Genomic DNA, 230,686 nt, shown 5'->3' with positions numbered 1-230,686 from the left:
GCGGCTTTTATGGCGGGCCGCTTTATTCTTGTGGATGATTCCCTTGTCGGCAATACAATCTATCGTGCCGATGGATGCCTGGAACGCCGCTTGTGCCACGGCCTTGTCGGCAGATTCGATACCTTTTCTCACATGCTTGATTGCCGTCCTCAATTCCGAGCGCAGACTCGTATTGCGGTCGCGTTGACTGACGTTTTGCCTCGCACGTTTTCTGGCTTGTGCACTATTGGCCATGAAAATTCCTTAAATTAACTGTTGCGCAAATTTTTTGAATGATACGTATATTTCTGCGATATTGCAAGGATAACGGACCATCGGCATCCTGATTACCTGGAAAACCGCTGCTCGGCCTCAAAGGTCGTCGCTTATCCTCGCGCTCAGGCAGGTCGCCACCACTCTCCTCTCCTTATCATCATTCCCATTTTCAAACATGATCCACGGCAAATTATTCGAGTCCCTGGTGGCCCTGGCCAGATTTTCATCTGCTAATACGGACCCGCAGAACTATTCAGGTTAACATACTCATCCATGAATCTGCTTAAAGCCCTCGCTACTGTCAGCGGAATGACGCTGATATCCCGTATTCTGGGATTCGTGAGGGATGTGCTCATCGCTCGCATTTTTGGCGCCGGTATCGCAACCGACGCTTTTTTTGTGGCCTTCCGCATTCCCAACCTGCTGCGCCGTCTATTTGCCGAAGGGGCGTTTTCGCAGGCATTCGTACCCATCCTCGCGGAATATAAAAACCGCCGCACAGCCGAAGAAACCCGCGAGCTCATCAATCATGTTGCCACGCTGCTTTCCATCGTTTTATTTTCGGTCACGCTGATCGGCGTCATTGCTGCGCCGCTGGTTATCTACGTGAGCGCGCCCGGATTTGCCGCCAGCCCGCAAAAATTCGCGCTGACAATCGAACTGCTGCGCATCACGTTTCCCTACATCCTATTCATTTCGCTTGTATCGCTCGCTGGAGGCATACTCAATACCTACGGGAGATTTTCAGTGCCTGCGCTGACTCCAGCATTGCTGAATCTGTCATTCATCGGCTGTTCGCTATGGCTGGCGCCCTTGATGGACCCGCCGGTACTGGCGCTTGCATGGGCGGTATTTATTGGCGGTTTACTCCAGTTGGCCTTCCAGGCGCCGTTTCTCATGCGTCTGAAATTAATGCCGCGCCCGCGCCTCAGATCCCCCGATACCGGCGCGTGGCGCGTCATCAGGCAAATGGGGCCCGCGGTGTTTGGTGTGTCGATCGGACAGATCAGCTTGTTGATCAACACAATTTTCGCGTCTTTTCTCATCACCGGCAGCGTGTCATGGCTCTACTACGCCGACCGGTTGATGGAATTTCCCGCTGGCCTCTTAGGCGTGGCGCTTGGGACAATATTGCTGCCGTCGCTGTCCCGCCATTATGCTGATAACAGCACCGAAGAATATTCCCGCCTGCTGGACTGGGGCTTGCGCCTGACCATGCTGCTGACGCTGCCGGCGGCGCTGGCATTGGCGCTGCTTGCCACACCGCTCATCACCACCCTCTTTTACCATGGCGAATTTTCGGTGAACGACGTGTGGATGACCCGTAATGCGCTGGTTGCTTATAGCTTGGGATTGCTGGGGCTGATTCTAGTAAAAGTGCTGGCCCCCGGATTTTATGCGCGGCAAAATATTCGCACGCCGGTAAAAATTGCCGTCATCACGCTCGTCGCCACGCAATTAATGAATCTCGCTTTCATTATACCGCTGCGCCATGCCGGACTTGCACTAGCCATAGGCCTCGGCGCCTGCCTCAACGCCGGGCTCCTTTACTACAAATTACGCAGCCATCAAATTTACCAGCCCCAGCCTGGATGGCTGGTTTTCATGGCAAAAATATTGCTGGCACTGGCAGCGATGGGTAGCGCGCTGTGGTTTGGCTCGGGCACCGATGCATCATGGCTCGCAGACTCCGCTTTCCAACGCGGGACACGGCTGGCGGGGATTGTGGCAATCGGGGCAACCACCTACTTTGGCATGCTGTGGGTGCTCGGCTTCCGTCTGAAAAATTTCTCGCGGCGCGGCGAATTATAAGGAGAACGAATGGCCGCGAGCCGGGCATATCCTGAGGACGCAGCAGCAATGGTTATAAGAGTGCAAGAAGTGAAAGGAAGTACAAGAGAACTATTTTTCCTGTCCTAAAAACTTGCGCACCCAATCGGTATTAGCCATATAATGGCGGCAATTTATTCACGTCATTCAACAGCGCACACCCTCGCAAGCGGTGGCGTACACGATCAACTGCAAAACCATTTATCTCTCGACTATGGCTCGCTTCGTCAAACCTTCTACCTTATCGCTGTTACTGCTGGGGTTTCTTCTTGACGGCTGCGCCACAGCCAACAAGAACACCACAACGGACGCTAATACCGCTGCCGCGACCAACGCAAGCGCAAACACGAACGCCTCGGCCGACAAGACCATCATGGAAAGCGCCGCGAACACGGCAGGACCAGTCGCCTCGACTGGTCCGAGCGCTCCAGTTGATTCGGTTTCCTCGGCTGATATTGATCGCGCAAGCGATAATGATCGAAAAGAAGTACAGGAATCATTTAACGGTCCCGTGTTCAAGAACGCAGCTCCGCCGGCTACCTATCCGGCCTATAGTAAAGAAGATCCGTGGGAGCCAATGAACCGCGCGGTATTCTCTTTCAACGAGTCGGTTGACGATTATGTGTTCCGGCCCATAGCGGAGGGTTACAAGTGGATAATGCCCGACCCCCTCCAGGTCGCAGTGGGAAATGTATTTTCCAACTTGAATGACATCCCCATTACGATCAACAACCTCCTCCAGTTCAAGTTCAATAATGCGTTGACGAGCAGCACGCGGTTACTGCTCAACAGCACCTTCGGCCTGGCAGGCATTGTTGATCTGGCCAGCGATGTTGGTTTTGAAAAGCACGATGAGGATTTTGGACAAACTTTAGGGTATCACGGTGTTGCAAGCGGTCCTTACGTTGTATTGCCCTTTCTCGGCCCCAGCTCGACTCGGGACGCGGGCGGACGTGTGCTGGACATGGCGACTGACCCTGTTTTTGTAGGCAGCTTCTTCGTAGCTCCTTTCATAGGCCCCGTAGTTGGCGGAAGCAGAGCTGCCGATGCGCGGGCCGGTTTGCTCAAATCCGAAAAAACGCTGGATGAAGCCGCGCTGGACAAGTATGAGTTTATGCGCGATGCTTACCTTCAACGGCGGCGCAACCTGGTGCATGACGGCAATCCGCCCAAGATTGAAGAGGATGAAGATATCTAGGGATTCGAAGTCATGGGATTGATAGCCCGTCCTTCGATCAACCCGGCCAGGTTCGCAACATTTATAAACGCCGTGAAAAATCAGCAGGATTAAAAAAGGCGGGAGCACGTAGTGCTTCCCGCCTTTTTTAAATGTTTAAGATTCAGTCAGTCAAGCCATTTCACGCAAAGCCGCGATACGAACCTCAAGGGGCGGGTGCGACATGAAGAGACCCCTGAGGCCGCCGTTTCCGCCGGAAATTCCAAACGCTGCCAGCCGCTCCGGCAACTGTGATGGTTCATGCCGTTGTTTAAGGCGCTCAAGCGCGGCTATCATCTTGTTGCGGCCAGCCAGTTGCGCTCCGCCCGCATCGGCGCGGAACTCGCGCTGGCGGCTGAACCACATGACTATCATGCTGGCGAGTATTCCCAATACCATCTGCGCCACGAGGGTCGTAATCAGAAAAGCCGGACCGTGGTCCCGCTCCGTCTTGAATACCACGCGGTCCACAAAATGCCCGATTACTCGCGACAAGAAAATCACGAATGTGTTGACCACGCCCTGAATCAGCGCGAGTGTCACCATATCGCCGTTGGCGACGTGGCTTATTTCATGCGCCAGCACACCCTCGATTTCATCCTTGTGCATGTTCTGCAGCAGGCCTGTGCTCACCGCCACCAGTGCTGCATTACGGTTCATGCCGGTTGCAAAGGCATTGATGTCGGGCGCGTCATAAATCGCCACTTCCGGCATGCCGATACCGACGCGCTCTGCCTGGCGCCGGACGGTATCCACTAACCAGCGTTCGGTTGGATCGGAAGGATGCTCGATCACTACGGCGCCGGTCATGCGTTTCGCGCTCCATTTGGACATGGCAAGCGAAATCAATGAGCCGCCAAAGCCAATCACAGCCGACATGACTAGCAGCGAATTGAAATCTATGCCACCTTCCGCGTCAAGCATGCGGTCCACGCCCAGTATTCGCAGCGTAATGCTCAGCACCAGCAAGATTGCCAGGTTGGTGACTACAAATAGAAAAATCCGTTTCATAGATTGAATTCCGTTTCTCGTGTCAAAGGTAGATCATAAGTAGGGGCAGTAAGTTCAGTTTTCAAGGCCTCGAACCTCATCCGTTCAAAAGTTCAGTTTCGCCATTTGAAGCCACAAATTCTGGAGGAATATTAAAGAGGCCTGCCTGAATTTCGGTAACAACCGCGACTTGATCAGCGCCGATTGCGCACGGCAAGCAACGCATGAATCGCCAGGCCGCCAAAGAGCATGAAAAAAATTGCTGACCAATCCGGCAAGGTAAGCGACGCGAACTGCCATGTCACATCGGCGCAATCTCCGTTTGCCTCGAACATGCCGGGCCACCACTGAGCGAGCGGCAGGGCATTCAAAAATTCTTCTTCCGGACTGACGCCGCATTCAAATGCCTCCGGATAGCGCACCAGCCACGCGTGGCGCAAGGCGACCACGGCCCCGGCGACGGCAAAGCACGCCAACAGGCCGCTGTAGATCCGGCGCCCTATTACCCCGGGTGAATGGATAAACGCCAATAGCGCAGTTAAACCAACCGACCAGTACGCAATGCGTTGCACAACACACAGCGGACAGGGCAAGAGATTTTTTACCAACTGTAGATAAAGGGCGTAGCTGACCAGGCTCGCGCAGCCTATAAATATCAATAAAAAAATCGTTCTTGCTTCTGGCTTCGTATGGCTAACCATGACTGCTTTTGACAACATGATCCGGTGGGACCTCATCGCTGGCTTTCTTGGCCTTGCGCATTCCACCGGCAACCATTTTATATTCCAGTAAGCGGCATTCCAGCGCACCGTTGAACAAGGGGATACGTCGTGAGGGCGTTAAACGCAACAATTTTGGCAGAAGCGGGTCCGCGGTAACGATATAAGCAGTCCATCCGCTGAATTTTTTCTTCAGCACATCTCCAAGTTTAGGATAAAACTCTGCAAGCTCGTGCTGCTCGCCTACTCTTACGCCATAAGGGGGATTGGTTACAAGGAAGCCGGAAGAAGCAGGGGCAGATGTTTCGAGAAAGTTGGCCTGCTTGAGCGCAACCACTTCCGAGAAGCCCGCGGCAACCAGATTTGAGCGAGCAAGCGCTACAATGTCCCCATATAGGTCGCTGCCGAATATCGGCTGCGCTGTCTTCGGCTTTTGGCGGGATAATGCTGCGTCCTTAAGGCGATCCCATTGCGCCTTCTTGAATTGCTTCAGCTTTTCAAAGGCGAAAGCGCGTCCTGATCCTGGCGCAATATCCAACGCAATTTGTGCCGCTTCCAGCAGAAAGGTGCCGCTACCGCACATCGGGTCGAGCAGCGGGATGCCTGGTTGCCACCCTGTCAGCGACAAGATCCCGGCTGCCAGGTTTTCCCTTATTGGAGCCTCGCCGGCGTTCTTCCGGAGGCCGCGCTTGAATAGTGCATCGCCTGACGTATCTACGTACAAAGAAAACTTCCGGGCGTTCAGGAAGCCGTGGATGCGGATATCCGGTTGCGCCGTATCCACGCTGGGGCGACGGCCGGCAGTTACGCGGAACTTGTCGCATACGGCATCCTTGATCTTGAGTGTGGCAAAGTCAAGACTGCGCAATGGACATTTGATGGCGGCCAGCTTGACGCGAATGGTAAGCGCTGGGGAAAACCATTCGCCCCACGGCAACGCGCGCGCCGCCTCGTACACATCGGTTTCGGTGGAATAAGGCTCCTCTGCAACCCGCCAAAGGATGCGACTGGCAATACGGCTTTCGAGATTGGCGCGGTAACAGATGTCCCAGTCACCCTGGAATTGCACTCCCCCGTCGCGCCCGCTCACCAAGGATGCGCCAAGCTGTTCCAGTTCGTTAACGAGTACGGACTCCAGCCCGCGCGGACAGGGAGCAAAAAAATAGCGTAGCGTCACGAGGATATTGCGATATTGGTATTACAAAAAATAGCTGGCTGATTGTCCAGGCTTATTTTCCAGTCCAAACGCCGTAGGCAAGCAAAGCCCAGCCGCTCAGGAATGCGACGCCGCCCAGTGGCGTTATCGCGCCCAGTCCACGTATTCCTGTCAGGCTCAGTGCATAAAGACTGACGGAAAACAAGGCAATGCCTGCGAGCATCAACCAACCCGACAATGCCACCGGTTTGGATGCGGGAAAATGCAACAACACGAGACCAACCGCGATAAGGCCCAGTGCGTGATAAAAATGATATTGCACCCCGGTCTGATACACCGCAAGCATATCGGCGGTGAGCCTCTGTTTTAAACCGTGGGCGCCGAAAGCGCCAAAAGCGACACATAACAACGCGTTGATAGCGCCAAGCGTGATAAAAATTCTAGACATTGGAAATACTTCCTGATGAGAGAGCTAATAAAACTCGGTGACAGCACGGATATCAGGCAGCTGGTATGCGAGAAGCTGATACAAACGATATGGTGGATTCCAAGTCTGCATCACCATGGCGTAAATGTCCACAATGATAACGAGTTTTCGGGAGCCAGAATTTACTCGCCTCTCCCGGTCACGGAAGCTTTGCTCCACCCTTTGGCGAACGTCACCCGAATTGTATCGCCAACATCGATCTGATCGCTATTTCTCAACACCTCGCCGTCAGCGGCGAAAGCAATACTGTAACCGCGTTCCAGCACTGACTTCGGGTTAAGATGGGTAAGGTCTGCTTGCCTGCGCCCCACATTCATTGCAAGCGTTTCCAGGTGAACCGCAACGGCGCGCCGCAAGCGCCAGCCGAGTTCGCGCTGGCGCTCGGCAAGGCGGGAAATATCGGGGCTGGCTATTGTAAGCCGCTGATCAATCTCCCGCAAACGCCAGTTCTTGCTTTCTGAATGTCGTACCCAGGAGTCAGCGAGCCGCTTGCGTAAACGCTCAAGGTATGCAAGCCGGTCATTAATCCGCTTTCCGGGATGTAACAGACGGCATTCAAGCATATCGGCGTGCTGCATGCGGCTTTCAATGCAGCGCTGCATGCCCCGCCGCATCCGGCCCAAAAGAATTTCGCCGAGCCGGATTAATTCTTCACGATCAGGGCAGACGAGTTGGGATGCGCCGGTAGGCGTGGGGGCGCGGACGTCAGCTACAAAATCAGCAATGGTGAAATCGGTTTCGTGACCTATCCCACTGATGATGGGGATGGGACAGGCGGCAATTGCACGCGCCACAATCTCCTCATTGAATGCCCATAAATCTTCAATAGCGCCGCCACCCCGGCATAGGATCAGAACGTCGCACTCGGCGCGATCTCCCGCCTTTTGAACAGCCGCTGCTATCCTGGTGGAAGCGCCGGCGCCCTGTACTGGCGTCGGGTAAACAATCACGGGCATGGAAGGCATACGCCGTTGCAGCGTAGACAACACGTCATGCAGCGCAGCAGCGGCTGGAGAAGTAATGATGCCAATCTGCTTCGGGAAATACGGTAACGGTTTTTTGCGCTCAGGAGCAAACAGGCCTTCTTTTCCCAGCCTGACCTTGAGCTGCTCAAAAGCTTCAAACAACGTACCCGACCCGGCACGGCGGATGGTCTCAACGCTTAATTGAAAGTCACCGCGCGCGTGATATAACGTCACCAGCGCCCGCACTTCCACTCGCATGCCATCCCGGGGCTGCCAGTCCAGGTACTGATTTTTATCGCGGAACATGACGCAACGTACTTGAGCGTCTTCATCCTTGAGTGAGAAGTACCAATGGCCCGAACCGTAGCATTTGATATTCGAAATTTCGCCGGCAACCCATAATAACGGGAAAGCTTGTTCCAGCAAGGCTTTCGCGGTGCGATTCAGTTCGCCCACGCTCAAGACAGCCCTTGCTATCTCCATTTCCATAATCAGATTCATCTTGACATTCTACAATAATCCACACTTGTCACCAAATATGCATATTTGTGAAGCGGAAACCCGCATGAATACTAGGGACAGGACCAAGTACTTGTATTTTAACGAATATTATTAAGTTCAAAAATTAACCTAAACAGAAAAAGTCGTTATGGCAGGGCAACTTAATGGCCCTATTTGCAAATTACCCACAAACTTATCCACAGCAATTGTGGACAAGAAAAACATTCCCCTCCTTGCTGAAATCACAGGGGCAAGCTACATTATGGCTCTGATCAAGGAACCTCTAAATGAGTTTTCCGTGGACGCGACGGCGGCTTTGGGGATGGGGATGCGCGAAAGGGGACGACGCGAATGGCACGACCGCGAAGGGTGGAGCGGTGCCTTCCGAAGGAAGGTGCGACCCCGCAGTGGGATGTAGGCGCCGCAGACGTAAGCGGGGCGCGGGGGCGACATCCCCGACGCTGTCCGATCCCCGCTTCGCGGGGTCCCTCGTCCAACGCCCTGGGCCCCCCCTTCGCCAGGAGCCTGACAAAGCAGACCGCCCCCAAAGCCTCCGTCCCTTCCGGTTGCGGTAAAATCGGGCGCTAACCGCGTTGCACTCCCCTTCGTCGTAGACTAAGCTACCGCCTTCGTCGCGCGCCTTGTGACCATCCCGGTTTTGGTGCAACGCGCTCTACGGAAAACTCATTTAGAGGTTCATATAGGGGATTTTCGGTGTTCGCTCTGATTCAAGCTGCCGGTTGGCCGGTTTGGCCAATCATTCTGGCTTCCATTGTCGCTGTCGGCATTATTGGAGAACGCATGTGGGCTTTGCGCCTGAGCGTCGTAACACCGAGAGATCTTCTGCCCAAAGTGGTCCACGAGTACCGGAAAAGCGGCGTCAGTACGGATATGCTGGCCCGGCTACAGAAGCATTCTCCACTGGGTCAGATTTTTGCCGCGGGTTTGAGAAATGTTAGAAGCACGCGCGACATCATGAAGGAATCAATCGAAGAAGCCGGTCGCGCCGTCGCTCACGATCTTGAACGATATCTCACCACGTTGGGAACCATCGCGTCCTTGAGTCCCCTGATGGGACTCTTTGGAACGCTCGTAGGCATGATCGAGATTTTTGGCTCGAATTCTCCTACTGGGGGCGGCAATCCCGCGCAACTCGCTCACGGCATTTCCGTGGCGCTTTATAATGCCGCATTCGGGATTTTGGTGGCCATTCCCAGCATCATGTTTTACCGTTATTTCCGCGCTAAAGTGGATGCGCTGGTGGTAGAAATGGAGTTGCAGGCGTTGAAGCTGGTGGATATCGTTCATGGCGAGCGGCAGGTGGACTTCCGGCCTGACAAGGAAAATTAGCGGCACCAGGGATTAAGTGGGTTAATCAAGGGAATATTTTTTATATGTACCGTAGCCAACAGGGCCTCGTCAGCTAGGTACAATATCAAGGTAGAGCTCGCAATCCGGCTTTTCGGTATTCAATTTTATCGGTTTCCGGTTTATTGTTCATTTGTTCCCACATAGCCAAACACGATGAATTTCCAGCGCGGCAGGCAGAAAGAAGAGCCAGAAATCAATTTGGTGCCCATGATCGACGTACTGTTGGTAATTCTGATTTTCCTGGTGATTACCACCACTTACTCGAAATTTTCGGAACTGGAAATCAGTTTGCCGCAAGCGACTTCCGACACCCCCCATGACCGCCCCAACGTCATCGATATCTCCGTAAGCGCCGCGGGAGACTATACGGTCAACCGGACCCCTCTTCAAGACTCCAGTACGGAACGCTTGAGGGAGGAATTAAGTGCAGCGGCAGGTGACCGGCCCGATCCGGTCATTGTCATCAATGCGGATGCGCAAGCGACCCATCAGTCCGTTATATCGGTGATGGAGGCCGCACGTCTGGCTGGATACAATCGCATTACTTTCACGACTGAAAACACCAGGTAGGCTTAACTTATGGATTCAAAATTACTCGATATTCTGGTATGCCCTCTCTGCAAGGCCCCACTGCTCTACAGGAAATCCGATAATGAGCTGATCTGCAAGGGAGATCGCCTGGCTTTCCCTATCAGGGACGGCATTCCCGTAATGCTGGAAGATGAGGCGCGAAGATTGCCTGTGGAAGAAGAGCTTTAGCTTCATTCTGAAAAAACCAGCAACGCATCCGGTGGCAGGAAAGGAATTTGTAACGATGAAGAATGAGAATACCGCGGCGGTTCTTGGCGCGCTTGTCGCCGATTCCGCCGCCCTTGGCCTACATTGGCTTTATGATCCCGCACGCATTGCAGAGATTGAAGCTGCCAAAGGCCTCGTTTTTCTTAAACCGGAGGCAGATCATTATGCGGAAGGGAAAGGTTACCTTGCGCATGCCGGAAAGCTGCCCGGGGGGTCCAGCGCCTATGGCGAGGTTTGCCTGTTGATGCTGAAGCATCTCGCGAAGCATCGCGCTTTCAATCGCATCGAGTATCAGGCTGAATACCGCTCGCACTTCGGACCCGGTGGTGAATTCGTCGGTTATATCGACTCCCCCACTCGCCTGACGTTGCGCAACCTGCTGTTCCTTGAACCCTCGGAATTTCCGGCAGCGTCCGGCGCCGATGACGACCAGCATCCGGCCCTCGCCGCGCTTCCCGCACTAATCGCGGCGCACGGGACTTTGGAGAACCTGTTGGAACGCATGGAGGAAGTAGTGCGGGTGACAAATAACAATGGTGTGGCAGTGGCCGCCGCACGGTGCGCCTCGGTTGCATTGTTCAAAGTGTTGCAAGGAGTGCCGATTGCCCAAGCTCTGACTGATGCTTTGCCGTACGCGGGAAACCCGCTTCAACCGCTGCTGGAGCAGGCGCTCGCCATGCCGAAACTGGATAGCGTTGCGGCTGCGGAGCGCTTTGGTCCTGCCTGTCATGTCGCGCAAGGCTTGCCCGTAGTCTTTCATATCGCACTGCATGCAGCGGACTACCGTACCGCGGTCGAGTCCAATATCCGGGCAGGAGGAGACAGCTGCGGCCGCGCGATCATGCTTGGCGCCATGGTTGCGGCCCATTCAGCGAAACGGAATGGCTCCGGATTTCCCGTCCCGCTACCCTGGCTCGCAAGATATCAAAAGCTGGCCACCGCAGCCGAAGCTTGCGCTGCGCTTTGATATATCCCACCCAAGGAAAGCCGTACCGATGGCGGCACGGACGACAAGGGCGTAGTCCTTATGGATAAGTGCGGCACGCACTTCCTCCTGCTACTCAATATCATTCCTGCGGGGTAATTCCCATCCTGATCCGAACTGTTGAGCGTTTGCGTTGCCGTTTCGATAACGCTGGAGATCGCGGCGCGACATTCACGATTCATCATCTCTTCTTCATGTAAAACGTGAATTCTCCAGCCGCCTCTGCCAATGACAGCAATTCGTTGCCAGTCTGATCGGCAAAAACCTGAAAATCGATCACAGAGCCAGGATCGGTGGCCATGATCTTCAACACCTGCCCCGTTGTCATATCCACCAGGGATTTTTTTGTTCGAAGGATAGGCAAGGGACAATTCAGGCCGCGCACATCCAGTTCTTTATCACAGTTCATGGGTTTCCTCTCAACTCCTGATTACCAATTTGTCATCAAGTTCTGTTTTTTACCATGACGATGAGAACATTGGAACATTTAAAATCAGGGAAAATATGCGAAGGATCAAAGATAAGTTAGCATAGCGCGTTATTTCTGTAACGCGTCCTTTCCAATCCAAAGACAAAGGCAAAGCGTTATGGGCGGGAGATTACATGATCATGCTGTTTTGATTGAGAGCCGCAACACTTTATTAAACTTTCGTGATTCCTATTATGCCAGTCAACTTTACACCGCCAGTACCCGAGCAACTGCTGCCAATAGAAGGCGTAACGTTGGGCGTCGCGGAAGCCGGCATCAAGAAGCCGGGCCGGCGTGACCTGCTTGTAATCAGGCTGAATGAAGGCGCAAAGGTAGCCGGCGTTTTTACACAAAACGATTTTTGCGCCGCGCCCGTAATTATCGCTAAAGAACATCTTTTAAATGTAGATGCCTCATATCCTGTTTGCGCGCTGGTAGTCAACACCGGCAATGCCAACGCAGGCACAGGCGAGGGCGGGATCGCGGACGCTCGCGCCACATGCCTTGAGACTGCCCGGTTGCTCGGCTGCGACAGCCGCCAGGTTCTGCCGTTTTCCACCGGTGTGATCATGGAGCCGCTACCACTGGGGCGCGTTCTTGCCGGGTTGCCCGCAGCGGTAGCAGACCTGAAGGCGGAAAACTGGTTTATTGCCTCCCAGGCAATCATGACGACCGATATCGTACCCAAGGCAGTGTCGAAACAGATCACTCTCGACGGCACAACCGTAACCATCACAGGCATTGCCAAAGGTTCAGGGATGATTCGTCCGCACATGGCGACGATGTTGAGTTATATCGCGACCGACGCTGCCTTGAGCCAGCCGCTGCTCCAGGAAATCGTGAGCCATGCAGCCGAAAACTCGTTCAACCGAATCACTGTGGATGGAGATACGTCAACCAATGACGCATTCATTCTGATCGCAACCGGCCAAGCCGGAAATTCCGCCATCACGGCTAAAGAAAGCGCCGAATTTGCACTGCTGCAAGAGGGAATCACCGAAGTTGCGGCACAGCTGGCTCAAGCTATCGTACGCGATGGAGAGGGCGCTACCAAGTTCATCACCATTCAGGTCGAGCGCGGCGAGACGCCGGATGAATGCCGTAAAGCGGCGTATGCCATTGCCCACTCACCGCTGGTCAAGACCGCTTTTTTTGCATCTGATCCAAATCTGGGACGAATACTTGCAGCTATCGGCTATGCGGGCATAGACGGCCTGAACGTCAATAAATTGCAGCTCTATCTCGATAATGTGCTGGTCGCGGAGAATGGGGGCAGAGCTCCCGATTACCTGGAAAAAGATGGCCAGCGAGTGATGAAGCAATCTGAAATCACCGTGCGCGTCGTCTTGAACAGAGGACAGGCATCAGCGACCGTCTGGACGTGTGATCTATCCTATGATTATGTAAAAATCAATGCGGATTATCGAAGCTGACGATCGGCCAGAGTCGACCGCATGAAACGCTGAAGGCATCAATATAGGCGAGCAAGCGGTTGCGTCTTCTGCGCACCAGCCGTAGTCAATTCGACTCCGGCCCGGGCTATCCCATTCATTGCCCTGGCACGAGCTACGCAACCGCCAACGAAAATTCTCTTACTGTCCCATTTGGCGCATATGGGGCAAATCACGGTTTACCTCTTCGCCTGCTCCATATTCACGGTCCCGTTTTATTGATACCCCGTCGTTGTCGTAACCACGGTCACCCGAGCCGTATTTATCACGATGCCCATGGCCATGACCATGACCGTGCTTCCTCTTCATCTTGTTTGCCTCATCCTTATCAATATACCCATCCCTGTTGGCATCCATCTTATCGAACATTGTTTCAGCATGGCGCGCATGTTCATCCCTGCTGACTCGTCCATCATTATCGGTATCCGCCATGGACATTCCACAGCGTCCTTCGCCATACTTCTTGTCGCCCTTCTTGTCACCATAGCTGTCCTTCTTGTCACCATAGCTGTCCTTCTTGTCGCCATACTGGTCCTTGTCGTGATAATGAGACTCGGCCACCATGTAGCCTTTTTCCAGGGATTGTGCAGCGAAAGGATTCTCACCCGCCGAGGCGATCGATGCAGTACCGAAAGTCGCGGCAACGGCGGATCCTATCGCGAGCGAAATAATCGACTTTTTACTGGGCATATTCATGATGTCTTCTCCTAAATGTTTTGCTTCATTTAAAGAAACCTTCGGGAAAGCAGGCGTTAACCGATTGCCGCGCCCCCATCAAAGATTCTATCTTCTGTGTCTCTGTTTAAATTTACAGCCTGTTACGGTGAGCACCGAAGCTGCGGTACCTTGGATACGCCTGACGTAACATGCCGTATCATGACCTTCTTAGCTGAGCGGTTCCGTTCGATAGCACACATAATGATGGGCAGTTCGGCGCCGTGTTTCCATCATCCACGACCATGCTCGCCATCCACCCGCGCTGGAATAAAATCGGGAAGGTAAAAAAATGAAATATGCTTGCGAAGTAAACCGTAGTGCTTGAATGAGCAATTACTCCGGATAATCGTTCTGTTGCATGATTTGTTATAATCGAATGTTAATATGGAAGTGTATGAAGGACTGGGACAAGCTATACAATCAGGCTGAAAAATTACTCTCCCGTCTGGAAGAACTGCTGCCGGGTGAGCAGTCTGAGCCCGACTGGAAGGCCGCGGTGGCGTTCCGCTGGCGAAAAAATGGGTCCAGAGGATTCATTCGACCGGTCACCCACGCTCATCACATCGCGTTCGACGCTTTACGAGGCGTCGAGCGGCAAAAAAATCTCATAGATCAAAATACGCATCAGTTCGTTCAGGGCCGTCCCGCCAACAACGTGCTGCTCACCGGAGCGCGCGGAACAGGAAAGTCGTCCCTGGTGAAAGCAATGCTGAGCAAGTATGCGGCAGCGGGGTTACGTTTGATCGAAGTGGAAAAACATGACCTGACCGATCTGCACGACATCGTCGAACAAATATACCGGCGCCCTGAACGTTTCATCCTGTATTGCGACGATCTCTCGTTTGAATCGGGTGAACCCGGCTATAAGGCATTAAAGGTGGTACTGGACGGGTCCATCGCCACAGCATCCGAAAATGTTCTGGTTTACGCGACTTCCAATCGCCGTCATCTGATGCCCGAATCCATGCAGGATAATTTGAACACCAGGCATATAGGCGAAGAGGTCCACCCGAGCGAAGCAGTCGAAGAGAAAATTTCACTATCGGAACGTTTCGGCCTGTGGGTATCGTTCTACCCCTTTGACCAGGAGCAATACCTGAATATTGCCGAGTATTGGCTAAGCTACTTTGGTATCGAAGAAATGAGCCGTTCAACGCGTGAAGCCGCACTGCAGTGGGCGCTAGGGCGCGGTTCCCGAAGCGGGCGCGTGGCATGGCAGTTTGCACGTGACTGGTCGGGAAAGCAGAAAACAGATTCCGGCAGGAACCGGTAGGAATCCCTTTCGGCAATGTCTCAGCCTTCTGATATCGTTGAAGTTGCCGCTGCGGTAATCACGCGGCCGGATGGCGCCTTCCTCTTGGCCCGCAGGCCAAAAGGCAAACCTTATCCGGGTTACTGGGAATTTCCCGGCGGCAAGGTAAACCCAGGCGAGCCGCTCTTTCACGCGCTCCGGCGCGAATTGCAGGAAGAACTGGGTATACACGTCGAGCAGGCTTACCCCTGGATTACTCGTCTATTTACTTATACCCATGCCACTGTCCGCCTCTGCTTTTACCGCGTTGTAGCATGGCGTGGCGATCCGCATCCATACGAAAATCAGGAATTATCGTGGCAATTCGCCAACAACATTCGTGTTGAACCGATGCTTCCCGCCAATGCACCCGTATTGCGCGCACTTGATTTACCGCCCGTTTATGCAATCACCAATGCGACGGAATGGAGCCCTGAAGTTTCATTAGCCCAAATCGAATGCGCGTTGCAAAAAGGGCTGCGGCTGGTGCAGATACGCGAAAAAGGAATGACGAAGGAGGCGCTGCGTGCTTTTACGGTTGATGTGGTTTCGCTTGCACACCGTAGCGGCGCGAGAGTCCTGGTGAATGGCTATACAGGAAATCTGGATTTCTGCCGCGAGACCGGCGCGGACGGGGTACATTTTCCCGCAACACAGCTGATGGATCTCGCGAAGCGTCCTGCCATTGCATGGTGCGGCGCGTCTTGCCACAATTCCGAGGAGCTTTTTCGAGCCGAGCAGCTGGGGATGGATTTTGCCGTGCTTGCTCCCGTACTGCCTACCTTGAGCCATCCCGGCTCTGCAACACTCGGATGGCAAAAATTTGCGGCTCTCATCCGCAACTGCTCCATACCCGTGTATGCGCTGGGTGGATTGCACCGCGGTGATTTAATCACGGCATGGGAGCACGGCGGGCACGGAATAGCGATGATGCGAGGCATCGACTAGGATCCTGCCGGCGTAGTTTACTTCAACGCCCGGCGATCAGGCGTTCAAACATCAAATAAAATTGCGCAACCGCGCGGGGTTGTGCTATTCCTCATCTTTTAATGAATCGTCCTGTTTTTCCGGATTCGTATCCGGAATACGATAGGATTCTGTAGCCCACTGCCCCAGATCGATAAGCTTGCAGCGCTCGGAACAAAACGGGCGATAAGGATTGCTGGTATCCCAGACAACAATCTTGCCGCAGTAAGGACAGTTAACGACAGGTTTCTTCATGGTCATGAACTAAAAACATGTGATGTCTCAGGCTATCCATCCGCGCGTATTGTCAAGCTGAAGTACTGTTTGCAGACTATACCGGCACTCTTGTCCGCCCCGCATTCAATTGACGTGGCGACGATAACGGTAATCCCGCATATTCGCGTTTGAAAATATTATAGATGCTGATGCGGCAATACGGTTTATTTCAGGTGTGACAAGCGCAAGTGGAATCAGAGTATAGAAAAGCCGGCCGGATCAGGTGGCCCCACCGTTTATCGATAAGGGGTTAATTTATGAGTTTTTTACCATTCAATCAACAAGTTTTACAATCAATATTTATTTTCCAATACGTACTATGGTAAAATGGTTAAGTTTTTTTACGAGTTTTTTTAGAAGGTCCGAACTGAAAACCGGGACTGCAAAATATGGCGGATATTGAGAAAAAAGAAATGAACAGCAGAAGGCGTTTCCTTCTGGTCGCAACATCGGTTGCGGGCGGAATCGCAACTGCTGCGGTGGCGACTCCCTTCGTGATGAGCATGTTGCCCAGTGAACGCGCAAAAGCAGCTGGCGCGCCGGTCGAGGTGGACATCAGCAAGGTTGAGCCAGGCATGCTGCTGCTGGTGGAATGGCGCGGGAAGGTAGTGTGGGTATTGAACCGTACTCCCGAGATGCTGGCGACCCTGAAGAAACTGGATGGCCAGGTGGCCGATCCCAAATCGGAAAAAGACCAGCAACCGCCGTATGCCCAGAATGAAACGCGGTCTATCAAACCGGCAATTCTGGTGGTGGAAGGGGTCTGTACCCATTTGGGATGCTCTCCGGTGTATCGCAAGGATATTGCTCCAGCGGATCTTGGCCCGGATTGGCTTGGAGGTTTTTTCTGCCCCTGCCACGGATCCAAGTTCGACCTGGCTGGCCGGGTTTACAAAAGCGTCCCGGCGCCAACCAATCTGGCCGTTCCCCCTCACGTGTATTTGACTGATACAAGCCTCTTGATCGGTTCCGATCGTAAGGAGTCCGCATAAATGAGCAAGCGATTGGAATCCTTCATCGGTTGGATAGACGAGCGTTTTCCGTTAACCGCCAACTGGAAAGCTCATCTGAGCGAGTACTACGCACCCAAGAACTTCAATTTCTGGTACTACTTCGGCTCGCTGGCCATGCTCGTGCTGGTGAATCAGCTTCTTACCGGCATCTTTCTCACCATGAACTACAAGCCGGACGCCAGCATGGCATTCGCCTCGGTGGAATACATCATGCGGGACGTCAATTTCGGCTGGCTGATCCGCTATATGCACTCCACTGGCGCATCGATGTTCTTTGTGGTTGTCTATCTGCATATGTTCCGGGGCATGATGTACGGTTCCTATCGCAAGCCGCGCGAGCTTCTCTGGCTGATCGGGATGGGCATCTTCTTCATCCTGATGATGCTGGCATTTACAGGCTATATCCTGCCATGGGGGCAGATGTCCTATTGGGGGGCGCAGGTGATCATAAGCATGATCGGTGCAATTCCCGTAGTGGGCGAAACGCTCTCCAACTGGCTGCTGGGCGACTTCATGCTGTCGGACGCTGCGCTCAACCGCTTTTTTGCCTACCACGTTGTGACGCTGCCCGTTTTGCTTGTGGTGCTCGTGGTGGTGCATATACTGGCCTTGCACGAAGTCGGGTCGAACAACCCGGACGGGATCGAGATCAAGGCGAACAAGGATCCGGTAACGCATATTCCGGTAGATGGCATACCGTTTCATCCCTACTACTCGGTGAAGGATATTTTCGGGGTGGTGGTTTTCCTGATCATATTCACCGGGATTATATTTTTCGCGCCCGAAATGGGTGGCTATTTCCTTGAATACAATAATTTTGTTCCCGCCAACACTCTGCAGACACCGGATCATATCGCTCCTGTCTGGTATTTCACCCCGTACTACTCGATGCTGAGGGCGGTCACCATCAACTTTCTCTGGATAGATGCAAAACTCTGGGGCATCATCCTGATGGGTGGCTCGGTTGCAATCTTTGCCCTGTTGCCCTGGCTGGACCGCAGCCCCGTAAAATCGATCCGTTATAAAGGGCCGATTTTCAAATTTGCCCTCACCCTCTTTGTCATCAGCGTTTTTGTGCTTGGCTGGCTCGGCACGAAATCACCCACGCCGCTCTATACCATACTTGCGCAGATATTCACGGTGATCTACTTTGCCTTCTTCATTCTTATGCCGTGGTACAGCAAGATAGATAAAACGAAGCCTGAACCGACCAGGGTGACAGAATGAGAAAAATAACAAGTATACTTTTGATTTTTTGCCTGGTCCCGCTTGTTTCGTTCGCCAGCGGTCCGGAAGTGAAACTGGATCGCCCTCAGCTTAATCCGGGCGACAAGATTTCGCTGCAACGCGGCGCACAAACTTTTGTCAACTATTGCCTGTCATGCCATAGCGCCGAGTACATGCGCTATAACCGGCTCAGGGACTTAGGCCTCACGGAAAACCAGATCAGCGATAACCTCATATTTACCGGGCAAAAAGTGGGTGAGCTCATGACGGTGGCCATGAAGCCGAAAGACGCCAAGCAATGGTTAGGCGTGCCTCCGCCCGATTTGTCGGTTATTGCGCGTTCCCGTGGTCCTGACTGGCTCTACACCTATCTCAGGAAGTTTTATCGTGATGACTCCACGGCTACGGGGTGGAATAATCTGGTATTTGATAAAGCTGCCATGCCTCATGTGCTATACCAGTTACAGGGTGAGCAGTCACTTTCGGTGAAGAATGTCGACGACGGTCATGGCGGCACACATGAAGTAAAGGAGCTGAAGCTGGACAAGCCCGGTACCCTTTCAAAAACGGAATATGACGCCTACGTCACTGACCTGGTTAACTTCCTGGTTTATCTCGGCGAACCAGCCGCCACTAAACGAGTGCAATTGGGAATTATTGTAATGCTCTTCCTGTTTGCCATGCTGGGATTGACTTATGCCCTGAAACAGGAGTATTGGAAGGACGTACATTGACTATTTCTCATCCGCTACAAAGCGTTGCACCCTCATACACTGAAAGTAACAAGTCATGATGACATTGTATTCAGCCACTACCTGTCCGTTCAGCCATCGCTGTCGTATCGTGCTGTACGAGAAGGGTATGGACTTTCAGATTATCGATGTCGACCTGCATAACAGGCCGGAGGATCTTGCGGTAATGAGTCCCTATGGCCGGGTGCCTGTGCTGGTGGAGCGCGATCTCATCCTTTACGAATCCAACATCATCAACGAATATATTGATGATCGTTTTCCTCATCCGCAATTGATGCCTGCCGACCCTGTAATGCGGGCGAGGGCGCGGCTATTTCTACACCGCTTCGAGCAGGAACTGTTTTGTCATATCGATGCTGTCGAGAGCAGCAATCAGAAAACAGCAGAGAAAGCGCGTGCGGCCATTCGCGATAACCTGACTGTGATTGCACCTGTGTTCGTAAAACAGAAATACATGCTGGGGGATGAGTTTTCCATGCTTGACGTGGCGATTGCGCCATTATTATGGCGATTGGACCATTATGGTATTCAGCTACCAAAACAGGCCGCGCCGCTATTGAAGTTCGCCGAGCGTCTTTTCAGCAGGCCGGCGTTCATTGACGCGCTTACGGCGTCCGAGAAAGCAATGCGCAAATGAAAGAGCTTTCCACCAAACCGTATCTGATCCGCGCGATTTATGAATGGTGCTCGGACAGTGGTTTTACTCCCTATATATCGGTTAAGGTAGATGCCCAGACTCGTGTGCCGGATGAATTTGTAAAAGATGGTGAGATCATACTGAACATCAGCCACGATGCGGCGCACCATCTCACCCTTGGTAATGATTTCATCCACTTCTCCGCCAGGTTTGGCGGCGTTTCACGGGAAATTGCCATACCGGTTGGCGCGGTGCAGGGAATATTTGCCAAGGAAACCGCCCAGGGCCTACTCTTCACGCTTGAGAACGAGGCCGATCCAGCGCAAGGCGAAGCAGATACCGGGGAATCTGGTAAGCCACAGGTCCCCGGTTCAGCGTCCCCCACAAATCAAAAGCGTCGCTTTCAGGTCATCAAATAATAATTTCCGATTGCTTTTGTAACACCTCCACAGGTTTGCTCCCCCGCTCCCCAGCCACTATAATTGCATTGCGCCGGCATAGCTCAGTTGGTAGAGCAGCTGATTTGTAATCAGAAGGTCCCGAGTTCGACTCTTGGTGTCGGCACCAATAAAACAAGCAGTTATAATTCTATAGCTGCAATGTATCTGGAAATAGGCAACATCTCAGGCAACAAAAACCAGATCGGCTGAATTAGAAAGATCGGTTTTCCCGGTGTAATCGGTAGGTCGTCCGTTCGAATCGGAGATGCGGCACCATCTATTCTTTTAGGCAAATCTTAGGTAAATTCTCGAAGTGTCTATTTCCCGGCTAGACTTTGAAGCAATAACTGAAACAGACCTTCTAGAACTGGTTGAGGGTCAAGTGCCGGAAGGATTGCACCTAGACTACAAGCGCGACGCTTATGGGACCAGCGACGCCGATAAAAGGGAATTGCTTAAGGATGTATCAGCGTTTGCGAATGTAAACGGGGGCCATATCGTAATCGGTATGGACGAGGCCGAGGGTGTCGCCTCTAATCTGTGTGGTATCAAGCCCGCGGATATTGATGTTGAGGTATCTCGTCTTGATCAAATTATTAGGACGGGCATTGAACCTCGTATTCCGGGTTACCGGCTAAAGTCCGTCCGCTTAGCTAAACAATCCCACGCAATCGTGATTCGAATTCCGCGAAGCTGGCAGATTCCCCATCGGGTCTGCGCGCAAAATTCAAATAGATTTTTCGTCCGAAACTCTGCGGGGGCACACGAGGCAAGCATGGATGAACTCAGACACCTGTATACATTGTCAGCTTCTGCGGCGGATCGCACCCGGGAGTTTCGCGACGAGCGGATAGAACTTTTTAACCGGGCTAACGGCCAGCGGCCATTGATCGGTAACGGCCGTTTTATACTTCATATCATCCCACTTTCAGCGGTATCGTCTACAGTCACTATTAACCCCGAAAAGATGTATGCGCGGCACGCCTCATTTGCACCGCTAGGAAGTATGGGGATGTCTCCCCGTTATAATCTTGATGGTGTTATTAACGAGCGCGGCGGCGAAACCAATCACGGATATACACAGATATTTAGAAATGGAATTGTCGAAGCAACAGAGGCTAATCTTGTCCACGAACATAAAGGGCGAAATGGTATCGCGGGATTGCGTCTTGAGCATCAAATTTTCGACTCTCTCCCGCGCTATATCGACGGCTTAAAAACCCTTGATGTCGATCCGCCTTTGATTCTTATGTTCACCTTAGAAGGGGTGAAGGGCGCGTTCTACCACGTATATAACGATATGTTTTTCGATGAACTCGAGCCATTTGATCGGGATGTCGTCCGACTACCGGCGTGCCTGATCGAGGAGTATAGCGTAAACGTTGCGGATTACCACCGTGCGGTCAGGCCGGCGTTTGATGCACTTTGGAATGCTGTAGGTTTTTCAAAATCTCGGTTTTTTAACGAAACTACCGGCTTGTGGAACGGCCGCTAAGAAGTTGCGGGCGCTGAAAGCTCCCGCCTGGCATTTCATAGATGCGTCCAATTCATCCCGGATCTGCGGGGTTTCCCGATCCCATCCCGCGAAGCATCACTCGTGCCCCCTATCCTCATCCGTAGGTGTTAGCGTAGTATCAGCTTCCAATTGTTCAAACCACTCACATTTACCGCCACCCGGGCCGATAATTATCCGCTTCCAATTTTCGCTGCCGCCAACTCTACCTGCCTCTTCAGTTTCCCTTGGTTCAGAACACCTACGCATCGGTATGCACAATCAATCGAGTCTGACCCGTCTGACCCAATTGGTTTACCTAATTAATAGTCTATGTGGGCTATTGCGCTGTCCTCGCCTGAAGCATATGTTGAAAATGGGTATACGAAAAATAAAGAATTAGGGGCTTAATTATGAATATCAAGCTTTTAAGTAAATTATCCAGTTTTGTAATAATAGCCATATCCCTTGTTTTTACTGTTCCCGCAGCCGCATATACTTTACAGGATGATCCTTCCTCTACTTGGAGCGGCGACTCGTTAACTACCCGCACTATTAATGGTAACGTCGTAACGTACCAAAACCTTTTTGCTCAGAACCTGACTTCGAACTCCTTGCCGGCGTTAAGCTTCGCCATTCCTTTTATATGGCCGAACATAGATACCACCTACGTGCCCATGGAATGGCGCAATGATTTAAACGGGTGGTACACCAGCAATTTCAACAACACTGGCACCAGTCTAACCGTTAGCTTGACAAGCCCAGTCGCAAGCGCAGTGTTCATGGGAAAACTCGCCGATTTGACCGGAAGCCAACAACTTCCGTTGACCGAACCATGCCAAGCCGGATCACCCAGTTGTACCCCTGCCCCTTACCCGCCGGAAACCCGCAATTCAACCGACCTCATCCCTATTATTTCGTTGGGAGCATTTGCACCAGACGAAACGAAGCGATTTGATCTTTCCTTTACTTATTCGTTCGGTGATCAAAGGGTTGGAGCTTTACCCACCGCATTTATCGGCAATACTGTTTCTCCCATACCTGAACCCGAAACCTACGCCATGTTCATAGCTGGCCTTGGTCTCTTGGGATCTATGTTGCGTCGCCGCAGGACGACACACCCACTTTAGCCGATAAATTGCACGGGCAAAATTCAATGACGCTTGGCAAGTAGCTGCTTGATTTGCTCCAAATCCTGCTGAACTTGTTCCACGGATGCAACCAGATAAATAAGGCCGAGATAAAGATTATATTTTTCAGGCTGGGTTTTTTGGTCGCCGAAGGCATTGAGGTTTTCGACGAACATTCTTTTCGCATCCGAGGCTGCTGACATGTTTTTATCTCCTTTATGTCAAAAATGATAGGTATTGTTTTACGCTTATACAGGGATCGAAGATGGGCAACGTCGCAGGCAACAAGCAGCACAAACCCGATCGGGCCGGCGGGTCGCTGCACTGAGAAGGCGGATCTTACCCGCCAAATGTCCGGTCCTGCCGTTTGAACCAGGACAAGGCATGTTCAAAATGCTGGGGCTCGAAATCCGGCCAGTATTCATCCCTGACGTAGAAGTCCGCGTACACCGATTGCACCGGGAGAAAACCGCTCAGGCGGCGTCCTCCTCCCCACCGCACGATCAGGTCAAGACGCGAAACATCACTTGAGCGCAGACCGCCATTTTTAAGGCCATCCAGGTCCCATTCCCATCCATAGTTAACGAGTAGATTTACCTTCATGCCGGTGCCCTGGCGCGTTCTGAATGATTCCAGAACCTTGGGAAACTGCGCGGAAGTCTCGTCGCCCAGCACAAGCAGGGCAGCACCGCGGCGGGCAACTTCAAAAGCAAATGCTACGGATGCATCGGTAAAGGCAAGCTTCTGAGCGTTGGGCCGCTTGGTATTATCTTGCGTAAAACAGTAAATCGATGCCTCGGCTATTCCGCGTTTTTTGCATATTTCGTAGAGTGATAAACCCGGTCCAATACCTGATGCGTATCCCTCCTCCTTAGGCAGGCCGCGGTTCGCGGCCCAACGGCGATTGCCGTCTGGAATGAAGCCGACATGGCGCGGAGTACTGTTTTTTGCCATTTGCATCCTTATCGAAGCATGATTCGGAGTGACAGCGCGGCCTTAGAACTATACCTTTTTTTCTGCTCCCCCTGCGAGATACAACCAGGTATCGACAACTGTGTCAGGATTGAGCGATAGGCTTTCGATCCCTTCTTCCATAAGCCATCGCGCCAGGTCGGGATGATCGGAAGGTCCCTGGCCACAAATCCCGACGTATTTACCGGCTTTACGGCACGCCTGAATAGCAAGCCGCAGCAACGCTTTTACCGCCGGATCGCGTTCGTCAAAGGATTCCGCAACCAGGCTTGAATCCCGGTCCAGCCCGAGCGTGAGCTGTGTAAGATCGTTGGATCCGATGGAAAATCCATCGAAGTATTCCAGAAATTGATCTGCAAGCAGTGCATTGGAGGGAATTTCACACATCATTATCAGCCGAAGACCGTTCTCGCCCCGCTTCAGGCCGTTCTCTTCCAGTAACTCCACCACGCGCCTTGCCTCGGCTGGCGTCCGCACAAAGGGGATCATGATTTCCAGATTGGCAAGACCGATTTCATCGCGCGCTTTCTTGAGCGCGCGGCATTCCAGTTCGAAACAGTCTCGGAACTCTTCTGCCACATAGCGCGATGCGCCGCGGAAACCCAGCATGGGGTTTTCTTCCCTGGGCTCATATTGCTGCCCGCCGATGAGGCTGGAATATTCGTTCGATTTGAAATCGGACATGCGCACTATTACGGGTTTGGGGAAAAAGGCAGCACCCAGGGTGGCGATGCCTTCGGTCAACTTTTCCACATAGAAACTGACAGGGTCGGCGTAACCTGCGCTCTGGTTTTCCACTTGCTGCTTCAACTCGGGCGGAAGATCGGAATAGCGCAGTACGGCTTTGGGATGGATCCCGATCATGCGTGCAATAATGAACTCCAGCCTCGCGAGCCCTACACCATGGTTGGGGATGCGCTGAAACTCGAATGCCAGTTCGGGGTTTCCGACATTCATGCTGATCTTGACCGGCGGTTTCGGCATGCTTTCCAGTGCAAGATCGTTAACTTCAACTTCCAGCGCACCCCGGTAAACGTTGCCGGTATCACCCTCGGTGCAGGACACCGTAACCATCTGGTCCTCAACCAGCAAGCTGGTTGCGTGACCGCAGCCTACCACTGCCGGTATCCCCAGCTCACGCGCAACAATGGCTGCATGACAGGTACGGCCACCACGATTGGTAACAATGGCCGACGCACGTTTCATTACCGGTTCCCAATCGGGATCGGTCATGTCGGTAACCAGCACGTCACCTTCCCGCACTCGGGACATCTGGACCGCATCCAAAACCAGGCGCACGGGCCCGGTACCTATCTTCTGTCCAATGGCACGCCCTGATATCAACACTTCCGATTTGCCTTTCAGGCGGTAGCGCCGCAAGGTACCCATGGCTGCCTGCGCCTGCACTGTCTCGGGCCGCGCCTGAAGGATATAGAGATTGCCATCCACGCCATCCTTGCCCCATTCGATATCCATTGGCCTTTGATAATGCCGCTCAATGACAAGCGCATGGCGGGCGAGTTCCTCCACCTCAGCATCGGTAATGGAAAAGCGCTTGCGCCTGCTCTCCTCCACATCCACGGTTTCGACCGGATGCGCCGCTTCACGGCTCGCGGCAAATTGCATCATGATGAGTTTGGAGCCCAGGCTCCGCCGCAATATCGCGGGCTTTCCCTGTGTCACCGCAGGTTTGTAAACGTAGAATTCGTCGGGATTCACCGCGCCTTTCACTACGGTTTCGCCAAGGCCGTAGGACGAGGTGATGAAGACCACCTTGTCGAAACCGGATTCGGTATCCAGCGTGAATATTACCCCGGCTGCGCCCACGTCGCTGCGTACCATGCGCTGCACGCCTGCGGATAGTGCAACTTCGGAATGAATGAAATTCTTGTGCACGCGGTAGGAAATCGCCCGGTCATTGTAGAGCGAGGCAAACACGTCCTTGACCGCCTTCAGCAGATTGTCCAGCCCATGCACGTTGAGAAAGGTTTCCTGCTGTCCCGCAAAAGACGCGTCTGCTAAGTCCTCGGCGGTTGCCGAGGAACGTACCGCAACAGAAATATCGTTGGCCCCCGCTTCATGCAGCAATTTCTCGTAAGCGCCGGAAATTTCCTTTTCCAGTCTCGGTGGCAACGGTGTTTCCACTATCCAGGCACGAACTTGCGCGCCGGCCGCTGCCAAGGCCTCCACATCTGTGGTATCCAGCGCCTCAAGTCTTTTCTCGATGCGTTGTGCCAGCCCGCCATAAGCCAGAAAATCACGATAGGCATCGGCAGTGGTGGCAAAACCGCCAGGAACCCGGACTCCTGCCTGTGTTAGCTGGCTGATCATCTCGCCCAGCGAAGCATTCTTGCCGCCAACGCTGCTTACGTCCGTCATGCGCAGCTCATCAAACCACACCACGTATCGTGAATCGCTCATTTCCTGCTCCTGTTCGAGTGGAGGGTTGTGTTACATGGTAAAGTCCGCTAATTTAACGTGACTCAACATTACGGGTGAGTCGCAGCAAATGTCAACCACAGCAAAGCCGCCCCGGCGAACCGCATTCTTCCTCTCGGACCGCACAGGTATCACTGTCGAAATGCTGGGGCACAGCCTGCTCAGCCAATTTGAAAATGCCGAGTTTGAAGAAATTACCCTGCCCTACCTCGATACCAGGGAAAAAGCCCTCGCCACAGTGCGGCAAATTGATGAGCGCGCGAAACTGGATGACGGACGTCCACTGGTATTCAGTACATTCGTTAATCCCGAAATTCGATTTGTCCTTGACTCTGCCAACGCCTTGCATCTGGACTGTTTCAGTATTTTTATTGCCCAGATTGAAGCTGAATTGGGCATTCATTCATCGCCTACTGTAGGGCTCTCCCACCGGGCCCAAGACTCCATCGGCCAGCACCGGCGCATAGAGGCAATAAAATACACCTTGGAGCACGATGACGGCATCTCGCAAAGGAACTGGCTCCGGGCTGATATTATTCTGGTAGGAGTCTCCCGTACCGGCAAAACGCCTACCTGCCTTTATCTCGCGCTGCAATACGGCATCTATGCCGCCAACTATCCCTTCATCCCCGAGGACTTCAATCGTATGGCGCTGCCGGCCCAACTCAAGAATGTGAGGAGCAGGCTATTTGGCTTTACCATCGATCCCTTGCGGCTGCATCGTATGCGCAAGGAGCGCAGGCCGAATAGCGAATACGCGTCTGTCAAGAACTGCCAGCATGAAGTACGTGAAGCGGAAATATTGATGCGCCGGGAAGGAATCCCCTATCTCGACGCCACCAGCAAATCCATCGAGGAACTGGCTACAGCGTTGCTGCATGAGGCAAAATTGGAGCGGAAGGTTTACTAGGGCCGGAAAAATAAGCAATAGCGATGAGGGGCGGCAGCAAGACAGAACAGGATGAACCCGGTGAGGCACAGGAATCGTGAAGGAATTAATTGTATGGTGTTCTACGCAACCCACCCCAACCCCTGGTCATGTCGATATTTTGCCAGCAGCAATTTTACCTCCTCATCCTCCGAGACTTCATTTGCCGAATTCTTTATTGCGCTATCGTCCGGGTATAAATCGGAAAATGCGACGATAGCCATGGCTGCGAGCTCCCATTCCTTCCTCGCGAACTCGTTATCACTGCCATCCCGAAAGTCTGAATTGGCATATACGGCTCTAGGCCGGTCTACTCTCCTGCTCATTTTGTAGAGAATGTACCCCACGCCAAACAGGAGAATGGCGCCCGCAAACATCTCCCTGAGAAAATATACGAAACCAAGAAAAAAGGATGTCACGTACAGGATGACGCTGTTAAGCTGCTTTTTCCAGGAAGTGGCAGGAGAGGCAAGCGCCATCCAGTACTTCACAATATATCCGGTCAAGTCATCTGCATTTTCCCACCTACCGGCGAGAATCTTCTTTATTTTTGTGGGAGGCATATCTGTTCTGCCTATCAATGCATGAGGTGCCACGACGATCGCATATAAAGCCGGCAGGATGGCGCCCCAAAAAACACCGTACATGCTATTCGTCGAAAATGAAGCATACAGTGCAATAACGTTGATGATGAATATCACCGATTTTCCTTCATTGAGTTCAGCGAATTTCTATTTACATGTGATGTTGATCCAATTCCGCCCCCGCGAAAATACGGGTCAGGACAGTCTTGTAAAGATGACGTATGCGGCCAAGCTCGTGATTCAATCCAGCTCCGGCTCATTGGTCGGAAGCGGGCCAATGCCAATCGCGAATTTCCGGCATATCCTCACCATGGCTTATAATATAACGTTTATGCTCGATCAACTTATCCCGCATTCGTTGCTTGAGGTAAGCGCCTTTCGAGCCCAGCTTCGGCACGCGGTCGACCACGTCCATCACCAGATGAAAACGGTCCAGGTCGTTGAGAACGGTCATGTCGAATGGAGTCGTGGTCGTGCCTTCCTCTTTATAACCGCGCACGTGCAGATTTTCATGATTGGTGCGCCGGTAGGTCAAGCGATGTATTAGCCAGGGATAGCCGTGGTATGCAAATATAATGGGTTTGCTTGTGGTGAAGAGCGTGTCGAAATCCCGATCCGATAATCCGTGCGGGTGCTCATGCGGGGGCTGTAAAGTCATCAGGTCTACTACATTGATCACCCGCATCCTGAGCTCGGGGATATGACAGCGCAGCAGGTCTACCGCAGCCAGTGTTTCTAGAGTAGGCACATCGCCCGCACAGGCGAGCACCACGTCCGGCTCGCCGTCCTGATCGTTGCTTGCCCAGCCCCAGATGCCGATGCCGGCGGTGCAGTGCTTGACTGCCGTATCCATATCAAGCCATTGCAGCGCCGGTTGTTTGCCCGCCACCATAACGTTGATGAAATTGCGCGAGCGAAGGCACTTATCCGTAATGAACAGGAGCGTGTTCGCATCAGGCGGAAGATAAACGCGAATGATATCGGCCTTCTTGTTTACTACGTGGTCGATGAAACCAGGATCCTGATGCGAGAAACCGTTGTGATCCTGCCGCCAGACGTGCGACGTCAGAAGATAATTAAGCGAGGCGATCGGGCTGCGCCAGGAAATCTCCTTGCTGCTTACCTTAAGCCACTTGGCGTGTTGATTGAACATTGAGTCAACGATGTGGATGAATGCCTCATAGCAGGAAAAAAGGCCGTGGCGCCCGGTGAGGAGATAACCTTCAAGCCAGCCCTGACAGGTGTGCTCTGAAAGAATCTCCATTACCCTTCCATCCGGGGAAAGGTGCTCATCCTCGGGCAGGGTTTGCGCAACCCAGGTTCGGTCAGTCACCTCGAACAGCGCGCTCAGGCGGTTCGAGCTGGTCTCGTCGGGACCCATTATCCGGAAATTACGGCTGTCCAGATTCAGTTTCATGATGTCGCGCAGCAACTTGCCCATTTCCCGCGTGGCTTCACCCACAACCGATCCCGGCGAAGGCACATCGACCGCATAGTCACGGAAATCCGGCATTTCCAGGCCCTTTAGCAGTTTTCCGCCATTGGCATGGGGATTGGCCCCCATGCGCCGGTTCCCCTGTGGGGCCAGCGCTTTCAATTCCGGGACGGGCTCACCCATATCATCAAATAGCTCTTCCGGCTTGTAGCTCTTCATCCAGTCTTCCAGCCGTTTCAGATGCTGCGGTTTTGAACCGATCTCCGCGAGCGGCACCTGGTGCGAGCGCCAATAATCTTCTACTTTCTTGCCGTCAACTTCTTCCGGGCCCGTCCATCCCTTGGGGCTGCGTAAAATGATCAGAGGCCAGCGCGGGTATTTGGCCATCCCGGCCCTTGGCTTGCGCCCTATTCCCCCAGTGCTCATTCCTCCAGCACGCGCCTCGCGCTGCGCTGTCCGAATCCTGTCAACCGCCTTGTCGAGCGCAGCCGCCATAGCCTGATGCATGAATTCCGGATCGGAACCCTCGACAAAACAGGGCTCGTAACCATAGCCCACGAACAAACTTTCCAATTCTTCATGGCTCATGCGGGCAAGCAGCGTGGGGCTCGCTATCTTGTAACCGTTGAGATGCAGAATGGGCAGAACAGCGCCATCGTGAACCGGATTGAGAAATTTGTTGGAGTGCCAGGCGGTGGCAAGTGGCCCCGTTTCAGCTTCACCATCCCCAACTACGCAGGCCACGATCAGATCCGGGTTATCGAACGCCGCCCCGAAAGCGTGCGACAGCGAATAGCCCAGCTCTCCGCCTTCATTAATCGAGCCGGGCGTTTCCGGTGCGGCATGGCTGGGAATGCCGCCGGGGAAGGAGAACTGCTTGAACAACCGCTTCATGCCCGCGGCGTCCCTGGAAATGTGGGGATAGAATTCGCTATAGCTGCCTTCGAGCCAGGTATTGGCGACCATCGCTGGTCCCCCATGGCCGGGGCCCGCGATGTAGAACATATCAAGATCAAATGTTTTGATAATGCGATTCAGGTGCACGTAAATAAAATTGAGCCCGGGTGTGGTACCCCAATGGCCGAGTAATCGGGGCTTGATATGCGCGAGCGTGAGGGGTTCCTTGAGCAAGGGGTTATCCAGGAGATAGATTTGCCCGACCGAGAGGTAGTTTGCAGCACGCCAGTAGGCGTTCATCCCGCGCAATTCGTCCGCGGAAAGGGGCTTATCCACGTTTGCATCTGCCGGTTCAGCTTGGCTCATGTGTGTTCTCCTTCAATTTTGATCACCATCCGCTGCCACCACGCTCGCAGCTTCATGCGCCAGGATTAGCGCCTCATTTACGGGGATGACCCAGACCTCAACCTGGCTCCCGGAATTGCTGATGCGCGACATTCCGTTGGAGCAACGGTTTTTTTCCGGGTCGATCTCAATTCCGCACCATTTCATACCGGTCAGAATTTTTTCCCTGACCGCCGGCGAGTTCTCGCCTACCCCCCCGCCGAATACAATTGCGTCAGCACCGCCAAGCACCGCCAGATAGGCGCCGAGATACTTGCGCACCCGGTAACAGTAGGAGTCCACGGCCAGCCGCGCGCGATCATCATTCGATTCCAGCAATCTGCGTATGTCCGCGCTGATTCCGGAGATTCCCAGCAGGCCCGAGCGCTCGTTAAGCAGTTGATCCAATTGCTCCGTTGCCAGGCTCTCCTGACGCTGCAAAAACGTGATCAAGCCCGGATCTATATCGCCCGAGCGCGTCGCCATCATAAGTCCCTCCAAGGGTGAAAAACCCATTGAAGTGTCGCGTGGCAGTCCGTGGACGCTTGCTGTGATCGAGCAGCCAGCTCCGAGCTGTATTGTAATTACTCTTTCTCCTTTCTCTTCCTGTGTGCTGCTTGCCTGCGATTCATGCCAGGAGCGCCACATTGCCTGATGCGCCAGGCCATGAAAACCGTAGCGCCGAAGTCCATGTTTTTCGGTAAGCTCATACGGAATGGCATAGGCCCGGGCGACTTCCGGCAGAGCCGTGAAAAAGGCCGTATCAAACACTGCGACCTGAGCAACGCCTGGATGCAACACTTCACGCGTCGCCCGGATCCAGTCTAGCGCGACTGGATTATGCAATGGTGCCAACGCTGCAAGGTTCTCAATCTCTCGCTCCACCTCCTTGTCGACCAGACATGATGCAGTGAACTTCATACCGCCGTGCACCACGCGATGTGCAACCACGCTTATATCCATAAACCCATGCGTTTTCACGAATTCCTTGAGTATGATCCGAGGCTCAACATCTAAAAGGTCGTGACGCGCGTTCGCCAGCTCACTCGGCGTTCCGGCTTCGGATGCAAACGCAGCCAGGCGAACCGATGAGCTACCAGTGTTAATCGTGAGGATGGTCATGAAAAAAAAGAACTCCTGGACTAGCGGGACCTCACGCTGTCTTGTACTGGACTACGGCGATGACGGCGAGCCGGCCACGGGATTGACCACGAGTACGTCGCATGGCGTCTCATAAAGAACGTGCTTTGTAACAGACCCGAAAAGCACCTCATCCAGCTCTGTTTCGCCGCGCTTGCCGATGACAATCAGATCAATATCAAGAAATTTTGTTTTCTCCGCGATCACGGCCGGCGCGCGACCATACTCGATGATGCAAGTCACCCGGGTATCGCCGCGCACGTGATCGGCGACGAGTTTCTCCATCGCTTCGCGGGCACGACTCAACATCTTGTCGCGATAGAGATCAATCGATTTTGCATTTAACCCGGCCTGCTTCATTTTTCTTCCAAGCGGCATTTCTATTGCGTGCAACACATGAATCGACGACCCCGTGACAACTTTCAGCGCCACGTCGAGTGCTTCCAGGGAGGAACGCGAAAAATCCACTGGGACCAGCACATGTTTATACTGCCCCTTCGGCTCCTGTTTTACGATCAGCAGCGGAAGATTTCCTCTACTGAGAGTTTTCGAGGCAGTAGTCCCCAGGAAGAGTTCCTGAACAAATGTTTCACCCTGGTCCCCGATGACTACCAGATCGGCGTAATGAGATTTTGCATAACGGTTAATCTCAACGTGCGCTCTGCCAATTGCAACGTGATGCTCTACCGCCACCCCCTCCCCGGCCAATACTTCCGACTTATTTTGCAGTACCGCTTTGGCATGGTTGTAGAGCCTCTGCTCCGTTTCCAGCGGAGTCTCGGAAATAAGGTGCTTGAACGTTTCGAGAGAAAACACGGGAAGAACGTGCAACAGATTTAATTTGGCTTGGTGCTCCGCAGCCAGTTGCAGGGCACGTTGCACGGCTCTGTCAGCACGCGAAGAAAAATCGGTGGCAACGAGAATGCGTTGAATTTTTTCCATGTATATTCCTTGCAATAAGCTTGACCTGACCAAAAGCCCTGGAACTGGAACACGAGGGAGAAATCGGGAAACGCCAAGACACTAGGCCAGCTACGTAATTTCCCCTAATCGTGTGCCAATTACATCTACCGGAATTTCGTCATCCGGCAGAGGAATGGAACATGCAATTAAGCAATGTTTTAAATGGCTGTCTGTGCGGAGGCTATCATATGACGATATCTGCCTCTTCATCTCACAGGCACTGATGGCAGGATTCCTTGAATGTCTACCCCAGGCGGGTCCACGAGACCTTGCTTATGGCTTATGGCGTGCTATTCGTAGAACGTATGTGGTCAGGCAGGGTTATCCGGTCAGTAACACTTTAATCATCCTCTCAGCCTCAAGGTCGTGGAGTCCAAAACGGCTTGGAATGGAATCGTGTATGCATGGCAAGCTGCGAAAATGCCGCGAAAGTAATGGCGATTCTTATGTAATGCGAGCGCGGCCCGGACATCCGGGAAGGGCTTGAAAATAAGAGATCCGGTTCAATTTAATGAGACATCCACGATGAATTGATAGTGCTATACTCTTCTCTTAACCGTATCTCAGGAGACCTCCATGAAGAAAATAATGACCCTGCTGACCTTGGCCGTTTTAAGCTTCGGGTTGGCTGCCTTTGATGCCGAAGCAAGACGCTTCGGCGGCGGTAAAAGCATTGGAAAGCAACGGGAAGCAATAAGTCCCCAGGCAGCGCCCAAGCAGGCGCAAACGCCATCTGCCGCCCCCGGCGCGGCAGCAGCGGGTGGCAGCAAATGGATGGGCCCGCTGGCCGGGCTGGCTGCAGGCGGATTGCTTGCCGCACTTTTCATGGGTGGCGCATTTGAAGGCATCAATATGATGGATGTGCTGATGCTGGCTGCATTGATGGCCGCCATTTTCTTTGTCGTGCGCATGTTGCGCAGGCCCAGGCAGGAGCATTCATCGCGTCCAATGCAATATTCAGGGATGGGTGCAGGGGCAGGCAGCAGCCCCGCGCCGGAAACGGGCGCGAAAACGGGAGCGCCGGCTGGGGGACCAGCGGCATCATCAGCGGCAAACACGGCGGTGCCTGCTACCGGCGGCAATGCCAATATTCCTGCGGACTTCCAGGTCGAGCCATTTCTGCGCAATGCCAAAACCTCATTCATCCGTCTGCAGGCAGCCAACGACGCGCGGGACCTGAGCGATATCCGGGAATACACCACGCCTGAAATGTTTGCCGAGATCAGCATGCAGATCAACGAGCGCGGAAATGAACCCCAGAGAACCGAGGTCATGTCCATTAATGCGGATTTACTGGAAGTGGTTACCGAAAACGACACCGCCATTGCCAGCGTGCGTTTCAACGGCCAGTTACGTGAATCCCCGCAGTCATCTCCGGAAGCATTTGATGAAGTCTGGCATGTGCAGAAAAATATCAAAGACCCGGATTCAGTCTGGCTGCTGGCGGGAATTCAACAAGTTTCCTAGATACTGAACCGTCATGCTGGCATCCGTTACGATAGCCCCGCTGAACCACTTACTGCGTGGAGAAAGCTGGGCGCGCAAACGGCTGCAGCCTTGTGCCGGCAAGACGGCTCGTTTTCGCGTACCCCCTTTCCTTGACCTCGCCCTGACCGTGCAGGCCAGCGGCGAGCTATCGCCGGCGTCCACAGCGGCGCCCAACGATGCTGTCTTCACCCTTGATCCCGGTTTGCTGCCACGTTTGCTCGCCTGTGACGAAGATGCGTATCGTGAAATCCGGGTTTCGGGCGATAGCGCCTTCGCTGAAGAAATTCTTGATATCGGGAAAAACCTGCGCTGGGATGTGGAGCAGGATTTGAGCGCGGCAATAGGCGATATACTCGCCCACCGGGTCGTTCGGACGGGTGAAAGCCTGATGCGTTGGCATACCGGAACCATTCGCAATGTGTCTCAGACACTGCTGGAATACCTGACAGAAGAGCAACCGTTGCTTGCCAGGCCCCCGGATATGCATGAGTTTATCAATGAAGTAAATGCACTACGGGCTAAAGTGGCAAATCTGGAAATTCGCGTGAAAGCACTGACAAACCAACTCCTATAAACAAACTGAGAAGATTGTTCAGGGAACCTCTGAATAAATTGCACGAGGGAACTGCCGTTCATAGAATAAATGCGTTTCTTTCGTCTTCTCAAAATACTCTCGATAGCATTTCGTTTTGGTCTTGATGAATTTTTTCTGGGCCATGAACGATTGCGTCTGGTACGACCCGTCGTCAGGATGGCCACATTCTGGCGAAAGCTGGATAGAGCGCGAGGCGAGCGCCTTCGTCTGGCTCTGGAAGCGCTTGGCCCTATCTTTGTCAAGTTCGGGCAGATGCTTTCCACACGCCGCGACCTTCTGCCGCCGGATATTGCCGATGAGCTGGCCAAGCTGCAGGATCAAGTTCCGCCATTTCCATCCAGCCTTGCCCTGTCTACACTGGAACAGATTTATGGAAAGCCGGTCAACGAAGTCTTCCTGATATTCGATGCCGAACCGGTAGCCAGCGCATCCGTTGCCCAGGTTCATCTGGCCGTGTTGCATGATGGCACCGAGGTTGCTGTGAAAGTGCTGCGGCCCGGCATCGCCCCGGTGATTGCACATGATATCGCATTGATGGAATCCGGCGCGCTCCTGGTTGAGGCACTGTGGCCGGATGGCAAACGGCTGAAGCCCCGCGAAGTCGTGACCGAATTCGCGCGCCATCTGGATGACGAACTGGATCTCATGCGAGAGGCATCCAACTGCAGCCAGTTGCGCCGCAATTTTATGGATTCGCCGCTGCTCCTGGTACCGGAAGTTTACTGGGACTATTGCTATTCCGGTGTGATGGTAATGCAACGTGTAAAAGGCACCCCCATCAGTCATGTGGATGTGCTACGGGAGCAGGGAATAGATATTCCGCGACTGGCTCGCGTCGGAGTAGAAATTTTTTTCACTCAGGTATTCCGCGACGGTTATTTTCACGCCGATATGCATCCCGGCAATATCTTCGTTGGGCACGACGGGCGTTATATTGCGGTCGATTTCGGCATAATGGGAACGCTCACCGACGGGGACAAGAATTATCTGGCACAAAACTTTCTTGCTTTTTTCAGACGCGACTACAAGCGTGTGGCGGAAGCCCACGTCGAGGCGGGATGGGCGCCGAAAGACACGCGTGTCAACGATTTCGAAACCGCCATCCGCGCCGTATGCGAACCCATCTTTGACAAGCCGTTGAAAGAAATTTCCTTTGGCCGTGTACTGCTGCGTCTGTTCCAGACCTCGCGCCAGTTCAACGTGGAAATCCAGCCGCAACTGGTAATGTTACAAAAAACCCTGCTGAATATAGAAGGGATGGGGCGCGATCTCGATCCCGATCTCGATTTGTGGACAACGGCGAAGCCGTACCTGGAAAACTGGATGGCCGAACAGCTTGGCTGGCGCGGATTCAGTCGCCGGCTACAGAAGGAAGCATCGAGCTGGGCGGTAATCATGCCGCAGTTTCCACGTTTGATGCATCATGCCTTGATGGAAGTCCGTACGAGCGGGCTGGAAGAAAAGATGGATCAGTTTATCGTCGAAAAAAGGCGCCAGAACATCTTGTTTTCCATCCTTATAGTGTTGCTGACGGTGGCAATGCTGTGGCAGTTATGGGTCTAAGGTTTGAATAAATTTTTTCGCCCTCTTCCGTCTGTATTACCTGAGTTTGGGAAAATAATGGATAGCTCGCGCGTTTTACGACCAGTTGCCCCTTCGTCAACAATTCAGCGACACCTGCACCCTTCCCTAAGAAACGATAAACTGCCCGCCCCTCTCTTCCCCGAGAGACACCCTCCAGCATAACAACCCAGGCTGTGAGGCCCGGTCAATCCGTGAACGAAATTTGGTAAAATCTCCGCTTTTTACCTTTTATCCGGCAGGACAATGGCGCTTCTGGAAATTCGTAATGTAACGCGGCGTTTCAGCAACTACACCGCTGTGGATAATGTCAGCATCAGTGTAAAGGCCGGTGAGTTCTTCACATTGCTCGGGCCATCCGGTTGTGGCAAAACGACGCTATTACGCATGATAGCCGGATTTGATCTTCCCGATTCAGGTCAGATTCTACTGGATGGAAATGATATGGTCGGCACACCGCCCGAAAAACGCCCGGTCCATACCGTATTCCAGACCTATGCGCTGTTTCCGCACATGACGGTAGCGGACAATATCGCTTTTCCGCTCAAGATGGCAGGCAAGGCAACGCAGGAAATAAAAACCAGAGTCGGCGAGGCGCTGGAAAGCGTACGCTTGCCGAGTTTTGGCAATCGTTTTCCCCATGAGTTGTCGGGTGGGCAGAAGCAGCGGGTGGCATTCGCGAGAGGATTGGTGAACCGCCCACGGCTGCTGTTGCTGGACGAACCGCTGGGCGCGCTCGACGCCAAACTGCGCGAAGAGATGCAGATCGAACTCATTAATCTTCAGAAAGAACTGGGGGTCACGTTTGTTTTTGTGACTCATGCCCAGGATGAAGCACTGGCACTGTCGCATCGCATCGCGGTAATGAATCATGGCATTGTTGAACAGATCGACGAACCCTCCAGAATCTACAGTTTTCCACGAAATCGTTTCGTTGCCGATTTCATCGGCAAGATCAGCATGATGAGTGCACAGGTTGTGGAAGCTGCGCCTTCTCATTTGAAACTCGACGTGAAGGAATTAGGGGAAGTGACCGCCGTCGGCAAAGCGGGCGTAAAAACCGGCGATACCGGCGTAATGGCGATTCGCCCTGAACAGGTCCGGATATCCCATCTTTCGGATGAGCCGCGTTTGAAGAACCATTTCCCTGGCAAGGTACACGACTTTCTGTATGTGGGAGATGTCACTACTTATATCGTTGAGCTTTCGAACGGCGCCTATATCGAAGCCTTGCTGCCTAATTCAGCGCCCGGAAGGGCCAAGTTTTTCGAGGTAGGGGATCAGGTAGGCGTGTCGTGGCGCCATGATGCCGGAATCTTTCTCAATGATTAAAGGAGTTAAAGGAGAAACCAAAGACGCGCGCATTGCCAGGTTTCTCGTAGGCGGGCCGCCACTATTGTTCCTGCTGGTATTCTTCGTTGCTCCCAGCCTGATCATGATCCTCACCTCATTCCGCTTTCCGGGCGAGTTTGGAGGCCTGGCACCTATTACTGCGCCGGAGGACATGACCATTGGCGAATACGGGATCACGTCCGAAGCCTATCAATTCTTTTTCAGCGACGTTCTCTACGCGAAAATTTTCCTTAAATCCTTCCTTATGGCGTCAGCCACCACCTTGATCTGCCTCGTCATGGCTTACCCGCTGGCCATGCTGATCGCACGCAGTGAAAAACGTTTTCGCAATTTGATGGTGCTGCTGGTGGTGCTGCCATTCGCCAGCAATTTTCTTATCCGCATATATGCATGGATGATTATTCTTGGGCCGGAATCCGGGCTTAGCCATTTCATCAATGCTGTTCTAGGCATATTCGGGATTGCGCCCATCACATTGCTGTTCTCGCCATTCGCGGTATTGGTAGGCATGGTATATGTCCACCTGCCCTTTATGGTGCTGCCTCTTTACACCAATCTCGAAAAGCACGACCCTTCGCTTCTCAATGCAGCCCAGGATCTGGGTGCCAATGCCTGGCAGCGCTTCTGGCGGGTTACCTGGCCGCTGTCTCTACCCGGCGTATTTTCAGGTTCGGCACTGGTGTTCATTCCGGTGCTCGGCATGTTCGCGGTGCCCGAAATACTCGGCGGCACGGGCGACATACTCATAGGCAACCTCATCAAGGACCAATTCCTCGGTACCCGCGACTGGCCTTTTGGTTCAGTGCTGTCGATCATGCTGACACTGGCCGTGCTGTCCATAGCCGGGCTTGCAACATGGTTCTCGCGCTTCGCCACCCGCCAGGGAACGGTTTAGCATGGGCCGCAGCAATATCTGGCTCTGGTCCCTGGCCGCCCTGATTTACGCCTTTCTGTACATTCCGCTCGCCATCGTGGTTCTGTATTCGTTCAATGACTCCCGGCTGAATGCAGAATGGGTAGGCTTTACGCTTTTCTGGTATAAGGCGCTGTTCAACAACACCGAAATGCTTACAGCCGCGCGCAACTCGCTGATCATCGCACTCAGCGCCAGCTTTAGCGCGACCCTGCTCGGAACAATGGCGGGCCTGGCAATACACCGGTACAAGCTCAAGGTATTGCCGGTACTGGTATTCACGCCCGTGGCAATGCCAGAAATCCTGCTGGGCGTATCGTTATTGTTATTTTTCCTGCAAGTCCTGAATTTGACGCTTGGTATGGTCTCCATCATCATCGCGCATACCACATTCTGTATCGGCTTCGTGGCGATTATCGTGCGCGCGCGGCTCGAGGGCATGGATGAGAACATCTTCGAAGCGGCTCGGGACCTTGGCGCGTCTCCATGGCAAACTTTTCGTCTTGTCACATTGCCGCTTATCATGCCCGCCGTGGTAGCAGGTGCCCTGATGTCGTTTACCTTGTCCATTGATGATTTTGTCATAACCTTCTTTACCAAGGGCGTAGGCGAACCGATTCTACCCATCCAGATCTATACGATGATAAAGGTTGCGGTAACACCGGAAGTGAACGCGATTTCCACATTATTGATGCTGCTCACGCTGATCATGATCACAATCGCGGCGCGGCTGGAAGCACGCGCTTCAGCCAGAACCATGTCGCCCGACAAAGCGGGAAAATGAAGCCTCAGCGCCGTTCCCCAATGCCGCTGGTGTCGCTCTTATTCCTGCTCGCATGGCTCGTACTGCTCTCCGCGGGTTGTGCCAAACGCGACCAGAACACGGCCCGCGCTACCGGAAACGTTCTGCATCTATTTAACTGGAATAATTACATTGCGCCGGAAACAGTGGATCGTTTCGAGGAGTTCTGCAATTGCGAACTTGCGCAGGATTATTATTCGGATAATGAGGAAATGCTGGCGAAGCTCGCGGCGGGGGCGGCGGGGTATGATCTCATCGTTCCCACCGGAAATGCGATGGACACCCTGATTCGACAGGGTGCGCTGAGGCCACTGGATAAATCACTTTTACCCAACCTCAGGAATATCAATCCGGCGTATCTCGACACTGCCTTCGATCCCGGCAATAAATATTCCGTACCTTATGCCTATACCCTTACCCTGCTCGGCTTCAATCAGGAGAAGATAAAGGAACTCGGCCTTCCCACCGACACCTGGGCAATCATTTTCGAGCCAAAATACCTCGAAAAAATCAAGGGACGAGTGACCGTGCTCGATAGTCAGCGCGAACTGATGGCGGCCGCGCTGAAATACCTCGGCTATTCGGTTAACGATGCCGACGAGAAACACTGGAAGGAGGCTGCGGACCTCATCGTCCGCGCCAAGCCCTACTGGGCAGCTTTCAGCAATACCAGTTATATCAAGGAACTGGCTGTAGGCAATCTGTGGCTGGCGCACGGTTATTCCAACGACATGTTTCAGGCGGCGCTCGATGCAAAACGGACCGGACGGCGGTTCAAGATCGGCTACTCGACACCAAAGGAAGGCGCGGTTCTGGCGCTCGACAGCATGGTGCTCCCCCAAAGCGGGAACCGTCCCGGCCTTGCCCATCAATTCATGAATTTCATGCTCGACGGAAAAAATTCCGCCGAACTCACCAACCTAATCGGTTCCGGCAATCCCAATACGGATGCAATGCAGTATATACGGCCGGAAATAGCAGACAACGAGGCGATATTCCCGGACACCGAAACGCTCTCCCGGCTTGAAATGTTGCATGACCTGGATCGCAGGCAGCGGCGGCGGCTAAGCCGTTTGTGGACAGAAATAAAATTGAGATAGGAGGAGGAACATTAAACCTGAATCCAGCAATTGGCGGCGTATTTTTCAGTTTAGCCTTTTGATACAAACGACTTTTTGCATCACTTGGCCTTCACCTCTTGGTGAGTTCGCTACGGAATGGCAGTTGCGGATGCGGTGATAAGCTTCGAAATTTCTGGCTGGCAGGCGCGGACCAAGGCACTCCACAACCATTCCGGTGTTATTTCCACCGTCCGATATACGTGACTTTGCATACCCCAACCTTTACTCTCTGGTGTGGGACGGTGAATAAGCGAAGGCCGCTTTAGTGTAAACTGATCAGTATGCCGCCCGCCACCGGCGTTGTTCGGTATAATTTTTATTCATCCCTTTCCTCGAAAACTTTCATGAGCTACTACCAAAGGCATGTATTTTTTTGCGTGAATCAGCGTGAAGCGGGAGCATTGTGCTGCAATAATTTTGGAGCCCAGGCCATACGTGATTACGCCAAAGAACGCATTAAATCGCTTAAACTCGATAGCAAGGGCAAGAGAATACGGATTAACAATGCCGGCTGCCTCGACCGTTGCAATGAAGGTCCTGTTATCGTGGTTTACCCGGAAGACGTCTGGTACACGTATGTGGACAAGGAAGATATCGACGAGATCATCGAGGAGCATCTGAAAAACGGACGCGTGGTAGAGCGACTGCGCATTTAAGGCCGCGTGGGCTCTGCGAATATACTATCCAATTACCTGGCTGAGCACATTGCCGAATCCGCATATTCCCCAAAAATTGTTCCTTGACGGCCCGGCTGGAAGGCTGGAAACGGTTCTGGCCGAGCCGGATTCAAGTTCCCCCCGCGGTGTTGCCGTCGTCGCGCACCCCCACCCCTTGTATGACGGAACCATGAATAACAAGGTTGTGTACACCCTATTCAAGGCTTTTCTTGAGCTGGGATTTATAACCGTCAAATTCAACTTTCGGGGCGTGGGGCAAAGCGGTGGCGCCCGTAACTCAGGTAGTGACACGGGTGAGGGGGAAACCGCGGACGTGCTTGCGGTAGTAGAAACCATCAGGAGCCGATTCACAACGCAAGCTGGTACGCCTATGCCATTGTTGCTGGCGGGCTTTTCCTTCGGCGGAGCAATCCAGGCGTACGCGGCGCAACGCCTCAAACCGCAAAAAGTCGTATTGGTCGCGCCGGCGGTTCAGCGATTGAACGCTCCCCATATCGTACAGCCGAGCGCTAAACATGACATTGAACATACGCCTGAGGTCCTGCTCATCCATGGCGACCAGGACGAAGTAGTGCCCTTGAACAGCGTCCTGGACTGGGCGGGACCCCAGGAGTTACCCGTCGTCGTGATCCCCAGGGCGGAACATTTTTTTCACCGCCGGCTGCATATTCTCAAACACGTCGTTCTGAATTCCTGCCGAGCCTGAAAACTGTAGAACAAGGGGAGGAAACGGCTTCCCAGCAGCGACCCTGTCTGGCTCGCGCCCAGCGAATCGCCTCGCGCAATATTTTATATGCAGCTGAGCATCATCGACCGGAAGTCGTCAAAAAATCCCATTTGCTTCGACATATCGGGAATGTTCGAGCCCGGATCGAGAAACTTGTTCTGATCCCGGAAGTCGCGATTGTCATAGATGGTGACATTCGTCTTGGGTCCGGTTTTAATGCTGCGAACCTTGTTTTCCCAATCCGCACCAAATGGACCTACCAGCCGGGGCAAATTGAGGGGGCCCGACAGCATCAGGCTGTCTCCTTCATAATCTTTCTTTTCATAAAACTTCACCCAGCACCCCTTGTTTTCGAGATCAGTTGAAACCTTCATGGGAACCAGCATCAATACCGGGACTTCGATAATTATCTTGCCGTCTTTGGTTCCAGACTGCGACTTCTTTTCTACCGGTTCCGGTTTTTTATTCATTACCGGTCTATCAGGCATCTCTTGCGCGTTTACAGCAGGAGCAGCGCAAATAACGAACACTACTGCGAGGGCGGTCAGGAAGTTTCGGGAGATCTTTGGATTATTCATATCATCCTCCTAAAAAACGGTGAAAGGACTCTCTCTGAGCCGGTTATTTAATGGCCATCCAAGCGAGATCCATTACAGTTTCATAAAGAAAACCGCAATTGGGTTATTACCACCTCAAGGCTATATGGAAGCTCGGTTTCACTCCGTTCGCTAGCATACATAATTTTAGAGGCGATAAAACCTGTTGCTTTGGAGCCGCACGCTGCGAAGACGCATACCGCAAGCCGGTCAGTGAAGATGCACGTTCAACCTTCCAGCCAGCCGCCATGAAATCCCGCACGGCGCAAGCCAGTCACAAGATAAGGGCATTGCCGCATCAGTGACCACGGCAATCCGGAGCGATAATTTTCGATCATCATAACGATGGGTCCCTGGTTCAAACCAAAGTGATAGGGCGATACCCATCCGAATTCGTGGTGCGGTTCCACCGGAAAGGTGGGGTTGAACGTAGCCTTATAGCCGTACTCCTGGGCTTCTCTCAAGTTCATGCGTTCGTAATTCTCGATGGTTGGGAGCACGATATCGGGTGCGAACGGGAGGGAAGCGACCACTGCCCACGGCGCCAATGTGCCATCATCCGGGCCGTAGGGCGCGCCGCGGCCGATGTAATCATAAAAAACTCGAAGGATGCCGTCCACCTGCCGGGTAACAGGCCCCGGCCCGTCGCTGGAAGTTATACCCCAGCAATACTCGTTGTAATGCTTGAACTCGAGCGGATTACGCGCCGCGTACCGTTGCTGGACGAGCGTCGCGCAGCGAGAATTTGCGAAGTAGTCGCTGCCGCGCGCACGCATGAATGAATCCTGAATTCCGCGAAAATCGATCCATGCATGCGACAACTGGTGAATGAATAATGGTCCCGCATAAAGAAACTCTATGTCATAGATCTTTTTCCACTTGTAGGTTGAGGTCCATGCCGCATAGCTTTCGTCCGATAATGGATGCGTGGGTGAGCCCAACCCCAGCAGATAGATGATCAGCGCCTCGTCATAGCCTGTCCACCGATAACGCAGAAAACCTTTTTCGGGCTTCCAGCCATGGCTTACCGCAGCCTCTCCGTTCTGCATCCATTGCCAATCAACGCGCCTGTAAAGTTCATCGGCGAGCCTGCGGATTTCCGCTTCCTCCTCCGTGTCGTGCTTGTAGTAAGCCAGTGCAATGAGCATGCCGGCAATCAGGAAGGCCGTATCGACGCTGGAGAGTTCGCAATTCCAGACGCGTCTTCCCGTGTTCATGTCCAGGAAATGATAATAAAACCCCTTGTACCCGGTAGCATCGCGCTCGGGGCCATGGGGCGCGCTAGCGAAAAACTTCAAAACCGTGAGCGTACGCTTCACGGCCTCTTCCCGCGTCATGAATCCGCGTTCAACTCCAACCGGATAAGCCGCAAGCGCGAGGCCCACTGCGGCAATACTTGCGGGCCAGTCAGGGTGCGACTTGTCAAGGACAAGTCCATTTGCGGGATTGGTTTTGTGGACGAAATATGCAAACGAGTCCTGCTGCAGATTCAAAAGCATCTCGTCTTGTCTGGATTGTCTGGAGGCCATGGGCTCAGATATGTGCATGATCGGTTTTATCCGATGGAACCGAATTCATCCGGCTTCCCGCGCCCCTGGTCCTGAACTCTTCAATTTTTGCTGCCGGGCGCACACTCGATTTTCATGGCCGCAACCGATTGCGGCGGCATGGAGATTTCGAAATCCAGGCGGTTTTCCAGGATGCGCAACGGATACGGCTCAGAATTCAGCACCGAGGCGGAATGCAGTGTTTCTACGTCACGCAGGTTCAGGTATTCAGGCTCGCCCATTTCCTGCCAGGCACGCTTCGGATTTACATTGTCTTCATCGATGCGTATCAGGCGCGAAGATAGCGGCCGCGGCGCACCGGTCAGCTGCACGTGGACCGAAACCGTGCAGATTTCATGACGCGGCATGGCATAATTGGTGATAAACACGGTAATGACGTTATCTCCCCCGCTGACCCATACGCTGACCGTTTCATGGGAGCCTTCCACCTGATGGAGTTTATCTCCCAAATCATGCAACAGCTGAAACGCTCTATAGATTGGCTTGGGAATGCCGTGCAGGTTCAGGAGTCCGAAGCCGCCGTGAAAAGGCACGCTGGGAAAATAATTCTCCTCGAAGATATCAGTAAAAGTCCAGAAGCTGTAGCCGTCGACAAACGGGTCAACCGAGAGTGCGATATTCGCGGCAAACGCCGCGGCGAAGGACTCATCGTGCAACGGATCCCGCGGATTTGAACTTACATTCCATTCGGTGTAATAGAGCGGCAGATCGCCAGCTTGTACGCGCGCGGTCTGTGCCTTTTCTTTCATTACATCCCGTGGCGCATGTTCGAGCTGGGTAAGTGTGTCGGCACCAATTTGGCCAAAGGCGTCCGTGGGATAATAATGCGTGCTGACAAAATCAACCGGGAGCTTGTGTTGCGCGCAATAATCCAGAAACTCCGGTATCCATGCGCTTTGCGCGCTTGATGGGCCGCCCACCTTCAATGCAGAATCTATATTTTTTATGGCTTCGGCCGTAGCACGATAAAGCTCGTGGTAACCTTTTTTACCCCCTGTCCAGAACGCTGTCAGGTTGGGTTCGTTCCATACCTCCAGGCACCACTTGCCAACCTCATCGGACCTATAGCGATCGATCCAGTGACGCACCAGTCTCTCAATAAGCTTTCCCCATTGCCGGTAATCTTTAGGCGGAGTGATGTTGGCCCGATATTGAAACACCGTAGCGGCGCCTGAAGACAACATGGATGGCATAAAGGAAAGCTCGACGAATGGCTTCATGCCGATAGACAACAGATAGTCGTAGATTTGATCAGTATTGAAAAAAGAGTAGAGAGGCTTCCCGGCGTGGTGGATCAACGTACCCATATCGTCATCGAGCAGGCCGTGAAAGCGTACGTGACGAAATCCGAGTTCAGTATGAGCCCGCATCAACTGGGCTTGCCAGTCAGCGCGCAGTGCAAGCGCGGCGCGCCCACTACCTACGGTATGTTCCCACGAATGTTTAAGCGGAACCGGGGTTGAAGCAAGGTTGCTTTTGAACTCAATAGCCATAACAGTTCTTCACAGAATGTTATTTTGTCCTTCCGCTAAAGGCTCACTGGGGCGGGCAGGCCGGATACTGATCAGCCGGACATTTTTCTACCAATAACCCCTCACGGGCTTCATGTTCTCAGATCCCGCGAATCCCAATAACAACGGTACTTAATCGCTTTTCCCGGGGCAGCCCTTGCAGACGCCTATCACTTGCGAGAAATCGACGCCATCGAGGGTTGCACCACTGAAATCGGCGCCCTCTACCGTTGCGTTGTCCAGCATTGCGCCAGTCAGGTCAGCCCCGCGAAAATCCGCCCCCGTCATCACCGTTCCCGATAAATCCGCGCGTTGAAGCTGGGCATCGCGGAATTGTGCCCCCATGAGATGCGCGCCGCTTAATTTGGCACCTTTAAGCTGCGCACCGGTGAGATTGGCTTCCGCCATGTCGGCACTTTTAAGATTCGCGTTATTGAGGCGGGCTTGATTGAGCTTCGCTTTGATCATTTGGGCGCGCTTCAAATCCGCATTATCCAGCATCGCCCCACTAAGATTGGCGGCGGTTAGATCAACCATATCCATATTGGCGTTCAACAAGTCTGCTCCTTGCAAGTCGGCGCCACTTAAATTCGACAAACGAAAGCCGGATCGAGCAAGATCGGCCCCGCGCAAATCGGCTCCGCGAAGATCCAGCTCTACGCAGAGCGTGCCCGGTCTGATAGAGCAACCATTTATCTCTTTGGCCATTGCGGAGTTTGCGGTCAAAAAGGCGACTAATAGAATCAGGAGATGGGTCATTTTTTCCTCAACCATGGCGGATTTCAAAGTCTGATCCTATCCAAGGTTGTATCGTAATTCCGTGTGTTAGCACACTTAAGAACGGCAATTGCCCTGGAAGAGGCACGAAAACCGCCAACAATGACGAGATCGGCTTCATCTCATGAACTATTGAATACGTTGGCTGAACAGCAAAATTGATATTTCCCCGAAAAAACGTTTAAACTAACCTTCAGGTCTTCCTCCAGTTACTCCCAAGCGGGGCGACACTCAGGATCGACGCGACGCTCGCAAAGAAAGCCCCATGCCCTATGCAACGTCTACTCATCATTGCCGGGATCCTGCTTCTGCTTGTGGGCATTGCGTGGCCTTGGCTGTCGAAATTGCCCCTCGGAAGACTGCCGGGAGACATCATCATCGAGCGGGAGAATTTCAAGCTCTACTTTCCCCTGACTACCGGCCTGCTGGTATCCTTGTTGCTGTCGCTGCTGCTTTGGTGGTGGTCGCGGAAATGATTTCCGGCTTTGAAGAGGATACGTAATTGGACCTGTATGAGTCTATGGTGTTTTGGTTCGTCAAGGAGTTTGTCAAGGCGGTCCTGGGCCTTGGCCTGATTCTGGCTATTATTGTTTTCCTGCGATGGATCAACAGCGACGACTGAACAGTTTGCGCCGCTCCCGTTTGCTTTCCCTAACGTGTAACACCAAGGAAGACGATATAAACCGCCCGTGCGGCGGAACAACGGGGTATAACTGCAGTGGCGGCATGATTTGCGTAGACGACGCTTCGGACAACTGCGAGCCCACCAAAGATGGCGCTAAATGCAAGGGGATATGCGTCCGGGGTCCACAATGATGGCTCCCATTGTTCGCACTGCATGATGGTACCGGCAGGGCAGAAGGGATGAATCTGCTGTGATTGGTCCCTTTTGCTTCCTGGCACAGTAACCGGTCTTCAACCCAACAGCAGCCTGTCGGACTTGAAGAATCGAGGCGGAAAAGTGATTGGGTGAGAGATTTTCAGGATTTTGAAGGTCAGTAGTTATTCACATTGGGCGAAAAAACGAGGAAATATGGACCAGCCAAACACTCTTGCAGCGGATTTCCTTTAAGTCCTACAGACTGCTAGAGCTGTGACTGAATTATTTCCAAGGCATACTCCCGGGCTTTTTCCTTCCACGGGCGATTTTCCCACTCCCGCAACGTTATCTGTCGGGCACGTGCCAGATCCGCTTTGAAATCCGTTAATTGGCGCTCGGCAAACTGCTGGTTGCAGACGTTCAGGTTAGACTCATCATTCAGTTTGAAGGATCTGTTGTCGAGGTTGGTTGAACCGACTGATACCCAGAGTTCATCAACGATCAGCACCTTGCAATGAAACATGGTGGGCTGGAATTCAAAAATTTCGGCGCCAGCCTCGAGCAGCGGGCCCCAGGTTCCGCGCGAGGCGCTGCGTACCAGAGTTTTATCGATATAACGACCGGGCAGGATTATCTGTATGGTCACGCCGCGCGCCAATGCAGCAACCATTGCCTCTCGCGCCAGCTCATCCGGAATGAAATACGCCATGGAAAGATGAATGCTTTTTTTCGCCGCCGCGATAGAAAGGAGATACATGAGATGCATGCTGTCCGCGCCGCCTTCTCTCGAGCTTTTAAATACTTGCGCGAAGTGGGGTCCATTCTCCTTCAGTTCCGGAAAGTACTCTCCGCTGTGTAACACGTCGCCCGTCAACTTCGTCCAGTTATCGGTAAATGCAGCTTGTAATTGCGCGACCACAGGTCCTTCAATGCGATAGTGAGTATCACGCCAGTTATCCGGTCCTTGTGCATCACCGTTCCACTCATCCGCAATCCCAACCCCGCCCGTGAACCCTATCTTTCCGTCCACCACGAGGATTTTACGGTGGGTTCGATTGTTCAGTCTTCTCCAGGTGTGCCATTTCAGCGGGTGATATTTTTCGATCTCGACGCCCGCATCCCGCATTTTCTGGATGGACGACTCTTCCATCTTCTGGCTGCCTACCCAATCGAGGAGAACATGAATCCTGACCCCCTGCCGTGCCTTTTCCGACAGCGTATCCACGAACTCCCTGCCAATATTCCCTGACCAGTAGATGTAAGTCTCGAACGTAATCGTTTTTTCCGCCGCGCGAACCGCGTTCAGCATAGCGGGGAAAATCTGATTCCCATTAAGCAAGGTCTCAACCCGATTTCCCGCAACCAATGCCGGGCCCAGGAGAACACCCATGGAGCGTAAAAACTGCGGGTCGGATATAGCGTAAAGATGAGCGACGCGTTGCGTGATTTCTTTCTCGCTTCGACCAAAGATTACAAAAACCAGCCCGAATATCACGACGGCCGCAAAGCACGCGAGAAAAACGCCCCAAAGTGGGATGCTCATTTGGCCTAACCCGGTTTCCGCATAATATTATTATGTTCTATTCCGAGGAATTACAAAACGCGAAAGTGGACCTCCTTGACTCGTCCTGCACCGGCCGGATCATCCTGGATTCATCTCCCGATTTTCGATTTCTTCACGCAGATCGCTTTTAACCGCGCGTATTCCCGGCATTTGCTCCGGCAGAGGCTGGGCCTTGTCGACAAGCGGCTTCAGGACGGGCAAGAGATGCTTCATGACCTGAGTGGAGAGCGCAGAGGTAAACGTATATTTGGCCGCGTCCGCGCCCGGCACGAACGCAGTCATCGTGCCGAAAAAACGGTCGCCTATAAAGAATACAAAAGTGGCGGAACGGTTTACAACTCTTGATTCCTTGATAACGCCCGGCGAGGAAAACGTAACATGACGATGATCTCCCGTTCCCGTCTTGCCGCCGATCAAGATTTCGCCGCTATCTTCTTCCACCATGGCTCGTGCAAGCCGCGAAGCCGTACCGGTCTCCACCACGTCTGTCAGTACGCTGCGCACTGCTGAGGCCAGTTCTGGAGAAAATATTCTCTCGCCCTGAACGGGCGCTCGTTCCACTATTGCCTCAAAAGGAGTATCGGCCGCAAAGTGCAGGCGTTCAATCAGCATGGAAGGCATCCGGACTCCATTATTGAGGATGACGCCCATCAAGTCGGCAAGCGCGGCTGGATGATCAGCCGAGCTGCCAATGGCCGTGGCGAGCGACGGAACCAGCGAATCGAAAGGATAGCCGAGGCGCTTCCAGTTTCGATGGATTTCCAGGAATGCCTCAAGCTCCAGTAGACCCCGGATTCTAACGTCCTGCGAGTTCTTGTTCACCGTCTTGAATAGCCAGTGGTAGACGGAGATGCGCTCGTCCTTGCTGGCCTCGATCACATCCTTGTGCTGCGCAAGCGGGTGCGCGGTCAGGTAGCGCACCAGCCACAATTCCAAAGGGTGGACAGTTACGATATAGCCCTGGTCGGCCAGCGAATACTTGCCGGGGGCATAGCTCTCGTATAAATCCTCAAGCTTTGCCGGGGTGACGCCTTTAAAACCCGGCAGATGCGGCGCCATGAGCTTCCTGAATTCTGCCAGCGTGGCTTCAGGGTAAATATAGCGGTAAGCGGCCGCCAAACGGCGGGGCGTGTGCCGGAAGCTGGAAAAAAACGCGTCGCCAACCTCGCCTGGTCTCGTCGTTTTGCTCTTGTACTTTAGATAAAACCGATTGATGAATTCCCGGCCTTCCTTGTCGGCAAAGCGCCTGAGATATTCGGCCCGGCCAGAATTCCCGACATCCTTGAGTATTCTGGCGGAGGAACCCGTGACCTGGAACATGTAATGGCGCACAATGTCCCGCATCAAGCGGATGTACACAAGATTGACCGAATTCCTTGTCGCTTCACGCACGCTTAGAATCTTGCGATCATCTTGACGTACAAAATTATGAAAAACATGGACGCCCCCCCCTGTAAAAAACTTTTCTTCAGGATTGGCCGAATATTTGCGCTCCAGCGCCGCGTTCAGCATGGATGCCAGGCTCTTGTCCGTGCTTTGCAAAAGATAGGCTATCGCCCAGCGGCCAAGAAAATCGCCAGGGTCCACTTCCTGTCTGCGTAGCGTCTTCAGGTCCAGCTCCGCGTATTTTTCATGCAGTGCCTCGACAATTTCAAGGTAGGTCACCAGGGTGCGTAATTTTGCGGTGGAACCCAGATCCAGCTTGGTACCCTTGTTGATGTCCAGGGGCTGATCGAAGTTGTCGGCCAGTATCCGGAATTTGGACCCTTCCGGCGTCAGTTCGGAAAGCGTGAAGCTGTAGATAATTTTTGCCGGATCTTCCGTACCCAGCAGGCGGTGTCCGTAAAGGCCGACGGCCCGCGCATACTCCGCATCCTTGAGACGCCTCAGTATATCGGTCGTTTTTTTCTGTAGCGCTACGTCGAGCGTGCTTTGCACAGATAAGTCCAGACGATCCAGGTCATACATGCGCCGTAACCCGAGCTGGGAGGCAAGACGCATGCGAACAGCATTTACAGCCTTTTGCTCGGAAAAATTCCTGGTTTCTTCCGGCGCGGGTGTATCGCGGAAACGGAGCGGCAGTTTGAGCGCCTCGTCCTTGAGACGCACGGGAATGACACCAGCCTGAGCCAGAACCCGCAAATGGCTGTCAGTAAGCTCGACAAGGTCCTCACGTCCGGCAAGCAGATAGTACGAAGGCCTGCGTTGGGCAATCATGAGGCTCAGCACGTGCTTGTAAAGAAATGCCGTTTCGATAAGGGCGTCCCCCTGCACGAACCGGGAATTCAGGATGTGATTGATTTCGTCGAAATCCAGACCGTACCATGCCCAGAGCCCGTCTCCTATCCCGTTCGTTTCTCCAAAGCCTGGAGCTGCCGAAAGCGGGACGGTATTAAGGTAATCCACTACAATTTGCTTCCGGGCTGGCAGCGTGTTTTCGCCATGCAGATACACGCGTACGGAGGCCGACGCGATCTGCTGGAGCTTATCTGCCGCGGTCATCGTCATTCCATTGGGAGAATGCCGGTATTTTTCGATCTGGGTTGCGAGTGTGCTGCCTCCCGACACATCATGCTCGGGGCGGAAAAATTGAATTATCTTATCCAGCACCGCCTTGCCCAGCCGGTTCCAATCGATAGCCGGGTTTTTCTTTGGATGAGCTAAATCCAGCAGCTCGCGGTTCTCGATAAATAGCAGGCTGTCCGTCACCACAGACGGAACCGATTCGAAATTTTCGTAGACGCGAGCCGGAAACATGGCCCGATATAATGGCTGGCCGTCAGCCGCAGTTATTTCCAGACCCGCTCGGGATTTCTCCCGGTAGGGAATAAACAGGCCCTGGCCAACGAGCTCCTTCATGCGTGGGGAAACCCGCGCCTGAGCATGTACCTGGAAACCTTGTTTCGCCAGATGCTGCAACATTATCGGCAGCCGGCTATAGCCCAGGCGAACATCATATGGCCCCGCTTGCGAAAGATGGAGATCATCGTTCGGGCCGCTTTTCATCTCCCAACGCAGGTCATCGGCCAATTTCGACAATTGCCGCGCCTGATGCGTGGAATTCTGGACTTCCAGGTAAAAAACGAAGGCTGCGATAGCAAGCGCAGCAAGAAGCAGGACCAGAACAGCGAAGACAATAAACTTGAGCGCGCGCCTCACCATGGAATCATCAGGAATAAAAATGCGACACTACAACTTTAATGATGACAGGCAAGCAGCAAAATGCGGCGTATTTACGGATTTGATCGGGAGTTTGAGCTCTGATATACCACTTATTCTTAATAAACATCGGCCTACCGGTTTATAATGACGTTGGTAAATCCTGTTTATTGTGCCAGATATGCTTGTTGATACAGGAACCCTGCTTTTTCCGCCTTCGGTCGCACATCAGATTCTGCCCGGCATAGGTAAGTTCAATGACACTGAATCCGCAGGATATAATCGCCGGCCTCCCCAGCAGCAGAAGAGCTTGAAAAGAGCTTGAGCGTTACCGACATCGGATATCGGTATGAGCGGATATTAAATTAATAGCAAATGCGCTGTTTGAGCCGCCGATTAAACGGTGCATGCCGAAGCTCAGCAACCTAATTTACCCAACAGCCGGAGCATCTGAATAATCCGATGGAATTCCTTGACCTCCTGCTAAAGACGGTTGTCCTTCGTCCCTACGTATTCGTATTCCTCGCCGTATTCCTGTTCCTGGCAGGCAGGCTGATCGGTTGGCGCAGAACCGGCTATTTCATGGGGATCACGTTCATTGTGGCATTTCTGTGCGAATTCTCATCCACCCATACGGGGATTCCGTTCGGCTGGTATCACTATACCGGTTCAACAGTCGGGGAGGAATTGTATATGTTGAATGTCCCGTTTATGGATTCTCTCTCGTTTCCCTTTCTTCTCTATGCAAGCTATTGCATGGCCCTGGCTTTTCTCCTGCCCGCCGAGAGCATGGAGAACCGAAGCCCCAGGATCAATCTTATCCGAATGGGGTTTCCGCTTACGGCAAGAACCGGCTGGCCCGTAATGCTGCTGACGATACTTTTTTTCACATACCTCGACATTGTTATTGATCCGGTCACGCTACGCGGCGAACGATGGTTCCTCGGGCGGATATATTATTATCCCGATCCCGGCACACACTTTGGCGTGCCGATTGCAAATTACATTGGCTGGGCTGTGGTGGCCTTCCTTTCGCTTGGGGCCTATCTTCCCCTCGATCGCAAGTTTCTTCAGACGGGCCTCTCCCCTGCCCCGCTCGTAACCCGACGCGTACTCCTGGGCTGCGGTCTTTATTATGGAGTATTGATCTTCAATCTCGCCATCACTTTCTGGATTGGTGAATCTCTGATGGGTATTACCGGCCTGTTCATTTATCTCCCCATCACCGTGCTGCTTGGCCTTCGGCTGCTCGGCCGCCTGCCGGCACAGGCTTAAGTGATAACATATACCGCTACCATCAGATAGAAAGATATAATGCCGACCCTTGACACGTTAAAATGATGAAATCCTATCTTGTAAAACTGGAGTAGAAAAATGAAGAAAATGACCGTGGTGTTGACAATTTCCGCATTGGTCAGCCTGGCGGGCTGCTCGAAGACCGATAACTACACGCCAGCCGAGGATGCCACCGGGGAAGATATCTTTTATGCAAGCTGTACAAAATGCCATAAACCCGAATCCGGCAACACCGTGATGACCATAGACGCCAAAATGGCGAACAAGGATGCCATCATCCAGAAAGTGCAGAAGGGAAGCATGGGGATGACTGCATTCCCGAATATTAAAGGTGAGCCAGCGCAACGCCTAGCGGAATTCGTTCTGGCCAACAGCAAAACCAAGTAGTATCAGCATTCTGGCCTTACAGCATTACCGGTAGAGTGTGTTCGCATGCTCCACTGAGGGACGATGCGGAATAAGTGGGCCAGATTGGCGGTGGATCATCATGATGACGCCGCCACTGCCCATGAGTACGCAGGCCCGGCAGCCTCCATCGCACTTCTTGTCGAGGGGAATTGAAATGGCCATCATGAAGTGGGCGCTTATCGTCGTTGCCCTTGTTGTTATCACCGGACTGCTTGCCGGCCAACTCGGACTGCTCAAGGGCACTCCCCCTACCGATCTAGGCATCCACGACGGAAAGCTCAAGCCGCCCTCGAAGACCTCTAACAGCGTGTCCAGCCAGGCCTCGCTATATCCGGACCATCCCCAGCGCGCTTACGCAGATATTGCGCCGCTGCCGCTGAAAGGCGATGCAGCCGCAACGCTGGATCGCATTGCCGGCATTATCGAGGGTATGAGTGGCGCGGAAATAGTCAAAAGGGAACCAGGGTATCTTTATGTGCAGTTCACCACACGGCTCATGAAATACGTGGATGACGCCGAGTTCTGGTTTGATCCGGATAGCAAAGTCATCCAGGTTCGTTCAGCATCACGTCTCGGGAAATCGGATCTGGGCGTGAACCGCGAACGCATCGAGTTCATTCGGCAAAAACTGGACTCTGTTTGAGCTGTTCAGCGGCCTTGATGGGTGTCTGACCATAAATGGCAGCATGATCCATTAGTACACATCTGTCACACGTGTCTTGAGTCCTGATTTTCCACGCATGACTTCCGCGCTCCGCCCCGTCTACCGATTTCTGCTTGCATTTCTTGTGATAGCGTTGCTGCTGACGGGCACGGGGTGGCTTGTGCTGCGCGGCAGTCTGCCGCGATATGAGGGTACAGTGGAGGTAAGCGGCCTGACTGCGCCGGTGATCGTCGAACGGGATGCGCTGGGCAGTGCGACACTTCGAGCGAGGGATCACCACGATCTGGTCTGGGCCCTCGGCTATGTTCACGCGCAGGAACGCTTCTTCGAGATGGACCTGATGCGGCGAAAAGCAGCCGGTGAACTGGCCGAATTGTTTGGATCAGCCGCCTTGCCAGTCGACCGGAAAGCGCGGAAACACCGCATGCGCGCACGTGCATCGGCAATGCTGGAAGAACTGCCGGCCGGACAGAAGCAGTTGCTCGACATATATCGCGACGGGGTAAATCACGGCCTGGACGCGCTTGCGACGAATCCCTTCCCATATCTATTGACGCGCACCAACCCTGTCGCATGGCGCAGCGAGGATAGCATTCTGGTCGTTCAGGCAATGTATTTTACCTTGAATGATACAGACGATCCTCGCGAACCTGCCTTCTCCATGATGCGATCGGCCCTGCCGGAATCCGCCTACCGGTTTCTAACCGCCAGTGGCGGCGCCTGGGATGCACCGCTCACCGGCACAGCTTTGCCCTGGCCGGAGCCTCCATCCGCTGACGAACTTGACCTGCGCAAGCTCGACCCCGGCCTCATGCCGAGTACCGATGAGTATAGTGCGGATGAAGCCACAGACGACTTGCCGGGCAGTAATAGCTTTGCGGTAGCCGGCCCGCTGGCATTGGCCGGAGGTGCTGCACTGGTTGCTAATGACATGCATCTGAAGCTGCGCGTACCAAATATCTGGTTCCGCACGCGCTTGATCTATCCGAATTCACGCCGCCCCGAACTGATGAATGATGTCACCGGCGTCAGCCTTCCTGGTACACCGGCTATCGCCGTCGGCTCCAACCGCAATATTGCCTGGAGCTTTACAAACAGTTATGGCGATTTTATCGACTGGGTGCGCATCGCGCCACATCCCGCCGATGCCTTGCGCTACCGCAGCGCAACCGGGTGGAAACCCATTATCGTCCACCGTGAAGTATTGCGTGCGCGCGACGCACCTGATGAAATACTGGATGTTTACGAGACCGAGTGGGGGCCGATCCTGGCAACAGATCATGATGGCGTGCCGCTCGCGCTTGCATGGACCGCCCACCGCCCCGGAGCGGTAAATATGGAGCTCGCACAGCTTGAGCAAGCTGAAAACGTAGACGAAGCAATTGCAATTGCACAGAATGCAGGGATTCCGGCGCAAAACTTTGTCGTTGGGGACCGGATGGGTAAAATTGCCTGGACGATCGCCGGCCGGATTCCGGCGCGAACGGGCGGTTATGATCCCGCGCTCCCTGCGGACTGGAGTTTGCCGGAGACAGGATGGAATGGCTGGCTACCGCCCGCGCAGTATCCACTGATCGTTGATCCATCACGGCAGCGCCTGTGGACCGCGAATGCGCGCACCGTTGATGGCGCCATGCTCGACCAGCTCGGCGATGGCGGATATGATCTCGGTGCCCGCGCAAAGCAGATCCGCGACAGCTTGCACGAAGGCCAGCACTTCTCCCCCGTCAATATGCTGGAAATTCAGCTCGATGACCGCGCATTGTTCCTCACGCGCTGGAAACAGTTACTCGAACTGACATTGAGCCGTGCGGAAGCAGCGCCCTGGAGAGCCGAGATGCAGCGGATGCTTGAAAATGGCGATGGACATGCGTCCCCGCCATCGGTTGCTTACCGTATGGTGCGCGCCTTCCGCCAGGAGGTCCTCCACAAGGTACTCGACGGTTTTGAAGTAGCGGTCCGGACCGACCATCCAGACTTTGTGCTGCCAACGCTGAGTCAGGCGGAACATGCCGTCTGGGCATTGATCGAACGCCGTCCTCCACATCTGTTGCTGCCGATTTATACCGACTGGGAAGATTTGCTCGATAGGTCCGTGCAACACGTCGCTGAGCGCATGCAAGGTCAGCCCGGCGGTATCGCCGCGCGCACCTGGGGTGAGCGCAATACGGTTCGCATCCGTCACCCGCTCAGCCAGGCTTTGCCGGCGTTTACCTCACGGTGGCTCGACATGCCCAAGGACGAATTGCCGGGCGATAGCAAAATGCCCCGCGTGCAGTCGCCGGATTTTGGGGCCTCGAATCGTTTCGCTGTTGCACCCGGCAGCGAAGAGCATGGCTATTTCGCAATGCCCGGCGGGCAGAGCGGACATCCGCTCTCGCCCTATTACGGCAGCGGGCACGCCGATTGGGTTAATGGCAAGCAGACGCCGTTCCTTCCCGGCCCACCCGAACAGACCTTGCATCTGCGTCCGCTCACTAAAACCCCGTAATTATTTCCCTCCGGAAAGATCCGGTTTCTTTTTTATCCTACCGGGAAGGCTCAACCCCGGCTCGGTGGCCTGACGTCCTTTTTCTTAATGCGTATAAACGTAAATGGGCAAGCTCAGCTCACCCGCCTGCTTCCTGCTTGCTGCAAATGCTACTCGGCTACTTTCCGGATGCGTGGCGTAGCTCCATTTCCGGTTTGACAATCCCCTTTGCCTTACCTATATAAAAGAACGGTTCCGCCGTTATTTCACATTGAACTCCGTATCTCAACCTGGTTTTGAGGAGTTATCATGATCAAATCTTTTTCCGCCCTGCTTTCCGTCGCTTTTGCCGCTACCGTCTGTACGCAACCGGCACTTGCGCAGTTGCAAACCCAAATCGTCGCCACGGGTCTTGACCGGCCCTTGTTCTTCACCTCGCCCCCCGAAGATTCGCGGCTTTTCATTGTCGAGCAGGGCGGACTGATCAAAGTGCTTCAAAACGGAACGGTGTTGCCAACCCCGTTTCTCGATCTGTCCGGCTCGGTCAATACCGAGGGCGAGCGCGGCCTGCTCGGCATGGCGTTTGATCCCGATTTTGCGAGCAACCGCCGCTTTTATGTCGATTACATCGACAGGACAACGCTTGATACAGTGGTCGCCACTTATCAGGTAGGCACGGCCCAATCAAACATAGCAGATGCCGCAAGCCGGCAAACCGTGCTTACTGTCCAGCAACCCGAGTTCAACAACCATAAGGCTGGCTGGATAGGCTTTCGTCCCGGCGAGTCCAGTAATCTTTACATCGCCACCGGGGACGGGGGCTTCCGTAATGATCCCGAAAATCGTGCCCAAAACCTTTCCGGGAATCTAGGGAAAATTCTGCGGGTGGATGTATCCGCCGATCAGTCTCCTGGAGACCCCGCTCAGTATGGCTATACGATACCGGCGGGCAACATCGCGGGTAACAATCCGGACGTCGCGGGAATCAACCCTGAAATTTATGCTTATGGACTGCGCAATCCTTTCCGCAATAGTTTCGACCGGGAAACGGGCACTTTCTATATCGGCGATGTCGGGCAGAACAATCGCGAAGAAATCGATATTGGAGTTGCTGGCGCGAATTACGGGTGGCGCAAGTTCGAGGGTACGCGATTGAATTTTCCTGACGATCCGGAGATCGCGAATCACACGCCGCCAATCTTCGAATATAACCATACCGACGCAGGTGCCTCAGTCATTGGGGGCTATGTTTACCATGGATCAGCGATCGATGGATTGGAAGGTACTTATTTCTTCGCCGATTTCGTCAACGACAAGGTGATGTCCTTCCTGCCTGCCGACCCGAATGGGACACTCATGGACCGCACCGCCGAACTCCTGTCCCCATCCGGCATTACAGGCGGTATTACCTCGTTTGGCGAGGATGCTGCCGGCAACCTGTACCTGGTAAGCATCAACGGACAAGTGGGGATGATCGCGGCCATACCAGAACCGGCGAGCTACGCCATGATGCTCGCGGGAATGGCGCTGCTTGGGCTATGGGTCGGGCGAAGGGAAAAAGCAGCCGTGCCGATTCGCACCTAGAATTTCGCAGCACGAGTAATTCCGGCAGGGCGAAGATTGCCCGGCTGAGCTGCGGAGTTTGCCGAGCTGGCACAGTGGACCTTCAGCAGATCGATCAGCGGAACAAAAGCAATGACAAGAAACGCGAACCTCTATGAGATCTGCGATCAGCCGATTCTTGGAGGAGAGTGTCATACCCCGCCCGGATTCAATCTTCGGTTCGTATACCAGAAACTGGCGGGCCATCCCGTCCTGAAGTATTTGATTCTGGAGCATTGCCGACATCCCGCCATAAAGTTGACGGAAATATCCCCTTATCAGGAGATGATGCGTAAAGCCATGCAGGCTAGCGCTGATAATTGGCAAGACCCACTGTGGATCGAAGCAACCTTCGGTTGTCTGGCTCGACTTCTTGACAGCATCGAAAATCCCCATTGGCAGCAACGCGAAAAGGCTGAGCAGATCGACGGCGAACTGACTCAGACAGATTTGCAGAATATGATCGATAACTGTCTGCAGGACATTTTACGGATTTGGGATAAAGACAAGAACGATCCCTGGTTCCCTGTTGCGGCACAGGTCGAGCTGTCCGGCGATGACCATATGGATGGCAGGAATTTTATCAACGTACTACAGGGGCTTGGTTCGTTCGAATATAAAAATATCACGGTATTATTTGCGTTAATACGATGTTTTCTTATGACGAATCCCGCCAGGCTCAGGCTCATCCGTAAGCCCTATCGCGGGATTTCCGAGCCCATGGACGCATCTTTTGCCTGGATCTGGCACAGGATTGCCTTTTCAGATGTCAATTTTTTCGAGCATCTGCTGGTGTTTCTAGTCTCGGATACTTCACGGCGACAACATTATCCTCGTATCGTCCCGATTCTGGAAAATCTACTGCGCTATTGCGTATGTAGCAGCCAGGAGTGGCTCGAGACTCCGAATAAGCACATTCAGCACCCAGCCATCACTTGCTTGCCAAAAGATCCCGAGGGAAGACCCCTGTGTCGGCTGTCCGAAGCTTCCTGGCAAAAGAAGCGCGATCTGGGATTCGGCGAGTACGTTCCGGATACGGATACGACCTTTCTCACCTTGGCGATGGCGAGAAAGTGGCTTGATTTCGTGCAGAGGGAGCAGTTGACGGTGGACAAAGAGCTTCTCGCAGCTTGCAATTCACTGCTGGCTTATCCCTGGGTGGAAATTATCAGCGAGTACCAGGTAGGAGGTAAATACAACTCGAATCCACCCACCATTCAGATCACCAGGCCGCTGGATTACATGGGCGCCGTGCCGATATGGTTTGACAAAACCTTCAGGAACGATGACGGCAGGATAATCAGGGAAATGCTGGGTAACGAGATTTGTCCGGGTCATAACATGGATATCCTGGACGCCATTCTTGTCAACCGGAAACAATGGTTGGCTTTGGAGGGTGAAAACCTGGCATTTTTACAGCGGTTGCTTGATTTCCATCATCGAGCCTTCGCAAGCGGTAATTTCCGTCATGAAACGGCCCACAAGTATTATCTGCCGGAAACTTATGTCTATTACCTGGGGCGAATGTACCAGACTTACGGAACACTCACCGATGTAGATAAACGGATCCTTGACCCTGAAGGAAAAATTGAAGATATGCGCTGGATTGCCCAGCAGTATTGCAAGGATGAGCTGATCGGATATTCCCTAAATGCCTTCGATGCCGCCCTGGCAGTATCCGCGCTCGTGCTGCTGGCATATGAGCCGAAACATGACGGCGTGATTGCTGCTGGCCTCAAGGTGCTGAGCCAGGCAGCAGGGGAAGGTAGAGGCAGGCATCCTTACCGGGCCTATGAATGGAACCGCATGCGTCACCCCACCCGAATTCTGGTGGGCAGCGAGGTTGCGACCTCGCTGTTTGTGCTGAGAGCCTGCAGCGAAGCGATGCGCTATCTCAAGAAAGATATAACTATAAATCGGGGAGACGTGACAGAATCGGATTTGCAGGCGCTTTGGAATTTCTCTCTTTGAACGCCCTCCGCGCTACAGGCGAACGGTTTCAAGAGCGATTGTTCCACTTGGCTCTCATCCATTGTTATTAGCGCAACTCTCTCCACTCACCCCCAATGTGCCGAACTCAAAGTCGTAAAGCCGCTTTTGATGGGTTGCGCTGCGCTCCACGCATCCTATAGTCGGTACGTGAACAGCATAAATAATTAATTCGACCTAGTTTTAGTCGAATCCAAATCATCGTGTCTTTTCTTAGGCTTCCTTAACTCCGTTCGTTTAAAATTCGGAGCTTCTTTCGCGCCTGAAATTGCAACCCGAGAGACGCACGTCTTGACCTTCATGCTCGGCAGCATGTAATGTTCGCCCCTTGCTGACGAGTGGCTTTGGAATTTCTATCTTTGAATACCCTCCCCGCTACAGACGAGCTTCTGCATGGCATTCTCAAGCAGGTTTCGCGTTCGTTTTATCTCACACTCAATGTGCTGCCGGTTGGCGTGCGCGATCAGATGGGGCTGTCGTATCTCTTTGCGCGCGCAGCCGATACCATCGCAGATACGGATCTCATCGATCGGGCGCAGCGGCTGAAATACCTTAATCAGTTCCGTGCGCAGTTCACAACCGCCGGGATTGACTGGAATGCAATCCGGGAGATTCAAACCGCGCTGATTCCGCATCAGAAAGATTCCGGGGAGAGCATTCTTCTTCAGCGGCTGGAAGACTGCTTCAAGCTGTACGAGGCATGTTCCGTCGGCGATCAGGAGCGAATCCGATGGCTGATGGAAGTATTACCCAGGGGGATGGAAATGGATCTCACCCGTTTCCCCGGTGAGTCAAGCTCGCAACTTACCGCACTGTCCACGCTGGACGAACTGGACCGGTACACTTACTATGTGGCTGGCTGTGTCGGAGAATTCTGGACCAGAATGGTCTGTGCGCACCGGCAGACGATGGCCAACTGGAATGTCCCGGAGATGTCGGCTATTGGCGTGAGGTTCGGAAAGGGTCTGCAGCTTACAAACATCGTTAAAGACATTGGCCGCGACTTGCAGAATGGCCGCTGCTATGTACCGGAGTCGCTCCTGGCTGAAGCCGGGTTGAAACCGGCTGACCTGCTGATTGAGGCTAGCCTGCCGAGATTCAGGCCGGTTTTGGATCAGCTCATCGGACTTGCCATGGACCACCTGGATCAGGGCTGGATTTATACTATGGCGATTCCTGTTTCCGAGATTCGCCAGCGGCTGGCCTGCATGTGGCCGATACTATTGGCCGGCGAAACCCTGAAACGGGTCGCGGTTGCTCCTGACTTGCTCAACCCGGCGGTGAATATCAAAGCGCCTCGTAGCGTTGTATATCGCGCAGTGGCGCTGACGACGCTGACTTGTGCCAACGCTTTCGTGGCGACTACTTATTGGGATAGCCTCAGAAAGCAGATCGGCCCGGCGTGACCTGCCGAAATCCGGTTTCAAGCAGGGTCAGACTTTCACGGCCGCGGGATATCGCACAGATTTTTACCGCTCCCCGTCGATTAATATCATGAGAAAGCCGTCGTTATGACAACCGCACCTCCAGCACTCGGGTTGGCCGGCACTGTCGGCCGATGGCTCGATGCCAACATTTTCGCGCTTGGGCGCGAGATGCGCTTGTCCTATCTGCCTCCGCTCATGGTCTACGCCGCGGCAGGTATTTCCGGCCTGACCGCAATTGTCGGTACATTTTACGTCAAGGAGCGCCTGGGGCTTTCCGCCGAGTTTCTGGCGGCGCTCGGGTTTTGGATGATGCTGCCATGGGCATTGAAGATGCCGCTAGGTCATCTGGTGGATCTGGTTTGGCGATGGAAGAGCCTGCTCGTCTACCTGGGCGCTGGCCTCATAACGCTGAGCCTGCTGATCATGATCGGGCTGCTTGGGCACCTGGACGCAATGCGGGCTGTAGTTACGGTGGAAGCGTGGTACGTCACATCGGCCATGCTCGGACCCATCGGTTTTGTGCTTCAGGACGTCGTGGCGGATGCCATGACGGTGGAAGCGGTGCCGCGCGTAGATGCTCATGGGCATCCGCTGCCGCTTGAAAATCGCAAGTCCATGCATGTCACCATGCAGACTCTCGGGCGTGTCGCCATCATTACCGGGGGAATTCTGGTCTCGGTAGTGAACGTTTTTGTCTTGCAAGGCGTAGGCGAATTACCGGACGCGCAGAAAGCCGCGGCTTATCTCTTCGTCTATGAACTCGCCTTGATCATCCCGCTGGTGTCGGTGGCCGGTGTGCTGTTCGCTTCCTGGTTGCGGAGGCGCGACATCAAACGGTTTTTAGCGCAGGGGCATAGCCGGCAGGAATCTGAAGCGCTGCTCGGGGTTTACACCGATCCTCCCCCCGTCAACTGGTGGATTCTTGGCGGCGGGCTGGCTTTCACCGCCATATCCCTGAGCGTCGGTTTAAGCCGTATCCCCGGCGGCGAAGAAATTATCTTTACCGTTTCAATGGCTATCGTTTTATTCCTGATGTGGCGGCTGACAGGCGAACTTGAACCCGACGCGCGCAATGTGCTGGTGGGCACCGCTATTCTGATATTTGTATTCCGCGCCATACCGGGTCCGGGCGCGGGCTCGACATGGTGGATGATAGACAGCCTGGGCTTCGATCAGCAGTTCCTTGCCACGTTGTCACTGATTGGCGCGACCTTGACTCTTGCCGGCATGTTCATCTTCCGCCGCTTTATGGCCGAACGTTCGATTGCCTATATTATCGGCGCGCTCACCATTGCGGGTACTTTTCTATCGCTACCAACAATCGGGATGTATTACGGCTTGCATGAATGGACTGCCGCTCATACCGGCGGCGTCGTGGATGCGCGATTCATCGCCGTGATCGATACCGCGCTCGAATCCCCGCTGGGACAGATTGCGATGATCCCGATGCTGGCGTGGATAGCCAATTCCGCACCCGAAAAACTCAAGGCGACTTTCTTTGCGGTGATGGCGTCATTCACCAACCTTGCCTTGTCCGCATCGCAACTCGGGACCAAGTACATGAACGACATCTTTGTGGTTACCCGCGAAGTAAGAGATCCTGATAGCGGCCAGATCGCGATTGCCGCCGACTACAGCGAGCTTGGCATGCTGTTGATCACCGTAACCATAATCGGTTTCGCGCTGCCGCTACTATCTATCATATTGCTCAAGCATACGCGCTTCCGTAACGCTTGAACCGCCCGTAAACACCGAATTTTATATAAATAGCATATCCTGAAAGACACCATCGCAATTAGGTGAATGTCATTTCCTGGGGACTGCCCCACTTGACAATATCTGAGCGGGAGGACATCATCGAAGGAACTAAGTCGAGAAATTCCTTCAATTCAGGCGGAACTTTTGAGCCTCAGTCACGACTGCCAGGCTCCTTCCCTTAACACGCTTCCCGATCTGGAGAAAACCATGCTGCGACAAGAAGGCCGCGTAAACTTGTTTGCGCTGCTGCTGATTATTTTTGCGGCAGCGATGGCGTATTGGCTCTGGCGCGCCCATGTTCAGGTGTCTTTGGAGATCGAGCTTGCGTGCCGCTTGCCTTCTGCCGAGGCCTGCGCCGCTGCGAAGGCCCGTTATGCGGACAGCTTTTTGTCCGCATGGTTTTCCCAGATGTTCCCGTGGATTCTTCCGTTCCTCCCCGCCTTCATTTACGTATTCTTTTTTCGCTGGCTGCGCAGGAACAAGCAAACTGACGCTTGAGGATCGAACAGTGGAATCGGGAGGAATCCGTAGGGTGCAATAAGCGAAGCGCGTTTGCGCCAAATACCAAGTTCACGTCGCTCAGCCATACGGTGCAACGCGCTTCGCTTATTGCAACTGCAAGCCGCTACTAACTGGAGCGGCACCTCCTCATCGGTAATACTTTCATTCGGCTCGGAGCGCTTCGATGGGGTTCAGCCGTGCGGCGCGCATCGCTGGAACAACACCGGCGGCAAGACCGATCAGCACCGAAATCGCCAGCGCTCCCAGAACATAATTCCACGGAATATGCACAGGCAGGCCGAGGTCCAAGGACTTTATCAGCAAGGCGATACCGGCACCGACAGCCAATCCGCCCAATCCACCCAAGGCCGCCAGCAGTGTGGATTCCATCAGGAACAGAATGCGGATGCGTGCCCGCGTCGCGCCTAGTGCAGTGAGCAGGCCAATTTCGGCAACGCGTTCCGTAACCGCGATATGCATGAGCGTGACCATGCCTACGGCGCCCACCAGCAGGGAGATTCCCCCAAGCGCGGCAACTGCGAAGATCAACACGTCCAATACGGTACTTAGCGTTTTCAGCATTTGCTTTTGCGGCGTAATGGTGAAATCCTCACGGCCATGCCGCGAGACGAGAATGCGGCGAATGTCGTCAACCACGGCCTGCAACGGAGCTCCCGGCCGATAAGCGATGTTGATTTCCATTACGCCTTCACGGTTGAAGATTTCCAGGGCGCGTGTGGTAGGAATGAAAACGGTATCGTCCAGATCGAGCCCCAGCACCTGCCCTTTGGATTCCATAACCCCGATCACCCGGAAGCGCGACATGCCGACCTGCAAGGTGGCGCCCAGGGGGTTGGCGTTGCCGAACAACTCGGTACGAACTTTCGATCCGAGCACGGCGTATGCGCGTGGATTACGAGGATCGTCAGCAGGAAGAAACTGGCCGGCTGATACCTTCATCCTGAATGCGCGGGCGAAATCCGGACCTTCGCCATAGACGGTAACGCGCCGGCTGCGACCGCGGGCGCGAATTTCCGCGTTACCTATTACGCCCGCATTGATGTACTGCCCGTAACGCGAAGTCTTCAACGCGAGCGCATCCTCGATCGTGAGCAGCCGCGCGCTCCCGATCGCACCCAGGGATGCGCCATGCGTGCTGATTTTACCCGGCGTGACATTGATGATGTTGGTACCAAATTGGGTGAATTCGGACAGCACGAATTGGTGGATGCCTTCGCCGATGGATGTCAGCAGGATGACCGCCGCAATACCGATCCCTATGCCCGTTGCGGACAAGACAGTGCGCAGCCGATGAGCGGTGAGCGAGTTCAAGGCGAAACGCAGCGTATCAACGGGGCTCATTTTTGAACCATCATTTTGTCATTACCGGGCTCATTTCCCGCCGAGAGCCCGCACGGGGTCGAGCCTGGCCGCCCGGGCGGCAGGCAAAAGACTGGCCAATATGCCGGTTACGAATGCAACCGCGACCCCTGCAAAACTGGCCCAGATGGGTGGCCACGCCGGAAGTTGAGGATAGGCCAAACGGATCAGCAAGCTGCCGAACTGGCCGAGCGCAAAGCCGGTTATGGCGCCTGCCAGCGACAGCCACAGCGCCTCCGCCAGGAACAAATGGTGGATGTCTGCTGAAGGCGCACCCACGGCTTTCAGCAGGCCGATTTCCGAAGTGCGCTGGCTTACCGCGACCAGCATCACATTCATCACCAGTATGCCGGCCACAGCCAGGCTGATGGCGGCAATGCCGCCCACCCCGAGCGTCAGCGCCTGCAGGATACGGTCGAAAGTGGCAAGCACCGCGTCCTGCGTAATGACGGTGACGTCTTCTTCTCCGTCGTGGCGCTGTTTCAGGATATCGCGAATTGCCTCCTTGGCCGAAGCAAGGCTGCCGCGGCTTTTGGTTTCCACCAATATGCGAAAGAGCGAGGAAGTATTGAATAGCGCTTGTGCGTAATTAATGGGGATGATGACAATTTCATCAGAATTGAACCCCATCGATTCACCCTGGGGTGCAAGCACGCCCGAAACCAGAAAACGGCGATCGCCGAGCCTGACTCGCTGGCCGACAGCGCTGCTCTGGGGGAAAAACTCCTGTGCAAGCTGGGCGCCCAAAACAATTTGCGCGCTATGCCCGGCCCCTTTTTCATGAGCAAGAAAACCGCCCTGCGAGAGCTTCATATGCCGTACGGGCAGTATATCGGCCGTACTGCCGAGCACGGTTACTTCCCGCAGGCGGCCGGCGCTCGCCAGTTCCGCAACGCCGACGTTAAGCGGCGCATAACGCCTGACCTCTGGAAGGTGGCCGAGCGCCCTGGCGTCCTCCAGGGTCAGATCTCGAGGAGTTTGTCCTAGCGCCGCACCGGGAAACCCACCTGAGGTTTCAGCTCTCCCTGGCAAGACAGCAATCAGATTGGTGCCGACTGAAGAAAACTGGCCAACGACATATCGGCGCGCCCCATCGCCCAATGCAGTCAGCACCACGACTGCCGCCACACCCAATGCCATTGCCAGAACAATGAGCAGTGAGCGAACTCTGTAGCTCGCAACCGTTCTCAGGGAGAGATGCAAGGTGTCGCGCAGCTTCATTTACCGACGGTTTTCAGATGGAGCATGGCTTGTCTCTTCAGGCTGGACAGCAGGCTAGTCCCACATTTCACGCCATTCCCAAGGCGGTTTCGCATAGGGATCAGCCCATAATCCGCGTTTGGCGGCCTTGGCTTCTTCCTGGACGGGCTTGAGGCTGGAATCGTTCTCATACTGGTCATACTTCCAGGCCAAACCACGTTTCACCTGTTCCGTTCCCGCATCCACATCACCACAGCGAACCTTCGCAAGCATGCGCCCATACTGGTCTTTCCCTTTCGGCGTCACGACTACCTGCTGCCAAAAGCAGAGATCGGAAAGAGATTGTCTGGAACGCGTGCCGAAGGGCTGATTTGTTTCCGGCGCTTCAATTCCCGCCAGCCGCACCCTTACCCACTGCTTATCTATTACCACGATCATATTGTCGCCTTCAGCAATATTTATTACCTGGCCAATAAGGGCCGCGTGAGCCGTACAGGAAAACACAATGAATACGGTCAGCGCAAGAGCAACCTCGATGTGCTGCATGGGGGCGCTTCGATTACTACCTGGACACCAGGCCGGGCCGGGGGTACCGCGCGCCAGCGAGTTGTGCCCGGTTCATTTCTCGTCCGCCACGATTTCGCCGTCGCGCATGGCAATGCGGCGATGTGCCCGCGCACCAAGTTCCCGGTCATGAGTAACCACGATGAGCGTCGTTCCGCGCTCATGCAACCCCTCCAGCAGCGCCATGACCTCCGCGCCGATGCGATGATCGAGATTGCCGGTGGGCTCGTCCGCCAGCAGGGCGGTGGGACGCAAAATCGTCGCGCGCGCGATTGCCACCCGTTGCCGCTGGCCGCCCGATAGTTCCGCGGGGCGGTGCCCGGCGCGGTCGCTCAGATTGAATCCCAGTAATGCCTCGTCTACCCGGGATTTCCGCTCCGGGGGAGTAACGCCCTCTATTATCAGCGGCAGTTCAATATTTTCCGCCGCCGTCAAACGCGGCACAAGATGGAATGACTGAAACACGAATCCGATTTTCTCGCGCCGCACACGCGCCTGCTCGACCTCGGACAAGCCGGTGACATCCTTGCCATCCAGTTCATAGCGCCCGCTGTCGGGCTGGTCCAGCAATCCTATAATATTGAGCAAAGTGGATTTGCCCGAGCCGGAAGGTCCCATGATCGAAACATATTCGCCGGATCCGATTTCGAGATCAATGCTGTCGAGCGCGCGCACTTCCTGATCACCCATATGAAACACGCGGGAAATAGCGGTCAGGCTGATCATTTCAGTATGATTTAACATTGATGAGTGGGGCGGGGGCGTTATCCAATGATGGGTTGCGCTTCGCTTTACCCATCCTGCGCCCGCCATGACAGTGGAAAACCGAAAATTGTCTTGGGCATTAATTTTAAAATAAGTAACAGGCAGATCGATGCAGGGTTGCACGATCATGGCTCGGCAGCTTGCTCCTTGACTTTCACCCCGGCTTTCACGTCCTCCTCATCGGATGACAACAGAACCCTCTCGCCCTCCTTCAAGCCACTGATAACTTCGGTAAACGCCCAGTTGGCAAGGCCTATCTCCGGGATGCGTTCGACCAACCGATTTTCCTCATCCACTGCCAGTACCTTGCCGTTTTGCCGTATTGCCTGTGTCGGCACCCGCAACACATCGTCGCTCCGCTTGATGACAACCTCGACATCAGCGCTATACCCCACCAATAGCGAATGTTTTGGCACCTCCTTGAAATCCACTTCGACATCGACGGTGCGCGCCTGCTTCTCCACCTCGGTAACGTAGGGAGCGATACGCCGCACCTTCCCGTCAAAGATCTCGCCGGGGAGTGCATCCAGCGTGATGCGCGCGAATTGCCCGGTTTTGAGTCGGGGAGCGTCGACTTCATCCATTGGCGCAGTAACGTACAGGCAAGTGTCGTCTATCAGATCAACCGCAGGTGGCGTTGGGATGCCGGGTGGCGAGGGTGTGGCGTATTCCCCAAGCTCACCGGTGACAAGCGCCACGATGCCGGGAAACGGCGCGGTCAATACCGTACGCTCCAGCCCGGCTTGCGTCACACGGACTTGCGCCTTCGCAGCTCTCACATCCGCCTCGGTGGCGTCGCAACCGGCTTGCCGGGCGCGTGCTTCCGCATCCGCATTCTCCATGCCCTGAGGGCTGACAAAACCTCTGTCGGCAAGTTGCCGGGCGCGCTCGGCTTCACGGCGCGAATTATCCGCGATAACACAGGCTTCATGGCGTCGTTCTTCGGCTATGGTGAGTTGCCGGTGCGCCAGATCGCGCTGCGCGGCAAGCTCGACATTCCACAGTTCCAGCAGTACCTGCCCCTCTTCTACACGGTCTCCTTCTTTCACCAAAAGCTTGACGATTTGTCCCCCCGCCGCCGGTGCAAGCTTGGCACGGCGGCAAGCGGTAATGGTCCCTGCCCGCGTATTCACCACGGTGGCTTCCACCGTGCCGCGTGTAATAGTGGCGAGCGTGACTTCTATGGGTTGAGGGCGTGTCCACAACCAGATTGCGTAGCCCAGCACCGCAAGAATCACGATAACGATTACAAGACGGACCCGTGTTTTTGTTGTTGTCATGGCGAGCAGAATGAATCGCGTGTACGCAATGTAACATTTCGTGCGACTTAGGGATTGTTTACCTTCAGCTCGGCTCAAGGCAGAAAACTTATTCCGCGTTTACACAAGCAGCGATAGTTCGCCTTGGCGCATCTCGCTGGCGCTCTGTGAAATGCCACTCGTGGATAATGAACTGGCGCGCACGCCCAGCAATCGCAATTTTCGCTTCAGCGGAACCCGGCGAAGGCATTCTTCAGCCGCACGGCGGATAGCGGCGGCATCACCGGCAGGAAAGGATAACGTAATATCGCGGGTTATGGTGCGAAAGTCCTCGTAGCGCAACTTGATACCGATGGTACGTGCCGTGTAACCCCTGCGCTGGAGGTCTTTTGCCAGATCTTTACATAGCGCCGTGAAAATTTCCGAGAGAACGGGGCGATCGTGGCGAGCATGAAGGTTGCGCTCGAAAGTGGTTTCTCGACTGATGGATTTGGGTTCCGCGTTCGTTATAACCGGGCGCTCGTCCACGCCATGAGAAACTTCCTTGAGCCAGCGACTGTAGCCCTGGCCGAAATGTATCCGCAGGTGTCCCGCGTCGGCCCGTGCAAGTTCTGCGATAGTAGTGATGCCAAGCGCCGCCAGCTTCTGGTTCAGTTTAGGTCCGATTCCATTGATTTTTTTTGCAGGGAGAGGCCAGATTCGGGCCGGTATATCAGCCAGACCCATAAGGGTGAGGCCATCCGGTTTTTCAAGATCCGAGCAGATTTTCGACAACAGCTTGTTGGGCGCCACCCCGATGGAACAGGAGAGCCCGGTACTCTCCCACACCGCTTGCTTGATGCGCTGAGCAATTGCAAGGACATCTCCGGGCAGAGTAGTCAGGTCTATGTAGATCTCATCAATGCCGCAGTCTTCGATTTGTGGCGCAATATCCGCCACCGCGGCTTTAAACAGCCGTGAATAGTGGCGGTAAGCCTGAAAGTCGGCCGGCAGCAAAATGGCGTTTGGCGCCAGTTGTGCGGCTTTCATCAGTCCCATCCCCGAGGAAACGCCAAAAACGCGAGCTTCGTAAGTAGCCGTGGTTATGACACCCCGGCCTGCATAATCCCGCAGCCGCGTAAAGTGCCGGTTGCCGTCTTTGAGCACGACCGGTTGGTTGTCGCTCCTCCCGCCAATCACGACCGGTAATTTACGCAGTTCCGGATAACGAAGCAGTTCGACCGATGCATAGAAAGCATCCATATCGAGATGAGCAATGCGCCGGCACATTCAGCGGCCTACCCGATCAAAAAGGAACCGGTAAAATTGGAGTAAATTTCATCAAACCTTGCGCAACGTCATAAGGGGGGGTGTTGAAAGCGCCGAGCGAGTACCCATCAGCCCTGCCACAGTCACGCCCACGACTCCCGACAGTAAACCGGTAAGCCATATCCAGGGGTTGAAAGTGTAAGACAGATTCAACGCAAACTCGCCGATGACATAGCCGAGCGCATTTGCCCCTGCCGCAGCGAAAAGCCCGGAGAGCCCGCCGAGTATGGCAAATTCCGCAGCCCAGGCGCGCGCCAGTTGCCTGCGATTTGCTCCGAGGGTCCGGAAGATGGCAGCCTCGTGAATACGCTCATCCTGGGTAGAGACAATTGCGGCATACAACACCACCAATCCCGCCAGTAATGTGAACAGGAAAACGAATTCGACCGCTTTGGTCACTTGCTCAATCACCTTCTGCACCTGGCTGATAATGTTCGCCACGTCCAGCACAAGCAGGTTGGGAAAGGCTTTGATCAATTGATTCGTCACTTCTATCTGCTCGGGCGGCAGATGGAAACTGGTTATGTAGCTAGCCGGATAATCCTCCAGTACCCCTGGCGGCGTAACCACAAAAAAGTTGACCCGGAACGAATCCCAGTTTACCTTTCGCAGACTGGTCACCTCGGCGGAAAAATCGCTGCCCGCGATATCGTAGGTCAGCGTGTCGCCAACTTTGATGCCGATTGTCTTCGCAATATCATCCTCCAGCGACAGCTCCGCTTTCCCTCTCTCCCCGCTTTTCCACCAGCGGCCTTTCACAATCTGATTGTCGCTCTGTAGTTCGTCCGCCCAGGATAGATTGAACTCGCGCTCCACCAATCGCTTTGCGCGCAGATCGGTAAACTCCTCCGATGCGATAGGCTCGCCATTGATCTCTGTCAAACGTCCCCGCACCATGGGAAATACGGGCGGCCGCTCCATGTCGTGCTCACTGAAAAACGCCGCCAGGGGCCGCAGTTGGTCTTCCTGGATATTTATCAAAAAATGGTTGGGTGCGTCCGGCGGCAGGCTGGTGCGCCAATTTTGCAGCAAATCATCCCGGATGAGGGTCAGCGCGAGCAGCGCCATCAGGCCCAATCCCAGCGCCACTGCCTGCACCACGCTGGAGGTTGCCCGCCGCCGGATGCTTGCCAATCCATAGCGCCACGCTCCCGCTGTCTGACTGCGCATGTGTGATAGCGCTTTCAGCAAAAAAAATCCCAGCAAACCGAAAACTGCTATTGCTGCAACGAACCCTCCTATGGCGGATGCGCCCAGCCTGACATCGCCCGCTTTCCATAAAAAAAGTGCCGATAACGCGATCAGCCCAAGCGCGTAGCCCGTAATACTAAAGGAGTTTGGCGTCCCGATATCCCGCCGCAGTACACGCAGCGCGGGCACTTTTCGCAAATTGAGCAAGGGCGGCAACGCAAAGCCAAGCAATAACACCATGCCGGTCAGCAACCCATGCACTGCAGGCCATATACTGGGCCACGGCAATTCCGCTTCCACGAGTCCGGAAAGAAAAAAGGCCAGCGCTTCCTGTGCGGCAAAACCGAGCAGGCAGCCGAGCCCGCTGGCAATCAGCCCCAGCGTAAGGAAATGATACAGGTACAGGCGCAGCATCGCTCCCTGGCTTGCTCCCAGACATCGCATTACCGCGCAACCATCGAGATGACGCTGAGTGAAGCGGCGCACGGCAAGGGCTGCCGCGGCCGCCGCCAGCACTACGCTGGCCAGGGCCGTAAGACTGAGAAATTTTTCCGCCCGCTCCAGCGCCGCCTTGATTTCAGGACGGGCGTCGCGAATGCCCTCAATTCTTTCTCCAAGCATCAGCCGCGATTGGGCCCATTCACGAAAACTCTCCACGTCGCCGGAATCACCGGCAACCAGCAGGCGGTAGCTGATCCGGCTGCCTTCCTGCACGAGCCCGGTTGATGGCAGGTCTGCCGCGTTGATCAGCACGCGCGGCCTCAGGTTAAGGAAGCCAATGGAATAATCCGGCTCCTGCGTGATCACTGCGTTGACGACAAGATCTGCCGCACCCACTTCTATCGTATCGCCCTTCGAAAGGTTGAGGCGCACCATGAGCTTCTCATCCACCCATGCCGAGCCGGGAGGCGGTATCGCGTTGGCAATCCGGTTGGTCTTGGGCGATATGCTACCGAAATCCTCGCTGATTCGCAGCTCTCCCCGCAAGGGATAACCTTCGGTAACTGCCTTGATCTCGGTCAGCAAACTGAACTCGCCCTTCGCCGCCATACTGGGGAATTTAAGCGCAGAGGAAACGGCCAGTCCCAGCCGCTTGGCTTCATCGGCGTAGCTCGGGGCCAGCGGATGATCGGAAAAGATTATCAGGTCTGCGCCAAGCAACTGGTTGCCCTGGCGGGAAAGCGCCAATTGCACCCGGTCGGCAAAAAATCCCACCGTGGTCATTCCACCTACTGCGATGATGAGCGCAAACGCCAGTACGCGCAGCTCGCCTGCCCGCCAGTCACGACGGAGCATTCTGAAAGATAGTTTAATGATATTCATCTGGCGTTTTGTGATCGAGTTCAATAGCTTAATGCGGTTCGCACTGACAAATAGCGGATTCAGTTTTAAAACCAGCCAGGGATAACCACAATCGGTCTTTGCTTACCAACTGCAAGTGATGGTCGGACCTGGTAATTATAGGACTGTTATGCTGATACTTTACCAATGCAAGCCTTTGGGGTGATCCAGATTCAACCCATTTCCGCTGCAAACGGAAACATATCCTGGAACGAAGAGTGAGTATGGCATAAAGACTGCCTTCCATTGTCCGCGCTTGTCGAAAAGCAACCCGAGAAATTATATCGGCCGTATCGCGACCGAGAATATTATGCGGATTTGCAGCAGGGGCAGGTTAACCTGCAGGTCAAAAAATACCTCGGGAACGTCGCGTAGCTTCAGCTACCGGGATCGAGGTTCAACTATGAATTGCGCAGCTGTCGCAGGTAGCCGCGCCAACCTCCAAATCGGCTGATATCCTCGGCATCCGCTACTGCATAGCGCTCACATAAAAAACTTTGGACCGCTTCGCCGTTCTCCAGCGTAATGGTGCCGATACCCAGGGGCGCAGGTATGCCGGCGACAAAGCTGCCGAATTCACCCACTGGCAATTCCCAAAGCTCGACTTCGATCGCGGCCCCTTGCTCATCCCTGTCCACCCGTATCAATCCGGGACGCTTCGGGGGATCTCCTGGCAAGGCGTAGAGTCTATAATCGGGCGACGTTGTGGTGCTCGCCACCAATCTCCCCCTTCGGCTGGTCAGCTGTCCGTTCAACGGCAGGCCGGACAAATGCGCGCCACAAACCGCTACACGTATCTGACCAGAGGATTGACCCGGCTGCAGTACCTGTGATGAGCCGTGAAAAGGCTTTCCCGGCGAACCTTCTTTTTCTTTTTGCAGGGGAATGCCGGTAGCGCCGAGAGGTAAGCCGTACGCCTGCTGGATACGTCCGGCGAGACGCAACAGCGGTTGATCCTGCCGGGCAGGTCCCGCGAGCGTTATGCCGAAGGGCAATCCATCCTTCTGGAATCCGGCTGGGACCGCGACCGCTGCATAATCGAGAAGATTCATGAAATTTGTGTAGTAACCAAGATTGGCATTCAGGCGGATGGGGTCTTGTTGCATTGCCTCTACGGTATAGAGAGTTCCGGCGGTTGGCGTCAGCATGCAATCGGTTTCAGTCCACGCGCGGTCCGTCTCACGCTTGAGCGCGCGCAAGCGGTATAAACCGTTGTAAGCGTCAGCAGCCGAGTAGCGTTTTGCGCCGCCGATTATCTCACGCACGGGAGCAATCACTTGATCGCCATGCAGGTCGAAGAACTGTTGAATCGCCGCATAACGTTCGGCTACCCAGGGGCCTTCATACAGCAGGCGCGCTGCTTCCAGAAAGGGGGCAAAGTCTATCTCGACCGCTTCGCCACCCAAGGCCTGCAGCTTTGCCACGGCCTCGGTAAATAAGCGCTCACTCTCTTGATTGCCGAAAAATTGCAATTGCTGATTGCGCGGCACACCGAAGCGAAAATTTTGCTCGGGCAAGCATGGCACGGCCGAATCCTTGCCATACCCCTCTCCCCGGCGCGAATAAATATCTTCGGCGTCATAACCGGTCGTTACTTCAAGAATCCGTTCAGCATCGGCGGCCGTCAATGCAAAGATTGAAACGCAATCCAGCGATCGGCACGCGGGAACCACGCCACGCGTAGAAAGCGAGCCCCTGGTTGGCTTATACCCGATCAGATTATTGAATGCTGCGGGAACCCTGCCGGAACCTGCAGTATCGGTTCCCAGGCTGAAGCAAACCAGACCTTTTGCAAGCGCCACCGCCGAACCGGAGCTCGACCCACCGGAAATGTATTCCGGATTGAACGCGTTGCGGCAAGCCCCGTAAGGGGAGCGGGTACCGTTCAGCCCCGTGGCGAACTGATCGAGGTTGGTCTTGCCGATGGGAATCGCACCCGCATCGATCAATCTCTGCACTACCATTGCATGGTGTTGCGGCGTATAGGCAAACGCCGGGCACGCCGCCGTCGTCGGTATCCCGGCGAGGTCGATATTATCCTTTATGGCAAAGGGAATACCATACAGCGGCAGTTCTACCCCGCTTTTGTTCCTGGTCTCCGCCGCAAAAGCGTAGCCCTTCAATGTTTCGAGCGGCAATTTGTGTATCCATACATTGCCGGGATCATCCTGGATCAGTGCATGCACCTTCTGCACCATCAAGCTGGGAGTCAGCTCGCCGCTCGCATAGCGCTGGAGCAAAGATGGAATATCACCCAGGCTTTCTGCCGGGAGCAGCTTGTTCATACTCACTCTTCCTGAATGATAAGCAGCACCTGTCCGGCGGATATGGGCATTCCTTCCTTGCAGAAGAACCGTCGTATCGTGCCATTGACCGGTGCGTCCACCGCAAATTCCATTTTCATGGATTCGATTACCACAATGGGTCTGCCCGTTTCGACACGCTGCCCTTCCTCGATCAGCAGCTTCCATACCGTTCCGGTTACGTGCGCGCTAACAGCTTGTGCCCCTTCCGGCAGGTCCAGTTCACTCTGCGCATCCGCTTCCTCAAGGGCGATCTCGCTCACGTACTCTGCCTTGCCTTCAGCCTCCCAGCGGTCGCGCTCGGCTTCAAAGGCAGCCTGTTGCCTGGCTTTGAAGGCACTGATTTCCACCCAGTTCTCTTGCAAAAACGTATTGTATTGCTTCAAGCTGAACGTGGTTTCCTCGACGCGAAGCTTGAAGTGCCCGGCAATAAAGTCCCTGCGCAGCTTGAGCAGTTCGCTTTCGCTAACGGGATAAAAACGTATCTGATCGAAGAAACGCAACAACCAGGGTTTGCCCTCCTTGAAATCGGCTGTCTGGCGATAACGGTTCCACATCTGTACGGTGCGCCCGACAAATTGGTACCCTCCCGGACCTTCCATGCCATAAATGCACAAATACGCTCCACCTATGCCGACCGCATTCTCTGGCGTCCAGGTGCGCGCGGGGTTGTACTTGGTGGTAACCAGGCGGTGACGGGGATCCACCGGCGTGGCCACCGGCGCTCCCAAATATACGTCGCCCAGCCCCATCACAAGGTAGCTCGCCTCGAATAGAATACGCTGCACGTCATCGATACTGCGCACCCCATTGATCCGGCGAATGAACTCGATGTTGCTCGGGCACCACGGCGCGTCGCTGCGTACGGACTGCATGTATTTCTCGATCGCCAGCCGTGTCGCCCCGTCATCCCACGACAATGGGAGATGCACGATGCGGGTGGGAACCTCCATGTGCTCGATATCCGGCAGCTTCTTTTCAGCAGCAATCAAAATATCCAGCAGCTTGTCACGTGACAACACGCGCGAGTCGAAATGAATCTGCAAGGAGCGGATGCCTGGCGTCAGATCCAGGATACCTTTCATCTGCCCTGTTCCCACTGCGCCCTCTGCTCCGGCAGCTTGCCCGGACTCTTTCCCAAGCCAATCCATGAGCGCGTGGGCCCGGAAACGCAAATTGAGATCGAGTTCAAGCGGTCCGTACTCGACCAGCAGGTTCTTGTCGCCTGCCTGTCGGTACACCACCTGAACCTGGCTGTCGCATTGCGGAATGAAGTGGAGGACAGGAGTTGCGGTTGCCGCTCTCCCTGGATCAGGTATGGCGGGAATCACTTTCGGAACCCGGAGATGCCTCAGCGTTGAATCCTGCAGTTTTTCCAGCTCAAGTGCATGCTCCATGGACATCCGGCAAAAACGCACGCTATCGCCCGGCTTGAGTTGACCGATTTTCCATAATTCGGCCTGCACGATGGTGACCGGACAGACGAAGCCGCCCAGACTGGGACCGTCCGGGCCCAGTATCACCGGCATGTCGCCCGTGAAGTCCACCGTGCCGAGGGCATATGCGTTATCGTGGATGTTGGATGGGTGCAAACCGGCTTCGCCACCGTCGGGGCGTGCCCAACGAGGCTTGGGGCCAATCAGGCGCACACCGCTTCGGCTTGAGTTGTAGTGCACTTTCCATTCGATGGCGAAGAGGGTCTGGATATCTTCTTCGGTAAAAAAATCCGGTGCGCCGTGCGGCCCGTACAGCACCCCGATTTCCCACTTATCGCTGTAATGCGGAATCAGTTCCTCCGGCAGCGTGCGCCGGGTGCGGGTAGTGCGAACGTCCTGGCCATCCTTCGCAGCCACGATATGCAGCACGTCGCCCGTTACGAGAGTGCGTCCGGCGTGCCCGCCGAACTGGCCGAGGGTGAAAGTGGATTTGCTGCCCAGATAATCAGGGACCTGAATCCCGCCTCTAACCGCAAGGTAGGCGCGGCAGCCATAATCGGTGAGTTTACCGAACTGCAGCAGCGCGCCCGCTTTGACCGGATGGGATCTCCAATACGCCAGAGGCTCGCCATCAAGCCGCACATCCATGGATGCGCCACACACCGCAATAACGCTGTCGCAATTGAAGCGCAGCGTCGGTCCGGTGAAAGTGATCTCGAGCCCGGCCTTGTCGCCGGCATTATCAACCAGGCGATTGGCCAGGCGAAACGCAAGGCCATCCATTGGTCCCGATGGCGGGACGCCTACGCTCCAGTAACCGGTCCGCCCAGGATAATCCTGCACAGTGGTCTGTACACCCGGACTGACTACATCGATGGTATGGGCAATATAATGAAAACCGTTCAGGAAGTTCGTCGTATGAAAGCCACCCCGAAACATTTCCCCACCCAGAATCTGTTCAAGATAGCCTGAGTTGGTTTCGACACCCTGCAGCACCGTTGCATCCAATGCGGCCAGAAGCCTGGCAATAGCCTGATCCCGGTCGTTCGCATGCACGATTATTTTTGCCAGCATGGGGTCGTAAAAAGGGGAAACCTCGACGCCGCGCTCCACCCAGGTCTCCACCCGCGCCATGGACGGCGGAGGAAATTCCGCTGCGGTGAGCGGGCCGCAGGACGGCTGAAAATCCCGGGCCGGATTCTCGGCGTATACGCGCACCTGAATCGAGGCGCCGGACGGCTGAATATTGAACGATTCCAGCGGCGGCAGGTCCCCGGCCGCTTGCCGCACCATCCATTCAACCAGGTCAATTCCGGTCACTTCTTCCGTTACGCCATGCTCGACCTGAAGGCGTGTATTCACTTCCAGGAAATAGAATTCGCCGGTGGATGCGTCGAAAATGTACTCCACCGTACCGGCGGACTGATAGCAGGCCGCCTTGCCTAACCGAACGGCGGCACCCAACAGTGCCTGACGCAAGTGAGGGGGCAGGTTGGGCGCAGGGGTTTCTTCAATCACCTTCTGGTTGCGGCGCTGCATCGAGCAGTCGCGTTCACCCAGCGCAATAACGCTGCCCTTTCCATCGCCGAAAATTTGCACTTCGATATGGCGCGCATTCTCGACATATTTTTCCAGAAACAGACCCGCATCCCTGAAGTTGTTTTGCGCCAGGTACTTCACCGATTCGTAGGCCGCGCTTAACTCTTCCCTGTTCCAGCACAAGCGCATGCCGATACCGCCACCTCCCGCCGTGCTTTTCAGCATGACCGGATAACCGATGTGCGCTGCCTGGTGAAGTCCATCTTCCATGTTTTCAAGCAAACCTGTTCCCGGCAGCAGCGGCACCTTATTCTCCAGAGCCAGTTCGCGCGCCGTATGCTTCAGGCCGAAAGCGCGCATCTGCTGCGGGCTGGGGCCAATGAAGCAAATGCCTTGTGCCGCGCATTCCTCGGCAAATTCAGCCTGCTCGCTAAGGAAGCCATACCCTGGATGAATCGCTTTCGCGCCTGTATGCACGGCGACCTCCAGGATCTTGTCGGCACGCAGGTAGCTTTCCGCCGCGACTCCGCTGCCTATGCAATACGCCTCGTCGGCCTCAATCACATGCCGCGATAGCGCATCGGCATCAGTATAAACGGCCACGCTTCTCACGCCCATGCGGCGCAGGGTGCGGATGATGCGGCAGGCGATGGCACCCCGATTGGCTATCAGTACTTTTTCAAACATGTCTATTTCCTGTTCATGAATTTCGAGCCCGCTCTTTTACGCAGCACGAACTAATCTGCTGTCATATCCTCAGGGTTATCCCAGACCAGCAGGCGGATAGGCGTCGGGTTGTAGGCATTGCACGGATTATTCAACTGCGGGCAGTTCGAAATCAGAACCACCACATCCATTTCGGCTTTCATCTCCACGTATTTGCCTGGCGCGGACACCCCGTCCACAAACTCCAGGCCGCCATCTTCCGACACGGGTACATTCATGAAAAAATTGATGTTGCTGGGCAGATCGCGCTTGCTCATGCCAAGATGCTCACATGCCGGTTCATGCGTCAGCGCGTGCAGGAAGTTGTCACGGCAGCTATGCATCGAAAATTTTTCCAGCGCATACCGCACTGTATTGCTTTCCGCCGCGCAGGCCCCGCCTATCGTGTCATGTCGACCGCATGTATCCGCCACGATGGTGAGCATGACATTGCCGTAATTGGAGTACAGCTTGCTGCCGGTGGTCAGATAAAGCATCTTCTGGCGGCGAACGGTATCGGTTGCGCTATATCGCTCCATCAAATGGTTCGCGTTGTAAAACAGCGTATCGACAGCCTGATTACCCTCAAGATCGACGATGCGGAACACCTGCCCTTCGTTCACCAGCCTGACCCAGGGTTCGCCCGCTGCACAAATCTCGTCAACCACCGCAAGCTCGGGATCGAGCTGGCTTTCGACAAAATGCCTGGTGCTCATGCGGCACCTCCATGACAGGCATATAAACTGTGAGTATTTTGCAATGCACGCAGATTCTCCGGAATGTGCGTGCATTCCTCGACTGTTGAGGATGGCGTCATAAAAGCGGCCAGATTGACTGCGCCGGGCTGATAGGTCTTTGTGGGATCAAGAGGATGTGGTGCGGCGGAAAGCACCATCAGCGTATCCATCTCGAAACTCAGATCCACATGATCTCCCGCTTTGCTGTTGCCTGGATGAAACTTTAGCTCTCCCGATGAATCGGCGGTCACTTTGCTGAAGAAATTGATATTGGATACTACGTCGCGCATGCCCAAGCCCCACTTGGCCAATTCGATCAGCATGCCATCCAGTCCGCTGCGAAACATCTCGTTACGAAGCTCCTGGTATCGCCCTACCCCATATTTCTGGCGTATCAAGGCAGCATCGCTCACGCCGCATACTGTGTCGTTCCAGCCTGCGGTATCTTCCGTAATGCAGCAGAAAATGCGTCCCATGTCCGAATGGCAGGCATGTCCCCTGGTGAGGCGGAAGGTATGCTGCGACTTGAGCGTATCGGCCATGTTGTAGCGTTCCAGTTTTTCCTCCTGATTGAAAAACAGTACCGCGGCATTCGCACCGCCCGCCACATCCATCAGGCGCACCGTCGTTCCCCGGCGCACTATGCCAGACCAGTGGCATCCGCCCGGGATGTGTTGTTCCCATATACATGCATCCGGTTGGTTCATGTTTGTTCTCCTCATCGCGATAAGTCATTCAGTTGAATTGAGACCGGGCAGAAAGATATTGCTTCGCTGTCACGCCAAACTTTTTGATGCAATCCTTCTTCGAATTTTATTGACCAGAATGTACAGGGCGGTAGTGCCCACGATGGTGCCCAGCACCAGGGGCACGGCCCAGAGCTGCCACCAGGGCGCGCCGTGAGCTGTGGCATAAGGACGCGGCCAGGCGATATTGACAAGTTCAAATACCGACCAGGCAAACGCCACCACATTGATCACCAAACCCCATGCGCCCAGTTTCAATTCGCCCAGCGCCGGGTTCCAGCGTCCGGTAAGGCGGGTATACAAACCAACTCCGGTGGTCATGGAAAACATTGCGTAGAGACCGCCTGTGCCAAAGGCAATTACAGTGGCGACCGCTCCATCATTCAACCCGAACAGCAACCCAAGACCTGCCAGCGATACGGTGCATAAAACTGCATTGCGCGGCGTCTTGTCAGCCGCCAGCCTGCTTAGCACAGCGGGCATGTGGCCTTCCCGAGCCATTGAATAGACGATACGCGAGGTATATTTCACGACCGATGCCCCGCACGCCAGGAACGCGACCATGACAATGCCCAGGAAGGGCTTCTCTGCCCAATCTCCAAAACTGCTGGCTATCACCGGCGTGATGGGATCCGAGGTGGCGCTGGCGGTCAGCAGAATATCGCGGTCGAAAGCCAGCGTCAGCGCGGCAGAATTGAAGAGCACTACGGAACCGACAACGCATAGGGAAAAAAAGATTGCTCGTGGAACCATTCGCTTTGGTTCATGGGTTTCTTCAGCGATGGTGGAGCAGGCGTCAAAGCCGATGAACGCCCAGCCGGCAATGGCCAGCGCCGCCAGGAACGCCGCAGTCTCGCTGGGCGCAGTGCCTGTGCCCAGATGCTGGAACAACTCGGAAAAAGAATGCTGCCGGAAGAACAAGAACAATAGCAACGCCACGCCGAGCGATCCAACCACCTCTGCGTATACGCCCAAGGTGATTACCAGCTTGAAGATATTGATATGGGCGAGGTTGAGCAAAGCGCACAGCAACAGAAAGATGGCGCCCCATATCACCAGCACATGCCCGCTTTGACTCGCCGCTCCAAAAAAAATGGAAAGCCAGACGCCTCCGGTATAGGCGGTGGTAGTCAGCATGGCGATAGTGGAGCTGACGTAGATAACACCCGCAAACTGCCCGGCGGAAACACCGCCAAGCTGGCGAGCCCATTTATAAGCACCCCCTGCAATCGGGAATTGGGAAGACAGCTCTGCGTAGACGGTTGCGACGAGCAATTGCATCACCAGGCAGGTAGCCAGCGCTGAAAACCAGCCGCCTCCTGTCACGACAGTTTGCACGCTAATGATGGCGTATAGCCCGACTACCGGCGAAACAACAGCAAAACCGAGGGTGAAGCTGTTCCAGACGCTCATGCTGCGGTGGAGCTTATCCGCAGAGGCGGCAGGCGCGCTTGCCGTAGCGGACGAAAAAGTATTCCTACTTTCTCTCATCGGCATGGCATACCTTTCGAGTTGCATGCGTCGGCTCTGCCCGGCTGACGGGCGCTGCCCGGTTGATAAGACGCGAGCCTGGTCGGGATGGCAAGGGCGCCATTCGAAGAGATCGAAGGCGCGCAGGCACTATCGATTGTTGCAAAAAGGGAAAAAATACGGGCGAGAAGCGCATGATCAAGTCTCCTTTTACGAGCGGGTTAAATTCCAGGAGCCAATGTATTTGACTACATTATCTCCCGGGCTTTTATCCCTCCGTGGAGCCTCGTCATGACGAAGCCGGAAACTCTCGGACCAGACATCTCTCATCCCATGGGGAAAGACCGGAACCCTAGTTTCACCTACATCAATTGTATCGTTTCGCCCTCTTCAAGCAAGGTAAGGAGTCAAAACTCATACAACCGAAGTACTATTGCCGAAAACAAATTTTACACCCCTCATCCGAAAAAACAATATCAATTTTTCTTTCTACGAACAATGCGATCATTCGGTCTTCTTGCGCGCCACGACGACACCATCGCGCGTAGGATTGATGAAAGAGTCAAATTCGGAGTCATTAAAAATGAGCCTGTTGTGCTCAAGAATCGATTCCGTCCACCCGGGAACGATATCGACATAATGTTCCGCCGCCACTCTTCCGTGCCAAAGCACATTATCAGCGATATACAAACCCCCGGGGCGGATCCGCCCCTTGGCCATCTGCCAGATTTGCGGATAATCCCCCTTGTCGGCATCGTTGTAACAAATGTCGAACAGCCCTTCGGTCTGCAAAAATATATCCTGCGCCATTCCCACGTGGAAATCGACCCGTTCCGATAAGTTTGCAGACTTCAGATATTGCTCGGCCTTTCCCTTATTGAGAGGATCGCCATCGGTGCAAATCACGCGCCCGTTCGGGCCCGCCGCTTTCGCGAACCAATAGGCGGAATAACCGTAACCGCTGCCAAACTCGAATATGCGCTCGGCATTGATCGTCTTTGCCAATGTATGAAGAAACATACCGACCAACCGTCCCACGATAGGAAAATTGTTCTTTGCAGCTACGGCTTCCATGTCAGTCAGCACCGGGTGATCGGTTGGACCCGCCAGGCTGCGCATATATTTTTCAATAGCCGGGTTTACCGGATCCAATAAGGTGGGATTTACCATTGTTGGGGATTGCATATTGGCTATCGCTCCTCTATAAACAAACATGAATTTATGCTGCTCACTGAATCCGACTCCGTTAATCGACTCTACGCTCAACACAAGGACGGGTCAACGGCCAGAAGTGACGCAAATGATGTGTAATGTCCACGTGGCACCGGAGGAATATTGATGCCATTTGGTGTAGAATCGTACGCTTCCGTTCCAAATCGGATTAACCGGATTTGGGACGCAGCTCTACCGATGCGACCCGCTATGCGCATGCACGGCACCGCGCACTAGTGGAGTCTAACGGTCCAGCGTGAAATCCAATCGCAATACATGACCTCGACGCGAACCTCCGCGGGTTTCTCCCGTTTGACTCTCGGCGATACTCTTCCCCTGGCTGTAAATTGATTGAACTTGAAACGAGGCTGAAATGAATAGCAGACCCCAAATTGTACTGACCTCCCAAGACCTGGAGCGGCTTGAGGCCTTGCTTGAATCCCTCCCCGCCAATGCCTTCCCTGGCAGCGCGGACCTGCGCGCCGAGCTCGACCGCGCGGAAATTGTCGAGCCCGAGCAAATACCCCCCACCGTGGTAACGATGAATTCGACTGTCCGGTTCAGCATTGATGCATCGGGCGAAGACTTCTGTCTGACTCTGGTCTACCCGAAAGATGTCGATGGCACTGGCGAAAAAATTTCCATTCTCGCACCGGTTGGCAGCGCCCTCCTTGGCCTTTCCACAGGTGATGAAATAGAGTGGCCCCGTCCGGGCGGAGGCACGATCAAGGTGCGGATAGTGGAAATCGTCTATCAACCGGAACGTGAAGGAAAATTCTACCGCTAAGGAGCATATCAAACGCCGCGTCACACACTCCTGGCGTACCTCCCGGATCGTTTTCCGAATTACTGCATTTTTACTCTCCCCGGTCCGCAGGCATGCCTACTTGCGCGGCCAGGTCCATTGCAAGCTTTCTGAGCGTTTCGCCTTCTTCCAGGCCGTCGAGGAAGCGCTGGGGAATGCCCGACAGCCCGGCCTGGGCTCCGGCTAGCGCCCCCGTCAAAATGGCGCGCGCCTGATTTTGCCCTCCTCCATTCACGGCGTGCAGCACGGCCGATTCGAAGTCTTGAGGGAAGCGGGCGGCGAGATAGTAGGCTGCGGGGAGCTGGTGATAGATGGCGCAAGGCATGCCGTATACGAGGGACACCTTCCACGCGGGCTCTATCGGAATCCCCGGGTCCGTGGCGGCGGTAGCAACATACGAAGGTGTCAACAGGGCGTCAGGCGATGCGAACCGCCCGGCGAGCGGCGGGTCCGGGTCGCCGGGGCGCGGCGGTTGCAGATCTGAATGCGTTACCGCATGAAAAGGGAGTTCGCCCGTCTTCACCAAGTGCATCAGCTTGTCCGACAGGTCTTTGTCCAGCTCGTGCCCCTGCACCAAAAGGCTCAGCACCGCCCCGTAAGCAACCGTCATCGAAAGCACGGTATCGTCGATCTGGGTAAGGCGGGCGTTATTGGAAATAGCTGTCGCCAACTCGTGGGGTTGAGTCGCATAGCGGACAGCTATGGCGAGCGTGCGTTCGATGGCTTCGGTAGTATCGGCATGCCCCCCCGTCTGTCCCCATGGCAGTTTCTGCTGGACGCGCTTGCGCCAGGCATTGCGGATGGATTGGCTTGTATATCCGCCAGGTCCGTTCGCAGGAGTGCCATCCAGCAAAGGAAACAGCTCTTCATCCATGCGCCTGCAAAAATCCGCTTCGTCATAGGCGCCTCGCTCGACGAGCGAACGGAGCATGAGCCTGAGAATAATGCCTGCCTGAGACAATTGGCCTGCCTTGAGACCCTCATGGTACCGGCCCGGTTTGGGGTCGGTATAAGTTGTGATCCAATCGCCGTAGTCGCGGCGAAGCTCCTCCAGGTCATAGTACCAGTGGGGACCAAGGCCCAGGGCGTCTCCGATAAAGGCGCCCATGATGGCGCCGGCAGCACGGTCTTGAATGGCGGATTCGGCCATGGTTCTGATCCTCCTCGTGGTTAAACTGGATTGATGAACAAATAGGGCAAACAGGATCCATTGTTCAGTGGTTTAAAATTTGCCCTGACTCTGCTATAGTCGCGGCCAATTTTTTGTACCTGAAGGTTCGTAGAGACTTCCGCCATGTACCCGCCCGTTTGCCCAGTTTCTCGAGCTATCCAGGCCGCCGAGCCGAATAAATATTCTACCGCACCTGCAATACGCAAATCCGGATCGTTTTTAGAATCCTGCATATGCGCGGGGATGCTGTGTCTGGTATCGCAGGCCCTGGCGGCAGATCCCGCTCCAGCCGGCAGCACCACCGTGGCGCCGCCTACCCATGAAACTTCAGCCCCCGAGACACCTCAGAACAGAGCCCGATTCGACTGGTCGAAAGTTCCTCCCGTGACAGCTCCGTCACGGCCGGGAATGTTTACTGTAGCGCCATCAGGGCCGGGTTACTACTCGCTTTGGGATCATGTCAGCGGGAATCAGCGTCAGACTTCGCCTGTTTCTCCCTATGCTCCCTATGCGCTCATGACCACGCCCGCTTTTGATATCGATTTCCGCTACCTGGAAAAGCCGGAGCATGAAAAGGATATTTTCGACCCCATCAAGCGCATCCACATCGGGGATGACTTCCTTTTGTCTTTCGGTGGCAACTTCTGGTATCGATACGCGCGGGAATCCGATGCCCGGTTGAGCACCACAAACGATAACTACCATTTGATACGCAGCCGATTTCACGCCGACCTCTGGTATCAGGACCGGGTCCGGCTGTTTGCCGAGTTTCTGGATGCGCGCACCTTCGGTCAAGGGTTGACGCCGCTCCCTACCGATGTCAATCACACGGACATGCTGAATCTTTTCGCCGATATCAAGATTGCCAGTACCAGGGACGGCCCGGCTTATATTCGCGTCGGCCGACAGGAGCTCCTCTATGGCTCTCAAAGGCTTATCTCCACTCTCGATTGGGTCAATACGCGACGCACCTTCCAGGGTGTCAAAGGATTCTGGCGCACCCCTACCTTCGACCTGGACGCGTTCTGGGTTCGTCCGATGAATACCGAAATGGGCAGGTTCGATAACTGGGATGAAAAGCGTGAATTCTTTGGCCTGTGGGGAACGTACAAGCCCATGAAAGGCCAGCTGGCCGATTTTTATTTTTTGAGCCTCGATGACAACCGGAACTTGGCCGTCGGCAGGAATAATGTGAGAGGCGATGCGATCGTGCATACGCTCGGCAGCCGTCTGGCTGGCGACTACAACCAGTTCCTGTACGAACTCGAAGGCATGTATCAGTTTGGCCAGTACTCAAACCAGGATATCTCGGCCTTTGCTGTTGCCTCCGGGGCTGGCTACCACTTCAAAGGTGCGCCCATGAACCCGCAGTTCTGGCTCCGCTACGATTTCGCTTCAGGCGACAATAATCTTACCGACGGCAGTCGCAATACCTTCAACCAGCTTTTTCCTTTCGGGAATTATTACCTGGGCTGGATCGATCGCGTGGGCAGGCAGAATATCCACGACTTCAACGCGCAGATCAATCTTCATCCCCAACCCTGGGCTACTTTCACAACCCAGTATCACCGCTTCTATCTGGCGAATAAGCGCGATTTTCTGTACAACGCCGCAGGCGCCGCCACCCTGCGTGATGCGACAGGCCAGTCAGGCAGCTATGTCGGCGACGAGATCGACTTCCGCTTCAATATCCACGTCAACCGGTACGAGGACGTGCTCCTGGGATATTCGAAACTGTTTGCCGGCGACTTCCTGAAAGCGCAAGCGCCCCGCGTTTCACCGGACCTCTTCTATGTCCAGTACAATTTCCGCTTCTAGGATTTAAAAGCACGAGCCTGAAGCGTAAGGTGCAATAAGCGAAGCGCATGGCACCACCTGAAGATCAATCCCCCTTCCAGCCAAATGGTATCGGTAGGTTGGGTTAGCAAAGCGTAACCCAACAAAAAAAGCTTTTCAGCAATACGTCATACGAAAATCAATCCCCCTCAAATTCGCATAGCGCAAATACCTTGAGCCCCTGGTTCTCCAACCGCGATCTTCCCCCAATATCCGGCAGATCAATGACAAAGCAACACTCCACCACCTCAGCCCCCATTTCCCGTATCAACGCGGCAGCAGCCTCTGCCGTTCCCCCAGTGGCGATAAGGTCATCCACCAGCAACACCCGATCCCCTTTCTGGATTGCATCCACATGAATTTCGATGCGATCTGCGCCATACTCCAATTGATAATCCCGTCCGCATGTTTCGGCAGGCAACTTGCCCTTTTTTCGCACAGGCACAAAGCCTACAGCAAGCTCGTAAGCAACCGGTGCGCCTATGATGAACCCCCGCGATTCGATACCCGCAACCTTGTCAATCTTCGTGTTTTTATGGCGGCCGGCAATTTCCTGAATGGTCGCACGCAACCCTACCGGGTCCTTCAGCAACGTAGTGATATCCCGAAACATGATACCTTCATGAGGATAATGCGCGATGGTGCGAATACGGGATTTGATTTGCATAACTACGTCCTGTTTCTGGTTTAAATTATAGAACTTCCAGACACTCCGTCCTGAACGAACGGATGAGCTGGCGGTTTTCCACTATAGTACCGGAAAAGTTGCCGGAAACCTCGTTCTGGTTTATCCTTTGCGCCCTGCCGGTTCCCGGTGGGGAATTCCTTCAGCAGGAGAGATGGCCGAGTGGTTTAAGGTACACGCCTGGAAAGCGTGCGTACGGCTTCAACCGTACCGAGGGTTCGAATCCCTCTCTCTCCGCCACTAAGTCTTAGCAATATTGAATAATAAGTTTTTATCAGGAACGGCGCCGTACGTACGCGCGCTGGACGCCATATATCATTCTCTATTTTTTTCTCAGTCTCGATAATTCCCTTATTTAGGGCTGCATTCCCGAGCATTCTCAGTGTGCAGCTAATTCGTAATAGTTTTTTAACCAAGCATCAGGTGAGAATGTCGTACTGACTTGCCACTTGGCAGTCGTCGCACGGAAATGGTTCGCGTGGAAGGAAGTGCCACGGCATCATCTTCGATCATGTCTCCGATTTATATTTCGTGATAACTCTCAGACTGATATCGGTATGAATCGGCTGCGTAACGATGGCCGGTTATTAAGGTGTCCGATCGATAGTAACGGATTAATATAGAACCGAGGGGCTGAGGGAAAGCTGGAATTAAACGGGATCTCAGGAAACGAACCCTAACAGCTTTCTCTGCTCACTCCAATCGATAGGCAGCGGCACGCAACGCATCAGGGAATCCGGGCTCAGCGTATCAGGCTGCTGCCCCTGCAATATCGCCTTAACGATATCAGGCGCCAGGAATGCCAGATAGATCACTCGCGTAACATAAGAGCTGGTGATTTCCTCCTCATTCGCAATCGCCAGCATACTTTTGGCCTTGCCCGATCTTAGCCGGTCGAACCAGTCATAGGCTCTGATTAGCAATTGCACCAGCCGCGGGTCGGGCGCCCGATGAATCCCCTGCCCCGGCACAATCAGCCGCATGGCCAAGCCGGTGCGCTTGAGCTTTACTGGCAGGATGAGTGTGTGCATATCCTGATCGTTCTCGGATGAGCCTGTCAGTAAGCTCGGTCTGGATTCTCTCGTTTGGGTAGGGTGATGCGTCTCTCCTTCGTGCTGGCCCAATGCGTCTATACCTGCGTAGACATGCGTAATATCTGATCCTGCATCGCCGCACACGACCGGAACTTCGCTCGGCCGATCCAAACTCGACCAATCTGAATTCTCCTCTTCGTCATACAAAATCACATTCGATCGGACACTTATCTGCAGATGATCAACACCGACAATAATTTTTTGTACCAGAGCCTGCAGCAGCTGGATAAGCGCAGCATTGCCGAGGGGCACAGACTCCATGGAGACAGTTCTGACAGAAGGTGATCTGCGGGATGCTGATTCCGGGAAGACAGATAATTGTTCATGACCGAAGGTAGCTAATTCTTGACTATGAGTTCGATTGCCGGGGATGACTTTCCCATCATTGGCCTGCTTAGGGCTAGCGGTTATCGATTCAGGAGCTTCGAGCTGCTTTGCCAGTCTATGCGCCCGGCGCAGAATGGCATGAACCTGATGAGCATCGGTGATACGCCATTCATCCAATAGGCTCAGGATATCCGTATCCTTTCGTAGGAATTCTATCAAACTGTGAATCACTGCCTGTTCCAGCTCATGAGCCGGTATCCTTAGTGCACCGGCTGCCTGATCCCGGCTATTCTGAATTAGACATTCAGCGACATAATAGCGGTAACGGCGGCTGCCCTTCTTGCTGTGGCTGGGAGTCAGGCGATTCCCGTGTTCATCCCAAACCAGTCCGGCAAGCAGACTGGGGGATTTGGCTTTGCCGCGCAATTTATTTCCCTGCCGGTTGTCCGTCAGCTTTGCCTGTACCGCATCCCACACCGTCCGGTCAATGATCGGCGCATGCTGCCCCGGATAGGTCTTATCCTTATGGGCAATCTGTCCGATATAGATCGGATTGGACAGAATCCGGTAGAGGTGACCGCGGCTAAAGGGCCGGTTGCCGCTTTGCCCTGATCGCTGACTAATACGGGCTGGCGTCATTAACCCCCGCCGGTCTACCTCAAGTTTCAAGCTGCTCACACAGCCGAGTATCAAATACAGATTGAAGATATCTGTTACTAGCCGGGCGGCATCCTCATCGATCACCAGACTGCGGTCTCTGGGGATATAGCCCATCGGCGGACTACCGCCCATCCACATCCCTTTTGCCTTGGACGCCGCAATCTTGTCGCGGATGCGTTCACCGGTGACTTCGCGCTCAAATTGCGCAAACGACAGCAGAACATTCAGGGTCAACCTTCCCATGGACGTGGTGGTATTGAATTGCTGGGTGACCGAGACGAAAGATACCTCATGAAAATCGAACAATTCCACCATCTTCGCGAAGTCGGCAAGAGAGCGGGTAAGGCGGTCTACCTTGTATACCACCACCACGCGAATCTTCCTAGCGGCGATATCACGCATGAGTTGCTGTAAACCAGGACGTTCCATATTGCCGCCCGAGAAACCTCCGTCGTCATACGTCGTGTCCAGCGCTTTCCATCCCTCATGCCGCTGGCTCTGGATATAAGCCTCACAGGCTTCCTGCTGGGCATCGATGGAATTAAAGCTTTGTTCTAGTCCTTCCTCGGAGGATTTGCGGGTGTAGACCGCGCAGGCAACCGTGCGGGAAGCGCAGCTTTGCCGAGAAGCGGAACCGTGTTGAGAGCCCGAAAGGTGATCGCTCATGCAGTCACCCCAAAGAAGACTTTGCCGTTCCAGGAAGTGCCGGTGATGGCTCTGGCAATGGCTGAAAGACTGCGCCAGGTTTTACCTTCGTAGGCAAAGCCAACATCGAGTACCGTAACCTGATGGCTCACTCCCTGCCAAACGCGGATCAGGCGAGTACCCTTGGCAAGCTTTAATCCTGGTGAGATACGACGCAGCTTGCGCCGCATCTCACCATCCAAACCACCGTAGGCTCGGACCTGCACATGCCAGCCCAGGGCGCGCTGCATCATTTCACTGCGGATATGCCGGGGGGCAACATGGCCAAAGGCAGATTGCCAGCGCTCCAGCAGGGTTGCCCGGTCCAGTGTTTCCAGTTCAGCCAACAAATTACCGATAGCCATCATTTAGCCATCTCCGCACTATCTGTCTCAGCCCCATTCATTACCGGCTTGATGCGGTAGATCCGCTTGCCATCCTGATTGGCTTGGCAGATTACAGCGAGGCCGAGCCGTTTGCGCAATACTCCTGAGATCACGCCGCGCACCGAATGAGCTTGCCAGCCGGTGGCCTGTATTAAATCAGCAAGGCTAGCTCCGGCAGGCTGATGCAGTAGCTCAATCAACCGGGATTGTTTGCTGCCGGTGATGGGTTGGCTGGGGTGAGCAGTTTGGCTGAGAGGAATAACTTGACTGCTATGACCCGGTAGGCTGGTTTGAAAGGACGGGTCAGCCTGGAATGCCATGGAGGGCGGTGCTGCGGGGATAACCGTTCGGAGTTTTTGCGGGCTTTTTTGTAGAGGTTTTTGTTGGACGCTGCCGCCAATAGTTGGATCGGAAGGGTAGCCTGTACTGCGAGGAGGCTCAGCAGTTGGCCGTTTTTGACTCGCTCGTTTTTGGGCTGATCGTTTTGGGGTCAATCGATTCGAATCTTCAGTTCGGGCAGATCGGCGAACGGGAGCTGATGTGTTACTTGAGGGTGGGGCCGGTGGGATGATTCGGGTAGATCGGGGGGCTTTACTAGGCATGGATTCTCCGGTTATCTGCAGCCCTATCGCTGCAGCAATACCAGTAACGCTCGAATGCCCAAAGGTATCAAGTCATTCATAACGCTTTCTCAGCAATAGAGATTGTGAAAGCTGAGATGACTTCAGAATTTTTTGGATCTAATTAAGGAGCGATCAATCCGATTGACCTCCTAAGACCTACATACACCAGGCGCGGTATTCAGATGTAATAGCGGAAAGGAAGCGGCGGTAAATTTTCTTGAATCGGACCTGCCGTCAGGATTTCTCCAATTGAATCGGCAAACCGTAAAGTAACTGGCACGCCGTCGCCAAAAATACAGGTATTGTAGTTAAGCTTAGTCAGTGCAAACACATCGTTCATTACGACATTAATATTCGCTTCGCCTCTGACGATTTCGATTGACAGCGGATTAGGGACTTCGCGGCCAGGGTAGGTCTGCAATCGAGGTATGAAGCCTTTGCTCCAGAGATAACCCTTTTTTTCGGACATTGCCCAAGCAAAGCCGCGTGGAATATTGGTCTGCCCACGACGAAAAAGCTTTAATGAACTGTCTTCTTGGATACGCACACAAACAACTTTGCAATTCTCTGGTACTGTTTCTCGAAATCCATCCCATTCCTCAGCTGAAAACCAAGTCTTTCCGTGGATAAAGAGCTCGGTTGGAGATTGCCCATCATGTAGGCGGCGATAAGACCCAACAATCAAATTCATTAAATCACGAGCCTTCTCACGTGTCAGATGAAATTGCTTATTAGATGGCGAATACCATGGTCCCACTGCACCACGGAAGACCACGCCATCGCCCGAATCCAGAAACATCTGCGCGCCGCAGCACGCATTGTTCTCGTCAGCACCAAGGGCTTCCTTTTTAAACACGATGCCCACGTAGCAGACGCCGGGACGCGGAGTGCTTAATTTCCACGGCTGACCTCCAGCTTTGAAGAATGCTGTTGTCGCTAGATTCCATGCAAGCGTCGCGGGATCTTGCAATTGGCGAAGTGGCATACCATTACTCTTCTCGAAATCGCCGGGCGCGAGAGTTGTGTCACGAACGACTTGTATCACAACTTTGTGTCGTAAAAGCCGCGCTTTGAGCTGGTTATGAAAGTTCAGCTCGTAAAGGTAAATCTCTGCATTCTTATTATCATCGTCAAACAAGGATGGCTGTCGAAAAATTCGAGTTGCTGCTTTCTTATCCATCAGAATCTCGGATTGTTGTCGTTCCTCCTTCGTAACTTTTGATTTAGGACGTCCTAATCGGTAGATTTCTTCCGGGACAACCGACATCCAGAGGTCGATGGACGTTTCGCTCTGTTCACGAATGAAGGAAACGATAGAATCTGCGTAGAGCGACACTGCCTTATAAATAGCTTGGTAGCGGTCTTCCATACAAATTGCATGATTAAGCTCAGTGGCGTCGAGCACTAGTTTAGCCGTTGGTACCTCGGGCCATTCTGTTTGGAAGACCGCTTGGAATCCAGGAAATACAGTATGGTTAGGGTCTCCGGCCTTTTTGGGATAAATAGCTCTTGAAATCTGCCGGACCCACGTAGCGTATCGAGTAGCGCCTTCTGGGGTTGAGATCAACCCGATTCGCAACTTGCCACCCAAGAATGGATTTGAATATGGCCCGTAAAGTAGCAACCCGTCTTTTGGATGCTCCATATGTTGGCCATAACCAAACGCGAGGGTCGGCTCGACGAGCGACTGCAAAATACGATCAGCGTTCATGTATTTCCTGAATCTTGTCAATGAAAACGGCGTCATCCTCCGGTAACTCAATCAAGTCGTCGTTCTCGTCCAATTCAACATCGTCGTCTTCCGCGAGATCAACCACATCACTAAGCCCATTTAAAGCATTAAAAGTGAGTGGAAACGCGCCGACACGGATGGAACGGTCTCCTCCGACAGGAAGCAGGATAGCGTCCCCTCCTTGAGCAACGAGGGCCAAGAATGCACGAAGAAATCCTCGCCAGCGATCGTTCCACCAATTTTTGCAAAAACGCCGCCGCAGCCTATGCATTCTTTCAACAGATTGAACAAGGCAACCATCCATATCAGTAAAAACGATGTGTGCCCCAAGCTCTATCCTGCGAGGGGAATTGAAAACTGGACGCATACTTACAGCGTAATGCCAGTTTACGTTTAACTTCTCGCTTTCTCCGCATAGTTTCTTCTTGCGGCGCTTGCCGCTTGCCTCGATAAACTCAACCTTATCCTTAGGAATAAGCCCTGTAGGTACATACCAGATCAATCGATGATTCGAAAGTTCGTAAGGCCTTAATCCGGTTCTTTCCATCGCTAGGTCCCATGCTTGACGTATGAGATATGCGGCTCGATTTCTTGCATCACCAACAGTTATCCGCTGGTGATTCCACATGGTGCCTTCATTAACAAAACTCTCCGTGTCCACTGCAGTTACCACTCTCAGCGGAACACTCTCTTTGAACATTTCTACAAGTGCGGCTCCTGGCGCAAATCCTATAATGTGATCGCCCAATTCGAACCAAGGCAACAATCTATTGGTTGAGGTGACCGGGATTTGACGGCTTGAAAAGAGAATTTTCGCCGTTTCCATTGTGGATGGCAGAGACAATATAGGTAACCAGTTTGATTCAAGTGTTTCAGGACGATCAGTCTTTACTATGGCATCGTCTGCGCTCTGAACCATCCAACCTTTGGCCATCACAGGGTCTACTGAATTGCTGTTGGCAATATTGGCTTCACTTAACGTATCTAGTAATTGTGTTAATCCATGGTGCCATCCGCAGCAAAAATCGATAACATTTTTCTGATGGATGGTGATGGGAAGCCGATTGAAGTCGAATCCATCAAGTCGAATTGGAATGACAAACCCTGGGATTGTTTTTTCTATTGTCGCCGCTAATGCCCATTCGTTCCGAACCCCGTCCTTTTTATACGAGACCTCTGAGACAATCGCAACAAATCGAATGGTGTCATTCCGAATAGCTGCTTCGATCTTACTCCAGAATAGATCTCCTCCTTTGAGACGGCCAAGATCATGCCAAACGGTATAACCCATTAGGGTTAGTTTTGCAGCCAACCAATCAGTGAAGTCGTTATCTTCCGGTGCAGCATGGCTTAAGAAAATGGTTGAACGATTCATTTCTACCTTGATTTTTACGAGTGATCAAAATTCATCGCGATCATAGGACTTGGCCGATGACATAACTTTATTCCATCGAATTGACGAGGCAGGCTTGATATAAAGCCTATTCATCCGGTCGCTCAATAATGCATTAGAAAAAAGGCTCGTTGAAAATCCTGCTCTCTTATTAACTTTTTAAGGATGGGAATACCCGAATAGAACGAACCTTACAAAGGCCAGCCCCTCACTGGCCTTTGTTTTTGAAAGCCGGTTAAGCTACTTTAACCGCTACAATCGCTGTCCGGAATGCTGAGTAAGATTTGATATTTGTGCGTCACGCGTGTGCAGGTAAAACGGACCTTCCCAAATCGCGGAACGTCGATGATACTTTCCTGAAAATCATCCTTGCCATGTCGCAGCTTGGCAACACATCGATGACTGCAGCGATACCTTGTACATACGCGCCAAAATGCTCTCTTCGATATCGCTCATCGCTTTCTTAATGAATGAATTTTCTTATGCAAGGAAACATAGCAACTTTTGCTTTAGAGTCTCATGATTCTTGGTTTCGCATTCCCAGACAGTAAATACACGCCAGCCTTGCATTTCCAGCTTTACAACGTTCTCAGCGTCCCGTTCCTTGTTGCGTCCTAGCTTTGGTATCCAGTAACCCAGGTTTGATTTCGGCTTGTGCGCTGTTCCGCATTCATGGGAGTGCCAGAAACATCCGTGAACGAAAATCACCTTTTTCCGGGATGAAAAAACGAGATCCGGTTTTCCTGGAAGATCCCGCTGGTGCAAGCGGTAGCGGTAGCCCATACCATGTATGAGCTGTCGCACAATCATTTCGGGTTTCATGTGCTGACTGCGGATTGCACGCATATTTGCACTCCGCCGCGCCGGGTCAATCTTGTCCGTCACCTTAAATCTGCTTATCTGAAGATTTTTGCAGAAACCAGCGTAAAGCCGCAAGCTGTAGCCATAAAAGCGGGACCGCACTATTGGCCTTAATACTGAAGTTCACAACTCAGCGATGATTGCTTGCTCGTAAACTTTTGGCGGGGGCAAGTTGCTTGGGGCCGTAAAGGCAAGCGCCACCTGGTCAACCGTCGTTGTGTATTGGCCTATCAGTTCGAGGCTGCGTATTTGGCCATCGGGCACAGGCGGTCCCACGTCATACCACATCATTGTCACTGCGCCCGATTGTTGATGAATCGGGGTCAAAGAGCCGCCCAGCCGTTCAGCAATCTTTTTGTAAACAGGTGTTGGACAGATAAAGAAAAGCCCCTTGTGGCAGAGCGGTTCCCGGCGCAGCACGTGCCCTTTGTAGATGATCTGTGGAAGTATTCGTTTATTGACGTTTTCCCAATTGAACCCAGCTGTGCTGCTTCCGGCGAAAGGGATGCCTGCCAAGTGAGCCGAGCGTTCGGCCTGATAGTTTCCTGTCGTATCGATGGATTGCACTTCAATAGCAACGAAACCGAGAAGCCGTCCAGAAGGATCGACATGAGCAAGAATCCAGTCCACGAAATAAGCACCAGATTTAGCCCGGCTCGGCAGACGCAGCTCCTTGCCCCACCGTTTTCCAAACACCGCAATACAGGGCTTTCCGGGATTTTTAGCACGGTACTGGGTAACTTCACCCCCAATAACAAGATCAATCCCATCACCAAACGACTGCAAGGTTACATCATGAAGGATTTTGTAACTTCCAGAATAGAGCCGGATTGGGCAACAGATTACCGGCCCGCTTGTCATTGGTTTGAGTGTGCAAACTCCACTAATAGACCCATCGCTGAGAGTTTTTACGCAAGTCCGCTCAAGGAACGGACACTGCAAAGTGTCGCGTGCTGTTTGTGCCGCCAGCGATTTATCCAGAGGGCTATAGCCAAAAAACTCCGTAATGGTACTAGCCATGTATAGCTTCCAGATCAGTCATTGCAGCACTATGCATCTCAAGGTGAGTACGGATACTAGCCCCAATTTCCTTTGCCATGAGCACCGGGACCGCATTGCCTACTTGAACATACTGTGAAACGCGGGAACCAAGAAACTGGTAGCTATCAGGAAAAGATTGAAATCTTGCCGCTTCCCGTACTGTTAGAGTCCGATTTTGATCGGGCAGAAACGCAGCACCCCAATGCGGATCACACTTGGTGAGAACTGTCCCGGCTAATCCATTATTGCGGAGCCGGCCGTACCGTTTGGTGTGATCAGATTTTCGTGCGCGCTGCATTCCTTTTGGAAGCAATTCATGAGGGATATCACGCCAAGAGCCTCCTGGCTTTACGTGCTTCATGCGTTCCACATTCTGCTTTGAAAGTTTCGCAGCAAAGTGGTTATAAACCACACCTTTAGGGTTACGCATCCTTTGCGCGTACTCACTTTCAGCCTCAATTGTGTAGCCAATTGCTTCGGCTCCCTCGCCCATATCAAGGCGCGGCAGATCTCCAATTGCTTCTGCAACTGTTACTGTTGGTAAGAGGTGAGCTTTATCCGATTCCGCGAGCTGGAATGTCAGAACACCGCTTCCACCCCGAAAATTTGCTCGTCCCATTGCATAATGCGTAGGCTCCGGTGCAGCGATTTCTCCCAGCTTGGAACCAAGCAAAATTAGACGCCACCGCTCTTGAGGCACGCCATAATGGGCAGCAAAGAGAACCTTTACTGTAACGTAATAACCCAATCTCCCGAATTCGCTCAGAATACGCTTCAATACCATACCATCGCCGAGCGAGAGCAAACCTGGGACATTCTCAAAAAGGAATGTCTTTGGCTCAAATTCTTCAAGAAATCGCACATAGTCCGTGAAAAGCTTATTGCGCGGATCGTGAAGAAATCGCTCAGGGGCATTAATTGAAAATCCCTGACAGGGTGGTCCGCCAACGAGTACATCTAGCTCGCCTTTTTCGAGCTTTAACTTTGATCTGATTTCGATGGGTTTCACATCCTCAATGTTGCGCCAATCCGACCAGGCCTCAGGATGGTTGTGCTCAAAAGTCTTCATCGCCTCCATCATGCAGTCATTGCCGTAAAGACACTGATATCCTGCTTGCCGGAATCCTTCGGTGATCCCCCCTGCCCCTGAAAACAAATCGATGGTTCGCAACAATGCCAGCTGTACCACCCGCTTACCAGGCGTCACTAATTTCAGCCGGGATTTCTTTGTTTTAGGTGTTGTTCTCATCCCTGTTCTCTCTTAGCTCTTCCCGAACAGCGGCCATTGTTCGGCAATGTATTTTTCTGCCGCGTCCCGCACGATCCAGGCAAATGAGACTTTCTTCTTTTCTGCTAATTGCTCTAACGTGCGGTAGATCTCGGGTGGAAAACTCACAGAGGCGCGAAGCGCCGGAGTTGTTTTCATTTTTGCTGATTGCTTACTTTTGGTGGCCATGTTTAGCTCCACATAATTAATATGCACCACATTACACCAATTCGGTGTGTAAAGTCACTTCCTTTTTAAGTCATGGGCGGCTTTTGCCGCGAGGACACTGTTGGGGCATGCCGCTTACCACGATATATCTGTATTCTTCTTGGCCTGAGCCAAACCGTAGGCGGTTTGGAGCGATAACTAGGCTTTACTCGAACCGCCGAATGCCTGTACTGGACGCACATTCTAGTTGCCGCCTCCGTCGATCGGCGATATTCAACACCCGAACCATCCGGCTATCACAAAAAAATAGTTGGTTACAACCCTCAGCGTTTTTCGACCTGCTCGAATAATGCCGGGTCCAATAGATCTTTGAGCGCTACGCCCAATACATCGGCCATCCTGCCCATATTATCGATCGACACATTGCGTTCCTCGCGCTCGACGCCGCTGACATAGGAGCGGCTCATGCCGGCCATCAGGGCCAGCTGTTCCTGTGAGATATCGTTGATGCGCCGGTAACGGCGTACATTTCTGGCAAATATCTGCCGCGCAGTCAAATGTGCAGTTTTCTGGATCGGCTTTTTCATTCGGAAAAGCTTCTCCGATACCTCGTATGCATACAACACTTCATAGGAAACGTATGGCACACTATGAGTGTCATTTAACCTTCTATGGAGTTCTAAACATGCTCTTCTACTTACATTTTCCGCAAACTGCCCCTTATCCCTTTTGGACGGCACCATGAATTTCGGCCTCCTCCAACCCGTGGCACTCAAAGACCTCTGGCCCGGCGAGGCGACCCACTTCACCCCATGGCTGGCCGAGAACCTGGATATCCTGGGCGAGAAGCTCGGCATGGAATTGACTTTGGACAGCACCGAAGTCTCGGCGGGCAATTTCTCAGCCGATATCGTCGCGCGCGACTTGTCCACCAACCGGGTGGTAGTGATCGAAAACCAATACGGACGCACGGACCATTGCCATCTGGGCCAGATCATCACCTACTCATCCGTCCTTGGCGCCAACGCAGTAGTATGGGTCGCAGAATCAATCCGGCAGGAACACAAGACCGCCATCGATTTCCTCAACCAGCATTTGAAGGAGGGATTGCAGTTTTATGCGTTGGAAGTTTCAGTGGTGAGGATCGACGATTCGCGTCCGGCCTATACCTTTAATCTGGCGTGCGCGCCGGCGGAGGTGATTGCCCTGCCCCGCAATGAGGAGCCGAGCGAAATCAAGCAGAAATACCGGACCTACTTTCAGGGATTGATCGATGATCTGCGCACCCAGCACCAGTTCACCAATGCACGTGCCGGACAGCCGCAGAACTGGTACACCTTCTCATCGGAGAACTCCCGGGTCTTTCTCTACAGCACCAGCTTTGCGCAACAGGGGCGGGTCAGAGCCGAAGTCTATATCGACTGTGCAGACAAGGCCAAAAACGAAGCGCTGTTCGAACTGCTGTTTGCCAGCCGCGCCGAGATTGAAGCCGCGATGGGCTACGAACTCAGCTGGGAGCGGCTGGAGGCGCGCCGGGCCTGCCGTATCGCGGTATATCGAGACGGGGATATCGATGCCCCTTCGGAAACGCTGGAAGAGATCAAACGCTGGGCGATCATGGCCTTGCTCAAATTCAAGGCCGTGTTTCCCGAGCGCATCATGCAGGCCTACAGGCAGGTCAACCGGACTGGCAGCCTCGTCTCATCCCAGCAAACTGAACACGTATGACGCCTATAGCACATCATATATCGTTGATCGGCGTTGCTTCAAATACTGCAGCGCCTGCGTGGTCGAATCTACCTGGTCGTCGTATTTGCCGCCGGGGAATCCGGTCAGCTCGTGCACATAGCCTGCCAGCCACGGGGCGTATTTCGGCAGAATTACTTTGTCCTCCTCGAACAAGGTCGTGTGCATGTACAGCCGCATGATTTTATCCATACCTGCGGGCGGCAGGACGGGTTCGATACTGTAGATCCCCTCGCGTTTGAGCTCCTGGATGAGTTGCGTGCCTGAGGCCTTGTCTTCGATCAGCAGCTTGGCTGCCGGGTAGTGGTGCCGCAGTTCCTTGGCCGCTTTCTTGAGCTCAGGGTATTCCATGCGTTTGCGGAATACATCCAACAGGTAGAAACGGTGCTCGTGCACCCCCCAGGTGGTGCACACGCTGTAATCGCTGAACTCTGTGGCCTTGTTGGCCGTGTCCCAGCTTTGCACCACGCGCCCGAAGCGCTTGGGCCAATCGGCTGGTTCGCAATACCGTAGCCAACGGGTTTTGACGATAGCCCCGCCCAGAGGAACGGGGCTTTGCTGGTACTGGCTGGCGAAGTTATAGGCGCCGATGCTACCGCGTATGCGTTCCAGCAACGCCAGCGATTCGCGCTCAGGATGCAGGACCTCACCGATGGCGCGGCGGTATTCCCGCCGGCCGAACACTCCATTGATCACGAAGGATTGGGGCTCTTCCGCAATTGCCGGCAGCGACAGGACCTCCCAGCCTTCCTGTTCCAGCACGTGGCCCACCAAATCGTCCTGATGCAGGCGCTGCATGGTGACAATGATGCAACCCTTTTCCTTATCGTTGAGGCGGCTGAGCAGGGAATTATCGTACCAGCCATTCACGGTCTTGCGTGCGGTGTCGGATAAGGCCTCATCCGGTTTGAGCGGGTCGTCGATAATGATCAAGTCCGCGCCACGGCCGGTCAGCACTCCACCTACCGAAGTGGCCATGCGCGTGCCCTGCTGTGTGGTCATGAAGTCGTCGACCGCCTGGCGCAGGTGCGAGATACGTGTGCCGAAGGCAGAGCGGTACCACGCGCTCTGCATCACCGCGCGGCAATCGCGTGCCAGTTTCTCAGCCAGGTCCTTGCCGTAGCTGGCACAGATGACATGTCCGGCGGGATGATGACCCAGATACCAGGCCACGAACGCAATGCTGATGCAATGGGATTTCAGATGCCGCGGCGGCAGGTTCACGATCAGGCGGCGGATCTCTCCCCGATGGCAGGCTTCCAGCTTGGCTGCGATTACATGGATATGCCAAGCGGGCACGAACTGTGTTTCCGGGTTCAATTCATAGAAGGCCCGCTCGACGAAGCTATAAAGGTCATGACGCAATACAGCGTCCATCTCCACGCTGGTCGCACCCAGGCTAGTCAGATTCACGGCCACTGTCCTGGCGAGGCGAACAAAGAGGATCAAATGCCCGTGGCAGGCCATCCGCCCCTGTACTGCTGCCACTACTGCTGGCTGCTGCTATCTGCTGCCGGGATGAGCGGACATCATCTGCCTGGGCATCTTCCATCCGTTGCTGCGGTGACCGGACTTCATCGGCCGCAGCGATTGCAGGCGTGGCTTCCATCTGCATCAGCCGCCGGTACAAGCTCTTCAGTACCAAGTGGTCGGGAGGCAACAGATCCCGCGGCGCATTCGATAGCGGAGATTGTTCATTCTCCTGCTGGCGTTCCTGCTCCAGCAGGAGCTTGACAGCGGGCAACAGGCCTGTGGCGGCTTTATTGACCAGATGCTTAGCGGTGGCTTCGCGCTTGGATATGGTCTTGCGGACGCCATTCTCCGTGACCGAAATACGCGTGTTCAGCTCCGCTTCCAGCACGGTGGCGAAGTTTCTGGAACCCTTTTGGCGCCCCTTGGGATTGCCGCTCCTGCCAGGCTTGAAGCGCGTGGACTGTGGCGGGCGCTTGTAGCCTATTTCGTAGGCATTGTCATTGGGATTCTTGTCAGACATGGCCCGCCTCCTGCGTCGTGGCTTGCTCATGCATTCTGGTTTGTTCCTGTGACCGGTCTTGTGCCCGTATCCGGCTTTGCTCGCGCATCCATGTTTCGCGCGCGGCATACGTCATGCCCGAGGCGGCATGGATGGCCTCTGCTCCGGTATGCCGTTCCCAGCGGCGGATAGTCACATCCACATAGCATGGATCGAGTTCCATGCCACGGCAGGAACGTCCTACACGTTCTGCGGCAATCAGGCTGGTGCCGCTGCCGAGAAACGGGTCGAGCACGAGATCCCCGCGTGCTGAGCAATCAAGCATTGCGTCAGCGACCATCTGTACCGGCTTGACAGTAGGATGCAGCGCCAGCAGATTGCCTTCTTCCCCCTGGCGGCTGAGCGTATGCGCGCCGGGATATTCCCAGACATTGGTGCGGTACCTGCCGTAGGTACCCAGCTGGACATTGTTGCGGTGAGGGGCGGTGCCATTCTTGAACACGAACACAAGTTCATGGCGGCTGCGGTAGAGCGAACCCATGCCGCCGTTATCCTTGACCCAGACGCAGAGGTTCTTGAGGCCGCTATAGGCCTCTTTGCCGGCAGCGGTAATCTCATGAATATGGCGCCAGTCCATGCAGAGGTAGTGCAGCGAGCCGGAGAGGGTGTGCCGGGCCAGACACTGGAACACCTCGGTGAGAAAATCAGCAAACTCGGCCTCGCTCATTTCTCCCGCGGCCATGGCGAATTCCCGGTGCTGCATGACACCCTTGCCGCTGACATGGCCGTTGATGGGAACGTTATAAGGTGGATCGGTAAAGACCATGTGAGCCTGTTTGCCTTCCAGCAGGACGGTATAATTCTCCGGCTGCAGGGCATTGCCGCACAGCAGACGATGGCGGCCGAGCTGCCACAAGTCGCCGGTCTGGCTCACCGGATGATTCGTCCCGGTCTCTTCTATCCGGTCAGCGGGATCCGGGTCAGCCGCTTTACCCAAGGCCGGATCATCGATACGCAGGTCGATCTCACCCATGGTGAAGCCGGTGGCTTCAATGCTGAAGTCCAGATCGGCGGCGGCCAGTTCGCGCAGGCTTTGCGCCAGCAGCTGATCATCCCATTCGGCTATTTCGGTGAGGCGGTTGTCGGCGATGGAGAACGCCCGAGCTTGCTCGGAGGTCAAGTGACTCAGCTGAATGGTGGGAACCTCGGCCCAGCCGAGCTTCTGGCAGGCCATGACGCGGCCGTGGCCAGCCAGGACCTTGCCGGTATCATCGATGAGGACCGGAACATTGAAGCCGAAGCTCTCGATGCTCTGACCGATCTTGCGGATTTGCTGGGAAGTATGGACCCGCGGATTGCGCGAATCGAGGTGGAGAGCAGTGATGGGACGATACTGGATGATCAGGTTCATGGAAATTCCTCCTATTTGTTGCAGCAAGGGATTTGCTATGCACAAGCAGAAGCTTAGAGGAAGAATTTCTTTCCCATAATGGGCAAAAATCGATGTGGTATGACCTGAATTTATGCCCCCCCTATTAATATCCTCTATTCATGTCCTCCTGAGCAGATGAATCATTCGATATATGGCAGGGATAATCATTTATGTTGCGGAAAAGTCTCGAGGATATATCTGTTATGGGTAAACAGGTCCGGGGGAACCGGGTCAGTGGGTTTTAATTGTATGTTTCCCCATCGAGCTTGCTTCCACCTTTCGGTCCAGGTCCACCCCATGCCATTTGCCGCCAAAAGACTGTCCTCGAAGCCTCGCAGGTATCCCGGCTCTCTTCTGTCAAATAACGTGACAATTGGACGCTTATGCGTATTGGCACCGATGCAGCAAGCCCAACATGATTCGTCCCATTCCGGGGCATTGGTGATTCGTCTCACCCCCCGTTCGTCGGCATAACCGTATTTTTCGAGAAGCTTGTTACGTGCGGCTAACTTCGTATCGCCCAAGTGTCTCAAATACATAAATTCGGCAAAGATGGCGGCGTGGCGCCGGTCGGATCTAGGCCGGCCAGCTTTTTTTGGAGCGCTTAGTAATTCAAGATTGCCGATGCGGTATCTGGAGACCGTGACAGAGGCCTCGTCAGATATGCTTCTTTCTCCGGGTGGCAGAATGAGTATTTCTGCTGGGAAGAAGTCGGACTCACTGGCCTTATCAGAAAATAAGCGTCTTATCACGATTTCAATTTCAGGCTCGGGTCTTTTAGGTATATCCATGGTACCCACCAATGACTTCAGTTGCGCTAATCAAAAATGGATAATAAGTATATACCTCTAAACCATTTTCAGTTTAACTTGGGTATGCGTCTGATGTGCTCCCACTCTCGCCGGTTAAAGCGATAACAGAACTTATTGAGATACTCTTGCAGATACTCGGCCGACACACCGTGATAGGTTCCCAGCAAAAATGCCTTGAGTTGCCAAATCGCGATATGCACCCAAGGCAGCCATTGACCGGCCAAAGCAGGCGGAGTCACACGCGCGGCATGGTGCTGAGTTTTGCCGATCTCCAGCAGCGAAGGCAATGCATCACTACGCACCCATTGGCCACGCGGAAGATGCCGCTTAACAAACTGCGCACTTTGTCCCGCGTCACGACGGACACCTGTTGCATGGCAATGTAGCCGGCGCGCTTGTCCCGGTTCTCAATGGCCACCAGCACCAACCAGCTCAAATCGTGTAATACCAGCTACGGCCATGACAACGTAATCTCTTAACAAACCCCTACAGTTATTTATTGAGGCAATTTGCACGAGCTCCATACTTGTCTTTTCTATTTTTTAAACTATAAAGAGTTAATACTAGCGTGTTAGCCTGGATGAAGAATGGTATTCAATTTTAGGTGCTAGTTCGGGTTGGTCTTGCTCATCCTAATAAAGCGGACGCTCCAGGCATTTGCAAGCCTAAACCGACGAGGTGTACGGAACAGTTCAAACCAATTTGCGGTTATAACGGCAAGATCTATGAAAACGCACGTGACGCGGCAAGCGCACGCGTTTCATCGCTCACGAAGGTGAATGCGGTACGCGAAATCCATAAGCATGCGATGGGCTGCCGGTAATAAGATGTGCCTCAATACGGAACTAGGAAGTCCAAATGATGAACTACGCTTTACAAACAGCTGGTTATTTGGAGAGCAGGACTCAGTCATAGAAAGGAGGAAAGTCATGGCCACTACCAAAACAGAGACCGCAGCCCCGCTAGAATTCTGCTATCAGTACGCGGCGAAATTTATTTGTACCGCCAACATTCCGGGAACATCACAAACTACAAGCTCATTTTTGCCTGGCAGTTATCAAACTGCCATCAACATCCATAATCCTTACGAAAAAGAGGTCAAGCTGCGTCTAAAAATCGCGCTCGCAGGCGGTTTCAACACCAAATGGATTACTGAAACGCTGAAAGGCGATCAGGTGATCAAAATCGACTGTGCTGATGCGAGACCGAAATTTGATCTGCAAGTCATTCATGGCTTTGAAGGATTTCTAGTGATCGAGAGCGCCCTCAGCATTGATGTAACTGCTGTTTATACTGCAGGCAAGGGTGAAGTTGCCAGCATCGACGTCGAGCAGATCAACGAACGCAAACTGGATTGATGTGAGTACCGTCACTGCGTTGAGAAGATAGTTTGCAGCAGACCAATCTACCGATAAATTCGAACTAATTCTCTCTGGAGGGGGGTAAATGGAGCATCCAGCTGGTGCAGAAACTCGGAAGGAGAACGAGGCATCAGCAAAGGGGGCACCCTGGCAGTCTGCCCCAACGATAGCCCTTCCGAAGGGTGGTGGTGCTATTCGCGGTATGGGTGAAAAGTTCGCCGCCAATCCAGTGACAGGCACCAGTTCCATGTCGATACCTATCGTAACCTCTCCCGGTCGGTCCGGCTTTGAGCCTCAGCTCTCGATATCCTATGACTCCGGTGCAGGCAATGGAACATTCGGCTTCGGGTGGAGCCTGTCCCTACCTTCTATTACCCGCAAGACTGATAAAGGGCTGCCGAAGTATCGGGACACTGAGGAGTCGGACATATTCATTTTGTCCGGCGCAGAAGACCTGGTCCCTTGCCTCGTGGAAAGCGACGGCAGGTGGCGGCCGGAATCATTACCAACACGAACGGTTGACGCCAAAAGCTACCATATCAAACGTTATCGTCCTCGCATAGATGGCCTCTTTGCCCGCATCGAGCGCTGGACTAATCAATCCGATCCGTCAGATACTTTCTGGCGATCCATCACCCGCGATAATCTCACCACCTGGTACGGCAAGACTCCCGAAAGCCGGATAGCCGACGCTGCCGATTCCGCGCGTATTTTTACTTGGCTTATCTGCGAGAGTTATGACGATAAAGGCAACGTCATGGCCTATCGGTATAAGGAAGAAAACTCGGATAACATCGACCTATGCCTGGCGAATGAAAGAAACCGCACTTCACAGTCTCGTTCTGCTAATCGATATCTCAAGCACATTCAATACGGCAACCGCACCCCGTACCACCCAACACTAAAGGAAAACGAGCCGCTGGTACCCCTACCCAGCGACTGGCTCTTCGAAGTAGTCTTCGACTACGGCGAGCATGATGAAGGCTCGCCCATGCCTTCGGGCAATGCCGGGTGGCTGTCCCGAGCAGATGCATTTTCCACTTATCGTGCCGGGTTCGAGGTGCGCACGTATCGCCTGTGCCAGCGGGTTTTAATGTTTCATCATTTTCCCGAAGAGCCTGGGGTTGGGGCTAATTGCCTGGTACGTTCAACCGACTTCACCTATTCTCACGAAGAAAACCCTACCGATGCCCACAATCCCATCTTTTCCTTTCTGCTATCGGTAACGCAGTCGGGCTACAAACGCCTGGAAAATGATCTGTATCTCAAAAAATCACTGCCGCCGCTGGAATTCGGATATACAAAGCCCAGGATATGCAGAGAGATTCAGGAAGTCGATCCCGAAAGCCTGGAAAACCTGCCTTACGGACTGGATGGCTCGCGTTATCAATGGGTCGACCTAGATGGCGAAGGTTTATCCAGCATTCTGACTGAACAGGGGGATGAATGGTTTTACAAACCTAATCTGAGTCCCATCAACGTGCAGACTTGCCAGGGAGAGGAGCGCGTTACTGCTCGCTTCGGTCCTGTTGAAATGGTTGCCAAAAAGCCTTCTCTGGCAGCCCTGAACTCCGGCCGCCAACAGTTGCTCGATCTCGCAGGTGATGGCCGGCTCGATCTTGTTGAACTTGTTGGACCGACTCCCGGTTTTTACGAACGCACGCACGATGAAGATTGGGACAAGTTCGAACCCTTCACCTCTCTCCCGGTTCTGGATTGGAGCAATCCCAATCTTAAATTCGTCGACCTGACTGGCGATGGACATGCCGACATCCTCATTACGGAAGACCATGCTTTTTGTTGGCACGCTTCTCTTGCGGAGGCTGGCTTTGGTTCTTCACAGCGCGTGCATCAAATGCTGGATGAAGAAAAAGGCGCCCGGCTGGTGTTTGCCGATGGTACCGACTCGATATTTCTTGCAGATCTTTCGGGTGATGGCCTAACCGATCTGTTGCGGGTTCGCAATGGCGAAGTTTGCTACTGGCCCAATTTAGGGTACGGTCGGTTCGGTACCAAGGTACGAATGGACAACGCCCCGTGGTTCGAGGCACCCGATCTATTCGACCCAAGACGCATAAGGCTTGCTGACATCGATGGCTCGGGAGTGACGGATGTCATTTATCTGGGGCGAGATAGTATTCGTCTCTACTTCAATCAGTCCGGCAATAGCTGGAGTAAGCCTGTCAAGCTGGTCCCTTTTCCCGCTACCGACAACTTGGCCACGATACAAGTGGCCGATCTGCTGGGTAATGGCACGGCCTGTCTGATCTGGTCCTCCCCGTTGCCCATTGAGACACGCAGATCCATGCGTTATGTCGACCTGATGGGCGGGCAGAAACCTCATCTGCTGATCAAGACAGCCAACAACTTAGGAGCAGAAACGCACGTTCGCTATGCGCCTTCCACCCGCTTTTATCTTGCCGACAAGTTATCGGGTAAGCCATGGATTACCAAAATTCCATTCCCGGTACACGTGGTGGAGCGAGTGGAAACTTATGACCGAATCAGCCGCAACAGGTTTGTCACGCGCTATGCCTATCACCACGGCTACTTTGATGGGATCGAACGCGAGTTCCGTGGTTTCGGCATGGTTGAGCAATGGGATACGGAAGATTTCGCTGCATTCAGCGCGAGTTCCACATTTCCGAATGCAACAAACATCGATGCCGTTTCCCACCTCCCTCCGGTATTGACTAAAACCTGGTTCCACACGGGCGTTTACCGGGAAGTCGGGGAAATATCCAAGCATTTCGAGGAGGAGTACTGGCTTGAATCCAGCTTAGATGAAGGGAATGTAAGAAGATTAGATGTTGAGCTGGCGAAATCCATGCTGCTTGATGACATTGTATTGCCAAAGACCATACGGTGCAGAAATGAAAAACATGTTGCGGTCTCTTTATCGGAAGAGGAAAAGAGGGAAGCTTGCCGTGCCCTAAAAGGATCGATCCTGCGACAGGAAATCTATGCGCTCGATGAAACCGAAGAGGCTTGCAGTCCTTATCGCATATCAGAGCGCAATTACACTATTGAGTTCCTACAACCCCACGGCAAAAACAAATTTGCCGTGTTTTTCACGCACGCGCGCGAGACCGTTGACTTCCATTATGAGAGAAAACTATACCCTATTGAGGTGGAAGGCTGCCACTACAGGCTGGCTGATCCTCGCGTCTCCCACACGATCACCCTGTCCGTAGACGATTACGGCAATGTTCTTCAATCGGTCGCCGTTGGTTATGGACGCCGCCACGGAGAACTGGAAAACGGGTTCAAGGAGGAAGACCGCGAAAAACAACGGCGCATGCATATTACTTATAGCGAGAACCGGTTTACCAATGCTATTAGTCAGGATGAAGGCTACCGGACGCCATTACCTTGTGAAAGCCGCACCTTCGAATTATTGAAGGCAATGCCGACAGCCGATCTCCCGCACATTACAAATCTGTTCCGTTTCGATGAGATGGTTCAATTGGTCGCTGCTGCATGTGATGGGGCGCATGACATTCCCTATGAGGATGTATACGCGACTTTCGCCACTGATAAGCATCCGTACAGACGCTTTATCGAACAGATGCGCTCGCTGTACATCCGCGATGATCTGACCCGGCCGCTTCCGCTAGGAGGGCTTGAGCCAATGGCGTTACCCTATGAAAGCTACAAACTTGCTTTCACGCCAGGACTGCTTAGTGACGTGTATGGGGCACGTGTGACCGATGCCATGCTGGAAAACGACGGTCGTTATGTTCATAATGAGGGCGATTGCAACTGGTGGATCCCCTCAGGGCGGATGTTCCTTTCGCCGGAAAGCGCCGACACCCCGGCCGAGGAGCTTGCGTTTGCCCGTCAGCATTTTTTCCTGCCCCATCGATACCGTAATCCCTTCCACACAGAGGAAGTCCCTACCGAGAGTTTCGTCCGCTACGATACTTACAATCTGCTCATGCAGGAAACCCGGGATGCTCTTGCCAATCGCGTTACGGTCGGCGAAAGGGATCCCGACGGCAACCTCATCAAGCAGGGCAATGATTACAGAGTACTCCAACCAAGGCTGATCATGGACCCGAACCGCAACCGCACCGAGGTCGCGTTCGACGCGCTTGGCATGGTAGTGGGCACGGCGGTAATGGGCAAACTGGAAGAAACTCTGGGCGATTCGCTCGAGGGCTTCGAGGTTGATTTGAGTGACGAAGTCGTCCTCGACCATCTTTCAAATCCTGGTGTTGATCCGCATTCGATTTTGAACCGAGCAACGACAAGGCTGGTTTACGACCTGTTCGCCTATCAACGCACTAGGAACGAGCCGGATCTGCAATCGGCAATGGTCTATACGCTGGCTCGGGAAACCCACGTAGCCGACCTGCCGGAGGGACGTAAGACCAAGATTCAACACAGCTTCTCCTATTCCGACGGCTTTGGCCGAGAAATCCAGAAGAAGATTCAGGCAGAGCCAGGCCAAGTAGACGGCGTTCATACCGTAACCCGCTGGGTGGGAAGCGGTTGGACAATCTTCAATAACAAGGGCAAATCTGTGCGCCAATACGAGCCGTTCTTCAGTAACACGCATAGATTTGAATTTGCCAAACAGCAGGGTGTCAGCCCCATCCTTTTTTATGATCCCATCGAACGGGTCGTCGCGACGCTGCATCCCAATCGCACTTGGGAGAAGGTTGTGTTCGATCCATGGCGGCAAGAGACCTGGGACGTCAACGACACGGTATTGCTCGATCCAGACGCAGATACAGAGGTTCAAGGCTTCTTCCGTGCCTTACCGGCCACTGATTATCTGCCTACCTGGCACCAGGAACGCATCAACCTACCTCAAGGCGATTTGGAACGGCAGGCAGCAGAGAAAACGTCGCATCATGCGAATACTCCAACGCTTGCTTATTTCGATGCCCTGGGCCGTCCCTTCCTGAGCATAGCCGACAATGGTCCGACAGGAAAATACGCCACCCGAACGGAACTCGACATCGAAAGCAATCAACGTGCGGTTGTCGACGCGAAAGATCGTCTTGTCATGCGCTATGACTACGACATGCTCGGCAACCGCATCCATCAGGCCAGCATGGAGGCGGGTGAGCGCTGGATGCTGAACGACGTGGTGGGCAAACCGGTCCGCGCCTGGAACAGCCGGGGACATCGCTTCCGTACTGAATACGATCCGCTAAGGCGGCCATTGGGATTATTTGTTGTAGACACGGATGCAAATGACGTTTCACGGGAAATCTTGTACCAGCGTACCGCGTACGGCGAGGAACAAGGGGAAGCCCATAATCACCGGACTCGTGTCTTTCAAGTTTTCGATGGTGCAGGTGTGGTCACCAGCGAAGCCTATGACTTCAAGGGAAATTTACTCCATAGTAAACGCCAGTTGGTTCAGAACTACAAACACACCCCTGACTGGTGCCAGCAGCCAGAGCTGGAAGATGAAACCTTTGTCAGCCTCAACGGCTACGATGCTCTCAATCGGCCCATTACACTGACTACGCCGGACAAAAGCCTTATCCAGCCTGCCTATAACGAAGCCAATCTGTTGGAAAAACTGCAGGTTAATCTACGCGGCACAGAGACCGCAACGTGGTTTGTGACCAACATCAATTACAACGCAAAGGGGCAACGGGAGCGGATCGAACACGGCAATGGTACCAGGACCGAGTATGCGTATGACGAGAAGACTTTCCGCTTGACCACTTTAAAGACCTTGCGACGTAACACCCGTTTACAGGACTTGAGTTACACCTATGACCCAGCGGGGAATATCACGCACATTCGTGACGAGGCTCAGCAGACGATTTTTTTCCGCAATCGCCAGGTCGAACCCAGCACTGATTATGTCTACGACGCCATCTACCGGCTGATCCAGGCTACCGGGCGCGAACATCTGGGGCAGTCAGCCAACGGCTGCCCGTTTGGACCGGTGCCAACCAGTCATAGCGACCAATCCCGCGTGGGATTGCTCCATCCGGGTGACGGCCAAGCAATGGGGATTTATCGGGAAAGCTACGAGTACGACGAGGTCGGCAATTTCCTGCGTTTACTGCATCACGGTACCAATCCGCATCATGCCGGCTGGAAGCGTGAGTATCAGTACAAAGAACTCAGTTTGCTTGATCCTGGTCAGAACAGTAACCGCTTGAGCGACACGCGGGTAGGCGAGACGACGGAAACCTATGCCTACGACATTCACGGCAACATGCTGCAATTGCCACATCTGGCGGAGATGGCATGGGATTTCAAGGATCAGTTGCGGGCGGTGGGTTTGGGTGGGGGCGGCAGAGCCTACTACGTCTACGATGCAAGTGGTCAGCGTGTACGGAAAGTTCATGAGCACAACGGCAGCACCGTGGAAGAGCGGATATATCTCGGTGGATTTGAGATTTACCGCAAACGCAAGTGTGGGGAAATCACGTTGACGCGGGAAACGCTGCATATCATGGATGATAAGCAACGCATTGCGTTGGTGGAGACAAAGACACAGGATGCGGATGCGTGCGACGATTTGCTGTCCCCGATCATTCGTTATCAGCTCGGCAATCATTTAGGTTCAGCCAATCTGGAACTGGATTTCGAAGGGGGGGTGATTTCTTATGAGGAATATTACCCGTATGGTAGTACCTCTTATCAGGCGGGGCGCAGTGTGTCGGAAGTGAGCTTAAAGCGATATCGGTATACGGGTAAGGAGCACGACGAGGAGAGTGGTTTATATTACCACAGTGTGCGGTATTACGCACCGTGGTTAGGAAGGTGGACGAACTGTGATCCAATTGGGATAAAGGGCGGATTAAATTATTACACTTACTGTGACAACAACCCAATTAATAGAACAGATACCGCTGGCACGGATTGGGAATGGTGTAATCCTTTCAATGATAGTGATTGTGGAGTAGGTAGTACTGCAAAAGTATTTGCGGAACAAGCAAGTGATGTGGCTACAGGGGTATGGCTTGCTGGTAAAGAGGCAGTTGTCGGAGTCAAAGATCTTGCTGTGGGTGCATTTAATGTATCTCTTATTGGTATGCTCGTAGATCGTGAGCAATGGGAAGAGTCTAACCGGAAACTAGAACAGGTTGTCTCGACTATTGTTGATAATCCCGGTGTAGTTTGGGAGGCGGTAAAAGAACCCTATGTAAAAGCTTGGGAGGAGGGACGGCCGGGTGAAGCAATCGGGCGCGGCCTGTTTGAAATAGTCAACATTGTGGCTGGGACCAAAGGAGTGGACAAAGTCGCCAAGGGTTCGAAGCTCGGGGCAGTAGCCACGAAGGTAGATGACGCTACGAAAGTCGCCAACAGGGTGGATGACGTCGCAAATCTTGCCAACAAGGCCAAGGAGGCTGGCAAGGCTACGGCTGAGTTATTCAGCAAACGCCCAGCATCTTTTGACCCAATGCCGGAAGGGCAGTTTAAGAGAATTCAGGAAGCTTTCAAGAGGCAAGGAAAAGTGATCGACAATTCAGAGGATGCCCTTCGATATCTTGAAACCAGGGGAGCTGAAGGTGTCACTTTCAATGCTGAAACTATTCTTGTTAGGCCCGGTGCTAGTCCAAGTACCGTATTTGAAGAGCTTATACATGCGACCCAACATCGAACAGGGCGTTTTGCGGAGTGGACAAGGAAGTATGGAAATGCTGGAGCTGAAGCAATGGCAGAATATGAAGCCGCAAAACGTCTCGTAAAAAATCGATCCGCATATGGAATATCTGATGCGGAAAACGCCATCAATGTAAGTAGGGTCAAGCAGTTTGAGGCTGATCTCAAGACGTTAGGAGTACCTTATGAATAAAATAGGTGATGTTCAAAGAATTTTTTCGTTGCATGAGGATTGGATCGTGTCAATCAGCATCAGTTCTAAAAATGAGCTTCACATCAAAAATGGAGACCTGATTCGGTTCGGAAAGTGCGGGGAAGTAGTAGTCTCAGGACTGAAATACTGGCCGGACCGGAGTGCCCTGGACGTGCTGATCAAGAAAGAGGAAAGAGTGCCCCAACCAGGGGAAATTGTTTATATCGTTAATTAATAGGAGACATACTGAGCTAACCGTATTTTCCGGACCGTTTAATTTGGAATTTCACTGCTAGCCTGCTCAAATGCTACCGCACTGACTATTCCAAGGTTTGATGGATCCGCTGGGGATTATAGAACAGCTCGATATAGAAGATTGCTGTTCTGGCACTATCCCGACTTTAGAAATCTGCCTGATGAACGAGTTCATTCTTAAGTTCGAGAAGAAGCTTTCAGCCACCAGCGTAAGGTGAAGCCTACCTGAGGCCCGTTGAATGAAAATGGAGACACGCTAGAGTAAGAATTTACGTATTGCTGAAATGCCGAAAAGATGTACCTAAATCGGGATTAACCTGAAACCTAGACCACCATGTAGAACATTTTAAATTTGACTGAGAGCAAGCATCGCTTGCTGAAGGAGAAACCGATGCCATCCCTACTTATTATTCGACTGCATCCGGTAGAGCCGATCACCGCAGAAGATTTTACCGGATATCTGGACGGGCTATCGATTGATGCTCACGAAGTGTCATTTGCTGATTCAACGGGTAGCGGACCAGCATTCGGAACGGCTACCCATATCGCGCCAATTTTACCTCCTTCCCCATCACCTGATCCCACCCCCATTCAGGATCCTGACAATCGGATTACGCAACATTTCAGTGTCGTTACTATACCGCCACCGCCACTGCCACCGCCAATTTCCCAACGATATTTATTTGCAGTTGCCACCGCCGTCATCGAAATTCCTGACCCGCCAGCCGGAGGCGAGTACAGCGCTGCTGATATCCGCCTGATCATCAGGCGTGGGAGCAACGAGATTGTTCATAAACAAATCTACTACAATGTGCCGGTAGCGCCCGCTCCAATACCGGCTGATCCAAACGACTTTCTGGCGCTGCAACCCATCAGCCTGCACCTGGCATTACCGTCGCCCGGGCAGCAACTCGGCACCACGGTGGTTGTTCCCGAAGATGGCACCGCGCCCAACTTTACTGATCTTCGCGCGGCTGTAGAGAATGTACTGAACGCGGAACCCGGTGATATATCCAGCATAGCGGACCTCACGCGAGCGAGTAGCCGTCACATTGCCTATGAGATCGTATGGGATCGCATCGCCTATCCTCTGCCTGTTCCCAAGCGTTCGTTCGAAGAGATTTACACCGGTCCGCAAACGGTGGACAGTGATGAAGAACGCGACCGACGTATATTCGAAGGTGAATTGCTCACCTATTACACCACGCACAATAGCGAAGCCGAGCGGTTGGCCAATTTTATTTACTCGCTGTCCGCCGCTATTTGGTGTGAGGAAGAAAGCAGGACAGCCTCGCGAGTAGGTTTTCACTTTCCGGTAATACCAATCCCACCAAGCGGGCAAGCAAAGGTAATCTTGAAAGGACCCGGGGCTGCGGCGATGGCCCCGGTGTTTGAAGTGCCTGCCGAGTATTTCTATGCACTTACCGCTATTCTGCCGCCGCAAGTGGCGCGAGAGCAACGTTACAAGATGGTGCAACTGGATGCCGAGCCACAGATTATAATCAACATCGAAGCGGCCATCGAAGACAATGTAATGGCTGAGCCGGCAGGAATCAACCGCTTCCAGGCCGCCCGGCGATTACGGGCGCTAGGCGTGGTAGGTGAATCGGGAACCCCGGAATGCGAAGTCATGCCAGCGACCGAAATTCATGGCCTCATAAGTAACTGGCTGAGCCGTATTGAAGCAGATATCAATATATTCTGGGGTTCCCTGACAGCTGCTGATATCGCAGGACATCTGGATTTGATACTGTGCGCGGTCACAAAGGCACACAATCCTTTAGTAGACGCAATCAAAGCGGCCGCTTTCGGCGTCGACAACGCGAGCGAGCTTGCTGACAAGACCAACGGCGACTGGGAATCGTTACTGCACCCGAATCCAGAACTACTCCCGGAATTCACGAAGCCCGGCACGACGGAAGAAAGAACGCAGGCCTTCATCCGCCACCTCCGCAAATTTTTTGATGTGCCTAATGTTTTTGAACCACCGGCGGCGCCAGAGGTCGGGGAAGCGCCGCTATTGGACCGCCGCAATAATGTGGTAGACGCATTGTTGGCCGCTTATCCGGGCTTTTTGTTCAGCGGTTGGGATTCCGATGAATTGGCTGCCGCACTTGAAACGGTTTTTCCCGATGATCCGGACGCTCAGGAACAATTCACCGAATGGTTATTTTGTATCCAGGGTCTCATCAACCTGACAGAGGGTATCACGCCGGAAGACCTGCAGTTTTCTGTGATTGAGGCACTGTGGGCCAGAGGCTTGACAAGTACCGGCATCGTCGCACAATTTTCGAAAACGGAGTTCCAGGAGGCTCTCACCGGTTCTGTTGCGTATGATCACGCAGATACGATCTGGGAAAATGCCGGCGTAGCCGAACCGCCGCCCACCCCTAACCCTGACAATTTCAAACCCGTTAACCTCGAGGGTGCTCTGGTCAACTGCATCCCCCCTGCACATTTATCGCCACTGGGGCCGGTTGCTTATCTGCATGATCTACTCCGTGTGGCGACAGAGTCCACGTGCGAGACACCGTTACCCTCTGAAGCAACATTATATTTAGACGGCCTGCTTGCAACACGACGCGGACCGTTGGGGAACTTGTTGACGACAAAAGCCAACCTGGAAGTGCCTCTGCCCTTGATTGACCTAGTCAACGAATCGCTGGAGCACATGGCCGCTAGCGGCGACGCCTTTGGTGCTGTTTTTGATACGGCAAGCGATCAAGTGGGCGGTCATCAACTCAGTCCGAATACCGATCCGGACCCTAGTGCCTTCCTCCATGATCCTGTGACATTGTTCGAGGCTTTGCCTGAACATTCCACACCTGCCGTGCCAACCAAAGCGCAAACTGCATACGACAAGCTGAAAGCTGATTTCTCTTCCTGCATACTGCCCTATTCCCAGCCCCTGGATATTTCACGCACCTATCTGCGGCAGCTCGGCACTCGCCGTTATGCCGCCATGCGCCGCTTCAGAAAAGACATTACCGAATTTGTACTGGACCCGGCCCAGGAAACCGCGGAATTCCAGAGACATCTCTGGCGTTATCCTGTGCGAATCGAAACAGCAATTGAATATCTCTGCATTACATCCGAAGAGTACGCCACCCTGTTTCAAAACGATATCGTGACGGCTGGGACTCCTCCCAGGCGCAGGGGCCGCGGCAGGCGCGAGGCAGAGAATGTTTTCATTCCACTGTATAGGATGTATGGTTTCGAATCGGAAAATCTTGAAGCGCAAGAGGGCAAACATTGGACGGAAGTGGTACTACAACTTGATGAGTTTCTGGGACGTACTTGTCTGACGTATTGTGAGTTTCTCGAATTATGGAAATCGGAATTCGTGAAATTCAGGCTACAATGGAGAACACCCAGCGAGCCAGAAAGAGAATTTCCGGATTGTGAGCCTTGTTGCCTGGACAAGTACCGAATCGAGTTTATCGATCCCGCCGATCCGGCGGAGGCACTCAAGCAGCTTATGATCTTCATCCGCCTTTGGCGCAAATTGCAGGACGTGGGAAATGCGCATTACACGTTCGCAGAATTATGCGACATCTGCGTCGTGCTGCGATTGTTCATCGGGACAAATATCAACCCCGATTTCATCCGTCAGCTGGCCGCGTTCCAGATGTTTCGCGACAATTTCCAATTATCGCTTACGGACGGCACTCCCCTGGTCGCCAATGTCACGGGGGCAGAGCGTTTGCACCTGCTGGCATTTTGGACCCCTGGCGCTTCCAAGCGCAACTGGGCGATAGAGCATCTGCTCTACCAGATTCAGCAATATGCCGTTAATGTGCACCATTGCTGTTTGCGGGAACCTGAATTCATCAAATTGTTGGAAAATAATCTGGATCAGCTTTCCGCGCTGGCCGGTTTCGATCCGGGCAATCCGGCTGACACCTGGCATGCTCATCCTACACACACGCTACGCTTCGCGGAGATACTTGCGAAAATCTACGCCTCTGGATTCAGAGTGGGCGAACTGCTTTTCCTCTTTACAACGGAAGCGCACTTACGGGGTGATGATCCGTTCCCGTTACAAACCGACAATGAGACGAGAGAATCTCCCTTCGGGCTGCCGGATGACGAAGATTTGAATCTGTATATGCTCCGGAAGAAACTTATGGCAGTCGAAGTTTGTCCGGAAAACGCGACGCAGTGGACCTGGACACGCATGGAGTCGGTGCTCTGGGAAGAATTCGGTCTAGCATCTTTGTCTGGAAGTAACTCCTGGCTTGCGCTCGGGCAACATTTCTTTCCCGGAATTCTGGCTGGCAGCGGGATGGTTATCAGCGTGTCAGAACGTCAATACCGGGTTCCGCTTGCTATAACTTCAGTACCCTTATGGAACACCCCTCCGAATGGACCGTTTCAGTACGACGCGACCGCGAACGAATTGTGGACACAAGTTTCGCTTACGGACGAGGCAGTGCTGGCCAAGCTCGGCCGCATCCGGCAATTGACCCCGCTCGAACAGGCTGCCGTGCGCGACTTGTACTTTCTTCCGCGAGTCGATCTGGCTCGTTTCGCATTCATTTTTGCGAATTTTGGTGAGGCGGAAGAATGCATGATCCAGGAACCCGACGAGGCCAAACGCTGGGCCTGGTTCCAGACGGAATTTGCACGGTTCTACCAGCGCTCCCAAATCATTGCCGAACATTTGGCGGCTCATGTCGATCATGTCACAAGCTCAGAGAATCCTGAAGGTGTGGCGCTGGCGAAATTGTTGTTAAAAAACCTGTGGGCTAACGAGAACCGAGCCATTACGCCATGGGAAAACGACAACGGCCTATCGCCTCCCAACCTGACCTGGCAACCGCAACCCAATGGTGGCGCATATGCCGCACTTTTGGGTTTGAGAGGAACCGGAATGCTGGCGGAGTACTTCGATGCGGGGAAAGCATTGCGTTGGCGTGAAGTACGGGGTGGCCTGGAAGCGTTCGGGCCTGAAGAAAACGCCTCCAATGCTCCCATCCCAACCATTCTACCTTCGATGGGCTTTTCGCTGGCTCCTCAGCAATTGAAGGTTGCCGCCATACGTAACGGATTTGCCATCGCCAACACCGACGGCTCCATGATCGGCGGTGCCGAGCCGTTCCTGCTGCGTTGGCAAGGGCTATTGTTGATCGAATGTGCTGGTTCTTATGGATTTGGCGCAGGCGCACCCACTCCACCATGTCAATTGCCCGATTTTGAGCATATCTCGGAATCGCATCGCTGGCGAGTCATACTGAGGCGTGGCCAGAGGACATGGGTGTTACTTGCACATGATTGGCTAAACGAAGAAGCACCAGGTCATTGCTCCAAACCGATTCCCCTGAAGAAGGGCTTTTACGACCTGTTGATCGAACTGGAGCGAAAACCCCTGGTCTTCGAGGGGCCGGAGGACATCTGCCCACACACGACCGGCTTCCAATTGAAATACAAGGGGCCGGACTCTGGCGAAGACTGGGCGGTCGTTCCTTATGACAAATTGTTCCAGGATCAAAAGAACGATACATTGCTTACCGGGCTGGAATTAAGTGGTGCTGCCAACGATTTTCTCACCGTACATTTCACCAGCACCGTACGTGATATCCGGCGGACCTATCAACGGACGTTCAAAATCTTGCTCCTTGTCAATCGACTCGGTCTTTCGGCCAGAGGAGTTGCGGATGACGGGCAGTCGGAACTTGATTACATTCTCTCGCATCCTGTCAATTTTTCTGGACAAGCCTACTATCGAAGCGGGGGTGGCTTTGTTACGCACAAGGCCAATTTCGATCCGAATTTCCTGCCGGTGCTGGACAATTATGAATCGCCGCCAGCGACGCAAGATCAGCGGGTCGACCCGTCGCCCCAGCGCCAGCAGGCAATGTTCGACTGGTGGGAGCGGCTATTCGATTACACCGTGATGCGCAAGGAAAGCCAGTGTTCGCCGGAGCACCCGGCGTGGTTGCTCTTCCACGAAGCAGCGGAGACTCACGAGGACAACCCTGCTCATCTGCTACGACATCTGGGAATCGATATCCGTCACCATACTTTGGTTCTCCCATACTTCGACGCCACGCAAGCCGACCTTTCATACGATGTGACGAGCGCCGACTTGGAGGATGATCGTTGGGCCGTTCGGGTTTGGCAATCCGAGAAATGGGTTCGTTTGCTGCTGCATAATTTTTACCCAAGGGATATAACTGCCGCTAAAGTATTCCTTTGGGTATCCGACGGACCCGTCCTGGTGGGCAATGCTAATCTGACTCAATTCTATCGCGATGGCTGTATAGAAAATGGCGAGCCACGCCGCTACAAAGAAATCAAGCTCTTGAACGACTGCTTACGCGAGCGAGGACGACAGGCGCTCGTGGCATACCTCACCCATCTGAACCGCGTTCCAATCCCTTGGGGAGGATTTGCTACCCAAGTCAAACATCTCACCGATCTCCTGTTGATGGATGTGGAAGCAGGGCTCTGCCAGAAAGCAAGCCGTATTGAAGAGGCCATTAGCGCAATCCAATTGTTTGTTCAGCGAGCGCGGTTGGGGCTCGAAATGGTTGATGGCGAACGTCTCGTTATTCCTTCGAATTTTATCCTCGTCTGGGATCGACACTTTGCGAGTTATCGTGTGTGGGAAGCTTGTAAGCGTCGACTTATATATCGGGAAAACTGGATTGAATGGGATGAATTGAAGAAAGCACAGCATACGGAGGCTTTCCAGTTTCTGGACTCCGAGTTGCGGAGAACTGCATTGACGTTGCCTGTTCCTGGTGGTCTGGCTTATTGGAACGGTCCACGTCCACCGGCTCATCCCGGTTTAACGCTTCTTCAACACCGGGAACCAGCGATCATGCAAATACTCGATCCTGTGCCGGAGGGGCTGGGGCTGATGGGGACACCGGATCGGCATGCACGGCCCACATGGCTGGCGCCACTGGGAAGGCCGGCCAAAAATCCGCCTCCCATTGAGGAACCTGTAAATGTGCCCGTGAGTCGGCCGGGTGAGAACGGTCCCACCTTGTTTCAGCAGGCTGCCATCGACCGGCAAGACGCCAATTTTCGTAGCCTGCCAATGTGGCTACAGGCTGCCATTCGCTTGGGCACGAAGTTCATACGGGTGGCCGCCGGGGGCATACCACCGGCCACGACAACCTTTGAGCCGAAGTGCACGCCATCGGAAGTTTCCGGATGCTGCGAGATCTGTGGCAAATTGCATCCAGCGCAGGTGGATGAGTATTATTTTTGGCTCGAGAGTGCTCATCGCTACGACGCTCAGGAACAAATCCCCGAATGGGGCGCAACAGCTGACGATCCACAAACAGACTGGCACCGCCCAGAAAAGCTGCCGGGCTTGCTGCATTGGGAATCGGAACGAATGGTGCATCTGCACTGGTGCCGAGTACACAACGGCGAATTTCAGCACTCCCGCCGGTCCTATGAAGGAGTAAGAATAGATGGGGACGCTCAACTACTCTTCCATGGACGGCGCGGAGATTCGCTTAATTTCGAGGTGATAAATGGCGTGACGCCAACTGGCTTTCCGCCTGCCCCGCCGCCAGGCTTCCGCTATGACCTAGCGGAAGATGCAGCCATTGTGTTGCCAACGATTGCCCCTCCGAACACCCCAGGCCTGATCGGCGGATTAACCGCCTTCCCCTTCTTTGCCTGGTTTGACCCCGGCGCACCCTTATTGCCCCTGTCAATGTTCAGTCCGGTGATTATGGTAGCTGACCACCTACGAGCGCATTGCCGTTTCGAAGCGGCGTTGAAGTGGTACGAAATGAGCTATAGCCCGCTGTTGCAAGACAATACCTGGATCGAGTGCCGGCAAGATAACATTCCCCCGTCTTCCTTTATTCCTGGCGGCGCAACCGTACCGGTACGCGGGAGGAAAATATGCTGTTGTGCCAGCGACCCGGTCTCTGACACCGAGGTAAGGGAACGAGCCATACTGATGCAGTATTTGGAAACGCTGTTGCAATGGGGCGACGTGCTGATGCGGAAAAATACGCCCGAAGCATTTCAAAAAGCCCGTGTTATTTTTGATACTGCCGCCCGGATACTAGGCTCAACGCCAGAGACAGTGTTATCCAAGGATGATGGCCCGGAACCATCGACCGTGTCAGAATTTGAGTCTGATTGCGCAGCTATCAATCCGCGATTGCTTTGTTTGTATACGGCTGTGGATGACCGCCTGAGCCTGATTCATGCGTGTCTCAATGCCAAGCGGCTTAAGAATGGACAACCAAATCTGGATATGCCGTATTTCGGAAATAGCAATCTCCGGGATTGTTGGAAGAGTACTGAGGAAACTTGTGCTGACCAAGCCGATTCTTGTCTGCCGCAAAGTTGCTATCGCTTCCTCGTGTTGATACAAAAGGCACAGGAACTGGCAGGCGAGGTGCGTGCACTCGGCAGCGCGTTGCTGGCTGCCTATGAAAAAGGCGATGCAGAATACCTGTCGATGATACGCGCCATGCACGAACGGCAGCTGTTGAATTTGGCCTTGGACATACGCCAGCTCCAATGGCGCGACGCGGCCTTGCAGGTAGACGCATCGAAAAAATCGAAGGAGGGTGCGCAAACGCGTTTGCACTATTACAAGACCTTGATAGCCAACAGCTTGATTAGCGGAGAAGTGCAATACGAACCCCTGACTATCTCTTCATCGACAGTGCGGACCGCTGGCAACGTTGCCGTTGCAATCGGTCAGTTCATGAACTTGATCCCTGACCCACACGTTGGATTTCCCTGCAATTTTGTCAAACTGCCGCCGGGCGAAAAATTGAGCCATATTTTTTCGGCAACCGGAACCATAGCGAATGCAGTGGCTGAAATCATCAGCACGTCGGCATCGTTAGGGCTAACCAAGGCAGGCTGGGATCGCCGCGAGGATGAATGGCAACATCAGGTGGATGTACTCACCGTCGAAATCGAGCAAATCGAGCGGCAGATTCTGGCGGCTGAGCGGCGGCGAGATATGGCCCTACGTGAGTTGAATAATCATCAACGCCAGATTGAGAATGCCGCCGAGGTCCACGACTTTTTACGTGACAAGTTTACCAGCCATTCGCTCTACTTGTGGATGCAGCGGGAAACCGCATCGTTGTATTACCAGATGTACGAGCTTGCATGGCACACGGCTCGGCAGGCCCAACGGGCTTTCAACTATGAACGTGGCCACTCGGCGCGTAGTTTTATCCCTTCCGAACTCTGGGATAACCTGCACGAAGGTTTGCTTGCAGGCGAACGATTGCAACTCGCCATCCGGCAGATGGAAAAGGCCTATTATGACGAAAACTGCCGGGAATACGAGTTAATGAAGAACATTTCATTGCGCTTGCATATGCCGGAGGCCTTCTTACAACTCAAGTTGACCGGTTATTGCGAAATAGACATTCCAGAGTGGATGTTCGATCTCGATTATCCTGGTCATTACATGCGTCGAATAAAGAACGTGACCTTGACCATCCCCTGTGTCGTCGGACCTTACACCGGCATTCATTGTCGGTTGACACTACTTAGCAGTTCGACACGAGTTGATCCTCGGCTGAATGTTCCACCAAGCGGATGCTGCCCGAAAGGCAAGATGGGCAACGGCTATGAAGCGCTGCCTGATGATCCGCGCATCGCGAAGCAATATGCGGCTACCGAAGCAATCGCTACATCGACTGGACAACGCGACGGTGGACTATTCGAACTGAATTTCCGGGATGAGCGTTATCTGCCATTCGAATTTGCCGGCGCCGTCAGCCGCTGGCGCATCGAGTTGCCTCCTGAGAATAATTACTTCGACCTCGATACCATGAGCGACATGGTCATGCATCTGAGCTATACAACTCGTGAGGGAGGAGATCTTTTGCGGCAAGCGGCGAATGAGGTGGCGCAAAAGTATTTACCCGGTGCGGGCGTACGTTTGTTCGATTTGAAGCGTGAACTGCCTGAAGCCTGGTCTCTATTTTCAGAAAATGGAGAGTCGCATAAACATCTGCGCGTCAAATTGAGCCAGAACATGTTCCCGTTTCTTCCGGGTCACCGCGACGTTTCCATCCACCGGATCGGATTATTGATCGAAGCGGCGGAGGCGGCTCCAAGTGTTCATCATGTCGTTAAATTTGTGCTTAATAATGGCCGCCAATACCTGAAAGGCAAATGGGATGAATGTGATATGGAAGATATTTATTGTATCGCTTCCGCAGATTGGCCGTGTTTTTATCACGGAATTCTCGACATTCAGTTAGATCCTCTTTGCGCTGATGAAACTCGCGATCTCGGAACGCTAATCTTTCCATGTGACATTGGCTTAGTTGTAAGGGCATTCTTGCTCTGTGATTACTCAGCAGCACCGCCGCGCGAATGCAAGCTGGGCAAGGAGGGCGAGAAAGAAATGGATCCATGCCCACGCTGTTGATTTGCAAGCTGAACGGGAAGGCGAGATCGTCTTTCAGTAAGAATTGCTAGATGTGTAGCTCTAGAGTTGTAGTGGTTTGGGGGCTAAACCTAATCTCAATACGCTCCGTACCTGAAAGTACACCCTAAAATAGTCGTCCCTGAAAAACCTGTTTTTAATAGACAGCTCTCAGTAATTGATGCCCATTTGCGCTTTGTTTTTGTCCGAAGCATTCCAGAAATTGGACGTACAAAAGCGCCAGCCGGCGCAGGATCTTGCGCAAGTTGTGTCCGGCACCGCATAACATCGCATTCATGGCGAATAAAAATGAAGGCTTTATGGAGCCGGTTTATCTAACAAGCCTTCCAAAATATGGCTCAATGAACAATTATTACAACACAGCTCTTGATGTCCCCCCAATTCTGCTGGGATTCAAAACTAGAATTTGGCCGCTTCTGGCAAGCTGACCTGGTTGGATTTAACGTATTCGCTTGGGGTCAGCTTTCCAAGCGAACCGTGGGGTCTGTGATCATTATAGTCACGTCGCCACGCTTCGATGATGTGCTTTGCCTGCTCCAGGGATTCGAATTCGTGAGTATTCAGACATTCGTCGCGGAGCCGACCATTGAATGACTCGCAAAGCCCGTTGTCCGTGCGTAAGCTTGTCCTAAACGTAAGCATCACGATTCATAGTAATTTATATCCGATGGACTATATTTAGGGCAGATGGCGACTCATCATCATCCACGACGGATATGCCTTCATAACACGGGGGATGCAATGCATAGTGAAAGTAAGTTCGACGCTATTTTAAAAAGAATTGAAGATTTTCGCGGTCGGCTTATAGCTGTGGTTGTTCATGTGAATGATACCTATCTATTAGACGAACGCAAAGGTCAGGGTTTTCCAGGCTTTCCGCGCGTAATCGCGACTGTGAAGAAACTAAGAGAGCATACCAAGAAGATAATGGGAAGAGACGATCGTATCTTGGTCGTACACAGCGGAGACTTCCTCGGGCCCTCACGCACAGGAACGACTAAAGAGGGGCGGCAAGCCATGATCAAACTCTTGAACAATTTGGGCGTGAACTATTGTGTTCTCGGTAACCACGAATTTGATTACGGCCCGGACAAACTGGCAGATCATCTGAAAAAGGCAAAGTTTAAGGTGTTGCTCTCTAATGTAGATTTATCGAGTCTTCCGAAGAAGATAAAGTTGCAGAAGCTAGCTATATGGCCATCAACTACCGATCCCCTCGTTGCTCTGACCGGAGTCGTCTCTAGGAGCGTTTTTGAGGGTTTTAAAGTGAAGTCACAATTTACGGAGCCAAAGGCCGAACTCTCGGACTTCGTTAGCAGAACGAAGGACAAAGCCCCATTTCATATTGTCCTTACACATGCAGATCGAAGTGACGATAGAGAACTCAGAGAGGTACTGTCTGACAGCCCTCGTACATATGTATTGGGAGGTCATGATCATGATATACACTGGTGTGAGAATGACACTTATCCAGTGTTGATGAAGAATATGGCAAACCTTCAGACAGTCCGGGTAGGACTTCTGTTAGCTGGAGGTGATAGGGCATTGAACGAACTGGGACAGAACTACCGTAACTTCAAACGGACACATGAACATGAACCTTCTTATCCTAGTGACGTTGAAGCTGTACTCAAAGGATTGCATGAGTGTGACAAAGTCATATTTAGAGCGTGGCTGACATCCGACGACCCTCTTTATAAGGTACGTCAATATAAAAACTCTGAATATACATCGCCGACTTTAAATTACTCATATTTTTCCGACGAGGACGATCTACCAAAAGATGCTTTGGCATACAAGCTTCATGGTATACCGTTTACATCCGATGCACTATTTTGGGTCCTTCGGATAGACGATCATCAGCCAGCTGCGGTCAAAGATATTAAAATTGTCCAGAAGGCGGTAGCGTCAGTCCAGTTGGGCCTAAAGGACAAGTCCGAGGAACAAGAGATATGTGATTTATCTGGAAAAGCTGAATATGAGCTAGAAGGGAGAGAAGAGTATCTCCGATCAATGCCTACGGACTTTGGTGTATTCGTAGCTGAGTGCGTGAAACTAGAAGGAGCAGCAGATGTTGCGATTGTCCATTCGGGTATTTTTCGCTGTGACTGGCAATTACCGAAAAAATTATGCTTGCGGGATATTCGAGACACATTTCTATACCCCATATACGATAACGAAGCCGCAATTACCGTTTTAACCATGAATGTCGACTTGGTGAACGCACTGTTACAACATGGCATTGAGCGGGCTGGATCGGGCGCGTTTCCTCAAATTGCAAGGACTGAAATACTTTCCAGCGGTAATGCCCGAGTCGCGATCACCTCGCATCTTCTTACGAGTAAACAAGATGGCTACTCACGAATCATATCCAGCTATCTTGGCGAAGAAGTGGAAACATGGATCGAAAAACAGCGAATAAAACAATTCAGCATCATTCATGCCATTATTGAGAATGGGAATAAAGTCGACTATAAAGCTTTTCCTCATATGCCGTCGCCAAGCGACTCCGCAACTAAATTCATCATACTGATAAAAGAATTAATGAAGTTATATGAGGAAGAATTTCCGTATAGAGTCGAGAAACATAACGAATGGAATCAGTCTCTTAAAAAATTTCTTTCAACAGATGCAGATTCTATAGACGATAAACTACAGTGCGTACGCAATGAGATTCGTACCTTTCTTCGTTCTCTTCCAAAAGTAAAGGCATATGATAGTTTGGTTCAGAGTACTCACGAAAACACGGAGATTGAAAGCGAAGTACGTTCTCATGCGATGAAGGAGCTTCAATTGCTACGCTCCCAGGTCGCGCAACACAGAATGCGGTTCGCCGACGGCCTGGACTACCATAAACATTTTGATTGGGCTGCTAATGGTATCGCGGGATGGCTGGATTGAACTTGACCTGAAATTCATGGCCGTTATCCAGGCGTAGCGCTTTGGGTAGCCGGACCCTTCAATGATGGGCTCCAGCACTCGGATAATGCGGGCTGAAGGCGACAGATCGACTTCGATGCCCAACCCCTCCCGATTGAAGTCATCGATCACTTTGAAAGTGCGAAAGCTGCGTCATCGGATAAGGCATCGTGCATGAAATTTATCGACCAGACTTCGTTGACCCGTTGTGGAACCGCCAAAAATGCCTGCGGCTTGTCCCGTTTCAGGCGCCGTTTTGGCCTGACCCGCAAGTCAGCTCCAATTCTCGGTAGATGCGATTCACCCGTTTATGGTTGTAGGGCATGCCCTTGACATTTGCGCAGCCAGAGAAACACAATCTGGATCCCCAGGTGCGGTTCGTACAGGTCAGCCGCAACAGCCAATCCGAAATTCGGGTATTCTCAGCCGAGAGTGTTGCCGGTACCGGTAGCAGGTCTGCGAAATCGAAAATAACTCACAGGCGCGCTTGATTGTAATCCCCAGCTCCTGTACCACCTAGAGGGCCACCTCTTTCCTGTGAGATGGAACCTCTTCCTACACCAGCTGACGCACAATGAGTTTTCTGCATGTTGGCCTGTTCCTCAATTCTCGTCTATTTTTAAGGTATCCACATTATTTAGAGGAGGTCGAGTATGGACTTATCGGCCATCCTGCAATGGGCAGAGGAACAAGGTGCTCTGGCCAACATTTTGCAGATTATAGGTTCTATGGCCACAGCAGCCGGAGCTGTTTATGCTGTGATGAAGAGACGCTTCAAGCGGGATAAGCTTCTCTTAGAACATGCAGAAGCGCGGCTTGCGCTGAAAAACGAGGAATTGGCAGCATTAAAGCAGGAGCGTGATGAGTTCAAACAGTATGACCCAGTCTGGCTTAGGTCCGCCGAGGAAGAACGCAAGGAAGAAAATGAAGAAAAAGCCGTAGCCATATTGCGGACCGGTATTATCTTGGGCGCTACGAGGACGCGCTGGAGCAGGTCGATGGGCTATTACCCATTAGGCGGCGTGTCAGTGGCCCCGAGCATCCAGACACGCTTAGCATCCTATATGAGCGGGCGAGGATTCTGGATCATCTTAAACGCCCCGAGGAAGCGTTACGGGAAATTGATGGGCAGTTACCGGTTAACATGCATGGCGATTTAGGACCTGAGCATCCTGAAACCCTTGCAGTGCGAATGTTGCGAACGAGTGTTTTGAATCATCTTGGACGCTTTGACGAGGCGCTGCAAGAAATTAATGATCGTTCGCAAGACAAACCTCCCTTGCTCACGACCCTGCGCCGTGTTAGAGGCGACGAACATCCAGATACTCTTGCTACATGGGGATTTCAGGCAGACTGTTTGTTTCGCCTTGAGCGCTATGAGGATCCGTTACGAGAAACTGATGGTTTATTGCCCATTATGGAGCGCGTCAGAGGCAATGAGCATCACGAGACACTTGCTCTCCGCGTTCTGAGGTCAATGATTTTGGACAAATCAAGACTGCGGAGCTTAAACCCAACTTATCTCCCGAAGTACGTTTAAGTGAAATAACTGAGCATTCCAATGACGTTCGTTGATAACATATTTTATCATCGGTAAAATCATGTGCAATGCCAAAAAATCATTATATGGCAGTTTCTCAGACTTATTCTTACGGCTGAACTTATTGATCGCATGATGGACAACAAACTCTTCTACTGGGATGAGAATTGATCGATTGAAGCCGTTTGCACGATAGTCTTGAACTCAGCCAGAACCTCAGCATGCTTCTCGCCAAGATAACGCGCTACCAATCTGTTTTTCAATAGCCTGCCCAGATAGCCTTGGGTCATCACCAGATTGAGGACATCCTGGCTATAGGTTTGCTCCACCATCTTATACCGACCCTGAAGATTGCTCATTTCAAGCTCCATCATCGCCATCTGTTCCTTGCTCAATCCCGACAGTTTTCCCGATCTCTTTCCTTCGACCAGCATCTCCTTAGAGGTTGCAGCCAGCATCGCTTCAGCATATGCAGCTGTAAAGGTATTAGCTGCTATCATCAATTCTACGCACTCGACCTGACGAGTCGGTTTCATTTTTCGAAGTATCCGGGAAACATCGATTGGGAACTGACGGTCCTTCAGCAACTCGACCGCTTCTGGGCAGATCCGGTCCAGCAGCGTCATCTTCCGAAGAATGGTGTGCAGGTTTGCGTTGAGTGCCTTGGCTAACCTTCCCGCCGTTACTCCACGTTGAATTGCACGCCGGATCATATAATGCTCCTGGATCGACGACAGGCGATTGATCCGATTGTTATAGGTATAACTTTCGTCATCACCGGCCACTAGGCATGTTATCTCGGTATATTCCAGTTCCCGCAGCGCGATAAGTCGAATATGGCCATCAAGAAGGATAAACTGATCGGGTCGGGGATCGGCATATCTTACTGACAATGGCTCAATCAGCCCAATTTCCTTGATTGACGATAGAATCTGCTTATATTTGCGTGATATCACCACACCTTCAGGTATTTTTCGTGATGGCAGTATCTGATCGACTGGCACCGTCAATGGCTCAAGGTCAAACCCGATAGCTACCTTGGTCATGCGGCACGTCCTCGGGGCCACACCCGCTCGGCAAGATATTTCGGTAGCGTATCCAAACCCTCCGCGCGCAGAAGTGTGGTGAAATGCTCATCGACGAGCAGCTCACGTATGGCACCCACAACGAACAGCAGGCGTTGTTGGGTAAATTCCGCCTTTTTCACCATCTGCTTCTGGCGCTCCACTTCCTTCTGGTAGGTCCTGACCAGACTCGAAGTCGTGACATCCTGTATCTTGCGAGGCGTAGCGCGTGCCACGGATCGGCCCAGTGTCTGCCTGCGCTCAATGACACGCCGAGCGTGAAGAAGCTGTTTGCCGCGCAATTTGCCCGATTCATATGCATCCTGGAGCGCTGCCTGGATTGCCTTGTCGTCATCACCCGCACCGGCGATAACCAGCGCTGAATTCAGTGGAATCCGCCCTGTCTCCACCGCAACCAAGAGCCGTTCCTCGCCATGTTCCAGGAGAGTCAGAATACCTCTGACGTATTCGGTAGTCAGTCCGGTCTTCTGGGCAATGGTTTTTTTGTCATAGCCACGATCACGAAGCTGCTCGATGCCAGCAAGTAACTCCAAAGGCCGGCACTGCCGGCGGGCGATGTTCTCAGCTAGGCTCATAATGAGGGCATCTTCATCGTTGACAGCCACCACCAGTGCTGGAATAGTCTTTTCACCCAATGCGCGAAATGCTTTCATCCGGCCTTCGCCGCAGACCAAGAGGTAGCGCGCAGCCCCATCGGGTCCAGTACGCGGAGTAACTGTGATCGGTTTTTTAAGACCGATCCCCTTGATGTTGCCAACGATATCATCGAATACCGCTTTGTTGCGTTCCCGGGGATTGAGGACATCGATTTGGTCAATTCGGATCATTTGTACCTTTCTTGATCCTGTCTTCTCTATCATGCGATCCTCCTCAACCTTGTACGCTGCGCCATCCCGTACAGATAATCCAGACTGTCAAAGCGATAGCTATCGAACTCGACGGGATTGAGCTCTGCCAGGCTGATGCGGGGCCGGCCGAAATCCAACCGCGGCAACAGATAATAGTCGAGTGCTGCCTGATTGGTTTGATCTAGGCGCACCGCCACGGTAATGTCTGGCGCTAGGCTGGTGTCGAAACGTACCTTCCAATTGTGGCGGTCGCACCCCAATATCCTGCATCGCGCCAACACCAGGGAAATACTGAATTCATCATTAATTTCCAGGAGATCGGTGGCCGGGTCGCGTCGGACAATGCCACCCAGACCGTTAATCTGGTTTTCAGTCTGGCGGACGATCTCCGGGTGCAGCCGCCGTAGGAATCTGTTGATTTCCAGATATCGGTAATCGCGGTCAGGCGTGAAACCGACCATCTGATAGGCACGTATCAGGCTGCCAAAACGATGGGCGTATATGGACGTTGACGGCATGCCGTCAGTTTCGTTGATGATCAGGCCGGAGAGAAATCCTCGGCTCTGGTACAAAGACCGAAGGCGCGCGATCAATTCCTCATCGGTGTAACGGCGCGCCCGAGCCTGAATAATGCCCTGCGCAGTGTAGAAAATATTGAGCGGCACGATGGGCTCGAATGCGCCTTCCTTTTTTATCCACATATCAGGAGTATTCTCTACCCTGAGCTTCTTGAGCTTGAAGGATATCCGGTTGTAGACGTTGTGGCCGATATACTTCTCGTTGGTCAGTACTTCATGTACCGTGCCCCGTGTCCATTCACGTCCGAGATCAGTGCATATCGCCATACCGTTCAGGCGTCCGGCAATCTCGGATTCCGTCAATCCGTCATCAATAAACCAGCGATATAGCAGGTTAACGATCTGGATTTCATCGTGCGGCCCAGGTTTGAGAATAACGCGGTCGGTTTGCAGGCTTTTATATTCACCTCGAGCCAGCTCTACTTTGATAGCTCCGTTCTGGTCAACAAGCACCCGGCGCAGTCCGTAACCCGCAGGCCCGCCCTGACGATAACCGAGCTCGATCAATCGGCATTGTCCGGCGAATACCTTGGCGGATAACTCCCGGCTGTATTCGCCAGCCATGGCCCGTTTGACACCCTTGACGATGGTGGAAATCGGGGAACCGTCATTCTCAAACTGCTCGGCACAGTAGATCACCCGAAAACCTGCGCGCTTGCACCGATGCTCGTAGAACGCACTTTCATCGGCATCCTGGAATCGGCCCCAGCGGCTGATGTCGTAGACCAGGATAATCGTGAAGTCCGCTGAGCCGCTTTCTACGTCCTGGATCATCTGTTGCAAGGCGGCACGTTCATTGATGCGGAGCCCACTTTTGCCAGCGTCAATGTAGGTACGAACAATCTCGATGCCATGCAGGGCGGCGTACTCACGGATCCTGTCGGACTGGTTCTCTGTTGAGTACTGCTGATGATCGGTGGACATCCGAACGTATTCTGCCGCACGTGCCAAATTGGGGGACTCTTTACCCACATGGTCTGTCTGGCCTTGTCGCATGGATCCTAATTACCTCAAATGCATGACGGAAGAATGACTGCCAGAGCTTGGCAAACCGTACGGTTTTTAAGTAAAACAGGAAAGAAAGAGCTGCAATTCGCTTTCTACGTGATTGATATAAGAAAGACTTTTATAAATGATACGGTAGCTTGTTTCGATCAATCTGCCGATTACGTCATCTCTTTGCAATATTGGCGCTACGCATACATTTACAGGCATGTACCCTGATTTCAACTGTCCAGACGTCCACCTTTGCAATTCCGTTATCTGGGATCAAACTGAGACGATAAAACCCCGATGGCGGGCGAGCCAAGGGGTCTGACACGTCCATCTTTGCAACTTGACCCACTCTGGCCTTGGCATTGCGTTGCTGCTGCATGGCCCGATTGCGTTCTACGTACTGCCTATGGGATTGGCGGTATTCTCGCCAGTAATCTGGATTACGTTTGTTCCAGGCCCGTTGTGCCCGAGCCTGGTTGTCCTGGTAATCTGGATCGGCTTGCAGTTTGAGCCGCTGCCATTGCCGGCGGCGTTCGCGTTGACATTCGGTATTCGAACAGAAGGATTGGTTTGGGGTCTGAGGACGCGGCCGAAAAAGCCGATCGCACGCTGCGCACCGCTTGTTCTTCATGGCATTCTCCATATACAAGGACAACATATATGGAGCATATGTCAGAAGATTAAATCAAGGAAGTGAACATGGGAACAGGAAGAGCTGGAAGAAATATGCACTCCCCCTGTTGAACAACAAAAATTCCCTACAATGTATCAATAAATTCCCTGTTATTTCTTTGGAATGAAACGCCTAAATCGATAAAAGGCGCATGGTATAAGGTAATTGATAATAATTCAGGTGCAAATAAGTGAAAAGTATTCTAAATTTCCCTGTAAATTTCCCTGTTACTGGGAATTTGAGGAGAACTTTTAAACAGAGAACGGTTCACAATTGACTCAGTGGACCGCCAATTGAAATCGCTTGCTTGTAAGCCTCCCTAACACCTTGAAGGGTAAGGGGGTATCGGTGGTTCTAAGTCCCGTATTCCGATGATATTGAAGTCCACCCGGAAATGCGAGTTTGAGCACGGCTCGGCGGTCGCACAATCGTCCGGAACTCCAGAGTTGATGCGGCTTAGCGATAAAGTTGATGCTGGTTCTAAGCGCCGCATTGAATGAATGCATCGGGCGCAGCGATTGGCCGGATTTTTCGACCAGAACGGCCCTGTCGGTTTTTTCGAATTTTTTGATCCGGGTTTCATACGCCTTGACCATCGAATCGCTATCTGTTTCAACCAACCTGTCCATCAATTGTTCGATTTTGCCATCCAGTTTGTGTATTTCATCCTCAAGCGCCTGTCCGCGCTGCGCGATCTGCGCCTGCCGGTAATTCCACCATGTCTCGAACATCTTGGTCGCGGTTTTGAATAACGGTACGGAAGGTTCGAGTGTGCGCAGCAGGCTCTCGAACTCCCCTTCGATCTTCTCGCGCTGGATGGCTTTGCCGTAGCTCTCACAGCGTTTGGTAAAGCAGTAGTAATACGGATAATGTTTGCTACGCCCCTTGGTCCAGCATGCGGTAAGCGGGGTGTCGCAGTCGGCGCAACGTACCGCCGACCTCAACGAGTATCCGGTCGTGTCACAATCCACTATTTGGTTCGTAGAATCCGGCTGTTATTAAGGATATTCCACACTCGGCATCCCGCGATCTAGACCTCATGGCTTGATCTTGAGCAGACACACTAACGCCTTCGCATTGCTAATCGCGTTGCCGCCAAAATCGTTGTTGAAATATATCCATATAGTTTTGGCTTTGGCGTTCTTAATTCGCTCGGCCCATTCGCTCAGTTCGTCCTGGGTGTAATCATGGCGATACCATGCCTTTTTGCCGTGGAAGCGAATGTAAATATCGTCCGCTGTCTTAACCAGTTCGTCAGGCAGGCGCGGCGCACTGCACGAACAAAAAATGAGGTCGGCCTCTTTCAGGGCCTTATAAACCTTTTCATTCCACCAGCTCGCGTGGCGGAATTCGATCACGTTTCTCTGACCATTCTGAAGCTGGCTCACAATCGTCTTGAGCCTTGCGGGGCTATAATGGTAGCTGGGAGGAGCCTGATACAGAAAGCACCCCATCCGGTCGCCGAGGATGGTTGCAATGTAACCGAAGTCCTTTACCAGCTCCTTCGTCCCTTTGAACTTCTTCGTATGGGTAATCAGTTCGCATGCCTTGACGGTGTAGACGAATTTTTTGCGGCCAGCCTGTTTAAGCCAAGTCTTCACAGTTGCCTCTGTCGGCCATGAATAGAATGAAGCGTTGATCTCAACCGTCTTGAAAGCCTTAGCATAATGGGCGAACCAGTCTTTGGTCGCGAGGCCTTCGGGATAAAAGGCATTTCGCCAGTGCCAGTAAAACCATCCTGAACAGCCGATATGGTAGGTGGTCGTTTTTGCGGCTTGTTTTTTCGTCGGTGCCGTAGCATCTGCGGTCAGGCGAAGCTTGTGCATTTTGGACGCCCTAAGCACGTTGTTTTCCCGCTGCTTTTGGCGCCGGGCTTCGCGTTTCGCCTTACGTTCCTCTTTAGTGAGAACGGGTTTGTCCATAGCTATAAAATAGTCAAGGTCCAGTTAGTAGGCAATGCGTCCGGTAATCATTATCCCTTTATTTTATCTACTTCATTCAAATATTGACGATTGACGTAACACGTCAATATGCGGTACGGTTAAGAATAATAAAGAGTTTTAAATGCCGGAAAACAGAGCGCATTTTTGAAGGCCAGCATGTTGCGGCATTTTCCGGCTTTAGACGTCAGGCGGAGAAGCGCCTTAGAATACTTGATGCTGCCGATACACTTGAAGCGCTGGCTGCTTTACCCAGTAACCGCTTTGAGCACTTATCCGGTGACAGGGCGGGACAGTGCAGCATTCGCGTCAATCAACAATGGCGTGTATATTTTACGTGGGACGAAGGTGCGAATGATGTGGAAATTGTGGATTATCACTAAGTGGATATAGAGAAAGGAAACAGAACATGACGAGAGAAGCTATTCACCCCGGCGAATTTCTTGCTGATGAATTGGAAGAAATTGGTATGACGCGAACAGAGCTTGCGCGTCAAATCGACGTGCCTGCAAACCGTATCTCGCAGCTTATTCGTGGCAAACGAGACTTGACAGCGGATACAGCTCTACGGTTGGGACGGTTCTTCGGCACCGGCGCGGAATTGTGGTTGAACCTGCAAAAAACCTACGAGCTTGATAAGGCGAGAACAGAACTGGGTATAAAAATCCAGAAAATCAATCCGTGGAAACCCCACGAAGAAGTACATATTTGATATTCGGTGTTTATTCTTAAGTGATAACCGTTCTGTTTTTGCGATTTTTATATTTAAAAGGGGAAATCTTGCGCCTGCTGCAACCGCAACCCATATCGCTTCACCACGCTACTATAATTTATAAGATATCTGAGCCATGACAAACGACGAACTTATCGGTGGTTTAGAGCAACTCAAAAATCTACTGATCTCAGTCGCTACAGGTGGCCCTCGCATCAATGACGTTGAGCACCGATATCAGCAGACTTTCTTAGTAGTAGCGGCTGAGCTAGCGAGTAGGCGTATTGAGAATCCAATAACTTTTGGCAGCTTATGGGATTGGTATGGTCGTTGGAGCAGCGGTGATTTGCCCACCTATCAATCACGTCGAGACTTCATTGGTGAATTGGTCAATTCAGTCATCAATCTCATACGCACTGGACGGCAGGATCTCCCGCCACCTACAAGGTGGCAGCGCGTAGATCGTTGTGTAGGAGAGCTTCGGGATCGCCTCGCTTCGTCAAGCACCGAAGAGCAATTCCAGACCGTAGGTCTTCTTGGTCGCGAAGCTTTAATCTCGCTGGGTCAAGTCGTCTTTGATCCTACGCGCCATCCATCCACTGATGGGGTACAACCAAGCCCAACGGACGGTAAACGAATGCTTGAAGCATTTATTGCCACCGAGCTGGCCGGTGGAGCTTATGAAGAGGGGCGCCGACACGCCAAGTCTGCTCTCGAATTCGCTGTCGCGTTACAGCACCGGCGCACGGCTACTTTTCGTGACGCGGCGATGTGCGCGGAGGCAACCACAGCAGTAGTTAATCTTATTGCAATTGTGGCTGGCCGGCGAGATCCTAAGTAGGACGCTCGTTAATAATTCGTTCATGCGGACGCAGCTGCTTTGGGGTATTGCCTAATTTACGTCGTTGCTCTCCATGCTCTATATCAACTATGAATGCATGGGCCGGGATATGGAGATGAGCAGCGATATTGTCACACCGGAAACCGGTTTCGAGACGGTGCATGTATTCTGGAGTCGTTAATGCCCAAACGCTAGCGCGTCCAGTCAGGGCCGCGCTGGTGAGGTTGCGGGCGGTCCCGGTTCTGCTCTTGACGCTGTATTTCTAGCTGCTCAATGCGCTGATCGCGCATGGCTTGATATTGCGATCTATCGCGTTCCAACGTATCCAGCCGATATGATTTAAGCGCTTCCAGCCGCTCGATGCGCGATTGCAGGGTACGGCGTGTGTCTAACTGCTGAAAGATAAGCGCGTCGCGTTCCTGCTGCTGTCGCATCTTGAGTTGCCATGCGTCTAGTTCATTACGTTCTTCGATTTGCTTGCGTCTTCCCGTGAGACGGTCAAACAGGCCGCGCATGCCTTGGTTGAAATTGCTTCGCCATTCCTGTTGTTTGTCCTGCCAGTAGGAGTGCTGGGTTTCGGTTAATTTTTGCCGTTCAGTCTGATTCTCGCGTACTAAAGTTTGCCGCTTTTCTTCCAGCTCAGTTCGGCGGGTTGCAAATACAGTCATTTGTTCTTGGGAGAGCGTTTCCAGCCGGGCCGTCATATCTTTGGCTATCTGAGTTCTGGCTTCTTCGACCGATGGCAGGTTTCTTTCATCGGTAAGACGGGTGCGCACTTCCTTCGTTTTGATTCCACCCCATTTGGACACGGCAAACACTTCGCCCCGATGGTCCACCGCGACAAAGCCGCGCCGGTCGCCACGGGCCAGCATATAACCATGCTCTTTCAGCCCATGGGCAAAAGCGTTCTGTGTCTTACCGAGCGACCAGCATTCCTGAAACACCGCTTTAATCTGCTTCGGGTCTTTGCCAATGCGCTTGGCCTGTTGCCATTCCGCCAACGTAAAGTTAAGCGGATCGCGGGCATGAGAATGCTTAAGTCCTTCTAGCATGGTCCAGCCATGCTCTAGAAACAGTTCACGGGATAATTCGATTAATCTTCGTTTGGAGAAAGAAAGCTGTACCGCTTTCATTTCATCCAGCTTGATTCGTGACCACACCGCATGGCAATGCCTGCGCCCATTCTTTTCATGAAAAACGATGGCGCGGGGCTGATCGTTCAGTCCGAGTTTTTCTTCGGCCCGCTCAATGGCCTTTTCAAATGTTTTGGTCGAAACATTCTCATGCTTGGGGGGATTGAGACTCAAGGAGAATAAAAACTGCTTGCAGCGCGTTGCACGGCTGATTGCGTAGGCTTCATTGAGCGCGGCCATGAGATTGTTTGAGGCAAACCCGCGCACTTCATGAACTTCCACATGCTCATTTTCTTCCTTGAGCAAGTGCAAGGCCAAATCCTTGGCTCCGCCGCGCTGGTTGCCAACAAGGATCATTCATCTTCCACGGGTGCTACACCTAGCGCTGTGATCAATAGCACGCGTATGGCCTGGATTTCCGCGCATGCCTGTACAATCTCACGTTCCGTCTCGGGGGTTACATCCAGTGTTCCTATATTGGCCGCTTTGGCGAACTGGTTGATATTGGAGGCCAGCCGCGACCGACCGAATTCGCCTAATACCAGAGCCAGTAAGGCGGTGTCCGGTGCAGGTTTCTTCACTTTACTGCGCTTCTCAGTCTGTTCGCCGAGCAAGCGGTCACGAATATATGACCCTAGCGGTCGATTTCCCGCCAGTTCATCCAGACGCTTACGTTCCTCGACGGTAAGGCGCAGGGAAAACGGAGGGGTAGAACGCCGTTTCGATTTCTTGGGGAAAGATGCGGCAGAGTCGAGAATGCCCGAGCTACGGATTGAAGATCGCTGGAGCCGCTCATGGTGACGGCTCCTAATAATACGAAACATTAGTCTTGAGATAGTCGTTCCATTCCTCTAGAATTTCCAGAATGCGGTTCGAAGTTTCGCACTCTCTCCGCCAACTGTTGCAAGAATTTCTGCATGACAAAGGCCATTTTCACCACGAAGGTCTCTCCCGTCTATGACGATCTTCCTGAGGTCCGATAACGCCGAGAAATATTCAAGGGCTAGTACATTTCCCCAATCAAATTGCCCGGCTTGACAATTTGCCCGATTCTTCACCATTGAGAGCTCCTTCTTTTTTGCCCAGGACCAAGGTACATTCAGGGACGTCCAGTTCATTCTGTGCCATGCGCTTCGCATTACTGCACCTACTTTTTGCTTTTTGCCCCTGAGTGGGCTTATGTTTCGTTCTCAGATACTCATCGAGATGTAACGGCCCCGTCCCTGCTTAAAGCATCTTCCGCAAATCTCCTTCGACGTATAGCGTATCTGGAGCATCCACGGCTTTTGGTCTATATTTTAAAACAAGACGTGAGATAGCCAGGGCAAGGCGATTCCAGATCACGATTTTGCCAGGCAGTTCTTTACGCCGGCTTGAAAGGAATGACGAAACTGGTATACAAGTGATCCATCCTGAAGAAAGCATGAAAAATCTGAACTCAAACGCCTCAGTATGAAGGAGCTACCATGAAAATCGATGAACAACACGATGCCGCGTTGGCTAAAGTGGCGGAAATGGTGGACGATGCCAAATTCGCGATGCTGACTACCATCGCAAAAGATGGGTCTTTGCAGAGCCGTCCTATGGCAACGATGCAACTCGACAGTGAAGGCAATCTCTGGTTTTTTACGTCACTGTCATCGCTAAAAATTGCGGAAGCGCAGGCAGATCAGCACGTCAACCTTTCCTATGCTCGTACAGATAAACAGGACTATCTTTCCTTATCCGGCACTGCTGAACTGGTGCGCGATAAGGAGAAAATGCACACCTTATGGTCGCCCTGGATCAAGCCCTGGTTTCCAGAGGGGCTAGACGATCCGGACCTCGCGTTACTCAAAGTCAGTATCACCGCAGCAGAATATTGGGACGCGCCAAATAGCGCAATGGGACGTGCATACGGACTTGTCAAAGCGATCGCGACGGGAGATAAAGATGCCCTGGGGGAGCATCAGAAATTAGATGTGAAAGGGGAATAAGCCGGACCGGGCTCGCCAGTTCATGGACACACTGCACGCCATTGGCTTGCATAATCCTGTCCGTTTCTCTCGCGCCCTCCGAACCGGAGATGCTTGCCCATGTCGGTAACTGCCAATTAGTTCCGTTACCAATAATTTGTGGCAACGTATCTTCCTGCAACACCTCTTCCGCTACCTATATATGAGGCAATTCGGGCTTGTGCTGGTCTTGATAGGTGGCACACAACATCATGCGAAGATACGTACTCGATCTTATATGATGCTCGCATTTCGGCGCCAGAGTAAACCCGACCGTCATTATTGAGAACGGCTAACGCCACCGAGACTGACGGCTTGCGACTTCATCCAGTCGGGTGCTGCCGGACCATCTTCGAATACCTCCGCACCAAAAGCATGCTTCATGTAGTCGTACCTGTAAGATTTTACAGCTATCCCGAAATCCTGTTTGATTATCTAATTGCGTGCCCTTCGTCTTCCTGATATGGCTTGCACGAAGGGATAAAAATAATCCACCAGTCAGATAGATAGTGCTCCTGCAATCCCTGTCCCTTCCTGATCACCTACCCGAATCAAATCAAGCCGCACTCGACGCAATGCTCGATAAATAATCAATAACCATAACGAGGTTTATTCCATGCAAGCCAAGAAATTGCATTCATCATCCATGTCCCGCCGCACATTTTTAAAAGCGACGGCTGCCGTTGCTACTGCCGCGGGTGCAGCCACCCTTCCATTTGGTCAAACATATGCACAGGGAACTACGAAGTACCGGCGCCTGAACCTTTTAAATCCGGAGGCAAAGCGAACCATCAATAGCTACAAAAAGGCGATTCACGTCATGCTCAGGCTCCCGCCGGAAGATCCGCGCAACTGGTATCGCATTGCTTTAACGCACACGATGGACTGCCCACACGGCAACTGGTGGTTTCTGGTTTGGCATCGCGGCTATATAGGATGGTTTGAGCAAATCTGCCGGGAACTCAGCGGCGACCCGAGTTTTGCGCTTCCTTACTGGGATTGGACCGAAAATACGGACCCCAAAAATCCGTTTCAGCCGGGTGTTCCCGACGTCATGTTCGAGGATGTGCTCACACCGGCTCATCCTGCCTATATTGGACAATCCAGCGAATTCCAGGCCCGGTTCCGCGAGGTTATCGCGAGGGCGAGCTACTGGAAACGAATTTATACGGACGGTCAATTTGACGACAAGACGCAATATGGTCAGCTCCTCGCTCGCGGGGTCCGATCTCCCGATGATCTCTGGTTCGATATTCTGGATGACCCGAGAGGCCTGTTCTTTTTCGACCAAGCCCATGCTCGCGGCTTGACGAGAGAGAAGCCTGGATTTGATGAGAAAACGACAAAGGCCGTTTCGCTGCAAACACTGCTGGCTGCACTTTCGCCACGGGATTTCACGACTTTCAACAGTCCGAAAACGATGGGGCATAGTGGTTTAACCGGGTTCGGCGTACTGGAAGGCCAACCGCACAACAGGGTCCACAATTGTGTTGGGGGTATCTTTACCGACGAAAAGGGCAGGACCACTGACAGCGGCGGTTTCATGCAAGCCAACCTGTCGCCTGTCGACCCTCTCTTTTTCCTGCATCACGCTAACATTGACCGGCTTTGGGACGTGTGGACCCGCAAGCAGCAGGCGCTTGGATACCCGGTGCTGCCGGAAGGTTCGGATTACAAGGCATGGTCAGATGAACCATTCCTGTTCTTTGTCGATTCAAAAGGGCAGCCGGTAACCAAAAGGACGGCCGGCGACTATGCAACGATAGGAGATTTCAACTACAGTTACCAGCCCGGATCAGGCGAGCAAATTATTCCGCAAGGGCTGGCCATCGCTGCTGCCAAGGCGGCCGCGTCAGCCCGGATCGAGCATTTCAACGCGCAAATCACTGATTCGACCGCGAGCGCGGGAGATGGGGCCAGCGGCGAGGTGACAATTCCACCTGCGCTTCTCCAGGCACGATCACGACTGGACGAGCCAATACTGTTTGCGAAGGTTACGGTCGCCCTGCCTCCACTGGGGCATGGCCATGATTTTGCTGTGCTAGTAAACGCGCCGGACAATGCGACGATCGATCCATCAAGTCCGCATTATGCGGGCACTCTCTCGATGTTCGGTCATCACATCGTGCACGCACCCGTCACATTCACGGTACCCCTCTCCGGAGCGCTTGCCGCGATTCGTGAGGGTAATCAGCTAAAAGCAGGCGCGCCACTGAATATCCAAGTTGTTCCGGAAAAGATGGCAATGCCTGGAGTACTGACTGCAACGCGCGATGTGGAAACAAGAGCCGAAGTTCTTTCCATCGTAGTGGAGTCGCATTGATCGGGAAGATCATATGCGGATTGCGCGGATTACGGTCGAACCTTGCCGCAGTGGTTGCCATACTGATGTGTTCCACTCTGTGCATGAGCAGCGCGATTGCAGAGGATGAAGCCCGAAAGGATCTGATCGAATTGCCGATCAGGCGCCCACCCGCCGATGGGGAAGCAGTTTGGGTTCAGATTCGCGCAGGCGTGCTTCCGCACGGGGCGGAGATCAGGGTCAGCACTCCTGATGGCGTACTGCTCGGTACCGTATCGTCTTTCCCCGCGCTACGTGGACAAGAAGCGGCTGTTACTCACACCATCCCTCTTCCCCAGAACATCATCACACGCAGACACGTGCGGTTGCGCCTGGAAGTCGAAGCGCCAGGCAAGCGTGCTCGTGCGCCGCAACCCCGAGAGATTGAAAGCATCAACTTGATTTATGTACCTATTAGCGACTGAGCACGACCGAGTCCGTAACAATTTCACGTATGCACGTTGGTCCAATTGGAGAATTTCATGTCCCTGGTAATTCGTATCCTTCCCGCCTTTGCGCTGTCTACAATCGCATTATTCTCCTTTACACCCACTGCGAAGGCCCAGCTGGAGCATTCCCGGACGGTGGAAAACCCCCCTTTGCTTGACGTCATCCGTCAAGCCCAGCCGCGCTCCATACTCAAGGGTGTGCCTGCGCCGGCAATCGAAACAGCGTTGAACTTGAACGTCACCTATACCAATGGCAAAATCTGGAATCCGGCAGAGCAACGCTACGACGCGGTGAAGCTGCGCAGCTATCAGGGTAAGGGAGTCAACCCAGACACTCCCTACGTGTCGCCTACCATCTCAATCTTTCCTGGTGAGACTATCCAGATGACGTTGAATAACAAACTCCCGCCGGATCCAACTTGCTCGACGAAGATTGAGAACGTTAATACACCGCACTGCTTCAACGGGACAAATCTGCACACCCACGGCCTATGGGTAAATCCCGCCGGAAATGGCGACAACGTGCTGATCTCCATCAATCCCGGCGTCAGCTTCCAGTACGAATACAAAGTGCCGTCGGACCATCCCGCGGGAACATTCTGGTATCACACGCACCGCCATGGATCCACCGCATTGCAAGTGGCGAGCGGCATGGCCGGGGCGCTGATCATCCGCGGTACGCGCTTCCCGACGCAGACTGCCAACGGTGATATTGATACGCTGCTCACCTCCACTGAAGCCCAGCCTTTCACCGAGCGTCTACTGGTCATGCAGCAAATCCAGTACGCCTGCCGGGATGCCCGGGGAAAGATCAAGACGAACCCCGACGGCAGCTATAGATGCGATCCCGGCGATGTCGGGGGCGTCGAGGGCTACGACCAGTTCGGCCCCGGATCGTGGCCCGATTCCGGCCGGTATACAAGCATTAACGGGCAGGTTCTCCCTGTATTCAAAGGTGCCAAAACCGGGCAGATTGAACGCTGGCGAGTGATTCATGGCGGGGTTCGCGATACCGTCAACCTGAGATTTCGCAAACTTAAGGAAGGTAGCCGCAGTTCGGCCCGCTTAACGGCAGCCCAACACGACGCGTACGTGAAAGAGAATTGTACCGGCCCGGCATTGCCGCAATACCTGATCGCAGCGGATGGCCTGACTACAAAAGCCGTGATCAAGACGGATGTCACCGTATATCAGCCAGCCTACCGGTGGGACACCTTGATGGTGTTTCCGCAATCCGGTGTTTACTGTGTGGTTGATGACGCCGCTCCGGCATCTGCAAGTGTTGAACAGACTGCGCCGTCCCGCCAACTGCTGGGTTTCGTCCGCGTCGATCAGGGCCGCCCCGTTCCCGGCGATATTACCCGCTACCTGACGTCTGAACTCGTTTCCGCGTCCAGGCTTAATATGCCGGGTCAGATTCAGGGCAAGGTGGAGAGCGACCTGCGCGATGGTTTGAAGCTTACCAAGTTCGTGCCGCATGCTGACATCAAGGATAACGAGGTCACCGGCACGCAGGAAATGACGTTCAACATCGATGTCAACCAAAGTCCGACGCAATTCCAGGTGAACGGCAAACCCTACGATCCCGGTAGAATCGATCGTGTACTCAAACTGGGCGGGGTGGATGAATGGACGCTGAAGTCAGATTTCGTCAGCCATCCCTTCCATATCCACATCAACCCGTTCCAGATTGTCAAGATACTGGATCCCAACGGGAAAGACGTCAGTGCCGCGGACGCCGTGGATTCGATGGATACAACAGATGGAATTCCCGATCCGCAATACCGCGCGTTAAAGGGCGTGTGGAAGGATACAATATGGGTAAAGAACCTTGTTCCCCCCGGCAGTCCGCCGGGCCAGTATACCGTAGTCGTGCGCACCCGTTATCAACGCTATATTGGTGACTTTGTACTACACTGCCACATCCTGGACCATGAGGATCAGGGAATGATGCAAAATGTCCGCATCGCCTTGCCAGATGGTGCGGGGAATGCAAGCCTGAGTCATCACTAGGCATCGCGTCCGGTGGTGACGCAACGTCATCTCGGGCGCCCATACACGAGGCAGCTAAATAAAAAAAAGAAGATCTGCGCAGATCTACTCGCGCGTCAATTTGACTGGAATACATCAGACAGAAACCGCTTGGTCTCTTCCCAAGAGGCCTTGTCAGCCGCGGCGTCGTAAACGAGCGGCAGGTTGAACCTCCGGCCGTATTCATCTGCGGCGGGGTTGGTAAAACTATGCTTTGCACCCGCGAAAGTTACCACCTTGTAATTCACTCCGGCCTCTTCCATTTCCTCCTTGAAAGCCGCTACCTGCTCTGCGGGAATCATGGGGTCGGCCGTGCCGGTAAAAGAAATAATCTTCGCCCTCACTTTGCCGCGCTGCGCAGGATGTTCTGTTGCCAAGCCTCCATGAAAGCTGGCCACACCTTTCAAATCCTCGCCCAGCCGGGCCATTTCCAGAGCCATGCTTCCGCCGAAGCAATAGCCTACCGCGGCAATATTCCTGGCATCGACATTTTGCTGTTGCTTAAGGTATTTCATTGCTGATTCAAAACGTGCTTTGGCAAGTGATAAATTCTCTTTCAGTTCGCCGGAGTATTTTGCGGCCTCATCCGGATGGTGAGCATGCTTACCCTCGCCAAACATATCCAGCGCCAGCGCTGTGTAGCCCAATTCGGCCAGCATTCTCGCACGCTTTCGCGCATATTCGTCGTGACCCCACCATTCATGCACCACCAGCACGCCAGGACGCTTATCATGGATCGCGTCGTCGTACGCGATATAACCCTTTAATACCGTGCCATTGTCCGTGTAGGTAATTTCCTCACCTTCCACTACAGCTTGTGCGAGGGAACTGATGAAAAACAACGCAGTGACTGAAACAAGATTTTTCATGAGTAATTTGTCGTTCGGGTGGTTAGTCGATTTTTCCTTGTTTCAAGTGTAGCTGATTGGGATGGTTTGCGGAGATGAAGGAATCGGCACGGTATAATTATTCATATGCCTGATTTAAATACTGAGGCTGTCCCTCGATAATTTTCGCGAACAGACAAATATGAGCCGCTATTATGTATTCAACGGCGATGCGGACGGGTTATGCGCTTTGCATCAGCTTCGGCTGGCCGATCCGTCACCGGCGGAACTTGTCACGGGGGTCAAGCGCGATATCAAGTTGCTTGACAGGGTGCAGGCTGGAGCAGGCGACTGCGTAACCGTACTCGACGTTTCGCTGAATAGTAACCGCCAGGAACTCATGCGATTACTGGATGCGGGAGCAAATGTCGAATATTTTGATCATCATTATGCCGGCGAGATACCTCATCACCATAATCTTGCGGCGCATATCGATGTATCTGCCGAAGTGTGCACCAGTATCCTGGTCGACCGGCACCTCCAGGGAAAGTACCGCTTATGGGCTATCGTTGCCGCGTTTGGCGACAACCTCGGGCCAAGTGCTCGCACCCTGGCGGAAGCGGTAGAACTAGCCGAAGCACAAATAGAAAAATTGGCGCAATTGGGCGAATACCTGAACTACAACGGTTACGGAGAAACAGTAGAAGATTTGCATTTTCATCCGGCTGAGCTGTACGGCGAAATAAAACCCTATCCTGACCCATTCGTTTTTATCGCCGAGTCGGCCGCCTTTGCCCGGCTTGCGGCAGGATTTCGCGATGATATTGTTATGGTCGATTCGCTGTGTCCCTTGCTGGACGGTATTCACTACGCCGCCTATTTGCTACCGGATGCGTCTTGGGCCAGGCGGGTAAGCGGTGTCTTTGCAAACAGACTTGCCAACGACAACCCATGTCGCGCTCATGCGGTGATTACACACAGCGGGCATGGAGATTACTCGGTCAGCGTGCGCGCGTCGAAGGCGAATCCGCAAGGGGCGGATTCGCTTTGCATGAAGTTCGAGACGGGAGGCGGCCGTAAGGCGGCGGCGGGAATCAATCGACTGCCAACAGGCTCTCTAGACCGATTTCTCGCCTTATTCGCGGAACAGTTTGGCTGAAGGCGAGGCTGGTGGGGGGAGTTGGGCACACTCCGCGATCACATAGAATACAGCCAAACCTCAATTGGATATCCCCCGTAAACCCGTGGTCGTCTCATTCTTGTTTCCCTGGAAAGGTACATGGAAAATCAATCCGAGCAATCGAAGCCGCCTACTGACGAGCTAAAAGAAGGAGATGTTCAGAGCAGGCTGATCGGCGCCCTCATGGATCGCCGCCGCTATCCTCACGCAGTCAAGACCGTTCGGGTAGTCGAAACACACATTTCGTGGGTGCTGCTTGCGGGCCGCTACGCATACAAGATAAAGAAATCGGTGGATCTGGGCTTCCTGAATTTTACCGGTTTGGCATCGCGCCGGCATTACTGCGATGAAGAGATCCGGCTTAACCGCCGGCTCGCGCCGCAGATATACCTCGGTGTCATTCCGATTGGCGGAACGCCGGAAATGCCCGAATTCAATGCGACGCCTGCAATCGAATATGCGGTCAGGATGAGGCGTTTCCCCGCTTCGAGCCAACTGGATCGGCTGGCGACACGTCGTGAAATTTTACCCCGGCATATAGATAGTCTGGCTGAGACAATCGCAGATTTCCATAGCAGTCTGCCTTCAACGGAAGCGGGATCCGCCTTCGGTTCCACCGCTGCCATCCGTTCAGCGGTATTTCAAAGTTTTGACCGTTTGCAAGCCGTGCTGACCGATGGCGAAAGCGAGCGCCGCGTGATTGCATTGCGGCGCGCCTGCGAGACCGAATATGCCAGCTGCAAGGAGCGTTTTGCGCAGCGCCGCGAGCAGGGCTGGGTACGCGAATGCCACGGCGATCTGCATCTTGGCAATATTGCGCTCATTGAAGGAAAGCCGGTTCCCTTCGATGGTATCGAATTCGACCCTGCGCTGCGCTGGGTCGACGTGATGAGTGAGGTAGCCTTTACCGTCATGGACCTGCTGTACTACAGGCACTCTCAACTTGCCTACCGTTTCCTGAATGTCTATCTGCAAGCGACAGGTGATTACAATGGCGTGCCCCTGCTGCGTTTCTATATAGCGTATCGTGCCGTCGTTCGCGCCATGGTCAGCGCCATCCGCGCCGAGCAGATGAGCTTGCCGGAACATGCCAAGGCGAAGGCAATAGCGGACTGCCGCGATTTTCTTGTCCTGGCCGCGGAGCGCCTCGGGCAGTATCGTCCCGCACTGATCATCACTTATGGCTTGCCGGGCTCGGGCAAGACTACTTTTGCGCAGACGGCACTGGAACGGCTCCAGGCGATACGCATCCGCTCCGATGTCGAGCGCAAACGCCTGTTCGGACTGGCTCCGCTGGCGGACAGCGACTCGCATGCCGGCAATATTTACGATGCAAACGCAACGCGCCGCACCTATTCGCAACTCCATAAGCTGTCGCGAAACCTGCTCGCCACGGGCACAACGGTGATCGTGGATGCTGCCTTCCTCAAACAGGATGAGCGGGAACGGTTTCGCCAGCTCGCACATGAGATGACGGTGCCGTTTGTCATCGTGGCCATGAGAGTCGCCACCACTATATTACGCGCGCGCATCACGCAGCGGCAGAGTGAGTCAAACGATGCATCTGAAGCTGATCTTGCGGTGCTGGAACTGTTGCAGGCAAAACAGGAAGCGCTATCGCCGGTGGAGCAGGCCCGGACGGTAGAGTTCGCCAATGAAGAAGCTGGTATCGAGGCTGACGTGAGCGGTTGGAAAAAGCTGAATCACCTGCTGTCCTCATCGTGATAAAGGGCACATTTCATCGGATCCAATTTCGATGCAACCTGACGATGCAGGACGAAACGAAGCAGCGCCGCCATAGCTTGTTCGCCTCTAGCCGCAGAGGAGAATCCTCAGCCGGATTCCTTTCAAGCCGTCACCGTGATAACCTTTATCCTACCTGCCGCCCTTTCCGGTTTTCCAGTTGTTGCTCCCGAGCCGCGCTGATTCAAAGGCTCCAAACCATTAATTGACATGCTCCGGACAAAATTACGCTTGCCAGTCAAGACACTGCCGCAACCGGATGAAACGACCTGCGGACCCACGTGCCTGCATACCATTTACAGTTACTGGGGAAAGACTGAGCGGCTGGAGAGCATCATTGCCCGTACCCGTAAACTGGAAAACAGCGGCGGCACCTTTGCCGTTTTTCTGGCGTGCGATGCTCTTCGCAACGGTTTCCAGGCAACTATCTATACATACAACCTCAACGTATTCGACCCCACCTGGTTCGCTGCCGGAGTGGATATTGCTGATAGGCTGAGGCAGCAGCGCGAGTTAAAAAGAGAGCTCAGGCTCCAGCACGCGACCGATGGTTACCTTGAATTTCTGCGCCTGGGCGGGCAGTTGCGCCTGACCGATCTCTCGCAAGCGCTCATCCACGGTCTCTTGCGGCGCGGCTTGCCTATCCTGACCGGGCTGAGTTCCACCTTTCTCTATCGGGCCGCGCGGGAGTATGGGCCGGATGATATACCCGATGATGTACGAGGCATTCCGGCCGGGCATTTCGTCGTCATCGCGGGCTATAACCGAGAGAAGCGCACCGTGCTGGTCGCCGACCCCTATGGGCCATACCAGGAGTATTGGATCAATATCGATCGGGTTCTGGGCGCTGTACTGCTGGGCATTGTGACGCATGACGCCAATTTGCTGGTCATCCATTCACGCCTGCGGGCGAATGAGCAGGCCGAGGCATGATGGATGCGCTGCATGCCTTCTCCGTCTTCGGCGTCGAGCTGGAGTATATGATTGTCGACCGCGAGTCCCTTTCGATTTTGCCTGTTGCCGACGAGTTGCTGCACAGGCTTTCGGGAACGCAAGCTTCCGAAATCAGGCACGGTACGCTGGCATGGTCCAACGAGCTGGCACTGCATCTGCTCGAGCTTAAAAATGTGACCCCCACACGCGAAGTGGAATCTCTCCCGGCTGCTTTTCAGAACGAGATTCAACAAATCAACCATCTGCTCGAATCCATGAATGGAATGCTCATGCCCACCGGTATGCACCCGTGGATGAATCCTGCCGCTGAAACTCGGCTGTGGCCGCACAAGGATGCGGATATTTATCTTGCGTACGATCGGATATTCAATTGCAAGCAACATGGCTGGGCTAATTTGCAAAGCATGCACCTCAACCTGCCGTTCGCCGATGATTACGAATTCGAGCGGTTACACGCCGCCGTCCGGCTGCTGCTACCCATCCTGCCCGCGTTGGCGGCAAGTTCGCCAATCTCCGAAGGTAACAATACGGGTTTCATGAATTTTCGCATGGAGAACTACCGTACTCACCAGATCCGGGTGCCGTCGACGATAGGCCGGGTAATCCCTGAAACGGTTACCAGCCGCGCCGGATACGAAGCAGAGATTCTGTCGCCGATGTACCGGGACATTGCGGTACTTGATGAGAAGGGGATTCTGCAGCATGAATGGCTTAATGTCCGCGGCGCGGTGCCGCGCTTTGACCGCAATGCGATCGAAATACGTGTGATTGATACACAGGAATGCCCGCAGGCAAACCTTGCCATCGCCGCTGTTACCATTGATGCCGTACGCGCGCTCTACGATGAAACATACGCGCCGCTTGCGGAGCAGCAGGCAATGAGCACGGACGAACTGGCAACGATCATGCATGCCTGCATCTGTGATGCCGAGCAGGCCATAATAGAAAATGCAGAGTATTTGCGGCTGTTGGGCCTTCCTGCAGGCCGTTGTGAGGGGCGTGATCTGTGGCGGCATTTGATCGGAGCAGCGATGCGGAGCCAGCCAGAGCAGCGGGGAATGCGGCAGAACGAACTCCGGATTATCCTGGAGCACGGCCCGCTCGCCCGCCGCATTCTGCGTGCTCTCGGTTCAGACTTTAGCAGGGGGCAACTGAGAAGCGTGTACCGGGAGCTATGCGATTGCCTGGAAGAAGGAAGGATGTTTCAGGGATAAGCCCAAACATTTATTGAAAGCTAATTGCTTATATGCAGGAACAGGAAGCGTCGACTGATAACGGAGCCGTGACTGGTATCACCGATTATTTGGTTACCTGCGAGCACGGCGGCAACCGCATTCCACAACGCTACCGTCAATTCTTTGGCGGCTTTGACTCTTTGCTGCACAGCCATCGCGGCTACGACCTGGGCGCCCTGAACATGGCAAACGAGCTTGCGGCGACACTTCGCGCCCCCCTGTTTGCCTGTACCACAAGCCGTCTGCTGATCGACCTCAATCGCCCTGTCGGCCATCCGCGGCTTTATTCAAAAGCTACGCGTCATCTGCCGCTCACAATGCGTCGCGAGATTCTGGAGCGCTATTACCTCCCTGTTCGCAATACCGCCGAGGCCTACATTGCCGAAGCAGTTCGAAGCGGAAAAAAAATAATTCACTTCTCATCACATAGTTTTACACCGGAGCTCGACGGCCAGGTCCGCAACGCCGATATCGGCCTGCTCTATGATCCGTCGCGCCCCCTGGAGCGGGACTTGTGCAACCGCTGGCGAGCGAACCTGAAAGCGCAGGCGCCCTGCCTCGCTGTCCGCCGCAACTATCCCTACCTGGGCAAGGCGAATGGTTTCGCTGCGTGTTTGCGACGCCGGTTTCCGGCTGATGCCTACATTGGAATAGAGCTGGAGATTAACCAGAAGCACTTTCTCAAGGGTGGCCGGCAATGGGAAGCGTTGCGCAGTTCGGTGTGTGAAGCGCTAAAGAAAGCGATTAGCGTATACAGCTGAAGGTGCGGCGTAAAGCTCGTCATCATAAGGCTCATAAGGTTTGAGTTAGATGTGAAAATGCGCCAGAATCCTCGTCCAGCTGTTTGGCTAACGCTCGCAACGACGGGGAAATTTCCACGGGGTAAGCATGCGCCGCTTCAAGAGCGGTCATTTGCGACGGCAGCCGGGCATAGTTCGCCAGCGTCCGTCGGCGCATTTCATCGAGACCGACATTTCCGTTAATACGCTCGCCAGCCACCATAACGGGGATGACCAGCGGCTCCCCGTCATAAGAATTGTCTTCCTCCAGCGTGACAACGTCGCGCATCATGCAACCGTCGGCGCTATCGTATTTGCGATATACCTGCTTTCTTCCCGGCCACGTTACCTTTCCTTCCGAGCGTTTGCGACGGGCCTTGCCGGCGTATTCCTGCAGCTTGTAGGCACAATCCAGCGAAGGCGCATCGCTGGAGACATCCAATGCGGTCCCGATACCAAAGCCGTCTATAGGCGCGCCGGATGCCAACAACGCGTGCAGCCGGTATTCATCCAGGTTCCCGCTAGCAAAAATGAAGGTGTTTTCCAGCCCGCCCTCATCCAGTATCTTGCGTACCTGCCGGGCATGCATCGCCAGATCGCCGCTATCCAGCCTTACGCCCTTGATGCCGATTCCATCCGCGCCGAGTTTGGGAGCGAGTGCCACCACCTTGTCTGCGGCTGCCTCCGTATCATAGGTATCGATCAGCAGTATCACGTTGTCAGGGTGACAACGCGCAAAGTGTTCAAAGGCTGTGGTCTCGTCTTCGTGGGCCTGAATATAGGAGTGAGCTGTCGTGCCAAACAGTGCAATCCCATACAGTGCTCCGGCCAGTACCGTGGCAGTACCGGAAAATCCCGCGAGATAGCTCGCACGTGCCGCAAGTAGCCCGGCTTCCGCGCCATGCGCGCGGCGCATGCCGAAATCCACCAGCAACTTGTCCGGCGCCGCCAGCACGGAACGGGCAGCCTTGGATGCGATCAAGGTTTCGAAGTGCAGCAGATTCATCATACGGGATTCGATAAGCTGGGCTTGCGGTAGTGCGGCGGTTATCCGCAGGATAGGCTCATCCGGAAAAAATATCGTGCCTTCCGGCATGGCATGAACGTCGCCGGTAAAACGAAATTCCTCAAGGTAGGCGATAAGAGTGGACGGGAAACGCGGGGCAAGCCAGGCCAGCTCCTCGGGAGAAAACCTCAGGTTCTCAAGAAAATTGAGCGCTTGTTCCAGCCCGGCCGCAATCATGAAATTTCGCCCCGGCGGAAGCTTGCGAACAAAAAGCTCGAACACCGCGGTTTCTTCCATGCCCTGCTCGAGGTAGCTCTGCAACATCATAAACTGATAATTATCCGTCATCAGAGGACTGGAAAGCGGATTCATGCGCCCAGCACTTCAAAATGAATGGAGATCGCACCAAGTTGCGTCATCTCGGTTAGCGCGCCACCATGATTCGCACTCGTATCCATCGCGCGTACCGCATCCTCGAGCACGACGGTTGCATAGTGATGCCGCAGGGCCTCCTTTACGGTATTGAGCACGCAATACTCTGCCGCAACGCCGCCGATAAACACGCGTCGGCTACCGGATGACTGGAGTAAGGCGTTGAGTGGAGTTTCCGTAAAGCCGGAATAAGCGTCGTTTTCAGGATTCGTAGCCTTGGAAATGATGTGGGTACCGGGGGGGAGTTCAAGGCTGCCAGGAAATGCCGCACCCGGGGTGCCGGCGACGCAATGCGGAGGCCACGGCCCCCCTTGCTGTGCAAAAGAGCAGTGGTCCGGCGGATGCCAATCGCGAGTAGCGAAAATCGGCAGGCCATGGGTATGAAAAAGTGTTAAATACCGGTTGAGTACCGGAATGATCTTGTCACCGTCAGGCACTGCAAGACTGCCGCCTGGCATGAAATCGTTCTGCACATCCACAAGGATCAGCGCATCCCCCGGAGCGAGATCAAGCTTCATCCCAACCTCGCATTATTCATCCGTGGTCTGGCTCGATCCAGGACGGCAGACTTGTCACTCCTTATCTGTTTCTTCTTCGAAGTTTTCAATGTGATGTTTGCCGGTACTCACACGCTTTGCCTGAAAGCCCTCGCTGGCGATATCTTCCAGGAACTGCACCTCGCTACCTGCCGCCAGTTGATCAAAATTATTGCTGGCAAGATTTTCGCGATGAAAGTAGAGCTCCTGCCCGTCGGGTGTCTCGATAAAACCGTACCCTTCATCTTCAACCAACCGCGCCACCCTGCCGCGCAACACTGGCGCGTGTGCCTTTACGTCGCCACGCTGGCGGCGCCCGTAATCTTCCAGCTGGCGCTTGGCGGCACCAAAAGCGTCGCGTAGTGCAACGTACACATCCTCATGCGGCTCCCGGTTCACCACAAGTTCCTTGCCCGGCACCGTTATGTCGAGGCGCACATTGAATACGCGCCCTTGATGTTTGTGCTTGTGTGGAACCTCGACTACGACGCGGCACCCCATGATGTGGGGATAAAACGTTTCAAGCTTTTCCGCTTTTTGCCGAATATGGCCCTCCAGTGCTTCAGAATGGGGAACATCGCGTGTAGTGATTTGCAGTTGCAGTTTCATTTTTATGTCCTCTCAATGATTCATATGTGCAGCTCGCCGAGGGAGAAGCTGGGCAGGATGACTTCATGGTCGAAATCGTATGTATTCGTGGATCCTTATTCCTGTGCGCGGGATCTGATTTTCGGGTCCAAGCTCACCGAATCAATAACACCGGTATCTGAGCGGTGCGCACTACCCCCTCCGCAACACTGCCAAATAAAACGCGGCTGAAACCGGTGCGGCCGTGGGTACCGATTACGATCAGGTCGGCTTGCCATTGCCTGGCCTCCTCCACGATCGCACTCGCGATTCGCGCGCCCCCTGCTTCAAGCAGCTTTACTTCCGCTGCCGTTCCTGACTGCTGCGCCACCATCCTGGTTTGTTCCAACAGTTTTTTGCCGGCACTCGCCATTGCATCCTTCATTTCCGCGTAATTGATATAACTACTGGCTTCCATGAGGCGAACGTCGCCCAGAACATGCACCAACTCCAACCGCCCGCTTTGCTGCTGCGCAAGCCGGAGCGCTTCCTGCAGCGCTCGCTCGGATGTTGGACTACCGTCAACAGGAACCAGAATACGTTGATACATTGTCATCTTCCATAAGTTATTCCCTATCCCCTATCCCTTAACGCACACTTTTGGCCGGAGGAAAGCAACTCGTCGCGCGAGCCCCGCTTGTTCCGTCGCTTCCGCTACGAGATCGACATCCTTGTATGCGCCTGGTGCTTCCTCCGCCACGCCCCTCATCGAGCGTGTGCGAATCAGTATGCCCTGCTGCGCCAGCTCATCCACGAGTGCGCGGCCCTTCCAGCGCGCCAAGGCCTGATGCCGACTCATGGCCCGGCCTGCGCCGTGGCTGGCCGAGGCGAATGCCCGATTTCCACTGGAGCCCGCAAGAATGTATGAGCCTGTGCCCATGCTGCCACCGATGACGACCGGCTGGCCTACCTTGCGATAGCGCTCCGGTAGCGCGGGGTGCCCCGGACCGAAGGCGCGCGTTGCGCCTTTACGGTGCACATGGAGCAACCTGGGCTTGCCGTCCACTTCGTGCGTTTCGGCCTTGCAGGTATTGTGCGAAACATCGAACAATGTTTCAAACTCCGCATCACGAAAGATTTTCTCGCAAGCAACCCGTGTCAGGTGAGTGAGTATCTGGCGGTTGGCGAGTGCGCAGTTGATTGCTGCGTTCATGGCGCCGATATATTGCTGCCCCTCGGGAGATTTAATCGGTGCACAGGCCAATTCCCGGTCGGGCAAGCGGATGCCGAGCCGGCTGGCGGCCTTCGCCAGTATGAGCATGTACTCCGTGCCGATTTGGTGCCCGAGCCCGCGCGAACCACAATGTATCGAAATAAGGATCTGGCCTTCATGCAATCCAAAAGCCAGGGCGGCGGCAGCATCGTAAATGCGTTCCACCATTTGAACTTCAAGGTAATGGTTTCCCGAGCCCAGCGTACCCATTTCGCCGCGCTGGCGCTTTTTAGCCAGTTCTGACACGTTATCCGGCACAGCGTCCGCAACACGGCCATGTTCTTCAATATATTCAAGGTCCGCAGTATTGCCATAGCCATGCTTTACCGCCCAGTTCGCGCCCTCCTGCAGTATTTGATCAATTTGGGTGAGATTCACCTTGATCTCGCCTTCTTCCCCTACGCCAGCCGGAATTGCATGGAACAGCGTGTCCGCGAGCTCATTGAAGCGCGGCGCTGCATCCTGCAAACTGAGATTGCTGCGCAGGCAACGTATGCCGCAGGAAATATCGAAGCCGACACCGCCCACCGAAATCACGCCGCCCTGCCCGGCATCGAAGGCCGCAACGCCCCCGATAGGAAAGCCGTAACCCCAATGTGCATCCGGCATTGTCATTGACGCGCCGACTACGCCCGGCAGAAAAGCAACATTGGCGGCTTGTTCCAGTACCTTGTCGTCCATGCTGACCAGCAAAGGCGCCGTGCCGTAGAGCAACACTTCCGCGCGTTTCTCGGCGGTTGCACGCGGCAGGGTCCAAAGGCAGGGTTCCAGTTGGTGTAACTGCTGCAGATTCATGTCACACGTCCACTATGCAACGCGCCTCCCACATTGCCCCCGTTTGTTTCACTGAAAGCATGGTAAGGGTTGCGCCTTTTACTTCGACCCCGCGCTCCAGGCCAGCGCGCCACTTCTCACCCAGCGCTTCGGCGTTCCATCGGGCGCCGTTGCGCTGCATCCGGAAACGGCTGAAAACCATGCCGAGTTCACGGGATTTCCCCAGTAACAGGTTCAACCACGTCACCATGGCCAACTCCACGTCAGCCTCTTCGAATGCTATCGTTACCGCAGTCTTTGGCTGCACCGCATCCAATTTTGTGACAATCCCGAATACAGCCTGTGCCGCCGCCTCAAATGCCTGCTCTACGGTTGCACCGCGCCCTATGATGCCGATATCCGCGTCGTGTTCAAAGTATGTTGGAGATTGGGTCGGCATAGATAATTCCTTGAAAATCACTTGTTCTTTTGCTCTCGCGACGCCCGCCGTTACCCTTGATCTAAAACATGCCCCATAAATAGCTATAGAAGAACCCTTCAGCCGTGTCAAGTTTAATCACACCGGTTATGCTGTTTCTGGCCCAGCCGGATTCTCTGGCTATACTACACTTTGAACTCGGAAAATACTTTCTGCCGAGTTGCCAAGGACTGAAAAGATCAAACCAGGGAATATCACCCCATGCCGAGCCATAATGCCGACATCGCTGCCATTTTCGAAAAGATTGCCGATCTGCTTGAGATCGAGGGCGCGAATCCATTCCGTATACGCGCCTACCGTAACGCGGCGCGCATCATAGGCGAACTTTCTGTAGAAGCATACGCGTTGATGGAAAAGGAAGAGGATCTGACAGGTATACCTGGTATCGGTCGCGATCTTTCAGCCAAAATCAAGGAAATCGTGACTACCAATCGGTGCAGTTTATTGGACCGCCTGCGTACGGAACTTCCTCCCGCCGTCACTGAGCTTCTTAAAGTTCCCGGTCTTGGTCCCAAGCGGGTAAGACATCTCTACCACGATCTGGATGTGCAAACCGTCGAGCAACTCTATTGCGCTGCACGTGACGGCCGCATTCGCGCTCTACCCGGTTTTGGCGAAAAGACCGAGCTCAACATTCTGCAGGCTGTGGAAGCACATGCCGATCAGGTAAGCCGCTTCAAGCTGGCGGTAGCGGCCCAATACGCCGAAGCCTTACGATCCTACCTGGTAGCGGCGCCGGGGGTAATGAAGGTAACTGTCGCGGGCAGTTACCGACGCATGCGCGAGACCGTCGGGGACCTCGATATCGTGATAACGGCAGCAGAGCCTCGTCCCGTTATGCAGTATTTCATCAGTTATGACGAGGTTGCCGAGATACTGGCCGCGGGGGGCACACGCGCGAGCGTCATCCTCACATGCGGCTTGCAGGTCGACTTGCGAGTCGTAGCGGAAGAAAGTTATGGCGCCGCCCTTCACTACTTTACAGGCTCCAAGTCGCACAATATCGCCGTCCGGTATATTGCTCAGAAACGGGGATTGAAAATCAACGAATATGGCGTGTACCGCGATGGAGCCCGCATTGCCGGCGAAAGCGAGGAATCGGTTTACCGTGCTGTGGGCCTGTCTTACATCCCCCCGGAGTTGCGCGAAAATCGGGGGGAGATCGTATTGGCGCGTGCCAAACGGCTACCGCAACTGGTTGAGCTTGGGGACTTGCGAGGCGATCTCCATGCCCATACCAAAGCGACCGATGGGCACAACACCCTGCGTGAGATGGCGCTTGCAGCCAAACGCCACGGTTGGGAATATCTCGCCATTACCGACCATTCACGCCAACTTGCCGTTGCACGTGGTCTCGATCCGCTGCGGCTGGCGCGTCAATGCGAGGAAATCGATGCGCTTAACGAAGAGCTGGAAGGGATTATCTTGCTGAAAGGAATAGAGGTAGATATTCTGGAGGACGGCAGCCTGGACCTGCCGGATCATGTCCTGGCAAAACTCGACCTGGTTGTAGGGGCGGTGCACAGCAAGTTCGAGCTTTCACGCGCAAGACAGACGGAACGTATCCTGCGAGCCATGCAGCATCCCAATTTCACTATCCTGGCGCATCCCGGCGGGCGGCTCATCCAGCAACGTCCGCCATGCGACATCGACATGGCGCGCGTTATTCGTGAAGCGGGGCGCCGTGGCTGTTTTCTCGAACTCAACGCCCAACCGGAACGTCTTGACTTGCTCGATACCTACTGCCAGATGGCCAGGGAGGAAGGGGTGCTGGTCAGTGTCAATTCGGATGCGCACAGTACTTTCGACTTCGACAACCTGCGCTTTGGCATAGGGCAAGCACGTCGGGGTTGGCTGGAAAAGAAAAATATACTCAATACCCGCTCGCTCGGCGAACTTCAAATACTTATTAACCGCACCATGGAGAGACCAGCAAGGCTACGGCACCGCGATGAGCAAAATAATCATGATTCATTGGCTCCACGCGCGCGATAGTGCTCAATATCAAGATGCACGCAATCAAGATAGATGCGAAAAACAAGTACCCGAATTCCAAGGTACACCTCGGTTTTTAACTTTGTCCTGCTTGCGCCGCCTCGGCAGATGGACGTAACCGGAGATAGCCATGATTTTTGAAAATCGCGTTGCCGCGGCCAGACAACTTGCCGCAGCTCTCTCTGAATATCGCAACCAACATCCGCTGGTTCTTGCAATTCCAAGGGGGGCGGTGCCGATGGCGAAAGTGATTGCCGACGAACTGAACGGCGAATTGGATGTGGTGCTTGTGCACAAGGTGGGCGCACCAGGCAATCCCGAGTTCGCCATCGGTGCGGTGGACGAAAGCGGATGGGTTTATCTGGCGGATTACGCCCATGAAACGGGCGCGAGCGAGCAATACATCAAGAATGAAGCTTCCACTCAACTTGCGGCAATACGGCGGCGGCGCGCGCAATACACTCCCATCCGGCAACCCATCGATCCGGCAGGACGCGTGGTCATTGTGACCGATGATGGGCTGGCGACCGGTTCAACCATGCTCGCGGCGTTGCATGCGCTCAGGGCCAGGAATCCGTCTGAACTGATCTGCGCCGTGCCGGTGGCGCCGCCCGACACGCTGGAAAAAGTGCGAAGCAACGCGGATCGTGTCGTTTGTCTCTCGACACCCATCAACTTTCAGGCGGTCGCGCAGTTTTACATGGAGTTCCCGCAGGTGACGGACGAAGAGGTTATCGCCACGCTTTCCGCCACTTCTGGTTAGTGCGTGCGCTCTGCGGACTGCGAGGATCATTACAAAATGGCCAGCATGTAAATCGAATATTGACTTTTCCGCGGCGAGACCTAAACTGAAGCATATTGTCCGTCGTCGCTATAGTTCCGCGTTCTGGCCGTGGGTCAGCCACAAACCGGACCATGACGTCATCCGCCATCACGCTTCCAATACCGGGGATAGAGCTATGATTCGTTATCCTATTGATGTCGCCACCCGCGTTAGCGCCAACCTTTCGGCGCTTTTCGAAAGCCAGGTCAACGATCCCGATGCCGAGCAGCCAGTAACGCTGGCGTCGGTGCGCGCCTTTATAGCCGGCTTGTTGCCCGCTTCGTTGAGCGAAGCGGAGCGGTTGCATCACGTTGACATCGACGACTCGTTACTGGATGAACTGGACGCACTGATTGAGGAGTTTGGCGGAGATTCGTTAGCCATCGAGTTCGCGCAGAGTAATGCGAGTGAGCCGCTTTCGCGGGTGATCGACGCGGTGGTGAATGACGAGAACCGGGAAAATCCGCCTACTTTGGAAACGATAAAAGAAGCCATTGCCTCCGGTCTGCCGGCCAGGCTGGTAGGAGATGGCGTCCTGGAGGACGATGAAGATGACGGTCTGCTTGCGGAGATAGAAGCATTGATCAGGCGCCATGGCGCGGACTCGCTTGCAGAGGAATTCATACGCTACGAGTAGTTTTTTACATTACCGCTCCCACTGCAGCAAGACACGCAACGCCAAGCCGGGCCATATCCGGGGCCGCGGAAGCGTCTCTATCCCTTGTTCCTCATTCCCTGACCATGACAACTCACCAGGAACGGTACCACGGGCGTGACAAAAACGGAAATCCATCGCCCGAAGGTCATCGGTTCTCCAAGCAGCAATGGAATCCCCTGATTTATGGCATCAAGGCATGCACCCACCACGATGGCAACCCAGATTGCAACAAGTCGCGCGTTCCGGTCTTGAATGGAGGATTTAATCGCATATAAATGCCGCATGGTTCTCCTTTCTCTCTTCCTTATTCAAGGCACCCTCAGTGACTAACAGTTACAATAATAATAATATATTTTTCCTGGATACTCGCATGCCCTGTCCCATTGCTATCTTCATGAAATATGGTTGCGTATCGCGCTGCATGTGGCGCGGAGTTTAATCGATTCATGCTCGAACTGCGCCATATCGGCAAAGCCTATGCGAGCGGACGCCAAGTGCTGGCCGATTTATCCTACACTCTTGATGCCGGCGAGTATGTGGCAATCATGGGCGAGTCCGGCGTCGGCAAATCAACCCTGTTGAATCTGATTGCCGGTCTGGATATTCCGGATACGGGCGAGATATTGATTAACGGCACCACGATGTCGTCACTGAGCGACGATGCGGCCACGCGCCTGCGACGCAAGGAATTCGGCTTCATTTTTCAGGCGTTTCACATTCTGCCGCATCTGACGCTAAGCCAGAATATTGCATTGCCTCTGCTGCTGAATGACGCCTCCACAGAGCGCGCTGAACAAATGCTGGAAGCGGTTGGCCTCCGCGGCAGGGGGTCGCATTTCCCTCGCCAACTGTCTGGCGGCGAATTGCAGCGCGTCGCTATTGCCCGCGCACTTGTGCACAGCCCGAAACTGATTCTGGCCGATGAACCCACCGGCAATCTCGACCCGGACACCGCTCATGACATCCTCATGTTGATGCGCAGGGAAATAAAGGCAAACGGCGCGAGCGGGATTATCGTCACCCATTCGCGTGCAGCCGCTGCGACAGCGGACCGGGTGCTGGTGCTGACAAAGCAGGGATTACATCCGCTGGTTCCGGCAGACGCAGCGGATGCAGCCCATGCGGCAAATGCGGCAGATTCACCTCAGAGGGGATGACGAAGCCGCTTAACAAGGGCATGCTGTCCCGCTGGTTGCTGTCGGGCGAATGGCGGACTCATCGGGTCCAGCTCGCCGCGGCCATCATTGCGATCGCGCTCGGCGTGGCGCTCGGGTTCGCCATTCATTTGATCAATACCGCCGCCTTCAACGAATTTTCCGCAGCCGCCAAGAGTCTTTCCGGCCAATCCGATCTACAGGTTCGCGGTCCCCAGGTGACCTTTGATGAGTCGCTCTATCCGGTACTGGCGCAACATCGCGATGTTGAACTTGCCAATCCGGTATTGGAACTCGACGTCGCCATTCCTGGCAACTCGCAAGAAAGAAATAATGCGACGTTAAAAATTCTCGGACTGGATATTTTCCACGCATCAGTGATGACGCCGGATCTGATCGGTATTCCTGCCGAGGAAAAACTATTCGATATCCTGGCCGACGACGCCATTTTCCTGTCCCCCGCAGCGATGGAGTGGCTGGGAGTAAAACAGGGCGATCCTCTGCAGCTGCGGGTGGGCACACAGACAATCACGCTACGGATTGCAGGCGGGCTGACGCGGGCTCGCGCAGGGCAACGCATCGGCGTGATGGATATAGGCGCGGCGCAATGGCGTTTACAGCGCGTCGGCCAACTGTCGCGTATTGAATTGAAGCTGCTGCCAGGCGTAGATCGAGCCGCGTTCAAAACAAAACTGGAGCAGGAACTGGAGCTGCGCGGGCAATACCTGGTCACGGAACCCGCTAACGAGGAAACCCGCGTGGCCAATATGTCACGCGCCTATCGCGTCAACCTGAACATGCTTGCCATGGTAGCGCTGTTTACCGGCACGTTTCTGGTATTTTCGACCCAGGCCCTATCGGTCGTCCGCCGGCGTCATCAATTTGCCTTGCTGCGGGTGCTCGGCCTGACGCGCAGGCAACTGCTGGGGCAAGTTCTATTCGAAGGAACTGCGCTGGGTGCTATCGGCTCCCTGACAGGGCTTGCCCTTGGCTATGTTACCGCCGCCACCGCCCTGCATTATTTTGGCGGCGACCTTGGCGGTGGATTCTTTACGGGGATAAAACCTGATGTGCATTTTGACCTGCTGGCAGCCTCGGTCTTTTTCATTTTGGGATTAGGTATCACCTTGTTGGGCAGTGCCGCTCCGGCCTGGGAAGCGGCAACTGCCAATCCAGCGCCGGCTCTCAAGTCCGGAAGCGAAGACATTGCGCTCTCGAAACTGGCTACACCCTGGCCCGGCTTGATCTGTCTGGTATCGGGAATCGTGTTTACTCAGTTGCCGCCGATTTTCGATTTACCCATATTCGGCTATCTCGCGATAGCACAATTGCTGACCGGTGGCATTATTCTCATGCCGCGATTTGCAGCATTGGTTTTCTCTGTCGCATCTTCCACGCTAAGCAGTCGCACCTCTCCTGCCCAAGTGGCCGCGCCAGCGTTGACGACATTGGCCCTAGCGCGACTGGCCAATGCGCCCAATCAGGCCGCTATCGCCTTGGGCGGCGTGCTGGCCAGCTTTACCTTGATAGTTGCGATGGCAATAATGGTTTCAAGCTTTCGCGTGTCGGTCGATGATTGGCTGAAACATGTCCTCCCTGCCGACTTGTATTTACGCACGGGCACGGGCGGGGACGCACGAGGTCTCACGCCGGCAGAAACAAAAGCACTTGAAGCCATTCCTGGTCTCGCGCGCGTGGACTTTTTGCGCTCATCACAACTGGCGCTTGATCCAGACCGACCCAGCATTGCGCTGATTGCACGTCCCATTGACATGACCGATCCGGGCAATACTTTACCGATGACAGGGGAGGCAATTTCACCCCCACTGCTCCCTGAGGGCACAATGCCGATCTGGGTATCCGAGGCGATGGTCGATCTGTACGGCTATACTCCAGGCAAGCGGGTGACATTGCCAATAGCGACTCCGGCGCCCAGCTTTGTCATCGCGGGCGTGTGGCGCGACTACGGGCGGCAGTTCGGCGCGATACAGATGCAGTTGGCGGACTATCAGGCGCTGACGGGCGATCGGCTCGTGAACGATGCGGCACTTTGGCTACAAAACGGAACAACATCTGAACAAGTGATTGCGTCGATGAGGCGCTTGCCCTTCGGTGACGCGCTGGATTTTTCCGAGCCCGGCCAGATACGCTCGTTAAGCCTGAATATTTTTGACCGCAGCTTTGCGGTAACCTACCTGCTGGAAGGTGTGGCTGTTGTCATCGGGCTACTCGGCGTGGCCGCAAGCTTTTCGGCGCAGGCTTTGGCACGTACCCGAGAATTTGGAATGTTGCGGCACATCGGCATGACGCGCAGACAGATCCTGGGCATGCTTGCTGTGGAAGGCGGGCTGTTGACTGCGCTTGGCGCCGTGCTCGGCTTCGTGCTCGGCTGGTGCATCAGCCTGATTCTCGTCTTCATCGTAAATCCGCAGTCGTTCCACTGGACCATGCAGCTGAACCTACCATGGAAAGGACTGCTGGCGGTGGCTCTGATATTGATGGCGTCGGCCTCGATGACAGCCGTTGCTTCGGGACGGCATGCGGTTTCGGGTAATGCCGTGCGCGCGGTACGCGAGGACTGGTGATGCATATATTAAAATGCTGTTCCACTCATACCGATTTTTTTCCCGGGTACTGGCGCTCGATTTTCCAACTCATGAGGCGGCCGATTCCGTTACAAGGTCTTTTTGTTACCTTTTTCGTTGTTACCTGCTTCGCCGCTACCTGCGTTTTCGCTACGCCACCTCGGTTTTCCCCTGTTGTCCGGGACATGCCGCTCACTTTCCCCCACGATTTCGGCGACCATCCCTCCTTCCGTAATGAATGGTGGTATGCGACGGGATGGCTGGAAACACCGGAAAAAAAACCTCTCGGCTTCCAGATCACTTTTTTTCGCGTTGCTACCGAACACGATCGAACCAATCCAAGCCGCTTCGCCCCGCAGCATCTCATCATTGCACACGCGGCATTGTCCGATCCGGCCGCGGGCAAGCTTCTTCACGATCAAAAAAGCGCTCGCGAAGGCTTTGGCCTGGCTTATACCAAAGAGGGCAATACGGATGTAAAACTGGGCGACTGGTACTTGGTGCGCGAGGAAAACGGGCGCTATCAGACCAGCATAAAAGCGGAGGATTTCATGCTGCACTTGTCGCTGACGCCCACCCAACCCCCAATGCTGCAAGACATCAATGGCTTTTCGCGCAAAGGGCCGCGCCCGGAACAAGCTAGCTATTACTACAGCGAACCGCAGCTGCAAGTTTCTGGAACCGTCACTCGTACCGGCAAGGAAATAGCCGTCAGCGGCGTTGCCTGGCTCGACCACGAATGGTCAACCGCCTACCTCGACCCCGCGGCTGACGGATGGGATTGGGTCGGCGCCAATCTAGACGATGGCTCTTCCCTGATGGCGTTTCGAATTCGCGGCAAGGACGGGGGTAAGGTATGGGCGTATGCCGGCATCCGCGACCCATCCGGCCGCTTCACCAAGTTCGAGCCGGAGCAGGTCACCTTCGAACCCCAACGCACCTGGCGCTCGCCCCTTACCAATGCGACTTATCCTGTGGAAATGCAGATTACAACGGGCTCGACGGTATGGCTGCTTACCCCGTTGCAAGATGATCAGGAACTCGATTCGCGTCAATCAACGGGCGCAGTCTATTGGGAAGGCGCAGTTACCGTTACCCGTGACGGCGAGCCCGCGGGCCGCGGTTATTATGAAATGACCGGTTACGTCGAACCCCTGGAACTATAAGAAGTCAAGCCTTAGCTCCTTCAGGTCATATTGCGGCTTTTTTTAATCAGGTCATAAGCTGTCTGCACTTCCTGGGTCTGAGCCGTGGCCACGGCAATCATATCTTCCGGCACACCCTGGCCCATCAATTTGTCTGGGTGATACTGGCTTATCAGCTTCCGATATGCACGTTTTACTTCCTGGTCGCTACTCTCTTTAGTTACGCCCAAGGCCTTGTAAGCATCGTCCAGCGCATCGGCGGATGTTACCTTGCCCCCCGCGAAGTGCGATTGGCTTGAAACCATCTCCAGCAACTGCTTGAATGCAAGTGGGTCGTAGCCTAAATTGGACGCAACGTCGTTTAGTAAACTCTCCTCCGTCGCGTCCAGATATCCATCGGATAAGGCCATAACGATGAGGTAAACCAGCAGCATTTGTCTCAGACTGCTGGTATGCCCGCAAACAGACATGAACTCGTTCAGCTTCGGCTTGATATCATAATCGCGCGCCGTTCCTTGCTTGAACAGGACAATTGCGACTTGCCGGTGCTCGGAGGACATCCCCAGCTTTTGCATGAAATCTTCAACATGAGTGATTTCATCCCGGGAAACATGCCCATCTGCTTTGGCGAGCTTTCCCATCAGAATAAAAACCGTCTCGATGAAAACGGACTGGCGATGAGCAGCGGTTAGCGGATTGACGCCGCCCGCGCCGTAAGCTCTGTACCGGTCGATAAAGCTCCCGACGATATATCCAATAAATGCCCCGAAAATGCCGAAGAGGAAATAGCCTAATAAAACCCCGATTATTTTGAACAAGATAGGTTCCCGAGATTAAATGTGAAAAACTCAACCACAAGCCGGTTTATTTACCCGAGCTTCCTGCGGTGCAGCAAATATGGAGTGACAGCAACAAGTGTCCGCACCATTCTGGGCTGGGTCCTTGTTTAGAATGAGGTAAAGTGTAGCTTAACCCATCAGAACTCGCACACGATACAACACATTAAACCAGGATCGAATGCCGGCGCACTCATCAATTTCGGTTTTCGAGAGATGTAGGCGACTGATCATAAGCCGCTTATCCCGGCCTTCCTGGGCAAGATGTAAAAGACAGTTCAACGATGCGATGTTCCAATCAATGCAGGCAACCTGAGGAGAAACCATGATTGAATTGCACTCCAGCCCAACACCTAATGGCCAAAAAGTGATGATCATGCTTGAAGAGACTGGAATCGAGTGGAAGCACATCGACGTCAATATCAGTATCGGGGAACAGTTCAAGCCGGAGCACCTTAAGCTCAGCCCCAACAATAAGATTCCCGCCATTGTAGATACCGAAGGGCCCGGAAACGGTCGCTATACAATGATGGAATCCGGCGCCATTCTGCTTTATCTGGCGGAAAAAACCGGAAAATTTATGCCGAAGGATGCCCGCAAACGCTATGACACCTTGCAGTGGCTGTTTTTCCAGGTTGCGCACATTGGTCCCATGTTCGGTCAGGCCAATCACTTCAACAGGCAGGCTAGCGACAATCAGTATGCACGGGATAGGTACAACAACGAGGTGCTGCGCCTGTACCGGGTGCTGGAAAACCGGCTAGGCGAATGTACCTGGCTAAGCGGGGATGAATATACGATTGCCGACATCGCTGCCTACCCCTGGTGCAAGGGGCATGCCGATCGCGGAGTCGACAAAAACGGATTTCCCAACTTCATGCGCTGGTTCGAGGCGATGGAAGGTCGCCCCGCTGTGCAACGCAGCAACAAAATGGCAACTGAAATCCGTGAGCGCATGGAGAAGGCGGCAGAGGGCCAGCCGTCCATCAACATTTACGATACCAAGGATAACGCCGCGCGGCTCATGCGCGCAACTTCAGGGCAGAGCGCAGAAGCGTAAAGGTATCGTAGTTTCTGAAACTGCTGAAGTCTCTGCCCTTTGGTGAACGGAGCATGACCGACGGACAGGGGGAGTCCCAACTGTCCATCTTTAACGAGCATATCGCGTTTGCCTCGGTGCGGAAACGTACGGAACAACTAAAGGGCGAGCGTATTATTTTTCATACAGCAATTTCGCTGAATCGATATGAAGGAGCTTTCATGAAATTTATTTCCGTTTTAAAGAACGCGGCGGGGTCAATCTTGCTTGCCGGCGTGATGGTTGGAATAACCGGCTTTGTTCATGCGCAGACCAGCGGTTCGGGACAAACCGGTGGAGCAATGTCCGGGCAGGGCGGATCTACGTCCGGGCCCGGCGGTGCAATGTCCGGACAGGGTGGATCAACCTCCGGTGAAGCCATAACCGGCCAAAGAAATAGTCAGGGTGATGGCACCACGGACACCACGGGGAAAGGCACGTCGGGTAAGGATGACTCATACTCAATGTCTCCGAGGAAAAAGGGATCGGGCTCAACCGGGCAAGGAGCGGGATCGGGTTCGTCTCAGGGCACAGGAAGCTCAGGGGGATCCTCGGGATCGGGATCTGGCGGATATTGATAGCTGTTAGGTGAGGGACGAGTGCAGATCGTAAGCGAAGGCAGCATTCCGATTTCGCGCGTGGCGTCGTTTGCTCCCAAGCGAGCAAGCGACGCCAAAAACTTTATCAGATGTGCAATTCTCGCGACCGTTTGGGATCGGAGACAAAGTTCATCATATCCGCGCCAAGGTGGCCCGCCCCCTTTAGAGCGCCATACACCTGTCCTGTTGCGTAGCTTGATTCCTGCGAGGCAAAGGCGTCGACTCGTGGTCAACTCCGGGTTTTGTACGCATCCTTATTGTCTTGGACTTAGAATTTGTCCTGATCCCGACCGTAGTCCGAATTATACGGTCCCGCTGGCAAACCCATTGGCGGCACAAAAGCCTGGTTATTTGCCTGCCTCGCCAGCGGAAGATAATCGGTCAGCATGGCGTTGACCGCCGCCATTATAGCCATGCTGATCAAGTCACTTCCCCCGGAATTCTGGACGACCTGCTGTTTTGATTGCCACAGAACCGTGCCCGTTCTAGTGTCCTTTAACTCATAATCCATTTCCACGACAACCGTCGAGGCGAGAACAACATACTTGCTGCTCCAGTCTTTAATGGTGATAAATAGGGCCGCGTCTGCTCCAAACAATTCGAACAAGCGTTGCGTTTCCAGTTGATGAATATGCCCAGCTTCCGCCAACCCGAAATCGCGCAGCACAAGGTCTGTCAGATACACCGGAAAAACATAATAACCTCGTTCCGCCAATGGTTTGGTAATGGTCGAGACGAAAACGGATGGAGCACTGATTTCGGTTGTCTCGTTAAGTACCGGCACAACCACTATGGAACGGGGTTTATGTGTGTGAAAGGCCGATAGATCGATTTTGGCGGGCTGAACGGCACAACCAGAAAGCTGGCCCAAAGCGAAACATGCAGCAATGACCAGAGCTGACTTCATGGCTGGGTTCCTTGAGTTCCTTGAGTGACGGCGGCCTGCGGCTGTTGCTTTTCAGCAGCATCAGATTCCTTTTGCTTGACGCGCTCAACCAGTTTGGTCATAAAGGCGCTGGACTCCGGAAAAAAATGTTTTTCTTTTTCAAAATAGGCAATCGCCCCTTTATGATCACCCCGTTTAAACAATAAAAAGCCGTAGTCCGCATAAGCACCGGGGGGAATTCTCAGGTTTTCCTGTTCCGCCTTAGTGATCGTTTCCAGCAGATACGCATCGGCTTGCGGATGGTTTTGATTGACATACCGGTCATGCAGCCCATCCTCAAACTGGCCCCAATGGTAAATCGATGGTGTGCTGCAACCCGCCAAACCAATTGTGGCGGCCAGAAATATGAACTTAGAATAAATACGTTTAGGTGCGCTTGGGACGGGATCATCTTTTTTCATTTATTTTTACTGCCCTGTAGTGCGGCGCGCGTCCAGGGTTTGCGCCACGCTGTTGATCATGTTCACGATTGCGGCATCGATCGCCTTTCCTTCAAGGGTTGAGTCAAAACCTGTCGCACCGCCGAAACCGAACGTGCTGCTGGATGACAAATCGGCTTCTCCCGAGCCTTCCTGCGTATAGAACAATTGACCCGTCTTCGGATCGACCAGCCTCAATACAACGCGTGCCCGCGCCCGTTGAGTTTTCTGCTTGCCCACCAGCCAGCTGTTACCGGTGGTGTCTCGCCCCAATTCGGCAACCGAACCAAGAATCAAGGCATCAACCCCTTTCAGGTTTTGTTTGAACTGCTCTTTGCTGACGCCCATCAGATCAGCTTCCGCCGCCAATTTGCCGATATCCTGCCGCTCGACCACGTTGAAACGTTGCGTCGCCATAAGATGCCGCGCCAACAAATCAGATGCCTGCTTTCCAATACGGTCACCGGAAGCATCAGTAAAAAGACCGCTGCCATAAATTGATTCATTTGTAAAACGCGCTATGCCAATCGTCATGCGTTCTGCAGCCGGCAAGGGCCTCGCGGTCACTTTGGGGCCGGGGTCTTTAACACCCTCTTGAACTGTGCGCGTGGGGCTTGCACAGGCGCTTAACATTAATAACGCACAAATGATCGACAATTTTTTATTCATGTAGCCTCGCCTGGAGTTTGCGTAAATGGAATCAGTGATGAACAGCCTTGGAAAGCTGAAGGATCGAAATATTAACTCATACTCAGCAGCTTTTGAATTACGCTCAAGGAATTTTTTGTTCTTCTTATCACGTTTCATCCTCACTGCAATATCAACGCGATATTTCAGAGCGTATGCGAACCAGAGAATGACACGTCTGGCAGGCCCGTATAATCTCTCCAATTGCCATTCTTTTGTCTGCCGGTTGCCTATGCGTTAAACTCGAACATTTTGCTAACCTGACATTCGCTATGGCTCAATACGTACTCACCATGAATCGCGTGGGCAAAGTTGTTCCACCCCGGCGCACGATACTCAAGGATATTTCCATCAGTTTCTTTCCCGGCGCGAAAATAGGCTTGCTGGGGCTGAACGGTTCCGGTAAATCGACCGTGCTGAAAATCATGGCGGGCCTGGACAAGGATATCGAAGGCGAGGTTACGGCGATGCCCAATCTCAATATCGGCTATCTTGCGCAGGAGCCACAGCTCAACCCGGCGCAAACAGTGCGCGATGCGGTAGAGGAAGGCCTGGGCGAAGTATTCAGCGCACAACAGAAACTGGAAGAGGTATATGCGGCTTATGCCGAACCGGATGCCGACTTCGATGCACTGGCATCCGAACAAGTCCGGCTGGAAGCCATCATTGCCACCAGTGGCGCAAATGCCGGTCAGCAAATGGAAATCGCTGCCGATGCACTACGTTTGCCGGAATGGGACGCGGTTATCAAGAATCTTTCCGGCGGCGAGAAACGTCGCGTGGCATTGTGCAAGCTTTTGCTGTCAAAGCCCGATATGCTATTGCTCGACGAACCCACCAACCACCTGGATGCCGAGTCGGTGGAATGGCTGGAGCAATTTCTCACTCGCTTTCCCGGTACTGTCGTGGCGGTTACCCATGATCGTTATTTTCTTGACAATGCCGCTGAGTGGATACTGGAGCTTGACCGTGGTCATGGCATTCCCTGGAAGGGCAACTACAGTTCCTGGCTGGAACAGAAAGAAATCCGGCTCAAGCAGGAGGAGTCGGGAGAATCCGCACGTCAGAAGGCATTGAAAAAAGAGTTGGAATGGGTGCGGCAGAATCCCAAGGGGCGTCAGGCGAAATCCAAGGCGCGCATTGCACGTTTCGATGAACTCAACTCGCAGGAGTACCAGAAGCGCAACGAAACGCAGGAGATATTCATTCCGGTTGCGGACAGGCTCGGCAATGAGGTCATCGAGTTCAAGAATGTGTCAAAAGCGTATGGGGAGCGCTTGCTGATCGATGACTTGAGCTTCAAGGCGCCACCCGGCGCCATCGTTGGCATCATCGGTCCCAACGGGGCGGGAAAATCAACCTTGTTCCGCATGATCACGGGGAAGGAGCAGGCGGATTCCGGAGAAATAGCAATTGGCTCAACTGTAAAGATTGCGCACGTGGATCAATCACGCGATGCCCTTGAAAGCGGCAAAAGCGTATTCGACACCATTTCAGGCGGCCATGACATCCTTACCGTCGGAAAATACGAAACGCCCGCCCGCGCCTATCTTGGCCGCTTCAACTTCAAGGGCGCCGACCAGCAGAAAATCGTGGGCAACCTTTCCGGCGGAGAACGCGGAAGGCTTCATCTCGCCAAAACACTTATTTCAGGCGGAAACGTCCTGCTGCTGGACGAGCCTTCCAATGACCTGGATGTGGAAACGTTGCGTGCGCTGGAAGACGCATTGCTGGAGTTCGCTGGTTGTGTTCTCGTCATCTCGCACGATCGCTGGTTTCTCGACCGCATCGCTACTCATATCCTGGCATTTGAAGGCAACTCGCAAGTTGTATTCTTCAACGGCAATTACCAGGAATACGAGGCTGACAAACGGAAGCGCCTTGGCGAGGAAGGCGCCAAGCCGAAACGTATCAGGTATAAGCCGATTAACCGGTAATCAATTACCGATACATGCGGATATCATTATAGCGGTATAAAGACCGGTTCCGGCTGGCTCAGCGACCCTCGCGCTTTGGGCCAGTACCGCTGTATTCCTTGTCTTCTTCATATCGTTCGACACCATCCGTGCTGTATCGGGAATTGTCGCGCTTCTTGCTACTGGACGGTTGATCCTCTTTTTGCGTCTTTTTCTTTTCCGCTTCGTTCTGCTTCCCGTTGAAAGTATCTCTCACGGCTGGAGAATCCGCAGGCGCTATCTCATCCGGCATGTCGGTTCCCGCTGCATGGATTATTCCTGTGCCGGCTACGCTTAAGATTAATGCGCTAGCCAGTGATGATAATTTTGTCGCCAACCCTGAAACCAATTTCATGACTATCTCCTCGTGAATACAGCAAGATTGCTGTGATCAAAAATCATAAACCATTCGTCAGGGGATTCGGTACGCTCGCACACCAACTACTGCTGTGACGGAAAACAAAACCTGTAGCTACAGCAGAGGCGCTGATAAAAAGATCGATACTCGTCAATGGTAATTTGCACGTTCACCCCTGGGTGACCGTCGGTCATTCCACACATCCGGCGTATGAACGTGCTCAGGACGAAACCCGATTCCGATCAGCCTTGCGGGAATCCAACCCAGGAAGGGGAAGCGGGCCAGGAGCCGAAAAAAGAACGGGGGCGAGACACCCTTTCCGTGCAGTACGCGACCGATGACGCGTTTCTGAAGGAAGAGCTGCAACAGCTGCGTCATCTTTGTCGGCCACGCGCGCCGCTGTTGAACCCCATGCAGATCTTTATCTGTTACCCGATTTTCGCGCAGCGGCGCAGCCAGCAAATTCGCAGCGGCGATCGCGTCCTGAATCGCGAGATTGATTCCGACACCGCCCACGGGGGACATCGCATGTGCTGCATCGCCTATGCATAGAACCCCTCGGCGATACCATTGACGCAACCGATCGACCTGAACGGCAAGCAACTTAATCGACTCCCAGTCCCGCAACTCGCCGGCCCGATCGCTTATGAACGGGGCCAGCTGGGCAATGCTTTCGTGCAGTGACGGCAATCCGCACGCTTTAACTTGCGCATGCGAACCTTTCGGGATAACGAAACCGCACTGCCAGTAGGCGCCCCGGTTCAGCATGATGAAAATCCCCCTGGTGTCGAAGCGAGCGACGGGGTCTGCCGGATCGTCTTGGCGTCGCGAAAGCCGAAACCACAACACATCCATCGGCGCACCGAAATCCACTCCCTTCAAGCCGGCTTGGGCACGCACGACGGAGTGCCGGCCATCGGCTCCGATGATCAGCATTGCACGTACGGTTAGCGGACCTTCCGGTGTAGCTGCCTGCAACCCAACGATGTGCCCGTCTTCCCGGATGAACTCCGTCACCTCGGCATTCATTCGCAACTTGAACGTTGGGTAACGGCCCGCCCGACCGGCAAGAAGATTCAGGAAATCCCACTGCGGCATCAAGACAACAAAGGGGCAACGGGTTTTGAGATGGGTAAAATCAGCTACTGTAAGCGCGAGATTCCCGAATCGCGCGTTGATCCGGGGTGTTTTCTGATGCGGCAGTTTCAGTAGCGCTTCAAGCAATCCCAACTCATGCATGACTTCAAGTGTGGAAGGATGAATCGTGTCGCCACGAAAGTCGCGCAGGAAGTCCGCATGCTTTTCGAGAACCAGCACCTCGATACCGGCGCGGGCCAGCAGCAGTCCCAGCATCATGCCTGCCGGACCTCCTCCTGCAATGCAGCACTGCACTGAAATAGCAGCCATTTTGTCTAGCAATGAGGGAAAACGGATGTAAAAGACAGGCTACTCCGGAAACCGGAATTTAACAATATAGGATATTGTTCTCGATGAGAACTTCCGCCTGTTTTCGGCATTCATGGCTTTTCTATACAATAGCCTGTAAATTTTGTGTTAAAACAAAACTTTCTAATCCGCTTTTTAGAATGAAATTCATGAAATCAGTTTATTCCCGTCTTCTGCTTGTCCTGATCTTCGCAACACCCGCAATCTTTGTTACATCTGCTGAAGTCAGTGCTTTCGTTTCCAGTTCGGTGGCCGAGCGCGCGGATGGCGCGCTGCCGCCGGGAGCGGCGGTTAGCGGCAAACCCCGCAGTAGTTCTATGGAAACAGCAGTACGGCTAGCGAACCTGGAAGCGTCGGAGGAAATAGATGAGAACGAGGGCTATGAAGATAAGCGGGAAGTACTCGGGAAAGAAATCGGGATAACGGATGGGGTATTTCAAAAAAATGGAGCGCAACTATTAGCCCAACTGGACCTGAATGACGGGAAACAGGACGAAGGGAGCAAAGCCTGCACGGACTGCCCCGAAATGGTAGCTATCCCGGGTAAAAAATTTGCAATCGGCAAATATGCGGTGACTTTCAAGGAATGGGATGCCTGCGTAAGCGGGGGCGGTTGCGGGGCATATCTCCCTTCGGATAATGGCTGGGGGCGAGGCAACAGACCTGTGATCAACGTGAGTTGGGAGGACGCGCAAGCCTATATTCGGTGGCTATCCGGGAAGACGGGTAAAACGTACCGTCTTCCGACTGAAGAGGAGTGGAAAATCGCCGCGCTGGCCGGTTCTACTACGGATTACTACTGGGGTAATGATGTCGGACGCAATAATGCCAACTGCGATGGTTGCGGAAGCGAGTGGGACAACAAAAAAACCGCGCCGGTCGGCAGCTTCAAACCCAACGCCTTCGGCCTGTACGATATGATGGGTAATGTATGGCAATGGACTGACACCTGTTGGCAAGCCAATTGCGCAAAGCGCATGTTTTTCGGCGGCTCCTGGAATCACAGGCCACAGGATATGCGCACCACTACGCGCAACTGGTTTAATACGGATAAACGCATGCGCTACCTCGGATTTCGCCTCGCCATGACATTGCCCTGAGCGCCGGTCAGGGAACTTCCCGAACGTCCGGGGCACACCATACTTTACGTAAAGTTTCGTTCCGGGCTTTCCTCAGCTCGTTCGCCTGATCCTCGCCCCCAACCGGGACAACTTGTCCTCTATATGCTCATAGCCGCGGTCAAGGTGATAGATGCGATCGATGATCGTTTCACCCTTCGCAATTAGCCCCGCCAGCACCAGGCTGGCGGAGGCGCGAAGGTCGGTGGCCATGACCTTGGCGCCATCCAGACGGGCGACGCCGCTTACCACAGCGGTATTGCCTTCCACCTTGATGTCGGCATTCATGCGCTTTAATTCCTGCACATGCATGAAGCGATTCTCGAATATGGTTTCGGTGATGATTGCGGTGCCGGTGGCGACGCTGTTCAGCACCATGAATTGCGCCTGCATATCCGTGGGAAAAGCGGGATAAGGCGCCGTTCTAAGATCTACGGACTTCAACGGATTATTCATCTTCAAGTGTATCCAGTCTTCACCGTATTCGATCGCCGCGCCCGCCTCCATCAATTTGTCGAGCACGGCGTCGAGTGTGTCCGAGCGCGTCTCCTTGAGATGTATTTCGCCGCCGCTGGCCGCCGCTGCAACCAGAAATGTACCAGTTTCAATACGATCGGCCATGACGCGATATGCGGCGCCGTGCAATGCCTCAACGCCTTCTATCGTGATGATATCGCTGCCGACCCCGTGAATCCGGGCTCCCATCGCGACAAGACAATTGGCCAAATCCGTTACTTCAGGCTCGCGCGCCGCATTTTCAAGCACCGTTGTTCCATCAGCAAGAGTAGCCGCCATCATCAGATTCTCTGTGCCCGTAACCGTAACGATATCCATGACGATGTGCGCACCGTTGAGGCGTTTTGCTTTTGCATGGATATAGCCATGCTCAATCTCGATCTCCGCACCCATTGCCTGCAAGCCCTTGATATGCTGGTCAACGGGACGCAAGCCGATGGCGCAACCGCCCGGCAACGACACTTTTGCCGTACCTGCGCGCGCCAGCATGGGGCCCAGCACCATGATGGCGGCCCGCATGGTTTTCACCATCTCGTAAGGTGCAACAAGATGGGAAAGGTGCGCGGCGGTCAATTCTATTCTCTTGTTTTCTCCTGCGATGCGAACACCCATCTGGCGAAGAAGGCTCATCATGGTGGTGACATCATTCAGATGCGGAACATTCTCGATCGTGAGGGTTTCAGCGGTAAGCAGCGAAGCGCATAAAATAGGCAAGGCGGCGTTTTTAGCACCCGAAATATTGATTTCGCCGGCAAGACGCGTGCCTCCCTGGAGGACAAGTTTTTCCATAGTTGAAATGTGGTGAGGTTCACGTCATCATATCGCAAAGGCCGCGTCCATAGTTCCGGATTTGCGGGCTTTTATGCCGAGATGGTATTTACATTCAAGGGAGATCAGATGAATAAAAAGATAATACAGACGAACGATGCGCCTGAGGCAATCGGTACTTATTCCCAGGGGATACGGGTGAGTGGGGGAGATACCGTTTATCTTTCCGGGCAGATCGGCCTGGATCCTTCCACCATGAAGATGGCGGCGGGGATCGAGGAACAAATCCACCAGGTATTTCTGAATTTAAAGGCGGTGGCGGCGGCAGGCGGGGGCAGCTTCAACGATATAGTCAAATTGAATGTCTTTCTGACCGACCTTGGCAATTTCCAAAAAGTGAACGAGATCATGTCGGGCTATTTTGAGGCGCCCTACCCGGCACGAGCTGCAATAGGTGTTGCATCGCTGCCGCGCGATGCGCAAGTGGAGATGGACGCTGTGCTGGTATTACCGGGTAAAGGGTGAGGATAGCCTTTCTGCCTGATGCCGCCTCTCGCCGTCATCCATCCTGTCAGCAGAACAGTTCAGGAAAAACTCGCCAGGCTCGGTATCGCCGATGAATTCGATCTGATGCTGCATTTGCCGCTGCGCTATGAAGACGAAACCCGTCTCTATCCTATTCGCGATGTCCCGGCAAACAGGACGGTACAGATCGAGGGTGTCATAATTCGCAGCGAAATCAGGTACCGCCCGAGGCGCCAATTGGTGTGCCAGGTGGAAGACGCGAGCGGCATGCTTTTCATGCGCTTTCTGAACTTTTATGGCAGCCAGGTTAAAGCCTATTCCGCAGGCAGGCGGGTGCGGCTGCTGGGGGAAGCCCGCCCAGGTTTCTTCGGTGCTGAAATGGTTCATCCAAAATGCCGTATTGTGCATGAAAATGAACCATTGGCTGATGCGCTGACTCCAATTTACCCAGCTACTGCCGGGCTTTCTTCGGAAACGATACGCAAGCTGATTCAGCAAGCGCTGCGTCAGACGCTGGGCGATGCCACAGGGCAAAACTATCTCCGGGAAACTCTGCCTGATACGATACTGAGGCGTTACCGGCTCCAGAGTTTCAAGGACAGCGTGATATTCTTGCATCAGCCGTCGCCGGATGCGTCCGCCACCTTGTTGCAGGAGCGCGCTCATCCTGCCTGGCGCCGGATCAAGTTTGACGAATTGCTGGCGCAACAACTATCCATGCGCTTGCATTACCGGCAGCGCCGGAGCGGCAACGCGCCCGCCCTGGCTCAGAACAACAGCTTGACCAGGGCGCTCCTCGAATCGCTGCCTTTTGAACTCACCAGCGGACAAAAGAAAGCTTTCTCTGAAATCAGCCGTGACTTGGCCGCACCCCATCCCATGCAGCGGTTATTGCAGGGCGATGTTGGAAGCGGAAAAACAGTTGTTGCCGCATTGGCTGTGCTGCAGGCCATCGAAAATAACTGCCAGGCTGCACTCATGGCTCCGACCGAGATCCTTGCGGAGCAGCATTATCAGAAACTTTCAGGATGGCTGGGCCCGCTGCTGGCGCCACTGGATATGACGATCGCATGGCTATCAGGCAATCAGAAAAAGAAGCAGCGGGAAGTTATGCTCGCCAATATCGCCGGGGGTAACGCCATGCTTGCTATCGGCACACACGCCTTGTTCCAGGAGCAAGTGGAATTCAACAGGCTGGGCCTGGTGATCATAGACGAACAGCACCGCTTTGGCGTTCAGCAACGGCTGGCCTTGAGGAATAAAGGCGGCGAGGCGAGTTCTACGCCGCACCAGTTGATGATGAGCGCTACGCCCATCCCGCGCACGCTTTCGATGAGTTACTACGCCGATCTGGATGTGTCGGTAATAGATGGGCTACCGCCGGGCAGGACGCAGGTCCTGACCAAGCTGGTCGCCGACAACCGCCGCGATGAAGTGACTGCACGCGTCCGGGAAGCTTGCCGGGCGGGAAAACAGGCGTACTGGGTGTGTCCCCTTATCGAAGAATCCGAGGCTCTGCAGCTCAAGACGGCTTTGGAAACCCACCAAACGCTGAACTCTATTTTTCCGGAACTGAAAACGGGCCTTGTGCATGGCAGACTTCCATCGCAGGAAAAATCGGCAGTGATGGAATCGTTCGCGCAAGGTGAAATTCATCTACTGGTTGCAACGACCGTTATTGAGGTAGGCGTTGATGTGCCGAACGCATCGCTGATGGTGATTGAACATGCAGAGCGCATGGGACTGGCCCAGTTGCATCAACTGCGAGGCCGTGTGGGACGAGGCGCGGCGGGTGGCATATGCATATTGCTGTATCAGAACCCTATCTCGGCAATTGCCCGCGAGCGCCTTAAAATTATTTTCGAGCATACCGACGGTTTCGAAATTGCGCGGCAGGACTTGCGTCTTCGTGGTCCTGGCGAATTCCTTGGCGCCCGCCAAAGCGGAGTCCCCATGCTGCGCTTTGCTGATCTGGAACAGGATGTGGATTTGCTCGATGCAGCCCGCATCACCGCGGAGGAATTGCTGCGTGATCACCCGGAAGCTGCAAAACGTCATCTTCAGCGCTGGCTGGGAAGAAAAAGCGAATACCTCCGGGTATAAGAAGATGCTGTACCGGTATTTGAAATTTTTTTCAGCCTGCTTTTGAAGGATGATGCTGCAAACCAGAAACCTGACCCTGGAATATCCGGGAAAAATGCTATGCCGCAACCTGGACCTGACTATCAATCCAGGGGAGTGCTGGGCCATACTCGGCCAGAACGGTTGCGGCAAGACTACTTTGATACATGCGCTGGGCGGCTTGCGTCCAGTAACCGACGGCAATGAATCATCGGTAATGGTAGCTGGAAAACCGGCTCAGGCCTGGTCCCGGCGGGAGCTCGCCCGAAATCTCGGCATCATGTTGCAGGAAGAACCAGGCGAATTCTGGGGCGATGTGCACGAATACGTTTTGCTGGGGCGCCATCCCCACGTCAACAGCATGTTTGGCTGGCAGGCGGCAGATCATGAAATCGCGAGCGGCGCCGTCGAGCGAATGGAACTGACGGGCCTCGCCCATCGTTCACTCGCCACACTTTCCGGCGGAGAGCGCCAACGGGCGCGTATTGCTTTATTGCTTGCCCAGTCGCCGGAATGTTATCTGCTGGATGAGCCGCTGCAACATCTCGATCTGCGCCATCAACTGAGCGCCATGACCTTATTTGATGAATTGTGCGGCCAAGGTAAATCGCTTGTGATGGTGCTCCACGATGTGGGCTGGGCCAGCCGCTTCTGCGACCATGTCCTGATGCTGTTCGATGACGGTCACACCATTACCGGGAGCACGGAGGAGGTGCTGAACCGGAGCAATCTCGAGGCGCTATATCAGTGTACTATGGCGGAATACGTCACGGGACGCACGCGTCATTTCGTCCCGGGAACGATGCCGAGTGTATAATCCTAAATCCGGCAATCGACCGCTTATTTTTTAGTCTGGCGTTTGATCCACAAATTTTTTTGCATCACATGGCCTTCACCTTTTTGATGAGCCCGACACGGGGCGGGACTCAAGGAATTCAGGATAATTCCAGGCGTGGATGATGCCGGTGATGCTTGTTCCCCGGTTCATTTTTCAACTCGCTTTTGATATGCATAGGCCGCAATAATTTTGCCTCTCCAGACCTTCACCTTCGGATGAGTTCGCCCTCTTGGGATCAAACTTGTTCACCTAAATTTGTAATGATTCGTAAACTTCTCAGCCGCGTCTTCTTCAGCCGCAACACATCTGCCCCAGTCTCTCCGACCCGTTCTTCTTCTGCCGGACCACGTATCATCCTCCGGGAGCAGCACGGGATTACGCGGGACCACATCAATTCATGCGCGCTTAAGGTGACATCCGGCTTGCAGGAGGCGGGATATTCCGCTTTCGTTGTGGGAGGTGCAGCGCGCGACCTGCTTCTTGGGCTGGAGCCGAAAGATTATGACGTCGCCACGAATGCCACACCTGAAGAAGTACGCGCCATTTTCCGCCGCTCCCGAATTATCGGACGCCGCTTTCGACTGGTGCACGTGATGTGCGGAGCGGAGACAGTGGAAGTCTCCACTTTCCGCGGCGGAACATCCGCAGGCGAGGATGAGGGAATAACAGCCGATACGCATGCTGACGAACACGGCCGCCTTTTGCGCGATAATATATTCGGCAGTCAGGAAGAGGACGCCAAGCGGCGTGATTTCACCGTCAATGCACTGTTTTATGATCCCGTGCACGAAGAAATCTGGGATTACCTGAACGGCTACGAGGACATCGAGGCTCGGCGCTTGCGCATCATCGGTGATCCGGTGCGGCGGTTTCGCGAAGATCCCGTGCGGATGCTCAGGGTAGTAAGGCTTGCAGCCAAGCTCGATATGCAGATCGATCCGCCTACCGCCGAGCCTATCGGGGACCTTGCGCCCCTGTTGCAGAATGTGCCGCCGTCGCGTCTGTTTGACGAAATGCTGAAACTGCTGCTATCCGGCCATGCCTTGGCCTGCGTACTTGATTTGCGTACACGCGGGTTGCATCATGGCTTGCTGCCCATGCTGGACGTTATATTGGAACAGCCGCTGGGCGAACGCTTCATTACGCTTGCGCTCAAGAATACCGACGAGCGCGTGCGCCAGGAAAAACCCGTATCGCCTGGCTTCCTGTTTGCAGCCCTGTTGTGGCATGAGGTCGTCGCCGCGTGGAATGTCCGTGAAGCCGCTGGCGAGAAATTGATTCCTGCTTTACATCAGGCGATGGATGATGTGCTGGCGGTACAAAATGACAATCTTGCGATTCCGCGCAGGTACGATGCCATCATGAAGGAAATCTGGGCCATGCAGCCGCGCTTTACGGGCCGATCAGGGCGCAGGCCATTCCGTTTGCTGGAGCATCCGCGATTTCGCGCCGCGTATGATTTCATGCTGCTGCGTTGCGAAAGCGGCGAGGTCGATATGGAGCTGGGCAAGTGGTGGGAGGCGTTCCAGCATGCCGCCCCCGGGCAACGCGAAGCCATGCTTCTCAAGGATGAGACTCAAAAGAAACGCAAAAGGAGCCGTGGCCGCAAGAGACCCACCTCCTCGGATACGGAAAGCATCACCAACGCAGCGACCGGCGAGCCGGAATAGCCCGTGAATCGGAATCCGGGATGTCAGCCTGTTTCTCGGGCATATATCGGATTAGGCAGCAATCTGGATGACCCTGCGTCCCAGGTGGAGCGGGCATTTGACGAGTTGGCACATCTCCCTTCAAGCTGCTTGCTGACACACTCCTCACTTTATCGTAGCGCACCGCTAGGAAGGTTCGATCAACCTGATTTCATCAACGCGGTGGCGTATATCGAGACCGGTCTTGCACCGCATGAACTGCTTAAAGCCCTGCTCGAAATTGAGCATAATCACGGACGCATCCGGGAATATCCCAATGCGCCGCGCACGCTTGATCTGGACATACTGATGTATGATGATTTGCAATGCAACGAGCATTGCCTGATCCTGCCACATCCGCGTATGCACCAAAGAGCATTCGTATTGCAACCGCTTCTGGAGATTGCGCCGGATTGCCGTATCCCGGGGCGAGGTACCGCCTCCGAGTTTCTTGCAAGATGTGCAGGGCAGCAAGTTGAACAAGCGCAAAACAAGTGAAGCTGGAAGAATATCGCTACATCGTGGTGGAGGGGCCGATAGGCGTAGGCAAGACTAGCCTGGCGCGGCGCATTGCCGATCACCTGGGCAGCGAACTCCTGCTGGAGAAACCGGCTGAAAATCCTTTCCTGGAAAAATTCTATAGTGACATCCGGCGTTACGCACTGCCGACACAATTATTTTTTCTTTTCCAGCGCGCTAACCAGCTACAGGGCCGGGCACAGATCGATATGTTCACCAAAACGACGGTGGGCGATTTCCTGCTCGACAAGGATCCCCTGTTTGCCAGGCTCACGCTGAGCGATGCGGAATATGATCTCTACTGGAAAATTTATCATCACCTGCAACCCAAAGCGGCGCTGCCCGACCTGGTGATTTATTTGCAGGCCCCACCCGCCACGTTGATAGAACGGGTGAGGCGGCGCGGCAACCCTTTTGAAAAAAACATTTCCGAGGAGTATCTATGGCGACTGGCCGATAGTTACACGCGATTCTTCCACCATTATGAAGATGCGCGGCTCATGATAATCAACAGCGAAAATCTCAATTTTGTTGATAGTCAGGCTGATTTTGATCTATTGTTGAGGCAGGTAGAGCAGATGCGTGGTCCCCGGGAATATTTCAATCGCGGGATCTAGCAAAGCGGGAGTTTTACATGACGGAATCAGGGTAGTGAACAGAACGGGGATTTTTTGGCAGCATCATTACTGAGGTAACACACACGGAGTCAAGCCATGCGCATTACACAAGACACTTTACAAAAAATGCGGGATGATAACGAGAAAATCGCCATTCTCACTTGTTATGATTCAAGCTTCGCGACATTGCTCGAAAACGCCGGTGTTGATATTCTGCTGGTGGGTGATTCGCTCGGTAATGTGCTGCAAGGAGAAGAAAGCACCCTCCCCGTTACGCTGGATGACATGATCTATCACACCCGCTGCGTGGCGCGGGGCTCGAGCAAGGCATTCATTATGGCCGATATGCCTTTCGGTACATCTCAGGTAAGCCCGGAAGACACCTTCGAGAATGCTGCCAAGCTAATGGCTGCGGGGGCGAATATGGTCAAGCTCGAAGGCGGGTCGATTATGGCGGAAACGGTTGAATTTATGACACGGCGCGGCATTCCGGTTTGCGGCCACATCGGTTTAACGCCCCAATCCGTTCACCAATTAGGCGGTTACAAGGTGCAGGGCAAGACTGACTATCAGGCGGAACAGTTGATGGAAGACGCTGTTGCCCTGGAAAAAGCCGGCGCCGGAATGCTCTTGATGGAGGTTGTCCCGGCTACGCTTGCCAAACAAGTGACTAAAACATTGTCCATTCCCACCATAGGCATTGGCGCCGGAATAGACTGCTCGGCGCAGGTGCTGGTTCTGTATGACATGCTGGGGATTTATTCTGGCAAGAAGGCAAGGTTCATGAAGAATTTCCTGGCTGGAGCGGGCAGCATCCACGAGGCGGCGGAAAATTATGTCAAGGCGGTCAAGGCTGGAGAATTTCCAGGGCCGGAGCATGCGTTTTAGTCTGCTGCTTCAGCGTGGAGATTATTACCGACATCTCATCCTTGCGCTCGCGCCTTGCGCACGAGTCTTCCATTGCGTTTGTTCCCACGATGGGCGGGCTCCACGAAGGCCACTTGTCGCTGGTGGATATCGCCCAGTGCAAAGCGGATTGCGTGGTGACAAGCATTTTTGTCAACCGTCTGCAATTTGCACCGGCGGAGGATTTCAACCGATATCCACGCGCGCTGGCGGATGACTGCGAGCTATTGAAAAACCGGGGCGTCGATGTGGTATTCGCGCCTGAGGAAAAGACGCTGTATCCGGTACCGCAGGAGTTCATGCTGGACCCTCCGCCGGTAGCGAATACACTGGAAGGAAAATTTCGTCCTGGATTTTTCCGTGGCGTGGCAACAGTGGTCCTGAAACTTTTCAATATCGTACAACCCCAGGTGGCGGTATTCGGCAAAAAGGATTACCAGCAACTGCATATGATGCGTGAACTGGTGCGGCAGCTTAATCTACCGGTGGAAATTATCGCAGGGGAAACCGCCCGTACCCTTGACCATCTCGCCTTGAGTTCTCGTAACCGCTATCTTACGGAAACGGAGCGTGCCGAGGCGACACGTCTGTATCGCGTACTTTCGCAGGTGAAGCAGGGAATAGAGAACGGCAAGGGAGATTTTCGCGTGTTGCAGGAAAACGCAGAAGAAACGCTCCGCAGCTACGGATGGAAGGTCGATTACATTTCCGTGCAGCGTCGCGATACACTTATGCCGGCACAGGCAGGGGATGAGATCCTCGTTGTCTTGGGAGCAGCCTGGCTAGGCAATACTCGTCTCATAGACAATCTGGAAGCGCGCCGCCCCAGTATATAGAAAAGTCCCCCGCAGTCATAATTCTATCGCCTGTAACCTTTTGATTGTACGGTAAATAACCCTCGTCGCTATATGACGACACGCAAAACCCGCGTGTTCTCAACAGCTTATATCCAATCACTCCTGTGGTGTTGTTGCCCAGCAACAACACCATACGTCGCAAACTTCCGCCAGCCGAGCAGAATTACTGTAAGCGCCTGTTTTCATACGACTTATTAATACTGGCACGGTAAGTGCTTGTATTTATCACAGGTAGTGCCGCAATAATAAGGCAATGCAGGAAACAAGACCCCAAGCTGATCAAGTACGAGGCTTGATCAGGGCGTTGCTCAGTGAGCAGGTGAGCTCAACCAGAAATTTGGAGCACAGAGGGGTGAAATTACTGCCTTTCAATCCGTCGCAGCGATGCAATGAACGAATAGTAAACTTTCCGGCACAGTCTGATATAAAGGAGATACACCAATATGCTTCCATCACACAGCCCGAAGCAGAACCGGATTTTAGCCGCGCTGCCACTAGAAGATTATGGGCGGCTTTTCCCGTATCTCGAGCTTACATCGATGCCTTTGGGACAGACGATTTATGAACCCGACTCTTCCATTACTCACGTATATTTTCCGACCACCAGCACGGTTGTGCCTTTGTATGGTGTGGAGAACGGTTCATCCGTGCAGCTTTCAATAATAGGCAATGAGGGTCTCACCGGTATTTCGTCCCTTTTAGGCGGAGACAGCACGCCCTCGGGAGTGGTAGTGCAATGTGCGGGCAGCGGCTACCGGGTGAAAGTGAATACCTTGAAGAAAGAATTCGATTCTGGAGGAAAGTTACAACATCTGGTATTGCGCTTCACCCAGGCGCTGATGACTCAGACAGCGCAAAACGCTGTTTGCAACCGGCATCATAATATAGAACAACAGCTTTGCCGCTTCCTGTTGATGAGCCAGGACCGCCTATCCAGTGATGAGATGCAAATGACGCACGAACAGATTGCGATAATGCTGGGCGTTCGCAGGGAAAGCGTTACTCAGGCTGCTCTTAAACTGCAAATGATAGGAGCAATCCAGTACAGCCGGGGCCATATCACGGTGGTAGACCGCGAGGAACTGGAAAATACCGTGTGTGAATGTTATACGGTCGTGAATAATGAATATGACCGCCTGCTATGGAATGAGCCGGCTTCCGATCCCGCCGGGAACCCGGCCAAGCCAGAGACCAGCGAGGAGTTGTGGCCCGTAACCTGAGGAGAGCCCCGGGCTACTCAGCACGAATCAGATCCCTCCCCCCAACCCTGATTCATGCTGAATAGTCCGGCTTGTCGCGTCACTCGTATGGGGCTTCCGCTCATCCTGACATGAGTTTTCTGAGAACGTAAGGTAATATCCCGCCGTTAAGGTAATAGTCCACCTCAATAGCTGTATCAATCCTGCACCGTAAACTGATTTCGCGGCTTGATCCATCTTCCTTACGGATGACAAGTGTCACATCCTGCTGAGCACGAATGTCCTCCAGGCCCATAAGATCGAATTGTTCATCGCCGTGTATGCCCAGCGATTCGGCGCTGTCGGCGTCCTTGAATTGCAGCGGCAATACGCCCATTCCAACGAGATTGCTGCGGTGTATGCGCTCGAAGCTTCTGGCGATGACCGCCTTGACGCCGAGCAGTTGCGTTCCCTTGGCAGCCCAGTCGCGGCTTGATCCCGCTCCATACTCTTCTCCCCCGAATACCACTGTCGGTATGTTGTCTGCAAGATACCTCATGGCTGCATCGTAAATGCTCATCTGCTGTCCATCCGGCTGGTGCAGGGTGATACCGCCTTCGCTGCCGGGTATCATCAGGTTTTTGATACGAACATTCGCGAAAGTGCCACGCATCATCACATCATGGTTGCCGCGACGCGCCCCATAGCTATTGAAGTCAGATTTGGTTACCCCGTTCGCAAGCAGATATTTTCCCGCCGGTGACGTATCCCTGATGGAACCTGCGGGGCTGATGTGATCGGTAGTCACTGAATCACCGAATATGCCCAGAACGCGCGCGTTGCGTATTCCGCCCGGCTGCCCGGGGCGCATTGAAAAATCCTGGAAGAACGGGGGCTCGGCAATATAAGTGGATTTCGGCCAATCGTATACGTTACCCGAAACTGATGACACCTCGTTCCATAACGGATGGCCCTCAGCCAGATTACCATAGAGGCGGCGAAATGTTTCCGCATTTGCGGCGTATTTCATTAACCCTTGAATTTCATCCTCGCTCGGCCACACGTCTGCAAGCTGGACAGGACTTCCGTCATCCGCAAAACCCAATGGCTCGGTCGTTACATCCCTGAGAACCGTTCCTGCAATGGCGTACGCTACCACCAGCGGGGGAGAGGCAAGAAAATTTGCACGAATGCTGGGGTGAATTCGAGCTTCGAAATTGCGATTGCCCGAGAGCACAGCGGAACAGACCAGATCATTCTCCACTATCGCTTCCTCTATCGGCTCGGATAGGGGGCCTGAATTACCGATGCAAGTGGTGCAACCATAACCTGCGAGGTAAAAGCCAAGTTGTTCCAGATAGCTCAGCAGACCGGTGGCGTGGAGGTATTCAGTCACAATGCGTGAACCGGGCGCGAGCGAGGTCTTGATATGCGGCTTGACCGACAGGCCTTTTTCTACCGCCTTCTTTGCCAGCAGTCCTGCGGCAAGCAGTACGCTAGGGTTGGAGGTATTCGTGCAGGACGTAATGGCTGCAATCACCACGTCTCCATGGCCCAGATCGATAGGGCCATTCGGCGGGCATACGGGAGCTTCGGCTCCCCCCACTATAGGACGGTTGTCTACCATCTCCTTGATGTGTCTTTCGGTTCCCGGTCTTACCGCAGCCGCATTGGCTTCCGTATTCTGGCTCGAGCCAGACGCGGCGCACGTGTCAACCCGGCGCTCGTCGCTCGAGCGAACCGGATAGCGCAGGTTTAGATCGGCAGCATCTCTGCCATAGCCGCTTTGTACGACGGGCTGGGCGAAGAGTTCGGTGAATCTCGATTTAATGTCGCGCATTTCGATGCGGTCCTGAGGACGTCTTGGTCCAGCTAACGAGGGCGAGACAGTAGTAAGATCAAGCTCCAGTTCCCGTGAGTAATCAATGTCGCCCTTGCGCGGAATGCCGTACAGCTCCTGAGCCTTGAAATAGGATTGAAGCGCGGCGACTTCCTCTTCACTACGCCCGGTACCCTGGAAATACTCGATGGTGGCGTCGTCAACGGGGAAAAAACCCATTGTGGCCCCGTATTCGGGCGCCATGTTGGCGATAGTGGCACGGTCGGGCACTGTCAGTGACGCGGTACCTTCGCCAAAAAATTCCACGAAGCTTCCCACCACGTTTGACCTGCGCAGCATCTCGGTAACAGTCAGCACCAGATCGGTGGCGGTAACGCCATTGCGCAATCGGCCGGTGAGATTTACACCAACCACATCGGGAGTCAGAAAATAAACCGGCTGCCCCAACATACCCGCCTCCGCCTCGATCCCGCCAACGCCCCAGCCAACAACGCCAATGCCATTGATCATCGTGGTATGCGAGTCGGTGCCGACCAGGGTATCCGGATACACCACGCCATCTTTCTCGTGCACGCCTCGAGCGAGATATTCCAGGTTGACCTGATGCACAATCCCGACGCCGGGAGGAACTACCTTGAATGTATCGAATGCCTGCATGCCCCACTTTATAAACTGGTAACGCTCTTTGTTGCGCCGGAATTCAATCTCCATGTTGAGATGAAGCGCCTCTCCGTCTCCATAGTGGTCGACCTGCACCGAGTGATCGACCACCAGATCAACCGGTACCAGAGGTTCGACAAGCTTGGGGTCCCGGCCCATTTTTTTTGCCACCTCTCGCATGGCCGCCAGATCGACCAGGAGCGGAACGCCAGTGAAATCCTGCAGCACGATCCGTGATACTACAAAGGGGATCTCATCCGCCCGCGCAGCGTTGGGTTGCCAGTTCGCCAGTTGCTTTACGTGGGTCTCGGTTACCTTTTTGCCATCGCAATTGCGCAGAACCGATTCGAGCACAACACGAATGGAGACTGGCAGCCGCGAAACCTTGCCTATGCGCGATTCCTCAAGCGCCGGCAAAGAATAAAACTTTACTTTCCTGCCTGGGAGAGCAAGGTCCTTCAGGGTGTCGAACAGGTTATGACTCATAAACGTGCTCCTTGAAAATTTTGCTGAATCCGATAAGCCGCGTATTGACGAAAGCCATTCTTATCGGATGATCATCCGCAGCCTTACCAAATGCAGGGATAACAGGACGATGCATGCCGCGGAAGCCGGACCAGCACGGGTAACCCAAATCATAAAGTTTGCTTGCCGGATAAGTAGAACCCGTGCCGTACACGCTCTCTCCATCAAGAAACTGGGTGATTTTCCGTTTTGTATTCCGCAAGATCCGCTTCGATCACACTTTCGGAAAAGCTTCGATAAGCCTGACCGATACGTTGGGCCATTGCGTCCGGAAAGAGATGAAAATCTCCTGACTTCAGCGCAGCAACTATACCTTCAGCCACCAGTGAGGGAGGCGCGGCGGAGCCGGCCAGGCCCGCCGTACTACTCATATCAGTCGCGATCAGGCCGGGGTGAACGCTGAGCACCGCTGTGCCCTGTTGCCCCAGCAAATCGCGCAGCGCCTGTGTAATGGAGTAAGTGGCGGCTTTTGAAGCAGAATGCGTCGCAAAATTGGAAGAGCATTTCAATGACGCGATCGAATTGAGTTGCACGAATGCTCCTCCTCCATTTTCCCTGAGAACGGGCGCAAAGGCTTGTGCCATGCGTACCAAGCCAAACAAATTGATCTTGATTGCGAGCTCAAGCGCCTCTATCGCATCGCTATCCAGAGGGGTGGAAGCCTTGAAGATCCCCGCATTGTTGACTACCACATGGAGGTCGTCCGTCCTCTCGGCCATTGCCGTGATGGTCTCCGGTTTGGCTAGATCAAATTGAACAGGCGCCACCATGTCGCCATACCGCTCAAGCAGGGAATCAGCAGAATCGAGGTTGCGCACGGCAGCATAGACTTTTGTTGCGCCGTGGTGCAGGAACGCATCGGTTATCGCCCTGCCTATTCCCCGGTTTGCGCCGGTAACCAGCGCGATCTTGCCTTTGATATCGCAGCTTATCTTCACTTTGGCTTTAGTTGAACGAGTAGTTGACAGGCTGGCGTATCCCGTCGGCAAGGATATATTGTTTACTGAACATTCCGTTTCAACGTATCAGCTTGCATTTCATACAAAAAAATTTTAGCCGGAGTATGCCGGATTATCGCGTTTATATCGTCGCCGAGGACTTGGGTTTCAAGTTTATCATCGATACCTGCGGTGAATGCTGACTTTCCCATTTCATCGGGCACAAATTGCTGTATGGCTCATTCAGTGTTCCGGGAAATCATCTAACATGAATTACATACGATAATATTTTATGCCTCGTAACGCTTGACGCTAAATACTAGCCAGGCGCAGCTATTATTGGACGCGCGCTTGAGGTTATAAACACTACTTTCGGGAATATTATGCCCTTCCCCACCCTCGCCCTGCTGCACGGCTTTCTTGGTTTCTCACGTCGAGGACCTATTGAATACTTTCGCGGGGTGAAAGAAGCGCTAAATAAAATGCATATTGTCCCTCTCATACCGGAAGTGCCGTCCGCCGGGACCATAGCCGAACGTGCGGAGGTACTTGCCCGCAAACTGTTTCGCACTGACGTGCCTGCCTTTGCTTTGGCTGCGCATAGCATGGGAGGGCTGGACGCAAGGTACCTGATCACTTATCTCGATCCGGATCGGCGTGTAAAGAGTTTGCTTACTGTTTCGACACCGCATCGCGGCAGCCTGTTAGCTACGTGGATGCTTGAATCCAGAGGACCGATTCCAGCCTGGTTTCGATATGTTGGCCGCCCGGCGCTGGATGAGCTGACCCCCGAGGCATGCGCAGCCACCCCGATCCCTGATCGTGAGGACGTGAACTACTCTTCCTACGCGAGTTGCCGCCATGCTGATGAACTTCCATTCTGGTTTCGGCCTTATGGCAGCATGATTCACGAGGACAACGACGGCATGGTACCGGTCAGCTCCGCCCATTGGGGAAATTTTCGTGGCACCGTTCGGGCCGACCATCTGGAACTGCTCGGATGGAGCCTGGGTTTGCCGGACGCGCAATCCGGGCGGCCTTTCGACCACCTCCATTTCTGGACGCGGGCTGCTACTGATGCTATGACTGCGGCAGAGGAAAAAACAAGCTGAAGGAAGAGTGGCATGGATCAACCCGAGAGCAAGAAATACGACATGCGCTGGTACGACTGGTCGGTATTTCTCGTACCGTCAATCTTTGTTATCAGCCTGGGGCTGGAATCCGCCTTTGGTCCCTATCCAGGCCCTGATGTGCCTGCACATCGCGACTTTCGGGCTATCGCCCACTGGTTTGACCCCGTATTCTTTCAATACAACCTCGTCATGACGCTACTAGTGGTACTGGTCGTGCCATCGCTTGCCTTAAGCTATATCCAGACGATGGCGAACCGGAAGGAACGCAGGCTCCAGCATGAGGTTCCCCCTGAACGACGCGGCGAAATCCGCAGAAGAATGGGCGCGCGCGCTTCCTTCAGCAGTTATCGCGGGAGTGTCTGGCTGACAACAACTATCGTGCTGCTCGGCTCCTCGATTCTGCTGCTGATGAAACCTGTTTTTGGAGGAGGCAGTGGTGTTGATTTCAGCCTCGGCGGCAATATGCTCACAATGGGACCTTTTGCCGAGTTATACAAAAAAAACCCGGACGAATACTACTCCCACCTTATCCGGAACCAGGTCGCCTTCCAATTCGGTTTTTTGGGCGCCTACGTCTATTTCATCGGCTCGGTCGTTCGCGCATACTTCACAATGGATTTGACTGCACACACTTTCGTGGACGGTGCGATACGCATGATGGTAGCAAGCATACTGGCGCTGGTATTGTCCTTCGCCTTTGACTTCGTTCTTCCCGGAGAATCCGTATATGCCGGCCCACCAGTTGCTGCAAGTGGCAGCAACTCAACCGGGTCTTCGTCTCGCGAACCGGCGCCGGCCGCTAGTTCAATTAATACCGGGAACGCACACGGCGGCTTGGCGGAGCAAACTGACGGGACAAATCTGGTACTTCCGACAAGCCTCAGCCTGCTGCCGATCGTAGCATTTTTCTTTGGTTTCTACCCGAAACGGGCGGCGGCGACACTTGAACGCGTCACCCTCAAGGTAATGAGAAGCATCATTCCCGGCGACCGGTACCGTGCGCTTCCGCTTTCCATGCTTGCTGGCATGAGCTATTCACACGAATTGAGGCTGGAGCGCGAAGGGTTCGATAATATCGAAAATTTGCGAAACGCCGATGCGGTGGATCTGGCGGTACGCACCTGCTTCAGCTACCCGCAGTTGAAACAATGGATAGACCAAGCCTGGCTCGCGGCTCACTTGCGCGAAGATTATCCCGAATTTGTCCTGCGTACCGGCATCGAAGATCGTGAAGAGCTGAAGCGCTTCCTGTCCACATGTGATTCGGCAAAGATCGATGGACTGGAGCAATTGTTGGCGGCGTTATCCAGGGACCCCGCTTCACATTCATCCTGGAAGCTAAGGCTGACCACACTTAAAATATTGCTGGATATAAACCCCGCTCCCTCGGAAAATTGCCACAATCCGGGGGAAGACGAAAAGGGAACGGTCGATATTTCATCCCGCATGTAGCGTGGTACTTGCGCTCAGGCAGAAAACATATCGACGAATTCTCTCACCGGTGTAGCTTCCAGCTTCTCCAGGTCCAGGCAAAGATCGGTGATTGCGTTTTGTTGCGTTTCAGTAAAGCGGCGCGCAAGGCTCATTCTGAATTTTTCTTCCAGTAGTGGAATGCCTTCCTTGCGGCGGAACCTGTGCCCGATGGGGTATTCCACCACGACTTCATCCAGCTTCCTGCCGTCCTTGAATTCCACCGTGATTCCATTGGCAATGGAGCGTTTCTCGGGGTCGTAATAATCCTGCGTAAACTTCTTATCCTCCATACACGTGATTTTATCGCGCAACTGGTCGATGCGTGGATCGGCAGCAACCGTGTTCTCGTAATCTTCGGCCGTGAGTCTTCCAAAAATGAGCGGCACCGCAACAATGTATTGCATGCAGTGGTCGCGGTCGGCAGGATTGTTGAGCGGGCCTTTTTTATCGATGATGCGAATCGCCGCCTCGTGAGTGCGGATGGTGATTTTTTTTATATCGCCAATCCGCTCTTTCACATGGCGGTGCAGTTGCATCGCGCATTCCGCTGCTGTCTGGGAATGGAATTCAGCGGGGAAAGAAATCTTGAACAATACGTTTTCCATCACATATGAATCCCACTGTTGAATCGGTCTCTGGAACCGGAGAGGCTGTCCCTTGAACAACACATCGTAAAAACCCCAGGTTTTTGCCGTCAGCGCGGAAGGATACCCCGCTTCTCCTTTAAGCGTGATCAGTGCGAGCCATACCGCCCGGCTGGTGGCATCGCCCGCTGCCCACGATTTTCGTGAGCCGGTATTGGGCACGTGACGATAGGTGCGCAACGACTGCCCGTCCACCCATGCCTGCGAAAGCGCGTCGACTATCTGATCCCGGCTGCCGCCAAGCATATGCGTCACGACGGCGGTGGACGCAACTTTCACCAGCACGACATGATCCAGTCCCACCTTGTTGAAACTGTTCTCCAACGCAAGGCAGCCCTGGATTTCATGGGCCTTGATCATCGCCGTCAGCACGTCGCGTACCGCGAATGACTTTCTGCTCCCATTGTTTGCATTGCGCGAGCACCAATCAGCCACGGCAAGTATGCCGCCCAGATTATCCGATGGGTGTCCCCATTCGGCCGCCAGCCAGGTGTCGTTGAAATCCAGCCAGCGAATCATCGTGCCAATGTTGAACGCAGCTTGCACGGGGTCGAGCCGGAACGGGGTGCCGGGAATTCTTGCTCCATCCGGCACCGTGGCTCCGGGAACTACGGGCCCAAGCAGCTTGGTGCAAGCCGGGTAAGCAAGCGCTTCCATCGCACAGCCCAGCGAATCCATCAGGCAATGGCGCGCAGTATCGTAAGCAAGGGGACTCGGGATATCCCGATTTACGACGTAGTCCGCGATATCCACCAGTACTTGATCCGGCCGGGGACGAATATTGGAGGTGTGGGATGACACAGCTATTTACTGAATGACAAGGACGTATTATAAACAGGCGATTAACGGGAAGTGTCCTTTTCCCGAGAAAGCGGGAAGAAGATCTTCCCCGCCATTTTCTATTTGATGCCGGGCTCCGCATCAAATGGTGCTGATTCAACCGGATCATCTGAAGCATAAAAATCCAGGGGGTCAATTGCTACTCTAACAAAGTTTTTTGCCGACGTGAGGTAGTCCCAGCGTTCAACAGTGCATTGGCGGCGCTGCTGCAAGACCTCATAGCGGATCAGGTTGATCGAATTGTTTCCTCCGGGGCGCACGCGCCGCGACACTGCCGTACCAGCTTGCACAGCCCAGGTCCGCCGCATGATACCGGCATAACGGGCATGCAAGGCGCAGACATAAGGCAGATGAATGTGACCGCCCAGAACCAGGTCAGCACCGGCGGCCGCCCATTGCCGCACCGCTGCCTCACACCCGTGCAGAAGATTGGGTTCATCCTTTACCTGTGTCACGCATACCGGTTGATGCGTTACAACAATGCGCAATTGGCCCACAGACGCCATTTTCAGGCGATCGGTCACACGGCGGATTTGTGCTTTCGACACTTCGCCGTCTTTGTGGCGGTAGCGGCGAGTAGTGTTGAGGGCAATGACAAGCCATCTATCCGACTCGAACGTCGGCTCAAGGTCGTCGCCGAACTCGCGACGGTAGTTTCCATAGGGGTTGAGAAACCGGGCCACGAAATTAAACAAGGGAATATCGTGATTACCTGGAATAACGATTAATGATGGTACCTCAAGCTGCTCGGTAAAGCTTTTCGCAGCGCGAAACTGTTCCCGGCGCGCCCTTTGCGTGATATCACCGGATAACACCGCCAGCTCGGGCGCCTCGTCATGCACAAGGCGCAATAACGCTTCAACTACTGGGGTCTGCTCGGTGCCGAAATGCGGATCGGAAATGTGAATAAGCGCTTTCATGAATCTGGACCTGTATCCAGGGTTCCCGGCTCAGGCGTAGTGGCAGGCTTGAGCAAATGCAGCGGGTGCGGAGAGACGCGAAATTCGAGCGGCGTATCCATCCAGACAACCTCGCCATCTGTTGCGACCTTCACGCGGCGCTTGAGGTGGCGAGATGACCTTATCGTCATGCGCTTGAAGCCAAAACTGATTACGTTTTGTGCTTCGCCCAACTTTCCGAGCGCACCGCGAACCAGTAGCCACAACATCGCCATCATACCGGTCGGCCGCAACATGATTGCGACGAGTTCATCATTCTCGAGCGCATTTTCCAGCGGGAGGCCGAGCTGCTCCAACTGCAACCGGTTGTTGCCCACAAACAGGGTCGGTGTGCGAATATCATGAAACTTGCCGCGGATTTCCAGACTGATGAGCAGTTGCTGGTGGTGTCGCAGCAGAGTTACCAGCCCCGATGCAAACGCAACCAGACGATTGCGCCCATATTGCTGTTTGAAAGCCTCGCGGTCTTCGAGCAACCTCGGGTAAAGCCCGAGGCTCGCATTGACCAGGAATAGTCGATCGTTGACAAGACCCACTTGAACCGCCTGGACGGAGGCAGTGAGGAGTGCTCGGGTGGCCTCGGCGGTATCAGATGATATTCCATGCTCGCGCCCAAAGTAATTGAACGTACCCTGGGGCAGCACGCCAAGAGGACAACCACTGCCTAGCGTCGCCTGGGCCACCGTGTTGATGCTGCCATCGCCGCCGGCTACCACAACGACACCGCCACGTTCACAAGCTCGCTCAACTGTTTGACGCGCAACACCATCAAGCTGTGCAGCGTCTTCGACTACTACCAGTTCGTAGCGTCTACCAGCCTCGATCAACACCTTCTCAATGATCGTACAAACGGTGGAAGTGTTGTTGTGCCCGGACGCGGCATTGAGAATAATGAAGAACTGAGGGGCAGATTCGTCTGCAATAGAAGGCATCAAATTTTTTGGGAAAATTACCTAATAGAACAGGAGTTGTGAATCCGCTTCATCTGGTCATCTTGTGCTGGTCATCGGAACGCACTCTATTATCTTTCCCGTATTGCTGTCGTCACGAATGGCGGAAAAACAAGCCTTCCGAGCAGCCCTGCCCTTCGTCCAGGATCTAGCCCACAGCCGATCGGGAATTGACAAGTTCGGAATATCGAACTCAAGCCACGCTGCTTGAAACCTTGGTGTTCCACTGGAGCCGGTTATCCTTATATCCGAGCCGGAATCGGCACGAACTCCCGCTCCTCCGGCCCAATGTAATTTGCCGATGGCCGGATAATCTTGCTGTCCAGACGTTGTTCGATAATGTGCGCAGCCCACCCGCTGGTGCGCGCGATCGCAAACAGTGGCGTAAACATGCCTGTGGGTACACCCATCATGTGATAACCCACGGCGGAAAACCAGTCGAGGTTGGGAAACATTTTCTTGATGTCCCACATTACTGTTTCCAGTCTCTCCGCAACACTGAACATTTCCGTATCGCCAGCTTCCACTGAAAGCTTCCTCGCAACTTCCCGGATTATCCGGTTACGCGGATCGCCGGTTGTATATACCGGATGTCCGAACCCGATGATGATCTCTTTATTCTCCACCCGCCGCCTGATGTCTGCCTCGGCCTCATCCGGGTTTTTGTAGCGCGTCTGGATATCGAATGCAGCCTCGTTGGCACCGCCGTGCCTGGGGCCGCGCAACGCGCCAATAGCCCCGGTGATTGCCGAGTAGAAATCGGATCCGGTGCCGGCAATCACGCGAGCGGCAAAGGTGGAAGCGTTGAATTCGTGCTCGGCGTACAGCACGAGCGAAGTATGCATGGCCTTCACCCACGACGGCGGCGGCGGTCTGCCGTGCAGCAGGTGCAGGAAATATCCTCCTATGGAGTCCTCATTAGCCGCCAGTTCTATACGGCGATTGTTATGGGAGTAGTGGTGCCAGTAGAGCAAAATTGAGCCGAGACAGGCCAGAAGTCTGTCTGCCAGATCACGGGCGTCCTCAATGGTATGTTTCTCCGCTTCAGGCAATACCGTGCCCAAGGCAGACACTCCGGTGCGCATCACATCCATCGGATGAGCAGTCGCCGGTATCGCCTCCAGAATGGTTTTAACGCCGGCAGGCAAATCTCGCAGGCTTCTGAGTTTTTCTTTATACGCAGCCAGTTCGTCCAGGGTGGGCAGCTTCTCATGTACCAGCAGATAGGCAATCTCTTCGAATTCGCAGGTATCGGCCATGTCTAGAATGTCATAGCCACGATAATGCAGATCGTTGCCAGTTCTGCCGACGCTACAGATGGCGGTATTTCCCGCTATCACGCCTGATAAAACTACAGATTTCTTGCTTCTGGATTGGGAACGTGCAGCTACCTTAATCATCTTCGGGCTTTCCGGATTCTGGAAACATGACATTCAGTTTCTCCTCATAGGCATGGTAATCGAGAAAGTCATATAGCTCCGCACGAGTCTGCATCGTATCGATCGTCTTCTTCTGGGTGCCTTCGTTGCGTATCGTCCGGTACACGTTCAGGGCGGCGGCGCTCATTGCCCGAAATGCGGATAGTGGGTAAAGCACCAGAGAAACGTCCGCCTTGGCCAATTCTTCGACTGAATAAAGAGGAGTCGCGCCGAATTCAGTTATGTTGGCCAGCACTGGCACGCTTACTGCTGCGGCGAATCGCCGATAGGTATCGAGTTCAGTCACGGCTTCCGGAAAAATAATATCCGCGCCGGCTTCCACGAATGCGCATGCCCTGTCCATGGCGGATTGCAGTCCTTCGACCGCCAGTGCATCAGTGCGGGCCATAATGACAAACCGGGGATCGGTCCTGGCATCTACCGCAGCCTTGATACGATCGACCATTTGCGCCTCGCTAACGATCATCTTGCCAGGGAGATGGCCGCAACGCTTGGCGTCAACCTGATCTTCAATATGCAAAGCCGCTGCGCCGGCTTTAATCAGTGACTTCACTGTGCGGGCGACATTGAGAACGCCGCCGAAACCGGTATCCGCGTCCACCAGCAGCGGCAGATCGATAATATCCGTGATGCGGCGCACGTCGGTCAGCACGTCGTCCAGCGTGGAAATGGCGAGATCGGGCACGCCCAGCGAGGCCGCCGCCACGCCGCCACCGGAAAGATAGAGCGCTTTGAATCCGGTACGAGCCGCAAGACGTGCTGCATAGGCGTTGATGCAGCCCACCACCTGCAAAGGCTTTTCCTCCGCAAGCGCGGCGCGAAAACGGGAACCCGCGGAGATGATCATGGGAGCTGAAAAATCAGGCTTTGGATTATCCAAACAAATGCTTCACCGAATCTCGCTCATCCACCAGTTCCCGATAGGTGGCCTGCATTTTTTCCTTACTGAATTCGCTGATTTCCAGATCAGGAACGATATGGTAGCCCCCCTCCTTGCAGACCACGGGAAAACCATACATAACACCCTCCGGAATCCCGTAGCTACCGTCCGAAGGGATTCCCATCGATACCCAGTCGTTTTCCCGGGTGCCGAAAACCCAGTCCCGGATATGGTCGATGGCGGCATTGGCGGCACTGGCGGCACTGGAGAGGCCACGAGCCTCGATTACCTCGGTACCGCGATTCTGTACCGCGGGAATGAAGTGGTCTTCTACCCAGGCAGGATCGTTGACGAGGCGCGCGACTTTGTCGCCACCCACCTCGGCATGATTCAAGTCCGGATATTGTTTGGAGGAATGATTGCCCCAGACGATCATTTTTCTGATGCCCGCAACGGGTCGTCCAAGTTTTGCCGCAACCTGGGACAAGGCACGATTATGGTCCAGCCGCATCATGGACGAAAAATTCCCCGGCATCAGGCTTGGGGCATTTCTCATGGCGATGAGAGCGTTGGTATTGGCCGGATTGCCAACTATCAGAACCTTTACGTCGCGGCGGGCCCCTTCATCCAGCGCCCTGCCCTGATCGATAAATATTGCACCGTTCGCTTCCAGCAAATCCTTACGCTCCATACCCTTGCCGCGAGGGCGTGCGCCTACCAGCATGGCGATATTCACATCGCGGAAAGCGGTTTCGGGATTATCTGTAATATTTATACCTGCCAGTAGCGGAAAGGCGCAATCCTCAAGTTCCATTACCACGCCTTTAAGTGTGGGCAGCGATTGCGGTATATCCAGCAATTGCAGGATGACAGGCTGATCCTTGCCGAGCATGTCGCCCGCCGCGATGCGAAATACCAGACTGTAACCGATCTGGCCAGCTGCGCCGGTGACCGCTACGCGCATGGGAGAGTTCATTCTTGCGCTCCTGTAGGATATTGCCGGGACAAGAAATTTTCCTGGTTAATTTTCCGTTGTCCGCACGTTTGTCGAAGGTGAGCCAAGTCGGAGCTCAACATTATTCTAAAGCAATCCATTTCGCCTTCGCGTTTTCATTTTTTGTGTTTGCGCGTCAAGCTCGATGCGACCCATCGAGAAATGCACCTTCAGGCTATCAAATGCCCTGGACTATAAAAACATTCCCTCTTGCTGTCAATTTGAGCAGTATCAACCGCCTGCCTTGGGTTGAACCCCTGGTAAACCCATTTTTTTCAGGGTTTACTTATGAGCTTACCCGTATTGTATCGCTCGATGTAAGGGTCTACACTAGGCCGTGGAGGCAGTACCCGACGTGTCCCGGGAGCGAACACTTGCAAAGAAAACGTCCCAAATACCTGGATCTGATGAGAATCAAACAGCCCCTGCCGGCTGTAGTCTCGCTCTTGCATCGGGTGAGCGGAGCGCTGCTGTTCTTTCCAGGCATCCCGCTTCTACTTTGCAGTCTGGACATAGTGCTGAATTCGCCGGAAGGGCATGTGCAGCTTCAGTCTCTACTGGACAACCCGCTGCTCAAAGTTGTCTTGACACTCTCGTTGTGGTTCTTCCTGCATCATTTCTGCGCTGGCATTCGTTTTCTTGCACTGGATCTGCATTATGGCTCCTCACTCCAGCAGGCGCGTACAACCAGTAAAATAGTATTCGCCGCCGGCGTTATTCTTACGCTGCTGATCTCGGCATCGATGTGGTGAAGCGTATTGTCACCGGCGCTCATTATGGCCTGAGGGATTGGCTCGCCCAGCGCTTGACCGCGGTGGTAATGGTAGTCTTTATTCTTCTATTCGCGGCAATGTTATTGATCTCGCCTCCCCACGACCACGCCTCGTGGAAGGCTATATTCGCTAACCGATGGATGCGTATTGCTTCCTTCCTGTTTCTTGTCAGCCTGTTCTGGCATGCCTGGGTCGGGATGCGCAATATTCTGATGGATTATATTCGTGCTGCCGGTATTCGTTTGACATTACAGGTACTGGTCATACTGTCCTTGTTGTTTTATACCATCTGGTCGGTGGAAATCCTGTGGAGTTAGTGTGGCGATAGCCAGAAGAAAATTCGACGCGGTAATTGTCGGGGCAGGCGGCGCGGGAATGCGCGCCGCGCTGCAATTGTCGACCGCCGGGCTCAAGGTGGCTGTCTTGTCAAAGGTATTTCCCACCCGCTCCCACACGGTAGCCGCTCAGGGCGGAATTGCGGCCGCATTGGGCAACGTAACCGAGGATAACTGGCACTGGCATATGTACGATACGGTGAAGGGCTCAGATTATCTCGGCGATCAGGATGCGATCGAATTCATGTGCCGCCAAGCCAGCGAAGTGGTCTACGAGCTGGAACATTACGGCATGCCCTTCGACCGCCTGGAGAATGGAAAAATTTACCAGCGCCCCTTCGGCGGACAGTCGCAGAATTTCGGCGGCGCGCAGGCAACCCGCTCGTGCGCGGCGGCCGACCGCACCGGCCATGCCATGCTGCATACCCTATACCAGCGCAACGTGCAGGCCAATACCCAATTTTTTGTCGAATGGATGGCCCTGGACCTGATCCGTGACCAGGAAGGGGACGTATGCGGCGTGACAGCGCTGGACATTGAAACCGGTGAGGTCATGGTGTTGCAGGCAAGGGCAACGCTGTTCGCCACTGGCGGCGGCGCGCGTATATTCAGCGCAAGTACCAATGCATTCATCAATACGGGAGATGGTCTCGCCATGTCGGCGCGGGCCGGCATTCCTCTGGAGGATATGGAATTCTGGCAATTCCATCCTACTGGCGTTTATGGAGTAGGCGTGCTCATCAGCGAGGCGGTGCGCGGTGAAGGCGGCTACCTGCTCAATAAGGATGGGGAACGCTTCATGGAACGTTATGCGCCCCATGCGAAGGACCTGGCCAGCCGAGACGTGGTGTCGCGAGCCCTGACTACAGAGATAAAAGAGGGAAGGGGCTGTGGCAGGGATGCGGATCATCTGCTGCTAAAGCTTGACCATCTCGGCGAGGATGTGATCAAGACGCGGCTGCCGGGCATTCGTGAAATCTCCATGAAATTTGCCCATGCAGACCCTATCCACGAGCCGATCCCGGTTGTACCTACCGCACATTACATGATGGGCGGCATTCCAACCAATTTTCACGGGCAGGTGGTGGCGCCCTATAAAACCGGCCCCGAGGAAGTGGTGCCGGGCTTCTATGCAGTAGGCGAGTGCGCTTGCGTATCCGTCCATGGCGGCAATCGGCTCGGAACCAATTCGTTGCTCGATATCCTTGTGTTCGGCCGGGCAGCCGGCAACCAGATCATCGAGGATTTGAAAAAAAACCAGCACCACAAGCATTTGCCGCCGGACGCCTCCGATCAGGCGCTGGCTCGGCTTGACCGGCTGAACAACCAGAAAGATGGAGAGAACGTGGCCCAAGTGGGCGATCTGCTACGCAAGACCATGCATACATATTGCGGCGTTTTCCGTTTTTCGGACATGCTCAGGGAGGGAGTCACCAGAATCGGCGAAGTGGCGGAGCGCGCCAAACATATCGAAATCAGGGACAAGAGCCGAGTATTCAACACAGCCCGGGTGGAAGCGCTGGAACTCGAGAATCTGGTGGAAGTAGCGATAGCCACAATGATTTCGGCCGAAGCGCGCACTGAAAGCCGCGGCGCCCACGCACGTGACGACTTTCCCGTGCGGGATGATGACAAGTGGCTCAAACATACCTTGTATTTCAGAGAAGGCCGACGGCTGGATTACAAGCCCGTCCGGTTAAAGCCGTTGACAGTGGAATCATTTACGCCCCAGGCGAGGACCTACTAATCAGAAATACGCGATTATCGATCAACATCGTTTTGTAGCCGGAAACAGCAGGCAAAGAAGTTGAAGCAAAGATGAGGCACCCCCCGGAATCCCCGGGGGGTGCTTCGGCCAGCACAAACAGCGGCACTGTTGACACTATAGTTGACAGCCATGCGTGCTTTTCCATGAGTGATTGCTTTCGGCCTGCACGAGGTACAACAGGGAGGGAAGAAAAATGAAGACTATCGATCCATGTGTCCTGGTGATCTTTGGCGCAGGTGGAAATTTATCGCGGCGTAAATTGATTCCTGCACTGTTTCGTCTGGAAGTAGCCAGGCGCCTGCCGGATAAAATGGTGATACTCGGTTGCAGCCTGGAGCTGTGGAGTAAAGACCGGTGGATCGAGGAAGTATCCGGCATGCTGAAGTCCCAGTTTCCGGAAGGCATTGATGAGCAGGCATCCGAGCGCTTCCTTTCCCGCTTGTATTACCATCCCAACCCCCCGGCCACTGGCGACGCTTATCTTAAACTGCAGAAAGTATTGGAAGAAACCCCGGAGTTTTCGCCCAATATCGTATTTTACATGGCTGTGCGTCCATCGGAATTCCCGCCAATCATAGAAAAACTCGGTGTGGCAGGCCTCCTCAAGCAGAAAAAAGGATGGTGCCGCGTGGTGATCGAAAAGCCTTTCGGCTATGACTTGCTCAGCGCCCAGACTCTGCAAGGAAGCCTGTACCGGCATTTGAACGAACCGCAGATTTACCGCATCGACCATTATCTCGGTAAAGGCACTGTGCAGAACGTGATGGTCTTCCGCTTCGCCAACATACTGCTTGAGCCGCTGTGGAATAACCATTATATCGATCATGTGCAAATCACCCATTCGGAAACCCTGGGTATTGAGGGGCGCGCCGACTATTACGAGGGAGCCGGCGCGTTGCGCGACATGATCCAGAGCCACTTGCTGCAGTTGCTTGCCTTGGTGGCGATGGAGCCTCCGGTAACATTATCCGCCGAGCACTTGCGGGACGAAAAAGTAAAGGTGCTGAAAGCTATACGGCCTATTACGCAAAACTCGGTGCACGCCCATGCATTCCGCGGTCAATATGCGAATGGAATTATCGGTGGGGAGCCCGTTCCGGGGTATGTGGAGGAACCGGGCGTGGCGCCGGACAGCGCCACGGAAACCTACGCGGCGCTAAAGCTGTTTATCGACAATTGGCGTTGGGCTGGAGTGCCGTTCTACCTGCGCACCGGGAAGCGCATGGCCGAAAATATTTCGGCAATTTGTATCCGTTTCAAAAGTCCACCCCAGGATTTGCTGCGTCACACACGCCATGAACCGTCGCATCCAAACTGGATCATGCTGGGCATTCAGCCTAATGACAGCCTGAAGATGGAAATGCGCGTCAAGGTGCCGGGTCTGGACCTGGAAACCCGCACCATCAGCCTGGATGCTTCATACCGCAAGGGTAGCGAGCAAGAACATGACGCCTATGAAGGTTTGCTGCTGGATGTAATGCAAGGTGATCATTCACTGTTTCTTCGAATAGATGAAGTGGAATGGGCATGGCGCGCGGTGGATCCTGTTATCAAAGTGTGGGCGATGGAACGCAATTTTATCAACTGCTACCAGGCAGGCACCTGGGGACCGCGGGGCACTTACCGGCTGTTCGATAGCGACGATCAATTCTGGCGTCATTCCTTGAATCCGGATGGCGCAGATCTGCAAGCATACTGATTCATCCTCATTTCCTTTCCGGCCAGCACCGGCGGTATCGAGCGTCTTTGAATAACCTCGAACTCACAGGAGAAATCATGAATGACTATTTAAAGACATCCATTTTCGAGCATAAGAAAGTCCGTTTCGATAAGGACTCGATCAAACACTCGCTCTCCAACAGTTTGACCTATTCGGTGGGCAAAGACACGGTAACCGCCACTGATCGCGACATGTTCTTCGCGACAGCTTACATGGTGCGCAATCGCCTGATAGACCGCTGGATGGAAACCATGCGTAGCTATTACGTCAACGACGTCAAGCGCGTTTACTACTTTTCCCTGGAATTCCTGATGGGGCGCACCCTGATGAACGGCGTGCACAATCTCGCATTCGAGCAGCAATTCCGCGAGGCGTTAAAGGAATCCGCGATCAATCTGGACGAGATACGCGAAGTAGAGCCCGACGCCGCACTCGGAAACGGTGGCTTGGGACGGCTTGCGGCCTGTTTCCTCGATTCCATGGCGACACTGGACCTCCCCGGCTACGGCTATGGTATCCGCTACGAGTACGGCATGTTCGCCCAGCGTATCGAGGATGGCAGGCAGGTTGAGCATCCGGATAACTGGTTGCGTTATGGCAACCCATGGGAGTTCCCACGCCCAGAGGTATTGCATCAGGTAAAATTTCATGGCCGTGTGGTTCAATATGCCGATGAACGGGGAATGCTGCGCTATCACTGGATAGATACCGACGACGTGATGGCCATGGCTTTCGATACGCCTATTCCGGGATATGGCACCCGCACGGCCAACAACATGCGCTTGTGGTCGGCGAAGGCAACGCGAGATTTTGAACTGCGCTACTTCAACGAAGGGAATTATGTCAAGGCAGTGGAAGACAAGAACGCTTCCGAGAACTTGTCCAAGGTGCTCTACCCCGACGACAGTACGGCCATGGGGCGCGAACTGCGCCTGAAGCAACAGTATTTCTTCGTGTGCGCTTCGTTGCATGACATATTGCGCCGGTACCGCAAGTATCAAAATAATTTTGATGCCTTGCCCGACAAAGTCGCGATCCAGTTGAACGACACGCATCCCGCCATTGCCATTCCGGAACTGATGCGCCTGCTGGTGGATTTGCACCATCTGGAATGGGAGAAAGCATGGAATATCACTACCCGGACGTTCGCGTATACAAACCACACACTGATGCCCGAAGCGCTTGAGACCTGGGCGGTTACCCTGTTCGAAAGTATCCTGCCACGCCATTTGCAAATCATTTACGAAATCAACCGGCGGTTGTTGAGAGATGTGATGCATCGCTACCCTGGTGACAACGGGATACTGCGCCGCATGTCCATCATCGATGAGGAAGGAGGAAGGCGCATCCGCATGGCGCATCTCGCCATAGTGGGCAGCCACAAGGTAAACGGGGTGGCGCAAATTCATACCGAACTGATGAAGCAGACAATATTCCGCGACTTCGACCGGTTTTTTCCCGGCAAAATCATCAATATCACCAACGGCATCACGCCACGCCGCTGGCTGAATCAGGCGAACCGGCGGCTGGCCGAACTTATCACTTCGCGTATCGGTCCCGGTTGGATCAAGGACTTGACCCAGTTGAAGCGTCTGGTCCCACTGGCCGATGATGCCTCCTTTCGCGAGGAGTTCGCCGCCGTGAAGCGCTTGGACAAGGAACGGTTGGTTGCAATGCTGAAGAAAAAGCTCGGGATTGATATCAATCCCGATTCGCTGTTCGATGTTCAGATCAAACGCATCCATGAATACAAACGGCAACTGCTCAATGTGCTGCATGTGGTGACGCTGTATAACCGCATTCGGCATGACCCGAACGCCGGCCATGTTCACCGGACAGTCATTTTCGGGGGCAAGGCGGCGCCGGGTTATTCCATGGCCAAGCTCATTATCAAGCTTATCAATGATATCGCCGACATCGTCAATAATGATCCGCGTGTGGCAGGCCACTTGAAGGTCGTGTTCATACCTAACTATGACGTATCAACAGCAGAAGAGATGATTCCGGCTGCCGACCTCTCGGAGCAGATTTCAACCGCAGGCACTGAGGCCTCGGGAACCGGAAACATGAAACTCGCATTGAACGGCGCCCTTACGATTGGTACCCTGGATGGCGCCAATATCGAAATCCGCGAGGAAGTCGGGGAAGACAATATTTTTATATTCGGCCTCACAGCAACGGAAATCACCGAGATGAAAGCGAATGGCTATCAACCTCTGGATTTCTACCACTCCAACGCGGAATTGCGCACCGTTCTCGACATGATCGGTTCGGGCTTTTTCTCTCCGGATGAGCCTGGTCGCTTTAAACCTGTTATAGATACGCTGCTACAACATGGCGATAAATATTTTCTGCTGGCCGATTATGCTTCCTATATCGCTTGCCAGAAAAAAGTTGATGCCGCTTACCAGGATCAGGAGGAGTGGATACGCAAGGCGATCCTGAACGTTGCCCAGATGGGTAAATTTTCCAGTGACCGTACCATTTTGCAATATGCGAACGAGATATGGGATGCGAAGCCGGCTAAACCCGCTCCTCTACAGGTTGATGAAATTGGCTAGCAAGGTGTTATCGAGGAGGGAGAACTGAATTCAACGGGGGTATTCCAATGAATTGCGGAAAATGGTGTATCACTTATCCAGCTGAAAACTCCAAGGCTATGCGGCGGGAAATATTCCTCGTCATCCGGGGAATATTTCTCGGGCGATAACCCATATATCAAGGAATTCGACATGAAATTCTCAATCTACCGCTTCGATCCGGACAAGGACGAAAAGCCGTACATGCAGGATTACGATATCGCGCTGGAGCCAGCCGATAGAATGCTGCTGGATGCGCTGGAGCGCATCAAAACCATTGACGACAGCCTAAGCCTGCGCCGTTCCTGCAGGGAGGGGGTGTGTGGATCGGACGGAATGAACATCAACGGGCGCAACGGACTGGCCTGTATCACGCCGGTTGCAGGGTTGAAAGAACCCGTGGAACTGCGCCCCTTGCCGGGTTTGCCGGTTATACGCGACCTGATCGTGGACATGACGCAATTTTTCCAGCAATATCACTCGATCAAGCCATATCTCATCAACAATGAACCGCCCCCGGAAACCGAGCGCCTGCAATCACCAGAGGAAAGGGCCGAGTTGGATGGGTTATACGAGTGCATACTGTGCGCATGCTGCTCCACCGCGTGCCCTTCATTCTGGTGGAACCCGGACAAATTTGTGGGGCCCGCCGGTTTGTTGCAGGCATACCGTTTTCTCGCCGATAGTCGAGACCAGGCTACCGCGGAGCGACTGGATTATCTGGAAGACCCGTATCGCCTGTTCCGCTGCCATTCCATCATGAACTGCGTGGATGTATGCCCCAAGGGTTTGAATCCGACCAGCGCCATCGGCCGGATCAAGGACATGATGGTGAAAAGAACGGTATGAAAAACCTGGAGCGCGCACGCTGGCGTTGCCGGCGTGGCCTGCTGGAACTGGATATTGTGCTGCAAAGGTTCATGGACGAGCATTACACCAAGCTCAACGAGGCGGAGCTACGGCAATTTGAAACACTGCTTGGCCTTCCGGACAATGACTTATGGGATATGATTACGTTGAAAGAAGCAGGAAGCGCCGATTCGCATCCAGTATTGCGTCTACTGCAAACAATATAGCTGGACCCAAGCGCTTACAGAGTGGAAAACGAAAATAGTGGGGAACAATATGAAACACGCGCGTAACGCGACTCTTGATCTGGATAACGGCAGTCAGCCACTGGAATTTCCAATCCTGTCGGGTACCATGGGGCCCGATGTGGTTGACATCCGCACGCTATATGCGAAAGGCGGGATATTTACCTACGATCCCGGCTATCTTTCCACGGCCAGCAGCAGTTCCGGGATAACCTTTATCGACGGGGATAAAGGTATTTTACTTTATCGCGGTTACCCGATCGAGCAGTTGGCAGAAAAATGCGATTTTCTGGAAGTGTGTTTTTTGCTGATGAACGGGGAACTGCCCAATGGCGCCCAGAAGAAATCCTTCGACAATACCGTTACCGGGCACACGATGGTGCATGAGCAACTGGCCCGCTTCTATACGGGGTTCAGGCGCGACGCTCATCCCATGGCCGTAATGATCGGTGTTGTCGGCGCTTTGTCTGCGTTTTACCACGATGCAATGGATATTTCGGACGCTGCGCACCGTGAACTATCCGCCTTTCGGTTGATAGCAAAACTGCCAACCATTACCGCAATGGCCTACAAATACAATATCGGTCAACCTTTCGTCTATCCGCGCAACGATCTTAACTACGCGCAAAACTTCATGCATATGATGTTCGCCACGCCTGCCGAGGAATATAAACCAAATCCGGTCTTGGCGCGGGCGCTGGATCGTATTCTGATCCTGCATGCCGACCATGAGCAGAATGCTTCCACGTCCACTGTCCGGCTCGCCGGTTCGAGCGGGGCCAATCCCTTTGCCTGTATCTCCGCCGGTATTGCCTGCCTTTGGGGGCCAGCCCATGGCGGAGCAAACGAAGCCTGCCTGAACATGCTTGAAGAAATTGGCGATGATTCGCGCATTGGCGAGTATATCGCCCGCGCCAAAGACAAGGACGACCCTTTCCGGCTGTCAGGGTTTGGTCACCGGGTATACAGAAATTTTGATCCACGCGCGACGTTGATGCGCGAAACCTGCCATGAAGTACTGGATGAACTGGGCCTGCACGATGACCGGCTGTTCAAGCTTGCGCTGAAATTGGAGAAAATCGCGCTGGAAGATGAATATTTCATCGAAAGAAAGCTCTACCCCAATGTCGATTTTTATTCCGGCATCGTCCAGCGGGCCCTGGGTATTCCCGCTTCGATGTTCACTGCCATATTTACCATGGCCCGCACCGTTGGATGGATCGCGCAATGGAGTGAAATGATCTCCGATCCCGAGTACAAGATCGGGCGGCCGCGCCAGCTTTACACAGGCGCAGTTACCCGCGATGTGGTTCCGATTGCATCACGAAAATAACCCGGTTTTGCCAAACGACGAGGTCTTTGGCCATGATGAAGCAATTGTTCGAGAGTTCCCTGCTGTTCGGCGCGAATGCACCCTTCATCGAGGGGCTTTACGAGGAATACCTGCGGAGCCCCGAATCCGTGCCACCGGAATGGCGGATCTACTTCGATAGACTATCGCGGGTAAACGGAGCGATTGAATCGGCTTCTCCAGATGTCCCGCACCAGCCAGTGATTGAATCGTTCATCCGTCTGGCAAAAGAAAAGCGGCGGCAGGGGGAACACGCGGGCCGGGGTGCCGCTAGGGAATTAACGCGGGAGGAGCGCAGCCTGACAACGGAACGCAAGCAGATATCGGTACTGCAGATGATAAACGCTTACCGCTTTCTCGGCGTCCGTCATGCAGACCTCGATCCCCTTAAGCGTCAGGAAAAACCGCACGTTCCCGAACTCGATCCTGCCTATTACGGTCTTACCGGGGCCGACATGAACACGATATTCGGAACCGGTTCGCTAATTGGCCCTCCCCGTGCGTCCCTGGGAGACATTCTGCAGTCGCTACGGCAAACTTATTGCGGCAGTATCGGCGTCGAGTATATGTACATAACCGATACCGAGCAAAAGCGCTGGATACAAGGCCGCATCGAAGGGCCGCGCGCACAGCCAAATTACTCTTCTGAATATAAAAAACATATCCTGGAACGCCTCAATGCCGCAGAAGGTCTGGAAAAATATTTGCATACCCGCTATGTCGGCCAGAAACGCTTTTCTGGCGAAGGCGGAGAAAGCCTGATTCCTCTACTGGACAATCTGCTGCAGCGTGCCGGCCGGATGGGCGTACAGCAGTTGGTCATCGGCATGGCGCATCGCGCACGGCTTAACGTGCTGGTCAATACCCTTGGCAAGCTCCCTGCCGATCTGTTCCATGAGTTTGAAGGCAAGCACGTTCACGAGTTGCCCGAGGGCGATGTCAAATACCATCAGGGCTTTTCTTCGGCGGTATCCACGCCCGGCGGAGTGATGGGACTCTCCCTGGCGTTCAATCCCTCACATCTGGAAATTGTGGATCCGGTGGTGCAAGGCTCCGTGCGCGCTCGGCAACACCGCTTGCAAGACAGGGATGGAGATCTGGTATTGCCCGTGCTGTTGCATGGGGATGCAGCGTATTCCGCCCAGGGCGTCGTAATGGAGACCTTGAATCTGTCGCAGACCCGCGGCTACGGCACCGGGGGTACCGTGCATGTCATCATCAATAACCAGATCGGTTTCACTACATCCGATCCACGTGACACACGGTCCACGCTTTATTGCACCGATGTGTCGAAAATGATTGAGGCGCCTGTTTTCCACGTCAACGGTGACGATCCCGAAGCGGTCGTCCTGGTGACCGAGATCGCATTGGATTTCCGGATGAAATTTCACAAGGATGTGGTCGTGGACATGGTTTGTTTCCGCACGCTCGGCCACAACGAGCAGGACGAACCGATGGTAACCCAGCCACTGATGTACAAGATCATTAGCCGCCACCCAGGTACGCGCAAGCGCTATGCGGACAAGCTGGAAGCCGAAGGTATCATGAATGCGGACCAGATCGAGCAGATGGTGAAGGCCTATCGCGATGATATGGATGCGGGCCGCAACCCGAACAAGACCATCGTTTACGGCTACAAATCCAATAATGCCGTGGATTGGGCGCCCTTCCTGGCGGATAACAAGTGGGATGTACAGGTGCAGACCGGACTGCCGATGGCGGAATTGAAAAGATTGGCTGCGCGGCTAACGGATATTCCGGAAAATTTCAAATTACATTCAAGGGTGGAAAAGATCATTGCCGACCGCCGGCTGATGGGAGAAGGAAAACTGTCTCTGGACTGGGGAATGGCCGAAAATCTGGCTTATGCGGCGCTTTTGAAGGATGGGTATGCGGTTCGCATCTCCGGGCAGGATTCGGGACGCGGAACCTTTTTTCATCGTCATGCTGTGCTGCACGACCAGAACCGGGAGCGATGGGACCAGGGCAGGTATGTTCCACTGCGTCACGTTGCGGCGGGGCAGTCTGATTTCGTGATAATCGACTCCGTGTTGTCGGAAGAAGCCGTGCTTGGTTTCGAATACGGTTATGCCACTGCGGAGCCGAATGAACTGGTGGTTTGGGAGGCACAATTCGGCGACTTCGCCAATGGCGCACAAGTGGTGATAGATCAGTTCATTGCCTCCGGCGAAGTCAAGTGGGGCCGCTTATGCGGTCTCGTGATGATGCTCCCGCACGGCTATGAAGGCCAGGGACCGGAACACTCCTCGGCCCGCCTGGAACGTTACCTGCAACTATGCGCGGAATACAATATCCAGGTATGCGTTCCCTCTACGCCAGCACAGATGTTTCATCTGCTTCGCCGGCAAATGATCCGCCCGTTGCGCAAACCGCTGATCATCATGAGTCCGAAAAGCCTGTTGCGCCATAAAGAATCCGTATCGAGCCTTGAAGATCTCGCTGACAAAGGTTTTCAGAGCGTGATCCCGGAAGTTGAAAAACTTGATCCAGGAAAGGTGCGGCGCCTGATCGCCTGCAGCGGCAAGGTATATTATGACCTCCTGGCGTACCGCCGCAAGCATAACATCGAGGACGTCGCGATCATACGCATCGAGCAGTTGTATCCTTTTCCGCATAACGAATTCCAGGTAGAGGTCGAACGCTATCCCCAGGCCAGGGATATACTCTGGTGTCAGGAAGAGCCAGGCAATCAGGGAGCATGGCATCGAATCCAGCACTATCTGCTGCGGCACAAGCGTCCCGATCAGACCTTGGGCTACGCATTGCGCCCTTCGTCGGCTTCTCCGGCGGTGGGGTATCTGGCGAAACACAACTTCCAGCAGAACGAGTTGATAGTAGCAGCGTTTCGCGAAAAAATTTAAGACAAGGGGAAGGGGAAGAACTATGCTCGTCGAGGTCAAAGTTCCAGCATTATCCGAATCGGTGGCCGAAGCCACGCTGGTTTCCTGGCACAAAAAAGAGGGCGAGCATGTAGACCGCGACGAGAACCTGATCGATATTGAGACAGACAAAGTAATACTGGAGCTACCAGCGCCGAGTTCAGGGGTGCTGACTAAAATCATCAAAGGCAATGGGGAGACAGTAACAGGTGGTGAAATTATTGCCACCATAGATACTGAAGCTGCTTCAGGTGAGGCAAAATCTGCTGCAACCGAGGGAAAAGCCGCTCCCATTGAGGCAGGAACTCCTCCAGCCGACACCGAAACCGCTCCAGCGGAGGGGGCAACGGCCGCACCGGAGACTGGAACAGCGTCGGCGCCTTCCTCGCCCGCCGCGGCAGCACCGGCAATGATGCCTGCCGCCCGAAACCTGGCAGCGCAGGCAAAGCTCGCGGCGGAAGAAATCAACTCGATCAAGGGAAGCGGGCGCGGCGGGCGCATTACCAAAGAGGACGTGGCGGCCCACGTGGAAAAAACACCCTCTCCCTCCACCCCTTCCGCCCGCGCCGCCTCTGCGGCAGCCCCTACAGTTTCAACGGCGGCTGCCCCTGCTTCTGGAGGCGAGCGGCCAGAGCAAAGAGTACCCATGTCGAGGCTGCGCGCGCGCATTGCCGAGCGGCTGGTGGAGTCACAATCCACCGCGGCGATACTCACTACATTCAACGAAGTCAACATGCAGGCGATTATGGACTTGCGCGCCCGCTATAAGGATAAATTTGAAAAGGAGCACGGAGTCAAGCTCGGCCTTACGTCCTTCTTTGTCAAGGCGGTAGTGGCAGCGCTGAAAAAATTCCCGATTGTCAACGCGTCAGTTGACGGAAACGATATCATCTACCATGGCTACTACGATATCGGCATAGCAGTAAGCAGCCCGCGAGGACTGGTAGTACCCATCATTCGCGATGCCGACTCTTTATCTCAGGCGGAAATCGAGATGCGGATCGCTGACTTCGGCAAACGCGCTGTGGACGGTAAACTGACGATTGAAGAGTTGACCGGCGGCACCTTTTCGATCACCAATGGCGGGGTGTTCGGCTCGATGCTTTCCACTCCCATCATCAACCCCCCACAGAGCGCAATTCTGGGTATTCATGCCACGAAGGAGCGGCCGGTAGCCGAGCGCGGGCAGGTGGTGATTCGTCCTATGTGTTATCTCGCGCTTTCCTATGATCACCGCATCATAGACGGGCGTGAAGCTGTCCTCTCTTTAGTGGCGATGAAAGAGGCTTTGGAATACCCCATGAGCCCATTACTGGAAGCGTGAGGCACGAGGCAAATCGTGATTTCATAAGCGCTTACGCACCTGTTCGTATTTCGGTTTCCCTCTTTTTATAAGTGAATATGTCCCAACCTTTTGACGTGGCAGTGATCGGCGCGGGTCCTGGCGGCTACGTCGCCGCAATCCGCTGCGCCCAGTTAGGGCTCAAGACCGTGTGTATAGATGACTGGAAAAATCCCCAGGGCAAGCCCAGCCTGGGTGGAACGTGCCTCAATGTAGGCTGCATCCCGTCAAAAGCGCTCCTTGAATCGTCGGAGAACTATGAACGTGCTGCGCACAAATTCTCTGCTCATGGAATCAAGATCAAGGGTTTGTCGGTGGACGTTCCGGTCATGATGTCCCGCAAGGACAAGATTGTCTCGAACTTCACCGGCGGCGTGGCCATGCTGCTCAAAAAAAATAAAGTTGCGTCAGTGCACGGGCATGGCACTTTGCTCAAAGGCGGCGAAGACGATAGCGGCAACCATGGGCTTTGGCAGATCGAGGTAAAGAATGGTGATAAGACGGAAACCGTCGAGGCAAAACACATCATCATCGCCACGGGTTCCACGCCGCGTACGTTGACGTTCGCGCCTGTGGACAATGAGCGAATACTGGACAATACCGGCGCCCTGGCGATGACAGAGGCGCCTCAGCGACTGGGCGTCATCGGCGGGGGCGTGATTGGCCTTGAAATGGGCAGTCTATGGCGAAGGCTCGGTTCGGAGGTCACCATTCTTGAAGCGCTGCCCGGCTTTCTTATGGCGGCAGACGAGCAAGTAGCGAAAGAGGCGCGAAAAATCTTCACCAAAGAATCAGGCCTGGTGATAAAAACAGGTATCAAGATAAGCGGAATCAAAACGGGAAAAAAAAGCATCACGGTTGAGTACGTCGATGCAGAGGGTGTGCAGGGAAGCGAACAAAAACTCGAAGTGGATAAACTGATCGTCGCGGTGGGCCGCGTTCCCAACACAGCGGGATTGGGTGCGGAAAATATCGGGTTGAACCTCGACAAGCGGGGTTATATTGAAGTAGACACCAATTGCCGTACCAACCTTCCAAATATATATGCTGTGGGTGACGTGGTGCGCGGCCCCATGCTGGCGCATAAAGCTTCGGAGGAAGGCGTCGCGGTTGCCGAAACCATTGCGGGCCAAGCTGGACACGTGAACCTTGATACAGTCCCCTGGGTGATCTACACCTCGCCGGAAATAGCCTGGGTAGGCAAAACCGAGCAGGAGCTGAAAACGGCGGGCGTTCAATATAAGGCAGGACAGTTTCCCTTCATGGCGAACGGTCGCGCACGCGCACTTGGGGAGACGGGGGGCTTCGTCAAAGTGCTGGCAGATTCGAACACCGACCGCATCCTGGGCATACACATGATTGGTCCCTATGTTTCCGAAATGATCGCCGAAGCCGTGATGGCGATGGAGTTTACGGCCAGTAGCGAAGATATCGCCCGCATCGTCCATGCCCATCCCTCGCTTTCGGAAGTATTGCACGAGGCGGCGCTGGGAGTGGAAAAACGAACGATTCATATATAAAGAAGGAAGATCGATGATAATGCCGTCCCTTTCTCTCCTTTTTTCGCTTTGCCCTACAGATCCGCTCAGTCTGGCAAGGTATGGAATGCCCGCAAAACGACCTGAGGAAATACGTTTCGAGCCTGCCACGTCTCGATATTCGCACACTGCACTAATTGATATTCTGAGCAACCCAATGAGTACAGGCCGCAAGATAACGGAATAATTGCATGGCTTCCTTGCCTGATAATGGTATGCCGGATGAACCAGGGGTAGAAGATCTGGCGGCACAGGCGGCTGCCGCAGGGCTGGTGTACGTTTCGGACAGTGAACCGGGAATCCGCAGATTACGCTGGGGACGCGGATTTCGCTACGTTGGTCCCGATAAAAAGGCGGTGACCGATCAGGCCGAGCTTGAACGCTTTGCGCGGTTGGCGATACCGCCAGCTTACACCGATGTGTGGATTTGCCGTCACCCGCAGGGGCACTTGCAAGCAACCGGACTTGATGCCCGGAAGCGCAAGCAGTACCGCTATCATCCTGACTGGCGCATGGTGCGGGACTGTATTAAATTTGCTCGCATGGCGGAATTCGGAGATGCTTTGCCACGCCTGCGTCAACGTCTTGAGCATGATCTGAGGAAACGAGGCCTGCCGCAAGAAAAGGTCGTCGCCGCCATAGTAAATCTGCTTGATGCTACCCAGGTGCGAATCGGCAATCTTTCCTATGCACGCGAGAACCATAGCTTCGGGCTCACCACGCTGCGCAAGCGTCATCTTTCGATCAGCAACGAGCGAAGGGCGCTATTGAAATTCAAAGGCAAGAGCGGCGTCGAACACGAGGTGGTAATCGAGGATCGGCGTATCACGAAAATCATACGTGATTGCCAGCAACTGAAGGGGCCGCATCTTTTTCAGTATGTGGATGAGCACGGCAAGCGCCGCCCGATAGGAGCCGAGCAGGTCAATAACTACCTCCACGAAATCATGGGCGCCGAGTTTACCGCCAAGGATTTCCGGACATGGGGGGCCACGCTGCGAGCGTTTGAACTCATGCTGGATACGCCTGTTCCAGAGCTTCCAACTAAACGGGCCCTCAGGGCCTGCATTGTATCCGCCACGAAAAAAGTCGCTGATGAGCTTCGCAATACTCCGGCAGTCTGCCGGAAATCCTACATTAATCCCCTGGTATTTTCTGCCTGGCAAAAAGGGGTTCTCCACCAATGCACGCAAGAACGAGTGGAGGGGGTACGAGAGACGTTGGAGTGCATGATGCTGGCTTTTCTTCGCGAAGAAAAAACAACGGCTGAAAGTACGTGGCACCCCCAAGCTATCGAGAACGCGCTGTCATCCGATACTCCATAAGCGTTTCCCCGGCAGATCGGACATCGTTCCTCTCCGGTGTCTGGCACTGCTCGGTCAGTTCCCGTATAACCTTCTGACGCTCAAGACGCTCCAGCTCGGCTATGTGCTCGTGCACGGGCGCCTGCTCCAGCCGGACACGAGATTCCACCTCGTTCTCTATATTTCTCGCATATTGCGTCGCATCATGTACACGTGGTGCCAGCTTCAGTGCCTCTGTATCCGCTGCTGCCCGGATTTCGTTGCACTTGACGAGAAATCGGGACGGCATCAGCCCGAGATCATGAAGCCTGGCCAGCAACGGGTGAGCCGATCTCCAACTGTACATCTGATGCTTCGCCTGCTTTACGTCCATCTCCGCCTGCCGTAATTGCTCTGTCAAGGAATTGCGAGCCTGCCGGGCCGCCAGTACCTCATGATCGCGCTCCACCAGATCGCGCACGTCCTGCGGCCGTAATTCTGCTATCGTCGCGCGCAACTCGGCGCTTGTCATACAATTTATCTTTTCCCGCATCTTGGTATCCCGACTCACTTCCAGCTTTAGAAATGAAGCTTGATGCTGGCTTGATAGAATTCCTTGGATACGTCTCCCTTCAGGTCAGCGCCAGCCGAGAAGCGCAGGGCAAGACTCATAGGCAGCGCAAATTCAATGTAGGGGCCTATCCAGTTGTAAACCGTGCCGGTATTTCCTTCTATGCGGTCTTTATGGAATCGCAGATGCTCCCAGTGAACGCCTACCGAAGCGACCGGCGTATTTTTAAAATTTAACAGGGCCGGTTTAACGCCTAGGCTGATCCAGTTATGGATGAAATCCCTGGCTCGCTCATCGCGAATAGCCAGATAGTAGGCGAAATACCCCTGCCCGGTAAAATGGTCGTCATTGTAATTGATCGTCATACTGGGCACCACGCCTTCCCCAGCCCGGATACCCCTCCCGACGATTCTGCTGGATAGTAAGGCGCCATTCAGCATGCCTATCTGAGGATTGATACTTAATGCATGGTCGAAAAAGTGGAAATTCAGACCCATGCCGACCTCGGTCCACAGCCCGTTGCCGCCGGCATCGACCTGAGTACCATTTGGACCGGAAACAACACGGCTGCGGCCAAAATTGGGACTCGTCCACAGCCAGCTGTAAAAAGTAAAGTCGATGTTATCCCGAATTTCATATTCCCCATCGAGGATGGTTTGGAAACCAAAGAACGCATCCTGTTTTAAGGTAACGCCACCGTGAAATTTTTTCCTGTCGAAACCGTGGCCTCCGCCATCGGCATCCTGCCACCCTGCATCCGCCGCAGATCCTTCCACGTTTGCAACCCGTGCTCCGGCGGCTTCCGGCTTCTTCTTGAACTCATCGTCCGTTTGGGCAGGCGGAGCAGAAGACTGTAACGTCCCGGCATCGTGTAATTTTTCCTTGCCGGCACCGTGCTTTGTGCCTTCGGTATTTTGTTCCCCTTGCCCCCCTTTGCTCTCCAAACGCGCTTCCAGCTCCAGAATCCTTGCTTCCAGGGTTTCGAGTTTCTTCCTAAGATCGCTGTCTGTTTTCGCCAGTACGGCAGAAGACATACAGGCGGTGCCAAGGAACAGAAAGAGACCGAAAAGTTTTTTTGTACCCCTTATCCAATTTTTATTAACGCTGTTATTTGTTCCCAACTTTAGTGACATTTTCATTTTCGCTTTCTATTTTTGTGAATTCTTACTCCCGCTTCACTCACTTTCCGGCATTTGTGTGGCAAGTGTGAAGTAAATGTGAAGTATTTGTGAGGAAGTATCGTAAATGAAGTGTGAAGAATATGTGGTGAATTTGTGAAGTAATTGTGAATTCCTTATTTTGCTCGGGATTAGGGCTTTTTTCCTCTTGAAGTTCTACCGAAACATGCAAAATCAGAGTGTGTGTAACTCACTGTCTTGGTGATGCTTTTTGCACAATTCAGCGAAAAAAATCCACGCACCGATCGGTAAAAGCTGTAGAGACCCCGACCATGCCAGGGCAACGAAGGAGCAGCACATCAACTCGGCAACAGTAAGCGTCTGCATGTACCAGTCGCACGCCGGCGTCGCGCGCCTCATATTTTCCCGGTGCCGGAAACCTTTTATGGCTCGGTATCCGTCAGTTGGCTCGAAATTTTTAATGCACCAGCCTGAATTCCCCGGGGGATTATTCGTCTTGAATGTTTTCCGGGTAAGTTCGACTTGTCGCTTTTAGGTTAAAATGAGGCCTTTGCAGAATCCTCCATGACTAGCATCACAATCGCCCTTTCCAAGGGCCGCATTTTTGACGATACTGCACCATTGTTGAAAGCAGCGGGTATCGTCGCGCTAGATGATCCTGAAACATCGCGCAAACTGATCCTGACGACCAATCGCGATGACGTGCGGCTTATCATTGTAAGGGCGTCGGATGTGCCGACGTACGTACAGTACGGGGCCGCGGACATGGGCATCGCGGGAAAGGACGTATTGCTGGAACATGGTGGCGCGGGGCTTTACCAGCCGCTCGACTTGAACATAGCGCGCTGCCGCATGATGGTGGCCGTGCGCGACGACTTTGATTATGAATCCGCGGTGCGCCGCGGTGCGCGGCTTCGCGTCGCAACCAAATACCTGCAAACAGCGCGTGAACACTTCGCCGAAAAAGGCATGCACGTGGATCTCATCAAGCTCTACGGCTCAATGGAACTTGCGCCTTTGGTGGGATTGGCCGACGCAATCGTGGACCTGGTTTCAAGCGGTAACACGCTGAGGGCCAACAGTCTGAAGGCAGTGGAAGAGATCACACCAATTTCGGCGCGGCTGGTCATTAACCAGGCGGCGTTGAAATTGAAGCGGAAAACAATTCATCCAATGCTGGAAGCTTTCTCGACGGCAATTGCGAAACAAGGCAACGATCCGAAAAACATTTCGAATCAAGAAAACCTGAAGTCTCTCCATGATTCAAATTAAGCGACTGTCTTCCACCAATGCGGGTTTCGATGAAACGCTGGCGAAACTGCTGGCTTTTGAATCCGCCCAGGATGCAAAGGTGAGTGCGACTGTATCGGATATTCTTGCCGATATCAAAAAGCGTGGCGACGAAGCCCTGCTGGAGTACACGCGCCGTTTCGACCGCCTGAAAGCAGCTTCGGCACTGGAGCTTGAATTGCCACAGAGCCGCTTGCAGCAAGCTTTGCAAAGCCTCCCTGCGGATCAGCGCAACGCCCTGGAGAATGCCGCGCAGCGAGTGCGCGCTTACCATCAAAAACAGCTTGCGCAATCCTGGAGCTATGTAGAACCCGACGGCACACTGCTTGGCCAGAAAGTCACCCCGCTGGATCGTGTCGGGCTATATGTTCCCGGCGGCAAGGCGTCCTATCCTTCGTCGGTACTGATGAACGCAATTCCGGCCAAGGCCGCGGGTGTTAGCGAACTCATCATGGTGACCCCCGCTTCAAACGGAGAAACGAACGATCTGGTGCTTGCGGCAGCAGCGATTTGCGAGGTTGACCGCGTATTTACCATTGGCGGCGCCCAAGCCGTAGGCGCGCTGGCGTATGGTACACAAGCTGTACCTCAGGTAGACAAGATTGTTGGTCCCGGTAACGCGTATGTAGCGGCGGCCAAGCGTAGCGTATTCGGGATCGTAGGTATCGACATGCTGGCGGGCCCTTCGGAGATTCTGGTGATTTGCGATGGCAGGACAAATCCCGACTGGATTGCGATGGACCTATTTTCCCAGGCCGAGCACGATGAGATGGCACAGGCAATTCTGCTTTCTCCCGATGCCCGGTTCATTGAAGAGGTAGCGGCAAGTATTGCCCGCCAACTGGAAGCCATGCCGCGAAAGGCAGTGATACGAGCCTCGCTTGAAAACCGTGCTGCCCTGATTCAAGTGCGGGATCTGGATGAAGCGTGTGCCATCGCCAATCGTATTGCACCGGAACATCTTGAATTGTCGGTTGAGCAGCCAGAAAAATGGGTGGAGAAAATCAGGCATGCAGGCGCAATTTTCCTGGGGCGTTACACGTCCGAAGCGCTCGGTGATTATTGCGCAGGTCCCAACCACGTGTTGCCTACCTCCCGTACCGCCCGCTTTTCCTCACCATTGGGCGTATACGATTTCCAGAAACGCAGCAGCATCATTCAAGTCTCTGAGCAGGGTTCGGCAAAACTAGGCGAAATTGCTTCCATTCTGGCTCATGGAGAAGGCTTGCAGGCGCATGCGATGTCGGCTGAATATCGATACAAGAAAACGATTACCTCCTCCGATGCATGAGCCGGGTAGCAAAAAGAAACGGCTCCTGTCAGTTCGCCTACTCGCCGCTACCCAACGACCCATGGGAAGACCTCACTGAATGATCCATGGCTCGATTCTGTTACCTGATGAAACGCATCACATCAGACGCAGGAAATAACGCACGTCAAACCTCACTTCGCCAGCTCAGCCGTGGTATAAAATAACCTGTTATGCCCTCCCGTCCAGATCAGCTTATCCGCCCTGAAATTCTCGCGCTCTCCGCCTATCATGTACCGCCCGCCAAGGGAATGGTGAAGCTGGATGCGATGGAGAACCCCTATTCCCTGCCGGCTCCATTGCGCGAGGAAATCGCTCAACTGGCGGCTGATGCGCCCATTAACCGCTATCCCGATCCGAATGCTGCTTCACTCAAGGCGGCGTTACGCGAAGCGCTCGCTATTCCGGATGGAATGGAGATCATGCTGGGTAATGGCTCGGATGAGATCATCCAGATCATTGCCTTGGCATTTGCCAGGCCCGGAGCGGCGCTGATGAGCGTCGAGCCTGCGTTTGTCATGTTTCGCATGATCGCCACTTTCACGGGGATGCGTTATGCAGGGGTGCCGTTAAATCCTGATTTCTCGCTTGATGTGGACGCGGTGCTGGCTGCCATCGCACGGCACCAGCCAGCGGTGATTTTCATTGCCTACCCTAATAACCCTACCGGCAACCTGTTTGACGCCGCTGGAATCTCACGTATTATTGACGCTGCGCCCGGTGTGGTAGTGGTGGATGAGGCGTACCACGCTTTCGCGGATGCCAGCTTCATGAGCACGCTGGCGAAATACCCCAATCTGTTATTGATGCGCACGCTTTCGAAATCCGGGCTCGCCGGTTTAAGGCTGGGGCTTCTGGCCGGAAGGCCGGAATGGTTGATACAGCTGGAAAAACTGCGTTTGCCGTATAATGTGGGGATTACTACCCAACTGATCACCGAAAAGGTGTTACAGCATGGAGATGTCCTGCTTCAACAGGCTGCGGCGATCAAGATTGAACGAGCCGTGATGAGTGAGCGCCTCGCAGCACTTAATGGCATTGAGGTCTTTCCAACAGATGCGAATTTTATTTTATTCCGCGTGAACCGGGGAAATAGCGCTGCCCAAGTATTCCAGAGACTTAAAGCGCGAGGCATATTGATAAAGAATCTCGACGGCTCGCACCCGTTACTGAAAAATTGCCTGCGTGTGACAGTGGGAACGCCTAGCGAAAACACGCAATTTTTAGAGGCGCTGCAAGCCTCGTTCAACCACCAAAACCATTAGATAACTCCATGCGTCAGGCCCAAGTCAACCGCAACACGCTGGAAACCCAGATTAGCCTCAACGTCAGCCTTGACGGGACTGGAAAGGCGATACTGGACACGGGAGTTCCCTTTCTCGACCACATGCTGGACCAGGTGGCCCGCCACGGCATGGTGGACCTGGAAATCAGTGCGAAGGGAGATTTGCACATCGATGCGCATCACACCGTGGAGGATATCGGCATCACCCTGGGACAGGCATTCATGCAGGCCATCGGAGACAAAAAAGGGTTGCGCCGCTACGGCCATGCTTATGTGCCGCTCGATGAAGCGTTGTCCCGGGTGGTAGTTGATCTCTCGGGACGTCCTGGCATGGAATTCAATGTCGAGTTTGTGCGAGCCCGTATCGGTGATTTCGATGTTGACCTGATCGCGGAGTTTTTCCGGGGTTTTGTCAATCACGCGCTGGTTACATTGCACATCGACAACCTGTCCGGCGGCAACGCGCATCACCAGGCGGAAACCATATTCAAGGCATTTGGCCGTGCCTTACGCATGGCGATGGAATCAGATCCGCGCGCGAGCGGTATGATTCCGTCTACCAAAGGCTCTTTGTAGAGCCTATCACTTCTTATCTGCGCGGCATGACTGATATTGCAATTGTTGACTACGGCATGGGTAACTTGCGCTCGGTGTCCAAAGCGCTGGAGCATGTCGCCCCCGGGGCCAGTATCACTGTTACCGAAGACCCCGAGGTGGTGCGGAGAGCCGGCCGCGTAGTGGTTCCGGGCCAGGGCGCAATGCCGGACTGCCTGCGGGAACTTGAAATGCGCGGCTTGCGCGAAGCGGTGATGAATGCCGCAATGAGCAAGCCATTTCTCGGCATCTGCATCGGCCTGCAAATGCTGTTCGACAGTAGTGAGGAAGGCAATGTTGAAGGTCTCGGCATTGTACCCGGCACGGTGCGGCGATTTTTCCCCACCGCGCGGCCGGCTGCCAGTGAAACCGGGGTTACGAACGGGCAGAGGCTAAAGGTGCCTCACATGGGTTGGAACGAAGTACATCAATCCGCCAATCATCCCCTATGGAAAGGCATTCCAGGGAATGCGCGTTTTTATTTCGTGCACAGCTACTATGTTGAAAACGCCAACCCATCCCAGGCAGCGGCATTCAGTCATTACCCTTCTCCATTCACTTGCGCAGTAGCAAAGGATAATATTTTTGCGGTCCAATTCCATCCGGAAAAAAGCCACAACGCAGGTTTGGCGCTGCTGAGAAACTTTGTACAGTGGGAACCTGCTTAACGACCCTATAAGCAAATCCGGGCATCACTCATAACTTTCATATCAAGATTCATTCCTGACAAATGCTGATCATTCCTGCGATAGATCTGAAAGACGGTCACTGCGTACGTCTGAAACAAGGCGTGATGGAAAACGCCACTGTGTTTTCACAAGATCCTGGCGCCATGGCCAGACATTGGCTGGAACAGGGCGCGCGGCGGCTACATCTGGTGGACCTCAACGGCGCATTTGCCGGCAAGCCGAAGAATGAACCCGCTATTCTGGATATTGTTGAGGCCCTCGGTGATGAAATTCCAACCCAGCTCGGCGGTGGCATACGTGATCTCGAAACCATCGAACGTTATCTCGACGATGGTATTACTTATATTATCATCGGCACCGCCGCGGTAAAGACACCGGGGTTCCTGCACGATGCCTGTAACGCTTTTCCCGGCCATATCATGGTGGGACTGGATGCGAAGGATGGCAAGGTAGCAGTTAATGGCTGGTCCAAGGTCACGGGGCACGACGTTGTGGACCTTGCGAAAAAATTTGAGGATTACGGCGTCGAAGCGATCATTTATACCGATATCGGACGCGACGGCATGTTGACCGGCGTCAACGTTCAGGCGACGATGGAACTCGCCAGGGCACTCACTATTCCTGTCATTGCCAGCGGGGGCGTCAGCAGCCTCGACGATGTCAAAGCACTATGCGAAATAGAATCGGAAGGCATAGCAGGCGCAATCACGGGAAGAGCAATCTACGAAGGAGCGCTCAACTTCAAGTCCGCACAGGCGCTCGCCGATGAGTTGAGCACGAAAAACAGGCCCCGCGATATCACCTATTTCTGATGAAGTTTCCGACTGTCCGCTTTGAAGGTAAATTTACATAAATCGCGTTTTTCGATCGGTATCCGTCTTTCGACACTCTGTTCTTCGATGAACCGCATTTACTCTCGTGAGAACTCTACAAGCCTGGAAGGTGCAGGAAAGCTGATTGTCAACTAAGCGGTCAACGACGTTGCCGGTCGAGGCTTCAACGCAGCCTGGACATCCGGCAGGCGGGCAACGGTCAGATCGCGATCTTTAAAGGTATCTATGGGCTTGGCCAAGCGTATCATCCCCTGCCTGGACGTAACCAATGGACGTGTCGTCAAGGGTGTCAATTTCGTGGGACTTAAGGATGCAGGCGACCCTATCGAAATATCACGCCGCTACGATGAACAGGGAGCCGATGAACTGACATTTCTTGATATCACCGCCAGCTCCGACAACCGCGACCTGATCCTGCACATCATTGAGGAAGTTGCTGCCCAGGTGTTTATTCCATTAACGGTTGGTGGCGGGGTCCGCAAGATAGAAGACGTGCGCAGGCTCCTGAACGCCGGGGCCGATAAGGTAAGCATCAACACCTCGGCGGTGCAAAATCCTCAACTGGTGGCCGAAGCCGCTGGCCGCTATGGTGCTCAATGCATTGTAGTGGCGATAGACGCAAAGCAGGCAGGGACCAGGTGGGAAGTATTTACCCATGGAGGACGCAAGGCCACCGGTCTGGATGCCATCGAGTGGGCAAAGAAAATGCAGTCGCTGGGCGCCGGCGAAATATTGCTTACCAGTATGGATAGAGATGGAACTCGCAACGGTTTTGACCTCGCGCTAACTCGCGCCGTATCGGATTCTGTCGATGTGCCAGTCATTGCGAGTGGTGGCGTGGGCAATCTGGACCATTTAGTTGAGGGAATCACGAAAGGCCACGCTGATGCGGTATTGGCGGCCAGTATTTTTCACTTCGGGGAATACAGCGTACGCCAGGCCAAGGCGTATATGGCGCAACATGGCATTGAAGTACGATTGTAATAGAGATTTCCCATAACCCGATCCTCAAGCATATCTATGTCCGATATTTGGCTCAACAAAATAAACTGGTCTGATGACGGCCTGGTGCAGGTAGTAACGCAAGAAGCTGACAGCAATAAGGTACTGATGGTTGCCTGGATGAATCGCACGGCGCTGAAGCTGACCGTGCAAACCGGTGAGGCCCACTATTGGTCTCGCTCTCGCAAGAAACTCTGGCATAAGGGCGAAGAATCCGGGCACGTTCAGAAGATCAAGGAAATCCGGCTGGATTGCGACGATGATGTCCTGCTGCTGCGGGTGGAACAAGTGGGCGGCATCTCTTGTCATACAGGTAGGCATAATTGTTTTTTTAATAAGCTGGAAGATGGGTGTCAATGGGTAGTGGTGGAACCGGTAATCAAAAACCCTGAAGAGATATACAGTAAATGACGGATTCAGCTATTCTTGACCGCGTGACTGAAACCATCGAGGTTCGAAGGAGCGCCGATCCATCCACGTCCTATGTGTCAAAGCTGCTGCACGATGGGCAGGACAAGATACTGAAAAAAGTAGCGGAAGAGTCGGCAGAAGTTTTGCTGGCATCGAAGGACGGTGATAAAACCCATATCGTGCGCGAGATGGCGGATCTTTGGTTTCATTGCCTGGTTTTACTCGCTCACCATAACCTGGGGCCAAACGATGTGCTGGATGAGTTGCGGCGACGGGAGGGAATGTCAGGGCTAGATGAAAAGGCGGCCAGGAAAACAGGATGAAAATGGACAACTGTGTCTTTTGTAAAATTGGGCGGGGAGAAATCCCCAGCGAGAAAATATACGAGGATTCCGGAGTCTTCGCATTTCACGATATTCATCCTGTGGCGCCGGTACATTTCATGTTGATCCCTAAATTGCACATCGACTCGCTGGCGGAGGTCGAAGACAAGCACTCCGGTTTACTGGGAGAGATGATGGTGCTGATACCCAGGCTGGCGAGGGAGCAGGGTTGTACGGATGGCTTTCGCACAATTATAAATACAGGACGCGTGGGAGGGCAGGAGGTTTATCATTTGCATATTCATATCATAGGTGGGGGGGAACGCTTGCCTGTCATGATTCCTCGTCCGCGATAAAGGAGTAAAAAAATGGGATCATTCAGCATTTGGCATTGGCTGATCGTTCTGCTGATTGTTGTTCTGGTATTCGGTACCAAGAAACTCCGCAATCTCGGCACCGATCTGGGCGGCGCGGTAAAAGGCTTCAGGGAGGGCGTGAAAAGCGCTGATGACGAAGAGATAACTTCCGGGCCTCGTCAAACCGACGCGCGAATCGTCGAAGGCGAAGTTAAGGATAAAACTCACGTAAATTCCTGAAGCTGCAGGTAAAAAAGTGAAGCGTTCAGGTCGACGGGGGAGGAAGTTTTCCACTGATCGAAAGGTCTCCAATCGCTGTTTCGCCGGCTATTGCTGCAAATAATGTTCGATATCAGCTTCACGGAAATTCTTGTAATAGCAGCCGTGGCGCTAGTCGTCATTGGTCCTGAGCGCCTTCCAAAGGTAGCAAGGACCCTGGGGCATCTGTTTGGGCGAGCGCAGCGGTACGTCAACGACGTCAAGAATGATATCCAGCGAGAAATGGAACTGGAGGAACTGAAAAAATGGAAAACCTCGGTAGAGGGAGCGGCGCGTTCCATCGAAAATACCGTACGAACAGAAATAAACCAGTTCCAGGAAGCAATGGAGGGAGAAATGGAATCTTCCATCCCGGCACCTTCTGCGTCATCTTCCGGAGCCGCTACCGAAGCTGTTCCGCCACCTGATTCGCCACATGATTCTTCCGCCACTCAAACCAGATCACCCGCTGCACCCGTTCCGTCACCAGCATCGAGCCTTGACATATCCCGAACAGAAGCACGCCGCGACTAATTCAGGTGCGGGATAACGTATACTTCGCTGACGCAAATCGGTGAACCGGCGAACCTCGCCGCCCAATTTCCCGCTCCCTTTCACAATATGAGTACCGACGAAACGTTTATTTCGCATCTTGTGGAGCTTCGCGCGAGGCTGATACGTGCATGCGGCGGACTATTGCTTGGCTTTCTCCCCTGCGCCTATTACGCGCGGGAACTGTACTCCTTATTGGCACAGCCTCTGCTGGAGAAGCTGCCACAAGGCGGGCAAATGATCGCAACCGAAGTTGTCACACCTTTTTTTGTACCCATGAAAGTGGCCATGATGGCGGCTTTCATCATTACCTTGCCCTATACGCTCTATCAAATATGGGCGTTTGTGGCGCCGGGGTTGTATTCTCACGAAAAACGTCTGGTATTGCCCCTGGTGTTCGCCAGCAGTTTCCTGTTCGTTTGCGGCATGGCCTTCGCCTACTTTGCGGCGCTCCCCCTGGTATTCGAATTTATTACCCATTTTGCGCCCCAGGGTGTAGCGGTCATGACGGATATCGGCCGATACCTGGACTTTGTGCTGACTATGTTCATCGCCTTCGGTATAACTTTTGAAGTACCCATATTCGTCGTGATACTGGTTCGGGCAGGTGTGGTGTCAATCGAGAAACTGAAGGCAGTACGCAGCTATGTACTCGTAGGCGCTTTCGTCGTAGGCGCAATATTTACACCCCCGGATGTCGTTTCTCAGTTCATGCTGGCTGTACCGCTTTATCTGCTCTATGAACTGGGAATAGTAGTTGCAGGACTTGTCGGCAAACCTGCCGGATTACCGGCTTATCAAACAACGGGCGAAGATATGAAGCATGAACCGGAAAAAGCTGAAAGCGGAAAAAAGGAAAACAGCTGAAAAAAACCATTTTCACGGCTATTCATATGAATAAATATTCTGGATCATAACGCTGAACGGAAAAATAAGCGGGAAGCCGCCAGATATGGATTCAATCCAATCTCCGCTCCCACCGTCTTACTCTAGGGCGTCCGGGTCCTCATACTGCTCCTGAGGCAAGGGTTTGGGACGCTTGCCGACTTTGATATCGATGGATTTTTCCGCCTGGTTGCGTTCTACCTTTATGGTGGCCGCCTCCCCCGGTAATAATGCCGCGATCAGATTAAGCATATCGGACGAATCGGTGACCGGGCTTCCCTCTACCTCCACAATAATATCCCCCGGCTTTACCCCCGCCCGGTCGGCAGGACCACCCTTTAGCACTCCGGCGATCAAGGCGCCCTTGGTGTTCGGCCGCTTGAAGGATTCCGCCAGTTCCGGTGTCAGGTCTTGAACTTCCACTCCTATCCAGCCGCGGGTCACACCGCCCGTCTGAATGATCTGCTCCATTATCTGCTTGGCCACGCTGGCTGTAATGGCGAAGCCGATGCCGAGTGATCCGCCGGTGCGCGAGACTATTGCGGTATTGATGCCGATCAGATTGCCGGAGGCATCCACCAGCGCACCGCCGGAATTCCCCGGATTGATGGCAGCGTCCGTCTGAATGAAATTCTCAAAAGTGTTAATTCCCAGATGTGTCCGGCCGAGTGCACTGATAATACCCATCGTTACCGTTTGCCCGACCCCGAAGGGGTTTCCGATAGCAAGCACAATATCGCCGACCCGGGCATTATCAGAGTGACCGAAGGTCATCGTCGGCAGGGATTCCATATCCACTCTCACAACTGCAAGGTCTGTCTCCGGATCGGAGCCGATGACGCTTGCTCTAGCCTTTCTGCCATCCGCCAGCGCAATTTCGATTTCATCCGCGGCTTCTATCACATGATGATTGGTAAGAACATAGCCCTCGGGACTGACGATTACGCCGGAGCCAAGGCTTGACGCGCGGCGGCTCTGCGGCGGTTCGGACCGATCGCCGAAGAACCGCCGGAACAAGGGATCCTCCATCAACGGGTGGGAAGATATCTTCACCTCCTTGCTTGTAAAAACGTTCACTACCGATGGCATGGCCTTTTGGGCGGCATCGCTGAAACTGCCGGGCTTTTGCGCGTCCTGAGAAGTTCGTTCGGAAACTGCTTCTTTTATGGTTACCATTGCCCCCTTATGTTGCCAGGGCAAGAGTTCAGGCCGCAAGGTGGAAACGACAAACAATACCGCAAGGACTATTGTTGCCGTTTGCGCGAAAACCAGCCATAGTTTGTGCATTTTGGATACGGGCTTTGAGGTTAAAATGGTTTCAAATATAGACTGGACGAATTCAGATGCGAATGAGTGAGCTCGAAACCTATTTGAACCAGCTTCTAGACATCACCCACTTCCATGATTATTGCCCAAATGGGCTGCAAGTGGAAGGCCGAAGTGAGGTTTACCAACTCGTTAGCGGTGTGACGGCTTCTTTCGATTTCATCCAGGCCGCGGTAGCGGCAGGCGCCGATGCAGTGCTGGTACATCATGGTTATTTCTGGCGTGGGGAAGACCTGCGCATCGTCGGCATGAAGCACCGCCGTATCGCGCTATTGATGGCACATAATGTCGGTCTGCTCTCCTACCATTTGCCCCTGGACGCACACCCCGAGTTTGGCAATAACATTCAACTGGCCCGCAGACTGGGCTTCACCGAAACGAGCCGTTTTGGCGATCAAAACATTGCCATGGAGGGAACACTTCCGCCGCAGCTCGCGAATCTGAAAGAACTGCGCATCAGTATCGAACGCACCCTGTCTCGAACACCGCTGGTAGTCGGTGACGATGAAAAGACGGTGAGGCGTGTAGCCTGGTGTACCGGCGGCGCGCAGGGTTTTTTCGATGAGGCTGTGCAACTGGGCGTGGATGCGTTTATCACTGGTGAAATTTCCGAGCAGAACGTTCATAGCGCCCGAGAATCGGGAGTTGCCTTTATTTCCGCAGGGCATCATGCCACCGAGCGGTATGGGGTACAGGCACTAGGGGAACATATCGCTCAAAAATTTGGCATTGCCCATCAGTTCATTGATGTCGACAATCCGGTATAAGCTTCCTCACTGAACAATCATCTCTGCCCGCAAACCCGCAGGTCATCCACCTATCAAAATCTTCCTGCTGCCTTTGATCTATCACTGCATCAGAGTGGTATCAGTGGTACCAGAAAGAGTGATAGTACTGGCGCTACCCGTATATAAAAGCCCGCGTTACAGTAATGGTAATAAAAATTCTTAAAAAATTACGAAGTGCACTCCTTGCCCCAGGAGAAGCCGGAAGCGACCCGATGGCGTCAGCGCCTGCCGTAGCGGATCGGACGGCCTGCTGGTTCTGCCGCCAGAAGATATGCTGAGCGTTTTCAGGCAGGCAAGAGCCCACTGTTAGCGAAGCACAACGAATATCAAAACGGAGTAAAGGAGAGAGAAATGTTAGTGAAGCCTTGGCTGAGGCTGGTGACGCTGACGTGTGGGGCGCTGTTTGCGGCCTCTGCGTACGCGAACTTTCCCAGCGTTCCCAAAGAGACGTACAAAGCGCTGAATCTGGAGCAGTCGGCCTCGCCCAAACAGCTGCATGAAGCGTTGGTAAAGCGTTACAAGGACCCTGCGCAAGGCGCTGGTCGCGGGACGCTGGCCAAGTACTGGGAGCCGATTCCCATGAGCATGTACTTTGACCCGGCGTCTTTTTACAAGCCGCCGACCTCGATGAAGGAAGTTGCGTCGCGTGACGAATGCGTCAAATGCCACACGGACGAATCGCCGGTATGGGTCAATGCCTGGAAGAAGAGCACGCATGCCAACCTGGACAAGATCCGCAACCTGAAGCCGGAAGACCCGATCTACTACAAGAAAGCCAAGCTGGAAGACGTGGAGAAGAACCTTCGCTCCATGAATCGTCTGGGTGCCAATGAGAAGCTCAAGGAAGTCGGCTGCATAGACTGTCACGTTGACATCAACACCAAGGGCAAGGCTGACCACATGAAGGACCTTCGCATGCCCACGGCGGACGTATGCGGCGTGTGTCACCTGCAGGAATTTGCCGAGCGCGAATCCGAGCGCGACACGCTCATCTGGCCGGACAAGCAATGGCCGCAGGGCCGTCCCTCGCACGCACTGGACTGGAAGGCCAACGTGGAAGTTGCCGTGTTTGCCTCCATGCCGCAGCGCGAGATTGCCGAAGGCTGCAGCATGTGCCACACCAACCAGAACAAGTGCGACTCCTGCCACACCCGGCATGAATTCTCCGCGGCCGAATCGCGCCAGCCGGAGACCTGCGCCACCTGCCACAGTGGCGTGGACCACAACAACTGGGAAGCGTACTCCATGAGCAAGCACGGCAAGACCGTGGCCATCATGGGCAACAAATGGAACTGGAACGTACCGCTGAAGGACGCCTACGCCAAGGGCGGGCAGACTGCCCCGACCTGCCAGGGCTGCCACTTCGAATATGAAGGCAAATACAGCCACAACGTCGTGAGGAAGATACGCTGGGCCAACTATCCTGCGGTACCGGGCATCGCCGAGAACATAGACAGCGAATGGTCGGAAGCGCGTCTGGACTCCTGGGTCAAGACCTGCACGCAATGCCACTCCGAGCGTTTTGCCCGCTCCTACCTTGAATTCATGGACAAGGGCACCCTGCACGGCCTGGCCAAGTACAAGGAAGCGCACGCGGTTGCCGAGAAGCTCTACAAGGAAGGCATGCTGACCGGTCAGAAGACCAACCGTCCGACCCCGCTTGCACCCGACAAGGAAATGTTTGCCGGCTTCACCCAGCTCTACTGGTCCAAGGACAACAACCCGGCCGCCATCGAGCTCAAAGTGCTGGAAATGGGAGAGAACAACCTGCCCAAACTGCACGTAGGCCTGGCCCACGTCAACCCGGGTGGCTGGACTTACACCGAAGGCTGGGGCCCGATGAACCGCGACTACGTCGAAGTCATGGACGAGAACACCAAGATGCGTGAAATGGCGGCCCTGCAGGCACGGGTGGCCAAGATGGAATCGAAACGCAGTTCGAGCCTCTTTGACCTGAACAGCACCGGCGAGAAGATCTCGCTTGGCGGGCTGGGTGGCGGCATGCTCCTGGCCGGCACGCTCGCCCTGGCAGGCTGGCGCCGGCGCGAGAAGAACGATCGCTCCTAGCGGTTCGATATAAGCTTGATCGCCTCAACCTCAAGCCGCGCCCAGGTGGCGCGGCGCAGCGGCAAACTCCTCCCCTCACTGGGCATCCTGCTGGTGACGGGAGGAATTCTTTTGCTCCTCTGGTTTGCCTGGCTCTGGTTCAATCCCGGCCCTGCCCCCTACCGCTACCAGCTGGTGGAAGAAGGCGACGTGGACAAATTCAGCCAGCTGGGACTCACCGCCTGGCCCGACCTCAAGCTGGCCAAATACGAAGTCTATGCCGAAGGTGTCGACCAGCCCCTGGCCGTCACCCATATCGCAAGACAGGGGACGGGCTCACCCGTCCTGCTGGACTGGGAAAACCGCACGAGCGAGTTGCTGCTCACCACCGACAGCAAGCTCAGCGAACTGACCGCGCTTGCCGTGGCCATCAACAAGTACGCCGCGAAGGACGCCCTCGTCCTGGCCTGGTGGGACACCTCGCGCCAGATCAAGCTGCTGGCCGGGCGCGACACCCTGTTCACCCAGCGGGTGGGCGAACCGCTGATCGTGCCCCCCCACTGGCAGGATCAAATGGACGCCATCCGCCACTACGAAAACGAATTCTGGGGTGCGAGTGCCTCTTCCGAGGAGCAGCGCAAGTTCCAGCGCTTCGCCGACGCCCTCCTGGCCGAGCCGCAGGCAGGGGCTGCCATCCTGCGCGAGCTTGCCGGCATGGACGGCGCGGGCAAGGATGCGCGCGAAGCCTATATCGCCATCCACGTCACCGACCTCTACAAACTGGGGCTCATGCGCCCGGCGCAATTTGACATGGCCTACAAGAACTTCCCCATGGAAGGCAACATGCACGGCATGATAGGCTACTTGAAGAGCTGGATGCAGGAGAACGGCTTCAAGACCCACACCCTGCAGTCCCTCTCCGACAAGATGGTGCGCGGCTACTTCCTGCGCGATGACAAAAGCAGCAACAGCCTGATTGC

General features: G+C 53.8%; 191 protein-coding genes, 2 tRNA genes, 6 pseudogenes and 1 riboswitch (1 of these 200 cut by a window edge). Of the genes and pseudogenes, 111 read left to right on the top strand and 88 right to left on the bottom strand.

The features are described 5' to 3' along the window. Positions 1-234, bottom strand: partial view of a 30S ribosomal protein S20 gene (gene rpsT / locus BMZ14_RS01010; RefSeq protein ID WP_074793717.1) — the 5' portion only. The gene continues 30 nt to the left of window position 1, outside the view; 234 of the gene's 264 nt are visible here — the first part of the coding sequence; its start codon is at positions 232-234; its stop codon lies off the left edge, out of view. Positions 235-528: 294 nt separating this feature from the next. Between rpsT and murJ the strand changes: the two genes are divergently transcribed. Both murJ and BMZ14_RS01000 read left to right on the top strand, forming a co-directional pair. Continuing rightward, positions 529-2,067 carry a murein biosynthesis integral membrane protein MurJ gene (gene murJ / locus BMZ14_RS01005; protein ID WP_074793715.1) on the top strand — a complete coding sequence of 513 codons (1,539 nt, stop codon included), beginning with the start codon at positions 529-531 and terminating at the stop codon, positions 2,065-2,067. Between the two features lie 232 nt (positions 2,068-2,299). Then, the gene (locus tag BMZ14_RS01000; RefSeq protein ID WP_256208284.1) at positions 2,300-3,283 is read left to right on the top strand and encodes an MlaA family lipoprotein; all 984 of its coding nucleotides are present in this window, start codon (positions 2,300-2,302) and stop codon (positions 3,281-3,283) included. Between the two features lie 150 nt (positions 3,284-3,433). Here BMZ14_RS01000 and htpX read toward each other — a convergent pair whose 3' ends face one another. From htpX to xseA, 5 genes are all read right to left on the bottom strand, one after another. Next, positions 3,434-4,312, bottom strand: a complete 879-nt coding sequence (htpX, locus tag BMZ14_RS00995) for a protease HtpX (RefSeq protein WP_074793713.1) — start codon at positions 4,310-4,312, stop codon at positions 3,434-3,436. A 173-nt stretch (positions 4,313-4,485) separates the two neighbouring features. After that, positions 4,486-4,992, bottom strand: a complete 507-nt coding sequence (locus tag BMZ14_RS00990; protein ID WP_074793711.1) for a disulfide bond formation protein B — start codon at positions 4,990-4,992, stop codon at positions 4,486-4,488. Next, a complete protein-coding gene (locus tag BMZ14_RS00985; protein WP_074793709.1) occupies positions 4,985-6,187 on the bottom strand; it encodes a THUMP domain-containing class I SAM-dependent RNA methyltransferase in 1,203 nt (400 codons plus the stop codon). The genes BMZ14_RS00990 and BMZ14_RS00985 overlap by 8 nt, the downstream gene beginning before the upstream one ends. Positions 6,188-6,239: 52 nt before the next feature. Beyond that, positions 6,240-6,614, bottom strand: a complete 375-nt coding sequence (locus BMZ14_RS00980) for a DUF423 domain-containing protein (protein WP_074793707.1) — start codon at positions 6,612-6,614, stop codon at positions 6,240-6,242. 161 nt (positions 6,615-6,775) lie between these two features. Continuing rightward, positions 6,776-8,119: an exodeoxyribonuclease VII large subunit gene (gene xseA, locus BMZ14_RS00975; protein ID WP_074793705.1), complete on the bottom strand. Its 1,344-nt coding sequence runs from the start codon at positions 8,117-8,119 to the stop codon at positions 6,776-6,778. Positions 8,120-8,833: 714 nt separating this feature from the next. Between xseA and BMZ14_RS00965 the strand changes: the two genes are divergently transcribed. From BMZ14_RS00965 to BMZ14_RS00950, 4 genes are all read left to right on the top strand, one after another. Continuing rightward, positions 8,834-9,469, top strand: a complete 636-nt coding sequence (locus BMZ14_RS00965; protein ID WP_074793701.1) for a MotA/TolQ/ExbB proton channel family protein — start codon at positions 8,834-8,836, stop codon at positions 9,467-9,469. Between the two features lie 174 nt (positions 9,470-9,643). After that, positions 9,644-10,060, top strand: coding sequence for an ExbD/TolR family protein (locus BMZ14_RS00960; protein WP_074793699.1), 417 nt, complete (start codon positions 9,644-9,646; stop codon positions 10,058-10,060). A gap of 9 nt (positions 10,061-10,069) precedes the next feature. Further along, positions 10,070-10,249, top strand: coding sequence for a Trm112 family protein (locus BMZ14_RS00955; RefSeq protein WP_074793698.1), 180 nt, complete (start codon positions 10,070-10,072; stop codon positions 10,247-10,249). A gap of 55 nt (positions 10,250-10,304) precedes the next feature. Beyond that, positions 10,305-11,255, top strand: a complete 951-nt coding sequence (locus BMZ14_RS00950; protein WP_074795397.1) for an ADP-ribosylglycohydrolase family protein — start codon at positions 10,305-10,307, stop codon at positions 11,253-11,255. 199 nt (positions 11,256-11,454) lie between these two features. Here BMZ14_RS00950 and BMZ14_RS00945 read toward each other — a convergent pair whose 3' ends face one another. Beyond that, positions 11,455-11,682 carry a sulfurtransferase TusA family protein gene (locus tag BMZ14_RS00945; protein WP_074793696.1) on the bottom strand — a complete coding sequence of 76 codons (228 nt, stop codon included), beginning with the start codon at positions 11,680-11,682 and terminating at the stop codon, positions 11,455-11,457. A 254-nt stretch (positions 11,683-11,936) separates the two neighbouring features. On the opposite strand from BMZ14_RS00945, the gene argJ reads away from it, so the two are divergent. Beyond that, positions 11,937-13,175 carry a bifunctional glutamate N-acetyltransferase/amino-acid acetyltransferase ArgJ gene (argJ, locus tag BMZ14_RS00940; RefSeq protein WP_074793694.1) on the top strand — a complete coding sequence of 413 codons (1,239 nt, stop codon included), beginning with the start codon at positions 11,937-11,939 and terminating at the stop codon, positions 13,173-13,175. 159 nt (positions 13,176-13,334) lie between these two features. On the opposite strand, the gene BMZ14_RS00935 is transcribed toward argJ, so the two are convergent. Next, complete coding sequence (locus tag BMZ14_RS00935) at positions 13,335-13,889, bottom strand: EF-hand domain-containing protein (RefSeq protein WP_074793692.1); 555 nt, start codon at positions 13,887-13,889, stop codon at positions 13,335-13,337. 415 nt (positions 13,890-14,304) lie between these two features. On the opposite strand from BMZ14_RS00935, the gene BMZ14_RS00930 reads away from it, so the two are divergent. Both BMZ14_RS00930 and BMZ14_RS00925 read left to right on the top strand, forming a co-directional pair. Next, positions 14,305-15,183, top strand: coding sequence for an ATP-binding protein (locus BMZ14_RS00930; protein ID WP_074793690.1), 879 nt, complete (start codon positions 14,305-14,307; stop codon positions 15,181-15,183). A gap of 15 nt (positions 15,184-15,198) precedes the next feature. Continuing rightward, positions 15,199-16,149: a Nudix family hydrolase gene (locus BMZ14_RS00925; protein ID WP_074793688.1), complete on the top strand. Its 951-nt coding sequence runs from the start codon at positions 15,199-15,201 to the stop codon at positions 16,147-16,149. 84 nt (positions 16,150-16,233) lie between these two features. On the opposite strand, the gene yacG is transcribed toward BMZ14_RS00925, so the two are convergent. Continuing rightward, complete coding sequence (yacG, locus tag BMZ14_RS00920) at positions 16,234-16,422, bottom strand: DNA gyrase inhibitor YacG (RefSeq protein WP_083396644.1); 189 nt, start codon at positions 16,420-16,422, stop codon at positions 16,234-16,236. A 410-nt stretch (positions 16,423-16,832) separates the two neighbouring features. On the opposite strand from yacG, the gene petA reads away from it, so the two are divergent. The 8 genes from petA to BMZ14_RS15325 all read left to right on the top strand — a co-directional run bounded on the left by petA (position 16,833) and on the right by BMZ14_RS15325 (position 23,134). After that, a complete protein-coding gene (gene petA, locus BMZ14_RS00915) occupies positions 16,833-17,435 on the top strand; it encodes a ubiquinol-cytochrome c reductase iron-sulfur subunit (protein WP_083396569.1) in 603 nt (200 codons plus the stop codon). Beyond that, the gene (locus tag BMZ14_RS00910; RefSeq protein WP_074793684.1) at positions 17,436-18,683 is read left to right on the top strand and encodes a cytochrome b; all 1,248 of its coding nucleotides are present in this window, start codon (positions 17,436-17,438) and stop codon (positions 18,681-18,683) included. Next, the gene (locus BMZ14_RS00905) at positions 18,680-19,417 is read left to right on the top strand and encodes a cytochrome c1 (RefSeq protein WP_074793682.1); all 738 of its coding nucleotides are present in this window, start codon (positions 18,680-18,682) and stop codon (positions 19,415-19,417) included. Before BMZ14_RS00910 ends, BMZ14_RS00905 begins: the two co-directional genes overlap by 4 nt. A gap of 55 nt (positions 19,418-19,472) precedes the next feature. Next, a complete protein-coding gene (locus BMZ14_RS00900) occupies positions 19,473-20,072 on the top strand; it encodes a glutathione S-transferase N-terminal domain-containing protein (RefSeq protein ID WP_074793680.1) in 600 nt (199 codons plus the stop codon). Next, positions 20,069-20,491: a ClpXP protease specificity-enhancing factor gene (locus BMZ14_RS00895; RefSeq protein WP_074793678.1), complete on the top strand. Its 423-nt coding sequence runs from the start codon at positions 20,069-20,071 to the stop codon at positions 20,489-20,491. The genes BMZ14_RS00900 and BMZ14_RS00895 overlap by 4 nt, the downstream gene beginning before the upstream one ends. A gap of 72 nt (positions 20,492-20,563) precedes the next feature. Further along, positions 20,564-20,639, top strand: a tRNA-Thr gene (locus BMZ14_RS00890). Positions 20,640-20,825: 186 nt separating this feature from the next. Beyond that, complete coding sequence (locus BMZ14_RS00885) at positions 20,826-22,007, top strand: AlbA family DNA-binding domain-containing protein (protein WP_074793676.1); 1,182 nt, start codon at positions 20,826-20,828, stop codon at positions 22,005-22,007. 410 nt (positions 22,008-22,417) lie between these two features. Then, complete coding sequence (locus BMZ14_RS15325) at positions 22,418-23,134, top strand: PEP-CTERM sorting domain-containing protein (RefSeq protein ID WP_074793674.1); 717 nt, start codon at positions 22,418-22,420, stop codon at positions 23,132-23,134. A 23-nt stretch (positions 23,135-23,157) separates the two neighbouring features. Here the strand turns inward: BMZ14_RS15325 and BMZ14_RS00875 are convergent, their stop codons facing one another. The 3 genes from BMZ14_RS00875 to ppsA all read right to left on the bottom strand — a co-directional run bounded on the left by BMZ14_RS00875 (position 23,158) and on the right by ppsA (position 26,527). Continuing rightward, positions 23,158-23,337: a hypothetical protein gene (locus BMZ14_RS00875; RefSeq protein WP_074793672.1), complete on the bottom strand. Its 180-nt coding sequence runs from the start codon at positions 23,335-23,337 to the stop codon at positions 23,158-23,160. 136 nt (positions 23,338-23,473) lie between these two features. Next, positions 23,474-24,088, bottom strand: a complete 615-nt coding sequence (locus tag BMZ14_RS00870) for an undecaprenyl diphosphate synthase family protein (protein WP_074795393.1) — start codon at positions 24,086-24,088, stop codon at positions 23,474-23,476. A 48-nt stretch (positions 24,089-24,136) separates the two neighbouring features. Beyond that, positions 24,137-26,527, bottom strand: coding sequence for a phosphoenolpyruvate synthase (ppsA, locus tag BMZ14_RS00865; protein WP_074793670.1), 2,391 nt, complete (start codon positions 26,525-26,527; stop codon positions 24,137-24,139). Between the two features lie 88 nt (positions 26,528-26,615). Between ppsA and ppsR the strand changes: the two genes are divergently transcribed. Beyond that, positions 26,616-27,455 carry a posphoenolpyruvate synthetase regulatory kinase/phosphorylase PpsR gene (gene ppsR, locus BMZ14_RS00860; RefSeq protein WP_074793668.1) on the top strand — a complete coding sequence of 280 codons (840 nt, stop codon included), beginning with the start codon at positions 26,616-26,618 and terminating at the stop codon, positions 27,453-27,455. Positions 27,456-27,556: 101 nt separating this feature from the next. Here ppsR and BMZ14_RS00855 read toward each other — a convergent pair whose 3' ends face one another. The 4 genes from BMZ14_RS00855 to BMZ14_RS00840 all read right to left on the bottom strand — a co-directional run bounded on the left by BMZ14_RS00855 (position 27,557) and on the right by BMZ14_RS00840 (position 32,855). Then, a complete protein-coding gene (locus BMZ14_RS00855; RefSeq protein ID WP_074793666.1) occupies positions 27,557-28,174 on the bottom strand; it encodes a hypothetical protein in 618 nt (205 codons plus the stop codon). A gap of 139 nt (positions 28,175-28,313) precedes the next feature. Next, positions 28,314-30,755, bottom strand: a complete 2,442-nt coding sequence (locus BMZ14_RS00850) for a phosphoketolase family protein (RefSeq protein WP_074793664.1) — start codon at positions 30,753-30,755, stop codon at positions 28,314-28,316. 12 nt (positions 30,756-30,767) lie between these two features. Then, positions 30,768-31,895, bottom strand: coding sequence for an acetate/propionate family kinase (locus tag BMZ14_RS00845; protein WP_074793662.1), 1,128 nt, complete (start codon positions 31,893-31,895; stop codon positions 30,768-30,770). A gap of 51 nt (positions 31,896-31,946) precedes the next feature. Then, on the bottom strand, positions 31,947-32,855 hold the full coding sequence (locus BMZ14_RS00840) for a universal stress protein (protein ID WP_074793660.1): 909 nt from the start codon (positions 32,853-32,855) through the stop codon (positions 31,947-31,949). 597 nt (positions 32,856-33,452) lie between these two features. Here BMZ14_RS00840 and BMZ14_RS00835 point away from each other — a divergent pair. The 9 genes from BMZ14_RS00835 to BMZ14_RS00795 all read left to right on the top strand — a co-directional run bounded on the left by BMZ14_RS00835 (position 33,453) and on the right by BMZ14_RS00795 (position 42,112). Then, complete coding sequence (locus tag BMZ14_RS00835; RefSeq protein ID WP_074793658.1) at positions 33,453-34,343, top strand: Tim44 domain-containing protein; 891 nt, start codon at positions 33,453-33,455, stop codon at positions 34,341-34,343. Between the two features lie 13 nt (positions 34,344-34,356). Continuing rightward, positions 34,357-34,938 carry a ubiquinone biosynthesis accessory factor UbiJ gene (locus BMZ14_RS00830; RefSeq protein WP_074793656.1) on the top strand — a complete coding sequence of 194 codons (582 nt, stop codon included), beginning with the start codon at positions 34,357-34,359 and terminating at the stop codon, positions 34,936-34,938. A 69-nt stretch (positions 34,939-35,007) separates the two neighbouring features. Continuing rightward, positions 35,008-36,522: a ubiquinone biosynthesis regulatory protein kinase UbiB gene (gene ubiB / locus BMZ14_RS00825; RefSeq protein ID WP_074793654.1), complete on the top strand. Its 1,515-nt coding sequence runs from the start codon at positions 35,008-35,010 to the stop codon at positions 36,520-36,522. 264 nt (positions 36,523-36,786) lie between these two features. After that, entirely contained in the window at positions 36,787-37,872 is a 1,086-nt protein-coding gene (locus BMZ14_RS00820) for an ABC transporter ATP-binding protein (protein ID WP_074793651.1), read from the top strand. Further along, the gene (locus tag BMZ14_RS00815; RefSeq protein ID WP_143071851.1) at positions 37,865-38,788 is read left to right on the top strand and encodes an ABC transporter permease; all 924 of its coding nucleotides are present in this window, start codon (positions 37,865-37,867) and stop codon (positions 38,786-38,788) included. The genes BMZ14_RS00820 and BMZ14_RS00815 overlap by 8 nt, the downstream gene beginning before the upstream one ends. A gap of 1 nt (position 38,789) precedes the next feature. Further along, complete coding sequence (locus tag BMZ14_RS00810; RefSeq protein WP_074793649.1) at positions 38,790-39,590, top strand: ABC transporter permease; 801 nt, start codon at positions 38,790-38,792, stop codon at positions 39,588-39,590. Continuing rightward, positions 39,587-40,708, top strand: a complete 1,122-nt coding sequence (locus BMZ14_RS00805) for an ABC transporter substrate-binding protein (protein ID WP_074793647.1) — start codon at positions 39,587-39,589, stop codon at positions 40,706-40,708. The genes BMZ14_RS00810 and BMZ14_RS00805 overlap by 4 nt, the downstream gene beginning before the upstream one ends. A 365-nt stretch (positions 40,709-41,073) precedes the next feature. Continuing rightward, positions 41,074-41,385 (top strand): (2Fe-2S) ferredoxin domain-containing protein, encoded by a 312-nt coding sequence (locus BMZ14_RS00800; protein WP_074795390.1) that lies wholly within the window; start codon positions 41,074-41,076, stop codon positions 41,383-41,385. A gap of 76 nt (positions 41,386-41,461) precedes the next feature. Further along, entirely contained in the window at positions 41,462-42,112 is a 651-nt protein-coding gene (locus tag BMZ14_RS00795) for an alpha/beta hydrolase (RefSeq protein ID WP_256208282.1), read from the top strand. 83 nt (positions 42,113-42,195) lie between these two features. On the opposite strand, the gene BMZ14_RS00790 is transcribed toward BMZ14_RS00795, so the two are convergent. The 4 genes from BMZ14_RS00790 to BMZ14_RS00775 form a co-directional block, all read right to left on the bottom strand. After that, complete coding sequence (locus BMZ14_RS00790) at positions 42,196-42,711, bottom strand: beta/gamma crystallin domain-containing protein (RefSeq protein ID WP_074793645.1); 516 nt, start codon at positions 42,709-42,711, stop codon at positions 42,196-42,198. A 245-nt stretch (positions 42,712-42,956) separates the two neighbouring features. After that, complete coding sequence (locus tag BMZ14_RS00785; RefSeq protein WP_256208278.1) at positions 42,957-44,276, bottom strand: glucoamylase family protein; 1,320 nt, start codon at positions 44,274-44,276, stop codon at positions 42,957-42,959. 62 nt (positions 44,277-44,338) lie between these two features. Next, the gene (locus BMZ14_RS00780) at positions 44,339-45,790 is read right to left on the bottom strand and encodes a GH39 family glycosyl hydrolase (protein WP_074793641.1); all 1,452 of its coding nucleotides are present in this window, start codon (positions 45,788-45,790) and stop codon (positions 44,339-44,341) included. 150 nt (positions 45,791-45,940) lie between these two features. Beyond that, positions 45,941-46,516 carry a pentapeptide repeat-containing protein gene (locus BMZ14_RS00775; protein ID WP_218144951.1) on the bottom strand — a complete coding sequence of 192 codons (576 nt, stop codon included), beginning with the start codon at positions 46,514-46,516 and terminating at the stop codon, positions 45,941-45,943. Positions 46,517-46,857: 341 nt separating this feature from the next. Here BMZ14_RS00775 and BMZ14_RS00770 point away from each other — a divergent pair, with 341 nt between their 5' ends. Beyond that, positions 46,858-47,061 carry a DUF2905 domain-containing protein gene (locus BMZ14_RS00770; protein WP_074793637.1) on the top strand — a complete coding sequence of 68 codons (204 nt, stop codon included), beginning with the start codon at positions 46,858-46,860 and terminating at the stop codon, positions 47,059-47,061. A 609-nt stretch (positions 47,062-47,670) separates the two neighbouring features. Here BMZ14_RS00770 and BMZ14_RS00765 read toward each other — a convergent pair. Continuing rightward, positions 47,671-48,948: a phospholipase D-like domain-containing protein gene (locus tag BMZ14_RS00765; protein WP_074793635.1), complete on the bottom strand. Its 1,278-nt coding sequence runs from the start codon at positions 48,946-48,948 to the stop codon at positions 47,671-47,673. A gap of 99 nt (positions 48,949-49,047) precedes the next feature. Continuing rightward, complete coding sequence (locus tag BMZ14_RS00760; RefSeq protein ID WP_083396566.1) at positions 49,048-52,131, bottom strand: transglycosylase domain-containing protein; 3,084 nt, start codon at positions 52,129-52,131, stop codon at positions 49,048-49,050. Positions 52,132-52,590: 459 nt separating this feature from the next. Here BMZ14_RS00760 and BMZ14_RS00755 point away from each other — a divergent pair, with 459 nt between their 5' ends. The 9 genes from BMZ14_RS00755 to BMZ14_RS00715 all read left to right on the top strand — a co-directional run bounded on the left by BMZ14_RS00755 (position 52,591) and on the right by BMZ14_RS00715 (position 64,240). Continuing rightward, positions 52,591-53,403: a carotenoid biosynthesis protein gene (locus BMZ14_RS00755; protein WP_074793633.1), complete on the top strand. Its 813-nt coding sequence runs from the start codon at positions 52,591-52,593 to the stop codon at positions 53,401-53,403. A gap of 99 nt (positions 53,404-53,502) precedes the next feature. Then, positions 53,503-53,811, top strand: coding sequence for a c-type cytochrome (locus BMZ14_RS00750; protein ID WP_074793631.1), 309 nt, complete (start codon positions 53,503-53,505; stop codon positions 53,809-53,811). Between the two features lie 175 nt (positions 53,812-53,986). Next, positions 53,987-54,475, top strand: coding sequence for a DUF1499 domain-containing protein (locus BMZ14_RS00745; protein ID WP_074793629.1), 489 nt, complete (start codon positions 53,987-53,989; stop codon positions 54,473-54,475). Between the two features lie 97 nt (positions 54,476-54,572). After that, positions 54,573-56,987, top strand: a complete 2,415-nt coding sequence (locus BMZ14_RS00740) for a penicillin acylase family protein (RefSeq protein ID WP_074793627.1) — start codon at positions 54,573-54,575, stop codon at positions 56,985-56,987. Positions 56,988-57,275: 288 nt separating this feature from the next. Then, positions 57,276-58,550, top strand: coding sequence for a PQQ-dependent sugar dehydrogenase (locus BMZ14_RS00735; protein ID WP_074793625.1), 1,275 nt, complete (start codon positions 57,276-57,278; stop codon positions 58,548-58,550). Between the two features lie 111 nt (positions 58,551-58,661). Beyond that, complete coding sequence (locus BMZ14_RS00730; RefSeq protein WP_074793623.1) at positions 58,662-60,539, top strand: hypothetical protein; 1,878 nt, start codon at positions 58,662-58,664, stop codon at positions 60,537-60,539. 377 nt (positions 60,540-60,916) lie between these two features. Beyond that, entirely contained in the window at positions 60,917-61,963 is a 1,047-nt protein-coding gene (locus BMZ14_RS00725; RefSeq protein WP_074793621.1) for a phytoene/squalene synthase family protein, read from the top strand. A 105-nt stretch (positions 61,964-62,068) separates the two neighbouring features. Continuing rightward, entirely contained in the window at positions 62,069-63,721 is a 1,653-nt protein-coding gene (locus tag BMZ14_RS00720) for an MFS transporter (RefSeq protein ID WP_074793619.1), read from the top strand. Between the two features lie 165 nt (positions 63,722-63,886). Next, positions 63,887-64,240, top strand: coding sequence for a hypothetical protein (locus tag BMZ14_RS00715; RefSeq protein ID WP_256208276.1), 354 nt, complete (start codon positions 63,887-63,889; stop codon positions 64,238-64,240). 165 nt (positions 64,241-64,405) lie between these two features. On the opposite strand, the gene BMZ14_RS00710 is transcribed toward BMZ14_RS00715, so the two are convergent. The 13 genes from BMZ14_RS00710 to BMZ14_RS00650 all read right to left on the bottom strand — a co-directional run bounded on the left by BMZ14_RS00710 (position 64,406) and on the right by BMZ14_RS00650 (position 83,372). Then, positions 64,406-65,605, bottom strand: coding sequence for an ABC transporter permease (locus tag BMZ14_RS00710; RefSeq protein ID WP_074793615.1), 1,200 nt, complete (start codon positions 65,603-65,605; stop codon positions 64,406-64,408). A gap of 30 nt (positions 65,606-65,635) precedes the next feature. Further along, positions 65,636-66,844, bottom strand: a complete 1,209-nt coding sequence (locus tag BMZ14_RS00705; RefSeq protein ID WP_074793613.1) for an ABC transporter permease — start codon at positions 66,842-66,844, stop codon at positions 65,636-65,638. A gap of 54 nt (positions 66,845-66,898) precedes the next feature. Then, positions 66,899-67,369, bottom strand: coding sequence for a thermonuclease family protein (locus BMZ14_RS00700; RefSeq protein WP_074793611.1), 471 nt, complete (start codon positions 67,367-67,369; stop codon positions 66,899-66,901). 72 nt (positions 67,370-67,441) lie between these two features. Continuing rightward, a complete protein-coding gene (locus tag BMZ14_RS00695) occupies positions 67,442-68,113 on the bottom strand; it encodes an ABC transporter ATP-binding protein (RefSeq protein WP_074795384.1) in 672 nt (223 codons plus the stop codon). A gap of 164 nt (positions 68,114-68,277) precedes the next feature. Beyond that, positions 68,278-69,432: an efflux RND transporter periplasmic adaptor subunit gene (locus BMZ14_RS00690; RefSeq protein ID WP_074793609.1), complete on the bottom strand. Its 1,155-nt coding sequence runs from the start codon at positions 69,430-69,432 to the stop codon at positions 68,278-68,280. Positions 69,433-69,531: 99 nt separating this feature from the next. Continuing rightward, complete coding sequence (gene dinB / locus BMZ14_RS00685; protein WP_074793607.1) at positions 69,532-70,680, bottom strand: DNA polymerase IV; 1,149 nt, start codon at positions 70,678-70,680, stop codon at positions 69,532-69,534. Positions 70,681-70,731: 51 nt separating this feature from the next. Continuing rightward, positions 70,732-73,233, bottom strand: coding sequence for an ABC transporter permease (locus tag BMZ14_RS00680; protein ID WP_074793605.1), 2,502 nt, complete (start codon positions 73,231-73,233; stop codon positions 70,732-70,734). 419 nt (positions 73,234-73,652) lie between these two features. Continuing rightward, positions 73,653-75,536 carry an allophanate hydrolase gene (gene atzF, locus BMZ14_RS00675; protein ID WP_074793603.1) on the bottom strand — a complete coding sequence of 628 codons (1,884 nt, stop codon included), beginning with the start codon at positions 75,534-75,536 and terminating at the stop codon, positions 73,653-73,655. Between the two features lie 2 nt (positions 75,537-75,538). After that, positions 75,539-79,216: an urea carboxylase gene (gene uca, locus BMZ14_RS00670; protein ID WP_074793601.1), complete on the bottom strand. Its 3,678-nt coding sequence runs from the start codon at positions 79,214-79,216 to the stop codon at positions 75,539-75,541. Between the two features lie 50 nt (positions 79,217-79,266). Then, a complete protein-coding gene (locus BMZ14_RS00665; protein ID WP_074793599.1) occupies positions 79,267-79,950 on the bottom strand; it encodes an urea amidolyase associated protein UAAP2 in 684 nt (227 codons plus the stop codon). Beyond that, positions 79,947-80,678 (bottom strand): urea amidolyase associated protein UAAP1, encoded by a 732-nt coding sequence (locus tag BMZ14_RS00660; RefSeq protein WP_074793597.1) that lies wholly within the window; start codon positions 80,676-80,678, stop codon positions 79,947-79,949. Before BMZ14_RS00660 ends, BMZ14_RS00665 begins: the two co-directional genes overlap by 4 nt. A gap of 69 nt (positions 80,679-80,747) precedes the next feature. After that, the gene (locus tag BMZ14_RS00655) at positions 80,748-82,214 is read right to left on the bottom strand and encodes an APC family permease (protein ID WP_074795382.1); all 1,467 of its coding nucleotides are present in this window, start codon (positions 82,212-82,214) and stop codon (positions 80,748-80,750) included. Between the two features lie 228 nt (positions 82,215-82,442). Beyond that, a riboswitch (guanidine-I (ykkC/yxkD leader) is annotated at positions 82,443-82,554 on the bottom strand. A 137-nt stretch (positions 82,555-82,691) separates the two neighbouring features. Next, positions 82,692-83,372 (bottom strand): O-methyltransferase, encoded by a 681-nt coding sequence (locus tag BMZ14_RS00650; protein WP_074795380.1) that lies wholly within the window; start codon positions 83,370-83,372, stop codon positions 82,692-82,694. A gap of 400 nt (positions 83,373-83,772) precedes the next feature. Between BMZ14_RS00650 and rnk the strand changes: the two genes are divergently transcribed. Continuing rightward, positions 83,773-84,186 (top strand): nucleoside diphosphate kinase regulator, encoded by a 414-nt coding sequence (gene rnk, locus BMZ14_RS00645; protein ID WP_074793595.1) that lies wholly within the window; start codon positions 83,773-83,775, stop codon positions 84,184-84,186. Positions 84,187-84,256: 70 nt separating this feature from the next. On the opposite strand, the gene BMZ14_RS00640 is transcribed toward rnk, so the two are convergent. Next, positions 84,257-85,354 carry an ADP-ribosylglycohydrolase family protein gene (locus BMZ14_RS00640; protein WP_074793593.1) on the bottom strand — a complete coding sequence of 366 codons (1,098 nt, stop codon included), beginning with the start codon at positions 85,352-85,354 and terminating at the stop codon, positions 84,257-84,259. Between the two features lie 264 nt (positions 85,355-85,618). Here BMZ14_RS00640 and BMZ14_RS00635 point away from each other — a divergent pair, with 264 nt between their 5' ends. Continuing rightward, positions 85,619-87,193, top strand: coding sequence for an alginate export family protein (locus BMZ14_RS00635; RefSeq protein WP_256208275.1), 1,575 nt, complete (start codon positions 85,619-85,621; stop codon positions 87,191-87,193). Positions 87,194-87,350: 157 nt separating this feature from the next. Here the strand turns inward: BMZ14_RS00635 and BMZ14_RS00630 are convergent. Next, positions 87,351-87,881, bottom strand: a pseudogene (locus tag BMZ14_RS00630) (adenine phosphoribosyltransferase); the annotation flags it as partial. 163 nt (positions 87,882-88,044) lie between these two features. On the opposite strand from BMZ14_RS00630, the gene BMZ14_RS00625 reads away from it, so the two are divergent. Then, positions 88,045-88,136 (top strand) — tRNA-Ser (locus tag BMZ14_RS00625). 422 nt (positions 88,137-88,558) lie between these two features. Here the strand turns inward: BMZ14_RS00625 and BMZ14_RS00620 are convergent. The 10 genes from BMZ14_RS00620 to BMZ14_RS00575 all read right to left on the bottom strand — a co-directional run bounded on the left by BMZ14_RS00620 (position 88,559) and on the right by BMZ14_RS00575 (position 98,719). Beyond that, complete coding sequence (locus BMZ14_RS00620) at positions 88,559-90,643, bottom strand: recombinase family protein (RefSeq protein ID WP_074793588.1); 2,085 nt, start codon at positions 90,641-90,643, stop codon at positions 88,559-88,561. Next, positions 90,640-91,029, bottom strand: coding sequence for a DUF2924 domain-containing protein (locus tag BMZ14_RS00615; protein WP_074793587.1), 390 nt, complete (start codon positions 91,027-91,029; stop codon positions 90,640-90,642). The genes BMZ14_RS00620 and BMZ14_RS00615 overlap by 4 nt, the downstream gene beginning before the upstream one ends. After that, positions 91,026-91,367 carry a DUF3489 domain-containing protein gene (locus BMZ14_RS14580; RefSeq protein ID WP_083396565.1) on the bottom strand — a complete coding sequence of 114 codons (342 nt, stop codon included), beginning with the start codon at positions 91,365-91,367 and terminating at the stop codon, positions 91,026-91,028. The genes BMZ14_RS00615 and BMZ14_RS14580 overlap by 4 nt, the downstream gene beginning before the upstream one ends. Before the next feature lie 481 nt (positions 91,368-91,848). Next, a complete protein-coding gene (locus BMZ14_RS00605; RefSeq protein WP_074793585.1) occupies positions 91,849-93,381 on the bottom strand; it encodes an argonaute/piwi family protein in 1,533 nt (510 codons plus the stop codon). Next, positions 93,371-94,777 carry a toll/interleukin-1 receptor domain-containing protein gene (locus tag BMZ14_RS00600; protein WP_074793583.1) on the bottom strand — a complete coding sequence of 469 codons (1,407 nt, stop codon included), beginning with the start codon at positions 94,775-94,777 and terminating at the stop codon, positions 93,371-93,373. Before BMZ14_RS00600 ends, BMZ14_RS00605 begins: the two co-directional genes overlap by 11 nt. Before the next feature lie 498 nt (positions 94,778-95,275). Continuing rightward, complete coding sequence (locus BMZ14_RS00595) at positions 95,276-95,680, bottom strand: very short patch repair endonuclease (RefSeq protein WP_074795378.1); 405 nt, start codon at positions 95,678-95,680, stop codon at positions 95,276-95,278. A 99-nt stretch (positions 95,681-95,779) separates the two neighbouring features. Beyond that, positions 95,780-96,676 carry a NotI family restriction endonuclease gene (locus tag BMZ14_RS00590; RefSeq protein ID WP_074793581.1) on the bottom strand — a complete coding sequence of 299 codons (897 nt, stop codon included), beginning with the start codon at positions 96,674-96,676 and terminating at the stop codon, positions 95,780-95,782. Further along, positions 96,669-97,946 carry a DNA cytosine methyltransferase gene (locus BMZ14_RS00585; RefSeq protein ID WP_083396564.1) on the bottom strand — a complete coding sequence of 426 codons (1,278 nt, stop codon included), beginning with the start codon at positions 97,944-97,946 and terminating at the stop codon, positions 96,669-96,671. The genes BMZ14_RS00590 and BMZ14_RS00585 overlap by 8 nt, the downstream gene beginning before the upstream one ends. Positions 97,947-97,958: 12 nt before the next feature. Further along, a complete protein-coding gene (locus BMZ14_RS00580) occupies positions 97,959-98,153 on the bottom strand; it encodes a ribbon-helix-helix domain-containing protein (RefSeq protein ID WP_074793579.1) in 195 nt (64 codons plus the stop codon). 302 nt (positions 98,154-98,455) lie between these two features. After that, positions 98,456-98,719, bottom strand: a complete 264-nt coding sequence (locus BMZ14_RS00575) for a helix-turn-helix domain-containing protein (protein ID WP_074793577.1) — start codon at positions 98,717-98,719, stop codon at positions 98,456-98,458. A 142-nt stretch (positions 98,720-98,861) separates the two neighbouring features. Here BMZ14_RS00575 and BMZ14_RS00570 point away from each other — a divergent pair, with 142 nt between their 5' ends. Then, a complete protein-coding gene (locus BMZ14_RS00570) occupies positions 98,862-99,860 on the top strand; it encodes a DUF4268 domain-containing protein (RefSeq protein ID WP_218144950.1) in 999 nt (332 codons plus the stop codon). A gap of 3 nt (positions 99,861-99,863) precedes the next feature. Here the strand turns inward: BMZ14_RS00570 and terL are convergent, their stop codons facing one another. The 5 genes and pseudogenes from terL to BMZ14_RS00545 all read right to left on the bottom strand — a co-directional run. Further along, positions 99,864-101,291, bottom strand: coding sequence for a phage terminase large subunit (gene terL / locus BMZ14_RS00565; RefSeq protein WP_177186882.1), 1,428 nt, complete (start codon positions 101,289-101,291; stop codon positions 99,864-99,866). After that, positions 101,278-101,871, bottom strand: coding sequence for a DUF5681 domain-containing protein (locus tag BMZ14_RS00560; RefSeq protein ID WP_074793573.1), 594 nt, complete (start codon positions 101,869-101,871; stop codon positions 101,278-101,280). Before BMZ14_RS00560 ends, terL begins: the two co-directional genes overlap by 14 nt. Beyond that, positions 101,864-103,288, bottom strand: coding sequence for a site-specific DNA-methyltransferase (locus tag BMZ14_RS00555; RefSeq protein ID WP_218144949.1), 1,425 nt, complete (start codon positions 103,286-103,288; stop codon positions 101,864-101,866). The genes BMZ14_RS00560 and BMZ14_RS00555 overlap by 8 nt, the downstream gene beginning before the upstream one ends. Positions 103,289-103,446: 158 nt before the next feature. Then, positions 103,447-104,073, bottom strand: a complete 627-nt coding sequence (locus tag BMZ14_RS00550) for a hypothetical protein (RefSeq protein WP_074793569.1) — start codon at positions 104,071-104,073, stop codon at positions 103,447-103,449. Positions 104,074-104,141: 68 nt separating this feature from the next. Next, positions 104,142-104,518, bottom strand: a pseudogene (locus BMZ14_RS00545) (IS1595 family transposase); the annotation flags it as partial. Positions 104,519-104,698: 180 nt separating this feature from the next. Between BMZ14_RS00545 and BMZ14_RS15570 the strand changes: the two are divergent. The 5 genes from BMZ14_RS15570 (at position 104,699) to BMZ14_RS00520 (ending at position 123,874) form a co-directional block, all read left to right on the top strand. Next, complete coding sequence (locus BMZ14_RS15570; protein ID WP_074793567.1) at positions 104,699-104,917, top strand: hypothetical protein; 219 nt, start codon at positions 104,699-104,701, stop codon at positions 104,915-104,917. Positions 104,918-105,023: 106 nt separating this feature from the next. Next, entirely contained in the window at positions 105,024-105,452 is a 429-nt protein-coding gene (locus tag BMZ14_RS00535; RefSeq protein WP_074793565.1) for a hypothetical protein, read from the top strand. Positions 105,453-105,540: 88 nt separating this feature from the next. After that, positions 105,541-113,232, top strand: coding sequence for a SpvB/TcaC N-terminal domain-containing protein (locus BMZ14_RS00530; RefSeq protein ID WP_074793563.1), 7,692 nt, complete (start codon positions 105,541-105,543; stop codon positions 113,230-113,232). Further along, positions 113,225-113,467 (top strand): hypothetical protein, encoded by a 243-nt coding sequence (locus BMZ14_RS00525; RefSeq protein WP_074793561.1) that lies wholly within the window; start codon positions 113,225-113,227, stop codon positions 113,465-113,467. The genes BMZ14_RS00530 and BMZ14_RS00525 overlap by 8 nt, the downstream gene beginning before the upstream one ends. A gap of 411 nt (positions 113,468-113,878) precedes the next feature. Further along, positions 113,879-123,874: a Tc toxin subunit A-related protein gene (locus BMZ14_RS00520; RefSeq protein ID WP_074793559.1), complete on the top strand. Its 9,996-nt coding sequence runs from the start codon at positions 113,879-113,881 to the stop codon at positions 123,872-123,874. A gap of 417 nt (positions 123,875-124,291) precedes the next feature. Here BMZ14_RS00520 and BMZ14_RS00515 read toward each other — a convergent pair. Next, a pseudogene (locus BMZ14_RS00515) lies at positions 124,292-124,507 on the bottom strand (integrase core domain-containing protein); the annotation flags it as partial. 126 nt (positions 124,508-124,633) lie between these two features. On the opposite strand from BMZ14_RS00515, the gene BMZ14_RS00510 reads away from it, so the two are divergent. After that, a complete protein-coding gene (locus BMZ14_RS00510) occupies positions 124,634-126,793 on the top strand; it encodes a metallophosphoesterase (RefSeq protein ID WP_074793557.1) in 2,160 nt (719 codons plus the stop codon). Between the two features lie 10 nt (positions 126,794-126,803). On the opposite strand, the pseudogene BMZ14_RS15320 reads toward BMZ14_RS00510, so the two are convergent. Beyond that, a pseudogene (locus tag BMZ14_RS15320) lies at positions 126,804-127,303 on the bottom strand (IS3 family transposase); the annotation flags it as partial. Positions 127,304-127,757: 454 nt separating this feature from the next. Between BMZ14_RS15320 and BMZ14_RS15565 the strand changes: the two are divergent. Together BMZ14_RS15565 and BMZ14_RS00495 are read left to right on the top strand one after the other, a co-directional pair. Further along, positions 127,758-127,871 (top strand): annotated as a pseudogene (locus BMZ14_RS15565) (tetratricopeptide repeat protein); the annotation flags it as partial. A gap of 84 nt (positions 127,872-127,955) precedes the next feature. Then, positions 127,956-128,351: a tetratricopeptide repeat protein gene (locus BMZ14_RS00495; RefSeq protein WP_074793555.1), complete on the top strand. Its 396-nt coding sequence runs from the start codon at positions 127,956-127,958 to the stop codon at positions 128,349-128,351. A 152-nt stretch (positions 128,352-128,503) separates the two neighbouring features. On the opposite strand, the gene BMZ14_RS00490 is transcribed toward BMZ14_RS00495, so the two are convergent. The 5 genes from BMZ14_RS00490 to BMZ14_RS00465 form a co-directional block, all read right to left on the bottom strand. Continuing rightward, positions 128,504-129,397 carry a plasmid partitioning protein RepB C-terminal domain-containing protein gene (locus BMZ14_RS00490; RefSeq protein WP_074793553.1) on the bottom strand — a complete coding sequence of 298 codons (894 nt, stop codon included), beginning with the start codon at positions 129,395-129,397 and terminating at the stop codon, positions 128,504-128,506. Next, positions 129,394-130,296, bottom strand: coding sequence for a plasmid partitioning protein RepB C-terminal domain-containing protein (locus BMZ14_RS00485; RefSeq protein ID WP_074793551.1), 903 nt, complete (start codon positions 130,294-130,296; stop codon positions 129,394-129,396). Before BMZ14_RS00485 ends, BMZ14_RS00490 begins: the two co-directional genes overlap by 4 nt. Next, entirely contained in the window at positions 130,293-131,858 is a 1,566-nt protein-coding gene (locus tag BMZ14_RS00480) for a recombinase family protein (RefSeq protein WP_074793549.1), read from the bottom strand. Before BMZ14_RS00480 ends, BMZ14_RS00485 begins: the two co-directional genes overlap by 4 nt. Positions 131,859-132,809: 951 nt before the next feature. Beyond that, the gene (locus BMZ14_RS00470) at positions 132,810-133,502 is read right to left on the bottom strand and encodes a recombinase zinc ribbon domain-containing protein (protein ID WP_143071846.1); all 693 of its coding nucleotides are present in this window, start codon (positions 133,500-133,502) and stop codon (positions 132,810-132,812) included. Between the two features lie 66 nt (positions 133,503-133,568). After that, positions 133,569-134,453: a DUF72 domain-containing protein gene (locus BMZ14_RS00465; RefSeq protein ID WP_074793543.1), complete on the bottom strand. Its 885-nt coding sequence runs from the start codon at positions 134,451-134,453 to the stop codon at positions 133,569-133,571. Positions 134,454-134,536: 83 nt separating this feature from the next. Here BMZ14_RS00465 and BMZ14_RS00460 point away from each other — a divergent pair, with 83 nt between their 5' ends. The 4 genes and pseudogenes from BMZ14_RS00460 (at position 134,537) to BMZ14_RS15205 (ending at position 136,205) form a co-directional block, all read left to right on the top strand. Then, entirely contained in the window at positions 134,537-134,854 is a 318-nt protein-coding gene (locus tag BMZ14_RS00460; RefSeq protein ID WP_305728838.1) for a type II toxin-antitoxin system RelE/ParE family toxin, read from the top strand. A gap of 20 nt (positions 134,855-134,874) precedes the next feature. Continuing rightward, positions 134,875-135,183 (top strand): annotated as a pseudogene (locus BMZ14_RS00455) (HigA family addiction module antitoxin); the annotation flags it as partial. A 136-nt stretch (positions 135,184-135,319) separates the two neighbouring features. Next, positions 135,320-136,024 carry a hypothetical protein gene (locus tag BMZ14_RS00450; RefSeq protein WP_074793539.1) on the top strand — a complete coding sequence of 235 codons (705 nt, stop codon included), beginning with the start codon at positions 135,320-135,322 and terminating at the stop codon, positions 136,022-136,024. Positions 136,025-136,097: 73 nt separating this feature from the next. Continuing rightward, positions 136,098-136,205, top strand: coding sequence for an antirestriction protein ArdA (locus BMZ14_RS15205; protein ID WP_143071845.1), 108 nt, complete (start codon positions 136,098-136,100; stop codon positions 136,203-136,205). 10 nt (positions 136,206-136,215) lie between these two features. Here BMZ14_RS15205 and BMZ14_RS00445 read toward each other — a convergent pair whose 3' ends face one another. From BMZ14_RS00445 to BMZ14_RS14950, 3 genes are read right to left on the bottom strand one after another with little or no spacing between them, the layout of a single operon-like run. Continuing rightward, entirely contained in the window at positions 136,216-137,514 is a 1,299-nt protein-coding gene (locus BMZ14_RS00445) for a relaxase/mobilization nuclease domain-containing protein (protein ID WP_074793537.1), read from the bottom strand. Beyond that, entirely contained in the window at positions 137,511-137,981 is a 471-nt protein-coding gene (locus tag BMZ14_RS00440) for a hypothetical protein (RefSeq protein ID WP_218144948.1), read from the bottom strand. Before BMZ14_RS00440 ends, BMZ14_RS00445 begins: the two co-directional genes overlap by 4 nt. A gap of 27 nt (positions 137,982-138,008) precedes the next feature. Beyond that, complete coding sequence (locus tag BMZ14_RS14950) at positions 138,009-138,218, bottom strand: hypothetical protein (RefSeq protein WP_177186881.1); 210 nt, start codon at positions 138,216-138,218, stop codon at positions 138,009-138,011. A gap of 405 nt (positions 138,219-138,623) precedes the next feature. Here BMZ14_RS14950 and BMZ14_RS00430 point away from each other — a divergent pair, with 405 nt between their 5' ends. From BMZ14_RS00430 to BMZ14_RS00415, 4 genes are all read left to right on the top strand, one after another. Beyond that, positions 138,624-139,133, top strand: a complete 510-nt coding sequence (locus tag BMZ14_RS00430) for a pyridoxamine 5'-phosphate oxidase family protein (protein ID WP_074793533.1) — start codon at positions 138,624-138,626, stop codon at positions 139,131-139,133. A 634-nt stretch (positions 139,134-139,767) separates the two neighbouring features. Further along, entirely contained in the window at positions 139,768-141,474 is a 1,707-nt protein-coding gene (locus BMZ14_RS00425) for a tyrosinase family protein (protein WP_074793531.1), read from the top strand. Further along, the gene (locus BMZ14_RS00420) at positions 141,471-141,917 is read left to right on the top strand and encodes a hypothetical protein (protein ID WP_074793529.1); all 447 of its coding nucleotides are present in this window, start codon (positions 141,471-141,473) and stop codon (positions 141,915-141,917) included. Before BMZ14_RS00425 ends, BMZ14_RS00420 begins: the two co-directional genes overlap by 4 nt. Positions 141,918-141,974: 57 nt before the next feature. Further along, positions 141,975-143,954, top strand: coding sequence for a multicopper oxidase family protein (locus BMZ14_RS00415; RefSeq protein ID WP_074793528.1), 1,980 nt, complete (start codon positions 141,975-141,977; stop codon positions 143,952-143,954). 95 nt (positions 143,955-144,049) lie between these two features. On the opposite strand, the gene BMZ14_RS00410 is transcribed toward BMZ14_RS00415, so the two are convergent. Beyond that, the gene (locus BMZ14_RS00410) at positions 144,050-144,841 is read right to left on the bottom strand and encodes a dienelactone hydrolase family protein (protein WP_074793527.1); all 792 of its coding nucleotides are present in this window, start codon (positions 144,839-144,841) and stop codon (positions 144,050-144,052) included. A 160-nt stretch (positions 144,842-145,001) separates the two neighbouring features. On the opposite strand from BMZ14_RS00410, the gene BMZ14_RS00405 reads away from it, so the two are divergent. The 5 genes from BMZ14_RS00405 (at position 145,002) to BMZ14_RS00385 (ending at position 150,672) form a co-directional block, all read left to right on the top strand. After that, the gene (locus BMZ14_RS00405) at positions 145,002-145,958 is read left to right on the top strand and encodes an acetyltransferase (RefSeq protein ID WP_074793526.1); all 957 of its coding nucleotides are present in this window, start codon (positions 145,002-145,004) and stop codon (positions 145,956-145,958) included. A 120-nt stretch (positions 145,959-146,078) separates the two neighbouring features. Then, on the top strand, positions 146,079-147,704 hold the full coding sequence (locus BMZ14_RS00400; RefSeq protein WP_083396559.1) for a bifunctional aminoglycoside phosphotransferase/ATP-binding protein: 1,626 nt from the start codon (positions 146,079-146,081) through the stop codon (positions 147,702-147,704). A 228-nt stretch (positions 147,705-147,932) separates the two neighbouring features. Then, positions 147,933-148,655 carry a cysteine peptidase family C39 domain-containing protein gene (locus BMZ14_RS00395; protein WP_074793524.1) on the top strand — a complete coding sequence of 241 codons (723 nt, stop codon included), beginning with the start codon at positions 147,933-147,935 and terminating at the stop codon, positions 148,653-148,655. Next, complete coding sequence (locus BMZ14_RS00390; RefSeq protein WP_074793522.1) at positions 148,652-149,890, top strand: carboxylate-amine ligase; 1,239 nt, start codon at positions 148,652-148,654, stop codon at positions 149,888-149,890. The genes BMZ14_RS00395 and BMZ14_RS00390 overlap by 4 nt, the downstream gene beginning before the upstream one ends. A 68-nt stretch (positions 149,891-149,958) precedes the next feature. Then, the gene (locus BMZ14_RS00385; RefSeq protein ID WP_256208270.1) at positions 149,959-150,672 is read left to right on the top strand and encodes an N-formylglutamate amidohydrolase; all 714 of its coding nucleotides are present in this window, start codon (positions 149,959-149,961) and stop codon (positions 150,670-150,672) included. Positions 150,673-150,703: 31 nt separating this feature from the next. Here the strand turns inward: BMZ14_RS00385 and BMZ14_RS00380 are convergent, their stop codons facing one another. The 6 genes from BMZ14_RS00380 to BMZ14_RS00355 all read right to left on the bottom strand — a co-directional run bounded on the left by BMZ14_RS00380 (position 150,704) and on the right by BMZ14_RS00355 (position 155,717). Continuing rightward, positions 150,704-152,068, bottom strand: a complete 1,365-nt coding sequence (locus BMZ14_RS00380) for a nicotinate phosphoribosyltransferase (RefSeq protein ID WP_074793518.1) — start codon at positions 152,066-152,068, stop codon at positions 150,704-150,706. Further along, a complete protein-coding gene (locus BMZ14_RS00375; protein WP_074793516.1) occupies positions 152,065-152,646 on the bottom strand; it encodes an isochorismatase family protein in 582 nt (193 codons plus the stop codon). Before BMZ14_RS00375 ends, BMZ14_RS00380 begins: the two co-directional genes overlap by 4 nt. A 54-nt stretch (positions 152,647-152,700) precedes the next feature. Next, positions 152,701-153,273: an HPF/RaiA family ribosome-associated protein gene (locus BMZ14_RS00370; protein ID WP_074793514.1), complete on the bottom strand. Its 573-nt coding sequence runs from the start codon at positions 153,271-153,273 to the stop codon at positions 152,701-152,703. A gap of 133 nt (positions 153,274-153,406) precedes the next feature. After that, positions 153,407-153,841, bottom strand: a complete 435-nt coding sequence (locus BMZ14_RS00365) for a universal stress protein (RefSeq protein ID WP_074793512.1) — start codon at positions 153,839-153,841, stop codon at positions 153,407-153,409. Positions 153,842-153,871: 30 nt separating this feature from the next. Beyond that, positions 153,872-155,299, bottom strand: coding sequence for an RtcB family protein (locus tag BMZ14_RS00360; protein WP_074793510.1), 1,428 nt, complete (start codon positions 155,297-155,299; stop codon positions 153,872-153,874). A gap of 1 nt (position 155,300) precedes the next feature. Further along, positions 155,301-155,717, bottom strand: a complete 417-nt coding sequence (locus BMZ14_RS00355) for an archease (protein ID WP_074793508.1) — start codon at positions 155,715-155,717, stop codon at positions 155,301-155,303. 240 nt (positions 155,718-155,957) lie between these two features. On the opposite strand from BMZ14_RS00355, the gene polX reads away from it, so the two are divergent. The 3 genes from polX to BMZ14_RS00340 all read left to right on the top strand — a co-directional run bounded on the left by polX (position 155,958) and on the right by BMZ14_RS00340 (position 159,211). Further along, positions 155,958-157,751, top strand: coding sequence for a DNA polymerase/3'-5' exonuclease PolX (gene polX / locus BMZ14_RS00350; protein ID WP_083396558.1), 1,794 nt, complete (start codon positions 155,958-155,960; stop codon positions 157,749-157,751). A gap of 130 nt (positions 157,752-157,881) precedes the next feature. Continuing rightward, entirely contained in the window at positions 157,882-158,514 is a 633-nt protein-coding gene (locus BMZ14_RS00345; RefSeq protein ID WP_074793506.1) for a phosphoribosyltransferase, read from the top strand. Positions 158,515-158,710: 196 nt separating this feature from the next. Further along, positions 158,711-159,211 carry a hypothetical protein gene (locus tag BMZ14_RS00340; protein ID WP_074793504.1) on the top strand — a complete coding sequence of 167 codons (501 nt, stop codon included), beginning with the start codon at positions 158,711-158,713 and terminating at the stop codon, positions 159,209-159,211. Between the two features lie 77 nt (positions 159,212-159,288). Here the strand turns inward: BMZ14_RS00340 and nrtS are convergent, their stop codons facing one another. Further along, on the bottom strand, positions 159,289-159,516 hold the full coding sequence (gene nrtS, locus BMZ14_RS00335; protein WP_074793502.1) for a nitrate/nitrite transporter NrtS: 228 nt from the start codon (positions 159,514-159,516) through the stop codon (positions 159,289-159,291). Between the two features lie 162 nt (positions 159,517-159,678). Between nrtS and BMZ14_RS00330 the strand changes: the two genes are divergently transcribed. From BMZ14_RS00330 to BMZ14_RS00320, 3 genes are all read left to right on the top strand, one after another. Beyond that, positions 159,679-160,389: an ABC transporter ATP-binding protein gene (locus BMZ14_RS00330; protein WP_074795367.1), complete on the top strand. Its 711-nt coding sequence runs from the start codon at positions 159,679-159,681 to the stop codon at positions 160,387-160,389. Continuing rightward, a complete protein-coding gene (locus tag BMZ14_RS00325; RefSeq protein WP_074793500.1) occupies positions 160,386-162,971 on the top strand; it encodes an FtsX-like permease family protein in 2,586 nt (861 codons plus the stop codon). The genes BMZ14_RS00330 and BMZ14_RS00325 overlap by 4 nt, the downstream gene beginning before the upstream one ends. Before the next feature lie 185 nt (positions 162,972-163,156). Further along, positions 163,157-164,137, top strand: a complete 981-nt coding sequence (locus tag BMZ14_RS00320; RefSeq protein WP_256208268.1) for a lipocalin-like domain-containing protein — start codon at positions 163,157-163,159, stop codon at positions 164,135-164,137. Positions 164,138-164,157: 20 nt separating this feature from the next. On the opposite strand, the gene djlA is transcribed toward BMZ14_RS00320, so the two are convergent. Beyond that, on the bottom strand, positions 164,158-164,934 hold the full coding sequence (djlA, locus tag BMZ14_RS00315; protein WP_074793498.1) for a co-chaperone DjlA: 777 nt from the start codon (positions 164,932-164,934) through the stop codon (positions 164,158-164,160). Between the two features lie 343 nt (positions 164,935-165,277). Here djlA and BMZ14_RS00310 point away from each other — a divergent pair, with 343 nt between their 5' ends. After that, on the top strand, positions 165,278-166,012 hold the full coding sequence (locus BMZ14_RS00310) for a glutathione S-transferase family protein (RefSeq protein WP_074793496.1): 735 nt from the start codon (positions 165,278-165,280) through the stop codon (positions 166,010-166,012). 200 nt (positions 166,013-166,212) lie between these two features. Next, complete coding sequence (locus BMZ14_RS00305; protein ID WP_143071843.1) at positions 166,213-166,608, top strand: hypothetical protein; 396 nt, start codon at positions 166,213-166,215, stop codon at positions 166,606-166,608. Positions 166,609-166,897: 289 nt separating this feature from the next. Here BMZ14_RS00305 and BMZ14_RS00300 read toward each other — a convergent pair whose 3' ends face one another. From BMZ14_RS00300 to BMZ14_RS00290, 3 genes are read right to left on the bottom strand one after another with little or no spacing between them, the layout of a single operon-like run. Then, positions 166,898-167,536 carry a DUF799 domain-containing protein gene (locus BMZ14_RS00300; protein WP_074793492.1) on the bottom strand — a complete coding sequence of 213 codons (639 nt, stop codon included), beginning with the start codon at positions 167,534-167,536 and terminating at the stop codon, positions 166,898-166,900. Further along, positions 167,533-167,976, bottom strand: a complete 444-nt coding sequence (locus tag BMZ14_RS00295; protein ID WP_083396556.1) for a DUF4810 domain-containing protein — start codon at positions 167,974-167,976, stop codon at positions 167,533-167,535. Before BMZ14_RS00295 ends, BMZ14_RS00300 begins: the two co-directional genes overlap by 4 nt. Before the next feature lie 6 nt (positions 167,977-167,982). Continuing rightward, positions 167,983-168,663, bottom strand: a complete 681-nt coding sequence (locus BMZ14_RS00290) for a CsgG/HfaB family protein (protein ID WP_074795362.1) — start codon at positions 168,661-168,663, stop codon at positions 167,983-167,985. A 290-nt stretch (positions 168,664-168,953) separates the two neighbouring features. Here BMZ14_RS00290 and ettA point away from each other — a divergent pair, with 290 nt between their 5' ends. Further along, positions 168,954-170,618 carry an energy-dependent translational throttle protein EttA gene (gene ettA / locus BMZ14_RS00285; protein ID WP_074793490.1) on the top strand — a complete coding sequence of 555 codons (1,665 nt, stop codon included), beginning with the start codon at positions 168,954-168,956 and terminating at the stop codon, positions 170,616-170,618. Positions 170,619-170,676: 58 nt separating this feature from the next. Here the strand turns inward: ettA and BMZ14_RS00280 are convergent, their stop codons facing one another. Both BMZ14_RS00280 and BMZ14_RS00275 read right to left on the bottom strand, forming a co-directional pair. Beyond that, positions 170,677-170,991: a hypothetical protein gene (locus BMZ14_RS00280; RefSeq protein ID WP_074793488.1), complete on the bottom strand. Its 315-nt coding sequence runs from the start codon at positions 170,989-170,991 to the stop codon at positions 170,677-170,679. 153 nt (positions 170,992-171,144) lie between these two features. Then, complete coding sequence (locus BMZ14_RS00275; RefSeq protein ID WP_177186880.1) at positions 171,145-172,401, bottom strand: FAD-dependent oxidoreductase; 1,257 nt, start codon at positions 172,399-172,401, stop codon at positions 171,145-171,147. Between the two features lie 188 nt (positions 172,402-172,589). On the opposite strand from BMZ14_RS00275, the gene BMZ14_RS14695 reads away from it, so the two are divergent. Continuing rightward, positions 172,590-173,540 (top strand): formylglycine-generating enzyme family protein, encoded by a 951-nt coding sequence (locus tag BMZ14_RS14695; protein ID WP_177186879.1) that lies wholly within the window; start codon positions 172,590-172,592, stop codon positions 173,538-173,540. A 72-nt stretch (positions 173,541-173,612) separates the two neighbouring features. Here BMZ14_RS14695 and murA read toward each other — a convergent pair whose 3' ends face one another. Then, on the bottom strand, positions 173,613-174,863 hold the full coding sequence (murA, locus tag BMZ14_RS00265; RefSeq protein WP_074793484.1) for a UDP-N-acetylglucosamine 1-carboxyvinyltransferase: 1,251 nt from the start codon (positions 174,861-174,863) through the stop codon (positions 173,613-173,615). Positions 174,864-174,971: 108 nt separating this feature from the next. Between murA and BMZ14_RS00260 the strand changes: the two genes are divergently transcribed. From BMZ14_RS00260 to BMZ14_RS00220, 9 genes are all read left to right on the top strand, one after another. Next, complete coding sequence (locus BMZ14_RS00260) at positions 174,972-175,367, top strand: RidA family protein (protein WP_074795359.1); 396 nt, start codon at positions 174,972-174,974, stop codon at positions 175,365-175,367. A gap of 18 nt (positions 175,368-175,385) precedes the next feature. Continuing rightward, complete coding sequence (gene recG / locus BMZ14_RS00255) at positions 175,386-177,470, top strand: ATP-dependent DNA helicase RecG (protein WP_074793482.1); 2,085 nt, start codon at positions 175,386-175,388, stop codon at positions 177,468-177,470. Positions 177,471-177,519: 49 nt separating this feature from the next. Then, positions 177,520-178,305, top strand: coding sequence for an ABC transporter ATP-binding protein (locus BMZ14_RS00250; RefSeq protein ID WP_074793480.1), 786 nt, complete (start codon positions 177,520-177,522; stop codon positions 178,303-178,305). Positions 178,306-178,586: 281 nt separating this feature from the next. Beyond that, a complete protein-coding gene (pcnB, locus tag BMZ14_RS00245; protein WP_074793478.1) occupies positions 178,587-179,996 on the top strand; it encodes a polynucleotide adenylyltransferase PcnB in 1,410 nt (469 codons plus the stop codon). A gap of 3 nt (positions 179,997-179,999) precedes the next feature. Continuing rightward, complete coding sequence (gene folK, locus BMZ14_RS00240) at positions 180,000-180,512, top strand: 2-amino-4-hydroxy-6-hydroxymethyldihydropteridine diphosphokinase (protein WP_074793476.1); 513 nt, start codon at positions 180,000-180,002, stop codon at positions 180,510-180,512. After that, on the top strand, positions 180,509-181,150 hold the full coding sequence (locus BMZ14_RS00235) for a deoxynucleoside kinase (protein ID WP_074793474.1): 642 nt from the start codon (positions 180,509-180,511) through the stop codon (positions 181,148-181,150). Before folK ends, BMZ14_RS00235 begins: the two co-directional genes overlap by 4 nt. A 96-nt stretch (positions 181,151-181,246) precedes the next feature. Further along, positions 181,247-182,038: a 3-methyl-2-oxobutanoate hydroxymethyltransferase gene (panB, locus tag BMZ14_RS00230; protein ID WP_074793472.1), complete on the top strand. Its 792-nt coding sequence runs from the start codon at positions 181,247-181,249 to the stop codon at positions 182,036-182,038. A 14-nt stretch (positions 182,039-182,052) separates the two neighbouring features. Continuing rightward, a complete protein-coding gene (gene panC / locus BMZ14_RS00225) occupies positions 182,053-182,892 on the top strand; it encodes a pantoate--beta-alanine ligase (RefSeq protein WP_074793470.1) in 840 nt (279 codons plus the stop codon). A gap of 464 nt (positions 182,893-183,356) precedes the next feature. Beyond that, a complete protein-coding gene (locus BMZ14_RS00220) occupies positions 183,357-184,133 on the top strand; it encodes a Crp/Fnr family transcriptional regulator (protein ID WP_074793468.1) in 777 nt (258 codons plus the stop codon). 100 nt (positions 184,134-184,233) lie between these two features. On the opposite strand, the gene BMZ14_RS00215 is transcribed toward BMZ14_RS00220, so the two are convergent. Together BMZ14_RS00215 and BMZ14_RS00205 are read right to left on the bottom strand one after the other, a co-directional pair. Next, positions 184,234-187,077 (bottom strand): aconitate hydratase, encoded by a 2,844-nt coding sequence (locus BMZ14_RS00215; RefSeq protein WP_074793466.1) that lies wholly within the window; start codon positions 187,075-187,077, stop codon positions 184,234-184,236. 203 nt (positions 187,078-187,280) lie between these two features. Beyond that, positions 187,281-188,054, bottom strand: coding sequence for an SDR family oxidoreductase (locus BMZ14_RS00205; RefSeq protein ID WP_218144947.1), 774 nt, complete (start codon positions 188,052-188,054; stop codon positions 187,281-187,283). A 383-nt stretch (positions 188,055-188,437) separates the two neighbouring features. Between BMZ14_RS00205 and BMZ14_RS00200 the strand changes: the two genes are divergently transcribed. Both BMZ14_RS00200 and BMZ14_RS00195 read left to right on the top strand, forming a co-directional pair. Beyond that, positions 188,438-189,166 (top strand): esterase/lipase family protein, encoded by a 729-nt coding sequence (locus BMZ14_RS00200; RefSeq protein WP_074793462.1) that lies wholly within the window; start codon positions 188,438-188,440, stop codon positions 189,164-189,166. A 12-nt stretch (positions 189,167-189,178) separates the two neighbouring features. Continuing rightward, positions 189,179-190,639, top strand: coding sequence for a hypothetical protein (locus BMZ14_RS00195; RefSeq protein WP_074793460.1), 1,461 nt, complete (start codon positions 189,179-189,181; stop codon positions 190,637-190,639). A gap of 14 nt (positions 190,640-190,653) precedes the next feature. Here the strand turns inward: BMZ14_RS00195 and BMZ14_RS00190 are convergent, their stop codons facing one another. The 6 genes from BMZ14_RS00190 to BMZ14_RS00165 form a co-directional block, all read right to left on the bottom strand. Continuing rightward, complete coding sequence (locus BMZ14_RS00190; RefSeq protein WP_074793458.1) at positions 190,654-192,105, bottom strand: bifunctional 2-methylcitrate dehydratase/aconitate hydratase; 1,452 nt, start codon at positions 192,103-192,105, stop codon at positions 190,654-190,656. Positions 192,106-192,203: 98 nt separating this feature from the next. Continuing rightward, on the bottom strand, positions 192,204-193,064 hold the full coding sequence (locus BMZ14_RS00185) for a metallophosphoesterase family protein (protein ID WP_074793456.1): 861 nt from the start codon (positions 193,062-193,064) through the stop codon (positions 192,204-192,206). Continuing rightward, the gene (locus tag BMZ14_RS00180; protein ID WP_074793454.1) at positions 193,061-194,035 is read right to left on the bottom strand and encodes a diacylglycerol/lipid kinase family protein; all 975 of its coding nucleotides are present in this window, start codon (positions 194,033-194,035) and stop codon (positions 193,061-193,063) included. Before BMZ14_RS00180 ends, BMZ14_RS00185 begins: the two co-directional genes overlap by 4 nt. A 260-nt stretch (positions 194,036-194,295) precedes the next feature. Further along, positions 194,296-195,453, bottom strand: a complete 1,158-nt coding sequence (prpC, locus tag BMZ14_RS00175) for a bifunctional 2-methylcitrate synthase/citrate synthase (RefSeq protein ID WP_074793452.1) — start codon at positions 195,451-195,453, stop codon at positions 194,296-194,298. After that, a complete protein-coding gene (gene prpB, locus BMZ14_RS00170) occupies positions 195,446-196,339 on the bottom strand; it encodes a methylisocitrate lyase (protein WP_074793450.1) in 894 nt (297 codons plus the stop codon). The genes prpC and prpB overlap by 8 nt, the downstream gene beginning before the upstream one ends. A 25-nt stretch (positions 196,340-196,364) precedes the next feature. Beyond that, complete coding sequence (locus BMZ14_RS00165) at positions 196,365-197,348, bottom strand: malate dehydrogenase (RefSeq protein ID WP_074793448.1); 984 nt, start codon at positions 197,346-197,348, stop codon at positions 196,365-196,367. A 392-nt stretch (positions 197,349-197,740) separates the two neighbouring features. On the opposite strand from BMZ14_RS00165, the gene sdhC reads away from it, so the two are divergent. The 12 genes from sdhC to BMZ14_RS00105 all read left to right on the top strand — a co-directional run bounded on the left by sdhC (position 197,741) and on the right by BMZ14_RS00105 (position 214,091). Next, positions 197,741-198,118, top strand: coding sequence for a succinate dehydrogenase, cytochrome b556 subunit (gene sdhC, locus BMZ14_RS00160; protein WP_074793446.1), 378 nt, complete (start codon positions 197,741-197,743; stop codon positions 198,116-198,118). Continuing rightward, positions 198,112-198,456, top strand: coding sequence for a succinate dehydrogenase, hydrophobic membrane anchor protein (gene sdhD / locus BMZ14_RS00155; RefSeq protein ID WP_074793444.1), 345 nt, complete (start codon positions 198,112-198,114; stop codon positions 198,454-198,456). The genes sdhC and sdhD overlap by 7 nt, the downstream gene beginning before the upstream one ends. Position 198,457: 1 nt before the next feature. Beyond that, positions 198,458-200,221, top strand: a complete 1,764-nt coding sequence (sdhA, locus tag BMZ14_RS00150; protein WP_074793442.1) for a succinate dehydrogenase flavoprotein subunit — start codon at positions 198,458-198,460, stop codon at positions 200,219-200,221. 214 nt (positions 200,222-200,435) lie between these two features. Next, positions 200,436-201,941 carry a glucose-6-phosphate dehydrogenase gene (gene zwf / locus BMZ14_RS00145; RefSeq protein ID WP_074793440.1) on the top strand — a complete coding sequence of 502 codons (1,506 nt, stop codon included), beginning with the start codon at positions 200,436-200,438 and terminating at the stop codon, positions 201,939-201,941. 77 nt (positions 201,942-202,018) lie between these two features. Beyond that, on the top strand, positions 202,019-204,523 hold the full coding sequence (locus BMZ14_RS00140) for a glycogen/starch/alpha-glucan phosphorylase (protein ID WP_074793438.1): 2,505 nt from the start codon (positions 202,019-202,021) through the stop codon (positions 204,521-204,523). 171 nt (positions 204,524-204,694) lie between these two features. After that, positions 204,695-205,390: a succinate dehydrogenase iron-sulfur subunit gene (locus BMZ14_RS00135; RefSeq protein ID WP_083396553.1), complete on the top strand. Its 696-nt coding sequence runs from the start codon at positions 204,695-204,697 to the stop codon at positions 205,388-205,390. Continuing rightward, positions 205,387-205,617, top strand: coding sequence for an FAD assembly factor SdhE (locus tag BMZ14_RS00130; protein WP_074793434.1), 231 nt, complete (start codon positions 205,387-205,389; stop codon positions 205,615-205,617). The genes BMZ14_RS00135 and BMZ14_RS00130 overlap by 4 nt, the downstream gene beginning before the upstream one ends. Positions 205,618-205,666: 49 nt before the next feature. Beyond that, positions 205,667-206,968, top strand: coding sequence for a citrate synthase (gene gltA / locus BMZ14_RS00125; RefSeq protein WP_074793432.1), 1,302 nt, complete (start codon positions 205,667-205,669; stop codon positions 206,966-206,968). 32 nt (positions 206,969-207,000) lie between these two features. Next, positions 207,001-209,868: a 2-oxoglutarate dehydrogenase E1 component gene (locus BMZ14_RS00120; RefSeq protein ID WP_074793430.1), complete on the top strand. Its 2,868-nt coding sequence runs from the start codon at positions 207,001-207,003 to the stop codon at positions 209,866-209,868. Positions 209,869-209,890: 22 nt separating this feature from the next. Beyond that, positions 209,891-211,210 carry a 2-oxoglutarate dehydrogenase complex dihydrolipoyllysine-residue succinyltransferase gene (gene odhB, locus BMZ14_RS00115; protein WP_074793428.1) on the top strand — a complete coding sequence of 440 codons (1,320 nt, stop codon included), beginning with the start codon at positions 209,891-209,893 and terminating at the stop codon, positions 211,208-211,210. A gap of 77 nt (positions 211,211-211,287) precedes the next feature. Next, the gene (gene lpdA / locus BMZ14_RS00110) at positions 211,288-212,748 is read left to right on the top strand and encodes a dihydrolipoyl dehydrogenase (protein ID WP_074793426.1); all 1,461 of its coding nucleotides are present in this window, start codon (positions 211,288-211,290) and stop codon (positions 212,746-212,748) included. A gap of 209 nt (positions 212,749-212,957) precedes the next feature. Further along, positions 212,958-214,091: a DNA topoisomerase IB gene (locus BMZ14_RS00105; RefSeq protein ID WP_074793424.1), complete on the top strand. Its 1,134-nt coding sequence runs from the start codon at positions 212,958-212,960 to the stop codon at positions 214,089-214,091. On the opposite strand, the gene BMZ14_RS00100 is transcribed toward BMZ14_RS00105, so the two are convergent. Beyond that, positions 214,057-214,581: a hypothetical protein gene (locus BMZ14_RS00100; protein ID WP_074793422.1), complete on the bottom strand. Its 525-nt coding sequence runs from the start codon at positions 214,579-214,581 to the stop codon at positions 214,057-214,059. The two genes, BMZ14_RS00105 and BMZ14_RS00100, sit on opposite strands and share 35 nt — an antisense overlap. Positions 214,582-214,628: 47 nt before the next feature. Further along, positions 214,629-215,654 carry a DUF6733 family protein gene (locus BMZ14_RS00095; protein WP_177186878.1) on the bottom strand — a complete coding sequence of 342 codons (1,026 nt, stop codon included), beginning with the start codon at positions 215,652-215,654 and terminating at the stop codon, positions 214,629-214,631. A 669-nt stretch (positions 215,655-216,323) separates the two neighbouring features. On the opposite strand from BMZ14_RS00095, the gene hisG reads away from it, so the two are divergent. The 13 genes from hisG (at position 216,324) to tatC (ending at position 225,528) form a co-directional block, all read left to right on the top strand. Beyond that, positions 216,324-217,031 (top strand): ATP phosphoribosyltransferase, encoded by a 708-nt coding sequence (gene hisG / locus BMZ14_RS00085; protein ID WP_074793418.1) that lies wholly within the window; start codon positions 216,324-216,326, stop codon positions 217,029-217,031. Continuing rightward, positions 217,018-218,340, top strand: coding sequence for a histidinol dehydrogenase (gene hisD, locus BMZ14_RS00080; RefSeq protein WP_177186877.1), 1,323 nt, complete (start codon positions 217,018-217,020; stop codon positions 218,338-218,340). The genes hisG and hisD overlap by 14 nt, the downstream gene beginning before the upstream one ends. 191 nt (positions 218,341-218,531) lie before the next feature. After that, complete coding sequence (gene hisC / locus BMZ14_RS00075) at positions 218,532-219,623, top strand: histidinol-phosphate transaminase (RefSeq protein WP_074793416.1); 1,092 nt, start codon at positions 218,532-218,534, stop codon at positions 219,621-219,623. Between the two features lie 8 nt (positions 219,624-219,631). Then, a complete protein-coding gene (gene hisB / locus BMZ14_RS00070) occupies positions 219,632-220,219 on the top strand; it encodes an imidazoleglycerol-phosphate dehydratase HisB (RefSeq protein ID WP_074793414.1) in 588 nt (195 codons plus the stop codon). Positions 220,220-220,245: 26 nt separating this feature from the next. After that, the gene (hisH, locus tag BMZ14_RS00065) at positions 220,246-220,905 is read left to right on the top strand and encodes an imidazole glycerol phosphate synthase subunit HisH (RefSeq protein WP_074793412.1); all 660 of its coding nucleotides are present in this window, start codon (positions 220,246-220,248) and stop codon (positions 220,903-220,905) included. Positions 220,906-220,967: 62 nt separating this feature from the next. After that, positions 220,968-221,738, top strand: a complete 771-nt coding sequence (gene hisA / locus BMZ14_RS00060; protein ID WP_074793410.1) for a 1-(5-phosphoribosyl)-5-[(5-phosphoribosylamino)methylideneamino]imidazole-4-carboxamide isomerase — start codon at positions 220,968-220,970, stop codon at positions 221,736-221,738. A 246-nt stretch (positions 221,739-221,984) separates the two neighbouring features. Further along, positions 221,985-222,743 carry an imidazole glycerol phosphate synthase subunit HisF gene (hisF, locus tag BMZ14_RS00055; RefSeq protein ID WP_074793408.1) on the top strand — a complete coding sequence of 253 codons (759 nt, stop codon included), beginning with the start codon at positions 221,985-221,987 and terminating at the stop codon, positions 222,741-222,743. A 36-nt stretch (positions 222,744-222,779) separates the two neighbouring features. After that, positions 222,780-223,172 carry a phosphoribosyl-AMP cyclohydrolase gene (gene hisI / locus BMZ14_RS00050; protein ID WP_074793406.1) on the top strand — a complete coding sequence of 131 codons (393 nt, stop codon included), beginning with the start codon at positions 222,780-222,782 and terminating at the stop codon, positions 223,170-223,172. Continuing rightward, positions 223,169-223,495 (top strand): phosphoribosyl-ATP diphosphatase, encoded by a 327-nt coding sequence (locus tag BMZ14_RS00045; RefSeq protein WP_074793404.1) that lies wholly within the window; start codon positions 223,169-223,171, stop codon positions 223,493-223,495. The genes hisI and BMZ14_RS00045 overlap by 4 nt, the downstream gene beginning before the upstream one ends. Positions 223,496-223,497: 2 nt before the next feature. After that, positions 223,498-223,851, top strand: coding sequence for a histidine triad nucleotide-binding protein (locus BMZ14_RS00040; protein WP_074795351.1), 354 nt, complete (start codon positions 223,498-223,500; stop codon positions 223,849-223,851). A 12-nt stretch (positions 223,852-223,863) separates the two neighbouring features. Further along, positions 223,864-224,091, top strand: coding sequence for a Sec-independent protein translocase subunit TatA (gene tatA, locus BMZ14_RS00035; RefSeq protein ID WP_074793402.1), 228 nt, complete (start codon positions 223,864-223,866; stop codon positions 224,089-224,091). Positions 224,092-224,193: 102 nt separating this feature from the next. After that, on the top strand, positions 224,194-224,643 hold the full coding sequence (tatB, locus tag BMZ14_RS00030) for a Sec-independent protein translocase protein TatB (RefSeq protein ID WP_074793400.1): 450 nt from the start codon (positions 224,194-224,196) through the stop codon (positions 224,641-224,643). A gap of 87 nt (positions 224,644-224,730) precedes the next feature. Next, positions 224,731-225,528 carry a twin-arginine translocase subunit TatC gene (gene tatC / locus BMZ14_RS00025; RefSeq protein ID WP_074793398.1) on the top strand — a complete coding sequence of 266 codons (798 nt, stop codon included), beginning with the start codon at positions 224,731-224,733 and terminating at the stop codon, positions 225,526-225,528. A gap of 117 nt (positions 225,529-225,645) precedes the next feature. Here tatC and BMZ14_RS00020 read toward each other — a convergent pair whose 3' ends face one another. Further along, a complete protein-coding gene (locus BMZ14_RS00020; protein WP_074793396.1) occupies positions 225,646-226,833 on the bottom strand; it encodes a Do family serine endopeptidase in 1,188 nt (395 codons plus the stop codon). A gap of 56 nt (positions 226,834-226,889) precedes the next feature. Between BMZ14_RS00020 and BMZ14_RS00015 the strand changes: the two genes are divergently transcribed. The 3 genes from BMZ14_RS00015 to haoB all read left to right on the top strand — a co-directional run. Continuing rightward, positions 226,890-227,639 (top strand): Nif3-like dinuclear metal center hexameric protein, encoded by a 750-nt coding sequence (locus BMZ14_RS00015; RefSeq protein ID WP_074793394.1) that lies wholly within the window; start codon positions 226,890-226,892, stop codon positions 227,637-227,639. 372 nt (positions 227,640-228,011) lie between these two features. Further along, a complete protein-coding gene (locus BMZ14_RS00010; protein WP_074793392.1) occupies positions 228,012-229,727 on the top strand; it encodes a multiheme c-type cytochrome in 1,716 nt (571 codons plus the stop codon). Between the two features lie 15 nt (positions 229,728-229,742). Further along, positions 229,743-230,686 (top strand): hydroxylamine oxidation protein HaoB (gene haoB / locus BMZ14_RS00005; RefSeq protein ID WP_074793390.1); only part of this gene is annotated, 944 nt, incomplete at its 3' end.

The sequence above is a fragment of the Nitrosospira briensis genome, from assembly GCF_900115125.1.
Lineage (GTDB): Bacteria > Pseudomonadota > Gammaproteobacteria > Burkholderiales > Nitrosomonadaceae > Nitrosospira > Nitrosospira briensis_A.
The sequence above is the reverse complement of the archived record's forward strand: the minus strand, read 5'-3'. Positions and strand labels throughout refer to the sequence as shown.

Coding starts and splice junctions, on each gene's coding strand:
- murJ (WP_074793715.1), top strand. CDS start 529: ATGAATCTGCTTAAAGCCCTCGCTACTGTCAGCGGAATGACGCTGATA.
- BMZ14_RS01000 (WP_256208284.1), top strand. CDS start 2,300: ATGGCTCGCTTCGTCAAACCTTCTACCTTATCGCTGTTACTGCTGGGG.
- htpX (WP_074793713.1), bottom strand. CDS start 4,312: ATGAAACGGATTTTTCTATTTGTAGTCACCAACCTGGCAATCTTGCTG.
- BMZ14_RS00990 (WP_074793711.1), bottom strand. CDS start 4,992: ATGGTTAGCCATACGAAGCCAGAAGCAAGAACGATTTTTTTATTGATA.
- BMZ14_RS00980 (WP_074793707.1), bottom strand. CDS start 6,614: ATGTCTAGAATTTTTATCACGCTTGGCGCTATCAACGCGTTGTTATGT.
- xseA (WP_074793705.1), bottom strand. CDS start 8,119: ATGAATCTGATTATGGAAATGGAGATAGCAAGGGCTGTCTTGAGCGTG.
- BMZ14_RS00960 (WP_074793699.1), top strand. CDS start 9,644: ATGAATTTCCAGCGCGGCAGGCAGAAAGAAGAGCCAGAAATCAATTTG.
- BMZ14_RS00955 (WP_074793698.1), top strand. CDS start 10,070: ATGGATTCAAAATTACTCGATATTCTGGTATGCCCTCTCTGCAAGGCC.
- BMZ14_RS00950 (WP_074795397.1), top strand. CDS start 10,305: ATGAAGAATGAGAATACCGCGGCGGTTCTTGGCGCGCTTGTCGCCGAT.
- BMZ14_RS00945 (WP_074793696.1), bottom strand. CDS start 11,682: ATGAACTGTGATAAAGAACTGGATGTGCGCGGCCTGAATTGTCCCTTG.
- argJ (WP_074793694.1), top strand. CDS start 11,937: ATGCCAGTCAACTTTACACCGCCAGTACCCGAGCAACTGCTGCCAATA.
- BMZ14_RS00935 (WP_074793692.1), bottom strand. CDS start 13,889: ATGAATATGCCCAGTAAAAAGTCGATTATTTCGCTCGCGATAGGATCC.
- BMZ14_RS00930 (WP_074793690.1), top strand. CDS start 14,305: ATGAAGGACTGGGACAAGCTATACAATCAGGCTGAAAAATTACTCTCC.
- BMZ14_RS00925 (WP_074793688.1), top strand. CDS start 15,199: ATGTCTCAGCCTTCTGATATCGTTGAAGTTGCCGCTGCGGTAATCACG.
- yacG (WP_083396644.1), bottom strand. CDS start 16,422: ATGAAGAAACCTGTCGTTAACTGTCCTTACTGCGGCAAGATTGTTGTC.
- petA (WP_083396569.1), top strand. CDS start 16,833: ATGGCGGATATTGAGAAAAAAGAAATGAACAGCAGAAGGCGTTTCCTT.
- BMZ14_RS00910 (WP_074793684.1), top strand. CDS start 17,436: ATGAGCAAGCGATTGGAATCCTTCATCGGTTGGATAGACGAGCGTTTT.
- BMZ14_RS00905 (WP_074793682.1), top strand. CDS start 18,680: ATGAGAAAAATAACAAGTATACTTTTGATTTTTTGCCTGGTCCCGCTT.
- BMZ14_RS00900 (WP_074793680.1), top strand. CDS start 19,473: ATGATGACATTGTATTCAGCCACTACCTGTCCGTTCAGCCATCGCTGT.
- BMZ14_RS00895 (WP_074793678.1), top strand. CDS start 20,069: ATGAAAGAGCTTTCCACCAAACCGTATCTGATCCGCGCGATTTATGAA.
- BMZ14_RS15325 (WP_074793674.1), top strand. CDS start 22,418: ATGAATATCAAGCTTTTAAGTAAATTATCCAGTTTTGTAATAATAGCC.
- BMZ14_RS00875 (WP_074793672.1), bottom strand. CDS start 23,337: ATGTCAGCAGCCTCGGATGCGAAAAGAATGTTCGTCGAAAACCTCAAT.
- BMZ14_RS00870 (WP_074795393.1), bottom strand. CDS start 24,088: ATGGCAAAAAACAGTACTCCGCGCCATGTCGGCTTCATTCCAGACGGC.
- ppsA (WP_074793670.1), bottom strand. CDS start 26,527: ATGAGCGATTCACGATACGTGGTGTGGTTTGATGAGCTGCGCATGACG.
- ppsR (WP_074793668.1), top strand. CDS start 26,616: ATGTCAACCACAGCAAAGCCGCCCCGGCGAACCGCATTCTTCCTCTCG.
- BMZ14_RS00850 (WP_074793664.1), bottom strand. CDS start 30,755: ATGAGCCAAGCTGAACCGGCAGATGCAAACGTGGATAAGCCCCTTTCC.
- BMZ14_RS00845 (WP_074793662.1), bottom strand. CDS start 31,895: ATGACCATCCTCACGATTAACACTGGTAGCTCATCGGTTCGCCTGGCT.
- BMZ14_RS00840 (WP_074793660.1), bottom strand. CDS start 32,855: ATGGAAAAAATTCAACGCATTCTCGTTGCCACCGATTTTTCTTCGCGT.
- BMZ14_RS00835 (WP_074793658.1), top strand. CDS start 33,453: ATGAAGAAAATAATGACCCTGCTGACCTTGGCCGTTTTAAGCTTCGGG.
- BMZ14_RS00830 (WP_074793656.1), top strand. CDS start 34,357: ATGCTGGCATCCGTTACGATAGCCCCGCTGAACCACTTACTGCGTGGA.
- ubiB (WP_074793654.1), top strand. CDS start 35,008: ATGCGTTTCTTTCGTCTTCTCAAAATACTCTCGATAGCATTTCGTTTT.
- BMZ14_RS00820 (WP_074793651.1), top strand. CDS start 36,787: ATGGCGCTTCTGGAAATTCGTAATGTAACGCGGCGTTTCAGCAACTAC.
- BMZ14_RS00815 (WP_143071851.1), top strand. CDS start 37,865: ATGATTAAAGGAGTTAAAGGAGAAACCAAAGACGCGCGCATTGCCAGG.
- BMZ14_RS00810 (WP_074793649.1), top strand. CDS start 38,790: ATGGGCCGCAGCAATATCTGGCTCTGGTCCCTGGCCGCCCTGATTTAC.
- BMZ14_RS00805 (WP_074793647.1), top strand. CDS start 39,587: ATGAAGCCTCAGCGCCGTTCCCCAATGCCGCTGGTGTCGCTCTTATTC.
- BMZ14_RS00800 (WP_074795390.1), top strand. CDS start 41,074: ATGAGCTACTACCAAAGGCATGTATTTTTTTGCGTGAATCAGCGTGAA.
- BMZ14_RS00790 (WP_074793645.1), bottom strand. CDS start 42,711: ATGAATAATCCAAAGATCTCCCGAAACTTCCTGACCGCCCTCGCAGTA.
- BMZ14_RS00785 (WP_256208278.1), bottom strand. CDS start 44,276: ATGCACATATCTGAGCCCATGGCCTCCAGACAATCCAGACAAGACGAG.
- BMZ14_RS00780 (WP_074793641.1), bottom strand. CDS start 45,790: ATGGCTATTGAGTTCAAAAGCAACCTTGCTTCAACCCCGGTTCCGCTT.
- BMZ14_RS00775 (WP_218144951.1), bottom strand. CDS start 46,516: ATGGCCAAAGAGATAAATGGTTGCTCTATCAGACCGGGCACGCTCTGC.
- BMZ14_RS00770 (WP_074793637.1), top strand. CDS start 46,858: ATGCAACGTCTACTCATCATTGCCGGGATCCTGCTTCTGCTTGTGGGC.
- BMZ14_RS00765 (WP_074793635.1), bottom strand. CDS start 48,948: ATGAGCATCCCACTTTGGGGCGTTTTTCTCGCGTGCTTTGCGGCCGTC.
- BMZ14_RS00760 (WP_083396566.1), bottom strand. CDS start 52,131: ATGGTGAGGCGCGCGCTCAAGTTTATTGTCTTCGCTGTTCTGGTCCTG.
- BMZ14_RS00755 (WP_074793633.1), top strand. CDS start 52,591: ATGGAATTCCTTGACCTCCTGCTAAAGACGGTTGTCCTTCGTCCCTAC.
- BMZ14_RS00750 (WP_074793631.1), top strand. CDS start 53,503: ATGAAGAAAATGACCGTGGTGTTGACAATTTCCGCATTGGTCAGCCTG.
- BMZ14_RS00745 (WP_074793629.1), top strand. CDS start 53,987: ATGGCCATCATGAAGTGGGCGCTTATCGTCGTTGCCCTTGTTGTTATC.
- BMZ14_RS00740 (WP_074793627.1), top strand. CDS start 54,573: ATGACTTCCGCGCTCCGCCCCGTCTACCGATTTCTGCTTGCATTTCTT.
- BMZ14_RS00735 (WP_074793625.1), top strand. CDS start 57,276: ATGATCAAATCTTTTTCCGCCCTGCTTTCCGTCGCTTTTGCCGCTACC.
- BMZ14_RS00730 (WP_074793623.1), top strand. CDS start 58,662: ATGACAAGAAACGCGAACCTCTATGAGATCTGCGATCAGCCGATTCTT.
- BMZ14_RS00720 (WP_074793619.1), top strand. CDS start 62,069: ATGACAACCGCACCTCCAGCACTCGGGTTGGCCGGCACTGTCGGCCGA.
- BMZ14_RS00710 (WP_074793615.1), bottom strand. CDS start 65,605: ATGAGCCCCGTTGATACGCTGCGTTTCGCCTTGAACTCGCTCACCGCT.
- BMZ14_RS00705 (WP_074793613.1), bottom strand. CDS start 66,844: ATGAAGCTGCGCGACACCTTGCATCTCTCCCTGAGAACGGTTGCGAGC.
- BMZ14_RS00700 (WP_074793611.1), bottom strand. CDS start 67,369: ATGCAGCACATCGAGGTTGCTCTTGCGCTGACCGTATTCATTGTGTTT.
- BMZ14_RS00695 (WP_074795384.1), bottom strand. CDS start 68,113: ATGATCAGCCTGACCGCTATTTCCCGCGTGTTTCATATGGGTGATCAG.
- BMZ14_RS00690 (WP_074793609.1), bottom strand. CDS start 69,432: ATGACAACAACAAAAACACGGGTCCGTCTTGTAATCGTTATCGTGATT.
- dinB (WP_074793607.1), bottom strand. CDS start 70,680: ATGTGCCGGCGCATTGCTCATCTCGATATGGATGCTTTCTATGCATCG.
- BMZ14_RS00680 (WP_074793605.1), bottom strand. CDS start 73,233: ATGAATATCATTAAACTATCTTTCAGAATGCTCCGTCGTGACTGGCGG.
- atzF (WP_074793603.1), bottom strand. CDS start 75,536: ATGAACAAGCTGCTCCCGGCAGAAAGCCTGGGTGATATTCCATCTTTG.
- uca (WP_074793601.1), bottom strand. CDS start 79,216: ATGTTTGAAAAAGTACTGATAGCCAATCGGGGTGCCATCGCCTGCCGC.
- BMZ14_RS00665 (WP_074793599.1), bottom strand. CDS start 79,950: ATGAGCACCAGGCATTTTGTCGAAAGCCAGCTCGATCCCGAGCTTGCG.
- BMZ14_RS00660 (WP_074793597.1), bottom strand. CDS start 80,678: ATGAACCAACCGGATGCATGTATATGGGAACAACACATCCCGGGCGGA.
- BMZ14_RS00655 (WP_074795382.1), bottom strand. CDS start 82,214: ATGCCGATGAGAGAAAGTAGGAATACTTTTTCGTCCGCTACGGCAAGC.
- BMZ14_RS00650 (WP_074795380.1), bottom strand. CDS start 83,372: ATGCAATCCCCAACAATGGTAAATCCCACCTTATTGGATCCGGTAAAC.
- rnk (WP_074793595.1), top strand. CDS start 83,773: ATGAATAGCAGACCCCAAATTGTACTGACCTCCCAAGACCTGGAGCGG.
- BMZ14_RS00640 (WP_074793593.1), bottom strand. CDS start 85,354: ATGGCCGAATCCGCCATTCAAGACCGTGCTGCCGGCGCCATCATGGGC.
- BMZ14_RS00635 (WP_256208275.1), top strand. CDS start 85,619: ATGCTGTGTCTGGTATCGCAGGCCCTGGCGGCAGATCCCGCTCCAGCC.
- BMZ14_RS00620 (WP_074793588.1), bottom strand. CDS start 90,643: ATGAGCGATCACCTTTCGGGCTCTCAACACGGTTCCGCTTCTCGGCAA.
- BMZ14_RS00615 (WP_074793587.1), bottom strand. CDS start 91,029: ATGATGGCTATCGGTAATTTGTTGGCTGAACTGGAAACACTGGACCGG.
- BMZ14_RS14580 (WP_083396565.1), bottom strand. CDS start 91,367: ATGGCATTCCAGGCTGACCCGTCCTTTCAAACCAGCCTACCGGGTCAT.
- BMZ14_RS00605 (WP_074793585.1), bottom strand. CDS start 93,381: ATGAACGCTGATCGTATTTTGCAGTCGCTCGTCGAGCCGACCCTCGCG.
- BMZ14_RS00600 (WP_074793583.1), bottom strand. CDS start 94,777: ATGAATCGTTCAACCATTTTCTTAAGCCATGCTGCACCGGAAGATAAC.
- BMZ14_RS00590 (WP_074793581.1), bottom strand. CDS start 96,676: ATGGCTAGTACCATTACGGAGTTTTTTGGCTATAGCCCTCTGGATAAA.
- BMZ14_RS00585 (WP_083396564.1), bottom strand. CDS start 97,946: ATGAGAACAACACCTAAAACAAAGAAATCCCGGCTGAAATTAGTGACG.
- BMZ14_RS00580 (WP_074793579.1), bottom strand. CDS start 98,153: ATGGCCACCAAAAGTAAGCAATCAGCAAAAATGAAAACAACTCCGGCG.
- BMZ14_RS00575 (WP_074793577.1), bottom strand. CDS start 98,719: ATGAAAAAGCCGATCCAGAAAACTGCACATTTGACTGCGCGGCAGATA.
- BMZ14_RS00560 (WP_074793573.1), bottom strand. CDS start 101,871: ATGTCTGACAAGAATCCCAATGACAATGCCTACGAAATAGGCTACAAG.
- BMZ14_RS00550 (WP_074793569.1), bottom strand. CDS start 104,073: ATGGATATACCTAAAAGACCCGAGCCTGAAATTGAAATCGTGATAAGA.
- BMZ14_RS00535 (WP_074793565.1), top strand. CDS start 105,024: ATGGCCACTACCAAAACAGAGACCGCAGCCCCGCTAGAATTCTGCTAT.
- BMZ14_RS00530 (WP_074793563.1), top strand. CDS start 105,541: ATGGAGCATCCAGCTGGTGCAGAAACTCGGAAGGAGAACGAGGCATCA.
- BMZ14_RS00525 (WP_074793561.1), top strand. CDS start 113,225: ATGAATAAAATAGGTGATGTTCAAAGAATTTTTTCGTTGCATGAGGAT.
- BMZ14_RS00520 (WP_074793559.1), top strand. CDS start 113,879: ATGCCATCCCTACTTATTATTCGACTGCATCCGGTAGAGCCGATCACC.
- BMZ14_RS00510 (WP_074793557.1), top strand. CDS start 124,634: ATGCATAGTGAAAGTAAGTTCGACGCTATTTTAAAAAGAATTGAAGAT.
- BMZ14_RS00495 (WP_074793555.1), top strand. CDS start 127,956: ATGCATGGCGATTTAGGACCTGAGCATCCTGAAACCCTTGCAGTGCGA.
- BMZ14_RS00490 (WP_074793553.1), bottom strand. CDS start 129,397: ATGACCAAGGTAGCTATCGGGTTTGACCTTGAGCCATTGACGGTGCCA.
- BMZ14_RS00485 (WP_074793551.1), bottom strand. CDS start 130,296: ATGATAGAGAAGACAGGATCAAGAAAGGTACAAATGATCCGAATTGAC.
- BMZ14_RS00480 (WP_074793549.1), bottom strand. CDS start 131,858: ATGCGACAAGGCCAGACAGACCATGTGGGTAAAGAGTCCCCCAATTTG.
- BMZ14_RS00465 (WP_074793543.1), bottom strand. CDS start 134,453: ATGGACAAACCCGTTCTCACTAAAGAGGAACGTAAGGCGAAACGCGAA.
- BMZ14_RS00450 (WP_074793539.1), top strand. CDS start 135,320: ATGACAAACGACGAACTTATCGGTGGTTTAGAGCAACTCAAAAATCTA.
- BMZ14_RS15205 (WP_143071845.1), top strand. CDS start 136,098: ATGCTCTATATCAACTATGAATGCATGGGCCGGGATATGGAGATGAGC.
- BMZ14_RS00445 (WP_074793537.1), bottom strand. CDS start 137,514: ATGATCCTTGTTGGCAACCAGCGCGGCGGAGCCAAGGATTTGGCCTTG.
- BMZ14_RS00440 (WP_218144948.1), bottom strand. CDS start 137,981: ATGTTTCGTATTATTAGGAGCCGTCACCATGAGCGGCTCCAGCGATCT.
- BMZ14_RS14950 (WP_177186881.1), bottom strand. CDS start 138,218: ATGGTGAAGAATCGGGCAAATTGTCAAGCCGGGCAATTTGATTGGGGA.
- BMZ14_RS00430 (WP_074793533.1), top strand. CDS start 138,624: ATGAAAATCGATGAACAACACGATGCCGCGTTGGCTAAAGTGGCGGAA.
- BMZ14_RS00425 (WP_074793531.1), top strand. CDS start 139,768: ATGCAAGCCAAGAAATTGCATTCATCATCCATGTCCCGCCGCACATTT.
- BMZ14_RS00415 (WP_074793528.1), top strand. CDS start 141,975: ATGTCCCTGGTAATTCGTATCCTTCCCGCCTTTGCGCTGTCTACAATC.
- BMZ14_RS00410 (WP_074793527.1), bottom strand. CDS start 144,841: ATGAAAAATCTTGTTTCAGTCACTGCGTTGTTTTTCATCAGTTCCCTC.
- BMZ14_RS00405 (WP_074793526.1), top strand. CDS start 145,002: ATGAGCCGCTATTATGTATTCAACGGCGATGCGGACGGGTTATGCGCT.
- BMZ14_RS00400 (WP_083396559.1), top strand. CDS start 146,079: ATGGAAAATCAATCCGAGCAATCGAAGCCGCCTACTGACGAGCTAAAA.
- BMZ14_RS00395 (WP_074793524.1), top strand. CDS start 147,933: ATGCTCCGGACAAAATTACGCTTGCCAGTCAAGACACTGCCGCAACCG.
- BMZ14_RS00390 (WP_074793522.1), top strand. CDS start 148,652: ATGATGGATGCGCTGCATGCCTTCTCCGTCTTCGGCGTCGAGCTGGAG.
- BMZ14_RS00380 (WP_074793518.1), bottom strand. CDS start 152,068: ATGAATCCGCTTTCCAGTCCTCTGATGACGGATAATTATCAGTTTATG.
- BMZ14_RS00375 (WP_074793516.1), bottom strand. CDS start 152,646: ATGAAGCTTGATCTCGCTCCGGGGGATGCGCTGATCCTTGTGGATGTG.
- BMZ14_RS00370 (WP_074793514.1), bottom strand. CDS start 153,273: ATGAAACTGCAACTGCAAATCACTACACGCGATGTTCCCCATTCTGAA.
- BMZ14_RS00365 (WP_074793512.1), bottom strand. CDS start 153,841: ATGTATCAACGTATTCTGGTTCCTGTTGACGGTAGTCCAACATCCGAG.
- BMZ14_RS00360 (WP_074793510.1), bottom strand. CDS start 155,299: ATGAATCTGCAGCAGTTACACCAACTGGAACCCTGCCTTTGGACCCTG.
- BMZ14_RS00355 (WP_074793508.1), bottom strand. CDS start 155,717: ATGCCGACCCAATCTCCAACATACTTTGAACACGACGCGGATATCGGC.
- polX (WP_083396558.1), top strand. CDS start 155,958: ATGCCGAGCCATAATGCCGACATCGCTGCCATTTTCGAAAAGATTGCC.
- BMZ14_RS00345 (WP_074793506.1), top strand. CDS start 157,882: ATGATTTTTGAAAATCGCGTTGCCGCGGCCAGACAACTTGCCGCAGCT.
- BMZ14_RS00340 (WP_074793504.1), top strand. CDS start 158,711: ATGATTCGTTATCCTATTGATGTCGCCACCCGCGTTAGCGCCAACCTT.
- nrtS (WP_074793502.1), bottom strand. CDS start 159,516: ATGCGGCATTTATATGCGATTAAATCCTCCATTCAAGACCGGAACGCG.
- BMZ14_RS00330 (WP_074795367.1), top strand. CDS start 159,679: ATGCTCGAACTGCGCCATATCGGCAAAGCCTATGCGAGCGGACGCCAA.
- BMZ14_RS00325 (WP_074793500.1), top strand. CDS start 160,386: ATGACGAAGCCGCTTAACAAGGGCATGCTGTCCCGCTGGTTGCTGTCG.
- BMZ14_RS00320 (WP_256208268.1), top strand. CDS start 163,157: ATGCCGCTCACTTTCCCCCACGATTTCGGCGACCATCCCTCCTTCCGT.
- BMZ14_RS00310 (WP_074793496.1), top strand. CDS start 165,278: ATGATTGAATTGCACTCCAGCCCAACACCTAATGGCCAAAAAGTGATG.
- BMZ14_RS00305 (WP_143071843.1), top strand. CDS start 166,213: ATGAAATTTATTTCCGTTTTAAAGAACGCGGCGGGGTCAATCTTGCTT.
- BMZ14_RS00300 (WP_074793492.1), bottom strand. CDS start 167,536: ATGAAGTCAGCTCTGGTCATTGCTGCATGTTTCGCTTTGGGCCAGCTT.
- BMZ14_RS00295 (WP_083396556.1), bottom strand. CDS start 167,976: ATGAAAAAAGATGATCCCGTCCCAAGCGCACCTAAACGTATTTATTCT.
- BMZ14_RS00290 (WP_074795362.1), bottom strand. CDS start 168,663: ATGAATAAAAAATTGTCGATCATTTGTGCGTTATTAATGTTAAGCGCC.
- ettA (WP_074793490.1), top strand. CDS start 168,954: ATGGCTCAATACGTACTCACCATGAATCGCGTGGGCAAAGTTGTTCCA.
- BMZ14_RS00280 (WP_074793488.1), bottom strand. CDS start 170,991: ATGAAATTGGTTTCAGGGTTGGCGACAAAATTATCATCACTGGCTAGC.
- BMZ14_RS00275 (WP_177186880.1), bottom strand. CDS start 172,401: ATGGCTGCTATTTCAGTGCAGTGCTGCATTGCAGGAGGAGGTCCGGCA.
- BMZ14_RS14695 (WP_177186879.1), top strand. CDS start 172,590: ATGAAATCAGTTTATTCCCGTCTTCTGCTTGTCCTGATCTTCGCAACA.
- murA (WP_074793484.1), bottom strand. CDS start 174,863: ATGGAAAAACTTGTCCTCCAGGGAGGCACGCGTCTTGCCGGCGAAATC.
- BMZ14_RS00260 (WP_074795359.1), top strand. CDS start 174,972: ATGAATAAAAAGATAATACAGACGAACGATGCGCCTGAGGCAATCGGT.
- recG (WP_074793482.1), top strand. CDS start 175,386: ATGCCGCCTCTCGCCGTCATCCATCCTGTCAGCAGAACAGTTCAGGAA.
- BMZ14_RS00250 (WP_074793480.1), top strand. CDS start 177,520: ATGATGCTGCAAACCAGAAACCTGACCCTGGAATATCCGGGAAAAATG.
- pcnB (WP_074793478.1), top strand. CDS start 178,587: ATGATTCGTAAACTTCTCAGCCGCGTCTTCTTCAGCCGCAACACATCT.
- panB (WP_074793472.1), top strand. CDS start 181,247: ATGCGCATTACACAAGACACTTTACAAAAAATGCGGGATGATAACGAG.
- BMZ14_RS00220 (WP_074793468.1), top strand. CDS start 183,357: ATGCTTCCATCACACAGCCCGAAGCAGAACCGGATTTTAGCCGCGCTG.
- BMZ14_RS00215 (WP_074793466.1), bottom strand. CDS start 187,077: ATGAGTCATAACCTGTTCGACACCCTGAAGGACCTTGCTCTCCCAGGC.
- BMZ14_RS00200 (WP_074793462.1), top strand. CDS start 188,438: ATGCCCTTCCCCACCCTCGCCCTGCTGCACGGCTTTCTTGGTTTCTCA.
- BMZ14_RS00195 (WP_074793460.1), top strand. CDS start 189,179: ATGGATCAACCCGAGAGCAAGAAATACGACATGCGCTGGTACGACTGG.
- BMZ14_RS00185 (WP_074793456.1), bottom strand. CDS start 193,064: ATGAAAGCGCTTATTCACATTTCCGATCCGCATTTCGGCACCGAGCAG.
- BMZ14_RS00180 (WP_074793454.1), bottom strand. CDS start 194,035: ATGCCTTCTATTGCAGACGAATCTGCCCCTCAGTTCTTCATTATTCTC.
- prpC (WP_074793452.1), bottom strand. CDS start 195,453: ATGATTAAGGTAGCTGCACGTTCCCAATCCAGAAGCAAGAAATCTGTA.
- prpB (WP_074793450.1), bottom strand. CDS start 196,339: ATGATCATCTCCGCGGGTTCCCGTTTTCGCGCCGCGCTTGCGGAGGAA.
- BMZ14_RS00165 (WP_074793448.1), bottom strand. CDS start 197,348: ATGAACTCTCCCATGCGCGTAGCGGTCACCGGCGCAGCTGGCCAGATC.
- zwf (WP_074793440.1), top strand. CDS start 200,436: ATGAAGACTATCGATCCATGTGTCCTGGTGATCTTTGGCGCAGGTGGA.
- BMZ14_RS00140 (WP_074793438.1), top strand. CDS start 202,019: ATGAATGACTATTTAAAGACATCCATTTTCGAGCATAAGAAAGTCCGT.
- BMZ14_RS00135 (WP_083396553.1), top strand. CDS start 204,695: ATGAAATTCTCAATCTACCGCTTCGATCCGGACAAGGACGAAAAGCCG.
- BMZ14_RS00130 (WP_074793434.1), top strand. CDS start 205,387: ATGAAAAACCTGGAGCGCGCACGCTGGCGTTGCCGGCGTGGCCTGCTG.
- gltA (WP_074793432.1), top strand. CDS start 205,667: ATGAAACACGCGCGTAACGCGACTCTTGATCTGGATAACGGCAGTCAG.
- BMZ14_RS00120 (WP_074793430.1), top strand. CDS start 207,001: ATGATGAAGCAATTGTTCGAGAGTTCCCTGCTGTTCGGCGCGAATGCA.
- odhB (WP_074793428.1), top strand. CDS start 209,891: ATGCTCGTCGAGGTCAAAGTTCCAGCATTATCCGAATCGGTGGCCGAA.
- lpdA (WP_074793426.1), top strand. CDS start 211,288: ATGTCCCAACCTTTTGACGTGGCAGTGATCGGCGCGGGTCCTGGCGGC.
- BMZ14_RS00105 (WP_074793424.1), top strand. CDS start 212,958: ATGGCTTCCTTGCCTGATAATGGTATGCCGGATGAACCAGGGGTAGAA.
- BMZ14_RS00100 (WP_074793422.1), bottom strand. CDS start 214,581: ATGACAAGCGCCGAGTTGCGCGCGACGATAGCAGAATTACGGCCGCAG.
- BMZ14_RS00095 (WP_177186878.1), bottom strand. CDS start 215,654: ATGTCTTCTGCCGTACTGGCGAAAACAGACAGCGATCTTAGGAAGAAA.
- hisG (WP_074793418.1), top strand. CDS start 216,324: ATGACTAGCATCACAATCGCCCTTTCCAAGGGCCGCATTTTTGACGAT.
- hisD (WP_177186877.1), top strand. CDS start 217,018: ATGATTCAAATTAAGCGACTGTCTTCCACCAATGCGGGTTTCGATGAA.
- hisC (WP_074793416.1), top strand. CDS start 218,532: ATGCCCTCCCGTCCAGATCAGCTTATCCGCCCTGAAATTCTCGCGCTC.
- hisB (WP_074793414.1), top strand. CDS start 219,632: ATGCGTCAGGCCCAAGTCAACCGCAACACGCTGGAAACCCAGATTAGC.
- hisH (WP_074793412.1), top strand. CDS start 220,246: ATGACTGATATTGCAATTGTTGACTACGGCATGGGTAACTTGCGCTCG.
- hisA (WP_074793410.1), top strand. CDS start 220,968: ATGCTGATCATTCCTGCGATAGATCTGAAAGACGGTCACTGCGTACGT.
- hisF (WP_074793408.1), top strand. CDS start 221,985: ATGGGCTTGGCCAAGCGTATCATCCCCTGCCTGGACGTAACCAATGGA.
- hisI (WP_074793406.1), top strand. CDS start 222,780: ATGTCCGATATTTGGCTCAACAAAATAAACTGGTCTGATGACGGCCTG.
- BMZ14_RS00045 (WP_074793404.1), top strand. CDS start 223,169: ATGACGGATTCAGCTATTCTTGACCGCGTGACTGAAACCATCGAGGTT.
- BMZ14_RS00040 (WP_074795351.1), top strand. CDS start 223,498: ATGGACAACTGTGTCTTTTGTAAAATTGGGCGGGGAGAAATCCCCAGC.
- tatA (WP_074793402.1), top strand. CDS start 223,864: ATGGGATCATTCAGCATTTGGCATTGGCTGATCGTTCTGCTGATTGTT.
- tatB (WP_074793400.1), top strand. CDS start 224,194: ATGTTCGATATCAGCTTCACGGAAATTCTTGTAATAGCAGCCGTGGCG.
- tatC (WP_074793398.1), top strand. CDS start 224,731: ATGAGTACCGACGAAACGTTTATTTCGCATCTTGTGGAGCTTCGCGCG.
- BMZ14_RS00020 (WP_074793396.1), bottom strand. CDS start 226,833: ATGCACAAACTATGGCTGGTTTTCGCGCAAACGGCAACAATAGTCCTT.
- BMZ14_RS00015 (WP_074793394.1), top strand. CDS start 226,890: ATGCGAATGAGTGAGCTCGAAACCTATTTGAACCAGCTTCTAGACATC.
- BMZ14_RS00010 (WP_074793392.1), top strand. CDS start 228,012: ATGTTAGTGAAGCCTTGGCTGAGGCTGGTGACGCTGACGTGTGGGGCG.